Raw genomic sequence first — 227,390 nt, forward strand, 5'->3', positions numbered from 1 at the left:
GACTGGCGACCAGCACCGAGAAGACGGCGGTGATCTTGAACGAAGCCAGGTAGGTGGGGTCGTCCAGCAGGTTGGCGAAATTCTGCAGACCCACCCACTCGGTGGACAGACCGAACGCGTCGGATTGCTGAAACGATTGCAGCAGCGCCTGGGCGGCCGGCCAGAAAAAGAAGACGGCGATCACCGCCACCTGGGGAGCCAACAGGACCCAGGGCAGCCAGGTCGAGCGGAAGACGACGCGTTTTTCAGAAGCCACGGTTTTTCATCAAAAATCCCCCGCCCAGGTAACTGGGCGAGGGAGGCGAGAAGACGAAGACAAGAGCGGCCGAGACCTCCCGGATCGAACTCAGTTGGCTTTCTCGAAGCGTTCCAGTTGTTCGTTGCCGCGGCTGACGATGGCGTCCAGGGCTTCCTTGGCCGACTTCTTGCCAGCCCAGACCTGCTCCAGTTCTTCATCCTCGATGGCGCGCACCTGGATGAAGTTGCCCAGGCGGATGCCGCGCGACTTGTCCGTGGTCTTGCGGATCATCTGGTTGACGGCGACGTCGGTCCCGGGATTCTGCTTGTAGAAACCCGACTGCTCGGACAGCGCGAACGACGCCAGGGTGATGGGCAGGTAACCCGTGCGCTGGTGGCTCTTGGCCTGGATCTCGGCATTCGTCAGGTAGTTGAAGAAGGTCGCCACGCCCTTGTATTCCGCAGGCTTCTTGCCGCCCATCACCCACAGCGACGCGCCGCCAATTACGGTGTTTTGCGGTGCACCGGCCACGTCCGGGTAGTAGGGCAGGGGCGCGATGCCGAAGTCGAACTTGGCGTTCTTCTTGATGCTCGCGTAGGTCGACGACGAGGCCGTGGCCATCGCACATTCGCCGGAGTAGAAAGACGCGTCGGCCTTGTTGCCGCGGCCACGGTAGACGAACAGGCCCTGCTTGGCCATGTTGGAGAGGTTCTCGACGTGGCGCACATGCAGCGGGCTGTTCACGGTCAGGCGGGCGCTGGTGCCGCCAAAGCCGTTGCCCTTGGAGGCGAACTCGGTGTTGTGCCAGGTGGAGAAGCTCTCCAGCTGGGTCCAGCCCTGCCAGCTGGTTGTGAAGGGGCAGCTCACGCCCGAAGCCTTGAGCTTGGCGGCGGCGAGTACCACCTCCGGCCAGGTCTTGGGCGGCTGGTTGGGGTCCAGCCCAGCCTTCTTGAAAAGGTCCTTGTTGTAGTTGAAGACGGTGGTCGAGCTGTTGAACGGGAAGCTCAGCATCTGGCCGTTGGGAGCCGTGTAGTAGCCCACCACGGCCGGGATATAGGCCTTGGGGTCAAACTTGTAGCCCGCGTCGGTGAGCACCTTGCCCACAGGCACCACAGCGCCCTTGGCGGCCATCATCGTGGCGGTGCCCACTTCAAACACCTGCAGGATGTGCGGCGCATTGCCCGCGCGGAAGGCCGCCACGGCGGCCGGCATGGTTTCGTCGTAGGTGCCCTTGTAGGTGGGCACGACCTTGTATTCCTTCTGGCTGGCGTTGAAGCCATTGGCGAGGTCAATCACCCAGTCGTTGAGGCCGCCGGTCATGGAATGCCACCACTGGATTTCGGTCTGTGCGTGGGCCGGACCGCTCATAAGGGTGGCGAGGGCCAGCAGGCCGGAGAGAGGAATGAATCGCTTGTGCATCAAGTGCTCCTTTTGGGACGTACAGAAGGCCGCAGGGTATCGGTCCCGTGTGACAAAACCATTGCACATGCGTTTCCAGAGCATGACAACAGGGGTTTCCACGAGGAGGGTGGGTGTTTGTTGCGCTGCGGTACCATCTAAGGTTCTGTACTGTCATGCTGGCGACTGCCACACAATGAACGCTCCCACGCCGCTTTCGCTCCTCGTTACCGCCGCCGACGACGCGCCACGCCTGCGCGAGATTCCGTACAACTACACCTCCTTTTCGGACCGGGAAATCGTGCTGCGGTTGTTGGGCGAGCGGGCCTGGGGACTGCTGGACGAGTTGCGCACCGAGCGCCGCACCGGGCGTTCCGCGCGCATGCTGTACGAGGTGCTGGGCGACATCTGGGTGGTGCAGCGCAACCCCTATCTGCAGGACGATCTGCTGGACAACCCCAAGCGCCGCGCCGCGCTGGTGGATGCCTTGCACCACCGCCTGGGCGAGGTGCAGAAGCGGCGCACACCACAGGACGATGCCGCGCGCGACACCCTGGTGGCCGAACTGCTCACCGCCGCCCGGGCCGCGGTCGACAGCTTCGCCCGTTCGTTCGAGGACATGGCCGCCTTGCGTCAGCGCGCCACCAAGGCGTTGCGCCGGCTGACGGCCAAGGACAACATCAAGTTCGACGGTCTTTCGCGTGTCTCGCATGTGACCGATGCGACCGACTGGCGCGTGGAATACCCGTTTGTGGTGCTGACCCCCGACACCGAGGCCGAGATGGCCGAACTGGTGCGCGGCTGCTTCGAACTCGGCCTGACCATCGTGCCGCGTGGTGGCGGTACCGGCTACACCGGTGGCGCGATCCCGCTGACCTGGAAGAGCGCGGTGATCAACACCGAAAAGCTCGAAGCCATGACCGAGGTGGAGTTCGTGGCGGTGCCTGGCCACGCCGAACCGCTGCCCACGATCTGGACCGAAGCGGGCGTGGTGACCCAGCGTGTGGCCGATGCGGCCGAGCGCGCCGGCCATGTGTTCGCGGTGGATCCGACCTCGGCCGAAGCCTCGTGCGTGGGCGGCAACATCGCCATGAACGCCGGCGGCAAAAAGGCCGTGCTCTGGGGCACGGCGCTGGACAACCTGGTGAGCTGGCGCATGGTGACGCCGCAGGCGCAGTGGCTCGAAGTCACGCGCCTGGACCACAACCGCGGCAAGATCCACGACGCCGAAGTGGCCACCTTCGAACTCAAATACTTCGAGGCCAACGGCAAGACGCCGGTGCGCACCGAACAGCTGGTGATCCCCGGCTCGACCTTCCGCAAGGAAGGCCTGGGCAAGGACGTGACCGACAAGTTCCTCGCCGGCCTGCCGGGCATCCAGAAAGAAGGCTGCGATGGCCTGATCACCAGCGCGCGCTGGCTGGTGCACCGCATGCCCGAGCACGTGCGCACCGTGTGCCTGGAGTTCTTCGGCAACCCCAAGGACTGCGTGCCGTCCATCGTGGACATCAAGGACTTCATGTTCGCCGAGATGAAGCGCCCCGGCGGCGCCATTTTGGCGGGTCTGGAACACCTGGACGACCGCTACCTGAAGGCCGTGGGCTACGCCACCAAGAGCAAGCGTGGCACCTTGCCCAAGATGGTGCTGGTGGGCGACATCGTGGGCGACGACGCCGACGCTGTGGCCCGCGCCACCAGCGAGGTGATCCGCCTGGCCAACGGCCGCAGCGGTGAAGGCTTTGTGGCCATCAGCGCCGAAGCGCGCAAGAAGTTCTGGCTCGACCGCAAGCGCACCGCGGCCATCAGCAAACACACCAACGCCTTCAAGGTGAACGAAGACGTGGTGATTCCGCTGCCGCGCATGGGTGAGTACACCGAGGGCATCGAGCGCATCAACATCGAGCTCTCGCTGCGCAACAAGCTCAAGCTGTGCGAAGCGCTGGAGGCCTTCTTCACCCGCGGCCAATTGCCGCTGGGCAAGACCGACGACGCCAACGACATCCCCAGCGCCGAGCTGCTGGAGGATCGCGTGCAGCAGGCGCTGGCGCTGGTGCGCGAAGTGCGCTCGCTCTGGGCCGGCTGGCTGCGCGACGTGGACACGCTGTTCCCGCGACTGCAGGACCATTCGTTGCGCGCGAGCTGGAAGACGCAGATCCGCGCGCCCTTGCAGGGCATCTTCACCGGTGCGGCGTTCGGCCCGATCCTGGCCGAATGCACGGCGATCCACCAGCGCGTGCTCAAGGGCCGGGTCTGGGTGGCGCTGCACATGCACGCGGGTGATGGCAACGTGCACACCAACATCCCTGTCAACAGCGATGACTACGAGATGCTGCAGACCGCGCACGAAGCGGTGGGCCGCATCATGGTGCTGGCGCGCAGCCTGGACGGCGTGATCTCGGGCGAACACGGCATCGGCATCACCAAGCTGGAGTTTTTGACCGACGACGAGCTGCGCCCCTTCGCCGAGTACAAGGCCAAGGTGGACCCGGAAGGCCGCTTCAACAAGGGCAAGCTGATTCGCGACCTGTCGGGCGTGAAGGGCCTCGCCGCCGACACCAGCCTGCGCAGCGCCGACCTTTCCAACGCCTACACCCCCAGCTTCGGCCTGATGGGCCACGAGTCGCTGATCATGCAGCAGAGCGACATTGGCGCCATCGCCGATTCGGTCAAGGACTGCCTGCGCTGCGGCAAGTGCAAACCGGTTTGCGCCACGCACGTGCCGCGCGCCAACCTGCTCTATTCGCCGCGCAACAAGATACTGGCCACCTCGCTGCTGGTCGAGGCCTTCCTGTACGAAGAGCAGACGCGCCGCGGCATCAGCATCAAACACTGGGAAGAGTTTGAAGACGTGGCCGACCACTGCACGGTCTGCCACAAATGCCTCTCGCCGTGCCCGGTGAAGATCGACTTCGGCGACGTGACCATGAACATGCGCAACCTGTTGCGCAAGATGGGGCAGAAGAGCTTCCGCCCGGGCAACGCCGCGGCCATGTTCTTCCTGAACGCGACCAACCCCGAGACCATCAAGTTCATGCGCTCGGCCATGGTGGGCGTGGGCTTCAAGGCCCAGCGCCTGGCCAACAACGTGTTGAAGCTCGCCGCGCGCAAGCAGACCAGCGCGCCGCCGGCCACGCTCGGCCCGGCGCCGGTCAAAGAGCAGGTGATCCACTTCATCAACAAGAAGATGCCGGGCGGCCTGCCGAAGAAGACCGCGCGCGCCTTGCTGGACATCGAGGACAAGGACTACGTGCCAATCATTCGCAACCCGGTGGGCACCACGGCCGAGACCGAAGCGGTGTTCTATTTCCCGGGCTGCGGCTCCGAGCGCCTGTTCAGCCAGGTGGGGCTGGCCACGCAGGCCATGCTCTGGCACGCGGGCGTGCAGACCGTGCTGCCACCGGGCTATTTGTGCTGTGGTTACCCGCAGCGCGGCTCGGGCCAGTTCGACAAGGCCGAAAAAATCATCACCGACAACCGGGTGCTGTTCCACCGCGTGGCCAACACGCTGAACTACCTGGACATCAAGACCGTGGTGGTGAGCTGCGGCACCTGCTACGACCAGTTGCAGGGTTACGAGTTCGAGAAGATCTTCCCTGGCTGCCGCATCATCGACATCCACGAATACCTGCTCGAGAAGGGCATCACGCTGCCGGCCGCGAATGGACAGGGTGGGGGCGGTTACCTGTACCACGACCCCTGCCACACGCCCATGAAGCTGCAGGACCCGATGAAGACCGTCAAGGGCCTGATGGGCGACAACGTGGTTGAAAGCAAACGCTGCTGCGGCGAGAGCGGCACGCTGGGCGTGACGCGGCCCGACATCTCGACCCAGATCCGCTTCCGCAAGGAAGAAGAGATCAAGAAGGGCGAAGCCACGCTGCGCGCCGCCGGCACCGTGGGTGCCAAGGACAACATCAAGATGCTGACCTCCTGCCCGAGCTGCCTGCAGGGTCTCAGCCGCTACACCGACGACCTGAACAACGGCCTGCTGGAGGCTGACTACATCGTGGTCGAGATGGCCAACCAGATTCTGGGCAAGGACTGGCTGCCCGACTATGTGGCCCAGGCCAACCAGGGCGGCATTGAGCGCGTGCTGGTCTGAACATCGCCAACCAACCGGAGACAGCCATGGCAGGACTCGACAAGAACACCCCGACCCCGCAGGACATCACGGTGCACAGCCAGTCCCGCGTGCTCGAGATCGGCTTTTCCGACGGCAGCCAGTTCCGCATTCCCTTCGAGCTGATGCGGGTGTATTCCCCGTCGGCCGAGGTGCAGGGCCACGGCCCGGGCCAGGAGGTGCTGCAGACCGGCAAACGCGAGGTGGGCATCGTGGCGCTGGAGCCGGTGGGCAACTACGCGGTGCAACCCACCTTTTCCGATGGTCACGACAGCGGCATCTTTTCCTGGGATTACCTGTATTTCCTGGGGGTGAAGCAGGACGAGCTCTGGGCCGACTACAACGCCCGCCTGCAGGCGGCCGGCGTGGACCGCGATGCCCCGATGCCCGAGAAGGCCGGGCACGCCTGCGGCAGCCACTGAGCGGACAAGAGGACACCATGGCAACCACACATTTCGGATTCAAGTCGGTCGACGAAGCTGAAAAAGCGCAGCGCGTGCGCAGCGTGTTCGACTCGGTGGCCCCCAAATACGACGTGATGAACGATCTCATGTCGGCCGGCCTGCACCGCGTCTGGAAACGCTACACGCTCACCGTGGCCAACCCCCAGCCGGGCGATCAGGTGCTCGACATCGCTGGCGGCACGGGCGACCTGTCGCTGGCGTTCGCCAAAAAGGTAGGCCCCACGGGGCGCGTGGTGCACACCGACATCAACGAGGCGATGTTGAGCGAGGGGCGCAACCGCCTGCTCGACCTGGGGGTGGTGTTGCCCACGCTGGTGTGCGATGCCGAGCAACTGCCGTTTGCCAGCAATTCCTTTGATTTCGTGTCGGTGGCGTTTGGTCTGCGCAACATGACGCACAAGGAACTTGCGCTGGCCGAGATGCATCGCACCCTGAAGCCGGGCGGCAAGTTGCTGGTGCTGGAGTTTTCCCGGGTGGCCAAGCCACTGGAAAAGGCCTATGACTGGTATTCGTTCAACGTCCTGCCCAAACTGGGCAAGCTGGTGGCCAACGACGAGGAGAGCTACCGCTACCTCGCCGAGTCCATCCGCATGCACCCGGGGCAGGAAGAGTTGCGACAGATGATGAAGACGGCGGGGTTCGGGCACGTGGACGTGCACAACCTGAGCGCCGGTGTGGTGGCCCTGCACATGGGCATCAAGTGTTGATTCGGTGTTTTAGACGTCAATAAAGGGACAGGACAATGAGCAGGTTGTGGGCGATTCTTCTGGTGTGCGCCATGGTGATCGGGGCGCAGGACGCCTCGGCCAAACGCATGGGCGGCGGTTTGTCGTTTGGCAAACAGTCGGGCAATGTGACGCAGCGCAGCACCGCACCCACGAGCACCCCGCAGCAGGCACCGGCTCAGAACGCCACCACCCGTCCGGCCACCAGTCCGGCCGCGGCCACGACGCCCAAGCGCCCCTGGGGGGCCATGCTGGGGGGGCTGGCGGCGGGTCTCGGCCTGGCCTGGCTGGCATCCTCCCTGGGCCTGGGCGAAGGCTTCGCCCAGGTGCTGTTGCTGGTCCTGGTGGTGGGGCTGGGGATTGCCGTGGTCCGCCTGTTCATGCGCCGCCATGCGCCGGCGGCTTCCGCCTCGGGCATGGCCTACCAGGTGGCTGGGGGGGGATCGGGGCAGGCCACCACCCCACGTGGTTACAGCCCGAAAAACGTGGGCAATGACGCTTCGGCCCGGCCCTGGGAGCGCCATTCCGCTCCGGCCGATGTCGGCTCGCCGGCTTCCAACGGTGGCTCCATGATCGGATCGGCCCTTGCCGGCTCGCAGTCCTGGGGTGTGCCGGCCGGGTTTGACGCCGAGGGTTTCCTCAAGGCTTCCAAGGCCAACTTCATCAGCCTGCAGGACGCCTGGGACCGTTCGGACATCCCCAGCCTGCGCGCCATGATGACCGACGGCATGCTGGAGCAGATCAAGGGCCAGCTCGCCGAGCGCGAGCGCGCCGGTGGCAGCGTCGTGAACAAGACCGAAGTGGTCATGCTCGATGCCCAGTTGCTGGGCATCGAGGAACTGGACGACGAATACATGGCCAGTGTGGAGTTCTCCGGCCTGATCCGCGAAGACGTCTCCGCCGGCCCCAATCCGTTCCGGGAAGTCTGGAACATCACCCGGCCCAAGAGCGGTCCGGGCGGCTGGCTGGTGGCCGGGGTGCAGGCCCTTCAATAACGGGGCCGTGGCGGGAGAGGCCCGCGTTATCCGTCAAAATCGGGGGGTCATGAAAAATGCACCCCCCGTTTTTTCGTCCGGCCCCGCCTCGGGCAGCCGATCTCCCATGGGCTTTCTGCAATCCCTGCTGGGCAGCATCCGTCCTCCCGACTGGGTGGTCGATGAGCTGCAGAACCGGCTGGTGCTGTTCCTCAACCATGTGTTGATGCAGGAGCCGCAGGCCCAGGAGCGCCTCAAGCGCCAGAAGGGCAAACCGGTGCGCATGCAATGGGGCGACTTCCACCTCACGATCGCGGCCACGCCCGCCGGCCTGCTGGAACGCCCGGCGGCCGATGCGCAGGCCGAGCTCACGGTGACCCTGACCCAGACCTCGCCATTTGCGCTGGCGCAGAGTGTGATAGCGGGCGACAAGCCGGGCGTGGACATCCAGGGCGACGTGCAGCTCGCCGCTGAAGTGGCCTGGCTGGTGGACAACGTGCGCTGGGACGTGGAAGAAGACCTCTCGCGGGTGGTGGGTGATGCCACCGCGCACACGATCAGCCGCTTCGCACGCGCCGCGTCGCAGGCGGTCAAGGCCTTTGTGGCGCGTTGGCCTGTGGGCTTCCCGCCCCGATCGTCCTCGGCGCAAACGCCAGCGGTGCCGTCCACGGCGGCGCCATCGGCCGGCGGCGGCAACCCCCCGGGTGGTGGCGGAAACCAGGCATGACGCGCCTGTTTCGCGGCGCCTTCATCGTCTGGGTGGTCTTGCGCTACGGGCTCGATGAGCTCGTGTTGTCCAGCTTCCGGCACCCTGGCCTGCGTCTGCTGACGCGCCTGGTCTCCATCGGCCGCAATCTGAACGCGCCGCCCGGTCAGCGTCTGCGAGAGGCGCTGGAGCGCCTGGGCCCCATCTTCGTCAAGTTCGGTCAGGTGCTCTCCACGCGGCGCGATCTGCTGCCGCCCGACATTGCCGACGAACTGGCCCGCCTGCAGGACCGCGTGCCGCCTTTTCCCAGCGCGGTGGCGGTCGCGGCCATCGAGCGCGCGTTCGGCAAGCCGCTGGACGCGGTGTTCACACACTTCGAGCAGGCGCCGGTGGCCAGCGCGTCCATCGCCCAGGTGCACTTCGCCACGCTGCGGGACGGCCGTCACGGTGGCCGCGAGGTGGCGGTGAAGGTGCTGCGCCCGAACATGCTGGCGGTGATCGAAAAAGACCTCAGCCTGATGCGCATGATGGCGGGCTGGGTCGAGAAGCTGTCGGCCGACGGCAAACGCCTGAAGCCCCGCGAAGTGGTGGCCGAGTTCGACAAGTACCTGCACGACGAGCTGGACCTGTTGCGCGAAGCCTCCAACGCGGCCCAGTTGCGCCGCAACATGCAGGGGCTGGACCTGGTGCTGATCCCCGAAATGCTCTGGGACTACTGCCACACCGACGTGATGGTGATGGAGCGCATGCACGGCCTGCCGATCAACAAGGTGGACGAGCTGCGCCGCCGGGGTGTGGACATCCCGAAGCTGGCGCGCGACGGCGTCACGATCTTTTTCACCCAGGTGTTTCGCGACGGCTTTTTCCATGCCGACATGCACCCGGGCAATATCCAGGTCAGTGTCGATCCGGCCACCTTCGGGCGCTACATCTCGCTCGACTTTGGCATCGTCGGCACGCTGACCGAGTTCGACAAGGAATACCTGGCGCAGAACTTCACGGCCTTCTTCCGGCGCGACTACAAACGGGTGGCCGAGCTGCACATCGAAAGTGGCTGGGTGCCCCCAGAAACCCGGGTGGACGAGCTCGAATCAGCGATCCGCGCGGTCTGCGAACCGTATTTCGACCGCCCGTTGAAGGAGATTTCGCTGGGCATGGTGCTGATGCGACTGTTCCAGACCTCGCGGCGCTTCCATGTGGAGATCCAGCCGCAGCTGGTGCTGCTGCAGAAGACCCTGCTCAACATCGAAGGTCTGGGCCGCGACCTGGACCCGGAGCTGGATCTGTGGAACACCGCCAAGCCCTTCCTTGAAAAGTGGATGATTGAGCAGGTCGGCCCGAAAAAGCTGCTGGAGCAGCTCAAGGCCGAGGCGCCGCATTACGCCAAGCTGCTGCCCGCCTTGCCCCGCCTGGTGCACGACTTCCTGCAGCACCGCCCGCACGAGCTGCGGCGCGAACTCGACACCTTGCTGACCGAGCAGCGCCGCACCAACCGGCTGCTGCAGGCGATCATGTGGGGCGGCATCGGTTTCCTGATCGGGCTGATCGTGATGCAGGTGTTGCTGCGCGTGCGGCTCTGGTAGGGCCGGCCGGTGGTCGGCGGGCGCCGATTCCGCCCGGGGCTTGCGCCTGGGAGAACAGGCCCCAATTTATAATGACGGGTTTTGTTCATTAACCCCTGCGGGCCAGCGCCCGCCGGGTCGGGCCCGATACCCGCCGGCGATACGACCATTGCCGGTCCGGGCCCGGTTTTCCAACAGGTTCCGCCATGCCGATTTATGCCTACAAGTGCGCGTCCTGCGGCCATGCCAAGGACGTGTTGCAGAAGATGTCCGACGATCCGTTGAGCATCTGCCCGGCCTGTGGCCAGGCCAGCTTCCAGAAACAGCTCACCGCGGCCGGTTTCCAGCTCAAGGGCTCGGGCTGGTACGTGACCGACTTCCGGGGCGGCAACGGTGGAACGACCGCGCCTGCGGTGGCCGGTGCCGAAAACGGCGCCGGCGCGGCCGATGGCGCCGCCAAACCCGCCAGCGAGTCCACCGCCAGCCCTGCAGCGGCCAGCCCGGCGGCACCGGCCGCGGCGGCGCCAGTGGCCAGTTCGCCCCCGACGACCTCCACCTGAAACCCCCGCGCGCCATGTTGTCCCTGCGCAAATGGCTCCTGGCCGGCCTGCTGGTCTTGGTGCCCCTGATCATCACCCTGTGGGTGCTGGACTGGGTCGTCAGTACGCTCGACCAGACCCTGCACATCCTGCCCGCCTCCTGGCAGCCCGACCAGTGGCTGGGCTTTCACATCCCCGGTCTGGGCGTGATCTTCGCCGTGGTGGTGGTGCTCTCCATTGGCGCGCTGGCCTCGAACATCATCGGCAACCGGCTCATCAACTGGTGGCATGCGCTGCTGCACCGCATTCCGGTGGTGCGCTCCATCTATTCGGGTGTGAAGCAGATTTCCGACACCCTGTTTTCCGAAAAGGGCAATGCCTTTCGCAAGGCGCTGTTGGTGCAGTGGCCGCACGAAGGCATGTGGACCATCGCCTTCCTGACCGGCACGCCGGCCGGCGATGTGCTGCGCCAGTTGCAGAGCCAGCCCGGTGGCGCCACCGGAAGCGATGAGTTCCACAGTGTGTTCGTGCCCACCACGCCCAACCCGACCGGTGGCTACTTCGTGATGGTGCGCAAGAGCGCCTGCGTGGAGCTGCAGATGAGCGTGGACGAAGCCCTGACCTACATCGTGTCCATGGGGGTGATCGTGCCCGGTGGTCCGAGAAATGCCCAGTTCAAGGCGGCCACCCCGGGCGCCACCCCGAATCCCACCTGATGTTTTCCCGCCGTCGACGACGGCGAAATTGTTGTTGAAAGAAGTACCGACATGGCCATGCGTTCCCACTATTGCGGTCTGGTGACCGAAGCCCTGCTGGGCCAAACCGTGCAGCTGTGCGGCTGGGTCAACCGCCGCCGCGACCACGGTGGCGTGATCTTCATCGACCTGCGCGACCGCGAAGGTTCTGTGCAGGTGGTTTGCGACCCCGACCGCGCCGAGATGTTCAAGACCGCCGAAGACGTGCGCAACGAGTTCTGCGTGCAGGTGACCGGTCTGGTGCGCGCGCGCCCCGAGGGCACGACCAACGACAACCTGAAAAGCGGCAAGATCGAGATCCTGTGCCACGAGCTCAAGGTGCTCAATGCCTCGGTCACGCCGCCGTTCCAGCTCGACGACGACAACCTGAGCGAAACCACGCGCCTGACGCACCGCGTGCTCGATCTGCGCCGCCCCTACATGCAGAACAACCTGATGCTGCGCTACCGCGTGGCCATGGAAGTGCGCAAGTTCCTGGACGCCAACGGGTTCATCGACATCGAAACGCCGATGCTGACCAAGAGCACGCCCGAAGGCGCGCGCGACTACCTCGTGCCCAGCCGCGTGCACGACGGCCATTTCTTTGCGCTGCCGCAGTCGCCTCAGCTGTTCAAACAGCTGCTGATGGTGGCCGGCTTCGACCGCTACTACCAGATCACCAAGTGCTTCCGCGACGAGGACCTGCGCGCCGACCGCCAGCCCGAGTTCACGCAGATCGATATCGAGACCTCGTTTCTGACCGAGGAAGACATTCGCGACATGTTCCAGGGCATGATCAAGACGGTGTTCCAGAACACGCTGGGTGTGGATCTGGGCGAGTTCCCGGTCATGGCCTACAGCGAAGCCATGCACCGCTTTGGCTCCGACAAGCCCGACCTGCGCGTCAAGCTCGAATTCACCGAGCTGACCGACGTGATGGCCGATGTGGACTTCAAGGTCTTCAGCGCTCCGGCCACGATGAAGAACGGCCGTGTGGTCGCCCTGTGCGTGCGTGGCGGTGCCGAGATCAGCCGCAGCGAGATCGACGCCTACACCGAGTTCGTCAAGATCTATGGCGCCAAGGGCCTGGCCTGGATCAAGGTCAACGAAGTGGCCAAGGGCCGCGACGGCCTGCAGAGCCCGATCGTGAAGAACCTGCACGACGCGGCCGTGGCCGAAATTCTCAAGCGCACCGGCGCGCAGGACGGCGACATCATCTTCTTTGGTGCCGACAAGGCCAAGGTGGTGAACGACGCCATCGGCGCGCTGCGCCTGAAGATCGGCCACAGCGCCCTGGGAAAGAAAAACGGCCTGTTCGAAGACCGCTGGGCGCCGATGTGGGTGGTGGACTTCCCGATGTTCGAGCACGACGAAGAGGCCGACCGCTGGACCGCCGTGCACCACCCGTTCACCGCTCCGAAGGATGGCCACGAGGATTGGATGGTGACTGCGCCAGAGAAGTGCATCGCCAAGGGCTACGACATGGTGCTCAACGGCTGGGAAATCGGTGGTGGCTCGGTGCGTATCCACACCGCCGCGGTGCAGCAGAAGGTGTTCGACGCGCTCAAGATCACACCCGAAGAAGCCCAGCTGAAGTTCGGCTTCCTGCTGGACGCGCTGCAGTACGGTGCGCCCCCGCACGGCGGCCTGGCCTTCGGCCTGGACCGCATCGTCACGCTGATGACCGGTGCCGAGTCGATCCGCGACGTGATCGCCTTCCCCAAGACCCAGCGTGCCCAGTGTCTGCTGACGCAGGCGCCCAGCCTTGTGGACGAGAAGCAGCTGCGCGAGTTGCACATCCGCCTGCGCAACGTGGACCTGGCCAAGACCGCCTGATCGCGGAGGAGGCCGCAGAATGAGGGCGCTGGTTCAGCGCCCTTTTTTTATGCCAAGCCGTCATGGTTGAAGCCCGTTTTTTCAAGATTCCGCAGTCCGTGCTGGTGGTGATCCACACCCCGGCGTTGGAGGTTTTGTTGATCGAACGCTCCGACGCGCCGGGGTTCTGGCAGTCGGTGACCGGTTCCAAGGACGCGCTGGACGAGCCGTTCGAGGCCACGGCCGTGCGGGAGGTGCGGGAAGAAACCGGTCTGGATGCGTGTGCGCCGGGCCACGTGCTCACCGACTGGGCGCTGGAGAACGTCTATGAGATCTACCCGCAGTGGCTGCACCGCTACGCGCCGGGGGTGACGCACAACACCGAGCACCTGTTCGGCCTGTGCATTCCGCGGCCGGTACCGGTGTTGTTGAACCCGCGTGAGCACCGGGCCCAAGTCTGGTTGCCCTGGATCGAAGCGGCTGACCGTTGTTTTTCTGCATCAAATGCCGAGGCCATTTCCTGGCTGGAATGCTTTCGTTGACACAAGATGAAACCTGAACCAGGGGCATTCCTGTGAAGCAGGATGCGCTACAGGCTTGAGTTGTTTAGGCCTCAAAAACACAACAAACAGGGCGATCACTGGTAGAAAATCACGAAAAAACGGTTGTATTTCCTGATTTACCGAACTCCAGATGTTGTAGTGCGTTTCTTTTTTGATAGGCTCGCCGGTAGAACTTTGGTTACACCTTGTAAATGTAGCGAGAGTTACATGGTGCAACTGTTTGTAGGCGAGCATGAACAAAACTTACAAGTCGATCTGGAACGAAACCCTCGGAACCTATGTGGCCGCTGCGGAAACCGCAGCCGCCACCGGACGCAAGACCTCCCCGGGACGCAAAGCCCGGCGGGTGCCGGCCAGAGCCCATGCGGGGCAGCTGGCGCTGGAGCAGCGCATCGTGTTCGACGCGGCCTTGCCCGCGACCCTGGTTGAGACGCAAAGCGAGTCCAGCGCAGGTCAGAGCGACCCCTTGTATGAGGATCTGGACCAGCTCGAAGCCGACGACACAGCGCCAGAACCCGGTGTGGTGTCCGAAGAGCAGGGTGTTGATGAGGCGGCCCCCTTGCCCGAGGTGGAGGCTGCGACCGCGCCTGTGTCCGGGACCGATGAGACCGAGGCCGCTGCAGACGAGGCGGATGCCGACACGGACGAAACCGAAACCGCCACCGAGGTGGAGGGCGCTTCTGTCGAAGCCGACGATTCGGCCGATGCCGGGTCGGACGACCCCACGCAGGCCGAGCCTTCAGACGATGGGGTGGAGACCGCGGCCGGCGAGACCGAAATGGTCGAGGCGGTTGAGACCGAGCGCACGGAAGTCATTTTTGTGGATCCGGCGGCCGGGGACATCACGGAATACCTGGACACGCACCCTGGCGAGGTCCATGTGCTCGACCCGGATCGTGACGGTGTTGAGCAGATCGCCGAGATTCTGGATGGCCGTACCGGCATCGACGCCATCCACATCGTCAGCCACGGGAGCGATGGGCAAGTTTTTCTGGGGTCCAGCACGCTGAACACGGACACCCTCTCGAACAACTACGGCGATGAAATGGATGTGATCGCCGCGGCCCTGAGCGAAGACGCGGACATCCTGATCTACGGTTGTGACGTGGCGTCCACGGAGGCCGGCGTTGAGCTGATGCAGGGCTTGTCCGACGCGACGGGTGCCGATGTGGCCGCTTCCACCGATGCGACCGGGGCGACCGAGATGGGGGGCGATTGGGTGCTCGAGGCCCAGGACGGCCAGATCGAGACGGAGGCCCTGGACATTGGCGCCTGGCAGGGCTTGCTTGGCACGACGATCTCCATCACGGGCAGCAACGTCACAAGCACCGGCTCGGGTTTTACGGTGACGGCCTACAACCTCGACGGCACGCCGGGAACGGTTGCCGTGCTGACGGGGACGCCCCCAGGATTCGGGGTGGCTGGTGCTCAAGTCAATGGGGACCCAGGGGAGATCGGTGAGCAGGGCGGACTCGCTGAACGTCTGGAAATCAGTTTCGACGGGCAGGTGACCAGCGCGGATGTCTGGCTTGCCTGGCAGAACTCCACCGAATCTGCGGTGGTGAATCTGTACCAGGGTGGGACTTTGGTTGGAACCTGGACGCGAGGTGTGGGCGCAGGCAACGACGCAACAGAAGGACCGTTCACGATGGACGCTGGAGGGGTTCCGTTTGACCGAATGGTCTTCACGGTGCCCACCAACAACGCTGGCGTCGCTGACGATTACCTGGTCAACCGGGTTGACTTCGTCCTCATGCGTCCGCCCGAAGCGCAGAACGACGCCTTCACGACGGGGGAAGACACGGCCGTCAACGGTAATCTGTTTGCCAACAACGGCAATGGAACTGACAGCGACCCCGATGGTGACAGCTTCACGGTGACGGCCAACACCGATCCGGCCAACGGCACAGTGGTGGTCAATGCCAACGGCGGCTTCACCTACACGCCCAACGTCAACTTCAACGGCACGGACAGCTTTACCTACACCATCACCGATGCCGACGGCGGCACCAGCACCGCCACGGTGTCGATCACGGTCAACCCAGCGAACGACCCGCCGGTGGCCGTCGATGACGCGATCACCGTTGCCGAAGACACCCCGTTCACCTCGGTGGTGGACCTGGACGCCAACGACACGGACCTGGACGGTGACAGCCTGACGGTGGTGCCCGGCACCTTCACGACCACGGCCGGTGGAACCATCGTGATCGCGGCCAACGGCAGCTACACCTACACGCCGCCGGCCAACTTCAACGGCAGCGACAGCGTCAACTACACCGTGACCGACGGCAGCGCCACCGACGTGGGCACGCTGAACATCACGGTGAACCCAGCCAACGATCCTCCGGTGGCCGTTGACGACAGCATCACGGTCGCGGAAGACACCCCGTTCACCTCGGTGGTGGACCTGGACGCCAACGACACCGATCTGGACGGTGACAGTCTGACGGTGGTGCCCGGCACCTTCACGACCACGGCCGGTGGAACCATCGTGATCGCGGCCAATGGCAGCTACACCTACACGCCACCCGCCAACTTCAATGGCAGCGACAGCGTCAACTACACGGTCACCGACGGCAGCGCCACCGACGTGGGCACGCTGAACATCACGATCACGCCAGCCAACGACCCACCGGTCGCGGTCGATGACGCCATCACGGTCGCGGAAGACACGCCGTTCACCTCGGTGGTGGACCTGGACGCCAACGACACCGATCTGGACGGTGATGCCCTGACCGTGGTGCCGGGTACCTTCACGACCACCGCCGGTGGAACCATCGTGATCGCGGCCAACGGCAGCTACACCTACACGCCGCCGGCCAACTTCAACGGCAGTGACAGCGTCAACTACACCGTGACCGACGGCAGCGCCACCGACGTGGGCACTCTGAACATCACGATCACGCCAGCGAACGACCCGCCGGTGGCTGTGGACGATGCCATCACGGTCGCGGAAGACACCCCGTTCACCTCGGTGGTGGACCTTGACGCCAACGACACCGATCTGGACGGTGACAGCCTGACGGTGGTGCCGGGCACCTTCACGACCACCCAGGGTGGCACGATCGTGATCGCGGCCAACGGCAGCTACACCTACACGCCGCCGGCCAACTTCAACGGCAGCGACTCGGTGAACTACACGGTCACCGACGGCAGCGCCACCGATGTGGGCACGCTGAACATCACGATCACCCCGGCCAACGACCCACCGGTCGCCGTGGACGACGCCATCACGGTGGCGGAAGACACCCCGTTCACCTCGGTGGTGGATCTGGACGCCAACGACACCGATCTGGACGGTGATGCCCTGACCGTGGTGCCGGGCACCTTCACGACCACGGCCGGTGGAACCATCGTGATCGCAGCCAACGGCAGCTACACCTACACACCGCCGACGAACTACACCGGGGCGGACTCGGTGAACTACACCGTGACCGACGGCACGGCGACCGATATCGGAACTTTGAACATCTCGGTGGGGCCGGCCAACGATCCACCGGTCGCGGTCGATGACAGCATCACGGTCGCCGAAGACACGCCGTTCACGTCCATCGTCGATCTGGACGCCAACGACACGGACCTGGACGGCGACAGCCTGACGGTGGTGCCTGGCACCTTCACGACCACCGCTGGCGGGACCATCGTGATCGCGGCCAACGGCAGCTACACCTACACGCCGCCAGTGAACTTCAATGGCAGCGACAGCGTCAACTACACGGTCACCGACGGCAGCGCCACCGATGTGGGCACGCTGAACATCACGATCACCCCGGCCAACGACCCACCGGTCGCCGTGGACGACGCCATCACGGTGGCGGAAGACACCCCGTTCACCTCGGTGGTGGACCTGGACGCCAACGACACCGATCTGGACGGTGATGCCCTGACCGTGGTGCCGGGTACCTTCACGACCACCGCTGGCGGGACCATCGTGATCGCGGCCAACGGCAGCTACACCTACACGCCGCCGGCCAACTTCAATGGCAGCGACAGCGTCAACTACACGGTCACCGATGGCAGCGCCACCGACGTGGGCACGTTGAACATCACGGTGAACCCAGCCAACGATCCTCCGGTGGCTGTGGACGATGCGATCACGGTGGCCGAAGACACGCCGTTCACCTCGGTGGTGGACCTGGACGCCAACGACACCGATCTGGACGGTGACAGCCTCACGGTGGTGCCCGGCACCTTCACGACCACCCAGGGTGGCACGATCGTGATCGCCGCCAACGGCAGCTACACCTACACGCCGCCGGCCAACTTCAACGGCAGCGACTCGGTGAACTACACCGTGACCGACGGCACGGCGACCGACATCGGTACGCTGAACATCACAGTTGGCCCGGCCAACGACCCACCGGTCGCGGTCGATGACGCGATCACGGTCGCGGAAGACACACCGTTCACGTCCATCGTCGATCTGGATGCCAATGACGCGGATCTGGACGGTGATGCCCTGACCGTGGTGCCCGGCACCTTCACGACCACGGCTGGCGGGACCATCGTGATCGCGGCCAACGGCAGCTATACCTACACGCCGCCGGCCAACTTCAACGGCAGTGACAGCGTCAACTACACCGTGACCGACGGCAGCGCCACCGACGTGGGCACTCTGAACATCACGATCACGCCGGCCAACGACCCACCGGTCGCGGTCGACGACGCGATCACGGTCGCCGAAGACACACCGTTCACGTCCATCGTCGATCTGGATGCCAACGACACGGATCTGGACGGTGATGCCCTGAGCGTGGTGCCCGGCACCTTCACGACCACCCAGGGTGGCACGATCGTGATCGCGGTCAATGGCAGCTACACCTACACGCCACCGACGAACTACACCGGGGCGGACTCGGTGAACTACACCGTGACCGACGGCACGGCGACCGATATCGGAACTTTGAACATCTCGGTGGGTCCGGCCAACGACCCACCGGTCGCGGTGGACGACGCCATCACGGTGGCGGAAGACACCTCGTTCACGTCCGTCGTCGATCTGGACGCCAACGACACCGATCTGGACGGGGACAGCCTGACGGTTGTGCCGGGTACCTTCACGACCACGGCTGGCGGGACCATCGTGATCGCAGCCAATGGCAGTTACACCTACACGCCGCCGGCCAACTTCAACGGCAGCGACAGCGTCAACTACACCGTGACCGACGGCAGCGCCACCGATGTGGGCACGCTGAACATCACGGTGAACCCAGCCAACGATCCTCCGGTGGCTGTGGACGATGCGATCACGGTGGCCGAAGACACCCCGTTCACCTCGGTGGTGGACCTGGACGCCAACGACACGGATCTGGACGGTGATGCCCTGAGCGTGGTGCCCGGCACCTTCACGACCACCCAGGGTGGCACGATCGTGATCGCGGTCAATGGCAGCTACACCTACACGCCACCGACGAACTACACCGGGGCGGACTCGGTGAACTACACCGTGACCGACGGCACGGCGACCGATATCGGAACTTTGAACATCTCGGTGGGTCCGGCCAACGACCCACCGGTCGCGGTGGACGACGCCATCACGGTGGCGGAAGACACCTCGTTCACGTCCGTCGTCGATCTGGACGCCAACGACACCGATCTGGACGGGGACAGCCTGACGGTTGTGCCGGGTACCTTCACGACCACGGCTGGCGGGACCATCGTGATCGCAGCCAATGGCAGCTACACCTACACGCCGCCGGCCAACTTCAACGGCAGCGACAGCGTCAACTACACCGTGACCGACGGCAGCGCCACCGATGTGGGCACGCTGAACATCACGGTGAACCCAGCCAACGATCCTCCGGTGGCTGTGGACGATGCGATCACGGTGGCCGAAGACACCCCGTTCACCTCGGTGGTGGACCTGGACGCCAACGACACGGATCTGGACGGTGATGCCCTGACGGTGGTGCCCGGGACCTTCACGACCACCGCTGGCGGGACCATCGTGATCGCGGCCAACGGCAGCTATACCTACACGCCACCGACGAACTACACCGGGGCGGACTCGGTGAACTACACCGTGACCGACGGCACGGCGACCGATATCGGTACGCTGAACATCACAGTTGGCCCGGCCAACGATCCACCGGTCGCGGTCGATGACAGCATCACGGTCGCAGAAGACACACCGTTCACGTCCATCGTCGATCTGGACGCCAATGACACGGATCTGGACGGTGATGCCCTGACCGTGGTGCCCGGCACCTTCACGACCACCCAGGGTGGGACGATCGTGATCGCGGCCAACGGCAGCTATACCTACACGCCGCCGGCCAACTTCAACGGCAGTGACAGCGTCAACTACACCGTGACCGACGGCAGCGCCACCGACGTGGGCACTCTGAACATCACGATCACCCCGGCCAACGACCCACCGGTCGCGGTCGACGACGCGATCACGGTCGCAGAAGACACGCCGTTCACGTCCATCGTCGATCTGGATGCCAACGACACGGATCTGGACGGTGATGCCCTGAGCGTGGTGCCCGGGACCTTCACGACCACCGCGGGCGGAACCATCGTGATCGCCGCCAACGGCAGCTACACCTACACGCCGCCGACGAACTACACCGGGGCGGACTCGGTGAACTACACCGTGACCGATGGCACGGCGACCGATATCGGAACTTTGAACATCTCGGTGGGGCCGGCCAACGATCCACCGGTCGCGGTCGATGACAGCATCACGGTCGCCGAAGACACACCGTTCACGTCCATCGTCGATCTGGATGCCAATGACACGGACCTGGACGGGGATGCGCTGAGCGTGGTGCCCGGGACCTTCACGACCACCGCTGGCGGGACCATCGTGATCGCGGCCAACGGCAGCTACACCTACACGCCGCCGGCCAACTTCAATGGCAGCGACAGCGTCAACTACACGGTCACCGACGGCAGCGCCACCGATGTGGGCACGCTGAACATCACAGTTGGCCCGGCCAACGATCCACCGGTCGCGGTGGATGACGCCATCACGGTGGCGGAAGACACCCCGTTCACCTCGGTGGTGGATCTGGACGCCAATGACACGGATCTGGACGGCGACAGCCTGACGGTGGTGCCGGGTACCTTCACGACCACGGCCGGTGGAACGATCGTGATCGCCGCCAACGGCAGCTACACCTACACACCGCCAGCCAACTACATAGGTAGCGACTCGGTGAACTACACCGTGACCGACGGCACGGCCACCGATATCGGCACGTTGAACATTTCGGTTGGCGCGGCCAACGACCCGCCGGTGGCCGTGGACGACAGCATCACGGTGACGGAAGACACGCCGTTCACCTCGGTGGTGGATCTGGACGCCAACGACACGGACCTGGATGGCGACAGCCTCACGGTGGTGCCCGGCACCTTCACGACCACGGCCGGTGGAACCATCGTGATCGCGGCCAACGGCAGCTACACCTACACGCCGCCGGCCAACTTCAATGGCAGCGACAGCGTCAACTACACCGTGACCGACGGCAGCGCCACCGACGTGGGCACGCTGAATATCACGATCACGCCAGCCAACGATCCTCCGGTCGCGGTGGATGACGCCATCACGGTCGCGGAAGACACGCCGTTCACGTCCATCGTCGATCTGGATGCCAATGACACGGATCTGGACGGTGATGCCCTGAGCGTGGTGCCGGGCACCTTCACGACCACCGCGGGCGGAACCATCGTGATCGCGGCCAACGGCAGCTACACCTACACGCCGCCGGCCAACTTCAACGGCAGCGACAGCGTCAACTACACCGTGACCGACGGCAGCGCCACCGACGTGGGCACGCTGAACATCACGGTGAACCCAGCCAACGATCCTCCGGTGGCTGTGGACGACGCCATCACGGTGGCGGAGGACACACCGTTCACCTCGGTGGTGGACCTGGACGCCAACGACACCGACTTGGACGGCGACAGCCTGACGGTGGTGCCCGGCACCTTCACGACCACGGCCGGTGGAACCATCGTGATCGCAGCCAACGGCAGCTACACCTACACACCGCCGGCCAACTTCAACGGCAGCGACAGCGTCAACTACACCGTGACCGACGGCAGCGCCACCGACGGGGGCACGCTGAGCATCACCGTCACGCCGTCCAACGACCCACCGGTGCCGGCACCAACACCCGCACCCACCCCGACGCCATCTCCCGCGCCGGCCCCAGCCCCGGCCCCAGCTCCCGCTCCGGATGCACCGGACCAGCCCGGCAAGGAAGGGTCGCCGACCCCTGGCCCCAGTTCTGCGCCGGAACCCCTGGCGCCCTCCAGCCCCGTGGTGCACGTCTCGTTCGCGGTGGGCGAGTCCAACACGGGCAGCAGTTTGTCGACGTCTTTGGGATCGCTCCCCGCAGGCTCCCCGCTGCAGGCCGAGGCCCTGGCACAGGTGCCCGACAGCCTGATGTTCGACGCTGGATTGCGTGGCGATGTGGGTGATCTGCAGGTCATCGTGCCTGCGCTGCACGTGCAGCACGCCGTGAGGCACCAGCCGATCGTGATGGAGCGGGGCTTGTTCGTGCAGCACGCGGTGCGTGCCTCGCAACTGGAGTCGCTGGTGCGAAGCGCAATGATCGATGCGCACAGCTCGGCCACCACCACCTTGCTCAACCCCTTCGCCCTGGGGGCGCCGGCGCCGCTGGACGCCCAGACGCGGGCCGCCCAGGCGCCTGCGGGTGAAACGCGCAACGACGCCGGGACACGCAGCGCGCCGCCCGACACCGCGGCCCCCCCGGCCGAAGCCGACCGGGTGGAATCCCCGCACGACAAGGAACCGGCGGTCAAACCCAAGGCCGCGGCCGGGTTCAAGGCCCAGTTGCAGCGCCTGGCCAACGACCGCGCCCGTGGCGAGCGCCCCGTCACACGTGCTGTGGCACGCCCTGCGGTCAGCGCCTGAACACCGAACCGAACACCCTCTATCCGATTCTTTAGGACAACGACATGAGCAAGATGCAATCGATTTCTCTTCAGGCCGCGGGCTTCCTGCCGCGCAGCATGGTGGTGCTGGCCTGCGCGGCCGTCATGGCCGGCTGCACCGTGGCCCCCAAAGCCTTGACGCAAGACGAAGTGCGCGAGCGCGTCAAACACGACACCGCCAAGATGTACAGCGGCCAGGCCCCCATCACCGCGGCCATCAGCATGGAAGAGGCCGTGGCCCGGGCCCTCAAATACAACCTGGACTACCGCCTCAAGAAGATGGAGTCCGCCCTGGCCCAGGGCCTGGCCGAGCACACCAGCCACGACATGCTGCCGCAGCTGGTGGCCAGCGCGGGCTACAGCTCACGCAACAACGACTCCGGCGGCACCAGCATCGGCATCCTCGACGGCGAAGTCTCCACCCGCCCGACCTCCTCCGACGAACGCACCCGCACCCTGCGCGGCATCGAATTCAGCTGGAACGCGCTGGACTTCGGCGTCTCCTACTACCGCGCACGCCAGCAAGGCGACCAGTTCCTGATCTCCGAAGAGCGCCGCCGCAAAGTCGTGCAGAACATGCTGCAAGACGTGCGCGCGGCCTACTGGCGCGCCCTGGGCGCGCAGCGGCTCAACGCCCAGGCCGACGAAGTGCTCCAAAAAGCCTCGCTGGCGCTGGCGCGCTCGCGCGAAGCCGAGACCCAGAAGATCATCCCCCCGGGCGTGGCCCTGGCCTACCAGCGCGCCCTGCTCGACGCCACCGTGCTGCTCAACCAGCGCCGCCAGGACCTGGAGTTCGCCAAACGCGAACTCGCCGCCTTGATGAACGTGCCCCCCGGCGTGGACTTCCAGGTCGCCGAGGCCAGCGAAATGACCCTGCCGGCCGCCCCGAAGGAAATCACCAAACTCGAAGACATGGCGCTGCTGCAGCGCCCCGAGCTGCGGGAAGAAGACTTCAGGAAACGCATCACCGCCGACGAAGCGCGCAAACAGATGCTCGGCATGCTGCCCGGCATCACCCTCAACCTGGGCCGACAGCACGACTCCAACAAGCTGCTGTACAACAACAGCTGGAGCGAAGGCGGCGTGAACCTGGCCTGGAACCTGATGCGCCTGGTGGCCCTGCCCTCGCTCAAGAAGGCCCAGCAATACCAGGAGCAGACCGACGAGACCCGGCGCATGGCCCTGTCCATGGCCATCCTGACCCAGACCCGCGTGAGCGCCGAGCGCTACCGCATGGCGCTGGAAGACTTCCGGCTGGCCGACCAGGCCTCGCAGGTCGACACCCGCCTGGCCGCCTACACCAAGGCCTCGGTCTCGGCCAAGCTGGAGAGTGAACTCGAAGCGATCCGCACCCAGGCCCGTGCCGTGCTGGGCGCCTACCAGCGCGCCAACGCCTACGCCAACGCGCACATCGCGTTCGGGCGGCTGTACAACACCCTGGGCTTCGACCCGATCGCCGACGACTTCGAGGGCAACGACCTGGACACGCTCACGCAGCGCGTGCGCGCCCACCTGAAGGCCTCGCAGACCGACGCCTTTGTGATGTCGTCCAACCTGTTTGGCCGTCCCGCGGTGGTCAGTGTGCGGCTCGAAGGCATCCAGGACCCGGTGCAAAAGGTGCGCATGACGGCCCTGGTGACCGAGCTGCTGGCCCGCCACCAGATCGGCACCGATGCCCAGCAGGGCACCCCGCTGCACCTGGCGTTCGAGTCGGCGGGTGGCAACGGCGTGGAGAAAGCCACCTGGACGCTGAACCTGACCGATGAGGCGGGGCAGTCGCAGCGGGCGCGTTTCGCGACTACCATACCGCTCAACGCCCGGGCCTCGGTCTACGAGTCCAGCCTCATGGCGGCCATGAACTCCCATCTCGGCGAACTCAAATCCTGGTTGAATGTTGACTGATATGTCCTGCAAATCTCTGTGGCGCGCCACCGGCTCGGCCCTGCTTCTGGGCGCGCTTTCCCTGAGCGCGTCGGCCCAGACCAGCCCGGCCGGAGCGGCCAGGGCCGTGGCAAGCCCTGCCAAGGCTGCTGCGCCCGCGGCTCCCGCGGCCGCAGCCACATCCGTGCGGGTGCTGGTGCTGCCGGCGGGCGAAACCGTGCTGGCCAGCCCGGTGCCGGGGCGCATCGTGCAGCTCAACACCGGTCTGGGCATGGCGTTCAGGCAGGGTGCGGTGCTGATCGCCCTGGACTGTGAAGAGCCGCGCGCGCGCCAGGCCATGGCCAACGCCGATCTGGCGGCCGCGAACGACCAGTACGAAGCCAAGCTGCGCATGCAGGGCCTGGAGCAGGCCAGCGATGTCGAGGTGGCCCTGGCGGCCAGCGCCGTGGCCAAGGCCAAGGCGCAGATCGACCTGTACCAGTTCCAGATCTCCCAGTGCTCGATCCGTGCGCCCTGGGCCGGCCAGACCGCCAAGCTGCATGTGCGCAGTCACATGACGGTCACCGCGGGCCAACCCCTGCTGGAACTGGTGCGCAGCGGGCTGCTGCTGCTCAAGCTCAACGTGCCGTCGAGCTGGATGGCCACCCTGAAAATGGGCCACACGTTCGACGTGACCATCGATGAAACCGGCAACACCTACCCCGCGCGCGTGCAGCGGATCAACAGCCGGGTCGACCCGGTGAGCCAGACCATCGAGCTGGAGGCCACGATGTTGAAGACACACCCCGATTTGCTGCCCGGCATGAGCGGTGTGGCGAAGTTCACCGGCATGCGGTGAGCCCGGCCCATGTCTGAGGTATCGGATCTGGGCGTTCTGCTGCAGATCGAAGCCCGCGCGCTGCAAGCGCAGACCCTCGCCGCCCTGCGCTTCACCATCGTCAACGAAACCCATGCGTTGACGCCATACCGGCAGGCGGCCCTGTTTGAATACGACGGCGAGCGGCCACGGCTGAGCGCGGCTTCCGGGCTGGTTAGCGTGGCCAGCGAATCGCCGTTCGCGGTCTGGCTCGGGCGGTTCGCCAGGTGCTTTCCCTCGGATGGCGCCATTCACCGCCTGGATCTCGCGGACGCCGCCAGCGAAGACGCCGAGAGCTGGGCCGAGTGGCTGCCCGAACACCTGCTGCTGGTGCCGCTGCCAGACCCGCAGGGGAAGGCCCGCGGGGTGGTGCTCTATGCCCGCGAGCAGCCCTGGGACGATGCCTCGGTGGAACTCGCGCAGCGCCTGCACAGCACCTACGGCTACTGTTTTGCCGCCCTGAGCCAGACCTCGCGCCCGACCTGGAGCCAGCTCCGGCAGGGGTTCAAAGGCCGCAACCGCTGGCTGGTGCTGGGTGCGCTGGCGCTGAGCATGCTGACCCCCGTGCGGCTGTCGGTGCTGGCGCCGGCCGAGGTGATCGCGTTGAATGCGATCGCGGTCGCGGCGCCACAAGACGGCGTGGTCGGCTCTTTCGCCGTGGCGCCCAACGCCCGGGTGAAGGCGGGCGATCTGTTGTTTTCGCTGGACGACTCGGCGCTGGCCAACCGGCGCCAGGTGGCGCTCAAGGGCCTGGAGATCGCCCAGGCCGATGCGCACATCGCCCAGCAGCGCGCGTTCGACGACGCCAAGAGCAAGGCCGACGTGGCCGTTGCGCTCGGCCGGGTGCGGGAGAAAGAGGCCGAGCTGGCCGCCGTGGACACCCAGGCCCAGCGCGTCGAGGTGCGGGCGGACCGCGATGGCGTGGCCATCTTCGCCGACACCAACGACTGGCTGGGGCGGCCGGTGCAGACGGGTGAACGTGTGATGCAGCTGGCGCGGCCCGAGGACGGCGGCATCCTGGTCTGGCTGGCCGTGTCCGATGCAATCAACCTCGAAACCGACGCGCCGGTGCGCCTGTTCCTGCACACCGAGCCGCTGAGTCCGCGCGCGGGTCGCCTGATCGAGGCCAGCTACCAGGCCTCGGTGAGCCCCGACGGCGTGGCCTCCTACCGCCTGCGTGCCGGGTTTGAACCCGGCACCGAGCTGCCCCGCATCGGCCTGCGGGGCACCGCGCGCATCTCGGGCGACTGGGTGCTGCTCGGTTATTACCTGTTCCGCCGCCCCATCGCCAGCGTGCGGGAATGGACCGGCCTGTGAACGCCGGCGCCATGCCCGCGCCCAGCCTGCACGGGCAGGTGAAGGTCGGTGGTGCCAAGCCGGTGGAGCTGCCCCGCATCCGCGACGAGCTGGTCCTGTTTCCCGCGGCACCCAACGAGGACGGCACCCCGGCCTGGGTGATCCAGGACCCGGTGAACAACCGCTTCTACCGCATCGGCTGGATCGACTTCGAGCTTCTGCTGCACTGGGCGGACCACGACGCGGCCAGCCTGGTGCGCACCGTCAACGCCCAGACGCCGCTGAACGTCACGCTGCAGGACGTGCGCCACCTGATGGGCTTTTTGTCGGACAACCAGTTGCTGCGCCTGGACAAGCCGACCGACGTGGCCCGCGTGCTGGACCGCAGCGAGAAACTGCAGCGCTCGCCGCTGGAATGGCTGGTGCACAACTACCTGTTTTTCCGCCTGCCGCTGGTGCGCCCGCAGGCCTGGCTGGCCTCGATCCAGCCGCTGCTGGCCCGGCTCAACCTGTCGGTGCTGGCGGCGCTGTTTGGCGCCATCACCGTGCTGGGCGTGTACCTGGTGTCCCGCCAGTGGGATGTTTTCACCCACACCCTGGTGGACAACCTGACCTGGACCGGCGTGCTGGGCTATGTGCTGGCGCTGGTGTTCGCCAAGACCGTGCACGAACTGGGGCACGCTTTTGCCGCCACCCGCTACGGCGTGCGCGTGGCCCACATGGGGGTGGCGTTTCTGGTCATGTTTCCCATGCTCTACACCGACACCGGCGAGAGCTGGCGCCTGAAGGATGCGCGCCAGCGGCTGGTGATCGCCAGCGCGGGCATCGCGGTGGAACTCGCGCTGGCCGGCCTGGCCACCCTGGCCTGGGCGCTGGCGCCCGACGGTTCGTTTCGCAACGGCCTGTTTTTCCTGGCCACCACCAGCTGGGTGATGACGCTGGCGGTCAACGCCAGCCCGTTCATGCGCTTTGACGGCTATTTCATCGCCAGCGACCTCCTGGACCTGCCCAACCTGCACGAGCGTTCGAGCGCGCTGGCCCGGGTCTGGCTGCGCCGCGCCCTGCTGGGTCTGCAGGACGAATGGCCCGAGAGTTTTCCGCTGGGCAAGCGGCGCCTGCTGATCGCCTTCGCGCTGATCACCTGGGTCTATCGGCTGACGGTGTTCGTCGGCATCGCGGTGCTGGTCTATGTGTTCTTCTTCAAGCTGCTGGGCCTCATGCTCATGGCGCTGGAGCTGCACTGGTTCATCGGCCGGCCGGTGGTGAAGGAGCTGGCGGTCTGGCGGGAGCGCCGGGCCGAGATCACTCGCCCCCGGCGTCGCCGCCTGTGGGTGCTGGGCGCGATGCTGCTGGCCATCCTGGTGTTTCCGTTCAACAGCCGCGTGATGGGCTTTGGCTGGGTCCATGCCGACAACCAGCAACTCATCCACTCGCCGTTCGCTGCCCAGATCGTCTCCGTGCCCGAGCAGCGCCGGTTCAAGGCGGGGGACGTCATGTTCGTGCTGGACTCCTCGGCGCTGGGCATCGCCCAAGACAGATCGCGTGCGCTGGCGCAGGCCCGCGAAAGCCAGATTGTCGGCCTGATGGGGGTGCCCGACGGCGAATCGCAGCGCCAGTTGCTGACCTCGCAGAAGGCCTATTTCGAAGCCGAGGAAAAACTCAGCGAGGACGAGCTGGAGCGGCTGACGCTGCGCGCGCCGTTCGACGGCGAGCTGCGCGATCTGGACCATGCGCTGGCTCCCGGGGTCTGGGTCAAGTCGCGCCAGCCGCTGGCGATGATCGTGGACCACCAGCAGTGGGTCATCGATGCCTACATCCCCGAGGCCGATCTGGCGCGGATCGAGGTCGGCCAGGCCGTGCGGGCGCGCCTGCTGTCCGACCCCACGGCCTGGACCGGGGGGCATATCGCCGCGATCGACGTGTCGAGGACCACGGTCCTGCCCAGCCCCATGCTCGACGCCCGCAACGGCGGGCCGATCGCCACCGTCCAGGAGGCGTCGACCGCCGGGCAGGCACCGGTGCCGGTGGCGCGCGACGCCCTGTTCCGCGTGCGGGTGGTGCTGGACGAGCCGCTGGTGACGGACCAGGCGGCCACGGTGCGGGTGCGCATCGAGGGCCGGGCCGACTCGATCCTGATGGGCGCCCTGCGCCAGGTGGCGTCGGTCGTGATCCGGGAAAGCGGGTTCTGAGCCACCGGGCCCGCACACCGGGCCGCGCCAACATGCGATCATTGCGCGCATGAGCATCCTGCGTGTGGCCACCTACAACATCCACAAGGGCGTGCAGGGCCTGGGGCCCGCGCGCCGGCTGGAGATCCACAACCTGTTTCATGCGGTGGAGCAGTTCGACGCCGACATCGTCTGCCTGCAGGAGGTGCGCCGCCACAACCGCAAGCTGGAAAAACACTTCACCCGCTGGCCCGATCTGGACCAGGCCAACTACCTGACCCCCGACGGTTACGAGGCGGTCTACCGCACCAACGCCATCACGCGCCACGGCGAGCACGGCAACGCCCTGCTGTCGCGCTGGCCGGTGATCGAGAGCTGGCACTCCGACGTGTCGGACCACCGGTTCGAGCAGCGCGGGCTGCTGCACGTGCAGCTGCTCGTGGACGGCAAGGACGTGCACGTGGTGGTGGTGCATCTCGGCCTGATCCACGCCAGCCGGGAACGCCAGGTCCAGCGCCTGGGCCAGTACGTGGCGCGTGAGGTGCCCGCCGGCGCGCCGCTGATCGTTGCGGGGGACTTCAACGACTGGGGCGTGCAGCTGCACCGGCCCATGGCCGAGCTGGACCTGCACACCTTTGACGGCATCCGCCTGCCCACCTACCCCTCACGCCTGCCGTTGCTGCACATGGATCGCGTGTACGTGCGCGGCCTGCGACCGGTCTCGGCCCAGGTGCCGCACGGCCGCGCCTGGGCGCGCATGTCGGACCACCTGCCGTTGATCGCCGAGCTGGAGCTGTGACCACCGCGCGCCGCAGCGACCCGACCCCACCCAAGGCGTGTGGACCGGGCTTGGGCGCCATGCAGGGCGGGCATCAGTTGCTGCTGCTGGAGGGGGGTGAGACCCTGTTCCCGGCACTGGTGGAGGCCATGGACACCGCGCGCCGGGTGGTGCATCTGGAAACCTACATCTTCGAATTCGCCGGCTCGGCGCTGAGCGTGGCGCAGGCGCTGGAGCGTGCCGCGCGGCGCGGCGTGCTGGTGCGCCTGGTGGTGGATGGCGTGGGCACGCCGCAAGTCCCACCCGAATGGCGGCGCCGCTTTGATGCCGCCGGGGTGCGCTGGCGCGTGTACGCCCCGCTGGGGCGGCTGGGCCTGCTGATCCCGAGCAGTTGGCGGCGATTGCACCGCAAGCTCTGCGTGGTGGACGGCACGGTCGGGTTCTGTGGCGGCATCAACATCATCGACGACCAGGACGACGTGGCCCTGGGGCGGCTGACCGCGCCACGGCTGGACTATTCGCTGCGGGTGGCCGGCCCGCTGGTGGCTGACATGGTGGAGACCATGGAACAGCTCTGGTGGCGGCTGCAGGCGGTGCGCAAGGCGCGCCAGCGGGAGTTCATGGCGGCCTGGGACGCGCTGCGGGAAACCCTGCCCGTGGGCGACTTTTCGCGTCTGCTGCAGCGGTTCGAGGCGCACAGCGGATCGGCCTTTGGCCATGGCGAGCCGCTGACCGGAGCGGGGGAGGGGGCATTCCACTTCGGGGTGGACGACGCCCGGGCCTGTCTGCTGCTGCGCGACAACGTCAGCCACCGGCACGACATCGAGCGCGCCTACCTCAAGGCCATCGGCGAGGCGCGGCAGGATGTCGTGATCGTCAACGCCTATTTCATCCCCGGGCGCAAGCTGCGCCGCGCGCTCACGATGGCGGCCGCGCGCGGGGTGCGGGTGCGGCTGTTGCTGCAGGGGCGCTACGAGCACTTTCTGCAGTACCACGCGGCGCGCCCGGTGTACCAGCGGCTGCTGAGCGCCGGCATCGAGATCCACGAATACGCACCCAGCGCGCTGCACGCGAAAGTGGCGGTGGTGGACCGGCGCTGGGCCACGGTGGGCTCGACCAACCTGGACCCGCTGTCCCTGCTGCTCGCGCGCGAGGCCAACGTCATGACCACCGACCGGCGTTTCGCCTCGCAGTTGCACGAACACCTGGAGGCCCTGTTGCAGCGCAGCGGCCAGACACTCAGCGCCCGCGCGCTCGGGCAGCGCCCGTGGCGCCAGCGCGTGCTTGACCGGCTGGCGTTTGGCGTGATGCGCGCGCTGCTGTTCATCACCGGGCACCGCTACTGAAACCAAGACCCAAAGGCCCCTGCTGACCGCCTGGTATTCGCCGGTTTCAGGCCTGGTGATAGCATGCCCCATGCTCATGAAAACCGAAATCCCCATGACCACCGCCGCCCCCCCAGACGATGACCAGGGTGTGCCCGTCTCCGTCAAGATCCGCGAGCGCGTCCAGGCCGCTCGCCGCCGTTTCCATTCCAACGACAACATCGCCGAGTTCATCCAGCCCGGCGAGCTGGAGCAACTGCTCGACGAGGTCACCGTCAAGATGCAGGGCGTGCTCGACAGCATGGTGATCGACACCGAGAGCGACCACAACACCGGCGACACCGCGCGCCGGGTGGCCAAGATGTACCTGAAAGAGGTGTTCAACGGCCGCTATGTGCACGGGCCCAGCGTCACCGAATTCCCCAACGCCGAGCACCTCAACGAGCTGATGATCGTCGGCCCGATCACCGTGCGCAGCGCCTGCAGCCACCACTTCTGCCCGGTCATCGGCAAGATCTGGATCGGCGTCATGCCCAACGAACACACCAACGTGATCGGCCTGTCCAAGTACGCGCGCCTGGCCGAATGGATCATGGGCCGCCCGCAGATCCAGGAAGAGGCCGTGGTGCAACTGGCCGACCTGATCCAGGAAAAGACCCAGCCCGACGGTCTGGCCATCGTCATGGAGGCCAGCCACTACTGCATGGCCTGGCGCGGCGTGAAGGACATGGACAGCAAGATGATCAACTCGGTCATGCGCGGCGTGTTCCTGAAAGACCCGAACCTGCGCCGCGAATTCCTCTCGCTCATTCCTCGAAACTCCTGAAAGACACCATGCTGGTACGCCTGCTTTACGTCAGCCGAGCGATCGACAAGGACTGCTCCAAGGCGATCGAATCCATCCTGGACGTTTCGCGTGCCCACAACATGCACAACGGCATCACCGGGGTGCTGTGTTACGGCGGTGGCGTGTTCCTGCAGGCCATCGAAGGCGGACGCAACGCCGTCAACACGCTCTACAACCACATCGTGGCCGACCCGCGCCACACCGACGTGGTGCTGCTGCATTTCGAGGAAATCAGCGAGCGGCGCTTTGGTGGCTGGACCATGGGACAGGTCAACCTCTCCAAGCTCAACACCTCCATCGTGCTCAAGTACTCCGAACGCCCGGAGTTCGATCCCTACAGCGTCTCGGGCAAGGTCTCGCTGGCCCTGCTCGAAGAGCTGATGGCCACCGCCAGCATCATCGGAAGGGCCTGAGCTCACCCCCGCCGCGCTGCGCGCGACCCCCTTCAAGGGGGCGATACCAGTGGCCCGGCGGAGCCGGTTCCACGGTATCTCTGGAATGAGGCACAGCGCTCCGGAGAGGGATGTGGCCTTCGTTTTAGCGGGGCCCGCTCCTTTTACCAGTGAACTCTGATCGGCCTTTGAGGCGATAACGTTGCTTGAGTCTTGCCATTGCCCGGCAGGGTTTGCAGCCTTTTGTGCATGCCATGTCGCTTAACGCCTTTGCTCTCATCGTGCTCGCTGGCCTGATCCACGCCGGCTGGAACATCGTGGCCAAGAAAGCCGCAGGCGATGCGCGCTTCGCCTTCTTCACCGCTTTCATCATGATGCTGTTCTGGGCACCACTGGGCTGGTGGCTGGGGCGCGACGTGGTGCCAACCTGGGGGCGCGCCGAGTGGGCGCTGGTGGTCGCCAGCGGTGTGCTGCATGTCTTCTACTACGTCATCTTGCTGCGTGGCTACCGCAAGGCCGATCTCACGGTGGTGTACCCGGTGGCGCGCGGCTCGGGGCCGCTGCTGTCATCGCTGGTGGCCATCGCGCTGCTGGGCGAACGCGTGTCGGCACTGGGGATGGCGGGCATCGCGGGCGTGGTGGGCGGTGTGTTCCTGATCGCCGGTGGGCCTGGCTTGCTGCGCGCGGCGCAAGACCCGCAAGCGCGCCAGCGGGTGCTCAAGGGCATGCGCTACGGCCTGCTCACCGGCGCCTTCATTGCGTCGTACACGGTGGTCGATGGCTATGCGGTCAAGTTTCTGCTGATGTCGCCTATCCTGGTGGACTACATGGGCAACTTCGTGCGCGTGGCGCTGCTCGCACCTGCCGTGCTGCGTGACCTTCCTACCGCGGCCCAACTGTGGCACCGGCAATGGCGCTACGCCATGCTGGTGGCGGTGATCAGCCCGGTGGCCTACGTGCTGGTGCTGTACGCCATGCGCGAAGCGCCGTTGTCACACGTGGCGCCGGCGCGCGAAGTGTCCATGCTGTTCGCCGCCCTGATCGGAGGCCATTTGCTGGGCGAAGGCGACCGCGTGGCCCGTGTGCTGGGCGCGTTGTGCATTGCCGCCGGTGTGACGGCCTTGGCGCTGGGATGAAACCATGACCCCCGTCGCAAGCCCCCTCATGCCTGAACCCACCGACCCCTTGCTGCTGGGCTGCGACTTCACCAGCGCCCCGTCACGGCGCAAGCCCATCACACTGGCGGTGGGCCGTGTGGACCGGGGCCGTCTGCTGCTGCAAGCGCTCGAGCGGTTCGAAACGCTGGAGGCCTGGAGCGAGCGCCTGGCCGCGCCCGGGGTCTGGGTGGGTGGATTCGACCTGCCTTTTGGGCTGTCGCGCGAGCTGGTGACCACACTCGGCTGGCCCACCGACTGGCGCGCCTGCATGGCGCACTATGCCGGCCTGAGCCGCGCAGAGGTTCGTGAGGCCTTTGCCGCCTTTTGCGACGCGCGACCGGTGGGTGGAAAATTTGCCCACCGCGCCACCGACGGCCCGGCCGGCTCCAGTCCCAGCATGAAGTGGGTCAACCCGCCAGTGGCGTTCATGCTGCACGCGGGCGTGCCCAGGCTGATCAAGGCCGGCGTGAGCCTGCCGGGCCTGTGCGAAGGCGACCCGGCACGCATTGCGCTGGAGGCCTACCCCGGCTTGCTGGCGCGCAGCGTGCTGGGCACCGCGTCGTACAAGAGCGACGACAGGGCCCGCCAGACGCCCGCCCGGTTGATTGCCCGCCGCACCCTCATCAATGCCCTGGAAAACGGCCAGGCGTCGCTGCTGCAAGCCGCAGGCCTGCGCCTGAAGCTCACGCACGGGCAGCGCGACGCCCTGGCCGACGATGCCAGTGGCGACAGCCTCGATGCCGTGCTGTGCATGGCGCAGGCGGCCTGGGCACTGCGCCAGCACCAGACCGGCCACCCGCGCTGGGGTCTGCCCGACTTCGATCCCCTCGAAGGCTGGATCGTCACGGCCTGAACCCGTCCATCCGCGCAGGCCGGAGGGGCCTGGGCAAGCGGTGACGGCGGGGTTGACCAGCCCCTCCACAAGCCTTCCCTGTGGCCGGCGGTCGGCGTAAGCTGTGGTTCCGATTCAGGGAGGTGCTTATGTTTCCATGGTTGTTTCTGTTCGCGCCACAGCTGCACTTTCCGTTCAGCGGCAGCGTGGCGCAGCGCATCGAACCGGACACGCGCTGGTTCTTTGACGGTATCGATCCCTCGGCGGGTGACGCGCGGATCGAGCGCCAGGCTTTCGAGGTGGCGAGCTACGGCCGTCAACTGGGCTTGATCGCCGAGGTGCTGGTGGAGCAGGCCGAGCAGACGCCGCCGCGGACGAAGGCGGCGCGCGAGGCCCTGCAGCGGCTCAAACAGATCCAGGCCGACATCGAACAGGTCAAGACCCAAGACGCGGCCGCCCTGGCCCGGGACGTGGAGGCCGGTCTGCTGCGCCTCAAGCGCCTGCATCCGGCGGATTACAAGGCCCTGGGCCACCGCCTGCAGCGCAGCCTGGCCGACGACGTCTGAGCCCCCGGGTCCCTGTCCGCCAGCGGCACTGGCGGCGCGTCCGATGGGTTCCCCCCCATGTGGCGGTGGGCGCACCTCATGACGGCGGGGACTGCCTGCATGCCGTGGGACTGACCTGCGTCAATGTTGCCGGCCGATCCATCGGCGACACTGCGCCGCTGGGCCCCTTCCTGTGGGTCAGCCATTCATCCGTCCGTCCATCCCATGTCCGTGTCGTCCTTGTTGTCCCGCTTTCGCTCTGGCGCCACCCCCGTGGCGGGTGCTGCGCCGTCAACACGCCACCAGCCGCACGAGGACGTGCAGGCGTTGCTGACGGGCACGCTGTTCGTGGCGCTGGGCGTGGTGCTGTTCCGCCAGGCCGGTCTGCTCACCGGTGGCACCGCCGGGCTCGCTTTCCTGTTGCACTACGCCACCGGCTGGAACTTCAGCCTGGTGTTCTTTTTGATCAACCTGCCGTTTTATGGTCTGGCCTGGAAGCGCATGGGGCCGCTGTTCACGCTCAAGACCTTTGCCGCTGTGGCACTGCTTTCGGTCTTCGCGCAATGGGTTCCGGCCTGGCTGTCCATCGGCGAGCTCAACACCGCTTTCGCCGCGGTGGCGGGCGGGCTGCTCACCGGCGCGGGCATGCTGATGCTGTTTCGCCACCGTGCCAGCCTGGGCGGCTTCAACGTGCTGGTGCTCTTCCTGCAGGAGCGCTTTGGCTGGCGCGCCGGTCATGTGCAGATGGCGATGGACTGCACGATCGTGCTGGCCGCGTTTGCCGTGGTGGACTGGACGCAGATCGTCTGGTCGGTGGTGGGCGCGGTGGTGCTCAACATGACCCTGGCCATCAACCACCGGCCAGGGCGCTACATGGCGGTCTGAACCACCACCCGCCAAGCCGGGTGGTCCCGGTTCCCGACACGGATGGTGGCAGACTCGGGGCATGCATTTTTCCCTGATCGGACCCGCTCGGGTTCTGTTGACTGCCCGCTTGGGCTCCGGGCCATGGCTGCTCGCGTTGCTGGTGGCGCACACCGCCGCCAACGCAGAGGGGGTCGCTGGTGTGGAGACTCCGACTTTGCCCACGGTGTACGAAGCCCGCGTGACGCGCGTGTCCGACGGCGACACGCTGTGGGTGAAGCCGCTCGCGGGCGGCCGTTACCGCAAGCTGCGGCTGGACGGTATCGATGCACCGGAAATCTGCCAGGACGGGGGCATGGCGTCGCGCGACGCGCTGGCGGCGCGTGTGCTGGAGCAGGTGGTCACTGTGCATGAGCGCCACCACGACACCTATGGCCGTGCCCTGGTGCGGCTGACCCACTCGGGCACGGATGTGGCGGCCCGGCTGGTGCTCCAGGGCCACGCCTGGTCGCACCGCTGGAGGCGCAGCCTGGGGCCGTACGCCCAGCAGGAAGCGTGGGCGCGCAAACAGCGCATGGGCATTTTTCAGAGCGATGCGTCGGCCGAGTTGCCGCGCGACTTCCGCCAGCGTCACGGACCGTGCCCGCTGCCTTGATCGGGCCCTGGTGGCGTCAGCGGTGCGGGTGGCCGCACACGGCGCACAGCGGGTTCTGAGGCAGGGCGATCTGGTTGAACGCCATGTCGCGCCCGTCGATCATGAGCAGCTGTCCCGTCAGGCGCGAGCCCAGGCCGGTGAGCAGCTTGAGCGCTTCGGCCGCCTGCATGGTGCCCACGATGCCCACCAGCGGCGCGAACACCCCCATGGTGGCGCAACGGGTTTCTTCCACGTCCGATGTTTCGGGGAACACGCAGGCGTAGCAGGGGTTGCCCGGCGTGCGCTGATCAAACACGCTGAGCTGGCCGTCCATGCGGATGGCAGCGCCCGACACCAGCGGCTTGTGATGCCGAACGCAGGCCCGGTTGATGGTGTGGCGTGTGGCGAAGTTGTCGGTGCAGTCGATCACCACGTCGGCATCGGGCACCAGGGCATCGAGCAGCGCCGCATCGGCGCGCTGGATCATGGGCGTGACGATCACATCGGGGTTGATGGCCGCGACGGCCTCGCGCACCGAGGCGGCCTTGGGGCTGCCCACGCGCGCGAGGTTGTGCGCGATCTGGCGCTGCAGGTTGGTTTCGTCCACCACGTCGTGGTCCACCACCGTGATGCGCCCAACGCCCGCACTGCCCAGGTAGAGCGCCACCGGTGAGCCCAGCCCTCCCGCGCCGATCACCAGCGCGTGAGACGCCAACAACCGCTCCTGGCCCTCGACACCCAGTTCGTTGAGCAGAATGTGGCGCGAATAGCGCAGGAGCTGTGCGTCGTTCAAGGTCGATGGCGGCGGCGCCGGGCCGCCGTGGACTCAGTTTTCTTTCTTCTCTTCGGTGCGCACGGTCAGGGTCTTGCTGACCATCACCGGACGGCCCTTGAGCTGGTTCATGGCCTGTTGCAACTGGAAGTCCTTGTCGCTGCCGAACTCGGGCACGAGGCGCTGGCCGGGGTTCTTCTTGGACTCCTCTTCCAGCCGTTTGCGGGCCTGCTCACGAGCCTCTTCGCGCTGCTGTTCCTCGGCGCGGCGTGCGTCGGTCATGGGTTGCACTTCCGTGCTCGGGTCCTTGCCATTGCCCAGGTGCTTTTGCAGATCGGCTTCGCGGGTGCGCAGGGCGGCGAACAGGTTGCCTTCCAGCGTTTCGTCCACCATCACGTCGGGCACGATGCCCTTGGCCTGGATCGAGTTGCCAGAGGGGGTGTAGTAGCGCGCGGTGGTGAGCTTGAGTCCTGTGTCGGGGCCGAGCGGACGCACGGTCTGCACCGAGCCCTTGCCGAAGGTCTGGCTACCCAGGAGGGTGGCACGCTTGTGGTCCTGCAGGGCGCCGGCCACGATCTCACTGGCCGAGGCCGAACCCTCGTTGACCAGCACCACCAGCGGCACCGTGCGCAGCGCGCCCTTGGTGGCTTCGGTCAGGTGTTTGATGGGGTCGGCGCCGCCGCGGCGCAGGTAGTGCTGTGGCGCGGCCTTGTAGATGAACTTGCTGTCTTCGAGCTGGCCATTGGTGGACACCACGGTCGCGCCCTCGGGCAGGAAGGCGGCCGAGAGCGCCACCGCAGCGTCGAGCAGACCGCCCGGATCGTTGCGCAGGTCGAGCACCAGGCCCTTGAGCTTGGGGTCGGCCTTGTAGATCTCTTCGACCTTGCGCGCGAAGTCCTCGATGGTGCGTTCCTGGAACTGCGACACGCGGACCCATGCATAGCCGGGTTCGATCATTTTGGACTTGACGCTCTGGGTCTTGATTTCCTCGCGCGTGATCGTGACCGGGAAGCTGCGGTTTTCGTCCTTGCGGAAGATGGTCAGCAGCACCTTGGTGCGAGGCTCGCCGCGCATGAGCTTGACAGCGTCGTTGATGGCCAGGCCTTTGACCATGGTGTCATCGATCTTGGTGATCAGGTCGCCGGTCTTGAGGCCGGCGCGGAAAGCCGGTGAGTCTTCAATGGGCGAGACCACCTTGACCAGGCCGTCTTCCATGGTGATTTCGATGCCCACACCGACAAAGCGCCCGCTGGTGCCTTCGCGGAAATCCTTGAAGGACTTCTTGTCGAAATACTGGGAGTGAGGGTCCAGGCTGGCCACCATGCCCGAAATGGCTTCGGAAATGAGCTTTTTCTCGTCCACCGGCTCCACATAGTCGCTCTTGACCATGCCAAACACGGCCGCGAGCTGTTGAAGCTCTTCCAGTGGCAGGGGCGCGAGGGTTCCACGCGCCACAGCCTGCAACTGCACCGTGGTCAAGGCCCCGGCCACCGCGCCAATGGCCACCCAGCCCACGATTTTCAGCTTGTGACTCATTTGTTTACCCATCGAAACACCCTAAAAAATAGCCAGCGAGACACGATTTGGCCCGCTGGCGAACCAATATACACCTTGGAGCACGGTCGGGGATTTCGGTTCCATCTCCTTGGGTGCCGTGGTTTCCCGCCGCCCGGCGGGCGGGTCAGGCCTTGCCCTGGGCCGCCACGGCCGCCGCTGCCTTGGCCGCCGCTTCGGCGTCGCCCAGGTAGTAGCTCTTGAGCGGCTTGAGTTCGGCGTCAAGCTCGTAGACGAGCGGGATGCCGTTGGGGATGTTCAGGCCCACGATGTCGGCGTCGCTGATGCCGTCGAGGTATTTCACCAGGGCGCGAATGCTGTTGCCGTGCGCGGCGACCACCACCCGTTTGCCCGAGCGGATGGCCGGGGCCATGGCTTCGTTCCAGAACGGCATGACACGCGCCACGGTGTCCTTGAGGCACTCGGTCAGCGGCACTTCCTCGGGTTTGAGCTTCTCGTAGCGGCGGTCGCTGCGCTCGCAGCGGGGGTCGCTCGCTTCCAGGGCTGGCGGCGGGGTGTCGTAGCTGCGGCGCCAGATCAGCACCTGTTCGTCGCCGTACTGTTTCGCCATGTCCGCCTTGTTCAGGCCCTGCAGGGCACCGTAGTGGCGCTCGTTGAGGCGCCAGCTGTGGGCCACGGGCAACCAGGTGCGGTCCATCTCGTCGAGCACGTGCCACAGCGTGCGCGTGGCGCGCTTGAGCACGCTGGTGTAGGCCAGATCGAAGTCGTAGCCTTCGGCCCGCAGCAGCCGGCCCGCGTTCTTCGCCTGTTCCAGCCCGAGGGGAGTCAGATCGACGTCGGTCCAGCCGGTGAAGCGGTTTTCGAGATTCCAGGTGGATTCGCCGTGACGAATCAGGACAAGTTTGTGCATGGGCGGTGAAAAACAGTGAATGGCACAAAGCCGGGTGGCGCACCCCACAGCGGGGCTGTCTGCGGAGCTCAGCCGGACATTCTAAAATCCCAGGCTTAACTGAAAGGTGTTCCTGTGAGTTTTTTTATTGAAAACTGGATTTTGATTGCGGTGGCGTTTGCTGCCGGTGCCATGCTGGTGTGGCCCGCGGTCACGGGAGGCGGGCGGGCCGGGTCGCTGAGTGCGACGCAGGTGGTCCAGCTGATGAACCGGGACAAAGCGGTGGTGGTGGACGTGTGCGGCGCCGACGAATTCGCCTCCGGCCATGTGGTGGGGGCGAAAAACGTGCCGCTGTCCGAACTGGAAGCCAAGCTGCCGGGCCTGGTCAAGAACAAGGCCACGCCGGTGGTGCTGGTCTGTGCCTCGGGCATGCGTTCGAACCGGGCCGTGGCGATGGCCAAGAAGCTGGGCTACGAAAACGCCCATTCGCTCGCGGGTGGCATGGGCGCCTGGCGCTCGGCCAACCTGCCGGTCGAGAAGGCCTGATCGTTCTCCGGACACTTCTTTTTCACCCCCATTGACAGGAATTCGCATGGCCACGGTCAAGATGTACACCAGCGCTTATTGCCCCTACTGCAGCCGGGCCAAGGCCCTGCTGGAAAAGCGCGGCGTGACCGATCTGGAAGAGGTGTTCGTGGATGGACAGCCCGAGTTGCGGGCCCACATGCGGGAACTCACGGGCCGCACCAGCGTGCCGCAGATCTTCATCGGGCAGACGCATGTGGGGGGCTGTGACGACTTGCACGCGCTTGATGGCCAGGGTGGACTGATGCCGCTGCTGCAGGCTTGAGATCGATAGCTCCGGCGAAATGCCCCGCTGGGCGGTTGAATGGGCGCAAAGGCCCGACATGGCGGGCTGACATAATCGCCCCCGGTGCCCGCTGTGGGAACGCTTGTCCCCGGCGGGTTTCGTTTTTTCCAGATTACCCGAGAGAGCAACATGGCCGACAACCAAGAACCCGTATTCCAGATTCAGCGCGTTTACCTCAAGGAAGCGTCGCTGGAGCAACCCAATTCGCCGGCCATCCTGCTGGAGCAGGAGCAGCCGTCGGTGGATATCCAGCTGGGTGTGGAAGCCAACCCGGTGGCCGACGGTGTCTACGAGGTCTGTGTCACGGCCACGGTGCAGACCAAGATCAAGGACAAGACGGTGTTCCTGGTCGAAGCCAAGCAGGCCGGTATTTTCGAGATCCGCAACCTGCCGCAGGACCAGATGGGCCCGATCATGGGCATTGCCTGCCCGCAGATCGTCTACCCCTACCTGCGCAGCAACGTGGCCGACCTGATCCAGCGCGCCGGTTTCCCGCCCGTGCACCTGGCCGAAATCAACTTCCAGGCCATGTACGAGCAGCAGCAGGCCCAGGCCGCGGAAGACGCACCGCGCATCGTCACGCAGTAAGTCTGCTTTGCAACCGGCGCGCGTGTCATGAACATCGTGGTCTTGGGCGCCGGCGCCTGGGGGACGGCGCTGGCCATCAATGCGGCAGGCCAGTCGACGGGCCAGCACCGGGTCACCCTTTGGGCGCGCGACGAACAACAGGTGGCCAGCATGCGGGCCGAGCGGGAAAACCGGCGTTACCTGCCGGGCGTCGCACTGCCATCTGGTCTGGAACTGGCCGGTGGCGCGATGGACCTGCATCAGCCCTGGTTGGTCGATGCCGACTTGGTGGTCGTGGGCACGCCCATGGCCGGCTTGCGCGGCATGCTGGAGCGCCTGGCCGGCTGTACCGCGCCGGTGGCCTGGCTCTGCAAGGGGTTTGAAGCGCCGCAGGATGGCGACACCTCCACGGGTCTGCTCGGCCACGAAATCCGTGCCCGTGTGGCCCCTGGTCTCAGTGCCGGCGTGCTCAGTGGCCCCAGTTTCGCGCTGGAAGTGGCGCGCGGCCAGCCCACCGCGCTGGTGGCGGCCAGCGAGCACGCGAGCGTGCGCGAGGCGCTGGTGAGCGCCTTCCACGGCCCCACGCTGCGGGTGTATGCGAACGACGACATCGTGGGGGTGGAGGTGGGTGGCGCGGTGAAAAACGTGCTGGCCATCGCCACCGGCTTGTGCGATGGGCTCGATCTCGGCCTCAACGCGCGGGCCGCGCTCATCACGCGGGGTCTGGCGGAAATGACACGTCTGGGGCTGGCGCTCGGGGCCCGGGCCGAAACCTTCATGGGCCTCTCGGGCCTGGGCGATCTGGTGCTTACCGCCACCGGGGACCTGTCGCGCAACCGCAAGGTGGGCCAGTTGCTGGCGCGCGGCCTGAGCCTGCGGCAGGCGGTGGACTCACTCGGCCATGTGGCTGAAGGCGTCTACAGTGCCCGCACCGTGGTGCAGCGCGCGCGCCTGCTGGGCGTGGACATGCCGATTTCATCCGGCGTGGTGGCCTTGCTGGATGGTCAGTTGCAGCCAGCACAGGCTGTGGCCGCCCTGATGGGGCGCGACCCGAAGGATGAGGCCACCCCTCCCACGCGCCGCGCCTAAGGGCGCGTCCCCCCCAAGAGGCGATGCGAGCGGCCTTCTTGAAGGTGTGACAGGCGAAGTTCGGCGCGGGGGTGGGTCTAAATCTCGAAGTTGTCGATCAATCGGGTGTTGCCCAGGCGCGCAGCACCCAGCACCACGAGGGCTCCGGGGGTGGTCGCGTCTGCCGCAGTGGGCGTCTGCAGGTCTTGTCGGCGACGCACCGTCAGGTAGTCGGGTTGCCAGCCCCGCCCCGCCAATGCCCTCATGGCCTTCTCTTCCAGCGCGGACTGGTGGTTGGGCAGACTCGCCGCAGCGGCCAAAGCGTCGCGCGCCAGACCCCGCAGTGCGAGCGACAGCTGCACCGCCTCGGCACGCTCGCTCTCGTTCAGATAGCCGTTGCGCGAACTCAGCGCCAGGCCGTCGGGGGCGCGCTGGGTTTCACCGCCCACGATGGTGATGGGCAGCGCGAACTGCTGAACCATGCGCCGGATCACCATCTGCTGCTGGTAGTCCTTCTTGCCAAAAAGCGCGTGGCGTGGGCCTTTGGCCTCGGAAAACACGCACTGGAACAGCTTCATCACCACGGTGCAGACGCCGATGAAGAACCCGGGCCGGAAGTGCCCTTCCAGGATGTCGGCGAGTTCGGCGGGGGGGTGCACCTTGAAGCCCTGCGGCTCGGGGTACAGCTCCTTCTCCGACGGCGCGAACACGATGTCGCAACCGGCCTGCTCCAGCCGTGCGCAGTCGGCCTGCAGCGTGCGGGGGTAGGTGTCGAAATCTTCGTGTGGCGCGAACTGCAGCCGGTTGACGAAGATGCTGGACACCGTGACGTCGCCCAGGGGTTTCGCCGTGCGCACCAGGTCCAGATGACCCTCGTGCAGATTGCCCATGGTGGGCACGAAAGCCGGCGAGTTGTATGGCCGCAGCGCAGCGCGCAGGTCTTCGATGGTGTGGACGAGTTGCATGGGTGTGTCCGAGGGGGAGTTACCGGGGAACACCGCCGGGCTGGCTTTGCCAGACGGCTGGTGTTGCCCCCTTGAGGGGGCCGCGCGCAGCGCGGCGGGGGTGGGTCAAGTTCACCAGGCGTGCAGTGCGTCGTCGGGGAAGCTGCCGTCTTTCACCGCCGCCACATAGGCGGCCATGGCATCGCGCACGCTGGCCTGGCCTTCCATGAAATTGCGCACGAATTTGGGGTTTTTGCCCAGATTGATGCCCAGCATGTCGTGCATCACCAGCACCTGGCCCGCGGTGCCCTTGCCTGCACCGATGCCGATGGTGTGGCAGGTCTTGAGCTGGTGGGTGATTTCGAGCGACAGGGCCGCGGGCACCATCTCCAGCACCAGCATGGCCGCGCCCGCGTCCTGCAGTTCCAGCGCGTGGCGCTTGAGCTGTAGCGCGGCGGCGTCGCCCCGCCCTTGCACGCGATAGCCACCGAGTGCGTGCACGGTCTGCGGCGTGAGGCCCAGGTGGGCGCAGACGGGGATGCCGCGCTCGACCAGGAAACGCACCGTGTCGGCGGTCCAGCCACCGCCTTCGAGCTTGACCATGTGGGCGCCGGCGTGCATCAACACCGCGGCGCTGCGCAGGGCCTGTTCTTTCGACTCGTGGTAGCTGCCGAAGGGCAGGTCGCCGATCACCCAGGCCGTGGCCTGCACACGCTGCAGGCCACGCACCACGCTTTCGGTGTGGTAGCGCATGGTCTCCAGCGTGACGCCGACCGTGCTGGATAACCCCTGGCAGACCATGCCCAGCGAATCGCCCACCAGGATGCACTCCACACCCGCGGCGTCGGCCACGGCGGCGAAGGTGGCGTCGTAGGCGGTGAGCATGGTGATCTTTTCGCCGCGCTCGCGCATCTCCTGCAGGCGCGGCAGGCTCACCGGTTTGCGCTGGGGCATGGGCGAGGCCGACGGTAGGGTGCCGTAGGGTGTGCCGCTGGTCGGGGCGGCGGATTTCACTGAACTCATGAGGGTCCCCTTTGCGTGGGCTTTCGATGGGAGGCACTATATGCGATCCCGTTATGCTTGCGACCCATGAAACACCTCTCTGAATTCACGGCCGATGATCTGGTCGAACTGGCCCGCGCCGACGTGGCTCGCGCGCTGGCCGAAGACGTGGGCAAGGGCGACCTCACCGCGGCCCTGGTGGACCACGCACGCGGCGCGCGCGCGCGCATCCTCGCGCGCGAGCCGGCCGTGATCTGTGGCGCACCCTGGGTGGAGGCGGCCGTGCTCGCCTGCGATCCCCAGGCCCGCCTGACCTGGCGCGTGGCCGAGGGCCAGCGCTGCGTGGCCGATCAGGTGGTGCTGGAGATCGAGGGCAATGCCCAGGCCCTGCTCACCGCCGAGCGCACCGCGCTCAACTTCCTGCAGCTGCTCTCGGCGGTGGCGACCAAGACGGCGGTGTTCGTCGATGCCGTCCAGGGCACGCGCGCGGCCATCGTGGACACGCGCAAGACCATCCCGGGGCTGCGTCTCGCGCAGAAGTACGCGGTGAAAACCGGCGGTGGCGTGAACCACCGCATCGGTCTTTACGACGCGGTGTTGATCAAGGAAAACCACATCGCGGCGGCTGGTGGCGTGGCGGCCGTGTTGAAGCGGGTGCAGGAAACGGCGCCCCAGGCGCGTTTTGTCGAGATCGAGGTCGAGACCCTGGAGCAGCTGGACGAGGCGCTGGCCTGTGGCGCCAGGATGGTGCTGCTCGACAACATGGACATCCCCACCCTGCAGGAGGCCGTGCGCCGCAACGCGGGCCGTGCCATCCTGGAAATATCGGGCGGCGTGAACCTGCAGACGGTGCGTGCCCTTGCAGAAACCGGGGTGGACCGCATCTCTATCGGTGCCCTGACGAAAGATGTCAAGGCGATTGATTTCTCCATGCGGATGGAGCAACTGACATGAGCAATCCCGTGGTCATCGACGTCGAGTACGAACAGCCGGCCTGCCCGACCAAACACGCCTGGGCGCGGGTTCCCGTGGAGCCCGGTCCTAAGCAGCGCGCCGAGTTGAAAGACAAGATCCGCCGCCTGCTCAAGGAGCGCAACGCGGTCATGGTGTCGCACTACTACGTGCACCCCGACCTGCAGGACCTGGCGGTCGAGACCGGCGGCATCGTGAGCGACTCGCTGGAAATGGCGCGCTTTGGCCGTGATCATGCGGCGCAGACGCTGGTGGTCTCGGGTGTGCGCTTCATGGGCGAGACCGCCAAGATCCTGAGCCCGGAAAAAACCGTGCTCATGCCCGATCTGGACGCAAACTGCTCGCTCGACCTGGGTTGCCCGATCGACGCATTCAGCGCCTTCTGCGACCAGCACCCGGACCGCACCGTGGTGGTCTACGCCAACACCAGTGCCGCGGTGAAGGCGCGATCCGACTGGCTCGTCACGTCCAGCTGCGCGCTGGACATCGTGAAGGCGCTCAAGGACAAGGGCCACAAGATCCTGTGGGCGCCCGACAAGCACCTGGGCGGCTACATCCAGCGCGAAACCGGCGCCGACATGCTGATGTGGAACGGCTCGTGCATCGTGCACGACGAGTTCAAGGCCTTCGAGCTCGAGGCGCTGAAAAAGGAACACCCCAGAGCCAAGGTGCTGGTGCACCCGGAAAGTCCGGCCGACGTGGTGGCGCTCGCGGATGCGGTGGGTTCGACCTCGGCCATCCTGAAGGCCGCGCGCGAGCTGGACGCGAACGAGTTCATCGTGGCCACCGACAACGGCATGATGCACATGCTGCGCCAGCAGAACCCGGGCAAGGTGTTCATTGAGGCCCCGACCGCTGGCAACAGCGCCACCTGCAAGAGCTGCGCGCACTGCCCCTGGATGGCCATGAACGGCCTGGCCGGCGTGGCGCAGGTGCTGGAAAAGGGCCTGAATCAGATCCACGTGGACCCGGCGCTGATTCCGCGCGCCCGACTGCCCATCGACCGCATGCTGGCCTTCACGGCCGCGCACCGGGCCGGTCAGGACGCCGGGGCGCTGGTGCCGAACATCGGCGCCGCCTGAGGTGGGTTCAGACGAAAAAAAGCCCGCAGTCAGCGGGCTTTTTTTCGGGCACCTGACGGATCAGAGCGGGACCTTCTTGAGCATTTCCAGACCGATCTTGCCATCGGCGATTTCGCGCAACGCGGTCACGCCGGGCTTGTTCTTGCTTTCGATCTTGGGCGCGTGGCCCTGGCTCAGCATGCGCGCGCGGTAGGTGGCGGCCAGCACGAGTTGAAAGCGGTTGGGGATCTTTTCCAGACAATCTTCGACGGTGATGCGTGCCATGTGCGGGCCTCGGTGGTGTGCGGTGAATCAGTGGATGTTGAGCGCCTGGAAGGTATCGCTGCGGGCGATACGCTGGGCGGCGAACTTGAGCCGCTGGGCATGGACGATGGCCTTGAGGTCAAACAGGGCCCGCTCGAACAACTCGTTGATTATAACGAAGTCGAATTCTTTGGCGTGCATCATTTCGTGGGCGGCGTTCTGCAGCCGGACTTCGATCACCTCGGCGCTGTCTTCCGCGCGCCGCTCCAGCCGCGAGCGCAATTCTTCCCAACTGGGGGGCAGGATAAAGATCAGCACTGCGTTCGGGAAGATGCGTTTGACCTGGATGGCGCCCTGGAAGTCGATCTCCAGCACCACGTCCGCCCCCTGGGCCATGCGTTGTTCGATGGCTTGTTTGGACGTGCCATACCGGTTTCCGTGCACCATGGCCCATTCCAGGAACGCCCCCTGAATGACCATCTGGTCGAAGGTTTCCTTGGCCACGAAGTAGTACTCGCGGCCGTGCAGTTCCTGGCCTCTGGGCGGACGGGTGGTGTGCGAGATGGAGGGCACGACACGCGAGTCCAGCTCCATCAGCGCCTTGACCAGGCTGGACTTGCCGGCCCCGCTGGGGGCCGCGACGACAAACAGGTTTCCAGGGTATTCCATGCTTACTCGATGTTTTGCACTTGCTCGCGCATCTGTTCAATGAGCACCTTCATGTCGACCGAGATACGCGTGAGTTCCAGGCTCGATGACTTGGAACCCATGGTATTGGCTTCGCGGTGCAGTTCCTGGATCAGGAAGTCCAGCCGCTTGCCGATGTCGTTGCCCTTGGTCAGCAGGCGCTCGATTTCGCTGAGGTGCGAGTCCAGCCGCGTCAGTTCCTCGGCCACGTCGATGCGGATCGCGAAGGCGGTGGCTTCGGTCAGGGCGCGGTCGCGCGCCATGTCGTTGGTGACGGCATTGCCCAGTGTCCCCGATGCGGCGCCGGCACCCAGGGCATCGTTCCAGCGGTCGATGAAGCGTTGGCGCTGCTGGGCGACCAGCTGGGGAATCAGGGGCTGGGCGTCCTGGGCGAGCTGGCGCAGTTGTGTCAGGCGGTCCAGCAGCATGCTGGCCAGGCGCTGGCCTTCGCGCTCGCGCGCCGCCACCAGACCGTCGAGGCCCTCGTGTCCCAGGGCGATCAAGGTTTCGTGCAGCTCCCCCGGAACGGCGGCCTGGCGCGATGTCAGCTGCAAAACCTCGGCCACCGTCAGCGGGGTGGCCGTGGGCAGCCAGGCCCGCACGTTGTCCTGCAGGCCCACGAGTTTCTGCAGTTCCTGCACCGAGGGTGCGCGTGGCCCGGTGTCGGTCTTGCCTTCGATCCAGGCCCGCACCTCGACCTTGCCCCGCTTGAGCCTGGCGCCCAGCAGTTCGCGCAGCGCGGGTTCGGTGCCGCGCAACTCGTCCGGGAGTTTGAAAGTGAGGTCGAGAAAGCGGCTGTTGACCGAGCGGATTTCCAGGCCCAGGCCGGGTGTGCTCTCGCGGGCAGGTTCGCCGGCGTTTGCGCCTCCAGGCCCGCCAGTCTGGGCCGTGGCGTAGCCGGTCATGCTGTAAACTGCCATTGAACTGTGTCCCATCAGGTTGAGTGGTCCAAAACGAGGCGTTCCGGAACCCATCCGAATTATGTCAAAGGTCAAACCCGCCCCGCTGCCGCCGGACACCGTGATCGGTGGCTACCGTATTGTTCGCAAGCTGGCGGCCGGTGGATTCGGTGTGGTGTACCTTGCCGTGGACACCGAAGGCCAGCAAGTGGCCGTCAAGGAATACCTGCCGTCCTCGCTGGCCACGCGCGGCCCTGGCGAGCTGTTGCCCCAGGTGCAGCCCGAGAAGCTGTCGTTGTACCGCCTGGGCCTCAAGAGCTTTTTTGAAGAAGGTCGGGCATTGGCCCAGATCTCGCACGCCTCGGTGGTCAGCGTGCTCAACTTCTTCCGCGAAAACGAAACCGTCTACATGGTCATGAACTACCTGGAGGGCTCGTCCCTGCAGGAATTCATCATCACCGCGCGGGATCTCAAGAAGCAGAAGGTGTTTCGCGAGTCCACCATCCGTTCGCTGTACGACGAGGTGCTGCGTGGCCTGCGCATCGTGCACCAGCACAAGATGCTGCACCTGGACATCAAGCCGGCCAATATTTTCGTGACCGATGACAACCGCTCGGTGCTGATCGATTTTGGTGCGGCTCGCGAGGTGTTGAGCAAGGAAGGCAATTTCATCCGGCCCATGTACACGCCCGGTTTTGCAGCGCCCGAGATGTACCGGCGCGACTCCAGCATGGGGCCGTGGACCGACATCTATGCCATTGGCGCCTGCATCTACGCCAGCATGCAGGGCTACCCGCCCAACGACGCGCCACAACGGCTCGAAAAAGACCGCCTGTCGCTGGCGCTGTCCCGTTTGCGCGGTGTCTACTCCGACAACCTGATCGAGGTGGTCGAATGGTGCATGTCGCTCGATCCACTCTCCCGCCCCCAGTCGGTGTTTGCGCTGCAGAAAGAGCTGAGCCGTGAAACCGAGCGCAGCTACACCAAGCTGACCGTGGCCGAGAAGATGCGGCTGCAGTTCGACAACATCGTGTCCGACAGCAAGAAATCGCCACGCAAGTCGACCGACGCCGGGACCAAGTTCCGATGAAGTTTTCGGTTTACCAGATCAGCCGCCAGGGCGGTCGTGAGCGCAACGAGGACCGCATGGGCTACGCCTACACGCGCGAGTCCGGCTTGCTGGTGCTGGCCGATGGCATGGGCGGGCACCCCGAAGGGGCCATGGCGGCCCAGTTGGCGCTGCAGACCTTTTCGGCCTATTTCCAGAAGACGGCCAACCCGACGGTGCGCGAAGTGCCGGAATTTCTCTCCAGCGCCCTGATGGCGGCGCACCACCAGATCATCCGCTACGCAGCGGAAAAAGGCATGCTCGACACACCGCGCACCACCCTGGTGGCCGCGGTGCTGGAGCGCAACCAGATGAACTGGATCCACTGCGGTGACTCGCGTCTGTACATCGTGCGCGACGGCGAGCTGCTCACCCGCACGCGCGACCACTCGTACATGGAACAGCAGGCCCACCTGGGCAAGGCCACCGAGCACATCAACCGCAACATTCTTTTCACCTGCCTGGGCTCTCCGGCCAAGCCGGTGTACGACATTTCGGGTGCGCTGCAACTGCAGCAGGGGGACCGGGTGCTGCTGTGTTCCGACGGTCTCTGGGGCACGGTCAAAGACGCGGAGATCGTGTCCGAGCTCTCGAAAAACTCGCTGGAACAGGCGGTGCCCGAGCTCGTGGAGTTGGCGCTCAAGCGTGGCGGGCCGCGTTGTGACAACGTGACCGTGCTGGCCATGGAGTGGGAGACACCCGACGAATTCCAGACCACGCGCGTGTCCACCGAAGACATCGAGGACGGCGTGTTCGCCTCCACCATCCAGTCGGGCGTGGCCGATCCGACCATTGAAGACATGGACGACGAGGAGATCGAGAAATCGATCGCCGAAATCAACGAGGCGATCCGGCGCACAGCCGAAAAGAATTCCTGACCCCCCGCGCCGCCTGCGGCGTCACCCCCCAGGGGGCAACGCGAGAGGCCCGGCGAAGCCGGTTCCTCCGCGTTCTGGGTTGAATCCTTTGGCGCTCCGGCGGCCCCCTCCGTAACAATGCGATCACTTTTTTTTGAGATTCCCATGACAGATTTCATTCGACCCGGCCACCGGGCCGCCGACGCCCTGCGCCCGGTGCGCATCACCCGGGGGTTCACCATCCACGCCGAAGGTTCGGTGCTGATCGAGTTTGGCGACACCAAGGTGTTGTGCACCGCCTCGGTGGAGGAAAAGGTGCCACCGCACAAGCGCGGCAGTGGCGAAGGCTGGGTCACGGCCGAATACGGCATGTTGCCGCGCGCCACCCACACCCGCAGCGACCGCGAGGCCGCCAAGGGCAAGCAGAGCGGGCGCACGCAGGAAATCCAGCGCCTGATCGGCCGCTCGTTGCGGGCGGTGTTTGATCTCAAGGCGCTGGGCGAACGCACCATTTCGCTGGACTGCGATGTGTTGCAGGCCGATGGCGGCACCCGCACCGCGAGCATCACCGGCGCCTTCATCGCGGCACACGACGCGGTGACCCAGCTGCTGGCCGAAGGCAAGATCGCCACCTCGCCGATCAAGGACCATGTGGCCGCCATCTCGGTCGGCATCCTGCAGGGGATACCGCTGCTGGACCTGGAATACGTGGAAGATTCGGCCTGCGACACCGACATGAACGTGGTGATGACCGGCTCTGGCCACTTTGTGGAAGTGCAGGGCACGGCCGAGGGCGTGGCCTTCAGCCGCCAGGAAATGGACGCCTTGCTGGCGCTGGCTGAAAAGGGTGTGGCCGAACTGGTGGCGCTGCAGAAGCAGAGCCTCGAAGCGTGAAGCCCCCACGCTGCGGCCTGTGACCATGCGACTCGTTCTGGCGTCCAACAACAAGGGCAAGCTCGCCGAGCTGCAGGCGCTGTTTGCGCCGCTCGGTGTGGAACTGGTGCGCCAGTCTGATCTGGGCATCCCGGAAGCGCCCGAGCCACACCGCACCTTCATTGAAAACGCCCTGGCCAAGGCGCGCCATGCCGCACGCGCGAGCGGTCTGCCCGCACTGGCCGATGATGCGGGCCTCTGCGTGGAGGCGTTTGGCGGTTTGCCCGGCGTGGACACCGCCTACTACGCCACGCAGTTCGGCTATGAGAAGGGCGACGCCAACAACGTGCGCGCCCTGCTGGAGCAGATGGCCCAGGTGGATGACCGCCGCGCTGCCCTGGTCAGCACTCTGGTGGCGGTGCGCAGTGCCGACGATCCCGAACCGCTGGTGGCCAGCGGCCGTGCGCCGGGGCTGATCACGCGCGAGCCCATCGGTGACAACGGTTTCGGTTTCGATCCGGTGATGTATCTGCCGCAGTTTGGCTGTACCTTCGCCCAGCTGAGCGACGAAAAGAAGAACGCCAACAGCCACCGCGGAAAAGCGGCGCAGCAGATGCTGGAACTGATGCGCGAACGGTGGATGGCATGAAGCCCTCTGTGCCTCCTTCGGCGTCACCCCCCAGGGGGCGACACCAGCCGCTCGGCGACGCCGGTTTTGCGGTGTCCTTGCCATGAACGCTGCCTCCGACCGCCTCAAACACTGGATGCGCCCGGGCACGCTGCAGCTGCAGGGCCTGCCGCCGCTCTCGCTCTACATCCACCTGCCATGGTGCTTGAAGAAGTGTCCTTACTGCGACTTCAACTCGCACGAATGGAGCGCCACCAGCCAACCCGGCCAGGCCCTGCCCGAACAGGCCTACCTGGACGCGCTGCGCGCCGATCTGGAAGCCGCCTTGCCGCTGATCTGGGGCCGCGCGGTGCACAGCGTGTTCATTGGCGGCGGCACGCCCAGCCTGTTTTCACCAGAGGCCATCGACCGCCTGCTGGGTGACGTGCGTGCCTTGCTGCGGCTGGATGCCGACGCCGAAATCACGCTCGAAGCCAACCCGGGCACCTTTGAGAAGGACCGCTTCCGCGCGTTCCGCCAGGCCGGCGTGACCCGCCTGTCGATCGGGGTGCAGAGCTTCAACGACGCGCACCTGAAAGCGCTGGGCCGGGTGCACGACCGCGCCCAGGCCATCGCCGCGGTGGAAGAGGCGGCGCAGGCCTTCGACACCTTCAACCTCGACATCATGTACGCGCTGCCGGGGCAGACGCTGGCGCAGTGCGAGGAAGACATCCGCACCGCGCTGTCGTTCCAGCCACCGCACATCTCGATCTACCACCTGACCATCGAACCGAACACCGTGTTCGCCAAATTCCCGCCCCAGGTGCCGCAGGACGACGACGCCTACGCCATGCTCGACCGCATCACCGAGCTCACCGCGGTGCAGGGGCTGGAGCGTTACGAGGTATCGGCCTACGCACGCGCGGGCCACCGCTGCTGGCACAACCTGAACTACTGGCAGTTTGGCGACTACCTGGGCATTGGCGCGGGCGCACACAGCAAACTCAGCTTCGCCCACCGCGTGGTGCGCCAGGTGCGCGCGCGCGAGCCACGCCTGTACATGGACAAAGCGCGCGCGGGCGATGCGGTGGTGAGCGCGGAAGAGGTGGCGCGGCGCGATCTGCCGTTCGAGTACATGCTCAACGCGCTGCGCCTGCGCCACGGTTTCGAGCTGCAGCAGTTCATGGACCGCACCGGGCTGCCGCTCTCCAGCATCCAGGGCGCGCTGGACCGCGCCGTGCAGCAGGGGCTGATCGAGTCGGCCGGTGGTGTGGTGGCGCCGACCGAGCGCGGTTTTGATTTCCTCAGCGATCTGCAGGGCCTGTTTCTGGCGGACTGACCGGTTTCCGGCCCGCAGCGTGGGCCCCTGAAAGCAAAAAACCGGCACGGGGCCGGGTTCTGCTGTGTTGGCGGAGAGCCAGGGATTCGAACCCTGGAACCCTTGCGGGTTGCCGGTTTTCAAGACCGGTGCAATCGACCACTCTGCCAGCTCTCCAAGCCGGTGATTGTATGTGAGTGCTGAAGGGGCAAAAGGGCTCGCTGGACTCCCTCCGTGCCGCGCTCACTGGAGTACCTTCGCCCTCCGGGCTGCGGTGCGAGCTTGCTTGGGAGCGGCCCGGCGCTGCGCTCATGCCATCGCGGCGGGTTCCAGCAGCATGCCGCGCTGTTCGATGAAACGCACGACTTCGGCCACGCCGTCCAGCGTCTTGAGGTTGGTCATCACCCAGGGGCGGCGCGTGGTGTCGGGCCGCATGCGCGCGGTGTCGGCTTTCATCACTTCCAGGTCGGCGCCCACGTAGGGGGCGAGGTCGGTCTTGTTGATGACGAAGAGGTCGCTCTTGGTGATGCCGGGGCCGCCCTTGCGGGGGATTTTTTCGCCCGCGGCCACGTCGATCACGTAGATGGTGAGGTCGCTCAGCTCGGGGCTGAAGGTGGCGGCCAGGTTGTCGCCGCCGCTCTCCACGAACACGATGTCGGCGTTGGGGTGTTCGCCCAGCATGCGGTCGATCGCTTCGAGGTTGATGGAGCAGTCTTCGCGGATGGCGGTGTGCGGGCAGCCGCCGGTTTCGACGCCCATGATGCGGTCGGCGGGCAGCGCGCCGCTGACCGTGAGCAGGCGCTGGTCTTCCTTGGTGTAGATGTCGTTGGTGATGGCGATCAGGTCGTAGCGATCGCGCATGGCTTTGCAGAGCATTTCCAGCAGGGTGGTCTTGCCCGAGCCCACCGGGCCGCCGATGCCCACGCGCAGTGGGGGGAGCTTCTTGGTGCGGTTCGGGATGTGGTGCAGGGCGGTCATGGGTGTACCTTGGTGGGGGCTTCGATTCTTCGACAGGCTCAGGATGCGCGGATTTCAGCCCGAGCGGGGAAAGTCAGGACCTGAAGAGTCTGGAATATTGGGTTTCGTGGCGGGCCGAGTGGATGGCCAGCAGCGGCGTGAAGGCCTGGCGGGTGTCATCGGTGAGCGTCATGGCGTGGTCCACCGCGGCGGGCACCTCCAGCGCCAGCCGCGCGAGCATGCGCTGGCCCGCGCTCTGGCCCAGTGGCACCGACTTGATGGCCGCCTGCACCATGTTCTCGGCCCAGCCAAAGGCGAAGCCGATCAGGCTGTCGCGCACCGCGGCGTCGGTGCTGGCGGCCGCGCAGGCCATGGCCACGGGGTAGCTGGCCGGGTTCAGTTGGGCCGATTGCAGGCGCTGAAACACGCCCGCGCCCAGCTCGCCGAGGTTGCGCGCCCATTCGAGCAGCGAGCGGCCCATCTGCTCGGTCTGCAGGCGGAATTCGGCGGTTTCGCGGGTCTGCAGCACCCAGGCGTTGAGCGCGTGGATGCGCTCCAGATCGCCCTGGCGCCAGGCGGGGATGGCCTGCGCCACCACGGCGAGGTCGGCGCGCGCCAGGCCCAGGTGCAGTTGGTCTTGCAGCCACCGTGTGGCACTGGCTTCGTCACTCACCTGGCCCGCGTCCACCGCGGCTTCCAGCCCTTCGGAGTAGGAGAAGCCGCCCACCGGCAGCGCGGGCGAGGCCAGCCACAGGATCTGCAGCAGCCCGGCCGCGGAACGCGACGGTTGCGCCGCGCCAGCCGGTTCAGCCGTGCGCATGGCCCTTGGCGTGGCCGTGATCGTGGCCATGCCCGTGGTCGTGCCCCCCAGCCGGTGGGTGCGCGCCATAGGCGCCAGCTTCGGGCTCGAAGGGTTCGCGGGTTTCCACCACCGTGAGGTGCATGGCGCGCAGCATGTCGGCCAGCACGTGGTCGGGCTCGATCTTGAGGTGGTCGGGTTGCAGCTCGATGGGCACGTGGCGGTTGCCCAGGTGGTAGGCGGCGCGCATGAGGTCGAAGGCGCCGTCGTGCGTGTGGCCGTGGTGGTGGTCGGTGCAGGCGGTGATGCGCAGCACGGCTTGCGGCGCGGCCACCACGCGCAGGAGCGAGCCGTCCTGGGTGATCAGCACATCGCCGCCGCGCACCACGGTGCCGCGCGGCAGGAAAACGCCCACATTGCGGCCGTCGGACGCGGTGGCGTCAAAACGGCTCTTCTGGCGCACATCCCAGTCCAGTTCGATGTGCGCGGCACGGCGCACCAACGCAGGGGCGAGGCCCTGGGCCTGGGGGATGAGCTTGGAAGCTTGAAGCATGAATAACAGAGGTTGAGATGGTCAGAACAAGAAGTATCGCTGCGCCATCGGAAGTTTGCTGGCGGGCTCGCAAGTCAGCAGCACGCCGTCGGCCCGCACGGTGTAGCGCTGCGGGTCGATCTCCATCTTCGGCAGGTAGCGGTTGTGCACCATGTTCGCCTTGGTGATGCTGCGGCAGCCCTGCACGGCCACGGTGGTTTTCTGCAGGCCGTAGCGCTCGCCCACGCCCGCGGCCAGGCCCGCTTGGGAGATAAAGGTGAGGCTGCCGCGCGCCAGCGAGCGGCCAAAACCGCCGAACATGGGCCGGTAGTGCACCGGCTGTGGCGTGGGGATGGAGGCGTTGGGGTCGCCCATGGCGGCCAGCGAGATCGTGCCGCCCTGGACCACGAGTGCCGGCTTGACACCGAAGAAGGCCGGTTTCCAGACCACGATGTCGGCCCACTTGCCCACTTCGAGCGAACCCACGGTGTGTGCGATGCCGTGCGCGATGGCCGGGTTGATGGTGTATTTGGCGATGTAGCGCTTGACGCGGAAGTTGTCGTTGCGGCTGCTGTCTTCGGGCAAGGTGCCGCGCTGGCTTTTCATCTTGTCGGCCGTCTGCCAGGTGCGGATCACCACCTCGCCCACGCGGCCCATGGCCTGGCTGTCACTGCTCATGATGCTGATGGCGCCCATGTCGTGCAGCATGTCTTCGGCCGCGATGGTCTCGCGGCGGATGCGGCTCTCGGCGAAGGCCAGGTCTTCGGGGATGGCGGCGTCCAGGTGGTGGCAGACCATGAGCATGTCCACATGCTCGTCGAGCGTGTTGACGGTGTAGGGCATGGTCGGGTTGGTGCTGGAGGGCAGGAAGTTGGCCTCGCCCACCACGCGGATGATGTCGGGCGCGTGGCCGCCGCCCGCGCCCTCGGTGTGGAAGGCGCAGAGCGTGCGGCCCTTGGTGGCCGCGATGGTGTTCTCGACAAAACCCGACTCGTTGAGCGTGTCGCTGTGGATCGCGACCTGCACGTCGGCCGCTTCGGCCACGTCCAGGCAGTTGCTGATGGCCGAGGGCGTGGTGCCCCAGTCTTCGTGCAGCTTCAGGCCGATGGCGCCGGCCGCCACCTGCTCGTGCAGGGCCTCGGGCCGACTGGCGTTGCCCTTGCCCAGGAAGCCCAGGTTCATGGACAGGCCGTCGGCCGCCTGTAGCATGCGCTCGATGTGCCAGGGGCCGGGTGTGCAGGTGGTGGCGAAGGTGCCGGTGGCCGGCCCGGTGCCGCCGCCGAGCATGGTGGTGACGCCAGAGGCCAGGGCCTCGTCCACCTGTTGCGGGCAGATGAAGTGGATGTGGCTGTCGATACCGCCGGCGGTGACGATGTGGCCCTCGCAGCTGATGATCTCGGTGCCCGGGCCGATGACGATGTCCACGCCCGGCATGGTGTCGGGGTTGCCGGACTTGCCGATGGCGGCGATGCGGCCGTCCTTGAGGCCGATGTCGGCCTTGACGATGCCCCAGTGGTCGATGATGAGCGCGTTGGTCAGCACCGTGTCCATCGCGCCCTGCGCCCGGGTTCTTTGCGACTGCGCCATGCCGTCGCGGATGGTCTTGCCGCCGCCGAACTTGGCCTCTTCGCCGTAGCCACCGGCGGCCAGGGTGAAGTCTTTTTCCACTTCCACGATCAGGCCGGTGTCGGCCAGTCGCACACGGTCGCCCACGGTGGGGCCGAACATGTCGGCGTAGGCGCTGCGGGGGATGGTTGCCATGGTCTCAGCTCTTTCTCTGTTTTTCTTAGACGGCGCCCTGCACCAGGCCACGGAAACCGATGACCATGCGGTCGCCCGCATAGTCCACCAGCTCCACGGTGCGTTGTTGTCCGGGCTCGAAACGCACGGCCGTGCCCGAAGCGATGTTCAGCCGCATGCCTTGGGCGGCGGTGCGGTCGAAGTCCAGCGCGCCGTTGGTTTCGGCAAAGTGGTAGTGCGAGCCCACCTGCACCGGCCGGTCGGCCGTGTTCTGCACCACCAGCGTGAGCGTGCGGCGGCCGGGGTTGAGGGCGTGCTCGCCCGCGTCGGTGAAGAGTTCGCCGGGGATCATGGCCACGCCCTCACTTCTTCGACAGCCAGACCGCCAGCGCGATCAGACCGGCCACCGCCACAAAACCCAGCGCATCGGTGGCATGCCAGTGGCTGCCAAACAGACCATGGCCGTCGTGGGCGAAGGCGGGCAGGGCGGACAAGGAGGCAATGGCGAGCAGTGTTTGGGATTTCATTCGATTGCTCCAGAAGAAACGGTTGAGCGAAGTGTCTGGTTCCAGGATGCGGTGGAACCGGCTCCGCCGGGCCACTCGCATCGCCCCCTGGGGGGTGACGCGCGCAGCGCGGCGCGGGGGGATCAAGTGATCGGCGTATGCACCGTCACGAGCTTCGTACCGTCCGGAAACGTGGCCTCCACCTGGATGTCCGGGATCATCTCGGCGATGCCTTCCATCACGTCGTCGCGCGTGAGCACGTTGCGGCCTTCGCTCATGAGCTGGGCCACGGTCTTGCCGTCGCGCGCACCCTCCATCACGGCGGCCGAGATCAGGGCCACGGCTTCGGGGTAGTTGAGCTTCAGGCCACGCGCCTTGCGCCGCTCGGCCAGCAAGGCGGCGGTGAAGATCAGCAGCTTGTCTTTTTCACGAGGGGTAAGTTCCATTTCGTTTCACTCAATAGTCAGCTCGTGCGGCCGCAAAGGCCGGCCGAACACGCGGAGTCAGTTCCATGATTGAGTCTGGAGCAAGGTGTGTGCCGGGACGGTGGCCCAGTATGCCTTTGCCCGGCGGTTCCGGGTATCCGGCACATGGCGTATGGCGCATGGCACGAAAGCTGCACTTTGCGCTGAGTGAACGCCCACCCCGACCACGCCACCGATCCCACGCCCGGCAGACCCGAGCCGGTGCAGCGCATCATCAAGGTGCGCCGCGACTACAACAGCTGGGTCGGCAGCGAGACCATGGAGGACTACGCGCTGCGCTACACGCCGCAGCGCTTTCGCAAGTGGAGCGAATGGCGCGTGGCCAACACCGCGTTCGGCGCGGCCTCGTTCCTGATCCTCGAAGCGGTGGGCGCCACCCTGCTGGTGCAATACGGCTTCATCAACGCCGCGCTGGCCATCCTGGTCACCGGGCTGATCATCTTCCTGGCCGGCCTGCCCATCAGCGTGTACGCCGCGCGCTACGGGGTGGACATGGACCTGCTCACGCGTGGCGCGGGCTTTGGCTACATCGGCTCCACCATCACCTCGCTGATCTACGCCTCGTTCACCTTCATCTTCTTCGCGCTCGAAGCGGCGGTGATGGCCTACGCGCTGGAGCTGGCGCTGGACATTCCGCCCGCCTGGGGCTACCTGATCTGCGCGCTGGTGGTGATCCCGCTCGTGACCTACGGGGTCTCGGTCATCAGCCGCTTCCAGGTCTGGACCCAGCCGCTCTGGCTGGTGATGATGTTGGTGCCTTTCGGGGCGGTCTGGGTGCTCGATCCCGGTGCGTTCAGCAATGTGGTGCACTACGGCGGGGAATCGGGCGCCGGCGCGGTGTTTGACTGGCACTTGTTTGGTGCGGCGCTCACGGTGGGCATCGCGCTCATCACCCAGATGGGCGAGCAGGCCGACTACCTGCGCTTCATGCCAGCGCCCGAAAAAGGCCGGGCCTGGCGCTGGTGGGTCGGCGTGCTGGCCGGCGGGCCGGGCTGGGTGATCCTGGGGGTCTTGAAGATGCTGGGCGGCGCGCTGCTGGCCTACCTGGCCCTCAGCCACATGGTGCCGCCCGAGCGCGCGGTGGACCCGAACCAGATGTACCTGGCGGCCTACGAATACGTGTTCCCGAAAGTCGGCTGGGCGGTGGCGGCCACGGCGCTGTTCGTGGTGGTGTCGCAGCTCAAGATCAACGTCACCAACGCCTACGCCGGCTCGCTGGCCTGGAGCAACTTCTTCTCGCGCCTCACGCACAGCCACCCGGGCCGCGTGGTCTGGGTGGTGTTCAACACCTTGATCGCCTTCATGCTGATGGAGATGAACGTGTTCCAGGCGCTGGGCGAGGTGCTGGGCCTGTACAGCAACCTCGCCATCGCCTGGATCATGGCCGTGGTGGCCGATCTGGTGATCAACAAGCCGCTGGGCTGGAGCCCGCCGGGCATCGAGTTCAAGCGGGCGCACCTGTACGACATCAACCCCGTGGGCGTGGGCGCCATGGGCCTGGCTTCGGCGCTGTCGATCGCGGCCCACATGGGGCTGATGGGCGCGTCGGCCCAGGCCTTTTCAGCGGTGATCGCGATGGTGACGGCCTTGGTGGCGTCGCCGCTGATCGCTTGGGCGACGCAGGGGCGCTACTACCTGGCGCGGACTTCGGTGGGGGGTTGCGGCGCCAGCCCTCACCCCAGCCCTCTCCCAGAGGGAGAGGGGGCCATGCGGGGATGCGCCGCTGCTGCCTCGGGGGGCACTTCGCTTCAGCGCTGCGTGATTTGCGAGCGCGAATACGAAGCGCCCGACATGGCCCACTGCCCGGCCTATCAGGGCGCCATCTGCTCGTTGTGCTGCACGCTGGACGCGCGCTGCGGTGACCTGTGCAAACCCCACGCACGCCTCTCGGTGCAATGGCAGGGGGCCTTGCGCACCGTGTTGCCGCGCCGCGTCTGGCCCTACCTAGAAGCGGGCCTGGCGCATTACCTGTTGATCATGGGGGTGATCGCACCCGTGCTGGCCGCCGTGCTGGGGCTGCTCTACCGGCAGCAGGTGGAGGGCCTGGGCGAGGGCCTGCAGGCCGTGGCCGACACCGGCCTGGTCGACGCTGCGCTGCGCTCGGGTTTCCTGCGCGTCTACGCCGTGCTGCTGCTGATCGCGGCCACCGTGGCCTGGTGGCTGGTGCTGGCGCACAAGAGCCGCGAGGTGGCGCAGGAAGAGTCGAACCGGCAGACCCGGCTGCTCATGCACGAGATCGACTCGCACCGCCGCACCGACGAAGCGCTGCAGCAGGCCCGGCGCGCCGCCGACCAGGCCAACCAGGCCAAGACGCGCTACATCAGCACCATCAGCCACGAGCTGCGCACCCCGCTCAACAGCATCCTCGGCTACGCCCAGCTGCTGCAGGAAGACACCGGCATGGCGCCGCACCGCGCGCAGGCCATCCGCGTGATCCACCGCGGGGGCGAACACCTGCTCTCGCTCATCGAAGGCACGCTGGACATCGCGCGCATCGAGTCCGGCAAGCTCGCGCTGGACGTGCGGCCCATGGCCTTTGCCGGCGCCATGCAGGAAGTGGCCAGCATGTTCGAGCTGCAGGCCGCGGCCAAGGGCCTGCGCTTCGTGTTCGACAGTGGCAGCCGCCTGCCCGACGCCGTGCGCGCCGACGAAAAACGCCTGCGCCAGATCCTCATCAACCTGCTGGGCAACGCGGTGAAGTTCACCCACGCGGGCGAGGTGCGCCTGCGCGTGACGCACGCCCGCGAGATGGCGCAGTTCGAAGTGCACGACACCGGCCCCGGCATGAGCGCGCTCGACCTGGAGCGTGTGTTCGAACCCTTCGCGCGCGGGCAGAACGACGCTTCGCTGGCCGCGGCCTCCGGCGCCGGCAGCTCCGGCACCGGCCTGGGCCTGACCATCGCCAAGATGCTCACGGACCTCATGGGCGGCGAAATGACGGTGCGCAGCACGCCAGGGCAGGGCTCGGTGTTCACCGTGCGCCTGTTCCTGCCCGAACTGCACGGTGTGGCGCTGCCGCGCCCGGCCACCACGCCCCTGTGCAGCGGCTACGCCGGCGAGCGCCGCCGGCTGCTGGTGGTGGACAACGAAGAGGCCGACCGCGAGCTGCTGCAGCGCTGGCTGGCGCCACTGGGTTTCGAGGTGATGCTGGCCACCAGCGGCCTGGACGCGCTGCGCCTGCTCGACGACCTGCAGCCCGGTGCGCCGGGCGCGCCCCACGCCATTTTCATGGACCTGGCCATGCCCGGCATCGACGGCTGGGAGACCCTGCGCCGCCTGCGCGCGCGCGGCTGGGCGGGCGTGCCGCTGGCCATCGTCTCGGCCAACGCTTTCGACAAAGGGCTGGACAACGACCTCGGCCACCAGCCACAGGACTTTTTCGTCAAACCCGTGCGGCGCGACGACCTGCTCGCCTGGCTCGGCCAGCGGCTCGGTCTGGCCTGGATCGCGGCCGAGCCCGCGCCCGTTGCCGTGGACCCAACTCCCCTGCCGGCTGGCGGCGCCAGCGCAGGCGCCACCAGCCCCGCCGAGCTGGCGCCGCTGCTCGAACTGGTGCGCCTGGGCTACTACAAAGGCATCGTGAACTGGCTCGACGATTGGGTGGGCCAGCGCCCCGAGCAGGCCGACTTCGCCCAGGGCCTGCGCACCCTGGCGCGCGAATTCCGCTTTGAAGCCATCGAGCAGCGGTTGCTGCAGCCGCACAGCGATCAACCGATACTGCCTGGCGCGCCATGAACACCTCCTTGCCGACACCCGAACCGCTGAGCGCGCCCCTGCCATCGCTGGAGGCGCTGGTCGTGCTCATCGTGGACGACGTGCCCGACAACGTCGCTCCGCTGCACGACGCGCTCGACGAAGCCGGCTACACCGTGCTGGTCGCGCTCGACGGCGAGTCCGCCATCCGCCGCGCCACCCAGGCCCTGCCCGACGTGGTGCTGCTCGACGCCGTCATGCCCGGCATCGACGGCTTCGAGGTGGCGCGCCGCCTCAAGGCCGACCCGGCCACGGCGCAGATTCCCATCATTTTCATGACCGGCCTCACCGAAACCGAGCACCTGGTGGCCGCGCTCGACGCCGGCGGTGTGGACTACGTGACCAAACCCATCAAGCCGCGCGAGGTCATGGCGCGCATGGGTGTGCACCTGCGCACCGCGCGCCACGCGCGCCAGGGCGCCCTGGAGCGCAGCCAGGCCCGCTACGCGCTCGACGCCTTCGGCTACGCCACCATCACCGTGCGCGAGAGCGACGGCCGCCTGATGTGGCAGACCCCGCTGGCGCGCGAGCTGCTGCAGCGCTACTGCGGCACCACCGCGCCCGACACACCACCCGCCGTGCTGCAGTGGCTGCGCCGCCACCTGCAGGACGCCCGGGCCCAGTGCGAGCCGCCGCGCCTCACGCTCGACCACGGCCCGCGCCGCCTCACCTTCCGGCTGCACCAGCGCGTGGGCGATCAGGACGGCGCCGAGAGCATCGAAGCGCCGGGCGAGGGCGGCGACTGGCTGATCGTGATGCAGGAAACCTCGGACGCCAGCGTGCTCGAAGCCATGGGCCAGGCCTTTGGCCTCACCGCGCGCGAGGCCGAAGTCCTGTACTGGGTGGCCAAAGGCAAGATCAACCGCGACATCGGCGACATCCTGGGCGCCAGCCCCGCCACGGTGAAGAAACACCTGGAGCGCATCTACGCCAAGCTCGGCGTGGAAACCCGCACCGCGGCGGCGGCGATGGCGATCAACCGCGTGCCGCTGCTGCAGCCGCAGCATGGTGGGTGATCGAAGTACCGCGCCAGCGGGCAGTCAATCCGGCTTGTGGCCCGCTTCGATCTGCTTGATCACGCGGTCGAAGTCGCTTTCAAACAACCGGTCTTGCACGATGCGGTACTTCTCGAACTCCGTTTCGGCGTGGGCCTTGGCGATTTCCGCTGACACCTTGCCGGCGTCCCGCAGGATCTCCCGGTCCCAGAGTTTCAGGAAACCGCTCAAGCGTTCTTGCCTTGGGGCGCGCCTTCCCAGTGGGTCAAGCCCATGTTGTCCTTTTTGTGGTCCGCGCGGTCCACGATCACCTCCGCCGCTGTCTGCCCGTGAATGGCGTAGTGCAGCTTGTTTTGCACGGCAGCAAAGAAGCGCTGGGTTGCCGTGGCCGAAGCGTCGTAGTCCAGCGCCGTGGCGTAGATGTCGGTGATCTTTTGGTAGAACTTGCGTTCAGAGATCCGGATTTCCCGGATTTTTTCCAACTGCCGCTCAAAGAATTCCTCGGTCAGCACGCTGCCGCCGCTCTTGAGGCGCTCGGCGTCCATCACCCACCCTTGAATCGTGTAGTCCTTGACGATCTGGTTGGCCCACTTGCGGAACTGCACGGCCCGTTCGTTTTCGATCTTGAAGCCCACGGCAATGATGGCCTGCAGGCTGTAGTGCTTGACTTGGTAGTTCTTGCCGTCAGCAGCAGTTGTTAAGTACGGCTTAACAACTGCCACCTCATCCAGCTCGTTGTCGGCAAACACCCGCTTCAAGTGCTGGTTGATGGCCGGCACCGACACGTCGTACAGCGTGGCCATCATCTTCTGCGTGAGCCAGAGGTTTTCGTCCTCGTAGCGCATCTCCACACTGGCGCTGCCGCCAGCCGTGGCCGCGATGAAGGTCAGGTACTCCGCCGCCGACGAGCGGACGAGGGAGATCTCTTTCTGTTTCGAGGTGGCTGAAGGGGTTTTCTTGCTCATGACCAATGCCGCTGTCTTGTGTTTGGTGTGGCGAATCATGATAGCCAAGGCTCCAGCAGCCGGCCTGGGGAATAGGGGCAATGTGCCCGGACATGGGGAGCCGCGGGGCTGACCACCCCATTTTCACGACGGCCGTGAACCTTGCAAATCAGGAACCAGTTTCCAGAATTGCAAGGATGAGCAGGGCGCTCGGACCCCTTCCAGCCGCCCCAGGCCACCGCATACGCCACCCGGCGTACATACGCCCTCCAGGCTTCTCCATAGCATCCCCCTGTCCGCTGTGAATCCCTCTTTCAAGGGCGGTTCGGCGGCAAGGTCCACCCATCAACCGGATGTTTTTAGAACCCCCTGGAGAAGCGCCATGATGCAACGTCGATTCACCCTCAAAGCCCTGACGGTCGCCACCGCCCTGGGCGCTTTCGGCCTCTCGGCCCACGCGGCCGACACGATCAAGGTCGGTGTGCTGCACAGCCTGTCGGGCACGATGGCCATTTCGGAAACCGTGCTGAAAGACGTGGCCCTGATGACGATCGACGAGATCAACGCCAAGGGCGGCGTGCTGGGCAAGAAGCTGGAGCCCGTGGTGGTCGACCCCGCTTCCAACTGGCCGCTGTTCGCCGAAAAGGCCAAGCAGCTGATCGACCAGGACAAGGTGGCCGCCGTGTTCGGCTGCTGGACCTCGGTCTCGCGCAAGTCGGTGCTGCCGGTGTTCGAAGAGAAGAACAGCCTGTTGTTCTACCCGGTGCAGTACGAAGGCGAAGAGCTGTCCAAGAACGTGTTCTACACCGGCGCCGCGCCGAACCAGCAGGCGATTCCCGCCGTGGAGTACCTGATGAGCAAGGACGGCGGCTCGGCCAAGCGCTGGGTGCTGCTGGGCACCGACTACGTCTACCCGCGCACGACCAACAAGATCCTGCGCGCCTTTCTGAAAGCCAAGGGCGTGAAGGAAGAAGACATCATGGAGGAGTACACCCCCTTCGGTCACTCCGACTACCAGACCATCATCGCCAACATCAAGAAGTTCGCGGCCGCTGGCAAGAAGACGGCCGTGGTTTCCACCATCAACGGCGATTCCAACGTGCCGTTCTACAAGGAGCTGGGCAACGCCGGCCTGTCCGCCAAGGACGTGCCCGTGGTCGCCTTCTCAGTGGGTGAAGAAGAGCTGCGCGGCGTGGACACCAAGCCGCTGGTGGGCCACCTGGCCGCCTGGAACTACTTCATGAGCGTGAAGAACCCGACCAACGCCGAGTTCACCAAGAAGTGGGCCGCCTACGCCAAGGCCAAGGGCATCGCCGGCCACAAGGACAAGCCGCTGACCAACGACCCGATGGAAGCCACCTACATCGGCATCAACATGTGGGCGCAGGCGGTCGAGAAGGCCAAGTCCACCGACACCGACAAGGTGATCGCCGCCATGGCCGGCCAGACCTTCAAGGCACCAGGTGGCTTCACGTCCACCATGGACAAGGAAAACCACCACCTGCACAAGCCGGTGTTCATCGGTGAGGTGAAGGCCGACGGCCAGTTCAACGTGGTCTGGAAGACGCCGGGCCCGGTGGTCGCCGATCCGTGGAGCGACTACATCGCCGAGAACAAGGGCAAGAAGAACATGCCGATGGTGAAGTAAGCACCCCCCGCGCGCCTTCGGCGCTCCCCCCTCTCTCGCCTTCGGCGGGAGGGGGGCGACACCTGGGGCCGGCGGAGCCGGACCCTCGGTGTCCCTGGGTTTCGGCGTGGTTGGCGTTGGCCTTGCGGATCTGTTTGCGCACCGTGCGTGGCCTGGTATTTGGTTGAGGAACTTCCATGAAATTTCATTGGCTCCGGCTTCTGGGGCTGGGGTTGGCGCTGTGGCTTGGCATGGGTGCCGCCCATGCGCTCACGCCGGCCGACGCGCTGGCGCTGGTGGCGGGTGAGACGGACGACCGCATCACCACCCTGAACCGCCTGGCGTCCGGCAGCGATGACAAGGCCGCGGCCCTGATCCAGGCCATGGCCGACGAGCGCGTGCGCGTGGTCGGCGAGCGGGTGCTCATGGTGCAGGGCGAGAGCGCGGTGGACGCCGTGACCGGCGAGGCCCTGGCCAGCGTGCCCGAAGAGGCCGAAGACGTGATGGTCAACAACCGCCTGCGCAGCGCCATGGAAACTGCGCTGGCGGGCATGCAGCTGTTTGGCGCGCCGCCCGAGCGCCAGCGCGAAGCGGCCCAGAGCCTGCAGCGCAACGCCTTCGACGAGCCCGACGCGTCGCAGCTGCCGCTGATCAACAAGGCCCTGGCCGGCGAGCTGGATGCGCAGGCGCGCCAGACGCTGGAGCTGGCGCGGGCCGCCGTGCGGCTGGCCAGTGAAGACGAGGCCCAACGCCTGGCCGCCGCCGAGAAGCTGGGCGAGGCGCGCCAGGCCATCGTGCGCCCGCTGCTGCTGCAGCGGCTGGAAACCGAAGAGCGCGCGCCGGTCCAGGCCGCGTTGAAGGCTTCGCTGGCCGCGCTGGACCGCTCGCTGGCCATCAGCAGCGCGCTGGGCCAGGCTTTCACCGGCCTCAGCCTGGGCAGCATCCTGCTGCTGGCCGCGCTGGGCCTGGCCATCACCTACGGCCTCATGGGCGTGATCAACATGGCCCACGGCGAGCTGATCATGATCGGCGCCTACGCCACCTGGCTGGTGCAGTCGTTTTTCCGCGAGGCGCTGCCCCAGTGGTTCGACTGGTACCTGCTGGTGGCCATGCCGCTGGCCTTCATCGCCTCGGCCCTGGTGGGCGCGGCGATGGAACGCACCGTGATTCGTTTTCTGTATGGCCGGCCGCTGGAAACGCTGCTCGCCACCTGGGGCATTTCGCTGGTTCTGATGCAGGGCGTGCGCAGCCTGTTTGGCGCGCAGAACGTGGGCGTGGAAAACCCGGGCTGGATGAGCGGCGGCGTGACCCTCATGGGCAACCTCAGCCTGCCCTGGAACCGCATCATCATCATCGGCTTCGCGGTGGCGGTGCTGGTGGGAGTGACGCTGCTGATCGGCAAGACGCGCCTGGGCCTGTTCGTGCGCGGCGTCACGCAGAACCGGCCGATTGCTTCGTGCATGGGCGTGAACACCGCGCGCATCGACACCTACGCGTTCGCGCTGGGCTCGGGCATCGCCGGGTTGGCGGGCTGCGCGCTCAGCCAGATCGGCAACGTGGGCCCCGACCTGGGCCAGAACTACATCGTGGACTCGTTCATGGTGGTGGTGCTCGGCGGCGTGGGCCAGATCGCCGGCACGGTGTACGCCGCGCTGGGCCTGGGCGTTCTCAACAAGCTGCTCGAAGGCTGGGCCGGCGCCGTGCTGGCCAAGATCGCGGTGCTGGTCTTCATCATCGTCTTCATCCAGAAGCGGCCGCAGGGCATCTTCGCGATGAAAGGAAGAAGCGCCGAAGCATGACCAACATGTCCACACCTCCCGTTCCCGCATCCGTGACGCTGCCGCAAGCCGGCCCCTTGCTCACCCGCACCGGTTGGAGCGCTTTCATCGTGGCCCTGCTGGTGGTCTGCGCCGTGGCGCCGCTGCTCAACCTGTTCGTGCCGGCCGGCAGCGCTTTCCACCTCTCCGACTACATGGTCGGCCTGCTGGGCAAGATCATGTGTTACGCCATCTGCGCGCTGGCCATGGACCTGATCTGGGGCTACACCGGCATCCTCAGCCTGGGCCACGGCCTGTTCTTCGCGCTCGGCGGCTATGTGATGGGCATGTACCTCATGCGCCAGATCGGCACCGACGGCAACTACAAGAGCGAGCTGCCCGACTTCATGGTCTTTCTGGACTGGAAGGAACTGCCCTGGCACTGGGCGCTGTCCGACAGCTTCATCGCCACGCTGCTGCTGATCGTGCTGGTGCCGGGTGTGGTGGCCTTCGTGTTCGGCTACTTCGCCTTCCGCTCGCGCATCAAGGGCGTGTATTTCTCCATCATCACGCAGGCGCTCACCTTCGCCGCGCTGCTGCTGTTCTTCCGCAACGAGACCGGGCTGGGCGGCAACAACGGCTTCACCGATTTCAAGCGCATCCTGGGGCTACCGATTGCCACGCAGGGCATGCGCATGGCGTTGTTCGTCATCACCGGCCTCACCCTGCTGGGCTTTTTCCTGTGGGCGCGCTGGCTGGTGGGCAGCAAGTTCGGCCGTGTGCTGCAAGCCGTGCGCGATGCCGAGAGCCGCGTCATGTTCTGCGGCTACAACCCGCTGCCCTACAAGCTCACCATCTGGACGATTTCGGCCGTGATGTGCGGCATCGCCGGCGCGCTGTACGTGCCGCAGGTCGGCATCATCAACCCCGGCGAGATGAGCACCGCCGCCAGCATCGAGATCGCGGTCTGGGCCGCGGTGGGTGGCCGCGCCACGCTGGTCGGCCCCATCATCGGCGCCTTCATCGTCAACGGCGCCAAGAGCTGGCTCACCGTGAGCTTCCCCGAGTACTGGCTGTATTTCCTGGGCGCGCTGTTCATCGCGGTCACGCTGTGGATGCCGCAGGGCGTGGTGGGGTTGGTGAAGAAATTCCGTGGAGCGAAAGCATGACGCCCGACCTGATGGAAGAAGGCGCGCAGCGCTTTGAAAAACTGCAGACCGCGAGTGTGCCGGGTCAGACCGAGTCGGGTGGCCGCAGCGCCGTCTACGGCCGCATCCACACGCCCGGCGCGGTGGACACCACGCACGGCCGCATCCTGTACCTGGAAGACGTGCACGTGAGCTTCGACGGTTTCAAGGCCATCAACGGCCTGAGCCTGGACATCGCGCCCGGTGAGCTGCGCTGCATCATCGGCCCCAACGGCGCGGGCAAGACCACGATGATGGACATCATCACCGGCAAGACCCGGCCCGACAAAGGCCAGGTGTTCTTCGGCAGCACCATCGACCTGCTGCGTTACCGCGAGGCGGAGATCGCCGCCATGGGCATCGGCCGCAAATTCCAGAAGCCCACGGTGTTCGAGCAGCTCAGCGTGTACGAGAACCTGGAGCTCGCGCTGGCGACCGACAAGCGCGTGCGCCACAGCATGGTGTTTCGCCCCACGGGCGAAGAGAAAGACCGTCTCGGCGAGGTGCTGACCACCATCCACCTCGCCGACAGCGCCGCGCGTTTGGCCGGCAACCTGAGCCATGGGCAGAAGCAGTGGCTGGAGATCGGCATGCTGCTGATGCAGGACCCCAAGCTCTTGTTGCTGGACGAACCCGTGGCCGGCATGACCGACGAAGAAACCGAGCGCACGGCGCAGCTGTTCCTGACGCTCAAGGGCCAACATTCGCTGATGGTGGTGGAGCACGACATGGGCTTCATCCGCACCATCTCGGAGAAGGTCACGGTACTGTGCGATGGGGCTGTGCTGGCCGAAGGCACGCTCGACGAGGTGCAGGCCGATGAACGCGTGATCGAAGTCTATTTGGGCCGTTGAGCCGCACACGGGAAACACCATGAGCCTGCTCGAAGTCAAAGACGTCAACCAGTACTACGGCGGCAGCCACATCCTGCGCAACGTGAGCCTGCAGGCCGAGCTGGGCCAGGTCACGGTGGTGCTGGGCCGCAACGGGGTGGGCAAGACCACGCTGCTGAAATCGCTGATGGGGCTGGTGCCCATCAAGAGCGGCAGCATCACGCTCGACGGCGTCGCGATCACCAAGGCCACGCCCTACGAGCGCGCCCGGCTGGGCATGGGATTCGTGCCGCAGGGGCGCGAGATTTTTGGCCGCCTCACGGTCGAGGAAAACCTGCTGATGGGGCTGGCGACCAAGAAGGGCGGCACGCCGATTCCGGCCGAGCTGTTCGAGCTGTTTCCGGTGTTGAAGCAGATGCTGGGCCGCCGCGGTGGTGACCTCTCGGGCGGGCAGCAGCAGCAGCTGGCCATCGCGCGCGCGCTCGCGGCCGGGCCGAAGCTGCTGATCCTGGACGAACCCACCGAAGGCATCCAGCCCAACATCATCAAGGACATCGGCCGCGTGATCCGCATGCTGGCCGACCGCGGCAACATGGCCATCGTGCTGGTGGAGCAGTACTACGACTTCGCCGAAGCGCTGGCCGACCGCTATGTGGTGATGGAGCGCGGCGAGGTCATCGCCAGCGGACCGGGTAGCGAGATGCAGGCCAAAGGCGTGCGCCAGCTGGTGGCGATTTAGGCCAGGGCAGCAGCGGCGCAATGGCCGCTATACCGCGGTCACCTTCCCCAGCAGGCCATCGGGGTTCGGTGGCTTGTAGCCGCCGGGCAGCGACACGCCACCGGCCGCGCGCCCGACGTGGCTTTGTTCCCCCAGGCCCGCGTGGATGTCGCTGCTGCGGTAGCGCTCGCGCATGGCCTGCGCGCGCGCCAGCAGGGCCGCGTGGTCGGGGATGCTGTCCTGGTAGCGCTGCAGCACCAGGTGGGCCGATTCGATCAGCTTGGCATTGAGCGTGCGGGTGGCGTCCGCCAGCAGTTTCTCCACCGCGCCCCGCGGGTCGCCCTGGAGGCTCAGCGTCATGGCTTCCTCGGTGAGCTTGAGGATCTGCGCGTGGGCTTCGCGGACGCGGTCGGCGAACTCCGAGCGACCGACCGCCGCGCAGGCCAACAGCTCGGTCAGCGCCTTGCTGGTGCAAAAGCGCAGGCCCAGCGTGTCCACGGCCGCGTCCACCTCGTAGAGCTGGATCGAGCGCCGGGCCAGCTGGGTCATGAGGGCGAGCAGGTTGCTGGCCGATTCGAAGTCGAACTCGGGCTGGGAAATGGTCCTGGCCCAGTGCCGCACGTCGTCGAGCGCGCGGGCGGTCTGGTAGGTCTGGATCGACACCAGGGTCTGGGCCATCTCCAGCAGGCGCTGCGGGCGAGGGTTGTCCGGGCTGCGGTCGCGCAGGTGTTCGAGCTGCTCCACGCAGCGCATCAGGCCGCGCTGGTCGTTGTTGTCCAGCCGCTCAAAGGCCAGCAGCAGCAGCGCCTGCGGGTCGTAGAACTTGGAGTCCAGCCCGAGGCGGGTGGCGCGGTCGAGCAGTTCCACGCCCTCTTCGCGGTCCCCGGCGTAATAGGCCATCATGCCGTGCTTGAGCAGCCGGTTGACCGACGAGGGCGTGAGCTGGGTGGACATCCGGAAGGTGGCCAGCGCGTTCTGGAAGTTGCCCAGCTCGAACTGCGCGCGCCCCATCACGTCGTAGGCGTCGGAGTAGCCGGGCTCGGCCTCGATCAGGCCCTCCAGGGTGGTGGTGGCGCGCTGCGGGTAGCCCGCTTCGAGCTGTGCCCGCGCCACGCCCAGGCGGGCCCAGGGCAGGGTCTTGGCCTCCACCACCGCCTCGTAGAGCTTCTGCGCTTCGCTCAGGTGGCCGTTGCGCAGCATCAGCTCGGCGCCAATGCGCGCGGCGTACAGCCAGTACGGCCCGCGGGACTCGAAGCGCTTGCGGCACAGGTCGGCGGCGTGCTCGAAGGCCTCGCGCTCGATGGCGGTGAAGATCTCCTTGAGCGCCTGTTTGCGCACCCGCGCCTGCCGGATGCGCTCCACCAGGCCGGCCGCGGTGTGGGGCTTGAGGATGTAGGCGTCCAGCGCCGACTCGGCCGCTTCGGCCACCTTGCTGTACGACGACTCGGACGTGACCATCACGAACACGGTGTAGTAGGGCAGCAGCTGGTTGCGCCGCAGGTCGTCGAGCAGGTCCTGCCCGGTGATTTCCTCGCGCTCGAAATACTGGTCGCAGATCACCACGTCGTAGCTGCCCATCTCCAGCTTGCGGCGCGCGTCGGCCAGCCTGGGGCACTGCACCACCGTGCCCACACCGCACTCGCGCAACTGCGACACCAGGATGGAGCGCGACAGCGGGTTGCTGTCCACCACCAGCGCGCGGGCGTCTTGCAGATCGCTGTAGGTCACGGGCATGGTGTTGGGGTGGGTGGAATGGGCACGGGCAGGGGGGCTTATCTTTCATTCTGCACAGCCTGGCGCGCGCCAAACGCCGGAACTGCGGCGCAAAGCGGGGGCTTTTCCGGCCCGGGATCAGACCCGCCAGATGCGCGGTGGGGTGGCGCCGAGCCCCCAGGCGGCGGGGCGCAGCGCGGCCCAGACCCGCTGCAGACGGGCCATCAGGGGCTCCACCAGCGGGGCCATGGCGCGCACCACCAGCGTCTGCGGGTTGGGGCAGGTGGCGCCGGTCAGCACCCCGTCGGCCCCGCCGTCGAGCGCGGCGCGGGCCACCTCCAGCAGCTGTTCGCGGCGCTCCCGGCCGAAGGCCGTGCCGCTGGCCAGCAGCAGCGTGCCCAGGCAGCGCTGGCCGCCCAGCCCCAGCGGGGAGTCCAGCAGGCGCGAGTCGGCCGCGTCGATGCGCGCCTGCTCCAGCCACAGCCCGGGGATCTCCAGCCGCTGGCTGAAGCTGCCCTGGGTGAATGGCTGGCCGGCCAGGGGCAGGCCGAGCGCGGTCACGTCCCAAGCCATCAGCTCGGCGCCTTCGGCCAGCGTGGCGCGCAGCGTGTTGTGCGCCGAGCAGCCGGGGTAGGCCAGGGCTTCGAGCGGCAGCCATTCCAGCCGCGCGCCGGCGTCCAGTGTGAGCGCCACCCGCTGCGTGGCGGGCAGCCCGTCGGAGGCGTAGAAGCGGGTCGCGCCCGGGGTGCTGATGAGGCCATGGGCGCCGCTGCCCACGTGCACCGCCACCTCCAGCACGTCGCCCCCCACCAGGCCACCGGGCGGGTGGATCAGCACGTTGTGGCAGACCGCATCGCCCTCGGGGTAGAGGCTCTTGAAGATGCGCAGCGGGCCGTCGTGTTCGTGCCGCAGCACCGTGCGCTGGGCGGCCAGGCGGTAGTCGAGATTCAGGTGGGCGTGCCAGGGCATGGGAGGAAGTGTAGGGGGCGGGAGCGAGCGGCAGCCCCACCCAGGACACCGCGGAACCGGCTCAGCCGGGCCGCCAGTGTCGCCCCCTGGGGGGTGACGCCGCAGGCGGCGCGGGGGGTCATCTCCTGTGCGCCCAGCCGGTGGTGTGTTTCTCGATGAAGCTGAACAGCTCGTACATCGCCATCGCCATGGCGCCCACCACCAGCAGGCCGCTGAAGGCAAGGCCCATCTGCATCGACGAACCGGCCGAGATCAGCAGGTAGCCGATGCCCTCGTTGGAGGCCGTCATTTCCGACACCGTGGTGCCCACAAACGCCAGTGTGATCGCGACCTTGAGCGAGCCGAAGAAGTAGGGCATGGAGCGCGGCAGGCCGACCTTGGTCAGCACGTCCCAGCGCTTGGCGCCCAGCACACGCAACACGTCTTCCAGCTCCGGCTCCAGCGTGGCCAGGCCGGTGGCGATGTTGACCATGATGGGGAAGAAGCTGATGAGGAAGGCGGTCAGTATCGCCGGGCCGGCGCCGATGCCGAACCACACCACCAGGATCGGCACGAAGGCCGCCTTGGGCAGGGCGTTGAACGCCGTCATGAGCGGGTACACCGACGCATAGGCCAGGCGCGAGCTGCCGATGAGAAAGCCCAGCAGCACGCCCACCACGATGGCGATGCCAAAGCCCGCCATCGTCACCCAGTAGGTGCGCCAGGCGTGGCCGAGGATGGTGGCCTTGTGCTCCAGCGTCTGCTCCCAGATGCGCGAAGGGCTGGGAAAGATGAACTCCGAAACACCGAAACCGCTGGTGATCACCTCCCAGACCACGACGATGGCGATCAGCAGCAGAAAGGGCGACCAGCGTTCGACTTGTTTCTTGTTCATGGTGTGGCACCGTTCACTGGTCGACAGGGGCGCGCAAGGCCCCAATGTGTCCGCGCAGTTCATGCACGATGTCGCTGAAGTCCTTGGTGTAGGTCACCTCCAGGTCGCGCGTGCGCGGGATCTCGATCTCGCGCTTCACCACGAAACGCCCGGGGCTCTTGCTCATGCAATACACCGTGTCGGCCAGGAACACGCTCTCGCGCAGATCGTGCGTGACCAGGATGACGTTGAAGCGCTGCGCTTCCCAGAGGTCGCGCAGCGTGCACCAGAGCTCTTCGCGCGTGAAGGCGTCGAGCGCGCCGAAGGGCTCGTCGAGCAGCAGCATCTTGGGCTCGTGGATGAGGGCGCGGCAGATGCTGGCGCGCTGCTGCATGCCGCCCGAGAGCTCCCACGGGAACTTCTTCTCCATGCCACCCAGGCCCACGCTGGCCAGCAGCTTCTTCGCCCGCTCCTCGTATTCCTTGCGCCGGTCCTTGAACTGGCTGCGATACGGCTCGACGATCTCCAGCGGCAGCAGCACGTTGTCCAGCGTGGTGCGCCAGGGCAAGAGCGAGGGCGCCTGGAAGGCCATGCCCGAGATCTTGAGCGGGCCGGTCACCGGCTGGCCGTCGATCCAGATCCGGCCCATGCTCGGCATCTTCAGCCCGGTGGTGAGCTTCATGAAGGTGGACTTGCCGCAGCCCGAGGGGCCGACGATGGCGATGAACTCGCCCTGCTTCACCTGCAGGTTGATGTCTTCGACCGCGAAGACGTTCTGGGCCAGCAGTTCGTCGTTGTAGGCGAGCCAGACCTGGTCGAATTCGACGAAGGGCTTGTCGCTGACGGCGGGCGTGGGGGTGGCTTCTGGCATAGGGTGGTTCTGAAAAAAGGCCAGCGGTCACGAAAGGGCGCCCGCCCGCGCCGCAGGCGTCTGGCGCGCGCCGGTGCTGTTCGCGGGCGTTATTTCTTCGCGGGCGGCAACACGTTGAGCTCGGCGGCCGGGGGCAGCATGGAGCCGTCCCAGATGGCGGCGGGGTTGATGCGGGTCTTGGTGGCGTAGGCGTCGGACACCTGGGACGCCATCAGCGAGAGCCGCCCGGCGTTGACCTGGCCAAAACCTTCCTTGCGCGCGTCGGGGCTGGCCACCACGGAGTCGATCGCGAGCTGCAGGCGGCGCGTTTCCAGCGCCACGTTGATGATGCCGTCGCGCGCCTTCACGGTGTCGATGCCGGCCGCTGGGTTGGCCATGACGTCCCGCGCGCCCTTGGTGAAGGCGCTCAGGAAGGCTTTGATGGCGGCCGGGTTTTCCTTGATCAGCTTGGGGCTGGCGATGATGGCGTTGCCGTAGACCTTCACGCCGTGGTCGGCGTAGGGCAGGATCACCACGTCGGCGGCTTTCACGCCACGCGCTTCCAGGTTGAGCAGCGACGTGAACGAGAAACCGGTGATGGCGTCGATGTCGCCGCGCACCAGCATGGTCTCGCGCAGCGGCGGGTCCATCGAGGTCCAGGCGACGTTGCTCACGCCGTTGGCCTTCTGGAAGATCGGGAAGGCCTTGCGGCCGGCGTCGAACACCGGCGCGCCGAGCTTCTTGCCGCTCAGGTCGGCGGGCTTGGTGATGCCGCTCTTCTTGAGCGCCAGCACGGCGGCGGGCGTGTTGTTATAGACCATCATCACGGCCACGGGTTTGTTCGGCGCGTCCGGGTTGTTGGCGTGGAACTCCATCAGCGCGGCCATGTCGGCAAAGCCCATGTCGTAGGTGCCCGAGGCCACGCGGGTGACGGTGCCGCCCGAGCCGTTGCCCGAGTCCACGCTCACGTCCAGGCCGGCGGCCTTGAAATACCCCTTGGCCACGGGCTGCAAGAACAGCGCGGCCGGGCCTTCAAAGCGCCAGTCGAGCTGGAACTTGATCGGCGTCTGCGCCTGGGCACTGCCAAAGGCGGCTGCGGCGGCCAGGGCGGCGGTGGTCTTGAGGAAGAGGCGCTTGTTCATGGGGGTCTCCGTGGCGAGGGCGTCGGGCGCGGGCGGCCCGCATCCAGGGCATTGAGCAAAAACAATGCCAAGCGCGTGCGAACCCGGGGATGATTGAACACAGAATGTGTATACAGATACTTGGCCATGCGAAGACGCTTGTCATCATGGCTAACCCTGAAACGGTGCGCGCCGGTCAGGTCATGCACCGTTTCGGGGTGTTGGGCTGTCGAGCGGCGCCGCCAGGGCGCGGTTGATCGTGCGGATCAGGTCCACGCCGAGGGCGCTCAGCCCCCGGTGCAGTTGGATCAGGTCGGCGCCGGCGTGCCGGCGGGCCAGGGCTTCCGGGGCGCTGTGGATGCCGCCCACGCTGATCAGGCAGGTCTCGCGCGGCACGGCGCGGGCCACGCGGCGCAGCGCTTCGAGGGCGGCACCGGCGTCGCTTGCGCCCTCGGCGCTGAGCAGCAACCCGGCCGCCCCGCGGGTGACGAAGTCGGCGGCCACACGGGCGCCGTCGGGGCCCTCGGTCCAGGCCATGGGCAGCTTCACGACGATCGGTCGGCGTGGCCGGGCGGGGGTTGTGTCGAGCGCGGCGGCCACGGTGGCCACCAGGTGGGCGAAGCGCGCCGCCGTCGGGGGCGCGCGGCCCGGGTTGAGCGTCAGGTAGTCCACCCAGGGCGGGAGGGGCTGCAGGCCGGCGAGCAGCTCGTCCTCGGCCTGCGCCCAGGGGGTCGTGGGGTGCCGGCCCAGGCTGAGGCCGCAGACGGCGCGCGGTGCGGCGGACGCCTGCGGACCGGGGTGGCCCGGTCGGATAGGGTCCATGCCGGTGCCGCACAGGTCGGGGCCGGCCACGGTGCCCAGTTCCACGTGCCCAAGGCCTAGCCGGTGGGCGTGACCGAGCAGCGCGCCCTGGGGGTCGAAGCCCGCCGCCAGGCCCACCGGGCCGGGAAAGTCCAGGCCCATCTGGCGCAGCGCCGGGCCCGGCCAGGGGCACCGCTGTGGCGCGTTGCGGGCGGCATCGAGCAACTGCGCCAGCGCCAGGCGCGTGCGGCGGGCCAGGGGCGTTTCACCCTCGGTGGCGGGCTCAGCCATGGTTGCGCTGGAACGCCCTCAGGAACGACATCAACGCCGACACCGCCGCTTCGGGCGTGCCGTTGTACAGGCTCACGCGCAGACCCCCCAGGTCCGGATGGCCCTGCAGATCGAACAGGCCGGCGGCCCGCGCCTGTTCGAGGAAACGGGGCGTCAGGGCCGGGTCGGCCAGGCCGAAGCAGGGGTTGATGCGCGAGCGCCAGGCCGGATCGACCCCGGGCCGGTAGAAACCGCCGCTGGCGTCCAGGGCCTGGTAGACCGCCTCGCTGCGCCGGGCAGCGGTGTGTGCCATCGCCGGCACGCCACCCTGCCGTTCGATCCAGCCCAGCATGGCGTGGGCGACGAAGATGGCGAACACCGGTGGTGTGTTCAGGCGCGAGTCGGCGGCGGCCAGGGCGGTGTAGTTCATGACGCCGGGCACGCTGGGCCGGGCGCGGCCCAGCAGCTCGTCGCGCACGACCACCAGCGTCAGCCCCGGCACGCCCAGCGCCTTCTGGGCGCTGGCGTACAGCAGGCCAAGGTCGGTCCAGTCGATTTCGCGGGTGAGCAGGTCGGAGCTCATGTCGACCACCAGCGGCCAGGGGCTGGCGGGCAGCCGGGGCCACTGCCAGCCGTCCGCGGTCTCGTTGCTGGTGAGGTGCAGGTAGGCCACCGGCGCCGTGTCCGGGGATGGGGCGCTGGGGTCCAGGGCATCGTGGCGCAGGCTCACGACCCGGGCGTGGCGGGCGGCCTCGGCCGCGGCCCGCCGCGACCAGTGGCCGGTGTCCATGTGGGCGGCGGCATCGTCGGGACCCAGCAGGTTGAGCGGCACCAGGGCGAACTGCGCGCTGGCCCCGCCCTGCATGAACAGCACCTGGTAGCCCGGCGGGATGCCCAGCAGCCGCCGCAGGCGGGCCTGGGTCTCGTGCTGCAGTTCGCGAAACGCCTCCGAGGTGAAGGGCAGGCTCAGCACCGGTCCCCCGCCGCGCCAGGACCGGCAGGCCTGGGCCACCTCGTCCACCACCTCCGGCGGCAACGGGCCGGCCGCCGCCGAGAAGCTGTGGCCACCCGCAGGAGCGGCGGATGGTCCGGCCACCGGATCAGGGCAGCAGGACACCGCCATGGGACCCTGCGGCCATGAAGAACAGCAGCGGGACCGACAGCATCGTGTTCACGCGCGCCGACAGGAAGGTGATGCGCGAGCAGCGCAGGCGCTGCTCGATGGGGGCGGGTACGAAACCGAGTACGCGCTTCTGGTTCGGCCACAGCACGAACCACAGGTTGCACACCATGATCACGCCCAGCCACAGGCCGACGCCGATGGGCGCCAGCCCGCCCTGCAGGCCCAGGGCGCCGGGCAGCGTGCCGCGCAGCCCCAGCATGGCCAGCCCGGTGCCCAGCGTGAGCAGCGAGGCGTAGCGAAACGTGCCGTGCTCGCGAGCCAGCAGGTCGCGCTGGCGCGGACTGCCGGGGTCTGCGAGGTCGGACGCCGCCAGCGGCAGGTAGCGCGGGCGTGTGATCGCGGTGGCGTAGTTGTGGCCGATCCACACCAGCGCGCCAGCGAAGTGCGCCCAGCGCAGCAGCAGGTCCAGCAGGAAGATGTCCATGCCCAGGCTCCGTCAGGCGCCGCCCAGCAGGCGCAGCAGGGCCGCCAGCACGGCGGTCAGGGCCACGCCCATCAGCACCGTCAGCAGGGCCGAGTCCAGGGGATGGCGCCGGGGTGGGGAGCTCATCGCGACGGCTCCTGCGGCGCTGTGCGCATGATCAGCGGCATGCGCACACGGGTGGGGTCGGTGGCGCGGGCCACGGCCTGGGTGATCAGCCCGTGGTGCGGGGACTTGGCGCAGGCCGGGTCGGTGTTGCAGGCGTCGCCGGTCAGCAGGTAGGCCTGGCAGCGGCAGCCGCCGAAATCGGTCTCCCGCTCGTCGCAGGAGCGGCAGGGCTCGCGCATCCAGTCCAGGCCGCGGAACTGGCGGAAGGTGGGCGATTCGTTCCAGAGCCAGTCCAGCCCGTGTTCGCGCACCGTCGGAAAGCTCAGGCCGTCGATCGATCGCGCCTCCTGGCAGGGCATGGCGGTGCCGTCGGGGGCGATGGTCAGGTGGATCGAACCCCAGCCGTTCATGCAGGCCTTGGGCCGCGACTCGTGGTAATCGGGGATGACGAAGTAGATCGTCATGCGGTCGCCCAGCCGCTGCCGGGCCTCGTTGACCGTGCGCTCGGCCCGCTCCAGCTGCTCGCGCGTGGGCATCAGCTCGTCGCGGTTGAGCAGGGCCCAGTTGTAGTACTGGATGTTGGCGAATTCGAGGTAGTCCACGCCGATGTCCTCGGCCATCGCGAGGACCTGCGCCGTCTGGTCGACGTTGTGGCGGAACACCGGCACGTTGAGCACCATCGGGAAGCCGTGGGCCTTGATCATCCGCGCCACCTTGAGCTTGAGGTCGAAGACCTTGGCCCCCACCAGCGCGTCGGTCAGCTCGCGGTCGCTCGACTGGATCGACAGCTGGATCTGCTTGAGACCGGCCTGTTTCAGCGCCACCAGGCGCGCCTCGCTCAGCCCGACGCCCGAGGTGATCAGGTTGGTGTAGTAGCCCAGGCCGTTGGCCTCTTCGACCAGTTCCTCCAGGTCGTCGCGCAGCATCGGCTCGCCGCCGGTGAAGCCCAGCTGCAGCGCACCGAGTTCGCGGCCCTGGCGCAGCACCCGTTTCCATTCGTCGGTGCTCAGCTCCGGCCCGTGCCCGGGCGCGGCGTTCACCGGGTTGCTGCACCACGGGCACTTCAACGGGCAGCGGTAGGTCAGTTCGAGCACCAGCCACAGCGGCAGGCCCTGGCCGTCAAGTCTGACGACGGATCCATCCTTTGGCACGGAACACCTCCAGGAATGTCAGTACGCCCGCTTCGACGCGGGCCGGTTCATCGGGATACAGCGCCTGCAGCTCGGCGATCAGTTGCGCGTCTGTTCGCACGCCGTCACAGCGCTTGAGGATTTCGCCGGCGGTCTCGTTGAGCTTGACGATGCCCTCCGGGTACAGCAGCACGTGGGCCGCCTGGCTGGGCTCCCAGCGAAACAGGTACATCGGGTGCAGGACATGGCGGCCTGAGTCGCCGCCGGGCCGCCCCAAGGCGGCGAACGCCCCCTCGGGGGGCAGCGAAGCGTGGGGGTCTCTGTGCGGATCGGGCCGGGCGGCGTGGTTCATGGTGGGTACCCCTCGTGTCCGGGGGGCGGCTTGCGCCGCCCCCGACGGATCAACGCACGTAAACGTAGGCCGTGACTTCGAAGCCCAGGCGGATGTCGCAGAAAGCCGGATCAATCCATTGCATGGTGATTTCCTTGAGGTTGAGATGAAGGGAAACAGCGGCGAGGCATCGACCCCGCCTGCTGGTCATTGTGGAGACCGCCGGGCCCAGGCGCCACGGAGGGATCGCGAATCGCCCCTCGGGAATTTCATGGAAATGGCTCCAGAAAATCATGAGGGCCCGCGGCGTCGGCGCTGGCGCCGGCCGGGCGCTCGGCCTTCGGCCTTTCAGGCCTCGATCACGCCCCAGCGCAGCGCCAGCAACGTGAGTTCGGCCTGGTTGCTGGCCCCCAGCTTCTGCTTGACGTTGTACAGGTGGGTTCCCACCGTGCTGGGCGAGAGGCTCAGCGCCCGGGCGATCTCCTGGACGCTGCGCCCGCGCGCGAGCCGGGTGAACACCTCGAACTCGCGCTCGGACAGCGCGTCGAACGGGCTGGTGCTGCCGTCGAACTGCGACAGGGCCATGGCCTGCGCGGTCTGCGGGTCCAGGTAGCGCCGGCCCTGCGCCACGGCGCGCACCGCCTCGGGCAGGGCCTCGGGGGCGCTGCGCTTGCCCAGGAAACCCAGCGCGCCGGCGTTGAGGGCGCGGCGCGGGTAGGCCGCGTCGTCGTGCGCCGAGAGCACCAGCACCCCGGGCACGGGATCGCGCGACCGCAGGCGCCGCAGCGTCTCCAGCCCGCCCAGGCCGGGCATGGTCAGGTCCATGACGATGACGTCGGCGGCCCACTGGGGCAGCTCCCGCAACAGGGTCTCACCGTCGGCGGCCTCGCCCACCACCTCGAACCCGCCCTGTGCCTGCAGCAGCAGTCGAAACCCCATGCGCACCACGGCATGGTCGTCCACCAGCACCACCCGGATCATGCCTCGTCTCCTTCGGCCGGCCGGCCCCCGCAGGGCAGTTCCAGGCGGACCTGCGTGCCGCCCTCGGGGCGGCGCTGGGCGTCGAAGCGCCCGCCCAGCGCCACCGCGCGTTCGTGCAGGCCGGGCAGGCCGAAGCGGTGGGGGCGCTGGTCTGGCGGCGGCAGGCCGCAGCCATCGTCGGTCACCGTCAGGCTCAGGGTCTGTGCGTTGTGCTGCAGCAGCAGGCCCAGGTGCCGCGCCCCGCTGTGTTTGAGGGCGTTGTTCAGGGCCTCCTGGGCCGTCCGGTAGACCGCCAAGGCGGTGTCCGCGTCGACCGGTGTTTCCGGGCCCTCGATGCGCAGGTCGAAGACCTGCGCGCGGTGGCGCAGGCGCAGGCTGGCGACCAGGTCGCGCAGCGCGTCGGGCAGGCCCAGCGGGCCCAGCGTCAGCGGTGTCAGCCGCGGAATCATGCCGTGCATCGCGTCGTACAGGCGCGCGGCCTCGGTGTCGATCATCTGGGCGGCCTCGCGGCCCGTGGTGTCGTCGGTCGGCAGCCGGGCCAGCAGGGAGCGGGCGAGCGAGCGGATGGCGGTGACCGATTGCCCCAGCTCGTCGTGCAACTCGGCGGCAATGTCCTTGCGCTCGGCCTCCAGGCGCTGCTCGACCTGTTGGGCCCAGGCCCGGCTCTCCGACAGCCGCTGCCGCGCTTCGCGGGCGGCGATGCGTTGCTGTAGGGTGGTCTCGATGGCCTCGCCCAGCCGGTTGACCGACTCGCCGATCAGCGCCGCCTCGCGGCCCGGCAGGGGCGGCAGCCGGGTGGCGTAGTCGCCGGCCTGCAGCCGCCGCAGGCCCTCGACGATGCGCGCAAAGGGGCGCAGGGTTCGCCCGACCGCCCAGAACACGGCGACATGGAGGGCCACCAGCGCCAGCGTGGCGATGCCGGCCAGCCGCACCAGGTGGTCCCAGCCGTCGAGGATGGCCCGCGACGGGTTGGGCTCGATCGCCAGCACGGCGCCCGGCATGCGCACCAGCTGGCGCTGCAGCGGCGGCACGACCCAGGCGGTGAACCATTCGGGGGCATCGCGACCCTGCTTGTAGGTGGCCGGTGGCGAGCGGTAGAGCACCCGGCCGTCGTCGCCCACCAGCACGATGTCGTTGGACCGCACGCGACCGAGCTGTTCCAGGAAACCGAGCATGGCCGGGGGCCCGCCACGGGAGAAGATGCCGCTGACGCGCTCCAGCAGCTGGGTGGCCACCTTGTTCGACGCGGTGATTTCTTCCCGCACGCTGGCACGCGTGCCGTCGATCTGCAGCCCCACCAGCGCGGCGACGAACAGGCCCGTCAGCGTGGCCACGATCAGGTTGAGCTGCAGGCGCAGCGAGGCGCTGCGCCTGCGGGGCAGAGGGAGCGGCGGCGAGAGGGGTTCGACCATGCCCCATTGTCGGACGATGACCGCCCCGGTAGGGCCCCGGCGCTGCGGCGGCACGCACTTTCCAGAAAATCATGAGACGGCGGGCCGTTGGATGGCGGCCGCGGCCCCCGCCGTGGGGTGAAAAAAAGGGACGCTGAAGCGTCCCTCGGGGGTGGGCTTGAGGCCGGGTCAGCGCGGGCTGGCGGCGGCGGCCAGGGCCGTCATGTTGAGCACGCGGCGCACCGTGGCCGCGGGCGTGAGGATGTAGGCCGTGGCCGCGGCCCCCATGAGCACCGGGCCGACGGTGACGCCGCCGCTGGTCGTGGTCTTGAGCACGTTGTAGAGGATGTTGGCCGAGTCCAGGTTGGGGCAGATCAGCAGGTTGGCCGAGCCGGTGAGCGTGGTCTGGGCGTCGTAGCTGCGGCGGATTTCTTCCTGCAGCGCGGCATCGCCGTGCAGCTCGCCGTCGCACTCGATCTCGGGGTGCTGCGCCACGAAGAGGTCGCGCGCGGCGCGCATCTTCTTGGCCGACGCCCGCTTGCTGGACCCAAAGCTCGAATGCGAGAGGAAGGCCACCTTGGGCGGAATGCCGAAGCGCTGCACCTGCTGCGCGGCCATGTGGGCAATCTCGGCCAGCTGCTCGGCGCTCGGGTCTTCGTTGACGTAGGTGTCGGTGATGAAGATCGGGCCGCGGTCGGTCATGAGCGCGTTGACGGCGGCGTAGTTGGTCACGCCCGGCTGCTTGCCCAGGATCGCGTCGATGCGCTCCAGGTGGGTGTTGTAGCTGCCCACCAGGCCGCAGATGAGAGCGTCCGCATCGCCCAGCGACACCATCAGCGAGCCGATGATGGTGTTGGAGCGGCGCACGGCGGCCTTGGCCACCTCGGGCGTGGCGCCGTTGCGCGCCATGAGCTTGTGGTAGTGCTCCCAGTACTGGCGGAAGCGCGGGTCGTCCTCGGGGTTGGTGTTCTGCACGTCCACCCCCAGGCGCATGCGCAGGCCGGCTTTTTCGATGCGCGCGGCGATCACGGCCGGGCGCCCGATCAGGATCGGCACGGCCAGGTGGTCGTCGATCGCCATCTGGGCGGCGCGCAGCGCGCGTTCGTCTTCGCCGTCGGCGAAGGCCACGCGTTTGCGGTTGTCGGGCAGGGCCTTGGCCGCGTTGAAGATCGGCCGCATCAGGATGCCGGTCTGGTAGACGAAACGGCCCAGGCTCTCCTTGTAGGCTTCTATGTCGGCGATGGGCCGCGTGGCCACGCCGGAGTCGGCTGCGGCCTGGGCCACGGCGGGCGCGATCTTCAGGATCAGGCGGGTGTCAAAGGCCTTGGGGATGATGTAGTCGGGGCCGAACACCAGCTCCTGGCCGGCGTAGGCGGCGGCCACTTCGTCGCTGATCTCGCTCTTGGTGAGCTCGGCGATCTGGCGCACGCAGGCCATCTTCATTTCTTCCGTGATCTTGGTCGCGCCGCAGTCGAGCGCGCCGCGGAAGATGTAGGGGAAGCACAGCACGTTGTTGACCTGGTTCGGGTAGTCCGAGCGGCCGGTGGCGATGATGCAGTCGGGCCGCGCGGCCTTGGCGATTTCGGGCCGGATTTCCGGCTCGGGGTTGGCCAGCGCCAGGATGATGGGCTGCGTGCCCATGCTCTTGACCATGTCGGCGTCCACCACGCCGGCGGCCGAGCAGCCCAGGAACACGTCGGCACCGTTCAGCGCGTCGGCCAGCGTGCGTGCGCTGGTGCTGCGGCAGTAGCGGCGCTTGGACTCGTCGAGCTTGCCCGCCACGGCGTCGGCGCGCTCGGTGTGGATCACGCCTTTGGAGTCGCAGACCAGGATGTTCTCGATGTTCACACCGAGGTTGACCATCAGGTCCAGGCAGGCGATGGCGGCGGCGCCCGCGCCCGACACCGCCATCTTCACTTCGCCGATCTGTTTGCCGACCAGCTCCAGGCCGTTGATCAGGGCGGCGCTGGAGATGATGGCCGTGCCGTGCTGGTCGTCGTGGAAGACGGGGATCTTCATGCGCTCGCGCAGCTTCTTCTCGATGTAGAAGCACTCGGGCGCCTTGATGTCTTCCAGGTTCACGCCGCCCAGCGTGGGCTCCAGCGCCGCGATGATGTCGACCAGCTTGTCCGGGTCGCGCTCGGCCAGTTCGATGTCGAACACGTCGATGCCGGCGAACTTCTTGAACAGGCAGCCCTTGCCTTCCATCACCGGCTTGCTCGCCAGCGGCCCGATGTCGCCCAGGCCCAGCACGGCGGTGCCGTTGGTGATGACACCCACCAGGTTGCCGCGCGAGGTGTACTCGGCCGCCATCGTCGGGTCGGCTTCGATGGCCAGACAGGGGTAGGCCACGCCCGGCGAATACGCCAGCGACAGGTCGCGCTGGTTGGACAGCGGCTTGGTCGGGTTGACGGAAATCTTGCCTTTGTGGGGTGAGCGGTGGTATTCGAAAGCGGCGTCGCGCAGGGCTTCTTCAGCGGGGGTCATGGTGTCTCCAGAATCGGGCCGCCCGGCGTGGGCGGGCGGTCATTGTGGCACGCGGCCCGCCGGCCATCTGCTGGGGCATTCCACAGGTGGCGCTTAAGGCGCCTGAAGCAAATCCAGCAGGGTGCGGGCGACCACCTTGGTGGCGCGCCGCAGGTCTTCCAGCAGCAGGTTCTCGTCGGCGCGTTTGGCGTTGGACTCGCGCACGGTGCGCGGGCCGGCGCCGTAGATCACGCCGGGGATGCCGCGTTCGCCGTAAATGCGCACGTCGGTGTAGAGCGGTGTGCCCACCGCGGGAATGGGCTCACCGAACACCGCCTGGCCGTGCTTCTGGATCGCTTCGACCAGCGGTTGGTTGCCCAGCAGGGGTTTGAGCGCGCGCGCCAGCAGGATGCGTTTGACGTCCACGCCGATGGCGCGCCCGCCGCGCGGCGGCTGGTAGCTGGCCGCCGCTTCGGCGATGGTGCGGCGCAGCGAGGCTTCCACCTCGGCCGGGTCTTCCTCGGGGATCATGCGGCGGTCGAGCTTGAGCACCACCTTGCCAGGGACCACGTTGGTGTTGGTGCCGCCGCTGATCTGGCCCACGTTGAGGTAGGGGTGGGTGATGCCTTCGACGCCGGACGTGACCTTGAGGTAGTCGGCGTTGAGCGCGTAGAGCGCGTTGAGGATGTGCACCGCACCCTGCAGCGCGTCGGTGCCGCTGTCGGGGATGGCGGCGTGCGCCATGTCACCGTGCACCGTCACCTCCAGCTGCAGGCAGCCGTTGTGCGCCACCACCACCTGGTAGCTGAAGCCGGCGGCGATCATCAGGTCGGGTTGGGTCAGGCCGTTCTTGAGCAGCCAGTCCGGGCCGACCTCACCGCCGTATTCCTCGTCGTAGGTCACGTGCAGTTCCACGCCGCCCTTCAGGGGGGTGCCGAGCGCTTCGAGCGCGCGGATGGCGAACGTGAAGTTGGCGATGTCGCACTTGCTCACCGCGGTGGCGCGGCCATAGATCCGGCCGTCCACGATCTCGCCACCATAGGGGTCGTGCGTCCAGCCTTCGCCGGGTGGCACCACGTCGCCGTGGGCGTTGAGCGCGATGGTCTGGCCACCGTCGCCGAAGCGGCGGCGCACGATCAGGTTGGTGATGGACTGCAGGCCGGCGGCTTTCACTTCGGCCTCGGGCACGGCGTGCTTTTCAGCCGCAAGACCCATGGCTGCCAGCAGCTCGGCCGTGCGCTCGGCGTGCGGCGCGTTGTTGCCGGGCGGCGTGTCGGTGGGCACGCGAACGAGTTCCTGCAGGAACCGCACTTCTTCGTCGAAGTGGGCGTCGATCCAGGCGTCGAGTTGTTGTTGCGGAGTGGTCATGGGGTGTTCAGCTTGGGTGTTCGGCGGCGAGTTGTTCGAGCAGGTGCGCGAAGGCGCGCACGCACAGGTCCATGTCGTCGCTGGTGGTGGATTCGAGCGGGTTGTGGCTGATGCCGCTGTTCTGCCCGCGCACGAACAGCATGGCCTGTGGCATGAGTTCGTGCAGCTTCATGGCGTCGTGGCCGGCGCCGCTGGGCAAGCGGTGCAGCGGCAGGCCGAGCGCGGCCACGGCGACTTCCCAGCGCGCTTGCCAGGCCGGGGCGCTCGGTGCGGCCGCGGCGCGCATGGTTTCTTCCAGCGTGTGGCGCAGACCACGGCGGCCGCAGATGTCGCCGAGTTTCGCCAGCACGTCCTTGGCCAGCGCATCGCGCTGCGCGTCGCTGGGCGCGCGCAGGTCGAGGCTGAAGCTGCAGCGGCCTGGCACCACGTTGATGGAGCCATTGGGCACCTGCAGCATGCCGATGGTGGCGACCGAGTCGCCGTCGGCCGCGGCGCGCTGCTCGGCGTAGAGCGCGAGTTCGGCCACGGCGCAGGCTGCGTCGCGCCGACGGTCCATGGGCGTGGTGCCGGCGTGGCTGGCCATGCCGATCACTTCGCCCAGGTAACGCACGCTGGCGTTGATGGAGGTGACGACGCCCAGCGGCAGATCGAGTTCGTTGAGAACCGGGCCCTGTTCGATGTGCACTTCGACGAAGCCGAGGTATTTCGATGGGTCGCGTTGCAGGGCACTGATGGCGTCCAGCGTGGCGGGCAGGCCGGCGTGCTGCATGGCCGCGCGCATGCTGATACCGTCGGCGTCCTGCTGGTCGAGCCAGGCCGGGTTGAAATGGCCGGTGAGCGCACCCGAGCCGAGGAAGGTGGCCTTGTAGCGCTGGCCTTCTTCTTCGGCGAAGCCCACCACTTCGATGGCAAAGGGCAGGCGCCGGCCGGCCTGCTTCAACTGCTGCACGCAGGCCATGGGCACGAAGATGCCAAGACGCCCGTCGTACTTGCCGCCGTTGCGCACGGTGTCGTAGTGGCTGCCGGTGAGCAAGGCGGGCGCATCGGGCGTGTTGCCGTGGTAGCGGCCCACCACGTTGCCCACCGCGTCGATGTGCGCCTCGTCAAACCCCAGCGCCAGCATCTGCCGCTGCAACTTCGCCGCACAAGCCCGGTGCGCGTCGGTCAGGTAGGTCACGGTGAGCTGGCCGAGTTCGGCATAACCCGGGTCGGTGTGGCGGGCCAGGTCTTCGTGCCAGTCCCAGACCGCGTTGCCCAGCGTGGGCTCGAAGCCGAACTTGTCGTTCAGCCGGATCTCGGCGATGCGGTGGATGTTGCGCAGGCACTCGGCGCGCTCGAAGTCCACCGGGTGGTGCAGGCGGCGCTCGAAGGTGGCGATGATCTGTGCCTTGCTGAGGCCTGTGCCACGCGGGCCGCGCACCGCCAGGATGAAGGGAAAGCCGAACTTCGCGTTGTAGTCGGCATTGAGTTGCTGGAGGTGGGCGAACTCCTCGGGCGTGCAGTGCGTCAGGCCGGCCTTGGCCTGCTCGTGGGTGGACTCGGCGGTGAGCGACTGGCTCACCATGGCCTTGCCCGCGAGTTCGGGGTGGGCGCGGATCAGGGCGAGCTGCGGTTCCACGCCGGCTTGATTCAGCACGCGCACCATGGCGTGTTTCAGCGCGGCCAGTGAAGCGAAGGGGCGTTGCGCCAGGGCCCGCTCGGCGACCCAGGGGGAATGCTCGTACAGGCCGTCGAGCAGCATCGCGGCCTCGGCCAGCGGCGCGGCGTTGAGTTGGTCCAGCGTGATCGGCATGGGGTTCACCTCAGGCACTCACCGGGTGTGTGGCCTTCCAGTGCCGCGCGATGTCCAGCCGCCGCGCCACCCACACCTTCTCAAACGACTGGATGTGGTCCAGGAAACGCTGCAGCGCCATGATGCGGCCCGGGCGGCCGAGCAGGCGGCAGTGCATGCCGATGCTCATCATCTTCGGGCGGTCCAGGCCGTCCGGGTCGCCCTCGGCGTAGAGCGCATCGAACGTGTCCTTCATGTACTGGAAGAACGGGTCGGCGTGTGAATAGCCCTGGGGCAGGGCGAAGCGCATGTCGTTGCAGTCCAGCGTGTAGGGCACGATGAGCTGGTGGGCGTCGCTGCCGTCGCTCTTCTTCACCTTCATCCAGAACGGCAGGTCGTCGCCGTAGTAGTCGCTGTCGTATTCGAAGCCGCCGAAATCGGCCACCAGGCGGCGCGTGTTGGGGCTGTCACGGCCGGTGTACCAGCCCAGCGGACGTTCTCCGCTCAGGCGCTCGATGATCGCCATCGCCTCCGCCATGTGGGCGCGCTCGGTGGCCTCATCGATGGCCTGGTAGTGGATCCACTTGAGCCCGTGGCAGGCGATGTCGTAGCCCAGCTGCTGGAACGCAGCCGTCAGCTCGGGGTGTTTTTCCAGCGCGGTCGCCACGCCAAACACCGTGAGCGGCAGGCCGCGTTTTTCAAACTCCCGCAGCAGGCGCCAGACGCCCGCGCGAGAGCCGTATTCGTAGATGCCTTCCATGCTGATGTGCCGGTCCGGGAACGACGCCGGGCTGAACATTTCCGAGAGGAACTGTTCCGAGCCCGCGTCGCCATGCAGCACCGAGTTCTCGCCACCTTCTTCGTAGTTCAGCACGAACTGCACGGCAATGCGCGCTTCGCCCGGCCAGCGCGCATGCGGCACGTCGCGGCCATAACCGATCAGGTCTCGGGGGTACGGTGCGGTGGAGTCGTAGATCGTCATGACAAGGCCATGGAAATGTCGTTGGTCGGCAGCTTGCGGTCGAAGGTCAGGCCTTCTTCCACGTGCAACAGGTGTTCGTTCATCAGGCGCACTGCGGTGTCTTCGTCCTTGGCGGCCAGCGCCTTGACGATGGCCGCGTGTTCTTCGCTGGAGTGTTCGGCCGCGTTCGTGCTCTGGTACATGAGCGTGATCAGCGCGCAGCGCGAGATCAGCTCGCGCAGCAGCTCGGCCAGCACCTGGTTGCCCATGAGTTCGGCCATGCGCACGTGGAAGTCGCGCAGCAGCTCGGTGCGGCCGCTCACGTCCTGCTGGTCGATCGCCTGCTTTTCCTGGGCCAGGTGCTCGCGCAGCGCCTTGATCCGGGACGGCGTCACCTGCCGCACGAAGGCGCGCGTCATTTCGGTTTCGAGCATGCGGCGCACGGCGAACACCTGCCGCGCTTCTTCCACTGAAGGGGTGGCCACGAAAGCGCCACGCGCGGGCTCCAGCCGGATCAGGCGGTTCTGCGAGAGCTGGAACAGCGCCTGGCGCACCAGCGTGCGCGAGACCCCGAAGTGGTCGGCCAGCTTCTGCTCGGCCAGCTTGGTGCCCGGGTGCAGCCGGTGTTCCACGATGGCCCGCGTGAGCGACGCGACGATCTGGTGGGTGCTGGAGGTGTCCATGCGGGCATCATAGCCAGAAAAGGCAAAAAGTGTATACACTTTCAGTCGACTGCTTTTCAAAGGACGCACCATGGGCTTGAGTACGCACGTTCTGGACACCATGCACGGCTGTCCCGCCGCCGGCATGGCGGTGGAGCTCTACACCACGGACGGCGACTTCGCCACGCTGGTCAAGCGCTTCGAACTCAACGCCGACGGCCGCAACCCCGACGGCATGCTCTACGACAACGCCAGCCTCAAGGTCGGCACCTACCGCCTGGTGTTCGACGTGAAAGGCTATTTCGCACGCCGCTGCGTGGCCTTGCCCGAGCCCAACTTCCTCAACCGCGTGTCGCTCGATTTCGGCGTCGCCCACCCTAACGAGCACTACCACGTGCCGCTGCTGGTGAGCCCTTGGAGCTATTCCACATATCGGGGCAGTTGAGTGCGCATACGATGAGTGGTCGCGGCATCGGCCGCCGGTAAGCTCTCGACCACAGGGCACTTCGGTCGGCGCGCCGACCGAAAGATCAAGGAGGTTTCCCCCGAATGAGTCAACCATGTCGCCTGCCCGCGTTCGCGCTGGGGTGTTTGATGCTGTGCGCTGTGGGCACTGCCGCTGCGAAACCGTCGTCTCCCGGCGCACCGGAGGTGGGGGCGGAAGCGGGCGGGCTCCCAGCGTCGTCGGTCCGCATCGTCTGTCCCTCGGCGCTGCCTGTCGACTCCCGGGATCTGAGGGCGCTGTGCCGTGCGGCGGAGCAGGGAGAGGCGAGGGCGCAACACAATCTGGGGCAGGCCTACTTTTTGGCCTATGGCGTTGTGGAAAACAACTTCGAGCAGGCCTATGCCTGGTTCCACCGGGCCGCACTGCAGGGCCTGCCGCAGGCGCAGTTCGCGTTGGCGATCCTGCATCTGGACAACCGAGGGGTGAGGGGTACTTTCCCGGAGGCCATGGCATGGCTGCTCAAGGCAGCACAACAAGGACACAGGGATGGGCAATACCTGTTGGGGTTGTCCTATGTCCATGGCATGCCGGGAACAGAGAAAGACTTGTCGCAGACTGAACGCTGGCTGACGCGATCGGCCGAGAACGGCCACACGCTGGCGCAAGAGGTGCTTCGGAACCTGCGCATCAAGGGCATGCTGCCGAGCGCGAACGGGGCGGTGCCTTCGGCTGGTGAGCCGACCCGGGTGAGCCTCGGTGCCTGCACCATCCCGGTACCGGGGCAAGCGCCCTACGCACCTTACACCCGGAAGGACCTGGAAGAAGCCCTGGCCACCAGCGCTGAGCAGTACGTCGGCCGAATGGAGACATGCCTGCGAACCGCCGCCAGCAGCCTGGGGCCGGGTTTTGTGCCCATGGCGCCCCGGTAACGGCGGGGCTCAGCGGTCCCGCTGTCCCTCGGTCAGCGTGTCGAGCTGGAAATTCCCGCTCTTGTCCCAGAGCCAGACGTCGGTGTAGACCACGCCGCCCAGGCGCACGGGGGCCGGGAAGGGCGCGGCTGCCATGACGGTGCGTTCGATCTCGCGCACCACATCGGGCGCATGGCTGGGCGCGCGCATCCAGTTGAGTTTGCGCACCTGGCCGTTGCGGTCCAGGTCCACCTGCAGCACGCCCACCGCGTGCATCAACGGTGGCATCTGGCCCTTGTAGATGCGGTGCCCGTTCTTGCTGTAGATGTGGCGGGCGCCGTCGCGGCGGTAGTCTCGGGGGCTGACGGCGTTGGACACCGGTGTCGGCTCCAGGGCGGTGGCGGGCGGAGGCAGCGGTGCGGCGGGTTCGGGGGTGGGCGGGGGCGGCACCCGCGCGGCGCACGACGCGAGCAAGAGGGCGGTGCAGGTGCTCAGAAGACCCCATGGCGCACGTCGGCTGGGGGACACTGCGGGCGAAGGCGGTGCATCCTTGTGGGAGCGCGGCGCCGGACAGGTGGTTTTCATGATTCGCGGGTCCCTCAAGCGGTGAGAATCGGGTGGCGCACTGTGGCCAAAAGGAGGGTTCCCAACCGGCGCCATATGGGTTGGCCCATGCAGTCTATGGCGGTTTGGTGGGCCGTATCGGGCGAAGAGCCGGGGATACTCGGTCCTGTTCACCGCGTTTACATTCCTGCACATATTTTAGGCAAACACACCACAAATGCCCAGCGAACTGAACCACTGCCTGCAGCGCCTGCAGACCGAGCCGGCCGTGTTGGTCACGGTGGCGCAGGCCCGCGGATCGGTGCCGCGCGAGAGCGGTGCCTGGATGGCCGTGTTCGCCAGCGGCATGGTGGGCACCATCGGGGGCGGGCACCTGGAGTGGGACGCGTTGCGGCAGGCCCGTGCCCACCTGAGCGCCCCCCCGGGCACGCCATCGGCAACCTGGGCGCAGAGCGTGGCGCTGGGGCCGAGCCTCGGCCAGTGCTGCGGCGGCGTGCTGCGGCTGCGCTTTGAGCCGGTGACGGCGGCCGACACCGAGCGCCTGCGCGAGGCTCTTGCGCGACCCCTGACTCCGGTGGCCCTGTTCGGCGGTGGTCATGTGGGCCATGCCCTCGTGCAGGCGCTGGCGCCCCTGCCGTTCGAGGTGCTCTGGGTGGACAGCCGCGACGGCGTTTTCCCCGCCGAGCTGCCCGGCGCCGTGCGCGCCGAACACTCCGACCCGGTGCAGGCCGCGGTGCGCGATCTGGCGCCGGGCTCGCGCGTGCTGATCATGAGCTTTTCGCACGCCGAAGACCTGGACATCGTGGCGGCCTGCCTGCAGCGCCAGCGCGATCAGGCCGACCTGCCGTTCGTGGGCCTGATCGGCAGCCGCACCAAATGGGCGACCTTCCGCCACCGCCTGGAAGCTCGCGGTTTCAGCGCGGACGAGCTGGCCCACATCACCTGCCCCATCGGCCTGCCGGGCATCACGGGCAAGGCGCCCGCGGTGATCGCCGCTTCGGTGGTGGCGCAGTTGTTGCTTCTGGAGCACGCTGGCCCGGACCGCTGAAGGCGCCGGAGATTCCGGGTTCGGGCTGGTTGGAATGTCTTCAAAAACTGTATACACTTTTGGCTGACCGGTCGCAGCGGAGCAGGGCGCTCATCCCCAGGATGGGTGTTCAAACGCGGCCCTCAGTCGGCTCAGAGCGCCCGCGGTGGTGAGTCGAAAACCCAGACGGCCCGTCCGTCGTCGTGTTGAGGTGCCATGGAAACGTATCTGCTCGATTGGGCCAACCTGCTGTTGCGCTGGCTGCACGTCATCGTCGCCATCGCCTGGATCGGCTCTTCCTTCTATTTCGTCTTTCTCGACAGCAGCCTCACGCCCCCCGTTGACCCACAGCTGAAGAAGGACGGTGTCAGCGGCGAGCTCTGGGCGGTGCACGGTGGCGGCTTTTACCACCCGGTGAAGTTCGCGGGCGCGCCGCCCACGCTGCCCGAGCACCTGCACTGGTTCTACTGGGAAAGTTATTCCACCTGGCTCTCGGGCTTTGCGCTGTTCCTCATTTCGTACCTGTGGAGCCCCAGCGTCTACCTGATCGACCCCAAGGTCATGCCGTGGAGTCCGGCCGGCGCCATCGCAGCCGCGCTGGCTTTCCTGGTGGTGTTCTGGTTCGCCTACGACGCCATCTGTCGCACGCTGGGGCAGACCCGCAACGGCGACGCCAAGGTCGGCGCGCTGGTGCTGGTGCTGGTCTGCGTCGCGGCCTATGCGGCCACGCAGATGTTCGCCGGCCGCGCCGCCTTCCTGCTGGTGGGCGCCATGCTCGCCACCTCGATGAGCGCCAACGTGTTCTTCTGGATCATCCCCGGCCAGCGCACCGTGGTGGCCGACATGAAAGCCGGGCGCCCGATCGACCCGGTCCACGGCCAACGCGGCAAGCAGCGCAGCGTGCACAACACCTACTTCACGCTGCCGGTGCTGTTCGCCATGTTGAGCAACCACTACAGCTTCACTTACGCCAACGAACACAACTGGCTGATTCTCATCGGCATGATGTTTGCGGGCGCCGCGATCCGCCAGTTCTTCGTCATGCGCCACGGCTACAAGCTCGGGCGTTGCCCGCACCCCTGGCCCTACGCGGCCGTCGGCCTGGTGGTGCTGCTCGCGCTCATCGTCTGGCTCAAGCCGGCGCCGGTGGCCGCGGTGGCCGTGCCCGACAAGGTGGGCTATGCACAGCTTAGGCCGGTGATCGAGCAGCGCTGCGTCATGTGCCACGGCGAAGCGTTGCAGTCCAAGGGGGTGCGCCTGGACTCGGCCGATGGCCTGAAGCAGCACGCGCAGATGGTTTACCAGCAGGTGGTGGTCATGAAGGCCATGCCCATGAACAACGCCACCGGCCTCACGGAGGACGAGCGCGCCCTGTTCGCACAGTGGTTCAAGGCCGGCGCGCCGGTGAACTGAGCTCAGTCGCAGCTGAAGCGGAACCGGTCGTCCAGTTCCAGCGGCAGCACCAGCGTGCGCAGGCCGAGCGCCCGGGAGGCCTGGCACAAGCGGTCCCTTTCGGCGGCGTTGTCGCGCCACCGGCGGTGGTACTCGGCGTTGAACACCGGCTTGCCCGCGTTGATGAATGCGGCATAGCCGCCGCACTCGTCGTATTCGTGGCACTGCTCGTTGACGGCAAAGTCGAAGTCCGGCGCCAGTGCCGCCAGTTGATCGACGTCGTTCTTCAGGCCGACGGCCAGGCCCAGCGCGTGGGCCTCGCGGGCCAGGAAACGGTTGTAGTCGAGTTGCGTGCCGGCATCCAGCGGGAAGCCGGATGGGTTGGTGTGGGCGTCCACGTTGTCCGGTTCGACACCGTCACAGCCTTTGGCGGCGGCCAGTTCCAACCGGGCTTTCATGACCGCGCGGACATTGGCCGAGCGGGTGTCCAGCCAGCGCTCGCCCGCCCAACCGGCCAGTGGGCGGCCCATGTCGCCCGCGGCAAACCGCGAAAAGTCGGGCCGCCAGTTTTCGGAGCTTCCCGCCGAGAAGTAACACACCACCCGTCTGCCCTGGGACTTGAGCTGGTTCAAGGTGGCTGTCGGTGCATCGAAAAGATCGACGTCGTACACCTTCGCCGCATGGGCGGTGTTGATGGTCCCGGACAACTGCCATTGCCAGGTGTCCGAAACGGCCGGGGTCCAGCGGGACGACGTTCCTTCACCATCGCCTCCGCCACATCCGCTCACCAGCGCCGCAGTGGTGGCAACCGCCAGCGCGAACACGAACCGAATGGGAGAGAACATTGAACAGGGCATTTGGGACTCCGGTGACAAGGGATGGCTTGTGTGCATTAACCTAGCCATTTTCAACGGAAGGGAGACCTCATGAAAACGCGCGCCGCCGTGGCCTGGAAGGCCGGCGAACCCCTGACGATCGAGACCGTCGATCTGCAGGGCCCCAAGTTGGGTGAAGTGCTGGTCGAGATCAAGGCCACCGGCATCTGCCACACCGATTACTACACGCTCTCGGGCGCCGACCCCGAAGGCATCTTCCCCGCCATCCTCGGCCACGAAGGCGCGGGCATCGTGGTGGACGTGGGGCCGGGCGTGACCTCGCTCAAGAAGGGCGACCACGTCATCCCGCTCTACACGCCCGAGTGCCGCCAGTGCAAGTTCTGCCTCAGCCGCAAGACCAACCTCTGCCAGCTCATCCGCAGCACGCAGGGCAAGGGCCTGATGCCCGACGCCACCAGCCGCTTCAGCCTGGACGGCCAGCCCATCTTCCACTACATGGGCACCAGCACCTTCAGCAACTACACGGTCGCGGCCGAAATTTCGCTGGCCAAGATCCGAGAAGACGCGCCGTTCGACAAGGTCTGCTACATCGGCTGCGGCGTCACCACCGGCATCGGCGCCGTGATCTTCACGGCCAAGGTGGAAGCGGGCGCCAACGTGGTGGTGTTCGGCCTCGGTGGCATCGGCCTGAACGTGATCCAGGGCGCCAAGATGGTGGGCGCCGACAAGATCATCGGCGTGGACCTGAACCCCGCGCGCGAAACCATGGCCCGCCGGTTCGGCATGACGCACTTCATCAACCCCAAGGACCACGCCAACGTCGTTGACGCCATCGTGCAGCTGACCGACGGCGGCGCCGACTACAGCTTCGAGTGCATCGGCAATACCCAGGTGATGCGCGACGCGCTGGAGTGCACGCACAAGGGCTGGGGCCGCAGCATCATCATCGGCGTGGCCGAAGCGGGCGCCGAGATCAGCACGCGGCCGTTCCAGCTCGTCACCGGTCGCAAGTGGGAGGGCTCGGCCTTCGGCGGCGCGCGCGGCCGCACCGACGTGCCCAAGATCGTGGACTGGTACATGGACGGCAAGATCAACATCGACGACCTGATCACCCACAAGCTCAAGCTCGAAGACATCAACCGGGGCTTCGAGCTGATGAAGAGCGGGGAGTCGATCCGCGCGGTGGTGGAGTACTGACACCCATGGAAACGCTGAGTCAGCACCACTGTTTTGGCGGCGTGCAGGGCTTCTACCGGCACAGCTCGCACACCATCGGTCTGCCCATGAAGTTCGGCGTGTTCGTGCCGCCGCAGGCCGCGCACGGCCCGGTGCCGGTGCTGTTTTTCCTGGCCGGGCTGACCTGCACCGAAGAGACCTTTGCCATCAAGGCCGGCGCCCAGCGCATGGCGGCCGAGCTCGGGCTGATGATCGTCACGCCCGACACCAGCCCGCGCGGCACCGGTATCGACGCGGCCGACGCCGCCTGGGACTTCGGCCACGGAGCGGGCTTCTACCTCGACGCCACCCAGCCGCCCTGGGCGGGCCGTTTCCGCATGGAGACCTGGGTCACGCAGGAGCTGCGCCACCTCGTGTTGGCCCACTTCCCGGCCCGCGCCGACCGGGTGGGGATTTTGGGCCATTCCATGGGCGGGCACGGCGCGCTCACCCTGGCGCTGCGCCACCCGGGGCAGTACCAGAGCGTGTCGGCGTTCGCACCCATCGCGGCGCCCAGCCAGTGCCCCTGGGGTGAAAAGGCCTTCACCGGCTACCTCGGCGAGGACCGCAGCGGCTGGGCCGCGCACGACGCCACCGAGCTCATCAAGGCGGGCCACAAGGCGCCGCCCCTGCTGGTGGACCAGGGCCTGGCGGACCAGTTCCTCGCCGCCGAGCTGCACCCCCACCTGCTGGAAGCCGCCTGTGCCGAAGCGGGCCAGCCGCTCACCCTGCGCCGCCACGCGGGCTACGACCACGGCTACTACTTCATCGCCTCGTTCATCGACGACCACCTGCGCCACCACGCGCGCACGCTGCTGGCCTGATCAGCTGTTTTGCCAGATCACCTTGCGGCCCGAGGATTCCCAGCGTTCGTAGTGCTTCGCGTACAGGTCTTCGATGCGGTTGCGCTTGACCTTGAAGGTCGGGGTGATCACATCGTTGTCCACCGTCCAGGCGGTGGTCACGAGCACGAGGCATTGCAGCTGTTCGTGCGGGTCGAGCGTGGCGTTGATGCGTTGAAGGTGTTGTTCCAGTGAGTGTTCGAGCTCGGCGCGCGCGCCGGCATCGGCCGCCCGGGCCACGGCCTCGGCGTTGAGCATCACGATGCCCAGCGGCTGGCCCAGGTTGGCGCCGGTCACCACGCAGGCCTCCACCGCTTCGTGTTCCACCAGCTTGTCCTCGATCGGTGCGGGCGCCACGTATTTGCCCTTGCCGGTCTTGAACAGGTCCTTCACCCGGCCGGTGATGCGCAGCAGGCCCTGGGCGTCGATCTCGCCCTTGTCGCCGGTCCTGAGCCAGCCATCTTCGGTGAAGGCCTCGCGGCTCCGTTCCGGATCCTTGTAATAGCCCAGCATCAGCGCTTGGCTGCGCATCTGCACCTCGCCCGTGGCCGGATCGATGCGGTGTTCGACGCCCTCGTAGACCGGGCCCACGGTGCCCTGCTGGTTCTTGCCCGGCTCGGTGATGTGCGAAAGCGCGAGGTTCTCGGTCATGCCGTAGCCCTCGTTGATGTGCAGCCCCAGCCGGCTGTACCACTGCAGCAGGGCCAGTGGCATGTGGGCGGCGCCCCCGGCGGCGAACTGGCACTGGTCCAGGCCCAGCGCCTTCATCACCTTCCTGCGCACGATGCCGCCCAGGATGGGGATGCCCAGGAGCCGGTTGAGCTTGGCCGGCGGCATCTTGTGGTGCACACCCTGCTGGAACTTCACCCACAGGCGCGGTACCGAGAAGAAGATGGTGGGCCGAGCGCGTTGCAGGTCGGCCGCGAAGGTGTCGAGCGACTCGGCGAAATACACGTGCATGCCGGTGCGCAGCCAGCCGTGTTCAACCAGCATGCGCTCGACCACGTGCGCCAGCGGCAGGTAGGACAGCATGCGGTCGTCGGCCGACATGGGGATGCGCTTGAGGCCGGAGTCGAGTGCCCAGGCGAAATTCTCGAAGCTGTGCATCACGCCTTTGGGCAGGCCGGTGGTGCCCGAGGTGTAGATCAGCGTGGCCAGCTCTTCGCCCTGGCGCAGCGGTGTGCCCTGCAGCGGCTGGTGGCGCCCGCAGATGGTGTCCCAGCCTTCGTAACTTTCGATCGCGTCCAGCGGTGAGAGCGCGTAGCTGATGCAGGGCAGGCCTTCGGGCACACCGGGCTTCATGCCCTCCCAGCCGTCGAGCTTGCCGATGAAGCAGGCCTTGGCCTCGCTGTGGGTCAGGATCTGGCGCACCGTCTCGGCCGCCAGCGTGGGGTACAGCGGCACCGACACATGGCCGGCCATCCAGATCGCCAGGTCGCTCATCATCCACCAGGCGCAGTTCTTCGAGAGGATGGCCACCTTGGAGCCCGGCTCCCAGCCCTGGGACTGCAGGTGCGCTGCCATGCGTCGCACCTGATCGCCGATCTGGCTCCAGGTGAAGTCCTGCACCGCGCCCGCGCCCATGGGCTGCGTGAGGGCCACGCGGTTGGGCGTGGTCTTCTCCCAGTGGTACAGGCGCTGCAGCGCGAGCAGGTCGGGCGCGATCTTGGGCATGTTCTTGTCTCCTTGAGGGTGTTGTGTGAACCCGCCAATCTACCAAGCGGGCGCCCAAGCGTTTAGAGGGTTTCACCTGTTCGGGGGGCCATGTGTCCCGGATGCCTCGCCGCAGGGTGGCCGCCGCGGTGGGAGGGTCGGGGCGCGCGGACAAGGTGCGATACTTTGGCGCATGTGGTCGACACGCCTCTCCATTCCCGTTCTCCGCCATCCCTTGGCCCGATGGGGCCTGCTGCTCGTCTGGTGGGTCGCTGGCATGGCCGGCGCCGCGACCCCGGGCGACCAGCCGCAGGGGGTGGACACCTCGCACCACAACACGGCGGTGGACTGGACCGCGCTGTACGCCGGCGGCGTGCGCTTCGTCTTCATCAAGGCGACGGACGGGATGGACTACCTGGACCCGGCGTTCGCCGACAACTTCCGCGCCGCGCAGGCGGCCGGCCTGCTGCGCGGCGGCTACCACTTCTACGAGACCAACGACGACGGAGCCGCGCAGGCGGCGTGGTTCATCCGCCATGTCGATCTGCAACCCGGTGACCTGCCGCCGGTCGTGGACATCGAGCGCATCAAGGCGCCGGTTGACGGCGACCTGCACACCCAGTTCGCCGCCTTCCTCAACGCGCTGGAAGCGCACTACGGCCAGCCCGCCATCATCTACACCGGTCCCGATTTCTGGAACCACGCGATGCGCCAGCACTTCCCGGGCCATCCGCTGTGGGTGGCCCAGTACGGTGTGCCCGCGCCGACCGTGCCCGACGGCTGGTCCAGCTGGACCCTGTGGCAGTACACCGAAACCTGGCAGCCCCCGGGCGCCAAGGCGCCGATTGACGGCAACGTGTTCAATGGTGACGCCGCGAGCCTGCAGCTGTTGCGGCTGCCTTCGAAAAGTGCCGGGGCGAACGGCGCGGTGAAGACCTCCCCGGTTTCCCCGGCGACGAAAAGTCCGCGCTGACGGCAGGGTGGAGCCTCCAGTGGGATCGCCCGCTGTTAGGCTGCGGCCGACGGCGTCTTGCGGTACGGTTATTGCAACGCATGCCCATGCACACCATGACCCAACCAGTCACCCCTGTTGAATCCGACGACGCCGAGCCCGCCAGCGGCTGGGCGCGCGCGGTGCTGACCTTCGACGTGGACGCCCACGCCGCGGCGCAGGGTTCGTGGCGGTTTGGCTACGAGCAGCTCTCACAGGGCAGCTTCCGTGGCGAGCTCACCATGGTGCAGCTCGAAGGCCTGCGCCTGTTTGGCGAGCGCACCAATCTGGCCGTGCGCCAGCGCGGCCAGTTGGGCGACAGCGTGTACGGTTTCGCCATGTCGGTGCAGGCGCCGTCGCCGGTGTTCTTCCATGGCCAGAAGGTCGCGCCCGACGCGATCATGTGCGGGCGCGGCAACCAGATCGACGTGGTCACGCCGGTCAACCACGCCATGATCGCGATCGTGGTCGAGCGCAGCCTACTCAACCCGCTGTGGGAGCTCATGTACCACAAGCCCCTGGCCGGCTGGCTGGAGCACCAGCTGGTGCTGGAGGCCTCCAGCGCCGCCGCCGACATGCTGCGCCAGCGGCACCTGCAGGCGCTGCAGCAGTCGCTCGCGTTGGCGCAGCAGTACCCCGATGCGTCGGCCCTGAACCAACTGCGTGACGACATCCTGATCGAGTGGATCGAAGCGCTGCCGCCGTCGGTGGACATCTCCGATCTCGACACCCTGGAGCGGCGCAAGCGCATGGTGGACAAAGCCTGTGAGCTGATGCTGGCCCACCCCGACGAACCGCTGTCCATCCTGCAGGTGTGCAGCCGCGTGGGCGCGAGCCGGCGCAAGCTCAACTACTGCTTCCAGGACGTGCTGGGCACCTCGCCCACGCAGTACCTGCGCGCGCTGCGGCTCAACGGCGTGCGGCGCGGCCTGAAGAACGCCAGCGCGTCCGACACGGTGCAGGACGTGGCCGCGCGCTGGGGTTTCTGGCACCTGGGCCAGTTCTCGCTCGACTACAAGAAGCACTTCTTCGAACTGCCGTCCGAGACCTTGGCGCGGGCATGGCGCCGATAGACATGGGGCCCTTGGGTCGTCGATCAGCTGTCCGACGAATTCATCAAATAGCGTGAGCAGGTATTTCGAGCGGTCGCAATGTAGCGATGGCTGCGATCCAGAGCGCCGTCTTCGCCCAGGCGAGGAACAATCCATCCGACATAGGTCACCGCACGCAGCGCCAGGAACAGGTCGAGACAACCCGTGTCGATCGACCTGACGCTCAGGTAGCCCCGTAGCAGCGCATCTTTCAGCCTGGAGAAGTTGGGCGCGTCGAGGAACTTGAGCAGCGTGGTGGCCAGATCGAACACCCGATAACCCCAGCCCCCATCGTCGAAGTCCAGCATCCCGATCCGGCCATCGCTGATCAACACGTTTTCGCGAACGAGATCGGCATGGATCAAACCATGGTCGAGGCCGCTGGCCATCAGGCGCAGGGCTTGCGCCGCCCTGGCCCTGAAGTCCTCAAACAGGGCCTTGTCTTCGGCCGGCAGCGCTGGATGTTCCCAGAAGCGTCCCCAGAGCGGCGCCTCGCCCAGCAGGCCGTCGGCGTCCCACGTGACGCGCGCAAAACCGACGGGTTTGGCCCAGGCATCGGAAGCCGCATGGAACAGCGCCGTGCACCGGCCCAGGTTGTGGAACAGCGCTTGCGCGTCGGCGTCGGTGCTCTCGGTCAGCAGCGCGCCCAAGGTCTGGCCAGGCATCCAGGTCAACAGGTCCACCAGATGGCCGTCCACCTGTTCCATCAAATGCCCCCGCCGGGAAGGAACGGGTCTCGGCACGAGGATGCCCGCCCGATCCAGTGCCGCCATCCACATCAACTCGGACTCGATTTCGACGGGTTTGCGGTAGCCGGGGCGTTTGAGACGAAGGGCGTAGTCGCCGGTGGCGTCGGAGACCCGATAGACCTGGTTTTCCCGACCCGCCACGAACCGCAGGCGCGCATGAGCGAGGCCCCATTCGGCAGCCGCCTTTTGGGCGAGATCCGTCATGACAGCGGCGCCAGTTCGGCCAGAACATCGTCCAGCGTCTGCACCAGCAGGCCCAGGTGTTCTTCCGAGAAGGTCATGGGCGGGCGGATCTTGAGGGTGTTCTTGTGCCGTCCCAGCTTGGAGAGCAGAACACCCCGGTCGCGCATCGCCTCCACCACCTGGTCAGCGAAACCCGAGGCGGGCTCCAGCGTGGTCTTGTCCTTCAGGAACTCGACGCCGAACACCATGCCGCTCTGTCGAACGTCGCCGATGACGCCGTACTTTCTGGACAGTTGGTTCAGCGCCTTCGCGGCCAGGGCACCGATCTTGGCGGCATTGGCCTGCAGGTTGCGCTGCTGAATCTCTTCCAGCACCGCCATGGCGGCCGCGCAGGCGACGGGATTGCCGCCGAAGGTGTTGAAGTAGCGGTAGGAGTTCCGAAAGCGCTCCATCACCTCCGGCCGCGTGACCAGGCCCGCCACCGGGTAGCCATTGCCCATGGGTTTGCCCATCGTGACCACGTCGGGCGTCACGCCCTGCTTCTGGTGCGCCCAGAAATGGCTGCCGCTGCGGGCAAAGCCCGACTGCACCTCGTCGCAGATCAGGAGGCCACCGGCGTCACGGACCACTTGCTCCGTCGGGCGCAACCAGCCCGGGGCCTGGGTGGGAAAGCCTTCGTTCAAGAACAGCGGGCACACGATCAGCGCCGCGAAGCCGATGCCCGAGCGCTCCAGCTCGTCGATCTGTTCCTGCACCTTCGCAGCGAAGCGCAGCCCCTGGGGGTCGTCGATGCGCAGGCTGTCGGGCGCCTCGACATGGCGCACGTACTGGTCCAGCCCGTAACCGAATTTCGGCGCATTGCCGGTCGACAGCTGGCTCACCAGGCTGGTGTTGCCGTGGTAGGTGGCATCGGTGGCGATCACCCCGCGCTTGCCGGTCATGGCCTCGGCCATGCGCAGCGCGATGTCGTTGGCCTCGGAGCCGGTGCAGGTGATCAAGGCGTTGGAGAGTTCGCCGCCATAGGTGGACGTCAGCTTCTCGGCGTAGTTCACCAGGTTCTCGTGCAGGTAGCGGCTGTGCACGTTGAGCTGTGCGCTCTGCGAACAGATCGCGTCCACCACCCTCGGGTTGCAGTGCCCGACGTGGGGCACGTTGTTGTAGCAGTCCAGGTAGCGGCGGCCCTCCGCGTCCCACAGCCACACGTCCTCGCCCTTCACGATGTGGATCGGACGCTGGTAGAAGGTGGACACATTCGGCCCGAGAAGGGAGCGCCTTCTCTCCATCAGTTCGGTTTCATTCATTGCAGATTCCATCAAAACAGCCAACCAGGAAAAACGAGTTCTGGCGCCTGCGGCGCCAGAACTTCTTCAGCACATGCGTCCAGACAAGGAAACCTTCAGGAGATCACGTCCTGGATCAGTTCCTTGTTCTCCTTGTGGCGAACGATCGCGAAGAAGTAGCCCAGCACGAGCACCCCAAAGGGCATCAGCGCCATGAACCAGCCCAGACCATTCATGGCCCAGGAGGTGGTCGTCGGGTCCATGCCTTCGGCGACGGCCCCCGTCAGCAGGCCGAACCGTGCCAACAGGAGGTAGAGCCCGACCGACAGACCGACGGTGGCCAGCACCGGCGCAATCAGCGACTGGAAGAGGTTCGCATCGCCGGGCACCCGGCGGAACCAGGCGATCACCGCCAGACAGACCAGGATCTCGATCAGCAGGATGGAGACCACCGCCAGACCGGAGAACCAGAAGAACATGTTGAGGATGGGGTCCAGGCCCGCCACCGCAAAGAGCGCAATGACAGCAGCGGTGATCACCGAGACGATGATCGAGCCGGCCGACGGTGCACCGCGCGGGTTGACCTTGGCCAGTGCGGCCGGCAGGGTGCCGCCACGGCCCAGGGCAAACAGGTAGCGCGCGGCGGAGTTCTGGAACGCCAGCATGGCGGCAAACAGGCTGGAGAGCACCAGGCTCTTCATCAGCGCAGACAGCCAGTCACCCACATACTGGCCGGCCAGCGTGAACAGCACATTGGCGGGATTGACCAGGGGCGCGCCGTCGACCGACGACAGCTCGACCACACGGTCCATCACCTTGCCAGCGCCCAGGCCACTGACCACCGCAAACGAGGTGAAGGCGAACAGGACGGTGATCAGCACCACGGCGACGTACGTGGCCAGCGGCACGGTGCGCTTGGGGTCGACCGATTCTTCACCGTAGATGGCGGTGGCTTCGAAGCCCACGAAAGAGGCGAACGCGAAGGCCAGCGCGATGCCGGCGGAGCCCGCCAGACCACCGGCCAGGATGTTGGCCGGGCTGAAGGACGCCGCAAAATTCCACCCCTCCGGGCCACCCTGCACGAAGATCGCCACCGCAGTGACCACCAGGCTCAGGAGCTCCAGCCCCATCAACAGACCCAGCACGTGCGCCCCCACGTCGACACTGCGCAGCGACAACCAGGTCACCGCGGCCCACGCCACCAGGGACCAGCCCCACCAGGGCAGCCCCCCGGCCTGCTCGGCCATCAGTCCACCGAAGAAGCCGAAGATCGACAAGTGGATGGCCAGGTAGGCCAGCAGCGAGACGAAGGCCGAGCCCACGCCCAGGTGCAGGCCCATGCCGCGACCGATGTAGGCGAAGAACGCGCCGGAGTTGGTCACCTGGTGGCTCATGGCGGCATAACCCACGCTGAACAGCAGCAGGATCAGACCCGCCAGCAGGTAGGCGCCCGGCGCGGCGGCGCCGTTGCCCAGCAGGATGGCAGCGGGCAGTGCCCCGGTCATGCCCACCAGCGGCGAAGCGGCGGCGACCACGAAGAAGACGATGCCGATCACGCCCAGGCGGCCGGAACGCAGGGAGGACTCGGTGCCCGGGGCGGGCCCGGACGATGAAAGTGAAGTGGAGGCGGTGTTCATGGCTGTTCCTCGTCGTTGTGTCTGTGTGATCCGTGCCACTGGCTTTTGGCGCCAGGGTGGACGGATGCTAGGGACGGGCGGCCAAACGGGTTATCAAAACTGCGCACGATGGGGTCCGGGTTTCTCCCAATCGGCTGCGGTGCTGCTGCGCTGAGCACCATGAAGCGACAGACGTTCCCTCCTGGGCGCGCTCCGTCCTGGCTTTCTGCCATCGGACACCCTGAACCGGGGCGAAAAAAGGGCACTCAGGGTAAACCCGAGAGGTGGTTTTGCGCATTTCCGATCACGCCCATCCGGGTGTGACAGGCACAGTGCGCCGCATGACTGCCCACTACCCTGCTCTTTCACTTCACGTGGCCGGCCAATGGCTGTCCAGCGGATCGGGCGGCGAACGCCCGGTGATCAACCCAGCCGACGAAGCCTCGCTGGGCATGCTGCCCCTGGCCGGCCCGGCCGAGCTGGCGGCCGCCGCCGAATCGGCCCAGCGCGGTTTTGAACAATGGCGCCGCGTGCGCCCGCACGACCGCTACGTCATCCTGCGCCGCGCGGCCGAACTGCTGCGCCAGCGCGCCGATGAGATCGCCACGGTGCTCACGCTCGAACAGGGCAAGCCGCTGGCCGAAGCCAAGCGTGAGGTGCTGCTCTCGGCCGACATCATCGATGTCCAGGCCGAAGAGGGCAAACGCCTCTATGGCCGCGGCGTGGCGCCGCGGGTGGACGGCATCCTCTCGCACACCGTCACCCGCGTGCCGGTGGGCCCGGTGGCGGCGTTCACGCCCTGGAACTTCCCGGTCAACCTGCCCAGCCGCAAGCTCGGCAGCGCGCTGGCCGCGGGCTGCAGCGTGGTGCTCAAGCCGGCCGAAGAAACGCCGGGCAGCGCCATGCTGCTGGTGCGTTGCTTCCTCGACGCGGGGGTTCCCGCCGACGCGATCAACCTCGTGTGGGGCGATCCGGCGCTGGTGTCTTCGTTCCTGATCGAGCGGCCCGAGATCGCCAAGGTCTCGGTCACCGGCTCGGTGGCCGTCGGCAAGCTGCTGGGCGAGCAGGCCGCGCGCCACGTCAAGCGCTTCACCGGCGAGCTGGGCGGCCACGCGCCGGTCATCGTGGCCGATGACATGTGCGAAGGCAGCGCCCTGGACTTCGTGCTCAAGCAGTCGGTCAGCGCCAAGTACCGCAACGCGGGCCAGGTCTGCGCCTCGCCGATCCGCTTCTACGTGCCGCGCGCGCAACTGGCCGTCTTCAGCGAACGTTTCGCCGCCGCCGCGCAGAAGCTGCAGCTCGGTTCGGGCCTGGACGCTGCCACCCAGATGGGACCGCTGACGCACGCGCGCCGCATCGAGGACATGGAGCGCTTCGTGGACGATGCCGTGGGCCAGGGCGCGCGCCTGCTCACCGGCGGCCACCGTGTGCAGCGGCCCGGCTTCTTCTTCGAACCCACCGTCTTCGCCGAAGCCCCGGCCAGCACGCGGGTGATGCAGCAGGAGCCCTTTGGCCCGATCGCCGTGATCCAGCCCTACGACACGCTGGACGGCGCGATCGAAGAGGCCAACGCGCTGCCCTACGGCCTGGGCGCCTACGCCTTCACGCGCGACCTGCACACCGCGCATCGGCTGGGCGAGGGCATCGAGGCTGGCATGGTCGGCATCAACCACTTCGGCGTCTCGCAGCCCGAGCTGCCCTTCGGCGGCATCCGCGAGAGCGGCATCGGCCACGAACAGGGCCCCGAGGGCATCACGCACTACACCGAAATCAAAACCATCACGGTAGGCCAACCGTTCTGAACCCGGGAGCACATCACATGAACAGCATCGAACAACTCAAAGCCGACAACGCCGAGTTCCTCTGGCACCCCATGGCGCACCCGGCGGCCATGAAGAAGACCAAGCCCGACATTGTGGCTCGCGGTGAGGGCTGCTGGATCTGGGACGTGGACGGCCACAAGCTGCTGGACGGCGTGGGCGGCCTGTGGGCCAGCAACCTGGGCCACAGCGCCACGGCGGTGCGCGACGCCATCGTGGCCCAGCTCGACGAGCTGCCCTTCTACAACACCTTCCGCGGCACCTCGCACCCGCGCGCCATCGAACTCTCGGCCCGGCTGGTCAAGCTGATGGAGCCCGACGGCGTGGCCAGCGTGATGTTCTCCAGCGGCGGCTCGGACGCGGTGGAGACTGCGCTCAAGCTGGCGCGCCAGTACCACAAGCTGCGCGGCGAGAAGGACCGCTTCAAGTTCATCAGCCTGCGACAGGGCTACCACGGCGTGCACTTTGGTGGCATGAGCGTCAACGGCAACACCAACTTCCGCCGCGCCTACGAGCCGCTGCTGCCCGGTTGCTTCCACATCGACACGCCTTGGCTCTACCGCAACCCCTACACCGACGACCCGCTGGAGCTGGGCGAGATCTGCGCCGAGCTGCTGGAGCGCGAGATCGTCTTCCAGGGGCCGGACACCGTGGCGGCTTTCATCGCCGAGCCGGTGCAGGGCGCGGGCGGCGTGATCGTGCCGCCGGCCAACTACTGGCCCCTGGTGCGCAAGATCTGCGACAAGCACGGCGTGCTGCTGATCGCCGACGAGGTGGTCACCGGCTTCGGCCGCACCGGCCATTTGTTCGGCACCCGGCTGTGGGGCGTGAACGCGGACCTGTGGTGCCTGGCCAAGGGCATCAGCTCGGGCTACGTGCCGCTGGGCGCCACGGCCATCTCGGCCAAGGTGGCGAAAGTGTTCGACGACGACAAGACCGGCCAGGCCGCCGTGGGCCACGGCTACACCTACAGTGCGCACCCGGTGGGTGCGGCCGCCGCGCTGGCCACGCTGGACGAAATTCAACGGCTGGACGTGCCGGGCAACGCGGGCCGCGTGGGCGCCGTGATGCAGGAGCGCTTGCGCAAACTGGAGCAGACCTGCAGCTTCGTCGGCAACGTGCGCGGCGTGGGCTTGATGCTGGGCATCGAGATGGTGGACGACAAGGCCCTGCGCACGCCCATGCCGCGCAGCAGCGACATCCCGGCGCGGGTGGCGAAAGAGGCCTACCGGCGCGGCCTGATGGTGCGCATCTCCGGCCCCAACCTCATCCTCTCGCCGCCGCTGGTGATCTCGGCCGACGAGGTGAACCACCTGTGCGACGTGCTGGAGGCGTCGTTCGCGGCGGTGGAGGCGACGCTGTGAGCCCCACCAGAGCGGGTCGCGCGCCGGTCATCCTGCTGATCGGCACCGTCGACACCAAGAGCGACGAGATCGCCTTCCTGCGCGAGTCGGTCGAACACTGCGGCGGCACGGCCCTGGTGATGGACGTGGGCGTGCTCGGCCGGGGTGGTTTCACGCCCGACATCCTCAACAGCGAGGTGGCGGCTGCCGCGGGCGTGACGCTGCAGCAGGTGATGGAGACGGGCGACGAGAACACCTCCATGAAGCTCATGGCCGACGGAGCCGCCCTGATTGCCAACCAGTGGTACCTGGAAGGCCGTTTCGACGGCCTGCTGGCCCTGGGCGGCACCATGGGCACCGACCTCGCGCTGGACGTGACCAACCGCCTGCCGCTGGGGGTGCCCAAGGTCGTGCTCTCCACCATCGCGTATTCGCCGCTGATCCCGCCCGACCGCATCCCGCCCGATCTCATCATGCGGCTGTGGGCCGGCGGCCTCTACGGTCTGAACCGCCTGTGCAAGTCGGCGCTGAGCCAGGCCGCGGGCGCGGTGGTGGGCGCCTGCCAGGCGCGCCGGGTCGACGCCGACCCGCGCCCCGTGGTGGGCATGACCTCGCTGGGCAGCAGTGCGCTGTCTTATATGAAGAAGCTCAAGCCGGCGCTGGAGGCGCGCGGCTACGAGCTGGCGGTGTTCCACACCACCGGCATGGGCGGGCGCGCGTTCGAAGACCTGGCGCGGCGCGGCTACTTTGCCGCGGTGATGGACTTCAGCCTGCAGGAGCTGGTGAACGACCTGGCCGGCAGCTGTGTGAGCGCCGGCAGCGAGCGCCTGCTGGGGGCGGGCCGCGCCGGCGTGCCGCAGATCGTGGCACCGGGCGCCACCGACATGGTGGACTTCGCCGCCTGGACGCGCTGCCCCGAGCGCTTCGCCGGGCGCGCCGTGCACGACCACAACCGCCTGATCGCCTCGGTCTGCGTGGACCACGACATGCGCCGCAGCGTGGCGCGCGCCATCAGCGACCGGCTGGCCGAAGCCACCGGCCCCACCTGCCTGCTGCTGCCCACGGGTGGCGTGGAGCAGTGGGACCGGCCCGGCGAGGCCCTGCACGACCCCGAGGGCCTGAAAGCCTTTGTGGACGAGATGTGCCACGTGGTCTCGCCCAACACCGTGTTCCAGCCGGTGGACGCGCACATCAACGACGAGGCCTTTGTGCAGGCCGCGCTCAAGGTGTTCGACGCCTGGGTGGTGGCCGGGCTGGTGCCTGCCGGGGTGGTGGATGCCGCTGAAGCAAGGAAGACCGCATGACCGCGCAAGCCTTGGTGCTCGATTTCGGCGGCGTCATCAGCCGCATGCTGTTTGAAACGCACCCCCTGACCGAACAGGCGCTGGGCCTGCCGCCCGGCACGCTCACCTGGCGCGGCCCCTTCGACCCCGCCTCCGACCCGCTCTGGCAGGCCATGCAGGCGGACAAGCTCAGCGAGCGCGACTACTGGATGGCCCGCACCCGCGAGGTCGGCCGTCTCGTTGGCGAAGAGTGGGATTCGATGGAAACCTTCGTGCAGCGCGCACGCGGCGCCGACGTGGAGGCCGTGATCCGCCCCGAGGCGGTGGCCACCATCGAGGCAGCCAAAGCCGCCGGCAAGCGCCTGGCCATCCTCTCCAACGAGCTGGACCTGTTCTACGGCGCCGATTTCCGCAAGCGCCTGCCGCTGCTGCAGATGTTCGACGTGATCGTGGACGCCACCTACACCGGCATCCTCAAGCCCGACCCGCGCGCCTACGCGGCCGTGACCGAGGCGCTGGGGCTGCCCGCTGGCGAATGTGTGTTCGTCGATGACCAGAAGCGCAACGCCGACGGCGGCGTGAAGGCCGGCATGCGGGTGGTGCATTTCGATGTGCTGCAGCCGGCCACGTCGTTTGCGATGGCCCGGAGACTGTTGGGGATCAGTCGCTGATCCACCGGGCGTGGGCGATGCGCCACCTGCCCGCTTCCAGCTTCATCGGCAGCGCGCTGCGGTTGAGCTGGTGCTGCCCGTTGGTGCCGACCTTGAAGGGTTGGTCCATCATGCCGCTGCGCCAGGGCGCCATGGTCTCAAGGGCTTGAGACACGCTGGCCCGGTGGATGGGGCCGTGCATGCCCTGCAGCGTGTTTACCAGCACCTGCGCCGCGATGTGGCCGCCCTGCGAAAGCGAACTGGGCTCGATCTGGCGGGCGATCAACAGGCGCCGCCAGCCCATGATCTGCAGCGAGCCGCTGGACCATGGGTCGAACTCGGCCATGGCGTAGAGGCCATCGCCCGCATTCGCCAGTGCCTTGGCCGCCTGCGAGGTGTAGGCGGACGTGAGCATCACCACCGGGACCTTGGGCATCACCTGGCGGCTTGCCAGCACCCAGCCGATGGCGGGGCCGCCGGGGCCGGTGTACACGATGACCTGGCACTGGCGGGCCGCCACCCGCTGCACCAGCGGGGGCAACGGGTCTTCGAGCCGGTACACGTCCAGTGAAGGCGCGGGCGCTTTCGAGCGCTGCGTCCAGTCCTTGACCGTTTTCTCGAAGGCCTCGGTCATGCCCGGCAGCGCGGGCGAGACGACGCAGATGCGCTCGTGGCGCAGCACCGTGTGCGCGAACGTGAGGGCCGTCGCGGTGGCCACATAGGGGCCCGTGTTCACCGGTGCAATGTGCGTCGACGAAAAACACGCCGGGTCCACCCCGGCGCCGGGCAGGTTGAACAGACCGGCCGTGGCGTAGCGTTGCTGGTTCACCGCACATTCGAGCACGCTGGACCCGCCGGCGAGTGCGATCACGCGAGGGTCACCCGCCAGCAGGGTGGCCGCCTGCTGTGCCTTGGTGGGATGCATCTGGTCGTCGATCACGCGGTATTCGATGCGCCGGCCCTGGATGCCACCGGCGGCGTTGACCGCGTCGAAATACATCCGGGCCGCCAGGGTGCTGGCGTCTGAGGCCCCCGGCCCAGTGAGGCTGCTCACGGCGCCCACCACGATCGGGCCTTGGTCGCTCTCCTGGGCGTGCAGGGGATGGGCCGCAGCCAGCGCCGAGGCCAGGGCCACGACCAGAGCATGGTGTTTCATGAAGTCGCCCTTCTGGCCGATGCCGGGAGGCGCAGGCCCAGCAGGCCGCGCGGCGCATAGAGGCTGACCACCACGGCCACGGCGCCCATCGCGATCAGGTACCAGCCACCGGAGATGCCCAGCGACGTGGCCAGAACCTCCCGCAGGCCGAACCAGATCAGCACGCCGATCACCGGGCCGCCGATGGTGCCGATGCCGCCGATGAGTGTGGCGAACAGCATCATCACGACCCAGTTCACGTCGAAGGCCGAACTGGGCACCAGGAACATGCCGCCCATGAAATACACCGCGCCCGCCAGCGCGCTCATGCCGCCGGAGATGACGAAGGCGATCAGGCGCACCCGCTGCACGTCGATGCCCACGCTGCGCGCGGCCACCTCGTTGTCGCGCACGGCGGTCATGGCCAGGCCCAGGCGCGAGCGCATCAGCAGTTGCAGGCCGGCCACCGAGACGATGCCCAGCGCGCAGGCGAGCCAGAAGCTCATCTGCCCGAAGAGCTCGATGTCGTCCAGCGCCGACATGTCCAGCGTCAGGCCGGCGTTGCCGCCGAGCGCCGCCGTCTTGGAGACGAGCAGCGCCACGACTTCGGCCACCACCCAGATGCCGATGGCGAAGTAGGCGTCGCGCAGGCGGAACAGGGCGGGCGCGATCAGCGCCGCGCACAGCGCGCCGGCCAGGCCGGTGAGCGGCAGCAGCCAGAAGGGCGAGACGCCGGTGCGCTGCGCCAGATCGAACAGCGCGTAGGCGCCGACGCCGATGAACAGCTGGTGGCCCAGCGACATCAGGCCGCCGTAGCCGGCCAGCAGGTTCCACATCTGCGCCAGGCAGATGGCCAGCAGCACCTCGCTGGCCAGGCGCATCAGGCCCGCGTCCAGCCACTGCGGTGCGAGCCAGGCGACCACGGCGCAGGGCAGGGTCCAGGCCAGGGGAGACCAGGTTGAGGTTTTCATGCGCGACCTCCGGCCAGGCCCTTGGGGCGAACCATCAGGGTGATCAGGAACAGCAGGTGCGCGTAGAGCGAACCGGCGTTGGAGTCGATGCGCTGGCCGAAGAGCTGGGCCACACCCAGCACCAGGCCCCCCGCGATGGCGCCCCAGAACGAACCCAGGCCGCCGATGATCACCACCTCGAACGCCACCAACATGCGCTCCACGCCCGAGAACGGCGTGAACAGCGTGCGCTGTGCCAGCAGGTAGCCCGCGCCCATGGCGAAGGCCGCCGCCAGCCCCATCACCTGGCAGAACACGCGCTCGGGCTTCACGCCCATGAGTCGCACCACGTCCGGAAAATCGGCGGTGGCGCGCACCGTGCGGCCGAACTCGGTGTGTTGCAGCACCCACTGCAGGCTGGCGAACAGGGCCAGCGCCAGCAGCAGCATCAGCACCGGGTACACGCCCACCGAGATGCCGAGCAGGTCCATGCTCGCGCTGCCCAGCGCGCCGGCGTCCACCGCGCGCGAGTCGGCGCCAAAGACTTCCACCATGCCGTTGCGCAGCAGCACCGAGAGGCCGAAGGTCAGCACCAGCGGGGTCAGCACATTGCCCGAACGCACCGCGCGGTTGAGCAGCGTGGCCTGCAGCAGCCAGCCGAAGGTGTAGCCGATCAGCACCACCGGAACCAGCATGAGCCACACCGGCACGGCGCTGAACCAGCCCACCAGAAAGAAGCCGGCGTAGGCGCCGAGCACGATGAATTCGCCGTGCGCCAGGTTCACCACCCGCATCACGCCAAACACCAGCGCCAGGCCCAGGCCGAACAGCGCGTACAGGCCGCCGAGCAGCAGGCCGTTGATCAAGGTCGATAGCCAGTCCATGTCATTCCCCAAAATAGGCCGCGGTCACTTGCGCGAGCGCGATGTCCCGGCTGGCGCCCTGCAGCGTGACCTGGCCCTTGAGCAGGCAGGTGACCTGGTCGGACACCGCACAGGCGCGGGCCACGTCCTGCTCCACCAGCACGATGGACAGGTCCGCGCCACGGATGCGTTCGAAGGTGCGGTAGATCTCTTCCACGATCAGCGGCGCCAGGCCCAGCGAGAGCTCGTCGCAGATCAGCAGGCGCGGGTTGCTCAGCAGCGCGCGGCCGATGGCCACCATCTGCTGCTGTCCGCCCGAGAGCTGCATGGCGTTGCGCTGGCGCAGGTCTTTGAGCACCGGGAACACCTCGTACACGGCGCCCAGCGTCCAGGGGCCTTGGCGCCGCGTGAGCGTGCCCATGTGCAGGTTTTCCTCCACCGTGAGCGAGGGGAACAGCATGCGGCCCTCGGGCACCATGGCGATGCCCCGGCGGGCCAGGGCTTCGGCGGGCAGGCCGGTCACGTCGGCACCGTCAAAGCGGATGCGGCCCGCGCGCGGCGGGTGCAGGCCGGTGAGCGCGCGCAGCAGCGTGGTCTTGCCCGCGCCGTTGGCGCCGATGAGGGCGAGCACCTCGCCCGCCGCCAGCGACAGGCCCACGCCCGAGATGGCCTGGAAGTCGCCGTAGAACACGTCCAGCTGTTGGATGTCAAGCAGCGGCATTGGCGGGCACCCCCATGTAGATTTCGCGCACGATGGCGCTGTCCATGACCTCGGCGGGTGTGTCCTCCAGCAGCTTGCGGCCGAAGTGCAGCACCATGATGCGGTCGGCCACCGCACGCAGCGCCTGGGCGATGTGCTCGATCCAGATCACGGCGTAGCTCTGTTTGAGCTCGTGCACCAGCTCCACCATCAGGTGCACCTCGCGCTCGGTCAGACCGCCGGCCACCTCGTCGAGCAGCAGCAGGCGCGGCTGTGAGGCCACGGCCTTGGCCATCTCCAGGCGCTTGCGATCCAGCAGTGGCAGGGCACCGGCGGTCTTGTGCGCCATCGCCTCCAGCCCGCAGCGGCGCAGGGCATCGCTCGCGGCCTGGGCAGCAGCCTCGCCGCGCAGTCCGCCAGAGAAGCTGGCCGCCGCCAGGGCGTTGTCGAACACGCTCAGGTTGCCAAAGGGTTGCGGCACCTGAAAGGCACGCGCCACCCCGAGCCGGGCGCGCTGGTGGACCGGCAGGCCCGACAGCGTCTTGCCGTCCAGCGCGATGTGACCCGCGTCCGCCGCCACGGTGCCCGTGATCAGGTGGAACAGCGAACTCTTGCCGGCCCCGTTGGGACCGATCACGCCCAGGCACTGGCCGACCGACAGATCGATCTCGATCCGGTCGGCCACCACCACCTGGCCGTAGGCCTTGCACAGGCCCCTGACTTCCAAGCTCATGGGGTGGGCCTCACTGGATCTGCGAGAGCAGTTCGAGCTTGCCGCCCAGGGGGATGGCCGGCGCCAGCGTGTTGTTCACCACCACCAGCTCATAGGGGTGTTTCGCACCGGCAGCGGTGCGGCGCCACTGGCCGCCGGCCAACGCGGTCTTGGCCACGCTCTTGATCGGGCTGTTCTTGAAGTCCACCTTGCCGACGATGGTGTCGATGCTGGTGGCCTGGATCGCGTCGCGCACGGCTTTGCGGTCGAACGGGTCGCCCGCGGTCTTGAGCGCGTGCAGGCCCACTTCCCACAGCGCGTGCGCGTAACCCAGCGGTTGCGTCCACTGATTGCCGGTGCCTTTTTCCCATTCGGCCGCGAAGTCGGCGGCGCTCTGTCCGGTGAGCGAGGAGCGGTAGGGGAAGCTGGGCGTCCACCAGACCTCGGTGGACATGCCGTTGCCCGCCGCGCCCAGACTTTTTAGCGCGCTGGGGAACAGGAAGGCCGCCGCCACGGTGCAGACCTCGGGCTTGAAGCCTTGCTGCTGCGCCTGCTTCCAGAAGGTGGCGAAGTGGCTCTCGTACATGAAGCCCGAGACGATGTCGGCGTTGGCCTTCTTGAAGGTCGCGATGGGGTTGCTGAAGTCGTCGGTGGCGACCTTGAAGAATCCCCCGGTGGACTCGCGGTAACCGGCCTTGCGCAGGGCCGGCGGCATGCCCATCAGCGGGTCGGCGAAGGCGGCGCCGGGCGGGTTGTCGATGTAGAGCGTGCCGACCGATTTGGCTGTCTTGACGCTGTCCCACAGCGCGGTGAAGGTCTTGACCACATCGTCCGCGCCCCAGAAGAAGTGGAACGAGAACGGGAAGCCCTTGCTGACCTTGCCGTTGCGTGCGAACAGGAAGGCCTGCCAGGGCGACATGGTGCTGATCATCGGGATGCCGTGCACATCGCAGAGCTGGCCGGCGGGTGTGGAGGCGTCGCCGTCTTCCACCAGCATCAGGTCCACCTTCTCGCGCAGCACCAGCTCGCTGGCCACCTGCACCGAGCGGTTGGGGTCGGACTGGTTGTCGCGCAGCAGGATCTCCACCGGCACGCGCTTGCCACCCACCTCCAGGCCGTTCTTGAGCAGTTCGCGCACCTTGGCCAGGTGCCACTGATCGGCCACGCCGAAGGGCGCGCGCGGGCCGGACAGCGCGGTGATGTAGCCGATGCGCAGTGGCTTGGTCTGCGCGATGGCGAAGCCCGGCAGGGCGCTGGCGGCGGTCAGCGCCACCGAGGTCTTCAGGAAATCGCGGCGGGGTGGCGCGGAGGGGTGCAGGGCGGTCAGGTGATTCATGGTGGTGCTCCGGAAGCGTGGTGGGTGAGGGCGGGGGTCAGAAAGCTGAGGGGGTGGCGCGGGTGCCGGTGAGTTTCAGAAGGGTGTTTTCGATGAGCCCGGCCTCCATGCCCTGGGTGATGAACACCAGCCGCGAACGGCGCTCGGCGTCGGGCCAGGCGGGCAAGGGCACCGGCGGGTGCACCAGGTGCTGCGCGGCGTGCACCACCAGGGGGTGGTCGGGGGTTTCGGCGATGTGGATCAAGCCCTTGAAGCGCAGCAGGCGTTCGCCGCGCAGGGCGGTCAGCAGGGCGAGCCAGTGCTGGAAGGCCTCGGCCTCGAACGGCTCGTCAACGGTCAGGCATTGGGTCTGGATGTCGCTGGCGTGGGGCTTAAGCGAGCGCATGAAGACCGACTCGGTGCGCGACCCGGTGCCGCGCAGCAGCCAGGTGGTGCCGATGCGAGGGGGCTCGCCCAGGCGCTGCTGCGGCTTCGAAAGAAACGGGTTCTCCAGTTGCAGCAGGTGCTCCGAGCGCAGCGCGCCGTGCGACACACGGTGCTGGGGCGCGCTGGGGTTGAGGCGCGCCAGGCGCTGCTCCAGCAGCTCCAGCGCCTCCGGTGGCGCCAGGTCGGTCTTGGCCAGCAGCAAGGCGTCTGCCACGGCGACCTGGCGCCGGGCTTCCTCATGCCGGTCGAGCGTGGCGAAGCCGTTGTGGGCGTCCACCACCGTGGCCACACCGGCCAGCCGGAAGTGGCGCGCGGTGTCCGGGTGCGTGGCCAGCGTGTGCAACACCGGCATGGGGTCGGCCAGGCCGGTGGTCTCCACCACCACGCGCTCGAAGCGCAGCTCGCCACGCGCGCGGCGCGCGTGCAGGTCGGCCAGGGTGAGCGTCAGGTCATCGCGCACCGAGCAGCACAGACAGCCGCTCTGCAGCAAGCGCACATAGGGCGCCACGTGCTGCACCAGCAGGTGGTCCAGCCCGGTCTCGCCCAGCTCGTTGATGATCACGGCCGTGTCCTTCCACTCGGCGCGCTGCATCAGGTTCTGCAGCAGCGTGGTCTTGCCACTGCCGAGGAAGCCGGTGAGCACGGTGACCGGCAGGCGTGGGTCGTTCATATCAGCTCTCCATGGCGCCGGAGCGCCACCCCGATGCATGAAAGGGTGCAGCCCCCCTGAGGGGGTCGCGCGCAGCGCGGCGGGGGGTGTTTCATTTCTCGTGCACGCAGCGGCCTTCGAACCAGGTCTGCAGCACCCGCGTCTGGCCCAATTCGGCGGGATCGATGCTGAAGAGCCGCCGGTCCAGCACGGCGAGGTCGGCCGACTTGCCGACCTCGATCGAGCCCGTGCGATCGCCCAGCCCGATGGCCTGGGCCGCGTTGATGGTGTAGGCGCGCAGGGCGTCTTCCACCCCGATGGCCTGCTCGGGGCAGAGCGCGCCTTCGAGCCGGCCGCTGGGGTCGCGGCGCGTCACCATGCCCTGCATGGCGGGCCAGGGGCTGGGGTCGGGCACCACGGGCCAGTCCGAGCCACCGGCGATGAGGGCGCCGGCGTCGAGCAGCGAGCGGATCGGTGCCATGCGGTCCACCAGTGGTTGTGGCACCGTGGCGCGGATGGCCTCGATGATCACGCTCGGGAACCACAGCGGCGGCGACAGGTCGGCCACCACGTTGAGCTCGGCGAAGCGCGGAATCTCGGCGGGATCGATGAAGCTGGCGTGCGCGATGTGGTGCTGCAGCCCCGGACCGTTGAAGCTGCGCAGCACGTCGATGGCGTCGAGCGCAGCGCGTGTGGAAGCGTCGCCGGTGCAGTGGATTTTCACGCGGGTGCCGCGCCGCTCGCAGTCCGCCAGCACCTTGGCCAGTTGCGGCACGGTGAGCGTGGTGCCGCCGCGGAAGCAGCAGCCGTGCACCGCGTCGGGCAGGTAGGGCTCCAGCATGGCGGCGGTGCGTGCGGTGGGCACGCCGTCGAGGAAGATTTTGCCGGCGTCGGGCATGAAATGCGGGGAGCGGAAGTCGTCGCGCAGGGCCAGCAGTTCTTCGGGCATCTCGCCCGGGGCCAGCGGCGCTTCGGTCATGGGCAGCGAGCCCACCACCCAGGCGCTCAGGCGTCCTTCGTCGTCCAGTGTCTTCAGGGCGCGCATCACGGCGCGCGTGGTCAGCGCTTCCTGCATGCCCGTCACGCCGCAGGCGTTGAGCCGCTTCACCGCGTGGGCGGCGGCTTGCACGTCCAGGTGGGGCGCGGCCTCGATAGCGCGGGCCACGGCCAGCTCCACCAGGCCGCAGGCCGCCTCCAGCAGCAGGCCGGTGGCCTCGCCGGTGACGGCGTCTCGCACGATGGTGCCGTTGAGCGGGTCGTGCGTGTCGTGGTGAATGCCCGCCGCCTTCAGAGCGGCCGTGCTCACGAAGCGGTTGTGGTGCGAGTCGTCGCGCAGCATCACCGGGCGCCCGCCGGCGGCCTCGTCCAGGCGCAGGCGCGCGGCGCGGTCGATCTGGCCGATCAGCGACGAGCCCCAGATGCCACCCACGATCCACTCACCGGGGCCCTTGCCGGCGGCGGCTTCGCGCACCGCGTCCAGCACCTGGTCGAGGCTGAAGACGGGCGGCACGAACACCTCGTACAGCTCGGCCCGCCCGGCCCAGACGAAGTGGTTGTGCACGTCCAGCAGGCCGGGCACCACCATCTCGCCCGGCAGCTCCACCACCGGCGCACCGGGCAGCGCGGCGCGGGCTTCGTCCAGCGTGCCCACGGCAACGATGCGGCCTTCGCGCACGGAAATTGCTTCTACCCAGGGGCGGTCGGCCGCCAGGGTGCAGATGCGCGGGTGGTGAAGGGTCAGGGTCGGCAGGGTGGTGGTGTCGGTGCTCATGGGCGAGGCTCTGGGGGGTGAAATGGAACGAGGGAATCCACCGTTGCAAACGGCGCGGCGCTCGCTACGCTGGTCGGCGGGGAGGAAGTTGTCTGGCCGGTCATGGCCAACGTGTGTGAACCGATGACGCTGGGCGTCGAAAGACCGATATGTGGAATGGCCCCTCGGCTCAACTGAGCAAGCCCGACGAACTGCTGCTGGACCTGTACGCCAGCGCGGCCCAGCCTTCGCGCTGGGTGCAGTCGCTGGACCGGCTGTGCGCGTCCACCGGGGCCTGTTCCGCGGTGGTGCAGGCCTTTCGTTTTGAAGAGGGGCGCGCCCGCATCCTCTGGTCGGCACGCGACTCGCGCACCCTCTCGCGCTGGGTGATGGAGCCCGATGGTGTGGCCGATGGCGACAACCCGCGGCTGGACCACCGGCGTGTGCTGCGCGGGCTGGACCGCGTGGCCTGGGACGAAACGCTCTTCGATCCCGACGACGAAGCCCGACCCATGCTGCAGCAGCGCCTGGCCACCCTGGGGTTGGGCCGCTTCCTGGGTACCCTGCAGGACGTGGGGCGCGGCGTGTACCTGGGGCTGGCCCTGCACCGAGCGGTGCAGGACACGAGCGACTTCAACGAACAGCACGTCAACCGCCTGGCCGATCTGGCGCCCCACCTGGGGCAGGCCTTTTTGCTCACCGACCAGTTGCAGGCCTCCGTCGAACGCGACGGCCGGCTGCGCGAACTGATGGACAGCCTGTGCTTTGGCATCGTGCTGTGCGACGAGAGTGGCCGCGTGCAATGGTCCAACCGCAGCGCCGTGGGCCTGCTCGGGCCGGATGCGGCGCTGACGCTGCGCGGCGAACACCTGAACGGCCGCAACCCGGCCGAGACCCAGCGGCTGCTGGCCGAGCTGGCCCGGGCGCGGCGCGCCGTGGGGCAGGGCGTGGGCTACCTGCGGGTGGGGCAGGGCGCGCAGGCCTTGCACGTGGCCGTGCAGGCGGCGGGCGATCCGTCGGCGCTGATGCTGGTGATCTCCTCGGCCAGCCAGGTGCTGCAGCTGCCCGCGAGCGCGCTGGAGAGCCTGTTTGGACTGACGCCGACCGAGGCCCGCCTGCTGGGCGCCATTGCCACCGGCAGCACCGTGGAAGACTACGCCTTGCAGCGCGGCGTCTCCGTGGGCACGGCCCGGGTGCAGCTCAAGCAGATCCAGACCAAGACCGGCCAGCGTCGGCAGTCCGATCTGGTGCGGCTGGTGCTGTCGTCGGCGGCAGCGCATCTGTCGGGCTCCGGTCAGGCCTGGGGGCGCTGAGTTCAGAAGGTCCAGGCCGCGCGCACGGCGAACTGGGTGCCCTGGCTGCGGTTGCGCGCACCGAACTCCTTGTAGGCGTGGGTCCAGATCAGGGGCCAGTCCGAACCCAGTTCAAAGAAGCTGATCGCCGGGCCCAGGGCCATCACGCGTGAGCGGTTGCCGTCCTGGAATTTCGCGCCGTTCTGCTTGTCGTCCGTGAGCTGCTGGTACAGGTAGCCGCCGACGCCCAGCGTCCAGGGGCCGACGTGCTGGCCCAGCCCGAACTCGTGCTGGTACTCGATGCCCGAGCGGTAGTTCGTGTCCTTGTTCTTGCCGTGGACGTTGAGCTGGATGTTCGAAGAGACCTCGAAGCCTTCGGCATTGATGTAGGTGAAAGCCAGTGCCGGCGAAGCGGTCCAGTGGTTCGATCCGGTGTTGATGATTCGGTCCGCCTTGTAGGAGCCCGTGGGCAACTGCAGCTCCACGCGACCGTTGACGAAGAGGCCCGGAGAGGGCGTCCATTTGACGATCAGCGGCGTGAGGGTCACGTCGCCCACGGCGCCGTTGCTGCCCTTGAGCGGCAGCGGCCCCGCCGGTGTGGGAATGCGCAACTGGTTGGACATGTCCAGATACGGCACCACCGCCGCGAAGCCGTAGCTGCCGCCCAGCAGCGGAATGTCCGTGGTCTTGATGATGGCCAGCGAAGCGCTGTGGACCTTGAGCTTGATGCCCACGGGCGATACCTTGCCCTGGGTGTCTCGCAGCTCGCTGGCGCTGTAGGCGGCACCGCGGATGCCCACGGTGGCCACATCGGAGGGCGGCGGCAGCATGCCGGCGCCGAATTCGAAGATGCCGAAGGGCGTGATGGGGGCGCCGCTTTCGACGCTGTGCGCCGCGCCGGCCAGGGTGAGGGCCGCGGCCGACACCAGGATTTTCGGGATGCAGAGGGATGTGGGGGACATGAAAGGCCTCTCGTGGGTCAGGGGTGGGAAGAACCGGGATCTGAGCCACAAGCGTAGGGATCGGGGTGCGCCGCGGCGCCTCCCAAACGGTATAGAGACCCATGGGGGTTTGTGCGGATGCCGCGCGCGCTATGCTGGTGCGATGAACACCTCTGACCGCATCGAACTTCGTGAACTCGTCACCAGCGGTGACCCCGCCGCCCAGCCCGTGGCCAGCATCGTGGTGCTGCACGGCCTGGGGGCCGACGGCAGCGACTTCGTGCCGATCGCGCAGGAACTGGACCTCTCGGCCATCGGCCCGGTGCGCTTCGTCTTCCCCAGTGCGCCGGTGCGCCCGGTCACGATCAACGGCGGCTACGAAATGCGCGCCTGGTACGACATCCACCCACCCGGCCCCGACGGCTCGCGCCGCGAAGACGAGGCCGGGCTGCGTGCGTCACAGGCCATCGTGCAGCAGTTGCTGGACCGCGAGGCCGCGCGCGGCGTACCGCCCGAACGCACCGTGCTCATGGGGTTTTCGCAGGGCTGCGCCATGACCCTGCTGGCCGGCCTGCGCGCGCCACAGCGTCTGGCGGGTCTGGTGGGCCTGTCGGGCTACCTGCCGCTGGCCGGGACCACCGCCGCCGAGCGCAGCGCCGCCGGCGCGGACGTGCCGCTCTTCCTGGCCCACGGCGAATACGACGAGGTGGTGGTGGTCGAGCGCGGGCTCGGTTCGCGCGACCTGCTGACCGCCCTGGGATACGCGGTGGATTGGCACAGCTACCCCATGGGGCACGAGGTCTGCATGGACGAAGCGGCGGATCTCAACCGCTGGCTGGTGGCTCGCCTGGGCCAGCGCTGAGCTTGTGCACTTCAGCAACCCCGCTGTGCAGCTCCACCATCCCGTAGCTGCGTGAAATCAGGCCCACCTCTTCCAGCGCTTTGAGTGCCTTGTTGGTGCTCTGCCGGCTGACGCCCATCATCTGGGCGATCACTTCCTGTGGCACCTTGACCCGCCGGCTGGGCGTCATCCGGCTTCCGTACCCCGTGGCCACCCGCTCCAGGCGCTTGAGAATGCGTTGCTCCAGCGACAGGAAGACCGTCTCCTGGATCGAGTCCAGCGCCACCCGGAGCTTGCTGCAGGCCAGGATGCCGATGTCCCGCCAGCACAGCGGATGCTGGTTGAGCCAGGACTCCAGGGCGTCCCCCGGCACAAAGAGGACCTCGGTGTTCCCGATGGCGTGGGCGGAAAAGTGGCGCGGGCCACGGTCCAGGGTCGCAATCTCGCCCAGCCACTGGCAGGGCTCCACCTGAGAGAGCACCGCCACCCGGCCGTCCGCGTTCACGTTGCTGATCAGCAGCGCCCCGCCAAGGACGCAGCAGAGGCCGCTGCCTCCTTCACCGCGCTGAAAGAGTTCCTGGCCATCGGACAACCGCATGGGGCGCGACAGCCTCACCAGGGCCGCCTGCAACTCGGCTGGGCAGGCCCGGTACCACCTGTCGGATTGAAGTTTGAGATGCAGAGGGCTGGACTTCATGGGTGGAAAAACGTGGGCGGGTGTCGATCATGGGTAAACATCACGGATCGCCGATAAATATTAATATTAATGAATAGTTATCCACAAACTGTCAATTGTTTGACAGTCGAACAAAAATAATTCGAGCACAGTCGGGCCCCTGCTTGGAACGGTGGCGAGGCGATGCCTCATGCCCTGTGACAGCCTGAGAACGTGTTTGCCATCTCGGAATCCAGGCGGACGAAGCCTCGTCGGCATGACCGTCGCGATGTCCAGCCGCATCCACACGTGCAAACGTTTGCCACTTGACGGACTTCAATCGATGGAAGAACCCATTCCCAACGTGCTGGTCGTTGGCACCGGAGCGCCAGCGCGCCATATCGGGGACGCGCTGCGCAACTGCGGGGTCCGCGTCGACTTCGTGCAGGAGTTGAAAAGCCTGCTCGACGATGGCGCGCCGCATCCGGCCGGTATCCACATGGCCGGCAGATCCGATCTCGTGTTGTTCGCGGTGGACCCCGACGACACCCTGGAGTCGGCCATGCTGCTTCAGCGTCTGCTGCCGAAAGCCACGCCCGTGGTGGCGCTGCAACCGGGCATCCGCCGCCTGGCGTGGGCCGCCCACGCGGCCCCCCAGCTTCGGTGGATCCGCTGCGTCATGGGCTTCGATCCGGCGCAGCCATCGAGCCAGCGGCGGACGGCCAAGACGAACCGCAAGCTCTACCTGAGCGACACCCCGCAGATCCGCCAATGGCGGTCCCGCCTGGAACGGGCCGGGTTCGAGGTGGAACTCTGCGCGGACATGCAGTCCGTGCAGTGGGGGCACCTGTTGCTGCAGCTCAGTGCCCTGCTGGTGCTGGCCTCGGGGCTGGACTACAAACAGATGTTGGCGACGCGCGCCTGGCGGCTGCGCTACGCCCGCCTGCTGGACGAAGCCCTGGGGCTGCTGGCGGGAACGGCCATCGAGCCCCGGAACCTGCTGGGCGTGCCGTGGCGAACGGTGCCGATGATGCTTCGCCTGAACGATGCCCTGTTTTCCTGGCTGGCGGCGCGCCATTTTTCGGGTGGCGGCGAAGGGCTTCCCGACCTGTCCCGCGCCGACGAGCCGTCGCTGGAGCTGGCCATCGATGCCACCTGCGGAGAGCTCATGCGACTGGCGGTCGGTCTGGGAGCCGATGCACCGCGCACGGTCGATCTCGCCGAGCAGCTCATGGTGATCGGTCGCCAGCAGATCGAAGACCGCAGACTGGCGACGACGGAGTGGTGATGCGGGTCGGCCTCTTCAAACCGCTCAAAGGGCCAGCGCACTTCCGCAGGAACCCGATGGCCACGCCCCGCGAAATGCTGGAACGGCTCAAGGGAGACGTGGACAACCTGGTGGTCGGCGTGCTCGACGATCTCACTTTCGAGGTCATCCGTGCCTACCGGAACCACCCCCCACCGGGTTACCTGGAGTGGGTGTCCACCACGGCCACCCACAGAATCCGAAGGCTGGCCCAGACGGTCGCCCGCGACCGGTCCAGAACCCGATCGACCGCCGCGGCGCAGGGCTTCCATCGCCAGCCCGAAGCGATGCGGTATCTGGTGGTCAACTGGCTGGAGCCACAGATGGAACAGCACTTCGGCCCGCTGCCGGAAGCCGTGAAGAAGGTGTTGTCCGCCAAGGTCGGCTGACGCGCTGACGCCGGTCCGTTCTCCTCCTGCGGTGGTTGGTCTGATGGGGTGTCGTCACCCGCATCGCCGGCCGTGGTTTGCATCGCTATGCACACAAAGCATTGGCTGTTGCTCTGACTCATACCTACCATCTGGCGCATCTTGAACAGGTGCTCTATATGGCTTTGATGATGCGTCAGACGTTGGGGGTTCTCGGTGGCATGGGGCCCATGGCCACGGTCGATTTCTTGAGGAAGTTGACCCAGGCCACGCCGGCCTCGTGCGACCAGGAACACATTCCCCTGGTGGTCCACTTTTCATCGCAGACGCCCGACCGTTCGGACGCGCTCAGCGGTGTGGGGCCGTCGCCGCTGCCTGCGTTGATCGAGTCGGCCCTCATGATCCAGCGCTCGGGTGCCCAGGGGCTGGTGATCCCCTGCAACACCGCCCACGCGTGGTACGACGATGTGGCCAGCGCCATCCACATTCCCGTGCTGCACATTGTGGACGCCGCGGTGCAACAGCTCCCGCCATCGCTGCGGGGCCAACCGGTGGGGCTGCTCGCCACCAGCGGCACCCTCAACAGCGGCATCTACGCCGCGCGCCACCCGGAGATCCACTGGGTGTTGCCGTCATCGCACGTGGTGGATCTGTTCGTGATGCCTGCCATCCGCTGCGTCAAGAGCGACGACATGACCCGCGCCAGCCAGTTGCTCGATGCCGCGGTCTATTCGCTGGTGGAGCAGGGCGCCCGGGCGATCATTCTGGGCTGCACGGAGTTGCCGCTGGCCCGCTCGGACCGGAACTTGCATGTGCCCCTGATCGACGCCACCGATGCCTTGGCGCACATGGCCGTTCGCTGGGCCACGGGCGGTGCGATCCCCAGCGTCTGAACACTTGAAAGGCCGTTGAACATGGAAACCACCTGGCTGGAAGACTTCGTCGTGCTGGCGGAAACGCGCAGCTTCTCGCGCGCCGCGCAGCAGCGCCATGTGACCCAGCCGGCCTTCTCGCGTCGCGTGCAGGCGCTGGAAGCCTGGGTGGGCATGGACCTGCTGGACCGCACCACCTATCCGCCGTCGTTGACCCAGGCGGGCGAACACTTCTACACCCAGGCGCAGGACCTGCTCAACCGCATCGGCCATCTGCGCCTGAGCTCCAACGAACTGCCCGGCCAGAAGCAGGAAACCATCGGCTTTGCCATTCCGCACACGCTCTCGCTGAGCTTTTTCCCCGAATGGTTGGGGAGAGCCCAGGCCGCCGTGGGGGCCATCGAAAGCCGGCTGCGCGCGGGCAACGTGCTCGACGTGGTGCTGTGGCTGGTGGAGGGCGGCTGCGACATCCTCTTCTGCTACCACCATCCCCAGCAACCCGTTCAGCTCGATCCCGAGCGCTACGAGATCCTGACCCTGGGCACCGAATCGCTGGCGCCGTATTCCCTGCGTGGCGAAAACGGCAGACCCCGGCACGACTGGCCGGGCAAGCCGCAGAAGCCCGTGCCGTTCCTGGCCTACACCTCCAGCGCCTATCTTTCGCGCATGACCGACATCGCGCTGAGCCAGGGCCGGGCCTCGCCCTACGTCAAGCGGGTCTTTGACACCGACATGGCCGAGGGCCTGCGCCGCATGGCGCTCGCCGGCCACGGTGTGGCCTTCCTGCCGGCCAGCCTCGCATCGGCCGACGTCGAGCGGGGTGACCTGTGCAAGCTCGAAGGCGGGTGGGAGCTGGAGATGCACATCCGCGCCTACCGCGAACGCCCCACCCTGAGCCGCCCGGCGCGGCCCCGCGTCGAACAACTCTGGAAGTGGATGGAGCTTCACAGCATCCCCACGCCCTCCGTCGCGCTGGGCCACCACGCGGCCGCACCGAATCTGCGAAGCGCCACGCCCACCAGCCGCCGCGCGTCCGCAGTGTCTCCGTCGCCCAAGGCCAGCAGTGCCCGAACGCGCAACCGCTAACCCTCCCCGCCACCCTCACCACCGGACAAGGAGTCCTTCATGAAACCTCGCCACGTTGCAGCCCTGCTGACCCTGGGCCTGTGCGCCACCACCGCCTTTGCCGAAGGCACGCTGGACAAGATCCGCGCCAGCGGCACCATCACGCTGGGCCACCGGGACGCGTCGATCCCCTTCTCCTACCTGGACGACAAGCAGCAACCCATCGGCTACGCCATGGACCTGTGCTTGAAGGTGGTCGATGCCGTGAAGGCCGAACTCAAGCTGCCGGCTCTGAAGGTGAGCTACCAGCCCGTCACCTCGGCCACCCGCATCCCGTTGATGGCCAACGGCACGATTGACCTCGAGTGCGGCTCCACCACCAACAACGCCGAGCGCCAGAAGCAGGTGTCGTACACCATGTCGCACTTCATCACCGCCAACCGCTTCGTGGCCAAGAAGGCCGACAAGCTCAGCAAGCTCGACGACCTCAAGGGAAAGACCGTGGTCTCCACCTCGGGCACGACCAACATCCGCCAGCTCACCGAGCTCAACGCCTCGCGCAACCTGGGCATCAACATCCTCGCCGCCAAGGACCACGCGGAAGCCTTCCTGATGGTGGACACCGGACGCGCCGTGGCCTTCGTCATGGACGACATCCTGCTGGCCGGCCTCGTGGCGAACCACAGCAACCCTGGGCAGTTCGCCATCTCCAGCGAGCAGTTGTCGGTGGAGCCCTACGGGATCATGTTGCGCAAGGACGATCCCGCGTTCAAGAAAGTGGTGGACGACGCCATGACCAAGATCTACAAGGGCGGCCAGCTCACCGCGATCTACGACAAGTGGTTCATGGCGGCCATTCCCCCGCGCGGTATCCAGCTGAACATTCCCATGAGCGACGCGATGAAGAAGGTGATGAACGCGCCCACCGACTCGCCCGACCCAGCCCTGTACCGCTGAGCATTTTTCGCAGGGCCTGTGCGAGGTCGCGCAGGCCCATCCACACCATGACCTGGCCGCCCGGCCGAGGAGCACCGCTTGAACTACAACTGGAACTGGGGCATCTTCTGGGAGCTGTCGCCCGATGCGACAGGCACCTACATGGCCACCCTGCTGCAGGGTCTGCGATGGACCGTGGCCACCGGCCTGAGCGCCTGGGTGATCGCGTTGCTGTTGGGTTTGGTGGTGGGCACCTTGCGCACCGTGCCCACCCGGTGGCTGGTCATGCTGGGCAATGGGTATGTGGAGCTGTTCCGCAACGTGCCCCTGCTGGTCCAGATGTTCCTGTGGTTCTTCGTCGTGCCGGAGCTGCTGCCCGTTGCCTGGGGAACCTGGGTCAAGCAGCTGCCCAATGCGTCGTTCTGGACGGCCGTGATCGCGCTGGCGTTCTTCACGTCGGCGCGGGTGGCCGAACAGGTAAAGGCGGGCATCCAGTCGCAGCCCCGTGGCCAGCTGATGGCCGCCACCGCGCTGGGCATGACGCTGTCGCAGAGCTACCGCCACGTGTTGTTGCCCATGGCGGTGCGCCTGATCCTGCCGCCGCTGACGTCCGAGTTCATGAACGTGATGAAGAACAGCGCGGTGGCCCTGACCATCGGGCTCATGGAACTCACCGCGCAGGCGCGTTCGATGCAGGAGTTCAGCTTTCAGGTGTTCGAGGCCTTCACGGCCGCCACGCTGCTCTACCTGCTGATGAACTTGGTGATCGTGCTGGGCATGCGAGCGGTCGAGCGGTTTCTCGCCGTACCGGGATTCACCGGAACCCGCACACCCGCGGCCGCCACACATTGAGTCGGGGAATCCACCACCATGTTCAATACCTTTGATTTCGACACCATCGCCCGCTCCTGGCACACCCTGATCTTTCAGGGCCTGGCCTTCACGCTGGAGGTCACCGCACTGTCGATGCTCGGTGGCATCGTGCTGGGGACCCTGCTGGCCATGATGCGGCTGTCCTCCTTCAAGCCGCTGTCGTGGTTCGCCGGGGGCTACGTCAACCTGGTGCGCTCCATTCCGCTGGTGCTGGTGATTTTCTGGTTCTACTTCCTGGTGCCCTACATCGGCGCCTGGATCATCGGGTCGAACCAGCCGATCCGGGTGGGGGCCTTTGCCTCCGCGCTCATCACCTTCGTCATGTTCGAAGCCTGTTACTACTGCGAGATCATGCGCGCGGGCATCCAGAGCATTCCCCGCGGACAGCTCAACGCGGGTTACGCCCTGGGCTTCAACTACTGGCAGGTCATGGGCCACGTGGTCCTGCCCCAGGCGTTTCGCAACATGTTGCCCGTGCTCTTCACCCAGACCATCGTGCTGTTCCAGGACGTCTCGCTGGTCTACATCATTTCCCTGCCCGACTTTGTCACGCTGGCCAGCAAGATCGCGCAACGCGACGGGCGTCTGGTCGAGATGTACCTCTTCGTGGCCGTGGTGTATTTCGCCATCTGCCTCACGCTCTCCTACGGCGTGAAAAAGCTGCAGTCCCGCCTGGCCGTGATCCGCTGACCCCCTTATCTGCACCCCTCTGCACCGCACACACAAAGCGTTTGAAAGAAAGACCCCCCATGGCCATGATTGAAATCCGAGACGTGAACAAGTGGTTTGGCCCGTTCCACGCACTGAAGAACTGCAGCACCCACGTGAACAAGGGCGAGGTGGTGGTCGTCTGTGGCCCCTCGGGCTCGGGCAAGTCCACCCTGATCAAGACCGTCAACGCGCTGGAGCCCATTCAACAGGGCGAGATCACCGTGGACGGGCACAGCGTGCACGGCGGCAAGACCGACCTTTCCCGGCTGCGCTCGCGCATCGGCATGGTGTTCCAGAACTTCGAGCTGTTCCCCCATTTGTCCATCGCCAGCAATCTGGCCATCGCACAGGTCAAGGTGTTGGGGCGCAAAGAGGACGAGGCGCGGGAACGCGGCCTGCGCCTGCTGGACCGCGTTGGGCTGCTGGCGCACAAGGACAAGTTTCCCGGCCAGCTGTCAGGCGGCCAGCAGCAACGCGTGGCCATTGCACGCGCGTTGTCCATGGACCCGATCGCCATGCTGTTCGACGAACCCACGTCGGCCCTCGACCCGGAGATGATCAACGAGGTGCTGGACGTGATGGTGGAGCTGGCCCTGGAGGGCATGACCATGATGGTGGTGACCCACGAAATGGGCTTCGCCAAGAAGGTGGCCGACCGGGTGATCTTCATGGACGCGGGGGAGATCGTCGAAGACGCGAAGAAAGACGAGTTCTTCGGCAACCCCCGCTCGGAGCGGGCCCAGGCCTTTCTCTCCAAGATCCTTCAACACTGAGAGTCCCTCAGTCCTTGTACCAGTCGTCCACCCGGTCGCTGGGGTACTTGAAGCTGTCGCGCAGGAAGAAGGGCATGGGCAGTTTCAGGTTGGTGCCCCGGGGCGGGATGGGCGACTCGAACCAGCGCTGGTAGAGCGGGTAGATCTCGCGGTCGAGGATGATTTTGCGCATGGCGTCATTGATGAGTTTCTTGAAGGCCGGCTCGTCTTTGGGCAGCACGATGGCGTAGGGCTCGATGCTCATGACCTTGCCCACCACGGCGTAGTCACCGGGCCGGTCCGCGGTGGCGATGAGGCCGTACAACAGCACGTCGTCCATGGCGAAGGCGGCGGCGCGGCCGTCGGCCACCATGGCGAAACCCTCGGCGTGGCCTTCGGCCTCCAGGATGTCGAGCCGCAGCGCCTGTTCGGCGTTCAGGCGCTTCAAGGTCTTGAGGTTGGTGGAGCCTTTGGTGGACACCACCTTCTGGCCCGCGAGATCGGTCAGGGCCGTCACACCCGCGCTCTTGCGCACGACCAGTCGCGACGACGACACGAAGTGGGCCACCGTGTAGTCCACCAGCTTGCGGCGCTCGGCGTTGTTGGTGGTGGAGCCACACTCCAGGTCGGCCTGGCGTTGTGCGATCGCGGTGATGCGTGTGCTCGAACTCACCGGCAGGTACTTCACGTCCAGCGTGGGCAGCGCCAGGTGCACCCGCACGGCCTCCACCAGCCGGTGGCACAGATCAATGGAATACCCCATGACCCGGCCTTGCCCGTCCACGTAGGAGAAGGGGATCGAGGCGTCGCGGTGGGCCAGCACCATGTGCTTGCGTGCCCTGATCTCATCGAGCAGGTCGGCCTGCGCCGTTGGCGCCACTGCCAGTGCACAGGCCACCGCCGCGGTCTGTGTCGCACGGCGGCCGAAAAACAGGCCCAGATTCATCCGAAATCCTTTCGCAAGACCCACACAGGTTCCCGGTCCATGCTACTGAGTTGGGGCACGAAATTTCTCGCTGGCGGCCGGTGATGCCGAGCGCGCATGGCGCGCCGTGGCCGCCGGGCATTGCGCGGCGGCGTGTGCATGGGGCGGCGGCCCCGATGGCCCGCAGGTGGGGCGGTGTTTTCGCGCGGGAAGACAGGCCCGTGTGGACCGCGCGGATGGTCCCGTCGCATGCGCGAAGGGCATCGGGTGCCCTTCGCGTGCAGGTGTTTTCAGGCGGTGTTCACGCCTTCGCTGCCGAACGGTTCGCTTTGAAAGGCCGGCGCAGCGCACCCACCCAGGCCAAGGCTTCGCGCCCATACAGGATCAGCGCCAGCGCCGCCAGGATCAGCGGCATCGCCACGAACACCCAGCCGGTGAGCTGCTCGCCCCCGAGCAGCACGCCCACGCACAGGGCCACCACCGGGTTGACGAACGAGTAACTGCCGGCCAGCGCGGCCGAGCTGTTTTTCAGCAGCCACAGGTAGGCGTTGAGCGTGACCAGGGTGCCCATCACCACCAGATACAGCCAGGCCGCGCCGGACGCGGCCGTGACCTGGCTCCACTGGAACCGCTGCGCGCCCGGCTCCCACAGCGCCGCCACCAGCAAGCCCAGCAGGCCGCCCACCAGCCACTGCGCGCCCGAGGCCATGGCGGGCGCGGGCAGGGCCATCTTGCGCGAGGCGTAGGAGCCCAGGCTCCAGGCCAGCGGTGCGCCGAAGGCGCACAACGTGCCCAGCACCGTGCTGGAAAAGTCGCCCTCCAGGGCCAGCACCAGTGCGCCGGTGGCGCCCAGCACCAGGCCGATCCAGCTGGTCAGCGGCACCGGCTCGCCGCCCCAGCGCGTCCACAGCGCCAGCCACATGGGCATGGTGGTCACCACCGTGGCCATCAGCCCCGAGCCGATGCCCAGCCGCTGCGCCAGCACCACCAGGGCCATGGCGGCGAAGGCCATGAGCGCGCCGATGAGCGCGCTGCCGCGCCATTGCGCCGCCGTGGGCCAGGCCTGGCCCTGCCAGCGCGCATACGCCAGCATCACCGCGCCCGCCAGCACGAAACGCGCGCCATTCATGAGCAGCGGGGGTAGGCTCTGCATCGCCACGCCGATCGCGAAATAGGTGGTGCCCCACACCAGGTAGACAATCAGCAGGGCGCCGGCCAGGCGCATGGTCTGGCCTTCAAGCCCTGGGTTCTTGAGAATGGCTGGCATTTTGTGGCTCCTGGAAGATAATTTCTGGTAAAAATTGCAGGAGCCAGATTTTGAACAGAATTGGGTCGCTATGCAAGCAAATATTCAGCTCGATGACGTTGACTCAAGAATTTTGACGGCTTTGGGCGCGGACAGCCGTCGTTCTTACGCCGACGTGGCGTCCGAGGTGGGCCTGTCCACCGCGGCCGTGCACGAGCGGGTGAAGAAGATGCTGGAGCGTGGGGTGATCGAGCGCTTCTCGCTGCGCGTCGACCCGGACCGCGTGGGCCTGCGTTTCACGGCCTTCGTGGCCGTGCGCAACGACGGCGGCATCCACTGCCGCGAGGTGGCGCCGCTGCTGCGCGAGATGCCCGAGGTGCTGGAACTGCACAGCGTGGCCGGCGAATACGACTTTCTGGCCAAGATCCGCACCACCCATGCCCGCGCGCTGGAAGAAGTGCTCTACAAGATCAAGGCCATCCCCGGCGTGGCGCGCACCACCAGCACCGTGGTGCTGAACACCGAGTTCGAAGACCGGCCGCTGCGCCTGCCATGAACCGCGTTGGCACACCGGTGCGCGGCGAGAGGCGCGGGCGCGCCGCTGGCCCGTGCGCGTGGGGGCGGTCACCGTGTTGAGCTTCGTGGCGCGCCGGTGGCGGGGCGAGGTGCCGGTGCTCACGCTGTTCTGGCGCGACACGCTGCTGGTGGGCAGCCTGGTCAACGTGCTGGCCACCTTCGTGGCGCTGGCGATCGTCTCGCAGGACGGCCCGGCCGGTCTGGCCGCGTTTCTGCATTTCCTGCCCTTGCCCTACAACCTGTTCCTGGTGGCCGCGCTCTGGCGCTCGCCCGAGCGCAGCCCCGCGCTGCGTTGGGCCTCGTGTGTGTGGCTGTTCGTGGCCACGTTGGTTTAGGCCCCCCCCCCCGCAGCGCTTCGCGCTACCCCCCAGGGGGCGACACCGCCGGGCCGGCTTTGCCGGACGGCTGGTGTCGCCGGCCGGACCGTTTCAGGCGTCGCGGGTTGCGCTCCGTGCGAGGGAGCCGCTGAAATGCTGCTTCAGCGCGCCGCTTCGGCCAGTTGCTGCGCCAGCCGGTTGTGGCGCTCCACCAGCGGCCCGAGGTCGACGGTGGTGAGCTGGCCTTCGCGCACCACCACCCGGCCGTTGACCACGGTGTAGGCCGCGGGCGGGCTGGCGCAGAGCAGCAGACTGGCCACGGGGTCGTGCACGGCGGCGCCGGCAAAGCCCAGTGTGCGCAGGTCGAACAAGGCGAAATCGGCGCACATGCCCACGGCCAGGTGGCCTATGTCCTGGCGCCCCAGCACCTGCGCGCCGCCGCGGGTGGCGATGTGCAGCGCGTCGCGCGCGGTCATCTCGGTCGGGCCGAGGTCGCAGCCGAAGAAGGTCTTTCCGTCGCGGGTTTCGGGCGGCATCAAGGCGCGGCCCACGCGGGCGAGCAGCATCGCTTGTCGTGCCTCGTTGACCATGTGCGCCGCGTCGTTGCTGGCGCTGCCGTCCACGCCCAGGCCCACCGGCACGCCGGCGTTCAGCATGCGACGGACCGGCGCGATGCCAGAGGCCAGGCGCATGTTGCTGCAGGGGCAGTGCGCCACGCCGGTGCGGCTGGCGGCGAAGAGCGAAATGCCTTCGTCGTCGAGCTTCACGCAGTGCGCGTGCCACACATCGTCGCCCAGCCAGCCCAACTCCTGCGCGTATTGCGCGGGCGTCTTGTTGAAGGTTTCGCGGCTGTAGGCGATGTCGTGGTCGTTCTCGGCCAAGTGGGTGTGCAGGCGCACGCCTTGCCCTTTGAAGCTGCGGGCGAGCAGGGCGCTCTGGCGCATCAGATCGGGGCTCACCGAAAACGGCGAACACGGCGCCAGCGCCACCTGCAGCATGGCACCGTGTGCCGCGCTGTGCCAGGTCTCGATCAGGCGCTGGCTGTCTTTCAGGATCGCGTCTTCTTGTTCCACCACGCGGTCCGGCGGCAGGCCGCCCGCGCTCTGGCCCACGCTCATGCTGCCGCGCGTGGCCACGAAACGCATGCCGATGCGTTGCGCCGCCTCGATGCTGTCTTCCAGCCGCACACCGTTGGGGTAGATATACAGGTGGTCGCTGCTGGTGGTACAGCCCGACAGCAGCAGTTCGGCCATCGCCACCTGGGTCGAGACCTGCACCATCTGTGGCGTGAGCCCGGCCCAGATCGGGTACAGCCCGCGCAGCCAGCCGAAGAGCTCGGCGTCCTGCACGCCGGGAACTGCCCGCGTGAGTGACTGGAACATGTGGTGGTGCGTGTTCACCAGCCCGGGCATGACGAGGTGGCCGCGCGCGTCTATGGTGTCAATGGCCTCGTCGCGCAGCGCGGGTGGCAGCTCGGCGGCGGGGCCGATCCATTCGATGACGTTGTCGCGCACGAAGAGGGACGCGTCCGCCAGCTCGCGGCCCTGCGCCGGGTCGGCGTGGTCGAGGCAGGCGATGCAGGTGGCGTGGTGGATCAGCAGGCTGGGCATGGCGTGAGCGTGGGGGAGTGTGGCGACAATGGCGGCAGTTGCCATTCTCAACCCAGCCCGTTCAACCCAGCCCGGCCCTACCCATGAAGCACAGCACCCAGAACCCCCGCGCCCTGCTGCGCCACCTGTACCACGTGGCCGTGCAGCGCGCCCTGCCGCTGCACAACACCGCCGCCCACCTGCCACCCCCACCCAAGGGCCGCACCCTGGTGCTCGGCGCGGGCAAGGCCGGCGGTGCGATGGCGCAGGCGGTGGAGGCGCTGTGGCCGGCCGACGCGCCGCTCTCGGGCCTGGTCGTCACGCGCTACCACCACACGCCGCCGCGCCCCGAGGGCCTGCCGCAGCGCATCGAGGTGGTCGAAGCCTCGCACCCCGTGCCCGACGCGGCGGGGCTCGAAGCCGCGCAGCGCATCCTGAAGCTGACCGAGGGGTTGACCAAAGACGACCTCGTGTTGTGCCTCATCTCCGGCGGTGGCTCGTCGTTGCTGACCATGCCCTGCGACGGCCTCACGCTCGAAGACAAGCAGCGCATCAACCGCCAGCTGCTGGAGAGCGGCGCACACATCGGCGAGATGAACACCGTGCGCAAGCACCTCTCGCGCATCAAGGGCGGGCGCCTCGCTGCGGCCTGCGCGCCGGCCCGCGTGGTCACGCTCACCATCAGCGACGTGCCGGGCGACGACGTGAGCGTGATCGCCAGCGGCCCCACCGTGGCCGACGCGTCCACCTGCGCCGAGGCGCTGGACATCCTGCGCCGCTACGCCATCGAGGTGCCGCCCGCTGTGCAGCAGCGGTTGGAGAGCGGCGCGCTCGAAACGCCCAAGCCGGGTGACGCCGCGCTCGCTGGCCTTGAAACGCACCTGATCGCCACCCCCCAACAAAGCCTGGACGCCGCCGCCGACGAGGCCCGCGCGCTCGGCCTGAACGTGGTCGTGCTCAGCGACGAGATCGAAGGCGAGTCGCGCGAAGTCGGCAAGGTGCACGCGGCGCTGGCGCGCTCCACGGCGCTGGGCCGCAGCAGCTTCGCCAAACCCTGCGTCATCCTCAGCGGCGGCGAAACCACCGTCACCGTGCGCCCCCGCGCCGAAGGCCAGAAGAAAGGCCGGGGCGGGCGTGCCGGCGAGTTCTGTCTCGGCCTGGCCCAGGCGCTGGGCGGGCAGGCCGGTGTGTGGGCACTCGCCGCCGACACCGACGGCATCGACGGCGTGGAAGACAACGCCGGGGCGCTGGTCACGCCCGACACGCTGGCCCGCGCCGCCGCGCTGGGCCTGAAGATCACCGACCACTTGGCCCGCAACGACGCCTACGGCTATTTCGAGCCGCTGGGCGACCTGGTCATCACCGGTCCCACCCACACCAACGTGAACGATTTCCGGGCCGTGCTGGTGGTCTGAATCCGAACCCGGCCCGGACCGCCGGTTACAAACCCGGCGCCCGAATCGTTTCTAATGTCGTCCTGCCGCCCGGACCGTCCCAGAGGACGGACCCGGTCCGGCAATGCGTGCCCAGGCACGCAAAACCCCCACCGACAGGCGTTTGAGGCCCCGTTCGGGCCACCGCCCAGGTGCCGCTGCCAGCGGCCCGAACCAGGTCAGTGCCGGTGCAGGCCCCGTGGCCCGCGCCTCAACCCATTTCATGATGTGGATGGCGCCCCGTTGGGGCGCGAAGGAAGGTATTTCTTGCGCAGCAACCTCCATCGTTCAGGCCTGGTGCGCCAGCTCGCGGGCTTTTTGCCCGCCGGCGCGCCGGCGCCCGGCGACGCGGCGCGGCAGGACGTGGCCGAGCGCCTGGGGCAGTGGCTCAACGTGGCCGACGCCATCGGCCTGAGTTCGGCGCACGCGGCCATCGCCGCTGCCGGCCGGCAGGCCGCCCGCGCACCCGGCCAGCCGGCCGCCACCGCCGCCACGCTGCAGGGCGAGCTGGAGCGCGTGCGCGCCGTGCTCAGCCAGTCCATCACCACGCGCGACACGCGCCACCGGCCCGACCCGGACGACCTCGACACCGAGTTCGCCTTCTGCCTCCAGCGCTACCAGGACCAGCAGCGCCGCATGGAAATGAGCGTGGACGCGCTGCGCGGCCACGTGCGCCAGACCCTGGCCCAAGGCGCGCCCCGCCTGGCCCAGCTCGCCGCGCTGGACGCTGCGCTGGGCGAAATGCTGGGCGGGCGCGAGCAGCGCTTGCTGAACAACCTGCCCAATTTCCTCCGAGCGCGGTTCATGGCGCTGCGCCAGACCGCCGCCGCGTCCGACACCCCGCATGACCTGCGTTGGTTGCAGGGCTTCAACACCGAGCTGGAGCAGACCCTGCTCGCCGAGCTGGACCACCGTTTGCAACCGGTCGTCGGAATGATCGAGGCAATGGATATATGAGCTCCCCCTGCGCCGCTTCGCGTCTTCCCCCCGGGGGACGATGCCTTCGGGCCGGCAAAGCCGGACCTTCGGCATCCGCTGATGAGGCTGCCCTTCCTTTGAGCGCCTGATCAGACTTATGAACCACTCCTTCGACGCCCACCCAGCGGCGCACCGTGCCTTCACTCCCTCGCCCCTCTGGGGAGAGGGCTGGGGTGAGGGGCTCTCCCCCCGCCCAAAGCGCCAGGCCAACGCCCAACACCGAATCTGAGCCTTTGAAAACACCAGCCATGCCTTCTTCTTCCTTCTCCAGCCGCGCCCTGCTCACAGGCGCCTTCCTGCTCGGCCTGTTCGCCATCGCCTGGGTCGGCGTCGGCTTCGTCGGCACCGCCAGCTGGCTTGCCCTGGGCATGACGGTGGCCATCGCCGTCGCCTACCTGGTGGGCGCGCAGGAAATCCACCGCTTCCGCAGCGCCTCCACCGGTCTGGCCCAGGCGTTCGCCCACATCCCGCAGCCGCTGGGCAGCCTGGCCGAATGGCTGGCCCGCGTGCCAGCGCCGCTGCAAAACGCCGTGCGCCAGCGCGTCGAGAGCGGGCGCGGCGCGCTGCCCGGCCTGGCGCTCACGCCCTACCTCATCGGCCTGCTGGTCATGCTCGGCATGCTCGGCACCTTCCTCGGCATGGTGGTCACCTTCAAGGGCGCCGTGTTCGCCCTCGAAGGTTCGGCCGATCTGGGCGCCATCCGTGGCGCGCTGGCCGCGCCCATCAAGGGCCTGGGCATTTCGTTCGGTACCTCGGTGGCCGGCGTGGCCAGCTCGGCCATGTTGGGCCTCATGTCGGCCATCGCCCGCCGCGAGCGTCTGGACGTGGCCCGCGCGCTGGAGCAGCACACCGCTGGCGCGCTGCGCCCCTTCACCGCCGCCTTCATCGCCGCAGAGAACCGCGATCACACCTTCGCCGCCCTGCAACGCCAGGCCGACGCGCTGCCCCAGGTCGTCACCCAGCTGCAGGCGCTGATGGAGCAGGTCGAGCGCCGCCACCAGCAGCTCGATCAACAGCTCAGCGCGCGGCAGGACCAGTTCCACCGCGAAGCCGCCGCCGCGTACACGGGCCTGGGCCAGTCGGTGGCGCAGGCGCTGAGCGAGAGCCTGTCGTCCAGCGCGCGGATGGCGGGCGAGAGCATCCAGCCCGTGGTGGAAAGCGCCATGGCCGCCATCGCGCAAGAGTCCACCCGCCTGCACGAGCGCGTGAGCGCCGCTGTGCAGACGCAGCTGACCGGCCTCTCCACCCAGTTCGCCGCCACCACCGGCAGTGTGGCCGAAGGCTGGGCCAGCGCGCTGCAGAACCACGCCCGCACCAACGAGCAGTTGGTGAGCGGTCTGGGCCAGGCGCTGGCCGAGTTCAACACCAGCTTCGAAACCCGTGCCGCCCAGCTGCTGTCCAACGTGCAGCAGGCCACGGCGCAGCAGCACAACGAGCAGGCCCAGGCCGAAGCGCAGAAGCAAGCCGCCTGGACGGCCGCGCTGCAAGGCATGGCCAGCAGTTTGCAGGCCGAGTGGCAGCAGGTGGGCGAGCACCACCTCGCACAGCAGCAGGCCGTCTGCCAGACGCTGGAGCAGACCGCCAACGCCATCCAGCACAGCGCCATCGAGCAGGCCACGCGCAGCATGGACAGCGTGGCCCGCCTGCTGGCGCAGAGCGAAGCGCTGGTGTTGGCCCGCACCGAGGCCGAAGCGTTGTGGACGCAACAACACGGCCAGCGCATGGACGATTTGGCCGCCCTGTGGCGCAGCGAACTCAGCGCGTTGCGCACAGACGAAAGCACGCACCTGCAAACCCTGCGCAGCGAAGAAGCCGCGCGCGGCCAGGCCGCGGTGCAGCGCCTGGGCGAGCTGCAGGTCGCCGTCACCGAGCACCTGGCCACGCTCGGCACCTCGCTCGAAGCACCCATGTCGCGTCTTCTCGAAACGGCGTCCGAGGCGCCCAAGGCCGCGGCCGAAGTCATTGGCCAGTTGCGCGGCGAAATGAGCCGCCTCACCGAACGCGACAACCTCGCCCTGCAAGAGCGCACCGAGCTGGTGGCCCACATCAGCAGCCTGCTGCAGAACGTGCAGCAGACCACCGGCGAGCAGCGCGCTGCCATCGAATCGTTGGTCGCGTCGGCCACCACCGTGCTCAACCAGACCGGCGCCCAGTTCGCGCAGACCCTGGGCGCCCAGGCTGGCAGGGCCGACGAGCAGACCGCGCAAATGGCCACCAGCGCCGCCGAACTCGCCGCCCTGGGCCAGGCCTTCCAGCAGGGCGTCGAGCGGTTCAGCAGCACGAACGAAAAGCTCGTCGACGGCCTGCAGCGCGTGGAAGGTGCCATCGGCCAGCACATGGCGCGCAGCGACGAACAGCTCGCCTACTACGTGGCGCAGGCGCGCGAGGTGATCGACCTCAGCATCAGCGCGCAGCAGGGCATCGTGGAAGACATGCGCCTGCTGCGTGCCAACAAACCTGCCGTCGCCAAAGCTGCGCCAGCCGCACCCGCCGTTCAAGGAGCCGCGTGATGAGCGCCGCCCGGCCGTTCCGAAGGCGCTCAGCCCCGCAGTGCGCAGCACGGAGGGTCGTCCGATGAGCAGCAGCGTGGACGACACCGCCATCGACGACGGCCTCGGTGAGACCGCGCCCGTCTGGGCCGTGTTCGGTGACCTCATGTCCGGCGTGGTCGGCGCGTTCGTGCTCATCCTGATCGGCGTGCTGCTGGTGCAGATGGACCTGATGGCCAACCTGCAGTCCGAGATCGCCAAACGCCAGCAGGAAGAAGCCCGCCGCATGGCGCTGGAAAAAGCGCTCGCCATTCCGCTGCAGAGCGGCCGCGTCACGCTCAACAACGGCCGCATCGGCATCAGTGGCAGCGTGCTGTTCGACTTCAACTCCGACCAACTGCGCCCCGAAGGTCAGCAACTGCTGAAAAGCCTGGTGCCGCCGCTGGAGGTGTACCTCGGCGAGCGCGACGAGATGCTCATGGTGAGCGGCTTCACCGACGACAAGCCCATCGTCAAAGGCCCGAACCAACGCTTCGAAGACAACCTGGAGCTATCGGCCCAGCGCGCGCTCACCGTGACGCGTACCCTCGTCAAAGAAGGCATGCCGCGCCAGCGCGTGTTCAGCGCCGCCTTTGGCGCCGAGCAACCCGTGGCCAGCAACGCCGACGAACAAGGCCGCGCCCTGAACCGCCGCGTGGAAATGGCCCCCGTGCCCCGCGCCGCGCCCACGGCCAGCACGGCCGCGCTTTCGCAGCCTGCAACGGCTGCCACCGCCAAGCCATGAACACCCAGCCCACCGGCCCTGATCTTCTCCCTCCCCCTCTGGGGGAGGGCAGGGGTGGGGGCGCGCCTTCGAGTGCATCGCCGGAGCGCAGCCCCCATCCCAACCTTCCCCCAGAGGGGGAAAGGGTAATCCCAGCGCAGCGGGCGGCACCTTCCCCCTTGGCAGCCCTCAACGCCCACATCGCCCAGGCCAGCCAAGCCGCAGCGGCCGGAAGCAGATCAAACGGCGACAAGTGGCCCGAACTCCGCAGCGCCCAGCGCTTCCGCGAAACCTGGGAACGCCTGGGCGCCGAAGCAGCCGTGGTGCAGGCCACGCACCGCGCCCCCGAAAACGCCGGCCCGCTCAACTCTCACATGCTCGTGCTGCGCACCCTCGGCCTCATGCGCGAGCTCTCGCCGCACTACCTGCGGCGCTTCCTTTCGCACACCGAAACCCTGCTCTGGCTGGAGCAGGCGCAGGGGCAGCTCAAGGCGCCGGCGGGCAAGGGCAAGACTGTGAAGGTGGGTCGGCAGAAGGGTTGAACGCGGGCAAAGCCGTGGCCAGTTGCATGCCACCGAGACGCGTGCGACACAGCGCCGGCGAAACCGCCAAACGTTCAAGCCGCGTCAACGCCTTGTGCTTCGCCCGATTCGGCAGCCACCGCGAGCCGCTCGCAGCGCAGCGCATCGATCGGGTGGCCGGCGCCACGGAAGCGCGCAGCGGCGCTTGCAAAGCGCGCGGCGGCCACGTGCGCGCCCTCGCCGCGAGCGACCGCCATGTGACCGAGCACCTCATCGTGCGCCGCGTGCCAGGCCGGCAAGCGCATCACCACGTCCGCCAGATAGGCCGTCTGGCCGGCGTACGCCTCGGCCAGATCGAGGCGCCTCGCACGCGCCGCGGCGATCGCCGCCGGCACCGCGAACGTGATGCGGCAACCGGGGCAGGTCTCCAGCGGGCCGCGCACAGCCTCGCGGGCATCCTCCAGCGCATGCAGCGCGGCGGTCGGGTTGCGGGCAAGGCGGATGCGCGTCCCGTAGATCCGGTCCAGCAGGTGAAACCCGATGTCGGTCTGCCGCGCCAGATCCAGCGCCTCGTCGATCAGGGCACGGGCGTCGTCGAGCCGCTCGCGGTACATCGCGACCTCGGCCAGCCGCTGCATCGAAAAGGCCTCACCGGTCGCGCCGCCGATGGCATGGTGCAGGCGCGCACCCAGTGTCAGGTGCTCCTCGGCCGCGGAAAGATCGCCGGCCAGCAGTTCGGCCTCGCCGCGCAAGGTGACGCCAAAAGCGTGTCCTCGCGCAGCGCCGATCCGGACGGCTTCGTCCGCCAGCCCCTGTGCAAAGGCAATGACCTCGGGATAGGGCCGCGCCCCGTAGAGGAAACGCTGCAGGATGCAGAGTTGCCCGTCGAACACGCGCATGGCCAGGTGCGGCAGCTGGCGGGTGTCCTGCAGGTCGGCCCAGACGCTCTGGTGCAGTTCCCCGCGGGCGTGCGCCGCCGCCGCCTGGGCCCACGAGGCTGTCACGATGGCCGAGACATCACCGGTCTGCAAGGCGAGTCGTCTGGCCTCGGCCGCCTTGCGCGTGCCCATGGCCGGGTCGGCCGCGCCCAGGGCCGCGGCACCGCTGTAGGTCAGCGCCTCGCACAGCCGTCCGTCCACACTGTTCGGCCTGACGCCCACCAGCTCTTCGAGCGCGCCCTTCGGGTCGCCTTGCTTGATCAGCGCCAGGGCACCCTTGGCACGCAGGTTGTGCGACATCGGCTCGTCGGCTGCGAGGGCGGCCGTCCTGTAGGCGGCCACCGCCGCCGGGTCTCCCATGGCGTCCAGCGCCTCCGCGCGCAAACGCAGCGCCTCGGCATGCCCGGCCTCGAAGGCCAGCACGGGCTCCAGATGACGCAGCGCGTCACTGAAGGCGGCCAGCCGCACCGCATCGCGCGCCGCTGCAAGCAGGCAAGGCACGGCATCGCGCGGGTTGCCGCCGTCGAGCCAGTGGCGTGCCACGAGGGCCGGCGCGGCGTCGAGTTCGCTCAGGCGCTGCGCCGCCTGGCGGTGCATCTTCAATCGCTGATGCGGCGGGATCTGCTCGATCAGGACCTGGCGCACCAGGTCGTGCCGAAACCGGTAGCCCGTGCCGGCCAGCACCAGCACGCCCGCGGCCAGCGCAAGGTCCAGCGCCGCAAACGCATGTGCCTCGGTGTCTGGTGTCAGGGCTGCGGCCGTGGTGGGGTCGAAGGCGTCGCCGGCCAGGGCCATCCACTTCAGCGACGCCAGCGCCGCGTCGGGCACATCGCACAGACGGGCCAGGATGGCTTCGGCGACGTTGCGGGGCAGGCGCGCGCCGGAGGATTCTGCGCAGCGCGCCAGCTCGATCGCGGCAAACGGGTTGCCCTCGGCCACGCGAACGATGTGCGACACATTCTGTTCGGACAAGGGACACGGTGCTGCCTGGACCACGAGCCGACGGGCCTCGTCCTCGTCCAGCGGCTCAAGATCGAGGGCCTGCATGACGCCGCTGCCGACCAGGCGCGACACGCCGCGGGCGAGCGCCGACCCCAGCGCGGGAGCGCGCGTTGCCAGCACCACGCACACCGGTGGACCGGCGCAGGCCAGGTGCATCAACACGTCGGCGTCGGCGTCGTCGATCAGGTGTGCGTCGTCCACCAGCACCATGACCTCGCCACCACCCGAGGCGGCCAGCAGCAGACGTCTGAGCGCGCCGATCACCTGGTGCCGCCCCAGCGGACCGGCCAGGGCGGCGGCGGGCGCCGCGAGTGGGCTGAGCTGGGCCAGCACCGAGCGCGCCGGTGCGCCGATGCGGTCGAGCATGCCGCGGTCGGACACGACCAGCCGTTCGGTCAAGGCAGCGATCACCGCATAGGTGCGTCCGGGCTGTGCGGCGTCCACGGGAACGACCTTCCAGCCGCGCTCCCGGGCCAGCGCACCGAGTTCACGACAGAAAGCGGTCTTGCCGATGCCGGCGGGGCCGCGCAGCACGATGCCGCCGGGCCGTTCGGTGGCGGTCATTCCCAGCCAGGCCACGGCCTGGGCACGGAGCAACGCCCGCCCGATGGTGGCCGGACCCGCTGGCTGCAGGCCCGCGACACATTGCTCGTACAGGGCCTCGGTGTCGCGACCGGGTGCGACGCCGAGTTCCCGTTCGAGCGCCTCGCGCAGGTGCGCGTACCAGCGCACGGCGGCCGCCCGGTTGCCGGTCGCGAACTCGCGCGCCATCAGTTCGCGGTGGGCGGGCTCATCGGTGGGCTCCACCCGGGCCAGGCGTTCCCACTGAGCGCTGGCCCGAAGCAGCGCGATGAAACGTGCGTGCAGCCGTTCGCGTGCCGGTTCGGCCCAGGCTTCGTAGGTCGAGCCCGGCAGCAGGTCGCCGGCGTAGGCGTCGACCGCCTGTGCGCAAGCCTCGCACTCCCCGCCGGCGAGCGCCGCCTGCGCGAGTAGCTCGAAGCGGTCGACGTCGACGGCAACCCGGCCATGGGCCCACAGCACCACCTCGCCGCCGTGCAACACCACACCGTCGTGCCGGCCGAGGGCTTGCCGGGCGTGGTGGGCGGCCTTGCGCAGGTTCGCTGCGCCGGCGTCGGGCTCCAGTTGCGGCCACAGCGTGTCGACGACACGGTCGCGTGTCAGGCGCCGCTGCGGCGCCAGGCTCAGCAGTTGCACCAGCTGGGCCGAGCGCAGGCTGGGCCATCGCTCGGGAGCGAGCTCGGCGCCGTCGATCGACACCGAGAACCCACCCAACAGGCGGACTTCGAGGTGACTGGCCGGCTCGGATTCTTCGATGGCGTGGGACAGAACCATGGTGGATCAAGTGTGCGGCGCCCGGCCGGCAAGCGCAATGCCCTCGGCGGCCGGGAACGTTTCAGGAACGCCGGATGGCGATGCTGTGGTCCGCGGGTTGCCCAAGACCCGCGACATCCAACAGGAGTGCACCATGACCACGCAACAGATTTCCATCCTGATTCCCCCCTACGGCACAGCGACGCTGACGCTGCCCGCGATGTTGACGCCCGATGCGTTCGCCCGCCTCGACTCGGCCATCGACCAGGCGCTCGCGGAGCCGCACCAGGCGCTCGGCGACGCCGCCCCGGACCCGGGATCCATCGAGTACGACTCGTGGTTGATCCGGCAGCAATGAAACCAGGAGACCACCATGACGCCATCGCTTTACCAAAGACTCGGCGAGTCCGAGGGGATCACCGCCATCGTTGACGACGCGGTTGATCGCCACGCCGTCAACCCGCTGCTGGCCCCCCGCTTCAGCGGCAAGGACCTGGCCCACGCGAAACGGATGGGTGCGCAGTTCTTCTGCATGGGCGCGGGCGGACCTCAGCACTACGAGGGCCGCGATCTGCGCACCGCGCATGCCGGGATGAACATCAGCGAGCAGGAATTGATCGCCACCATCGATGACTTTGTGGCCGCCATGCAGGGCCAGGGGGTCGGCGGCACCGAAATCAACGAGGTGGTGGCGATCCTCTACTCGTTGAAGGGCGACGTGCTGCGGGTCTGAGCAGCACATGGCCGGACGCCAGCGGCACTCGGCGGCGACTCGCTTGATGTGAATCAACGGATTTGGGCCGTGCAACCCCAAAATGGTGAGCAAGCCGACCCGGCAGGGCTGGGCGAAGCAGGCAACACGCTTTGGGGGAACGATGACGAACAAGTTGACACGCCGGGCGTTGCTGGCGAGCACGCCAGGGGTGCTTGGGGGCGCTGCCACGTTCGGAGCGAGCCCCTCGGCCTGGGCCGCGGAGTCTTACGAAGCGGCGAAGGCGCGCATCTGGCGTGCGGGGCCTTTGCAGGGTCTGTCGGGCGCTGCGCTGAGTCAGGAGTTGGTGCGCTACGCGACCCTGGCACCGTCGAGCCACAACACGCAGTGCTGGAAGTTCGCGCTGGGCGGACAGAGCGTCACCATCCTGCCCGACCTTTCACGCCGATGCCCTGTGGTGGACCCGGACGACCACCACCTCTACGTGTCGCTGGGCTGTGCCGCCGAGAACCTGGTGCAGGCGGGGCTGGCGCTGGGTCTGGCCAGCGAGGTTCATTTCGATGCGACGCGCGACGCGGTGGTCGTCAACCTGTCACCCACGCCCGCCGTCGTCACCTCGTGGTTCAAGGCGATACCCGAACGCCAGTGCACGCGTGGCGAATACGACGGCGAAGCCCTGAGCGCCCAGGACCTGGGCCTGCTCGAACGTGCCGGCAGCAACGACCGGGTGCGCCTGCTCCTGCTCACCGAGAAGACCGCCATGGACCGGGTGCTGGATTTCGTCGTGCAGGGCAACACCGCACAGCTGAACGACAGGGCGTTCGTCAAGGAGTTGAAGTCCTGGATCCGCTTCAGTGCCTCAGACGCGGTGGCGCAGGGCGACGGGCTGTTCGGAAAATCGTCGGGCAACCCCACGCTGCCGTCCTGGCTGGGCAATCTACTGTTCGACTTCGTGGTCACGGCCAAGTCGGAAAACGAGAAATACACCCGGCAGTTGCACAGCTCGGCTGGTGTCGCGGTGTTCGTGGCCGCCAAGGAAGACAAGGCCCATTGGGTGGATGTGGGCCGGGCCTATGAGCGCTTCGCGCTGCAGGGTACCGTCATGGGTGTGCGCAACGCCCACGTCAACATGCCGGTCGAACTCGCGGCGTTGCGTCCCCCGTTCGCGAACGCCATCGGCCTGGGCCACCAGCGGCCGGACCTGGTGATCCGGTTCGGACGCGGGCCCACCTTGCCGCCCTCGCTGCGCCGCCCGGTGCAGGCTGTGCTGGTGTGAGTGCAGCGCCGGGAGGACCATGAAAGCGACTGCCTGGAGCATCGTCGTCTTGAGCCTGCTGGTCGCGGCCCTGTGGACCGGCTGGCGCTTCCGGCAGGACATCGGGCGGGCCAGCGCGTTGTCGGCCACGGGCAGCGAAGTGGTGAACACCCGCTGCGGCCCCATCGAGGTGCAGCAGGCGGGGCAAGGCATTCCGCTGCTGGTGATCCACGGCAGCGGAGGCGGCCACGACCAAGGCATGGCGTGGGCGCGGCCGTTGACACAACACGGTGTGCGGGTGATCGCGATGTCGCGCTTTGGCTATCTGCGCACGCCCCGGCCGGTTGACGCCTCGCCCGAGGCGCAGGCCGATGCGCATGTGTGTCTGCTCGATGCGCTGGGCATCCAGCGCGCGGCGGTGATGGGCGTGTCGGCGGGCGGCCCGTCGGCCATGCAGACCGCGATCCGCCACCCGGACCGCGTGAGTGCGCTGGCGCTGGTGGTGCCGATCGCCTGGAAGCCCGGCGACGTCGCGGCCACGGCAGCGCCCATTTCCGACCGCAAAGACGCGCTGCTGCTGCGCCTGCTGGGCTCGGACTTCCTGTTCTGGGCTGGGCTGCGGCTGGCCCGCGATCAGCTGGTCCGCCACGTGCTGGCCACGCCGCCCGAGCAGGTGGCCGCGGCCAGCGAACCCGAGCGCGCGCGCGTGAACGATCTGGCCGACCGCATCCTGCCGGTGTCGGCCCGGGCGGCCGGGTTGCGCGACGATACCAGGCTGGGCAAAGGGCTCCAGCCGTATGCGCTGGCGCGCATCCAGGCGCCCACGCTCGTGGTGAGCGCGCGTGACGATGGGTTTGGCACCTACGCTCCCGCCGAGTACACGGCCAGCCAGATCGCTGGTGCGAGGTTTCTCGGTTTCGAGCAAGGCGGCCACCTGCTGGTGGGGCACGACGACACCGTGCGCGATGCCGTGCTGGCGCTGCTGAGATCGGCCCACTGGCCATGAGTCCGGCCAAAACCTTTCACTCAACCCCCCAGCGGAGAACGGACATGGGACTCCTGAAGATCGCACTGGCCACGGTTTTGGTCGTGGTCCTGGCATTCGCCGCGCTCATCGCATGGGGCGCGTGGAAATGGCGTGGCCTGACCCAGTCTCTGGTGGACCGGCTGGAGGCCGGCCGTGTGGCACCGAGCCCTGCGCGCTTCGATGCGCGAGAGCTCGAGGGTTTGCCACCGGTGGTGCAGCGCTACTTCCGGGCCACGATGCCCGACGGCGAGCTGTCGCTTACGCTGACGCTCACCTTCGACGCACAAGGGCTGATGGAGTCGGTGCGTGCCGATGCGCGCGGGCGCACAGAGGGCGGCAAGATCGTCATGCGGCCATGGGAAGGCCGCTGGTCGAACCACCAGCTGCGCGAAGGCATGCGAGTCCCCCTGTCGGGTGAAGTGGCCTGGCTGCTGCCGCCCGAAGAGGGTGGGCGCAAGCCTTACTGGCGTGGAACGATCCGCTCACTGAGCTACGAATGGGCGCCCTATTGATCCGGCCCGCTCAATTCCCACATGCTCGTGTTGCGCACCCTCGGCGTGGTGCTGGGGACGGAATCAGCAGGCATTGACGCGACGCTGCGCTCGCCAAGATGGAGCAGGATCGCGCCGCTCTCGAAGATCAAGAGATGCAGTTCGTCGATCAGGCCGTGGACCAGAAGGTCGTTCCACAACACATGGCCGCCGAAAACGAGAACGTCGCTCAGCGTGCTCGCCTGGTGCTACAGCGGCCCGGTCAGGCGGCGGCGCTGCGCGCCGGGCCGGTGGAGGTGCGCACCACCAGCACCGGGTCGGGCACCTGCACGATGGTGGGCTCGTGCGTCGGGTTTTCTATCAGGTCCAGCAGCAGGTTGATGGAGATGGTGGCCACCTGCTCGATGCCCAGAGCCACCGTGGTGAGCGCGGGCCGCATGTCCTTGGCCAGCTGGATGTCGGTGATACCGATGAGCGAGATGTCTTGCGGAATGCGGATGCCCCGGTCGGCCAGCGCCTGCGAGGCGCCATAGGCCATCAAGTCGTTGGTGCAAAAAATGGCGGTGAGATCGGGGTGCTGCTCCAGCAGCGACACCGCCGCGTCGTGGCCCCCGGCCACGGTGTCACTCACGTTGCGGATGACCGCGTCCGGCAGCGCCACGCCAGCCGCGTGCAGCGCATCGCGAAAACCTTCGAGCCGCCCGACCTGCATGCCTTCCAGGCCGCAACCCACAATCACGCCAATGCGCCGGTGGCCCAGCGTCAGCAGGTGCTGGCCGGCAATCTCACCAGCGCGGTGGAAGTTCACCACCACATGCGGGATCTGGTCGGCCAGGTCCACCTTTTCTTCGGACGCCAGCACGATGGGGGAGCGGCGCGTTTTCAGCGCGTTGATATCGTCGGCACTGATACCGGTGTGCAGCACCAGCACGCCGTCGGCCAGCGTGCCGGCGATCTGGTGCAGGTAGGCGCGGCCAATGTCGGGGCGCTCGTCGGTGTTGCACACCATCAGGAAGTAGTTGCGGTGCCGCGCCACGCGCTCGGCCACGCGCACGAACTCGGGGTAAAACGGATTGTTGATGTCGGGCAGCACCAGCGCCACCATGGACGACTTGCCCTCGGCCAGCGCGCGTGCCATCAGGTTGGGCCGGTAGCCGGTGGCGGCGATGGCTTCCTGCACCTTTTGCACGGTGGCAGGCTTCACCTTCTGCGTGTTGCGCAGCACATTGGAGACGGTGGCGGTGGTGACACCGGCCAGGCGGGCGACTTCACTCAGGGTGGCCATGTGCGCTGCAACTTCATGTGAATTGGCATCAATTGATGCGTTTTTTTGAACCCTGGGACTTACCCTAGGACGCGGTTTATTTGTCTGCACCCGTAGATATACTCCAAAAATGGCTGAATTTAACCGCTTAAATTTTAATCTTTAAGGTATTTCAGAGGAGCTTCCGGGATGTCGCTCTCTTGGTCAGTCAGCAAACGCGGGCCTGAGTCGGCTTGAAATTTAACCGCTTAAATTTTGGAAAGGATGCCCGTCGCACCACCGTCATCACTCGTTTACCGGAGACAACAAGCCAAGCGTGCCATGTTCTACCGGCCGCCACTTGCCACCTATTCATTGACACAGAGACAGGAAAACAAACCATGAATTTCGCGAAACGCAGCACCCTCAGCGCCATGATCGGCCTGGCCCTCAGCACCTTCGGCCTGATGGCCAGCCACGCCGCCCACGCGGGTGAAGTCACCATCTGGGCCTGGGACCCCAACTTCAACATCGCCATCATGCAAGAGGCCGCGAAGCGCTACACCGCCAAGCACCCCGGCGTGACCTTCAAGATCGTCGACATGGCCAAGGCCGATCTGGAGCAGAAGCTGCAGACCACCCTGGCCTCCGGCGTGACCAAAAACCTGCCCGACATCGTGCTGGTGGAAGACTACAACGCACCCAAGTACCTGCGCTCATTCCCCGGCGCGTTCGAATCCTTGTCCGGCAAGGTGGACTACAAGGGTTTTGCCAACTACAAGGTCAACCTCATGACCATGGGCGGCAAGGCCTACGGCCTGCCTTTTGACACCGGCACCACCGGCATGTACTACCGCACCGATCTGATCAAGCAGGCCGGCTTCAGCGACAAGGACATGCAGAACATCACCTGGGACCGCTTCATCGAAATCGGCAAGCAGGTTGAAGCCAAGACCGGCAAGAAGATGTTTGCCATGGACCCGCAGGACGGTGGCCTCATCCGCGTGATGATGCAGGGTGCCGGCCGTTGGTACTTTGACAAAGACGGCAAACTCGACATCAAGAGCAACCCCGCGCTCAGGGCCGCCCTGGAAACACAGGCCAAGTTCCTCAAGACCGGCATCTACAAGCCCACCTCCGGTTGGGGCGAGTGGGTGGGCGCTTTGAACAAGGGTGATGTGGCATCCATCACCACCGGCGTGTGGATCACCGGCTCGGTCAAGGCCGAAGCCAGCCAATCCGGCAAATGGGCCGTGGCACCCACGCCCCGTTTGGACCTGCCGGGCGCAGTGAACGCCTCCAATCTGGGCGGCTCCAGCTGGTATGTGCTGTCCAGCGGCAAGGAGAAGGCCGCGGCGGCCGACTTCCTGAATGAGATCTACGCCAAGGATGTGGACTTCTACCAGACCATCCTGCAGTCCCGCGGCGCCGTGGGTTCGCTGCTGGCCTCGCGCAGTGGCAAGGCCTACTCTGAAGGCGATGCTTTCTTTGGCGGCGACAAGGTGTGGCAGAAGTTCAGCGACTGGATGGGCAAGGTGCCTTCCGTGAACTACGGCATGTACACCTACGAGGGTGACGCCGCCGTGGCCGCCCAGCTGCAGGGCCTGGCCCAGGGCATGCCGGTGGACAAGGTGCTGGAGAACATCCACAACCAGCTCGCTTCGCAAGTCAAATAAGCTGAACCGAAAGACCACCATGGGGCCCACGCCTACGACCAGCTACCGGCGTTTTTACGACGTCAACGGTTGGCTCTTTGTTTCCACCGCACTTGCACTCATCGGGGTCTTCATGGCCTATCCGATCGTCAAGTCGCTGTGGATGTCCCTGCACGCCGGGCAAGGGACCGTCATTGAATTCGTAGGCACCGGCAACGTGGTGCGTCTGTTCAGCGACCCGATTTTCTTGCGGGCACTGCAGAACACCTTCATCTTCCTGATCATCCAGGTGCCGCTCATGATCGTGCTGGCGCTGGTCATGGCAAGTTGCCTGAACATGCCCAACCTGCGTTTTCGCGGACTGTTGCGCACGGCGGTGTTCCTGCCCTGCGTGACCTCGCTAGTGGCGTATTCGGTGCTGTTCAAAAGCATGTTTTCGTACGACGGCCTGGTCAACCATGCGCTGGCATGGCTCGGCTTCATCGACCAGCCCATCCCCTGGCTCAACGATCCGTTCTGGTCCAAGGTCGTGATCATCAGCGCCATCACCTGGCGCTGGACCGGCTACAACATGATCTTCTACCTCGCGGCCATGCAGAACATCGACAAGTCGATCTACGAAGCCGCGCGTATTGATGGCATCTCGGCCTACCGCCGCTTTGTCTCCATCACCATTCCCATGCTCAAGCCAGTGATTCTGTTCACCACGGTGACCTCCACCATCGGCACGCTGCAGTTGTTTGACGAGCCCATGAACATCACCGCGGTCAGTGGCGTGGTGTCCGACAGCACGCTCACGCTGTCGCTCTACATCTACAACCTGTCATTCAAGTTTGTGCCCAACTTTGGCTACGCCGCCACGGTGTCTTACGTCATCGTGCTGCTGGTGGCCCTGCTGGCGTCCATCCAGTTCTATGCCGCCCGAGAGCGAAAGTGAGGAACACAGGATGACCAACTGGACTGAAAAATTTCGCATGGCCGGCGTCTACCTCTTTCTGGGGGTGATGGCCTTTCTCTCACTCTTCCCCTTTGCATGGATGGTGATTGGTGCCACCAACACGTCGGTGGACGTGACCAAGGGCAAGTTTTCGCTGGGCACAGCCCTGTTGGACAACGTGGCCAAGCTCAACGAGACCTTCGACATGGCTCAGATCTTCTGGAACTCCGGAAAGATCGCCCTCCTGGGCGGCTTCGCCACGCTGATGATCTCGTCCATGGCCGGCTATGGCTTTGAAGTGTTCAGCTCCAAAGCCCGCGAACGCGTCTACAACGGCCTGCTGCTCACGCTGATGATTCCGTTTGCCGCACTGATGATTCCGCTGTTCATCCTGATGGCGCAGTTCGACCTGCTGGACACGCACATGGGCGTCATCCTGCCCGCGCTGGCCTCGGCCTACATCGTTTTCTACTTCCGCCAGAGCACCAAGGCCTTCCCGTCCGAGCTGCGCGAAGCCGCGCGGCTGGATGGCCTCAAGGAGTGGCAGATCTTTCTGTTCGTCTACATGCCGGTGATGCGCTCCACCTACGCGGCGGCTTTCGTCATCATTTTCATGACGGCGTGGAACAACTTCCTCTGGCCTCTCATCGTGCTGCAGTCGACAGAGCTCAAGACCATCACCCTGGTGTTGTCCTCGCTGGGCTCAGCCTACTTCCCGGACTTCGGCGTGATCATGGTCGCCGCCGTGCTCGCCACCTTGCCCACCCTCGGGGTGTTTTTTGCAATGCAACGGCAGTTCGTACAGGGCATGCTGGGCTCCGTCAAATAAGGTTTTTCTTCATGCGAACCGTTACCAAGCTCGTCTCGGGCTGGACCTTTCACACTTCTTTTTCGTCTGAACACACCACCAAGGCCCTGCCCGGCGTCGCCGTGCGCCTGCCACACAACGCAGTGGACCTGGAACTGACCTACCTGGACGAGCACAGTTACCAGAAGGAATTTGCCTACCAGTACACCCTGGCCTGGGAGCCCGCCTTGGCGGGCCGCGAAGTCAGCCTGCGCTTTGACGGCGCCATGGCCAACAGCATGGTCTGGGTCAACGGCCAGCAAGTCGCCGCGCACAAGGATGGCTACACCCCCTTCAGCGCACGCCTCACCGGCCTGCTCAAGGAAGGCGACAACCTCATCACCGTCAAGATCGACGGGAGCGAGAACCCCGAGATCCCACCCTTCGGCGGCCAGATCGACTACCTGACCTATGCCGGCATCTACCGCGATGTGTGGCTGCAGGTGAACGACGCCGTATCGATTGCCAACCTCAAGGTGGAAACCTCGCAGGAATTGACGGACGCCAAGGGTGTGCGGGTCAAAGGCTTTCTCGCCAACCCCACGAACGCCACAGTCAGTGGCACGGCTTTGGTCGAACTGTGCAACGTGGACGGCACCGTACTGCACCAGCAAACCGTCAGCCTGAGCGCCACTGGCTTTGAAGCCAGCTTTGCACAGCTTGCAGGGCTCAAGCTCTGGGAACTGGACGCCCCGCAGCTGTACCTGGTGCGTGCCACCCTGGACAACCGGGACCAGCTCAGTACGCGCTTCGGTTTCCGCACCGCCCGCTTCACCACCGAAGGCTTTTTCCTCAACGGCAAGCACATCAAAATCCGCGGCCTGAACCGCCACCAGAGCTACCCCTATGTGGGCTACGCCATGGGCCAGCGCGCGCAGGAAAAAGACGCTAACGTGATGAAGCACACGCTCAAGTGCAACCTGGTGCGCACCTCGCATTACCCGCAGTCCACCTACTTCCTGGACCGCTGCGACGAGATCGGCCTGCTGGTGTTTGAAGAAATCCCGGGCTGGCAGCACATCGGCGGCCAGGCCTGGCAGGACGAGTCGGTAGAAAACGTGCGCCGCATGGTGGAGCGCGACTGGAACCACCCCTCCATCATCATCTGGGGCGTGCGCATCAACGAGTCGCAAGACAATCACGACTTCTACACCCGCACCAACGCCATGGCCCGCAGCCTGGACACGACCCGCCAGACCGGTGGCGTGCGCTACATCGAGAACAGCGAGCTGCTGGAAGACGTATACACCGTCAACGACTTCTGCCACGTGGCTACACCCGAGTGGATGAAAGGTATTGCCCCCACGCCGCTGCGCCAGCCACGCCAGGTGACGGGGCTGGACCATGAGGTGCCCTACCTCATCACCGAGTTCAACGGCCACATGTACCCCACCAAGCGCATCGACCCCGAAGACCGCCAGGCCGAACATGTCACCCGCCATCTGGATGTGCTGAACAAGGCCTACGAGAACCCCGTCATCAGCGGCGCCATTGGCTGGTGCATGTACGACTACAACACCCACAAGGACTTCGGCGCGGGTGACCGCATCTGCCACCACGGCGTAATGGACATCTTCCGCGAGCCCAAGTTCGCCGCCTGGGGCTACACCAGCCAGTGCAGCCCGGCCGAGCAGGTGGTGCTGCAGCCCGTGACCTACTGGGCGCGTGGTGAGAAAGACCGTTGCGAGGTGCTGCCCCTCATCGTGCTGACCAACTGCGACCATGTGGAACTGAAGGTGGGCGACTTTGCCGCCAAGCGCGCCGAGCCCGACCGCGAACGCTACCCCCACCTGCCGCATGCGCCCGTCATCTTCGACAGCCGCCACGTCAACATGAGTGACCTGGGCGCCTGGGGCATGCTGTGGCGCGACGCCACCGTCACCGGCTACATCGATGGCAAGGCCGTGGCTACCGTGAAGCTCTCGGGCAACCCGCTGCCCACCACGCTGCAGGTGCAGGTGGACGACACGGTGCTGCGCGCCGACGAGAAAGACGCCACCCGCGTCATCGTGCGTGCGCTGGACCAGGCCGGGCGCTTGTTGCCTTTCCTGGACGAGGTGGCGCATGTACAGGTGGCCGGTGCGGCCAGGCTGTTGGGGCCCGACACGCTCACGCTCAAGGGCGGAGTGACCGGCTTTTGGGTCGAGACCACCGGCGCGGTGGGCGACATCACCGTGCGCGTGTCCACACGCCGCATGGGCGAGCAAGTCCTGACACTACGCGCAGAATAAAACGAGGAGAACCGCATGGCAGACGTCAAACTCACCCAGGTCCGCAAATCGTTCGGAGAGATCGACATCATCCGCGGCGTGGACCTGGACATCAAACACGGCGAATTTGTGGTGTTTGTCGGTCCCTCGGGCTGCGGCAAGTCCACGCTGTTGCGCGCCATCTCGGGCCTGGAAGACATCACCAGCGGCGAGCTGCGCATTGGTGAACAGGTGATGAACCATGTGGACCCGTCCAAACGCGGCATTGCCATGGTCTTCCAGAGCTACGCGCTGTACCCGCACATGACCGTGCGCGAAAACATGGGCTTTGCGCTCAAACACGCCGGTGTGGCCAAGGCGGAGGTCGCCACCAAGGTGGACGCCGCCGCCAACATCCTGGGCCTGGGCCCGCTGATGGACCGAAAACCCAAGGCCCTGTCGGGTGGGCAGCGCCAGCGTGTGGCCATTGGCCGCGCCATCGTGCGCGACCCACAGGTGTTTCTGTTTGACGAACCCCTCTCCAATCTGGACGCCGAGCTGCGCGTGCACATGCGCATCGAGATTGCGCGCCTGCACCGCGAACTGGGCAGCACCATCATCTACGTGACGCATGACCAGGTGGAGGCCATGACGCTGGCCGACAAAATCGTGGTGTTGCGCGCCGATGTGGTGGAGCAGGTGGGCGCGCCGCTGGAGCTGTATGACAACCCGGCCAACACCTTTGTGGCGGGCTTCATCGGCTCGCCCCGCATGAACTTCTTCGACGGCACAGTGACGGGTCACAACCGATTCAACGGCGTGAACCAGTGCCAAGTGGCCCTGGCCGGCTTTGACAACACCGTGGTGACCCTGCCGCTGGACGGCAACCTGCCCGCTGTGGGCACCGAGGTGTCGGTGGGCGTGCGGCCCGAACATTTCCAAGAAGGCGGCAGCACCACGCTGCCCGTCAGCATCGACATGCTGGAGCATTTGGGCGGCGAGACCTTTGTGTACGCACGCTCGGCCAGTGGTGTGATGGTGGTCATGGAAAGCAAACACGGTCGCAGTCTGCGCTCGGGCCAGACAATGGACGCCCACTTTGACGCGGCCAAGGCCCTGCTGTTTGACAAGAGCGGCCAGCGCATCTACTGCAACTGAACATGCCCACCCACGCGCCCGAGGCCTCTGCCGCATTCACCGTTTTGCACGGCACCCACAGCAGTGTGGTGCTGGAGGTGCGCCCGCATGAGGCGCCGCTGTGGCGCTACTGGGGCCCGCGCCTGCCGGACCACTGCGTGCCGCTGGCGCCGCTGCGGGACGGCCGGGCCATCCCGCCCAGCAGCATGGAGTTGGACCAGCCGCTGACCGTGGCCCCCACCTTTGGCGTGGGCTGGTATGGCCAGAGCGCGCTGCTGGCGCACCGCGGCGGGCAGCAGTTTGCGCAACAGTTCAACAGTTGCAGCATCAACACCCTGGAGCCCGGCCAGCGCATCGCCATCCACCTGACGGACAGCGTGGCCCAGCTGCGCCTGGTGTTGCACCTGGCGCTGGACGTTAACGACGTGCTGCAGCTGCGCAGCGAGTTGTTCAATGACGGTGCCGACGTGCTGGACGTGCACTGGCTGGCCGCGGGCACCGTGCCGCTGCCGGGCGATGCGCAGGGCGTGCGCTCGTTCGCGGGCCAATGGGCCAATGAGTTTCAACTGCAGGTGGACGCGCTGTCTCGCAGTCTGTGGCAGCGCGAGAACCGGCGCGGCCGCACCTCGCACGACAGTTTTCCGGGTGCGGTGGTCACCACGCCCGGCGCCACCCCGCACACGGGCACCGTGTATGGCGCGCACCTGGCCTGGTCGGGCAACCACCGCCAGGCCATTGAATGGCTGCACGATGGGCAGTACCAATGGCAAATGGGCGAATGGCTGGCGCCGGGCGAAGTGCGCCTGGTTGCGGGTGAATCGCTGCAGACGCCCACGCTGTTCGCCAGCTGCTCCACGCAGGGCCTGAACGGCCTGGCCGCCAACTTCCACGCCACGGTGCGCAGTCGCCTGCCCTGGCCCGGCGGGCGCATGCGCCCGCGCCCTGTGCACCTGAACACCTGGGAGGCGGTCTACTTTGACCACCGTACCGAGGACATCCGCGCGCTGGCCGCCGCCGCCGCCAGCGTGGGCGTAGAGCGCTTTGTGCTGGACGACGGCTGGTTCCAGGGCCGGCACAGCGACCAGGCCGCGCTGGGCGACTGGTGGCCCGACCCGGCCAAGTACCCGCACGGCCTGCAGCCGCTGGCCAGCTATGTGAATGAACTGGGCATGGAGTTTGGCCTGTGGGTGGAGCCCGAGATGGTGAACCCCGACAGCCAGCTGTTCCGCACCCACCCCGACTGGGCGCTGCAGCTCGAAGGCCGCCCGCTGCTCACCATGCGCAACCAGCTGGTGCTGGACGTGGCCCGCCCCGAGGTGGCGGACTACCTGTTCACCCAGCTGGACACCCTGCTGCAGAACGTGCCCATTGCCTACCTGAAGTGGGACATGAACCGCGACCTGACCACCGCAGGCAACGCGCTGGGGCGCCCCGCGTACCGCAGCTTTGTGCACGCGCTGTACGCCCTGCTGGACCGGGTGCGCGCCGCCCACCCGCAGCTGGAGATTGAAAGCTGCGCTTCTGGCGGCGCCCGGCTGGACCTGGGCGTGCTGGCCCACACCCACCGCGTGTGGACCAGCGACTGCAACGATGCACTGTCGCGCGTGGCCATCCAGCGCGGTGCGCTGCAGTTTTTACCACCCGAAATTCTGGGCGCCCACATTGGCCCCGCGCCCGCGCACACCACGGGCCGCAGCCAGAGCCTGAACTTCCGCGCCGGCGTGGCACTCAGCGGCCACCTGGGCATAGAGGCCGATGTGCGCCGCCTGAGCGACGAGGAGCGCATGGCGCTGGGCCGCTGGGTGGGGCTGTACAAGCAGCTGCGCAACCGCCTGCACACCGGACAGGTGTGGCTGGGCGAGGCCGGCGACGGCGTGCTGTGGCAAGCGCATGGTGACGCCCATGCCAGCGAGGTACTGCTGCTGGTTTACCGCACCACGCCCACCAGCCACCGCAACACGCCACCGCTGCGCCTGCCCATGCTGCGCCCGGCCGCGCACTACACCATCGAACGGCTGGACCCCACGCCGCCCGACGGGAGCAGCAGCCCGCTGAACGACGCAGCCCTGGCCGCCGGGGCCCAGCAGGCCCTGCCGCCCACCGCGCACGGCGCCTGGCTGGCGGCCGTGGGCCTGCCGCTGCCGCGCATGAACGCGGAGAGTGCGTTGATCTACCGGTTGCGGCTTGTTCCACCATAAAAGTCGCGGCAATTTTCAAAACTTGTTATAGGCCATGCACCTGGTGCATCAACACGCAAGTTTCGGAACGAGGTGTCGACTGAGCTTCTGATCCGCGTCCTGACGCGTGAACGTCCACCCGATGGTTCGCTGAGCAGCGTTGTGGGCCTGCTGCCAAGCTTCAGCCTCGCGTTGCAGTCGGCGTCGGCATTCAACACTCCGGTCCAGGCATTGACGACTGAGGATGCCGATCTTGAGTGGATGTTCAGGTTGTCGATCACCAGATGAACGCGGCGAGCCTTGGCATGCGTGTGGGTCAACAGGACGTTGACGAAGGCCACAAAGTCGGTCTTGCAGTCTGATGGCACGCAGCCCGCGCTGTATCCGCATGTAAAACCCCGCCTGAACAGGCCGATGGCTCTCCCAAACGGGGGATGGCGCTCTCCCATGTTGGGGATGCCGCGGGGGTGGGCGGCTCGCACACTGAACGCGGTTGTTTCCCATGACGCATCGGGCTTCATGCGGATCGATCGCCCATCCCCTATCACCGAGGAGTCGCCATGGCCAAGTCACCCCACCCGAGCGCGGACAGCAAGGCCCGCACCACCACCTCGCCCATTCGCCCCACCGCCGCTGCGGCGGTGCGTCTGGACGCCGATTTTGATGCCGCCGAATCGGCGGTCATCGGCAAGCTCGGCGCCGCGCGCCTGGCGGCCTTGAGCGGTGCGCCGATCAAGCGCCTGGCCGGTCAGCCGGTGGCCGATCTCAAAGCCAGGCTGGGCCATGTGCTGGACCCGCGCTGGCTCTTCATGCAGCGGGTGTGCGGCAAGGTGGTGCGCACCGACGCGACCACGGGCCGCGTGATGCCGGTGCCGCTGGCCACCGTGCAGGTGGAAGACACCGACTGTTCGCTGTTCGCCTACCACCCCATGGGTTCGCAGTGGAGCTGGCTGTTCCCGTTCAACTGCCGGCGCGAGGTGATCGCCACCGTGAAGACGGACGCGTGTGGCAACTTCTGCGTCTGGATTCCGCGCTTCGACATCGACTGGGTGCTGCGCTGGCGCACGCTGCGGCTGTGTTTTCCGGTGCTGTTCGAGCGTCCGAACTGGCGCGAGCTGCTGGACGACCTGCGCGAGCGCATGCCGGTGCCGACCGAGCGCGGCCCGCGCGGGCCCATCCCCGGGCCGGACCCGGCGCCCGACTTCGCGGCCTTGCGGCGCATGGCCGCGATGAGCGATTCGCGCGCCGCCGAGGCGCTGGCCCGCTTCGAGGCCCTGCCTGGCGCCGCGTTTGGCGAAGACACCTCGGCGCTCGACCATGCGCTGGACGCACCGGCGGCGCTGCGCATGGCGCCGCCGCTGCCGGCCGATTTTCTGGCCGACACCGAGGGCAAGAAGGGGGTGCTGTCGCGCGTGGCGCTGGACAGCGTGGCCGCGCAGCTGCGGCTGGACCCCCAGGCGTTCGAGGGTTTTGATCCGCGGCACTGGATCGGCCCGATGCGGCGCTGTGTGAACGTGCGCATGCCGGAGTGGGTGCCCATCATTGACGTGCCCGACATCACCTTCCGCGTGCTGCAGGACGTGGACGGCGACGGCGTGGAAGAGGTGATCTACGGCGAGAGCCACTTCGACGTGCGCTGGAACGCCGGGAACCTGCCCTTCGTGACGCTGGAGGCGGACCCGAGCGCGCGCGTGGCGCCCGACTGTTTTCCCGACGAGCAGATTCCTTGCGGCAACGCGCCCGCCATCGTCATGGCCGGGCGCCTGCCGCTCACCGGCGACCCGACCACCTTCGACAGCGCCACGGGCTACAACCTGCGCACCAACCGCCCGCACCCGTCGGGCACCAGCGTCGATGCCTTGCCCAACCCGACGGCGCGTTCCCCGGCCTACGGCAAGCTGTCGCTGCTGGGCTGCCACCGCACGCACCCGCAGGCCACGCACTACCGCGTGCTGTACCGCCACCGCGCGCCAGGCAGCGCGGCCTTTGGCCCGCAGACGCCTTTTGTCGGCGTGAGCTGGTGGCTGTACCGGCTCAACGGCGCCGGGGTGGGCGAGTGGCACGCGCCCACCAGCGACGCCAACGGCTGGTACCCGATCAACCTGCCCGCCGGGCCCAACAGCTGGCTGCCGAGCGAACAGCTGCTGCTGGACTGGCCCACCGGTGGCGCCTACCCCGACGGCACCTACGAACTGGTGCTGCAGGTGGGCCTGCCGCCCGGCAACGTGTTGTCGAGCGCGGCGCCGGTGGCGGTGGTGGTGGACAACCACGCACCGGGCTTCGTGTTCGACATCGCGTGGCGCAAGGCCGGCGATGCCGACTGGCTGCCCATCGGCGGCAACTGCCCGGTGGTGCGCCGCGGGGCTGTGCCGGTGGCGGTGGAATTCCGCGTCACGATGGACGTGCACAGCGAACACTTCCGCAACGCCTACTTCCACCCGACCGTCTGTGGCAACGTGGGCATGGCGCGCACCGGTGGCAGCGGTGGCGCGGACGGGCCGTTCGGCTTCGAGCACTGGCACACCACGGTGGGCGACCAGGGCGGGCTGATGCAGGCGGTGTACACGCTGCCGGCCAATGCCGCGCAGGGCACCTATGGCTTCTTTGCCCGCAGCGTCTCGCGGGCCTTCGACACCAACCAGGTGATGGCGCCACCGACACCGGCCTTCGAATACGAGGCCACGCGCGTGTACCAGGACACGAGCCGCGTGTTCGCGGTGTTCGACGCCAATTGAGCCTGCGTATGGACCTCGGCTTTGGCACTGAGCCACCGTGGTTTGAAGCGGTACTCTCGGTGCTGGCCGTGTGGCGGCTGGCCCGGCTGGTGGCGCGCGAGCGGGGCCCGTTCGACCTCGTCTCGCGCCTGCATGCGGCCGTGGCCGGCACGCCGCTGGCCGACGGCCTGGCCTGCGTGCATTGCCTCGCGGTCTGGCTGGCGGTGTTGCCCGCGGCCGTGCTGGCGCCTGGCTGGGCAGCTTGGCTGCTGCTGTGGCTGGCCATGGCCGGCGGCGCGAGCGCGGTGGAACTGGCCGTGGGAGAACGATCATGAGCTGTTGTCAACGATCCTCGGTGCCGGCGCCCGACCGCTGGGCCTCTGCCGGTTCGGCGCAGCCGCCGGCGGCTACAGCGACAGTGCCCGAACGCCTGCGCTTCAACGGTGCCCGGGCACTCAGCCTCCCGGTGGGCCACCGCCGGGTGCTGGCCCGGCCGGGTGAGGAGCTGCAAGGTTTGAGCGAGGCAGAGCGCGAGGTGCTGTGGCGCACCGGGCTGTTCGGGCCGGCGGTTTGAACGCCTTCGCCGTTTACCATCCCCCCATGACCCAAGACACCCAAGACCCGATCCACGAAGACCGCGTGTGGAGCGACGAGCACTGGACCGCGCGCGTGATCAAGAACGAAGACGACGATGGCTGGGCGGTGGCCATGTTCCTGGACGGCCAGGCCGAGCCCGCGCTGGTGGGCCCCTGGACGATGGGGCGCGACAAGAAGAACCCCAAGCCGCTGGACACCAATGCGTTCAACACGCTGGTGAAGACGGCCAAGGAGGTGATCCGCCGCTCCGAGCAGCAGCGCCACGCCGAGTTGAACAAGAACCTGAGCATCACGGTGGGCGGCCAGCGCATCCGCGTGGAGCTGGCCATCGTGCCCGACGAAGAGGGCGCCACCGCCACGCTGCGCGCGCTCAACGAGTTCGACGAAGAGCTGGCCCTGGTGCCCGCGCCGCCGAACTTCCGGCTCAACGCGGCCAGCGCCGAGGCCTGGGTGGTCTCGGGTTTCGAGAAGCCGCGATCATGATCGACGGACTGATCGCCGGCCGCCTGATGGGCGACGCTTCCCGCCGCGTGGACAAGGCGGGCCGCGGCTACATCGTGGCGCGCGTGCTGGCGCGCAACAAGGCGGACGAGGAGTTCATCGTCAACGTGATCGCGTTTGACGAGGCGCCCTGCGCGGCGCTGCTGGCGCTGGCCGACGGCGAGGCGCTCACGCTCTCGGGCGCGCTCACGCCCAAGGTCTGGACCGACAAACAAGGCATCACCCGCCCGAGCCTGGACCTGATCGCCACGCAGGTGATGACGGCCTACCACGTGAGCCGCAAGCAGGCGGCGTTGGGTGACGGGCCGGCGTCCGAATAGTGGCGGGCTGGCCGCTGATGCGGCCGTGCGCCGGGCGAACCGACACGCGACCTTCATACGCCTGACATCGAAACCCCGAAGACTGCAGCGCTGTTGCAACTGTCTTTGGAGTGTTTCAAATGGATCGTCGTCTTTTCATGGCCCGCGGGGCCCTTCTTGGGGGTGCCGTGGTGGCGCCAGCGTCGCGTGTCTGGGCGCAGGGCGCCGCTGCCCCCGCCTTCATCACGCGCGATGGCATGCGGCCGCAAATGGCCCATGGCATTCAGAGTGGTGACCCCAAGGCCGACGGCGCGGTGATCTGGACCCGCAGCGACCGCCCAGCGCGCCTGTGGCTGGAGTGGGCCACCACCGCGAGCTTTGCCAACGCCACCCGCGTGCGTGGCCCGCACATGCTGGAAGACAGCGACTTCACCGGCCGCGTCGACCTCACCCGGCTGCCCGCCGGCCAGGAGATCTTTTACCGCGTGGTGCTGCAGGACCTGCACAACGAGCGCGTGCTCTCGGAACCCCTGCAAGGGCACCTGCGCCTGCCGCCGGCGGCCACCCGTGGCCGGGCCACGCGCGATGTGCGCTTTGTCTGGAGCGGTGACACGGCCGGGCAGGGCTGGGGCATCAACGAAGCCTGGGGCGGCATGAAGATCTACGAGCAGATGCGCAAGACCAACCCGGACTTCTTCCTGCACTGCGGTGACACCATCTACGCCGACGGCCCGATCAGCGCACAGGTGAAGCTGGCCGACGGCAACCTGTGGAACAACGTGGTGACCGAAGAGGTGAGCAAGGTCGCCGAAACGCTGAACGAGTTCCGTGGCCGCTACCGCTACAACCTGATGGACGCCAATGTGCGCCGCATGGCGGCCGATGTGCCCCAGATCTGGCAGTGGGACGACCACGAGGTGGTCAACAACCACTCGGACGCCAAGGACTTGAGCGACGACAAGCGCTACACCGAGAAGAACGTCCCGCTGCTGGTGGCGCGGGCCACCAAGGCTTTCAACGAATTTGCCCCAATGCGCCGCACGGCCGATGTGGAGTCCGAGCGCGTGTACCGCCACCTGCCGCAGGGCCCGCTGCTCGATCTGTTCGTGGTGGACATGCGCAGCTACCGCGGCCCCAACACCGCGAACCTGCAGACCCGCGAAAGCGCCGAGACCGTCTTCATGGGCAAGCCGCAACTGGACTGGCTGCTGGACGGGCTCAAGCGCTCGAAAGCGGTCTGGAAAGTGATCGCCGCCGACATGCCACTCAGCCTGCACGTGGCCGACGGCAAGGAAAAATGGGAAGCCATCGCCAACGGCGAAGACGGCGCACCCAAGGGCCGGGAGCTGGAACTGGCCGGTCTGCTGCGCGCGATCAAACAGGCGGGGATCCAGAACGTGGTGTGGCTCACCGCCGACGTGCACTACACCGCGGCCCACTACTTCGATCCGGCCAAGGCGCGGTTCAGTGACTTCTCGCCGTTCTGGGAGTTTGTCTCCGGCCCGCTGAACGCCGGCGGCTTCGGCCCCAACAAGGCCGACACCACGTTTGGCATGCAGGTGGTGTACCAGAAGGCGCCCACCGAGGTGAACGCACCGCCCACCAATGGCCTGCAGTTTTTCGGCCAGGTCGACATCGACGCCCGGACGCGCGCGATGACGGTGACGCTGAAAGACCTCGCGGGGGACTCGCTTTACAGCAAGACGCTGGCGCCGCAGCCAGCACAGAAACAGGGGCAGCGCAACCGGGTTTGACGCTGCTCACACAAAAAAACCGCGGCCCGCCACCCTGGGGTCCATAATGGGCCTGCGCGGGCGATCAAGCCCGCGCGCCTTCCAGGTGATCGGTCAGTTTCGCGCGCTACGGCGGCACACTCGGGTTTGTTGAGCTTTCGGGACCCCATCGCTTTTGTGTTTCTGTTTTTTTCGGAGTCCCTATGGGCAATAAACTTTACGTCGGCAACCTGCCGTACACGGTGCGTGACGAAGACCTGCAACAGTCTTTCAGCGAGTTCGGCTCGGTCACCAGCGCCAAAGTCATGATGGAACGCGACACCGGTCGCTCCAAGGGCTTTGGTTTCGTCGAAATGGGCAGCGATGCCGAAGCGCAAGCCGCCATCAGTGGCATGAACGGTCAGTCGCTGGGTGGCCGCAGCGTCACGGTGAACGAAGCCCGCCCGATGGAGGCACGTCCTCCCCGCACCGGCGGCTACGGCGGCGGCGGTGACCGCTCCGGTGGTGGCGGTTACGGCGGTGGTGGCGATCGCTCCGGCGGTGGCGGCTACGGCCGCGGCGGCTACTAAGCCCTGCGAATCCGCCGTCTCGGCCCAGCGCTGAGACCAGCCAAGAGGCTTCGGAACTCCGGTTTCGAAGCCTTTTTTCTTGGGGCGCTTGCCACAGCGTCGGAGAAGCGTGGACCCTGAACGCTCGCATCGGGCCCATGGTGTGCTGCCGAAGACGGGACCGAATCACCGGGGCCGTGCCGTTGAAGCGGCTGTACGCACCGGTCGTCGGTGCACCGCACGGGGCCAGGACAACGCCGGACGGTTGGTGGGGGTGGTTCATAGAATGGGCACTTTTTCACGAAAGCAGGATTCGAGATGCCCCTGATGCCGCGTTCCTCCGCTGCCCAACCGATGGTTCACGATGCCCTGTCGCGCAGGACGCTGATGTACCGCCTGGGCGCGGGGCTGTTGCTGCCCGCACTGCAGGCCTGCGGCGGCGGTGACGATGCGGGTCTGGGTGACGGAGCCGGCGTCGGTGAAGCGACGTTGAAAAGCACCAGCGATCGCGGGTTGGCGGCCCCGGCGGCCACTGGCGGTTTTGCCCACCCCGGGGTCATGCACAGCGCGGCCGATCTCGCGCGCATGAAAACCCAGGTGGACAACGGTGTGTCGCCCTGGACCAGTGGCTGGAATGCGCTCACCGACAGCGGCCGCTCGCAACTGGGGCGGGAACCTGCGCCCCTGGTCACGGTGGTCCGTGGTGGAGACGGCGAAAACTTCCGCGCCATCGTGGAAGACGTGCAGCGTGCCTACCAGTTCGCGTTGCGCTGGAAGGTGTCGGGCGACACGCGCTATGCCGATGCGGCGGTCGCGTATCTGGACGCCTGGTCGTCCACCATGACCACGCTCACGGGCAACGCCGACCGCTTTCTCGCCGCCGGCCTGTATGGCTACCAATGGGCCATGGCCGGTGAATTGATGCGCGGCTATGCCGGCTGGTCCAGCGCGGGTCTGAAGGCGATGCAGGACCTGTTGCTGGCGGAGTTCCAGTCCAAGTGCTCGGATTTTCTGGACAACCACAATGGCTCCAACATCACCAACTACTGGGCCAACTGGGACCTGATTGCCCTGTGCGGCCAGATGGCCATCGGCATCTTCTGCGACCGACGCGACATCTACGACAAGGCGCTGGACTACTACCGGAACGGCCGGGGCAACGGTGCCGCGGACCACAGCGTCTACTGCGTGCACCCGGGTTATCTGGGCCAGTGGCAGGAGCTTGCCCGCGACAACGGACATGCCACGCTGAGCGTGGGTCTGAGCGGCCTGCTGTGCGAGATGGCCTGGCTGCAGGGCGATGACCTGTACAGCTACCGCAACAACCGACTGCTGGCGGGCGCGGAGTATGTGGCCAAGGCACAGCTGACCGACAGCAACGGCGTTTACTACACGCTGCCTTTTTCCCGCTACGTCAACCGGCAGGGCACGTTCACCCAGGTCTCCGAGTCGGGCCGGCCGCATCTGCGCCCCATTTGGGAGTGCCTCTACAACCACTACGCCAACCGCAAGGGCCTGTCTGCACCCTACGTGCGTCGCATGGCGGAGCGGTTGCGCCCGGAAGCGAACCAGTGGGGCGGCGACACCCCCAGTTTTGGCACGCTGACCTTCTCGCTCCCGCCCGCGAGCGCGGCCGTGGCGCCCAGCGGGCTCACGGCCTACGTCACCGATGGAAAGGTGCTGCTGTCCTGGTGGGGCAGTGCCCTGGCCACGTCGTATCTGGTGCAACGCAGCGCGTCGGCCAACGGCACGTTCACCACCGTTGCCACCCTGGGCAGTGACGCAACGCGCACCCATACCGACAACCCGGGCACGGGCCAGTGGTTTTACAGGGTATGCACGGTGCACGGCGGCCAGACCCTGGTGGGTGCCGACCGTGCCCGGGTGCAGCTGGGCATTGAATTGCGCCTGGACCTGCCGCTGAACCAGACCTCGGGCACCAGCGCCACCGACAACAGCAGCACCGTCCGCCATGGCAGCCTGGTGGGCAATGCCAGCTGGACCACAGGGCGCACCGCCGGCAACGCCCTGGCCTTCAACGGCAGCACCAGCCATCTCGCGCTGAGCACCGGGGTGGTGGAGGAGCTGGGCGACTTCACCATCGCACTCTGGGTGTACTGGAACACCGCCGTGAACAACACCCGCATCTTCGATTTCGGCAGCAGCGACATCAGCTACATGTGCCTCATCCCCAGGGATGGCAGCGGCAAGATGAGCTTTCGCGTCACGGGCACCACCTACTTTGGTGAACAAGTCGTCTCCCACACGGCAGCATTGAGCACGGGGACCTGGGTGCACGTGGCCGTGACCCTCAAAGGCCGGCTGGGCACGCTGTACGTCAATGGCGTGGCGGTGGGCTCCAACCCGGACATCGACCTGGCACCCTTCCAGCTGGGCTCGACCCACCAGAACTGGCTGGGCCGCTCGCAGTATTCGGGGGACCCCTATTTCAACGGCAAGATGCAGGACCTGCGCATCTACAGCGGCGCGTTCAGCAGCAGCGCCATCCGCGCTTTGATGACGGGTCTGCCCGCACGCACCTGCACCGAGACCCGCGTCCCGGCGCAAACAACCCCGCGGCCGGACCTGGCGCCCAGCCCGAGCCTGTGCGCGCAGTAGCGCTCGCGGTGGAGGCTTCTGCGGCTCCCGACCCGCTCAACACTCCACGATGGCCTTGATCACCCCGGCGGACGGGTCGAGCAGGTTCTGGAACTGTGTCGGTACGTCCGCCAGTGCCAGGCGGTGGGTGTTCAGGCTGGCCGGGATCAGGCCCGCGCGCATGGCACCGAGCACGGTGCTGAAGTCTTCGGTGGTGGCGTTGCGGCTGCCCAGCAGCGTCATCTCGCGCTTGTGGAATTCCGGGTCGGAGAAGGTGATGTTGGCACCCACCACCGAGATCAGCACGTAGCTGCCGCCGTGGGCCACGAAGCGGAAGCCGCGCTCCATGGCCTGCGGGTTGCCGGTGGCATCGAACACCACGTCATAGAACTCGCCGTCGGTCAGCCTGGCCAGTTGCTCCTCGTCGCCTTCGCCCAGCGGCACACCTGCGTGAACGCCCAGCGAACCAGTGCAGAAGTCCACCCGGTCCTGCCGGCCATCCAGCGCGGTGACGGTGGCGCCGCGCAGCTGGGCAAAGATCATCGCGGCCATGCCGATGGGGCCGGCGCCCACCACCAGCACGCGCTGCCCCGCACGCAGGCCCGAGCGCCGCACGGCGTGCGCACCGATGGCCAGGAACTCCACCATGGCGGCCTGGTCGAGCGACACGCCTTCGGCCTTGTGCACGAAGGCCTGGGGCACAGTGAGGTATTCGGTGAAGGCGCCGTCGCGGTGCACGCCGAGCACCTGGATGTTCGTGCAGCAGTTGGTCTTGCCCGCGCGGCAGGCGATGCAGGTGCCGCACGACAGGTAGGGCATGACGTAGACCGTGTCGCCGGGGCGCAGGGCGCCGTCGGCCGGAGCGGCTTCAACGATGCCCGAGAGCTCGTGGCCCATCACGCGCGGGTAGCTGAGGTAGGGCTGTTTGCCGGTGAAGATGTGCAGGTCGGTGCCGCACACGCCCACGCGCTTGACGCGCAGCAGCACGTCGTTGGCGCCGCGTTCGGGCATGGGGCGGTCTTGGGGCAGCAGGGTGCCGGGGGTTTCGCAGACAACGGTCAGCATGGTTTTCCTTGGGTTCAATCGATGTTGTGTTCTGAAAGCTCGCTGCGCGTGGGCAGGCCTTCCATGTCGCCGATCACCTGCAGCGCGAGCGAGGCGATCCAGTTGGCGCGCTTTAGGGCCTGGGGCCATGAACGCCCTTCGAGCTGGGCACTGATGATGCCCACGGCAAACGCGTCGCCGGCACCCACGGTGTCCACCACCACCGGCACGGGCACGCCGGGCACCTGGCCGTGTTCACCGCTGGCGGTGTGGAAGTAAGCGCCCTCGGCACCCATCTTCACCACCACGGCTTTGGCACCCCGGTCGAGGTACCAGGCGGCGATGTCGGCGGGGGTGCTTTGGCCCGTGAGCAGCCGACCTTCCTCGATGCCGGGCAGCACCCAGTCGGCGTGGCGCGCCAGGTCGTTCAGGGTGTCGCGCATGGTGGCCGTGTCGGGCCACAGGCGGGGGCGCAGGTTGGGGTCGAACGAGACGCTGCGGCCTGCGGCGCGCAGGCTCTGCATGGCGTGCGCGACCACCTCGCAGGCCGCGGGCGACAGCGCGGGCGTGATGCCGGTGGCGTGCAGGTGGCGGGCGCGCAGCGCGTAGGCGGTCGGCAGGTTGGCCAGCCCGAGCTGGCTGGCGGCGGAGTTGCGGCGGTAGTACTCGATGGCCGGGTCGCTGCCGTCCAGGCTGCGCGACTTGAGCATGAAGCCGGTGCTGCGGTTCGGGTCCACCTCCACCTGCGAGGTGTCCACGCCTTCGGCTTCGATGGCCTCGCGCACATAGCGGCCGAACGAGTCGGCCCCGAGGCGGCTGACCCAGCCCACGCGGAAGCCCAGGCGGGCCAGACCGATGGCCACATTGCTGTCTGCGCCGGCCAGCCGCTTGCTGAAGGTCTGCACCTGCTCCAGCGGCCCGGACTCCTGGGCAACCAGCAGCGCCATGGTCTCGCCCAGTGTCAGGACATCGAGTGGCTCGGGAGCTGCCGTCATGCGCCCAGCTCCCCGCGGTTCACGGCGTCCAGCGTGGCCCGCACGCCGTGCGTCTGCAGTGATCGCAGGGCGGAAAGCAGCGCGGCGGCCAGTGCCTGGTTGCCCGCCAGGTCGCCGAACACCGGCGCGTAGGACAGCATGGCCTGCACGGCTTCGATGCTCGCCCCCTGCCCCAGCGTGCGTTGGTACAGCGCCGTCAGGTCGGCGGCATGCGGGTCGTCGATGGCATAGGCGTTGCCCAGTTCGTCCACGCCGCGCAGGTAGTGCATCCAGGCCGCAATGCCCAGCGCCATGCGGGGCACGGGCAAGCCGGCAGCCAGCCGGTCGCGCACGGTGCCGAGCAGGCGCTGGGGCAGCTTCTGCGAGCCGTCCATGGCGATCTGCTGCGTGCGGTGGGCGAGCGCCGGGTTGGCGTAGCGGGCCAGCAGGTTGGCGCGGTAGGCGGCCAGGTCGAGGCCGGGAAGATCGGCCAGGGTGGGTTCGATCTCGTCGCGCATCAGCGCTTCGATGTGCTCGCGCAGCGGCGCCTGGGCAATGGCTTTGTCCACCGTCTGCCAGCCGGCCATGGCGCCCAGGTAGGCCAGGCTGGAGTGCGTGCCGTTGACCATGCGCAGCTTGAGCCGCTCGAAGGGTTCGGCGTCGGCCACGAAGCGCACGCCGCCCAGCGTCCAGTCGGGCCGGCCGGCGGCGAAATCATCTTCCACCGCCCAGTCAAAGAAGGGCTCGCCCAGCACCGGCCAGCGGTCTTCGCACCCGAGCGCTTCGCTCACGGCGGCGCGGTCGGCGTCGGTGGTGCGGGGCACGATGCGGTCCACCATGGAACAAGGGAAGCGGCAGTCGGCGGCGATGCGCTGGGCCAGCGCCGGGTCCACCGCTTCGGCGAAGCGCAGCACGGCGCCGCGCAGCACGCGGCCATTGGCCGGCAGGTTGTCCAGTGACATCAGCGTGAGCGGGCCGTGGCCACGCTCCAAGCGCAACTGCAGCCCGAACACCAGCATGCCGATGGCCGAGCGCGGCGCTTGCGGGTGGGCCAGGTCGTTGGCGATGTCCGGGTGGTCCAGCCGCAGCGCGCCGGTGGCCGGGTCGTGGCAGTAGCCTTTTTCCGTCACCGTGAGGCTCACGATGCGGGTGTCTGCTGCGGCAATGGCTTCGAGCACGCCGGCCGGGTTCTCAGGCGCCACCAGCAGGGCGCGCACCGCACCGATCACCTGCAGCCGCTGGCGCGGCCGGCCTTGCGCATCGGCGTCGCGGATCGCCAGGGTGTACAGACCGTCCTGCGGTTGCAGCGCGTCGCGCGTGTCGGGCTGGCGCAGCGACACGCCAACGATGCCCCAGCGCAGGTCGCCTGCGGCGATGGCCGCTTCGGTGGCGGCGGCCATGTGGGCGCGCATGAAGGCGCCGATACCCAGGTGCACGATGCCGGTGTTCAATGCCCTGCGGTCGTAGGCGGGGCGCGTCACGGCGGCCGGCAACGCGCCCACCGTGTGGTCGTTCAATCGGTTCATGTCCACCCTCACCAGTTGGTCAGCGTGCCGTCGTGCTGCAGGCGGTTCACCGGCAGGTAGGCGCGTTTGTAGGGGTACTTCGCGGCCAGCGCCTCGTCGATGGTCACGCCGTGACCGGGCGCTTCGCCAGGGTGCATGTAACCGTCCTTGAAGCTGTAGGCGTGGGGGAACACGGCGTCGGTCTCGTCGGTGTGGCGCATGTATTCCTGAATGCCGAAGTTGGGCACCCAGAGGTCGAAGTTGAGCGCCGCGCCCATGCACACCGGCGAGAGGTCGGTGGCGCCGTGCGAGCCGGTGCGCACCTGGTACAGCGCGGCCAGGTCGGCGATGCGGCGCAGGTGGGTGATGCCGCCCGCGTGGACCACCGTGGTGCGGATGTAGTCGATCAGCTGGTTCTGGATCAGGTCCTTGCAGTCCCAGATGGTGTTGAAGATCTCGCCCACGGCCAGCGGCGTGGTGGTGTGCTGGCGGATCAGGCGGAAGGACTCCTGGTTCTCGGCCGGCGTGGTGTCTTCCAGCCAGAACAGGCGGAAGGGCTCCAGGTCTTTGCCCAGGCGTGCGGCCTCGATGGGCGTCAGGCGGTGGTGCGCGTCGTGCAGCAGGTGGATGTCCGGCCCGACGGCAGCACGCACCTTGTCGAACAGCTCGGGCGTATGGCGCAGGTATTTTTCGGTGGACCAGTCGTGTTCGCTGGGCAGGTCGGCGTCGGCCGGTTCGTAGAACATGCTGCCGCGGCCCACGCCATACACCTTCTCCAGCCCCGGCACGCCGCTCTGCGCGCGGATGGCCTTGTAGCCCATCTCCTTGTAGCGCAGCACCTCTTCCACGGTCTGGCTGATGTCCTTGCCGTTGGCGTGGCCGTAGACCATCACGCCGGTGCGGCTCTTGCCGCCCAGCAGCTGGTACAGCGGCATGTTGGCGGCCTTGGCCTTGATGTCCCAGAGCGCGGTGTCCACGCCCGCGATGGCGCTCATGGTCACCGGGCCGCGGCGCCAGTAGGCACCCTTGTAGAGGTACTGCCAGATGTCTTCGATCTGCTGCGGGTCGCGCCCGATCAGGCAGGGGATGACGTGGTCGGTGAGGTAGCTGGCCACGGCCAGCTCGCGGCCGTTGAGCGTGGCGTCGCCGATGCCGGTCAGGCCTTCATCGGTTTCGATCTTCAGGGTCACGAAGTTGCGGCTGGGCGCGCAGACGATGACTTTGGCGGAGGTGATTTTCATGGTTTGAGAGAAAAGGGTTACATCACGGCGCCCAGCGCCCAGGGGACAAATTCGTTTTGGCCGTAGCCATGCAGCTCGCTTTTCGTCTTGCGGCCCGAGGCTGCGGCCAGCATCTCCAAAAAGATGCGTTCGCCCAGTTGCTCCACGCTCTCGCTGCCGTCGATCACCGTGCCGCAGTTGATGTCCATGTCTTCTTCCTGCTTGGCCCACAGCGCGCTGTTGGTGGCCAGCTTGAGCGAAGGCGAGGGCGCGCAGCCATAGGCCGAGCCGCGCCCGGTGGTGAAGCAGATCAGGTTGGCGCCGCCGGCGACCTGGCCGGTGGCGGACACCGGGTCGTAGCCCGGCGTGTCCATGTAGACAAAGCCTTTGGCCGTGATGGGCTGAGCGTATTCGTACACGTCCACCAGGGGCGTGGTGCCGCCCTTGGCGATGGCACCGAGCGACTTCTCCAGGATGGTGGTCAGCCCGCCGGCCTTGTTGCCGGCCGAGGGGTTGTTGTCCATCTCGGCGTGGTGGCGCGTGCAGTAGTCGGTCCACCAGCGCAGGCGGGCTTCGAGCTTGTCGGCCACGGCTTGCGACACCGCACGTTGCAGCAGCAGGTGTTCGCCGCCATAGATTTCGGGCGTCTCGGACAGCACGGCCGTGCCGCCGTGGCGCACCACCAGGTCCACCGCCGCGCCCAGCGCCGGGTTGGCACTGATGCCGGAGTAGCCGTCGGACCCGCCGCACTGCAAACCCACCACCAGGTGGCTGGCGGGCACGGGCTGGCGCTGCACGGCGTTGGCCTCGGGCAGCAAGGCTTGCACGGCCTCGATGCCGCGCGCCACGCTTTTGGCGGTGCCGCCCGTGTCCTGGATGCTGAAGGTCACCAGCTTGGCGCCTTCACGCAGGCCTTCCTGCGCCAGAAGGCCTTGGATCTGATTCGTCTCGCAGCCCAGGCCCACCACGATGACGGCCGCAAAGTTGGCGTGGCGTGCGTAGCCGGCCAGCGTGCGGCGCAGCACGTGCAGGCCCTCGCCTTCGCTGTCGGTGGCGCAGCCTGCGCCGTGGGTCAGCGCCACCACGCCGTCCACATTCGGGAACGCGGCCAGCGCTGCGGGGTGGATGTCGCGGCGGAAATGGTCGGCGATGGCGCGCGCCACGGTGGCCGAGCAGTTCACGCTGGTCAGCACGCCGATGTAGTTGCGCGTGGCCACACGGCCGTCGGCGCGCACGATGCCGTCGAACGTGGCCGGCGTGTCCACGTAGGCCACGGGCCGCACGTCACCGCCCACCGTGTGGCCGCGGTCGAAGCGGCTGAAGGCCAGGTTGTGCGTGTGCACGTGCTGCCCGGGCGCAATGGCCTGGGTGGCGGTGCCGATGATCTGGTTGTAGCGGCGCACAGGCTCGCCCGCTGCGATGGCGCGCACCGCGATCTTGTGGCCGGGCGGAATGAGGCCCGACACGGTGATGCCTTCGGTTTCGATGCGCGTGCCGCCCAGCAGCTGCTGGCGGGCGATGACGACGTCGTCGTTCGGATGAATACGGATGACGGGATTCATTTCAGTTTTTCCAAGGTGCCGGAGTGCGCACCGCAACGCATGAGAAGGTCCAGCCCAGGGCACCGCCGGGCCGGCTTTGCCGGACGGCCAGTGCCGCCCCCTTGAGGGGGTCGCGCGAAGCGCGGCGGGGGTGTCATTTCAACAAGCCCATTTGCTGCGGCAGCCACAGCGTCAACGCTGGGATGTAGGTGATGGCGATCAGCGCCAGCATCAGCGGAATCAGCCAGGGCAGGATGGCCATGGTGGTGCGCTCCACCGAGAGCTTGGAGATGCGTGCCAGCACAAAGAGCACCATGCCCAGCGGCGGGTGCAGCAGCCCGACCATCAGGTTCAGCGTCATGATCAGGCCGAACTGGACCGGGTCGATGCCCAGCTTGATCACGATGGGCAGCAGGATGGGCACCAGGATCGTGATGGCCGCGATGGTGTCGATGAAACAACCCACGAACAGGATCAGCAGATTGGCCAGCAACAGGAACACCCACTTGTTGCTGGTGATGGACAGAATCCAGTCGGCCAGGGCCTGCGCGGCCTGCGTGGTGGTGAGCAGCCAGGCAAAGATGGACGCGGCGGTGACGATGAACAGCACCGAGGCCGTGGTCTCGATGGTCTCGAACGTGGCTTGTGCCAGCGTTCGCAGGGTCATGGAGCGGTAGCGCACCAGGCCCAGGAACAACGCCCAGATCACCGCCGCCACGGCAGCCTCGGTAGGCGTGAACCAGCCCATGGTCATGCCGCCGATCAGGATCACCGGTGCCATGAGGGCCAGCACGGCTGAGAAGTTGTAGCGCCAGTCCAGCGCCAGCAGTGCCACGAAGCCTGCCCCGGCGGCGAGGTTGACCGATGCACCGGCCTTGACCGCCAGCCACACCGCCATCGGGAAGGCCAGCACGACCAGGATCTCCAGCGCCGCGCCGCCCAGGCGACCCCAGTGGAAGGCCACGTCGCCGCCCCAGCCATTGCGGTGGGCGAAGTAGGCCACGGTGGCCATCATCAGACCGGTCATGAACAGCCCGGGCAGGATGCCGGCCACGAACAGCGCGCCGATGGAGACGTTGGCCATCATGCCGTAGATCACAAAGGGCAATGAAGGGGGAAAGATCGGGCCCAGCGTGGCCGATGCGGCCGTCACACCCACCGCGAACTCGGTGGAATAGCCGTGTTCCTTCATGGCCTTGATCTCGATCGAGCCCAGGCCCGCCGCGTCGGCGATGGCCGTGCCCGACATGCCCGAGAAGATCACCGAGCCGACGATGTTGACCTGACCCAGACCGCCCTTCATCCAGCCCACCAGCGCGATGGCGAAGTTGTAGATGCGACCGGTGATGCCGGCGATGTTCATCAGGTTGCCGGCCAGGATGAAAAAGGGCACGGCCAGCAGCGGGAAAGACTCGATGCCGGCAATCATGCGCTGGGCCAGCACGATGTCGGGCACGCTGCCCGAGACCAGGATGTAGATCAGCGAGCCACCGGCCATGGCCACGGCCACCGGCAGGCCGCAGAGCATCAGGCCCAGGAAGGAAAGAATCAGGATCAGCATGGTGGGGTTCCGTTCAGCCGGCCGAACCGTCAAAGAAGCCGGGGTTTTGCAGGGCCGAGAAGCCTCGGCGCCAGTTTTCCACCGCCACCTGTACAGCACGCAGGGCCATGAGGGCAAACCCGGCAAACGCGAGCCAGTACACATGGCTCTTGTTCCAGTTGATGGTGGTCATGGGTTCGTTGTCCACGGCCAGCGCGTAGCGTGCAATCAGCCAGGCGCCATAGCTGTAGAAGGTGATGGCGGCGATGTCCACCGCCGTCGACAGGGCCCGGCCCACCGGGGTGGGCAGGTAGCGGTACAGCAGGTTGACCTGGATGTGCCGCATCCGCCGCACACACATGGACGCCCCGATGAACACCACCGGCATCAGGCAGTACACGGCCAGCTCCTCGGTCCAGGCGAACGAGTCGTTCAGCACGTAGCGGCTGAAGAACTGCAGGAACACCAGGCCGGCCATGGTCCAGAAGAAGCCCAGGCAGACCCAGTCTTCGATGCCGTAGCCCGAGAGGTTCACCGGGTGCTGGTCGGCCTCCGCGAAGCTGGCCACCAGCGCTTGCGCGCTGGACTCGACCGGGTGCGACTCCGCTGCACCACCCACATCGGGCAGAACGCTTTGAAGCGACATGCGGTCCGCCTTACTTGACGGCCTGGATGCGGTCCCAGTCGGCCTTCTGGTAGCCGAACTGCTCGAAGGCCACGTTCTTCAGCACGGTGTCGCGGAACTCGCCGGTGTTCACCGCGGTCACGCTCACGCCCTTGCCGCGGAACACGGCGGCCAGTTCGGCCTCGCGCGCCGCCACTTCTTTCGATGCCTTGGCCGCGGCCTCCTGCGCCACCTCGGTGAACATCTTCTTGTCGGCGTCCGACAGCTTCTTCCACACCCCGCCGGCCACCACGGTGTTCAGATGGTCCACGATGTGGCCGGTGAGCACGATGTGCTTCTGCACTTCAAAGAACTTCTTGGCTTCGATGGTGGGCAGCGGGTTTTCTTGCGCTTCCACGGTGCCGTTCTGCAGCGCCAGGTAGACCTCGGCGAAAGCGATGGGCGAGGTGTTGGCGCCGCAGGCGCGTGGCATGGCCAGGTAGGCCGGCACGTCGGGCACGCGCATCTTCAGGCCCTTCATGTCGGCGCACTTGGTGATGGGCTTGTTGCTCGTGGTGTGGCGGGTGCCGTAGTAGGTGGTGGCAATGATCTCGTGGCCGCTCTTCTGCTCGTAGCCCGCCGTCAGTTCCTTGTAGATGTCGCTCTTGGTGTAGGCCAGCAGGTGGTCCACGTCGCGGAAGGTGTAGGGGTAGTAGGTGACGCCGATGCGGGGGAAGGCCTTGGCCGCGAAGCTGGAGCCCGAGATGATGATGTCCACCGTGCCCAGGGAAAGGCCCTGGTTGATGTCGTTTTCCTTGCCCAGTTGCGAGGCGGGGTACACGTCCACCTGGAAGCGGCCAGCGCTGCGTTTCTTGATTTCTTCGGCCGCCCACACAGAGGCGGTGTGGAAAGGCTCGGAGGTCTCGTACACGTGGGCCCACTTGAGTTTGGTCTGGGCGAAGGCCGGAGCTGCGGCCATCAGGCCAGCGGCCAGGGTCAGCGTGAGGTATTGCAATTTCATGGTTTGTCTCCTGTCGTTGTGGATGCGGTGTCAGCCGGCCCCTAGCCAGGGATGAGCTGCACCTTGGTGCTGCGGCTGCGGTCCAAAGCCAAATCGAAAGCCGCCTTCGATTCGCTGATCGGGATCTGTGCGCTGATGAGCTGGCGCACGTCGGCGCGCCGGCTGCGGATGGCCTGAACGGCCCAGTCGAATTCCACGTCGGCCCGAAACGCACCCACGTAGTCCAGCTCGCGGGTCATGATGTCGTTGGCCGGGAACGGCAGCTCGGGCGGCAAGGTGCCGACCTGCACGATGCGGGCTCCGCGCCGCACGGCAGACAGGCAGCCGGCGAGCGCAGCCGGATGCCCCGCCGCCTCGATCGCCACATCCACTTGGCCTTGCCATGAGCGGGTGTCGGGCTGGGCCTCGTCGGCCCCCACCGTGAGCGCCATGTCGCGCGCGCGTTCGCTCGGGTCGCTGCACAGCACGCGGCCCGCGCCGGCCAGCCGCGCGGCGATCACCGACATGCAGCCGATGGTGCCGGCGCCCGTGACCAGCACCGTGGCGCCCAGCAAGGGGCCGGCGCGGTGCACCGCGTGCAGCCCCACCGACAGCGGCTCGGCGCAGGCGATCTCGCCCAGGCTCACGTCCTCAATCACCGCCGTGAGCTGCGATTCGGCGACCACGAACTGTTCTCTGAACAGGCCCGGCAGGTGCGGAAAGATCGCGGCACTGCCCAGGAACACCATCTGTTCGCACAGGTTGCTGCGGCCCGCGCGGCAGGCCGGGCACGCGCCACAGGGATGGGCCGGGTTCACGGCCACCTTCTGCCCCACCCGCACCCGGGTGACCCCGGCGCCAACGGCCTCCACCACGCCCGAAGCCTCGTGGCCCGGCACGAAGGGCGCCCGGATGGCGAAGGCGCCCGCGCGGCCGTGCTGGTAGTAGTGCAGGTCCGAGCCGCAGATGCCGCCCGCGCCCAGGCGCAGGCGCACCTGGCCCGCCGCCGGTTCGACCGGCGCCAGTTGCTCCACGCTCAGTTGCAGAGGGCCGTGCAGGGTGCAGGCCAGGCTCACGAAGTGCTCCCATGGGCTTCGGCTTCGGCCGGTGCGGTCCAGCCTGCCGAGAAGCGTTCGTGGGAATGTTCCAGATGGCTGCTCATGGCCTTGCGGGCGGCTTGTGGGTCGTGGCGCTCGATCGCCTTGACCACGGCCCGGTGCTCGGCCACCGCCTGTCTCCAGGTGGTTTCGCGCTCGAAGTGGCTGCCCAGGCGCGCAAACAGCGGGCCGTTGCGTTCGTCGAACAACTGGGTGACGACGGCCAGCAAGGGGCTGTTGTCGCTGGCCTGGGCAATGCGCAGATGGAAGTTGCGGTCGCCGGTGATGGGCAGCGTGCGTGCGGCGATGTCGGCCTCCATCTCGCGCAGGGTTTCTTCCAGATCGGGCACCAGGGTGCTGTCTTCGCTGCGGGCGGCCACGGCGGCCAGTTCGCATTCGATCAACTGGCGCGCCCGGATGATTTCCAGCGGGCCGTGGGCGTTGTCCAGCCGCCGCACCGGCTCGCGGGCAATGACCACGATGCCCGAGCCCACGCGCACTTCGATCAGCCCCTGGACTTCGAGCGCGATCAGCGCCTCCCGCACGGAAGGCCGCGACACCCCCATCTTCACGGCCAGGTCGCGTTCGGCCGGCAGGCGCGAGCCCACCGCGAATTCGCCGCTCTGGATGAGGTGGCGCAGCTGATCGGCGATCTGGCGGTAGAGCCGGCGCGGCTCGATGGGCTGGAAGGGCATGGGCTTTATTTGGTAAATTGGTCAGACCAATTGACCGCAGTGTAGGCCGCGTCGGATCCAGGGTGTGCTGGGGTTTACCCGGATGAAGTCCCGGAAGGCGCGCGCCGGGATGGGCGGTCGCGGTGGACGACGCCAGGTGCTGACGCCTGGACGGGGGCGCAGAGGAGGCGAATGAGGCCGGTGGCCTCAGCGTGGCTCCGCCAGGGCTTTTCTGAGCCGCCCGGGCGCGACGCCATAGCACTGCTGAAAGTGCCTGATGAAGTGCGCGGCGTCGGAGAACCCACACTCGAACGCGATGTCGTTCACCGTCGAGTCGGTGGTGGTCAACAGCCAGCGGCCGTATTTCAAACGGGAGTTTCGGTAGAACTCCGAAGGCGATGCGCCGGTCTCGGCCAGGAAGACGCGCTCCAGCTGGCGGGTGCTGGCGTCCACCAGCCTGGCGATGACGCCAATTTCCAGCGGGGTGGACAGGTTCTTCTCCATCAGCACGATGGCCTGGCGCAGTTTCTCGTTGTCCACCGACGCATAGCCCAGGGCGTGTCGGCGGGCAATGTGCGACGAGGAGGACCGTTGTGACACGGTCATCTGGTGCACGACCTTGGCGGCGCGATCCGGCCCGCAGTGGATGCGGATCAGTTCGGCCGCCAGTTCAATGATCGACACGCCTCCCGCGCAACTGATGCGGTTGCCGTCGAACACGTGGTCGCAGTTGGTGGTGAAGCGTTCCTTGGGGAACATCCGCTTCCAGTCGTCGACGTGGAAGGGGTGCACGCAGGCCAGCTTGCCTTTCATGAGCCCGAGGCCGGCCAGTGCGAAGGTGCCGGTGCAGATGCCGATGAGGGGTGTGCCCGCGTCATCGACCTGGCGCAGGAAGTCCAGGTACTGGGGTTCAACGCTGTCCATGAACGGCAGCAGGCCCCCTATGACGGCGATGTAGTCGAACTTCTTGCCGGGCCGAAGCGCTTCCTGAACTGGAATCTCCACACCCGAGCTGGCGGTGATGCTGGTGCCGGGAAGGCCCAGCACGCTCCACGAACAGCGCACCTGCCGGCTTTGGTCGCCCACGTCCGCGGCATGGCGGAGCGCGTCGCACAAACCCGCCAGTGAAAGCAGTGGAAAGCGCGGCCACAGAAGGATGCCAATGCGCAGTTCCACGGCGCCGTCCTGGGCGTTCCGGCCGGTCGCCACGTCCAGCCGGTCGACCAGATGGCCACCCGCCCCCTCGCCGACATCATTGGTGCCGGGCGTCGGCGTGGTGTGTCCTGGCTTGCTGGGTCGGTTGGCCATTCTGGCTAGGGGTTTTCCATGCATGTCGCATACGTTCAATTTAACAGCGGTCCCCTGCAACAGCAAAAACAGGGTGCAAACCGATGATCCATTTCACGCCCCTTCGGCGTTTCTTCCCCCACTTTTCGTCAACCTTTTTCCTGGAGTCGATATGAAGCGCTCGTTTCTGGTGCGCGCCATGTGCGCAGTTTTTGGTGCCGCGGCTTTCATGCCGCTGGCCTTCGCCCAACCGTCTCCTCAAACGATCGAGAAGGGGTTGTTCACCATTGCCTTCACCGGTGACATGCCGGGCACGGGCTACCAGGACGGCAGCATGGTCGGTTACGACGGCGAGATCCTGCAGCGGGTGGCCGATGCGCTCAAGCTCAAGGTCAAGCCCGCGTTGATGGAGTGGTCGGGCACGATCGCCTCGGTGCAAGCCAAGCGCGTGGACGTGATGGCCGGCACCATGGGCTGGACCGAGCAGCGCTCGAAGATCATGACGCTCTCCGACCCGATCCACTACTTCAAGAACGGGATCATGCAGTCGTCCAAGACGAACTGGTCCACCCTGAAGGACCTGGAAGGCAAGAAGGTCGGCACCATCACCGGCTTCTCCTTCATCCCCGAGCTGCGCAAGATCAATGGCCTGCAACTGAGCCAGTACGACACCTCGGACGCCGCCGTGCGCGACCTGCTGGCTGGCCGCATCGACGCCGTGATTGGCGATCCGCCGGTGGTGCAGTACGCCATCTCCCGCAATGCGCAGTGGAACCTGCGCTTCAACGCGTTCACCGACAACAACCCCGACTTTCCGCTGCTGACCGGTCTGGGTCAGGTGGTGTTTGGCATGAACAAGGACAACCCCGAGCTGGCCGCTGCGGTGAACGCCGAGATCGCCAAGCTGTGGCAGACGTGCGAGCTCAAGAAGATTGGCGCGCGCTACGGCCTGGTGCAGGACGTCTGGTACGTGCCCGCGGGCAAGAACTTCCGCGCAGGGGTTGACCGCCCGGCCAACTGGACACTGCCCGGCTGCAAGTGATGCCGAAGGACCGCGCCACACGTGGCCGCGGTCCTTTGTCGTCGTCGATTTTCCGACCCAACCCGTACCCACCATGAAACAGCACCTATTGCGTGTCGATGGGCTCCAGAAGAGCTACGGCGCGCTCGACGTTCTCAAGGGCATTTCCCTGGATCTGCAGAAGGGCGAGACCCTGTCCTTGATCGGGCCGAGCGGTTCGGGCAAGTCCACCTGCCTGCGGTGCATCAACTTCCTGGAGCGGCCCACGGGCGGCTCCATCTTTCTGGAGGACGAGCGCATCGGGCAATTGCCCGACGGACGCGGCGGGCTGCGCCTGATGTCGGACCGTGAACTGGCTCCGCAGCGCGCCGAGATCGGGATGGTGTTCCAGGGCTTCTACCTGTGGCCGCACTTGAACGTGCGCGACAACGTGGCGCTCGGGCCGATTCGGGCCGGCGGCATGGCGCGGGCCGAGGCCCACGAAATGGCCGAAGAGATGCTGGACAAGGTGCACCTGCGCCACAAGGCCGACGAATTCCCGGAGCGGCTGTCGGGCGGTCAACAGCAGCGTGTGGCCATCGCCCGCGCACTGGCGCAGCGGCCCAAGCTGATCCTGTTCGATGAACCCACGTCGGCGCTGGACCCCGAGCTGGTGGGTGAGGTGCTGGGTGTGATCCGCGAGCTGGCGGAAGAGGGCCGTTCCATGATTCTGGTGACCCACGAGATCCGGTTTGCGCGTGACGTGGCGGACCGCGTGATCTTCATGGACCAGGGGCACATCGTTGAGCAGGGCAGCGCCGCCGAGGTCATTGACACGCCGCGCGTGGACCGCACGCGCAGCTTCCTGGGGCAGGTCGGCGCGGGCGCCGGCCATCTGGCATGACGACGGCCATGGGGACCTTTGCTGGCATTCTCGCCACCCTGGCGACGGGTGCGGTCACCGCACTCCAGGTGGCCATCGGCGCTTTCGTGATCGCCAGCGTGCTGGGGTTTTTCCTGGCGGTGGTGCGGGTCTTCTCGCACAACCGGCTGGTGCAACTGGGCCTGGCGGCCTACGTCGAGTGGATGCGCAACGTGCCGGCGCTGGCGCATCTGTTTCTCCTGTATTTCGGTCTGGCCACGGTCGGTGTCCGTCTGTCACCGCTGCTCGCGGCCGTGATCGGACTGGGCCTGGTCGGCGCTGCGGTGCTGTGTGACGTGTTTGCCGCCGGGCTGAAGTCGCTGCATGTGGGGCAGCGTGAAGCGGCGCTGGCGGCGGGCCTGACACCGGGCCAGACGCTGCGCTTCGTGCTCGCGCCGCAGATGTTTCGCACGACGTTCCCGTCGTTGGCGAACTACACCATTGCGCTGATCAAGGACACCTCGATCGCCTCGGCCATTGCCGCGCCCGAGATCATGTTCTATGCGCGAAATCTGGTGACATCGACTTTCGAAACCACGCTGATCTATCTGGCGGCCATGTTGTTGTACGCGGCCATGGTGCTGCCCGTGGCCTGGGGTTTCAAACGGGTCGAACTGACCATGGAGAAGGCACGATGACCGCGTTTTTCCTGACCTACCTGGAGTACCTGCCCGACTGGGGTCCGCGGCTGGTGGACGGTGCCATCGTGACGGCCAGCCTCTCGTTGGTGGGTTTCGCGTTGGCCCTGTGTCTGGGGGCGCTGCTGGTGGCCATGCAGCGCAGCGGATCCGGCCTGTTGGCGGTGCTTGCCAATGCCTATGTGCAGTTCGTTCGAACGGTTCCCTTGCTGGCGCTGTTGCTGGCCCTGTACTTCGCACTCCCCTCGTTGGGGGTGACGCTCTCGGGCTATTGGGCCGGCGCGCTGGGCCTGGGCCTGCATGGTTCGGCCTATGTGGCCGAGATCCTTCGCGGCGGCCTGACGGCCATCCACCGGGGCCAGCGAGAGGCCGCGCTGGCCGTGGGCCTGTCACCTTGGAAGGTGTTTGCCCATGTGGTGTTCCCCCAGGCGCTGCGCATCATGCTGCCGCCCTTGCTCAACACCTACGTGGCCTTGTTGAAAGACAGTTCCCTGTGCGCGCTCATCGCCACCGACGAACTCATGCTGGCGGCCCGGGCCATTTCCAGTGAGTCCTTTCTTCCGCTGCACATCTTCCTGCTGGTGGGTCTGTTTTATTTCGGGATCGCGTTTCCGCTGTCGATGCTCTCGCGTCTGCTGGAACGGCGGTTGAACCGTGGTCGACGTGTGTTGGGGGTGGCATGAGCGTTGTTCTGTTCAATCCTGCTTTTTCTTCCATCGAAGAGGCGATGCAAGCCCTGGATGCGGGGGAGCTCACCAGCGTGGAGCTGGTGGAACAGCAACTGGATCGCATCCAGCGGCTGGACCACAAGCTGCACGCCTTTGTCGATGTCTATGCCGAAGAAGCGCGCGAGACCGCGCAGGCCATGGACCGCCTGCGCCGGGCCGGCATTCGCCTCGGCCCCTTGCACGGCGTCACCGTGGCGGTGAAGGATCTGTTCGACATCCATGGCAAGCCCATCACGGGTGGCTCGGTGGCCCTGCCAGCCCGGATATCCACCACCACGGCCACGGTGGTGGAGCGCTTGCGATGCGCGGGCGCCATCGTGATCGGCAAGACCCACACAGTGGAATACGCCTTTGGGGGATGGGGCACGAACGAGGTCATGGGCACGCCCTGGAATCCCTGGGACATGCAGACGCACCGGATTCCAGGGGGGTCCAGCAGCGGATCGGCGGTGGCCGTGGCCGCCGGCCTGGCTTGCGCGGCCATCGGTACCGACACCGGTGGCTCGGTGCGCATACCCGCCGGGCTGTGCGGCCTGGTGGGGCTGAAAACCACACACGGGCTGATCAGTCGGCACGGCCTGATCGAGCTGTGCCCGACCCACGACACGGTGGGGCCCCTGGCGCGCAGCGTGCGGGATGGTGCCATCTTGCTGGACGTGATGGCCGGTGCCGATCCGCTGGACCCCGTGTCGCACCAGGCACCGGTTCGTCGTGTCCTGGATGGCGTGGATGCGATGCCGCGCGGTGCCCGGCTCTGGGTCTTGCCCGAACAGGAAAGGGAGGGGGTGGAGGCGGCGGTACTGGCCGCATACGACGAGGCCCTGGCGACGCTCAAGGGTCTGGGCATGCAGCTGGTTGAAAAAGCGCTTCCCCAGCGTTGCGCCGACTCCATGCGCATCGCCGGCCAGCTGATGAGCGCTGAGGGGTACGACCACCTCGGGGCGCTGTTTGAACGCTCCGATCTGAGGTTCGACACCAACATCCGGCGGCGCATCCTGCTGGGGCGCGACACGGCCGCCGGTGAGTACCTGCGCCTGCTGCGCGCGCGCGATGCCGCACGCAACGACATGCTGGCGGCCATGGACGGCATCGAGGCCTGTGTGTTTCCCACCAACGCCATCTCGGCCATTCCGGTGGCCGACGTGGACGAACTGGCCACACCCTTGTCGCGCTTCGGGCGGTTCGTCAATCTCATGAATCTGTGTTCTCTGGCCGTGCCGGCGGGTCTTTCCCCCGAGGGCATGCCCATCTCCATTCAGTTCATCGGGCGCCCCTGGGACGAGCCGCTGGTGTTTCGCCTGGGTCACGCCTTCGAGCAGGCCACACCGTGGCACCGGCTGCGGCCCGGTGGACTTGACTGAAGGCGGGGTGAGATGTGAACCCGATCCTTTCCCTGTTGGGCCGACGCCTGTTGACCGCATGGCTGCTGGGCTCATCGCTGGCCGCATGGGCTGCGGATGCCATGCCCTCGCCGCAGGACAGCCCGGCATTGGCTCGCATGGCCCACAGCGGTCGCATCCGGGTGGGGTACATACCCACGCCCGGTACGTTCGCCTTCCAGGATGCGCAGGGTCAGACCGTGGGCTATTCGATCGACATCTGCCGACGGGTGATCGACAACCTGCGCCAACGGCTGGGTCGCCCCGACCTGACGCCCGAGTTCCTGCCCATCAAGGCATCGGATCGCATCCCGATGCTCAAGTCCGGAGCGATCGACCTGGAGTGTGGGGGCAACACCAACACCATGGCCCGCCAGAAGGATGTGGATTTTTCCCACACCTTTTTCAATACCGGCCTTCGACTGCTCGCCAGGAAAACACTGAGGATCAACAGGGTCAATGACCTCGCACGCAAGCGTGTTGCGGTCACCGGTGGAACCACAGCGGAAGAACGCTTCAAAAAGATGCAGATGGAGGTGGGCGTTCAGGTGGTCGTGGTGGCGTCTGACGCCGAGGGATTGAGCGCGCTGGAGGACGGAACGGTCGACGCGTACGCGCAGGACGACGTGCTGCTCTATGGGCTGATGGCCACGTCCAGGCTCAAGGACCTGCTCGCGGTCACGGGCCCGTTCATGACGGTGGAGCCCTACGCCTTCATGCTGCCCAAAGACGATCGCCTGCTGAGGGAAGTGGTTGATCGCACCTTGTTGGACCTGATGCGTTCGGGGGAGCTGTTGTCGATCTACCGGAAGTGGTTCGACGGTGAACGCCTGCGCATCCCCATGAGCATCTACATGAAAGAGAACATCCGGTTCCCCAACAAATACGGCATTCCCTAACGTGGCCCTCCTGCCCGCTCACCTCCGTTGAACCATGCAACCACTCTTCATCCATGACACCGACGTCGCCAGGCTCCTTGACTACGGGAGCGTGATCGACGTGCTGGACCAGGCCTACCAGGATTTCGGGGCCGGACGGGCCAGCGTGCACCCACGAACCCGCAGCGAATGTGCCGACGCTCGGCTCAGTTCGATGGGAGGCATCTGGACCGGCCGCCACGTGGCGGCGGTCAAGGTGTATCCCACGCTGGCCGGTCGGTTCAGCTTCCTCGTCAACCTGTTTGATCTCGATAGCAACAGGGCTCTCGCCGTGCTGGAGGGCAACGAGCTCACCCGCTTTCGCACGGCCGCCCAGACGGCCCTGATCGCGAGCAAGGTGGTGCCGGCGGGCGCGAGCAAGCTGGCGCTGTTTGGCGCTGGCGTGCAGGGCCGTGCCCAGGCCGCAGCCTTGTGCGGCGTGCTTCCGTTTCAGGAGATTGCCGTGGTCGATCCACAGGGTAACGAGGACTGGTGCAGACAGTTCGCGCTCAGCACCGGTGCCAGCGTTTACGCCTGTTCAGCGGAAGAGGCTGTGCGGGGCGCCGACGTTGTGGTGACCGCCACGCGCTCGACGGAGCCGGTCTTTTTGGGGCATTGGCTGAAGTCGCGGGCCTTTGTGGCCGCGGTCGGCATCAGTTCGCCCAAGGGCCGCGAGCTGGACGACGCCACGCTGGATCGGGCGGAGCGTGTGATCGTGGAGTGGTTGCCTCAGAGCATGGAGGAAGCTGGCGACATCGTTCTCTGGAACGCGGCCAAAGCCACGAAGCTGGACAAGACGCTGGACCTGCCCATGCTGTATGGCGGCAAGGCGCCCTGGCCGGATGCCGGCTTGGGCATCACGGTGTTCAAGTCCGTGGGCACGGGTCTGGCGGACACCGCCTGCGCCTACCTGGCTTACCAGCGCGCGTCTCGATCAGGCCTGGTGGGTGGATTGCGGGAGGCCGTTGCATGAAGGTCTGTGTTGTCGGCGCCGGCATCGTGGGCTGTGCCACCGCGTACCAGCTGGCTCTGCAGGGGTGCGAGGTCCATCTGGTTGACAGCGACCGGGGGCCGGGGCGCGGCACCAGTTTTGCGAACGGTGCCCAGCTCAGCTACAGCTATGTCGAGCCGCTGGCCTCTCCCGCGACCCTGCTGGGGCTTCCCTCCATGCTGTTGTCGCGCGACTCGCCGCTGCGCTTTCGCTTGCGACTGGACGCGAGCCAGTGGTGGTGGTGTCTGAAGTTCCTGAGCGCCTGCAACGCCCGGCAATCGCGCCAGGGCACCCGGGAGTTGCTCATGCTGGCCCAGCTCAGTCGCGCCACCCTGGAGGCGTGGATGCATCGGGAGGCCTGGCGGTTTTCTTTTCAGCGCAACGGCAAGCTCGTGCTGTGTCCGGACGCCGACACGTTGCAGCGGCAAGCGGCGCAGGTGCGGTTCCAGTCTGATTTGGGGTGCCAGCAGGCCGTGTTGAGCCCGCAGGCCTGTGTGGACAAAGAGCCCGCGCTGGGTGGGTATCTGGGGCGGTTTTCGGGTGGGGTCTGGACGGCCGACGAATGTGTGGGCGATCCGCATGCCCTGAGCCTTCAGATGACGGAGAGCCTGCTGCGCCTGGGCGGGCAGGTGCACTTTGAGACGGCGGTGACGGGTTTTTCCGTCAAGGGCGGCCGGATCGTTGCGGCACAGACGCCCGGCGGCGCGCTCGATGCGGACGTGTTTGTGATCGCCAACGGTGCAGCGGCCCCAAAGCTGGCCGCGTCGGTCAAGGTGTCGCTGCAGATCTGTCCGATCAAGGGCTACAGCATCACCCTGCCGATTCGTTCGACGGAGAAGGCGCCATCGGTCAGCGTCACCGATCTCGGGCGAAAGACGGTTTTTGCGCCACTGGGAGGGCGCCTTCGGGTGGCGGCCATGGCCGAGGTGGTCGGGCACGACCTGTCCATTCCCCCTTCCCGCATCCAGCAGATGGTGAAGGCGGCGGACACGCTGTTCCCCGGTGCCTGCGAGTTCCATGAAACCCAGCCATGGGCGGGCCTGCGCCCGGCAACCCCCACCGCCGTGCCAGTCATCGGGCAGATGGGGCCGGCCAATCTCTACGTCAACGCGGGCCATGGCGCCCTGGGGTTCACGCTGGCTGCGGGCAGTGCCGTGGTGCTGGGTCGGCAGATCATGAGCCATTGGCCCCTGCGGGAATCCATGGAGCGGATCACCGAAACCAGCACCGAATGCGGCGCCCCGTCCTGATGGTCGGGGCTGAGAAGCAGCTCAGCGGCGGATGCGGTGCCCGGTCTTGAACACCCACCACACCACGGCGAGGCAGGCGAGCATGAACAGCAGCGTCATGCCGGTGCTGACGCCGATGTGCACGTCGGCCGCGCCGTAGAAGGCCCAGCGCAGGCCGCTGATGAGGTAGACCACCGGGTTGAACAGCGAGACCGTCTGCCAGGGTTCGGGCAGCATGTTGATGCTGTAGAACGCGCCGCCCAGGAAGGTCAGCGGGGTGATGACCAGCAGCGGGATCACCTGCAGCTTCTGGAAGCTGTCGGCCCACAGGCCGATGATGAAACCGAACAGGCAGAAGGTGACGGCGGTGAGGATCAGGAAACCCACCATCCACACCGGGTGCGCGATGTCGTAGGGCACGAAGACGCGCGCGGTGGCCAGGATCAGCAGGCCGAGCATGAGGCTCTTGCTGGCCGCCGCGCCCACGTAGCCGAGCAGCACCTCCACCCAGCTCACGGGCGCGCTCAGCAGTTCGTAGATGGTGCCGGACCACTTGGGCATGTAGATGCCGAAGGAGGCGTTGGAAATGCTCTCGCTCAGCAGCGAGAGCATGAGCAGGCCGGGGATGATGAAGGCGCCGTAGCTCACGCCGTCGATGTCGCCCATGCGCGAGCCGATGGCCGAACCGAAGACGATGAAGTACAGCGAGGTGGACAGCACCGGCGCCACGATGCTCTGGCCCAGCGTGCGAAAGGTGCGCGCCATTTCAAAGTGGAAGATGGCGCGCACGCCGTGCAGGTTGATGCGGTTCATGCGTAGGCTTTCTGGGTGTCGCCCTGGTGGCGGGCGTTCGGCTGGTGCACCAGGCTCACGAAGATGTCTTCGAGCGAGCTTTCGCTGGAATGCAGGTCCTTGAAGTCGATGCCGTGCTCGTTCAGGGCGCGCAGCAGGGCGGCGATGCCGGTGTCTTCCTGCTGGGTGTCGAAGGTGTAGGTGAGGGCGTGGCCGTCCGCGGCCAGGCTCAGCGGCCAGCGGCCAAGGGCCTCGGGCAGTTGCTGCATGGGCTGCTGCAGCGTCAACGTGAGCTGCTTCTTGCCGAGCTTGCGCATGAGCACGTCTTTTTCTTCCACCACGATGAGTTCGCCCTGGCTGATGACGCCGATGCGGTCGGCCATGTCTTCGGCCTCTTCGATGTAGTGCGTGGTGAGGATGATGGTGGTGCCCGCTTCGCGCAGCGCGCGCACCATGCGCCACATCTCGTGCCGCAGCTCCACGTCCACGCCCGCGCTGGGTTCGTCCAGAAACAGGATCTTGGGCTCGTGCGACAGCGCCTTGGCGATCAGCACGCGGCGCTTCATGCCGCCCGAGAGCGCCATGATCTTGGTGTCCTTCTTGTCCCACAGCGAGAGGTCTTTCAGCACCTTTTCGATGTAGGCGGGATTGGGCGCCTTGCCGAACAGGCCGCGGCTGAAGCTCACCGTGGCCCACACGGTCTCGAACGCGTCGGTGTGCAGCTCCTGCGGCACCAGGCCGATGGCGCTGCGGGCGGCGCGGTAGTCGCGCACGGTGTCAAACCCGTCGGCCGTCACCGTGCCCTCGCTGGCATTGACCATGCCGCAGACGATGCTGATGAGCGTGGTCTTGCCGGCCCCGTTGGGGCCGAGCAGGGCAAAGATTTCGCCGCGCCGGATGTCGAGGTCCACGCGCTTGAGCGCCTGGAAGCCGCCGGCGTAGGTCTTGCTCAGGCCGCGCACGCTGATGATGGCGTCGGCGGAGGCGGCCGCTACAGGAGATGGGTTCATGGTGTGCTGGCGTTGTGTGCTGCGCTGCCGCGCGGGATGGGGCCAACCGTGGGCGGGGTGGTGGTGGCAGCTGTCGGGGAACTGCACTTTATACCGGCATGGCAACGGCCTTGCAGCGCCGGGGGTTGAGTGGGCCCATGGGCGCGCTGGCGCCGGTGGGGCCATTTGCCGCCCGCTGCGCGGCCGCGGGCCGCAGCGCCGACAATGCGGCGCAGGCCGCCGGGCAAGGCCGTGCCCCTGCGGCCAGGCAACGCTGGCGTGGACAGGCCCGGCCCGGGCAAACGAAACACGAGGAGACGCTGTATGGCGGTGGAAGGCGGGGGCGGCGATCTGTTGCCGGTGGTGATGTTGCTGGGCGCGGCCGTGGTGGCCGTGCCGCTGTTCAAACGCCTGGGGCTGGGCTCGGTGCTGGGCTATCTGGCCGCGGGCCTGGCCATCGGGCCGTTCGGCCTGGGCTGGTTCAGCAACCCGCAGACCATCCTGCACACCGCCGAGCTCGGCGTGGTGATGTTCCTCTTCATCATCGGCCTGGAGATGCGGCCTTCGCACCTGTGGAGTTTGCGGCGCGCGATCTTCGGCCTGGGCAGCCTGCAGGTGGTGGTCTGCGGCGCGCTGCTGACGCTGGTGGGCATTGCTTTCGGTTTCTCATGGACGGTGTCCTTCGTCAGCGCCATGGGCTTCGTGCTCACCTCCACCGCCATCGTGATGCAACTGCTCGGCGAGCGCGGCGATGTGGCCGCACCGCGCGGGCAGAAGATCGTGGCCGTGCTGCTGTTCGAAGACCTGTTGATCGTGCCGCTGCTGGCGCTGGTGGCCTTTCTGGCGCCCCACGCCGCGGGCGAGGCCGCGCCGGTCGGCTCGCGCTGGGCCACGGTGGGCCTGGCCGCGGGCGCGGTGGGGGTGCTGGTGGCGGCGGGGCTGTGGTTGCTCAACCCGCTGTTTCGCGTGCTGGCCAACGCCAGGGCGCGCGAGGTGATGACCGCGGCCGCCCTGCTGGTGGTGCTGGGCGCGGCGCTGTTGATGCAGCTCGGTGGCCTGTCCATGGCCATGGGCGCGTTCCTCGCGGGCGTGCTGCTGTCGGAGTCCACCTTCCGCCACCAGCTGGAGGCCGACGTCGAGCCGTTTCGGGGGCTGTTGCTCGGCCTGTTCTTTCTCGGGGTGGGTATGTCGCTGGACCTGGCCGTGGTGGCGCGCAACTGGGGCTTGATCGTGGCCGGCGTGCTCTCGCTGATGGCCGTCAAGGCCTTGTGCATCTACGGCGTGGCGCGGCTGGCGAAGAGCTCGCACGTCGACGCGCTGGACCGCGCGGTGCTGATGGCCCAGGGTGGCGAGTTCGCCTTCGTGCTGTTCGCGGCGGCACTGGCCGCGGGCGTGATCGACCCGGTGGTGAACGCCAACATGACGGCCATCGTCGTGCTGTCGATGGCGCTGACACCGCTGAGCGTGCTGCTGCACAAGCGTTTCGCGTCGCGCGCCGAGGTGTCGATGGAGGGTGTGGAAGCGGTGCGCGAGCGCAGCGCCAATGTGTTGATCATCGGCTTTGGCCGCGTGGGCCAGATCGCCAGCCAGGGCGTGTTGGCGCGGGGCGCCACGCTCACCATCATCGACAACGACACGCAGACGATCCGCGACGTCGAGGCCTACGGTTTCAAGGTCTACTACGGCGACGGCAGCCGCGCGGAGGTGTTGCGCGCGGCCGGCGCGCAGGATGCCTGCGCCATCGTGGTCTGCATCGACGACAAGGCCGCCGCGACGCGCATCGCCGAGATCGCCAAGCTGGCCTGCCCGCAGGCGCGCGTGCTCGTGCGCGCCTTCGACCGCGAGCACGCGGTGGAACTGGCCAAGGCCGGGGCCGACGTCTTCGTGCGCGAGACCTTCGAGTCGTCCATGGTGCTGGGCCGCGAGGCCGTGCTGGCCACCGGCGCGAGCGAGGACGAGGCCGACGAGGTCATGGAGCGCGTGCGCCGCCGCGACGCCGAACGCTTCGATCTGGAAGTGGCCGGCGGCCTGTTCGCCGGCCGAGCGCTGGTCCTGGGCAACGTGGCGAAACGCAACGCCCGGCACGAGGAAGAACAGGCCGCCGCCGGCCCATCATGAAACGGTGCAGCCGATGACGGACGCCCGTTCCCGTGCCCGCCCAGAACGTCTTGGTCCTGGCTTCGCCAAGCCGCGCCGCGTTGCCCCTGTGGAGGGCACACGCTTCACGACCAGCGTGAACATCGCCGGAGCGCAGTGCCCAAGCCCAGAACGCGGTGGAACCGGCTCCGCCGGGCCACTCGCGTTGCCCCCTGGGGGGTGACGCGAAGCGGCGCGGGGGGGCTTTCAAGCAAACCGCGCGCGCAAGTGCCACTCGCCGGGCGCGATGTCGTTGGCGATGGCGCGCCGCGTGGCGTCGTCGATGCCGGGGTCGTCCAGCGCGTACAGGCCGCACAGGCGCAGCGCCTGGCGCACGTCGATGCGGCGGCCCAGGTACTCGTACACCACGCGCGCGCAGCAGGGCATGCGCTCGCCGCTGCCCGACACGCCCAGGCGCAGGCCGGTCAGGCGCGTGACGCGGTTCTTGTACGAGGGGAACAGGATGGTCTGCGTCATCTCCAGGCCGGTCAGCGTTTCGTAGTCGCACAGGAAGATGCGGTCGGTCAGCAGGTGCACCAGGCCCAGGTACAGGCCGTGGTAGGCCTTGTCGTGCGGGTCTTCGGCCAGGCGCTCGGTGCGCTGGTAGACCACGCGGTCCTCGTGCCGCTCGAACGCCACCAGCGTGCGCAGCACCTGGCCGGGGTAGGCCATGGAGAGGTAGGTCTCGAAGTAATAGCCCAGGAAGCGGTCGAGCCCGGCGGAGCCGATGGCCTTGAGGTGCGCCAGGTGCGGGGCCTCGGGCGTGGTGCTGGCCTCGCTGGCCGGGCGGCGCGGCCGCACCTGCACCAGGCGCTCGAACTGCGCGCTGGGCAGCAGGATCTCGTGCGCTTCCACGCCGAAGAATTCGCACAGGCGGCGCAGGGTGTGGCCACCGGGGCGGAAGCGTCCGCTGAGGTAGCGGTTGAACTGGGGGCGGTTGATCTCCAGGCGCCGGCACACGTCGGCGATCGAGGGGTAGTAGCCGCACAGCAGCCGCAGGTTGCGGGCGAAGTCTTCGTTCATGGGGTTGCCGGTGAAAAATCGGATTGGCGCACTCTGGCGCACATTTTGCTCCATTGAGCGTCAGACTGCGGCATTGCCGCGAATCCCCACCGGCGGTGCGTTCGCCCACAGTCGGGAACCCCACCACACAAACACCCTGTTCGAGGCCGCCACGGCGGTCCGAACAGGCCGAACCCTGAACGGAGTCCCTTCATGACCGCGGATGCCCGTCCGAATCAACGCGTCCTCGTGCTCTACACCGGCGGCACGGTGGGCATGGAGCCCTCGCCCGAGGGCTACCGGCCCATGCCCGATTTCGCCGGGCGCCTGCGCGAGACGCTGCAGCGCAGCGCCAGCGACGAACTGCCCGAGCTGGACGTGGTGGCGTTGGAGCGCCCCATCGACAGCGCCAACCTCAGCCCGCTGCACTGGCAGCGCATGGCCGAGCCGCTGCTGGCGAACTGGGACGCGTACACCGGCTTCGTGCTGCTGCACGGCACCGACACCATGGCCTGGAGCGCGTCGGCCCTGTCCTTCATCCTGCAGGGCACGGACAAGCCGGTCATCTTTACCGGCTCGCAGATTCCGCTGCTGCAGCCGCGCAGCGACGCGCCCGCGCACCTGCAGGCCGCGCTGCAGCTGGCCGCGCACCACCGGGTGCCCGAGGTTGGGCTGTGTTTTGGCCGCCACCTCTGGCGCGGCAACCGCAGCAGCAAGATCGCCAGCCAGGCGCTGGACGCGTTCGGCTCGCCCAACTACCCACCGCTGGCCGATCTGGCCATCGAGCTGCAGGTGCACACCGAGCGCCTGCTGCGCGCCCCGGCGCAGCAGCGCTTCATCGTGCCCGCGTTCGACCCCCAGGCCGTGGCGGTGCTCAACCTTTACCCCGGCATCAGCGGCCATGTGGTGGACGCGCTGCTGGGCTGTGCCCACGTGCGCGGCCTGGTGCTGCGCAGCTATGGCGTGGGCAACGCCCCCGAGGCCGACCGCTCCTTCATGCAGGCGCTGGAGCGCGCCAGCCAGCGCGGCGTGGTGCTGCTCAACACCACCCTGTGCGCCACCGGCCCGGTGGTGCAGGGTGCCTACGCCACCGGCTCGGCGCTCACGCAGGCAGGCGTGGTGCCCGGCGCCGACATGACGCTGGAAGCCGCCTTCGCCAAGCTGCACGTCTTGCTGGGCACCGAAACCGACCCCGACCGGGTGCGCGAGCGCCTGGGCCAGCCGCTGTGCGGGGAGCTGACGCCGGCTACCTGAGCGACAGACGGTGGGGGTCTGGGCTAGGCGAAAATACTGGTATTTTGTACAGTATCGGTTCGTACTTCTGCCGCCCATGCCCGACATCCTCATCCCCCTGCACGCCCTCAAAGGGCGCGGCGTGGCCCACCGCCAGCCGCACCGCTTCGAGCGCGACGCGCGCGCCGCGTTCGACGATGGCTGGGGCACGCTGGACGAGGCCCTCGCCCGGGGTGAGGAAGCCGCCGCACCGGCCACCCAGGTGAGCTGGGAAACCGCGAAAAGCGCCATCACCCGCAACGACTCACCCGACATCGGCTTCAACCAGGGCCTCAACCCCTACCGGGGCTGCGAGCACGGCTGCATCTACTGCTACGCCCGGCCCACCCACAGCTACCTGAACCTCTCGCCCGGGCTCGACTTCGAGACCCGGCTGGTCGCCAAGCGCAACATCGCCGAGGTGTTGCGCGGCGAGCTGCTGCGCCCGGCCTACGTGCCCGAGCTGCTGGTCATCGGCACCGTGACCGACGCCTACCAGCCCATCGAGCGCGATCTGCGCCTCACGCGCGCCGTGCTCGAGGTGCTGCGCACCGCGCACCACCCGCTGGCCCTGGTGACCAAGGGCAGCGGCGTCGAGCGCGACCTGGACCTGCTCACGCCCATGGGCGCGCAGCGCCTGGCCGCGGTGTACGTGACCATCACCACGTTGGATCCGAAGCTCGCGCGCATCCTGGAGCCGCGCGCGGCCGCGCCGCACCGGCGCCTGCGCACCATCCGCACGCTGGCCGAGGCGGGCGTGCCGGTGGGTGTGAGCGTGTCGCCGCAGATTCCCTTCATCAACGACGACATGGAGCAGGTGCTCGAAGCCGCTTTTGAAGCGGGCGCGCGCCGCGCCTTCTACCAAGTGTTGCGCCTGCCCTGGGAGCTGAGCGACATGTTCCGCCAGTGGCTGGAGCTGCACCACCCGGACCGCGCCGCGCGCGTGATGGCGCGCGTGCAGGACATGCGCGGCGGCAAGGACTACGACGCCGACTACGCCACCCGCATGAAGGGCCAGGGCATCTGGGCCGACCTGCTGCGCCAGCGCTTCGTGAAGGCCTGCGACCGGCTCGGCTTCAACCGCGAGCGCGAGGCGCTGGACACGGGCCAGTTCCGGCCGGCGGCGCTGCGCGGGCAGGGCGATCTGTTTTGAGCGCAGAGGCGCGGTTGGGTTGAAGCCTTGAAAACCGCGCGGGCCGGTCAGCGGGCAGGAGGCGCCAGCGCCGGGCCGATCATCGCCAGCGCGTCCACCCGCCAGTGGTGCAGTGCTTCGTAGAAACCTTCCCACACACAGCCGTTGCAGCCGCGCCCGCAGCAGGTGCTGGGTTCGGGCGGCGGTGGGCGCAGGGCGGTGTCCAGGTCGATGCCGCGCTGGCGCTGCGCCAGACCGCGCAGGTGGGCGATCAGCGCGTGCGCCGTGGGCAGCTCGCCCAGCGGCACGGCGGCGGGGTCGTGGCGCGCGAAGCGGGGCTGTTCTTTGCCGTCGAACAGACCCGAGGCGTTGAACATCGCCGCCGGCCGCACCCACAGGCCGAAGCCGCCGTAGAGCGCGCGGTACAGCGTCATGCCTTGCAGCGTCTCGCTGCAGCGCACGGTGTCGGGATCGTTCGTCGGGCCGCCCCAAGAACGATCGCACCCCCTCGGGGGGCCTGGCCAAGCCAGGGCTGGGGGTGCAATCACCTCGTACCAGCCGCCCTTGTAGTGGCGGTACAGGCCGGGTGGCGTGGGGTTCAGCGGGGGCAGGTCCTGGTCGGCGGGGGCGGTCATGGGCGCGGGGGGGAACGAAGCGGGGCCCCGAGTGTGCCAAACCCGCGCGGGGTTCAGCCGCCGCCGCCGCCGCTGCTGCTGCCCAGCCGGCCCATGCGGTGGGCCAGCTCCACGGCCGATTGCACCTGCAGCTTCTCGAAGATGTTGGCGCGGTGGAATTCCACCGTGCGCTGGGTGATGCCCAGGTGGTCGGCGATGTTCTTGTTGTAGTGGCCCGCCAGCAGCTCGGTCAGCACCTCGCGCTCGCGTGCGCTCAGCGCCGCCAGCGCCTGCTGGAACCGCAACCGGTCCTGCGATTCGGTGTGCAGCGTCACGGCGGCCTGGCGCGCGGCCTCCACCTTGTCCACCAGCAGGTTGTTCTGGAACGGTTTTTCCAGGAAGTCCCAGGCGCCGTTCTTCACCGCGGCCACGGCCATGCTGACGTCGCCGTGGCCGGTGAGGAACAGCACCGGCCAGGGCCAGGGCAGGGCCTTGAGCTGTTCGAAGGTGGCCAGGCCCGAGAGCGGTTCCATGCGGATGTCGAGCAGCACCACGCAGCAGTCGTTGGGCACTTCGCCGCTGCGCAGGGCCTGCAGGAAGGCGTCGCCCCCGGTCCAGCTGCGCGTGGGCAGGCCGCGCGAATCGAGCAGCCAGGCCAGGCCTTCGCGGAAGTCCGTGTCGTCGTCGATGAGGTGGACGGTGGGGTTCATTGCAAGGGTAGCCACAGGGTGAATTCTGCGCCGTCCAGCGCGGCGCTGCGCTCCACTTCGACGCGTCCGTGGTGCGCCTCGACGATGGAGCGGCAGATCGCCAGGCCCATGCCCATGCCGCCGGGTTTGTGGCTGGCGAAGGCGTCGAAGATCGTGCCCAGCTGCTCCGGGGGCACGCCCGGGCCGCTGTCGGCCACGCGCACGCCCACCATGCCGTCGCTGCTCACCAGGTCCACCCGCACGCGCGCTGGCGTGCGCCCGCTGCGCGGCGCCCACTCGCCGGCGTTGAGCACCAGGTTGTGCAGCGCGTTTTCGAGCAGCAGCGCATCGGCCGGCACGGTGGGGCCGTCGCCCGGTGGCAGCTGCAGATCGAGCGCCACGCCCTCGGGCAACGGCGCACCCGCGGCCACCCGCGCCACGAAGGGCCGCAGTGCCAGGGGCTGGCGGGTCATGTCCTGGCGGCGCGCGAACGCGTTGACGCGCTGGATCACGCGGCCGGCCTTTTCGGCCATGCGTTCCATGCGCTCGACCACCGGCACGATGTCGTCGAACGCGATGCGCTGCTCGCGCATGCGGTTGAGCAGACCGTTGGCAAAGCTGCTGAGCGCGCCCAGCGGCTGGTTGAGCTCGTGTGCCAGGGTGGACGCCACTTCGCCCATGGCCACCAGCCGGCCCGAGGCTTCGAGCAATTCCTGCTGGCGCGCGGCCAGGCGCTCGATCCGCCGGCGCTCGGTGATGTCCAGCACCGACCCCACCCAGCCCACCACCTCGCCGCTGGCCAGCGCCAGCGGGGCGCTGTGCACCAGCACGTCGAGCCGGTGGCCGTCGCGGTGCTGCAGCTGCAGCTCGGTGCCGGCCTGTGCCGCGGCGTCGTCCGCGTGTCGGCGCATCTGTTCGAATTCATCCCCTTGCTCGCTCGGCCAGTACGGTGGAGCGCCGGTCTGTGCGGTCAGTTCCTGGGGCGTCCAGCCCACCAGGCGGCCGAAGGCGGGGTTGGCGTAGCGCAGGTGGCCGGCCCGGTCCCAGGCGCGCAGGCCCAGCGCGACCGAGCGCTCCATGGCGGTGCGCAGCGCCAGCTGGGTCTGCAGCCGCGCCTCGGCGCGCTGGCGGCGCTGGATGTCGCGCCACAGCGCCACCAGCGTCAGCAACATGCCGGCCAGGCAGACCAGCGCCACCGCGAAAAAGGCGCGCGGCGCCAGCGGCGCCTGGCTGCCCTGCGACTCCACCCACAGCCCCAGCTGCGCACCGGGCAGATTGATGGGCGCGAGAAAGCGCGCCCCGTTCCCCGCCGGTGCCAGCGGTGTGGTTTCGTCGTCCAGCACCAGGCGGTGGTCTTGCAGGAACCAGGCCGGGATGAACGCCGTCAACACGGCGTCGACCGGCACCATCGCCACGGCGGCGCCCACGAAGCGGCCCTGCTCGAACAGTGGCACGGCCAGCCAGAGCTGGCGGCCCGGGCCGCCGTCGGCGCGTGCCAGCGGCCCGGCGTAGGCCGGGCGCTGCAGGCCGCGCGTGGTGTCGAGCATGGTGGCCAGGGCGGCGGCGTTGTGGGGCTGGCGCGCGGCCTCCTTCAGAAAGCCGGGCCATTGGTCGCTGGCCTCGGCCTGATCGGCGGGCAACCAGCCATGGGCCTCCACCAGGCCCGCCTCGCGCCACCATGGGCCGGTGAGCGGGGCCGCACTGGTGGCGCTCATCACCTGCCGGGCCTGCAGCGCCATCACACCCAGATCGCCTTCCAGCCGACGGAAGTGGAACTGCAGGGTCTGGTCGAGCCACTCGGCATCGGCCGTGTGGCGGCGGTCTGCTTCACGCGCTTCCTCGCTGCGCAGGAACAGCACCATCGCCACCGCCGACGCGGCCACCAGCAGCAGCAGTGCGCCCAGCCAGGCGACGGCGCGGCGCGTGAGCGCCGAGGCCTGGCGCGTGTCCAGGTCCAGCGTTTGGAAGTCGAGCGTCGGTTCGGTGACCATGGTGGTGGGCTTGCCCGCTAGCATAGCGAGCATGGTCGCCCCCAGGAACAATGCCCCGGCCCGTTCGCCGCGCTGGCTACGCCGTACGCTGCTGGGCGCTGCGTGCGCGGTGGCCGGTGGCGTGAGCTTGGCGGCCAAGCCGGCGGTGCTGCTGCGCTTCTCGCACGTGGTGGCGCCGGACACGCCCAAGGGCCAGATGGCGTTGCGCTTCCAGGCGCTGGTGCACGAACGCAGCGGCGGCCGCATCCGCGTGGAGGTGTTCCCCGACTCGCAGCTCTGGGGCGATGACGACGAGATGGAGGCGCTGCGCCTGGGTGCGGTCGAGATGCTGGCGCCTTCGCTCTCCAAGTTCGGCAACGCGGGTGTGCCCGAGTTCGAGGTGTTCGATCTGCCCTACCTGTTTGCCGATCTGGCGCAGGTGCGGCGCGTGACGCAGGGCGCCGTGGGGCGCGGGTTGCTGCAACGCCTGGGCCGCCAACAGATGCTGGGCCTGGGTTTTCTGGACAACGGTTTCAAGCAGATGAGTGCCACCCGGCCGCTGCGCACGCCGGCCGATTTCCGCGGTCTGCGGGTGCGGGTGCAGGCCTCGCGCGTGCTGGCCGCGCAGATGCGGGCACTGGGTGCGCGACCGGTGGTGCTGCCGTTTGGCGAGACGCAGCGCGCGCTGGCCAGCGGCGTGGTCGATGCCGCGGAAAACCCGCTCTCCAACTTCCTCACCCAGGGCCTGGCGCCCTGGCAGCCGCACGTGACGCTGACGCAGCATGGCTACCTGGGCTACGCGGTGGTGAGCAACCCGCGTTTCTGGGCCAGCCTCTCGCAGGCCGACCACAGGCTGCTCGCCAGCGCGCTGGAAGACGCGCTGGCGCACGGCAACCGGCTTTCGGCCGATCTGGATCGGCAGGCCCTGGCCATGCTGCGGCGCACGCCGGGCGTGATGCTGCACGAACCCAGCGCCGCCGAACGAGCGGCGCTGCGCCAGGCGGTGCAACCGGCCTGGGACGGCCTGCGGCGCAGCCTGGGTCCAGGGCTGCTGAACGACGTGCGGAATGCGCTGATCACCGGCTGACCGCTGGCCGGGACCTCGGCGTACGTAGTACTACGACTGTTGAACGCCACAGTTGGCGTGCCCCGCCGTGGTGCGTATCGTCCCGCCTGTCCCGAACACGGGATGCCGGCCGGCGCCGCCACACGGTGCCTCCACCACGACAAGCCTCTCCTGGAGACAAACCCATGACACCGAGCACCGCGCGCAAGCCGTTTTACAGATCCCTCTACGTCCAGGTCCTGTTCGCCGTCACCGTCGGCGTGCTGCTGGGCCACTTCCACCCCGAACTCGGGGAGCAGATGAAGCCGCTGGGCGACGCCTTCATCAAGCTCATCAAGATGATCATCGCCCCCATCATCTTCTGCACCGTGGTGGTGGGCATCGCCGGCATGGAAGACATGAAGAAGGTCGGCAAGACCGGCGGCCTGGCGCTGCTGTACTTCGAGGTCGTGTCCACGGTGGCGCTGCTCATCGGCCTGCTGGTGGTGAACCTGATCCAGCCCGGCTCGGGCATGCACGTGGACGCCGCCTCGCTCGACACCAAGGCCATCGCGGCCTACACCGAGCCCGGCAAGATGAAGGGCACGGTCGATTTCCTGATGGGCGTGATCCCGAGTTCGGTGGTGGACGCCTTCGCCAAGGGCGACATCCTGCAGGTGCTGCTGTTCTCGGTGCTGTTCGGCTTCGCGCTGCACAAGTTCGGTGGCCGCGGCACCATGGTGTTCGACTTCATCGAGAAGAGCTCGCACGTGCTGTTCGACATCGTCGGCATCATCATGAAGGTGGCGCCCATCGGCGCGTTCGGCGCCATGGCCTTCACCATCGGCAAGTACGGCATCGACTCGCTGTTCTCGCTGGGCAAGCTCATGGGCACCTTCTACCTGACCTGCCTGCTGTTCGTGTTCGTGGTGCTGGGCATCATCAGCCGCCTGCACGGTTTTTCCATCGTGAAGTTCATCCGCTACATCAAGGAAGAGCTGCTGATCGTGCTGGGCACCTCGTCGAGCGAATCGGTGCTGCCGCGCATGATGGAGAAGATGGAAAACCTGGGCGCCAAGAAATCGGTGGTCGGCCTGGTGATCCCCACCGGCTATTCGTTCAACCTGGACGGCACCTCGATCTACCTGACCATGGCCGCGGTGTTCATCGCCCAGGCGACCGACACGCCCATGACGCTGGTGCAGCAGCTGACCCTGCTGGCCGTGCTGCTGCTCACCTCCAAGGGCGCGGCCGGCATCACCGGCAGCGGTTTCATCGTGCTGGCCGCCACGCTCTCGGCCGTGGGTGGTGTGCCGGTGGCCGGCCTGGCGCTGATCCTGGGCATCGACCGCTTCATGAGCGAGGCCCGCGCCCTGACCAACCTGGTGGGCAACGGCGTGGCCACGCTGGTGGTGGCCAAGTGGACCGGCGACCTGGACATGCAGCGTTTGCAACAAGGGCTGGACCAGCCCACGGTGCAGGAGGCGCAGGAACCCGAAGAAATCCTGGACCGGCAAGTGGTTCACATGGCCGTTTCCAAGGCCACAAACTGAGCGCACCCTGCCCATGAAAACGGCCCCCTTGTCCGGGGCCGTTTTTTTGTCACCGTTGGCGTCAAGCCTTGCCGTTGTTGTCGTGCGGGGTGGAGACCAGCACGTCGCACACCGCCTCGGTCAGCACGTGTTGGGTCACGCTGCCCAGCAGCAGCTCTTCGGCGGCCTGGCGGCCGTGTTTGCCGATCGCGATCAGGTCGCAGCCGCGTTCGTTCGCCTGCTGCAGGATGTGCATGGGCGCGTCGCCTTCGGTCAGGCTCAGCGTGAACCGATCGGGCAGCAGGCCGCTGCGGTCCACCAGCGCCTGCAGGTGGTCGCTCGCGTCGATGCGCGCGCGTTCGCGGTAGTGCTCCAGCGTGGCGTCGTCCACGCCGGCGAAGCGCAGTTTTTCCTCGAACGGAATGGAAAAGCTGTGCATCAGGATCAGGTGGGCGCCTGGCGCCACCGCGCCGGCCACCACGATGGCCTGCTCCGACCACGGTGAAAAATCCAGCGGCACCAGCACGCGCTGGTACGGCGCTTCGGCTTCGGTTCGCACCACGAGCAGGGGCCTCTCCGTCTGGTGCAGCAGGCGTTCGGCGGTGGTGCCGATCAACAGGTGGTGCAGCGGGTTGGCACCGCGCGCGCCCACCACCACCAGCCCCGCGCCCAGGGCGCTGGCCTGTGTGCAGATCGCGCGCACCGGCTGGCCGGTGGCCAGGTGCGGCTGCGCGTGCGCGTGGCCCTGGGCTTCCAGGCGCTGCACCTCGTCGAGCAGGCTCTGGCGCGTCTGTTCGGTCATGCGCTCCTGCCACTGTCCGCTGTTGTCCAGCCAGGCGTGCATGCCGACGAACAGGCTGTTGTTGATGACGTGCAGCAGGTGCAGGCCCGCGCCACACTCGCGGGCGATGAGCGCCGCGCGCAGGGTGGCGCGCGCCGAGGCCACCGAAAAGTCGGTGGCGGCAAGGACGGACTCAAGCGGGAGCTGGTGTCGGGCGTTCATGGTGGGGCTTCCTCGGCGCTGGCATAGAGGGGCGGACCGTGGCCGCATTGTCGACGCAAGCCGCGCCGCGTGGGCATGGGATCGACGCACGGTTGCGCGCGCTGGCGTTGCGCCACGGCGGCCGCCCCATGAGCGTGCGGCCGCTGCCGTGCCCCATCCAGGCGTGCGTGCGGCGGGCGGTCAGGCCGAGGGGGTTGGTGCTCCGTGCTCTGTGTCGAGCGGCGAGGCAAGGCCCGCCACCGGCAGTGTGGCGTGGGGCAGGGCCGGCACCGGGGACCGGCCAGCCTGGCCCGCCTGCCAGGCGTTCAGCCAGGCTGGCAGCGTCTTCGACGGGTCGTCGCCCAACCCGCGCACCACGCAACCCCCGGCCGCGCCCGCTTCGGCCACCGCCCGCAGTTGCTCGGGCGCCAGCACGCCGCCAATGCCCACCACGGGCGCGGGGGCCATGTGGGCCCACCAGGCCAGGTTGTCCAGGTCTTGGGGAAGCCAGGGCATGTCCTTGGTGGTGGTGGGCCAGACCGGACCGCAGGCGATCAGGTCGGGCAGCAGCGCCGCGGCACGGCACAGCTCCCACAGGCTGTGCGAGCTCAGGCCGAGCATCACGCCCTGCTCGCGCGCGGCCCGCAGCTGTGCGTGATCGGCGGGCGTGAGCGCCAGCAGATCTTCCTGCCCCAGGTGCAGCGCGCGCGCGCCGGCTCGCAGCGCGAGCTGCCAGTGGTCGTTGATCACCAGCGTGGCGCCAGCCGCTTCGGCGGCGTGGCGGCTGCGGGCGATGGCGTCGTGCAACTGCCGCGACCACATGGCGTCGTCCAAGCCGGTCGGGCGCTTCATGCGCAGCTGGATGGTGGGCACGGTGGGGCGCGCGCGCAGCACGGCCTGCACGCGCTCGGCGCTGTCCACGATGGCGTAGACGCCCGGGTCCCTTGCGCGCTCGCGCTGGCGCCAGGTGGCGGGCGCCAGCGTGTCGAGCGATAGGCGTGGCAGCAGCGTCGGGTCGTTGCCGAAACCCGGCTGCGCGATCACAGGCCCGGCACCCGCGCCAACGGCGCGTGCGTGGCGCAGCGCGTGGGTGGTCGCCATCTTGGCGAGCACAGCGGCGTCCGCCGTCACCCAGCCCAGTGCGAGCGCTGCCGCCAGCGACGAGGCGAAGGTGCAGCCGGTGCCGTGGTGGTTCGGGGTGTCTACGCGCGGCAGGCTCAGCCAGCCGTGCGCGTGGGGCGATTGCAGCCAGTCGTTGGCCAGGGTGTCGCTGGCGTCGCCCCCGGTGATGCAGACGGTGCCCGCGCCCAGTGCCTGCAGACGCGCGGCGAGCGCGGGCGTGTCGGCGGCACGGCTGTCGCTCGGGGCTGGCTCGGTGTCGGCTCCGCCCAGGCCGAGCAGGGCCGAGGCCTCGCGGCGGTTGGGTGTGATCACCGTGGCGCGTGGCAGCAGCTCGCTGCGGTAGGCGGCCAGCAGCTCCTCGCCCGCGAACGCCGCGCCGGTGCTGGCGCGCAGCACCGGATCCACCACCAGGGCCACCGGGCCGCGCTCGCGCAGCCGGTCCACCATCTGCGCCACCACGCGCGCGTTCGCCGCACTGCCCAGCAGGCCGGTCTTGATCACGCGCGGCGGCATGTCGTCGGCCAGCGCGTCCAGCTGGGCTTGCAGCAGCGCGGGCGACATGGTCTCGATGTGTGTCACCGCCGTCGTGCTCTGCGCCGTGACGGCCGCGACGACGGGGCACAGGTGCACGCCAAAGGCGTCGGCCGCGCGCTGGTCGGCCGAGAGGCCGGCGCCACCGCCGCTGTCGGTGCCGGCGATGCTCCAGATCACAGGTGTCATGTGGGTTGTCCTAGGGCGCCGGAGCGCGACCTGTTGCGCATGCCACAACGCAGCCCAGAGGCACCGAGGAACCGGCTTTGCCGGGCCTCAGGTGCCGCCCCCCTCCCGCCACAGGCGAGCGAGGGGGTGACGCGAAGCGGCGCGGGGGGTGATTCACTGAATCAGGAAGGGGTGTCCGCTGACCGGCGTGCTCGCCACGGCCATGTCCTGCGGCGCCATCACACCGGCCTCGAACGCGCCGCGGCCGGCTTCGATCGCCTGGCCGAAGGCGCGCGCCATACGCACTGGGTCCACCGCCTGGCTCACCGCCGAGTTCAGCAGCACGGCGTCAAAGCCCAGCTCCATCGCGGCGGCCGCGTGCGAGGGCGAGCCGATGCCGGCGTCCACCACCAGCGGCACGCCGGGCAGCCGCGCGCGCAGGGTGCGCAGCGCGAACGGGTTGATGAGGCCCTGGCCCGAGCCGATGGGCGCGCCCCAGGGCATCAGCAACTCGCAGCCCGCGTCGAGCAGGCGCTGGCAGGTCACGAGGTCGTCGGTGCAGTAGGGGAAGACCGCGAAACCGTCTTTGGTCAGCTGCGCCGCCGCCTCCACCGTGCCCCAGGGGTCGGGCTGCAGGGTGTGCTCGTCGCCCACCACTTCGAGTTTGATCCAGTGCGTGCCGTACAGCTCGCGCGCCATGTGCGCCAGCGCGATGGCTTCGCGCGCGGTGCGGCAGCCGGCGGTGTTGGGCAGCAGTTGTGCGCCGCGCTCGCGCATCGCCGTGCGGATGATGTCGATGAAGCCGTTGTCGCCCCCGGCCGCCAGCGTGCGCTTGAGGCCCACAGTGACCACCTGCGTGCCGCTGGCGGCAATGCTCTCTGCCAGCACCTGCGGCGAGGGGTAGCCCGCCGTGCCGAGCAGGAAGCGGCTTTGCAGTTCGACGCCGTAGGGCGCCCAGGTCTGAGTTGCGTTGCTCATCGGTCTAGCCTCCAACGATGGCTTGAAAGGTCAGCACGGCGTCGCCAGCTGAAAGACGCGTTTGAGCACGCAGCGATCGCGGCACGAACTCGCCGTTCACAGCCGTGGCCACTTTGTTGACGTCCACGCCTTGTGCATCCAGCAGCGCAGCCAGCGTCAGGCCTTCGGGGCAGGGCAGGGTGTGCTCGTTGAAGCGCAGTTGGGCTTCTTGATGGGTAAGGGTGTCTGGCATGGGCATTCCTTGGGTGAACCTGGGTCAGTGGTTCTGGTGTGACTCAGGCGTTTGCTCAGGCGTGCCCCTCACCCCAGCCCTCTCCCCAGAGGGGCGAGGGAGTGAAGGCCCTTCTGTCGCGAGGGTGGTGTGATGGCGTGAAACCCCCTCTCCCGCTTGCGGGAGAGGGTTGGGGTGAGGGTCTTCGGGTGCGCGAGACGCGACATCCACCTGAGTCAGCGCATCCTCCACCAATGCCGGCGCCAACAGCCAGCCATGCCGAAACAGCCCATTGATGCGCAGCAGGCCGGGTTCCACGTGGGTGTGGGGCTCGTTGTCGGGCAGGGCGGGGCGCAGGTTGGTCTCCAGGTGCACGATGCGCGCCTCGGCCAGCTCGGGGATCACGCTCTGTGCCGCGGCCATCAGCTCCACCGCGCTTTTGAGGCTCACCGGCGAGCGGTCTTCGCTCTCGATCTCGCTGGCGCCGATGACGATGTGGTCGCAGGGGCGCGGCACGATGTAGACGCGGTGGCGCGGGTGCAGCAGGCGCACCGGGCGGTGCAGCGTCACGCCCGGGGCCTGCAGCCACACCACCTCGCCGCGCACGCCACGCACCGGCGCGTCGGGCCGGGCGCCCACGCCGCGCACGTCGATGGCCAGGTCGAAGCGCGGCGACGATCCGTCTTCCAGCCGCAGCTGCCCCGGGGTCACCTCGCGCACCCGGGTGTTCCAGTGCCAGCGCACGCGGGGCGATGCCGCGCACAGCGCCGGCAGCATCTGCAGCGGCAGGATCTGCCCCTCGCCCGGCAGCAGCCAGGCGTGCAGGCGCGGGTCGATGCTGGGTTCCAGCGCGGCCAGGGCCGCGCGGTCCAGGGCCTGCGGCGTGGGCAGCCCGGCGGCCAGGTTCGGCGCGGTCTCCAGGCGCGCGAGCACGCGGCGCGCGGCGCCCAGGTCGCTGCCGTGGGCCAGCAGCAGACTGCCGAGCGCACGGAAGTGGATGTCGGCCGGCTCGGCTGCGCCCGCTGCGGGCGCGCAGGCGGTGCAGGTGCCACAGGCCTCGGGCAAGGCGCTGGCCGCCAAGGGCGCGTGGCTCAGCGCCTGGGCGATCTCGCGCCACAGTGCGATGGAACGCCAGCCGAGTTCGGCGACACGGGGACCGCTGGTTTCCAGCTCGGCGAGCGGGCTGAGCATGCCCGCGGCCGTGAACGCCGCGGCGCCCCGGCCGTCGCTGGTGGCCTGCGGCCCATCGGCCGGGTCGAACACGGTGACCTCGTGTGTGGCGCTCAGCCGCCAGGCCAGCAAGCGGCCCAGCAGGCCGGCCCCTGCAATCCCGATGGACGCCATGGCTCAGCCCTTCGTGGTCAGCGACGACACGGGCACGTAGAACTCGCCACCCACGGCCTTGAACTCCGCGCTCTTCTGCGCCATGCCCTCGCTCAGCGCCTGCTCGTCGCTCACACCCTTGGCGGCGGCGTAGTCGCGCACGTCCTGCGTGATCTTCATGGAGCAGAACTTCGGCCCGCACATGGAGCAGAAGTGCGCCTCTTTCGACGAGTCCTTGGGCAGGGTTTCGTCGTGGTAGTCCTCGGCGGTCTGCGGGTCCAGGCCCAGGGCGAACTGGTCGCGCCAGCGGAATTCAAAACGCGCCTTGCTCATGGCGTCGTCGCGCGCGCGGGCGCCCGGGTGGCCCTTGGCGATGTCGGCCGCGTGGGCCGCGATCTTGTAGGCAATGATGCCCTGCTTCACGTCGTCGCGGTCGGGCAGGCCCAGGTGTTCCTTGGGCGTCACGTAGCAGAGCATGGAGGTGCCCATCCAGCCGATCATGGCCGCGCCCACGGCCGAGGCGATGTGGTCGTAGCCGGGTGCGATGTCGATGGTCAGCGGGCCCAGGGTGTAGAACGGCGCCTCGTGGCAGTGCTTCAGCTGCTCGTCCATGTTGGCCTGGATCAGGTGCATGGGCACGTGGCCGGGGCCCTCGATCATGGTCTGCACGTCGTGCTTCCAGGCCACCTGGGTCAGCTCGCCCAGTGTCTTGAGTTCGGCGAACTGCGCTTCGTCGTTCGCATCCGCACCGCTGCCGGGGCGCAGGCCGTCGCCGAGCGAGAAGCTCACATCGTAGGCCTTCATGATTTCGCAGATCTCGTCGAAGTGCGTGTAGAGGAAGTTCTCCTTGTGGTGCGTGATGCACCACTTGGCCAGGATGGAGCCGCCACGCGAGACGATGCCGGTGCGGCGCTGCGCCGTGAGGTGGATGTAGGCCAGGCGCACGCCGGCGTGGATGGTGAAGTAGTCCACGCCCTGTTCGGCCTGCTCGATCAGCGTGTCGCGGTAGATCGCCCAGGTCAGGTCTTCGGCCACGCCGCCCACTTTTTCCAGCGCCTGGTAGATCGGCACGGTGCCGATGGGCACCGGGCTGTTGCGCACGATCCAGTCGCGCGTGGTGTGGATGTTCTTGCCGGTGGACAGGTCCATCACGTTGTCGGCGCCCCAGCGGATCGCCCACACCAGCTTGTCCACTTCTTCCTCGATGCTGGACGTCACGGCCGAATTGCCGATGTTGGCGTTGATCTTCACGCCGAAGTTGCGCCCGATCGCCATGGGCTCGACCTCGGGGTGGTTGATGTTGGCCGGGATGATGGCGCGGCCGCGCGCCACCTCGTCGCGCACGAACTCGGGCGTGAACACATCGGGAATGCGCGCGCCCATGGGGTTGCCGCGCAGGCGCGCTTCCCGCGCCGGGTCGCCCAGGTACTCGCGCATCCACTCGCGCTTGCCGTTTTCGCGCAGGGCCACGTACTCCATCTCGGGGGTGACGATGCCTTTGCGCGCGTAATGCATCTGCGAGACGTTCATGCCGCTCTTCGCGCGGCGTGGCGTGCGCTGCAGGCCGGCGGCCTCGGCGCGCAGGGCCTCGATGCGTTCGATGGTGGTGCCGTTGTTCTGCGCTTCGTTTTTCACGCCGTCGTCCAGCGCGGCGCGCTGGCGGCCGGTGTAGGTCTCGGTGTCACCACGCGCCGCGATCCAGGCGCCGCGCACATCGGCCAGGCCGGTGCGCACGTCGATGGCGGCGCTCGGGTCGCTGTAGGGGCCGGAGGTGTCGTACACCGTGACCTGCTCACCGTTGCTCAGCGCGATCTCGCGCATGGGCACGCGGATGCTCTCGTTCGAGCCGGGCACGTAGATCTTGCGCGAAGCGGGGAAGGGCTCGCGGCTGAGCGCGAACTGGTCGGCGAAGGGAATCTTGTCGGGGGCGTTCATGGCGGCGGTCTCCTGTGTGGGGCTGTGGATGCTCCGGAGACCGCCCGTCAAAACATGCACCCGGGCCCACTGGTGGCGTGGACGGACCCATCGCGCGAGGGACGGGCCGGGGATGCAGGCCCTGGGGGCTGCGCTCTTCTTTCGCTGGTACTAGCCAGATCAAGTTCACGGGTTCGGTTTTTCAACCATCTCAGCGCTGGACCTTTCGGTCCGTGCACCCCGGAGCAAGGCGCAGTATAGCGGCGCGGGCCCGGTGTGTGGATGGAATGCCCTGTGGGCGGCGGGGTTGGGCGCCTGGTGGACTCCATCTGTGGCCTGGGGGTCCAGACGGGCGCTTTTTCCCCCATACACATTCCGCTCGGATCGGGCTGCCAGTGCACCACCAGCATGCCCCCCGGCGTTGATCGTCGAAGAGAATATGCGGCCGCCCGGGTCGGAGGCGGTATCACCAGAGGGAGGAACGATGAAGCGATTGTTGTGGCTCGGCGGGTTGGTCGCGGTTTTTTATGGACACAGCGAGTGGGCGCTGTCGAAGAGCCGGGCGCTCGGGTGGATCGAGGCGCACGAACAGGCGGTGTTCGCGATGAAGGAGGGCGTCTGTGACGACTTCGCTTTTGATGTGAACGTGAACATCCGCGCGGGTCACCCGAAGGGGGAATGGCAGGTGGATGGCGGCAAGAACTATGTGTGCGATTACGTCCGGGCCTCCAACGCCCACGTCCGGGTGCTCAAGCCGGCCATCGACACCCGCACCGAGCTGGTCAGCCTGGAACGCTCCGATTTCCCCTGGATGACGGCCAAGGTCAAGGTGCGGCAAATCACCACCTTCACGCTGCCGGGCCTGCGCACGCTGAACGAGGTGGGTGAAACCACCTACGTCTTGCGGCGCACCGTCCGGTCGCTGCAGATCGCCGAGATGACGTCTCGCAGCGAGGGCCAGTTTCCCCGTTGACCGTGCACGTGGGCGGCCCGCCTTTTTGCTCTGCGACAATGCGCGGCCGCCCGGGTTGAGGCGGTTTCAAAAAGGGGAAGAGGACATGAGAAAACTGTTTTGGCTCGGCGTGCTGGCGGCTGCGTTCTATGGACACAGCCGCTTTGTCTTTTCTGCGCCGAGCATGATGAGCTGGATGCAGAAGCAGGACCAGATGATGCTGCGAGGCGAGGATGGGATGTGCGACGCCTATGCGGCCGATCTCAAGGTCGACCTGCGTTCGCAGACCGCTCGGGGAGAGTCACAGTTTGTGGGCGGCAAGGAGGAACTGTGCGAGTACCTGAAGGACGCCAGCGCGGCCTTCCGGGCGACCAATGCATCGGTGAACAACAACATGGAACTGGTCAGCATCGAGCCCTCCGGCTTCCCCTGGCTGTCGGCCACGGTCAAGCTGCGGCAGTCCACCACGGTTCGCATGCGGGGCCTGCCCGCCATTACCGAGGTGGCCGAGTCCACCACGGTGGTCCGGCGCACGTTCAACGGCCGGGAGATCGCCAGCATCGACTCCAGCAGCGAGGCGTCGCTGGGCCAATGAGCGCTTGAGGCGGTGCGTCGCGCCAGCCCGCCACTGGGGCGGGGCACCACATGGCCTTGCTCGACGCCTGGACCTCGTTCACGGCCCTGCCTCCCCTTGCCCTCACGCCGAACGCAAGGTCACCTGCGTGTCGCATACGGAAAACGCCAGGAACATCGCCTCCACCTCGCTGGGTGAATGGGGTCTGGCGCTGCCCAGCCACCAGACGAGCAGGTGAAACAGGCTGCCCGCCAGCATGTCGGCGCGGGCGTTGGCCAGGGGCGCTTTTCTGCTGCCGCGCGGCGGCTTGGGCGGGCTGAACAACGAGACCAGCAGGTCCTGGAAGTGCGCTTGTACGGCGTGGCTGGAACGGCGGCCGAGCAAGGCCCTGAACACCTTTTGCTGTTCGTGCACATGGTTCAGCAGGCCTGGCAGAAACGGGAAAGGGCTTGCGGCTTCGCTCCTTGTGTCCAGATGGGAGAGCAGGTGTTCCTGCAGGTCGCTGAAGGCTCCGCGCAGCAGCGCGGTCTTGTCGGTGTAGTGAAGGTAGAACGTGGACCGTCCGATGTCGGCGCGTTCGCAGAGCGTGGCCACGTCGATGTGGTCCCAGCCGACTTCGGGCAGCAGGGCCAACAGGGCGTCGCGCAAGGCCCTGCGCGTGCGGTGCACACGGCGGTCCGCGCGAGGCGCTTGCGCTTTGGTAGCCGGCGTCGCGAGCGTTCTTGTGCCCGATGGCGATCGGGGCGTTGGCTTGGCTTGGGCCGCTGGTTTCTGCACACATTCCCCCGTGTCGTCCATAACTTGACGCCCGAGCCGTGAGCCGTGCGGGCGCCGGGTGGTCTTTCCGATCACGATTGTGGCTTCAATGCTCGTAACTGGACAAGGTGTCCAGTGTGTCCTGACGCCACTTTCACCGGAGTTTCCGCATGATTCGCGTGTTCATCCGCTACCTGGCCTACCCCTGCATCGCCGTGGTGACCATTGCCTATCTCACGCACCAGTTGATGCTTCCCAAGGGGGAGCTGGGTGCCATGCATGGCCTGTTCATTGCCGCGTTGGTGTTGGCGCTTGTGCTGCTGGAGACGTTCTGGCCGATGCAGAAGCGCTGGCAGATGACGGCGCGGCTTTTTTTGCGACGTGATCTTCCGTTCCTGGTCATCGGGGCCGCCACCGTGGGTGTGGGCAACGTGGCGGCGTCGTGGTTGGTTCTGAACATGGGTTGGTTGCAGCCGACCGCGTGGTTGTCGGGTTTGCCGGTGTTGCCGGCGGCCTTGCTGTCGCTGCTGGTCACCGATGGCCTGTGGTACGCGCTGCACCGCGCGAGCCACGAAGGCAAAGGACCACTGGGCCGTTGGCTCTGGCGTGTGCATGCGGCGCACCATCTGCCTCAGCAGGTCTATGTGTTGATGCACGCTGTGGCGCATCCGTTCAACACGGTCATGGTGCGTCTGATATTGACGGTTCCCCCCTGGTTGCTGGGGGTTTCGGTTGAGGCGCTGTTCGTCGCCAATGTGGTCACAGGCGTGCAGGGCCTGGTGTCTCACTTCAACGTGGACAGTCGGGTGGGCGTTTTCAATCACCTGCTCGTGGGCACCGAACTGCACCGCTGGCACCACGCCGTGGGCGTGCAGGGCAACTACGCCGCCGTGTTACCGATGTGGGATCGGTTGTTTGGCACCTATGTGTACCGTCCAGGCGAGGCGCCCGAAGGCCTGGGTGTGGATGAACCCGGAGCGTTGCCCGCAGATACCGAGTGGGTCCGTGTGCTGATGGACCCGATATGGCCGGTACAAGCTGCTGCCGAAGGCGCCCACGACCTCAAGGAGCCCGTCCGGTAGCGACCGACCGTTGAACATCTGACACCCGCTTGCATCCCACCTGGGCCGGCCACCTTTAGACTTTGTGGGTCCAACGTTCAACGCCCGCCCCGGCGCATGACGGCATGCCCACCCTGCCCACCTTCTTGCACTCCCTGCGCAGCCTGGCGCTCGCGCTGGGGCTGGCCACGGGTGTTGCCTGGGCGTCCGAGGCGCCGTTGTGGTTCGACGCGGGCCGGCCCAGGCCCCAGGCCTGGCAGGCGGTGGAGCTGCTGGCCGATGCGCCCGGTCATGGGCTGGTGGCCGAAGACTACGGCGTCGATGCGCTGGGCCGGCAGGTGGCCGAAGCGGCCCTGGAGCCTGCACTGGATGACCAGGCCCAGGAGCGGCTGGCGCAGGCGCTCAGCGGGGCCATGCAGCGCTATCTGAGCGACCTGCACCAGGGCCGGCTGGACCCACGCCAGATCGGTCACCATTTCGATCCGCCACCGCGCGATGGCTTTGACCCGGCGGCACGGCTGCGCGAGGGCCTACGGGCCGGACGGCTGGCCGATCTGGTGCGCGAGGCCGCGCCACGCTTGTCGCAGTACGAAGCGCTGCGCCAGGCCCTGGCCCGCATGCGGGCGCTGGCGGACCACCCCGCCTGGCAGCAGGAACTGCCCCCGTTGCCGCACCCGGCCCGTCAGAAACCGGGCCGACCCGGCAAGCTGGAGCCCGGTCAGACCTGGGCCGGCATGGCCTTGCTGGCCGAACGGCTGCGACTGCTGGGCGACCTGGCCGCCGACGAGCCGCTGCCGGCGGTCTACGAAGGCGTGTGGGTGGAAGCGGTCCAGCGGTTCCAGGAGCGCCATGGGCTGGAGGTGGACGGTGTGGTCGGCAAGGACACCTGGGCCGCGTTGCGGGTGACGCCGGGCGAGCGCGCGCAGCAGATCGCCCTCAATCTGGAGCGGCTGCGCTGGACGCCGCTGACCGAGGCCGAACGCATGATCGTGGTCAACATCCCGGAGTTCGTGCTGCGGGCCTACGAGATCCGCGAAGGCCGCATCGTCATCCACCAGACCATGAAGATCATCGTGGGCAAGGCCTTGGACACGCGCACGCCCGTGTTCGGAGAGGAAATGCGCAGCATCGAGTTCAGCCCCTACTGGAACGTGCCGCCGTCGATCGCGCGCAGCGAAACCGTTCCCAAGCTCCGGCGCGACCCCGCTTACCTGGCGCGCGAGGAGATGGAATTTGTGTTGGCCGATGGACGCATCGGCACCGAGGTCACCCCGGACGTATTGGCCGAGGTGATGGCCGGGCGCGCCCGCATACGCCAGCGCCCCGGGCCGAAGAATGCGCTCGGCGCGGTCAAGTTCTCTTTCCCGAACCGCGACAACATCTACCTGCACCACACGCCCGCGGCGCAGCTCTTTGGCAAGGGCCGCCGCGACTTCAGCCACGGTTGTGTGCGCGTCGAGCGTCCGGTGGAGCTGGCCCTGTTCGTGCTGCAGGACATGCCCCAGTGGACGGAGCAGCGTGTGCGCGAAGCCATGGCCGCGGGCCGCTTGCAGACCGTGCGGCTGGCCACACCGGTGCCGGTGCTGATCACCTATGGCACGGCGCTGGTGAAACAGGGGCGCCTGCATTTTTATCCCGACATCTACGGCCACGACCGCGAGCTGGCCGAGGCCCTGCAACAGCGCAGGACCACACCGGCGAGGCCCACCGCGGCCACCCGTTGAGCCGCCTGCCCACCTGAGCCGGCACGGGCCGCGCCCTTTACATCACACGGGCCACCCCGCGCAGCACGTTCGATTTTTGAGATGCCTGGCAGCAGGGTTTTGCGGTGTCGTTTGACATGCAAGTATTTACTTGCATATTATCTGATCCGTGTCTGGGGCATCGGCACTGCCGCCACCGCCCCGCACGCCGTGTTTTCAATCAACCCGCAAGGAGCAGTCATGGTGGATATCCTGAACAGAGTCGGCATCAAATCGTCCCCGGATGAGGTCTACAAAGCGTTGAGCACGCGCGAAGGCCTGGCTGGCTGGTGGACGACCCACACGCAAGGGGAGGGCAAGGTGGGCAGCGTGATCGCTTTTCGCTTCACGTCCGATGGCGCCGAGCTCGGCGCCATCCACATGAAGGTCCTGGAACTCCAGCCCGCCAAGCGGGTGCTGTGGCAGGTGGTCGATGGCCCCGAAGACTGGATCGGCACCACGGTCAGCTGGGACCTGAGGCAGGAGGGCGACTATTGCGTCGTGCTCCTCAAACACCAGGGCTGGAAGGAGCCGGTGGAATTCATGTACCACTGCACCACCAAGTGGGCGGTCTACATGGTGAGCCTGAAGTCGCTGCTGGAAACCGGCAAGGGCGCGCCCAACCCCCACGACGTCCGGCTCCACGACAAGGACTGATGCACCGCCAACCCGGCACCCGCGCCCGCGCTGGCCAGGCCCGCGGCACCGCCGAACGCATATCATCGTTCGCGGCGCCGGGGTCTGCCTCCTTGACCCACGGCGCGCGTTCCTTGTGGTGAACCTATTTTGTCAACCCGGTTGTCGGACATCGATAAAGTCTTCAAAGCGCTGGCCGACCCGGGCCGCAGGCGCCTGCTGGATCTGCTGCACCAGGACAATGGCCAGACGCTCTCGGCCCTGTGTGAGCACATGGACATGACCCGCCAGGCCGTGACGCAGCACCTGCAGCAGCTCGAAGCGGCCAACCTTGTCGCCGTTGTCTGGCAGGGCCGGGAAAAGCTGCACTACCTGAACCCCGTGCCGCTGCACGAGATTCACGAGCGCTGGATTGGAAAATTCGAGCGCGCCCGCCTGGGTGCCCTGCACGATCTCAAGACGAAACTGGAAGGGGATGGACATGACAAAACCTGACTTCGTGTACGTGACCTACATCGCGACCACGCCCGAGAAGGTGTGGCAGGCCCTGGTGGACACCGACGTGATGCGCCAGTACTGGTGCGGTCTGAGCACGGATTGCCCGGGCTATGTGAACGTGTCGGACTGGCAGCCCGGCTCGCGCTGGGAGCACCAGCCCATGGACGGCTCGGGCGAGGCCCGCATCGTCGGTACGGTGATCGAGAGCCGTGCGCCGCGCCGGCTCGTCTACACCTGGGCCCGGCCGACGGACGCCGAGGACGCGTCGAAACACTCGCGGGTGGCGTTCGACATCGAACTGCACACGGACGGGCTCGTGCGGCTGACCGTCACCCACACCGACCTGGAGCGCGATCCCGAGATGCTCGCGGGCGTGTCGGGCGGCTGGCCGAAGGTGCTCTCGAACCTCAAGACCCTGCTCGAAACCGGCCAGGTGCTTCCGGGCTCCCCGTCGCGGGTCTGACGAAGCGAGCGGGGCCGCGTGGCCACGGCTGCGGTGGCGGTCGGAAATCCGTTTTTGGGTGTCGCTGGGGAAACGGATTTCCGTTCGCTCCGGCGCTTCGCAGGGGCCCCTGGCGCCCGAATTCCGCGGCTTTTTGCCCTTTTTAAGTCCGGGTCCTAGGGTTTGTACCGACTGGCATGGCGCTTGCGCTAAAGCCCGCAAGCCACACCATGACCATGACCCGCTTGCTGCCCTCCCTTCTGCTGCTGTGCTGCGCCCTGAACGCGCAGGCCCAGGCGCCCGTGCTGACCACGCTGCAGAAGATTTCCCAGACGGCCACGATCAACCTGGGGCACCGCGAGTCGTCGGTGCCGTTCTCGTACTACGACGATCGCCGCCAGGTGGTGGGCTATTCGCACGACCTGATGCTGGCGGTGACGGACAGCATCAAGAAGGAGCTCAAACTGCCCGCGCTGGCGGTCAAGCTGGTGCCGGTGACCTCGCAGAACCGCATTCCACTGGTGCAGAACGGCTCGGTGGACCTGGAGTGTGGCTCCACCACACACAACCGCGAGCGGGCGCGCCATGTGGCGTTTTCGGTCTCCATCTTCCAGACCAGTTCGCGCCTGCTCACCCGGGTGAACTCGGGTGTCTCCGGCCTGGCCGATCTGAGCGGGCGGCGCGTGCTTGTCACCGCCGGCACCACGAGCGAGCGCCAGCTCATGCTGCACAGCGAGTCCACCGGCCTGAACGTCGATATCGTCACGGCCAAAGACCATGGCGAGGCGTTCGCGCAGCTGCAGAGCGGGCGGGCAGTGGCGTTCCTGATGGACGAGGCCCTGCTCTACGGGCTGCGCGCCAAGACCGACCGGCCCGAGGACTGGCGCGTGGTCGGCCAGCCGATGGCGACCGAGGTGTACGCCTGCATGCTGCGCAAGGACGACACTGCGTTCAAGGCCGTGGTGGACCGCAGCCTGACGCGGATCATGCAGTCGGGCGAGGCCCTGAAAATCTACCGCCGCTGGTTCCAGAGCCCGATTCCGCCCAAGGGGCTGAACCTGAACTGGCCACCGCCGGACGCGTTGCTGGAGCTGTATCGGTCGCCGACCGATCAACCGTTGGGGTGATCACCATGGCCTGTCTGAACCGTTTTTTCTGGGCCGCGGCCCTGGCTTGCGCGCCGCTGTGGGTGGGGGCCGGTCCGGTGCTCGATCGCATCCAGAAAGAGGGCGTCATCGTGCTGGCGCACCGCGAGTCGTCGGTGCCGTTCTCGTTCCTCGACGCCGGCGGAAAGCCGGTGGGTTATTCGATCGATCTGTGTCTGAAGCTCGCCGAAGCCGTGCGCCAGAAGCTGGCGCTGGGCACCTTGGCCCACCGGTTCGTGCAGGTCACGCCGGCGAACCGCATCGCGGTGGTGGAAGAGGGCCAGGCCGACCTGGAGTGCGGCTCGACCACCAACAACGCCGAGCGCCGCCAGAAGGTGGCCTTCACCGTGCCGCACTACATCACTGGCGCACGCTACCTGGTGCGCACGGACAGCGCGGTGCAGGTGGTGCGCGACTTCCGGGGGCAAAAAGTGGTCTCCACCAAGGGCACGACGCCGCTCAAGGCCGTGACCCGCGCCAACAGCGAATACCTGCTGGGCATCACGGTCCTGGAGGTCGACGACCATTCGCGCGCGGTCGAGATGGTGGAACAGGGCCAGGCCGACGGTTTCGTGATGGACGACGTGCTGCTCTACGGCCTGGCCGCGGGGCGGCCCGACCCCAGCCGCTTCAAGGTGGTGGGCAAGTTCCTGACCATCGAGCCGCTGGCCATCATGCTGCCGAAGAACGACCCGCAGTTCAAGAAACTGGTCGATGACGAGATGAAGCGGCTGATCCAGTCCAGAGAGGCCCACGCCATTTACGACCGCTGGTTCAACCAGCCGATCCCCCCGGCCAACCGGCCCTTGAACCTGCCCATGAACTACCTCTTGAAGGATTTCTGGAAGTACCCCACGGACCAGGTTCCCGGCTGAATATCTTTTTCCTTTCCTCCAACCCACCAACCAGAACAGGTGCATCTCTATGAAGAAATCGTTGTTTGTCGTGGCCGCCATGCTGGCCAGCTCGGCCGCCCTGGCGCAATCCGCCGACACCCTGAAGAAGATCAAGGACAGTGGCTCTGTGACGATGGGCGTGCGTGAAAGCTCGGGTGCCCTGTCCTACACGCTGGGCGACGGCAAGTTCGTGGGTTACCACGTGGAAATTTGCCAGAAGGTGCTGGGCGACATCCAGAAGCAGCTCGGCCTGGCCAAGCTGGATATCAAGTACCAGCCGGTGACCTCGCAGAACCGCATCCCCCTGGTGCAGAACGGCACGGTGGACATCGAATGCGGCTCCACCACCAACAACGCCGCGCGCCAGAAGGACGTTTCCTTCGCCGTGACCACGTTCGTGGAAGAAGTGCGCATCGCGGTGAAGGCCAATTCCGGTATCACCTCCGTGGCCCAGCTCAACGGCAAGAAGGTCGCCACCACCACCGGCACCACCTCCGTGCAGACCCTGCGCAAGAACGAGCGCGCCACCGGCGTGGACTTCGAGCAGGTCTACGGCAAGGACCACGCCGACAGCTTCCTGCTGCTGGAGAGCGGCCGTGCCGACGCCTTCGTGATGGACGGCGCCATCCTGGCCGGCAACATCGCCAAGGCCAAGAACCCGGCCGACTTCAAGATCGTCGGTGAAGTGCTGTCGGTCGAGCCCATCGCCATCATGATCCCCAAGGACGACGCCGCCTTCAAGAAGGCCGTGGACGACAGCGTCAAGGCCATGATGAAGTCGGGTGAAGTGGCCAAGCTGTGGACCAAGTGGTTCGAGCAGCCCATTCCCCCGGCCAACACCAAGGTCGGCATGGTCGCCAACGAAAACACCAAGGCGGCCTGGGCTACCCCGAACGACAAGCCGATGGAAGACTACGCCGTCAAGAAGTAAGGCCCCCACGCTCCGCCGCTGCGCGGGTCGCTGCCCCCCGAGGGGGCTGGGCCTGCCTTGGGGCGGCCCGGCGGCTGGCCCTTTGGCTTTCACGCTCCGCTGCTTTGCGGGTCGCTGCCCCCGGTGAAGACCGGGCGGCTTCTTTTTATTGAGGGAAATCTCCATGAGCACATGGGATTGGCAGGTGTTCTGCAAGGACACCATCGACGGCGAGGTGCGCCCCAGCTGTTTTGGCCAGGGCGGCGACATCACCTACCTGGACTGGCTGCTGTCGGCCTGGGGCTGGACGCTGAGCGTCGCCGTGCTGGCCCTGGTGGTGGCGCTGGTGGTGGGCTCGGTCATGGGCATCTTCCGCACCACGCCCAGCAGGGCGCTGGTGGTGATCGGCAACGTGTGGACCGAGCTGTTCCGCAACATTCCGCTGCTGGTGCAGGTGTTCCTGTGGTACCACGTGCTGCCGGCGCTGATCCTGCCGCTCCAGCAGGTGCCCAGCTTCATTCTGGTGGTGTTCGCGCTGGGCTTCTTCACCTCGGCGCGCATCGCCGAGCAGGTGCGCGCCGGCATCCAGAGCCTGCCCAAGGGGCAGCGCTACGCCGGGCTGGCCATGGGCCTGACGCTGTCGCAGACCTACCGCTACGTGCTGCTGCCGATGGCGTTTCGCATCGTCATCCCGCCGCTGACCAGCGAGAGCATGAACATCATCAAGAACTCCTCGGTGGCGTTCGCGGTGTCCATCGCCGAGCTCACCATGTTCGCCATGCAGGCGCAGGAAGAAACTTCGCGCGGTGTCGAGGTGTACCTGGCCGTGACCGGGCTGTACTTCGTCTCGGCCTTCGTCATCAACCGCATCGCCCTGTTCATCGAACACAAGGTGCAGGTGCCCGGCATGATCGGAGGGCATTGACATGAATCTCGATTTCGCTTTCCTCGACTGGTCGGTCTTTTCGAGCTTCGTGCTCAAGGGGCTGATCTTTTCGGTACAGCTCACGCTGGTGGCGATGCTCGGTGGCATCGCGCTGGGCACGGTGCTCGCGCTCATGCGCCTGTCGGGCAAGAAGTGGCTGGTGATGCCGGCCGCGTTTTATGTGAACACGCTGCGCTCTATCCCGCTGGTGATGGTGATCCTGTGGTTCTTCCTGCTGATCCCGCTGCTGATCGGGCGGCCCATGGGCGCGGAGCTCTCGGCCATCATCACCTTCACGGTGTTCGAGGCGGCCTACTACTCCGAGATCATGCGCGCGGGCATCCAGAGCGTGCCCAAGGGCCAGGTCAACGCCGGTTACGCGGTGGGCATGACCTATGGCCAGACCATGCAGCTGATCGTGTTGCCGCAGGCCTTCCGCAACATGCTGCCGGTGCTGATGACCCAGACCATCATCCTGTTCCAGGACACCTCGCTGGTCTACGCCATCGGGGCCTACGACCTGCTCAAGGGCTTCGAGGTGGCGGGCAAGAACTTCAACCGGCCGGTGGAGACCTACCTCGTGGCCGCCGTCGTCTATTTCGTCATTTGTTTCTCGCTGTCGATGCTGGTGCGTCGCCTGCAGAAGAAGATCGCCATCATCCGCTGAGGATCAGGAGCACAACCATGATCGACATCAAGAACGTTTCCAAGTGGTACGGCAGCTTCCAGGTGCTGACCGACTGCACCACCTCCATCCAGAAGGGTGAGGTGGTGGTGGTCTGCGGCCCCTCGGGTTCGGGCAAGTCCACCCTGATCAAGACCGTGAACGCGCTGGAGCCCTTCCAGAAGGGCGACATCGTGGTCGACGGCGTCAGCATCGCCGACCCCAAGACCAACCTGCCCAAGCTGCGCAGCCGCGTGGGCATGGTGTTCCAGCACTTCGAGCTGTTCCCGCACCTCACCGTGACCGAGAACCTCACGCTGGCGCAGATCAAGGTGCTGGGCCGCAACGCCGATGAGGCCAAGACCCGTGGTTTGAAGATGCTGGACCGCGTGGGCCTGATGGCGCACAAGGACAAGTTCCCCGGCCAACTCTCGGGTGGCCAGCAGCAGCGCGTGGCGATTGCGCGCGCGCTGAGCATGGACCCGATCGTGATGCTGTTCGACGAGCCGACCTCGGCGCTCGACCCCGAGATGGTGGGCGAGGTGCTGGACGTGATGGTCAAGCTCGCCCAGGAGGGCATGACCATGATGGTGGTGACGCACGAGATGGGTTTTGCCAAGAAGGTCAGCCACCGCGTGATCTTCATGGATGCCGGCAAAATCGTCGAAGATTGCCCGCGCGATGCGTTCTTCGGAAACCCGGACGCGCGTTCACCCCGGGCCAAGGATTTCCTCTCAAAAATCCTGGCCCACTGATACCGGTTTGCCTTCAAAGCGATAACTGCGTTGCTGAAGCCTTGCCGTGCTATAGCACTGTCTGCGGCTTCGCGCCTTGTTCTCACTTTGAATGCAAAGCCGTATGAGCCTTTCTTTTTGAGGTCGTCATCCACCCAGCACAGCCGTTCGGTCCGCCTCCACCCCCGCCGCGCCGCCGGCCCGGGGTGGCCCTGCGGCGCGCGCTGCTGGCGCTGGTGGCCCTGGCCCTCGTGGCCGCGTCGGGCTATGCGGTCTATGAGCGCAGCTTTGCCCAGGGCGCGAGCAGCCTGAAGGCCGCGTCCAACGGCCGGCTCGATCTGTTTGCCTCGGTGGTGGAGGCCCGTGTGCGGCGCCTGGAGCCGGTGCCGGCGACCATCCAGCTCAACCCCGTGGTGGTGCGGCTGCTGCAGACGCCCAGCGCCGCGCACGCCGACGCCGCCAACGACTACCTGTCCCGCCTCAATGCCCACCTGGGCAGCCTGGCGGTGTTTGTGCTGGACGTGCGCGGTGTGGTGCGGGCCTCCAGCAACGCGGTGCAGCGCGACGACAGCCTGCGCGGCGAAGATGTTTCGTACCGCCCGTACTTTCTGGAGGCCCTGGCCGGGCGCTCGACGCGCCACTTCGCCATCGGCAGCGGTGGGTATGCGGGCTATTTCGCGTCGCACCCCATTTACGACGGCCCCCGGGTGGTGGGGGTGGCGGCCATCAAGATCGGACTGGACGCGCTGGAACAGACCTGGCCGATGCTGGGTGCGCCCGCGCTGGTGGCCGACGCCAACCAGGTGGTGATCCTGTCGTCCCAGCCCGCGTGGCGGTACACCTCGCTAGCACCCTTGCCCACCGAGCGCCGGGTGGACTTGCAATTGGCCCAGACCTACGGCGCCCTGCGCCTGCCCCTGTTCCCGTTGAAGGTGGAACTCTCGGTGGACGAGGACACGCAAGAGGTGCAGGGCCTGCTGCGCGGCGACGAGGCCAAGGTGTCGGCGGCGCTGGGCCAGGCGCGCAACCGGGCGGACTTCATGGTCCTGGGGCGTTCGCTGGACGGCATGGACTGGCGGGTGCTGATCTTCACCAGCCTGGCGTCGGTGCGGCACCAGGCCTTGCTGGACGGCGTGGGCGGCGCCGTGTCCGTGGCCTTCCTGATCCTGCTGGCGCTCTTCTGGGCGCAGCGCCAGCGCATCGAGCGCCAGAAGCTGGGCGCCAAACGCCTGCTCGAGCAGGCCAACGCCGAGCTGGAGCAGGAGGTGGGTCGAAGGACGCAGGAACTCACCGACGCCAACACCTTGTTGCGCAAAGAGGTTGCCGAGCGCGAGCAGACCGAAAAGACCCTGCGTGCGGCGCAGGACGGCCTGGTGCACGCGGGCAAGATGGCCGTGCTGGGCCAGCTCGCCGCCAGCATCACCCACGAGCTCACGCAGCCGCTGGGCGCGATCCGCACCCTGTCGGGCAACGCGGCCGAATTCCTGCGGCGGGGCAACGCCGCCGCGGCGCAGGACAACCTCTCGATCATGGCCCGGCTGGTGGAGCAGATGGCGCGCATCATCGACCCGCTCAAGAGCTTTTCGCGCAAGTCGACCGCCTGCCCCGAGGCGACCGACGCGGGCCGCGTGGTGGAGCAGGCGCTGTTCCTGTTCCAGCTGCGCCTGCGCCACGAAAAGGTGGAGGTCGACAACCGCTGCCAGCCCGGGCAGTGGACGGTGTGGTGCGACGCCAACCGGCTGGAGCAGGTGCTGATCAACCTGATCGGGAACGCGCTCGATGCCCTGCGCGACGCGCCGCACAAGCGGCTGCAGATCACGGCCGAACCGCTGCCGGCGGCGCAGCCGCCCGCGCTGGCGATCCATGTGCAGGACAGCGGCAAGGGCCTGAGCGAGACCGACCTGGCGCACCTGTTCCAGCCTTTCTACACCACCAAGGCCAGTGGCGCCGGCCTTGGGCTGGGCCTGGTGATCTGCCGCGACATTGCCGCAGAATTCCAGGGTGAACTGCAGGCGCACAACGTCCCCGGTGGCGGTGCCTGTTTCACGCTCACCGTGCCCCTCTGGCAAGCTTCCATGCACCCGAAAACCCCTGTGACCCCATGAACCGCGCCCTGACCGTCCTTTTGGTGGAAGACGATGCCGCCGTGCAGCTGGGCTGCGTGCAGGCGCTGCAACTGGCCGACATCCCGGTGCGCGCCTTCGATTCGGCCGAGGCCGTGTTGCCCCACATCAGCCCCGGGCTTGCCGGCGTGATCGTGACCGACATGCGCCTGCCTGGGGCCGACGGCCTGTCGGTGATCTGCGAGGCGCGCGACATCGACCCCGACCTGCCGGTGATCATGATCACCGGCCACGGCGACGTGAACCTGGCCGTCCAGGCCATGCGCAGCGGCGCCTACGACTTCATCCCCAAGCCCTTCTCGCCCGAGCAGCTGGTGGAGGTGGTGCAGCGCGCGCTGGAGAAGCGCCGCCTGACGCTGGAGGTGGCGAACCTGCGCCGCGCGCTGTCGCTGAGCGAAGGCCTGGAAGGCCAGCTGGTGGGCCATTCCCCCGCCATCCGCCGCGTGCGCCAACTGGTGATGGAGGTGGCGGATTCGCCGGTGGACGTGCTCATCCGCGGCGAGACGGGCACCGGCAAGGAAGTGGTGGCCCGCGCCCTGCACGAGCATTCGCGGCGCAGCAAGGCACCCTACGTGGCGCTGAACTGCGGTGGCCTGCCCGACTCGCTGCTGGACAGCGAGCTGTTTGGCCACGAGGCGGGGGCCTTCACCGGCGCTCAGAAGCGCCGCATCGGGCGCATCGAACACGCCCACGGCGGCACCCTGTTTCTGGACGAACTCGAAAGCATGCCGATGGGTGTGCAGGTGAAGCTGCTGCGGGTGCTGCAGGAGCGCAGTCTCGAACGCCTGGGCTCCAACCAGAGCCAGCCGGTGGACGTACGCGTGGTCGCCGCGACCAAGGACGATCTGCTGGCCCGGGCCCAGCAGGGCAGCTTCCGCGCCGACCTGGTGTACCGGCTGAACGTGGTCAACATCGAGCTGCCGCCCCTGCGCGAGCGCCGCGACGACATTCCCATGCTGCTGGAACACTTCATGCTGCTGGCGGCCAGCCGGTATGGCCGTCAGCAGCCCAAGCTTCCCCAGGCCCAGCTGCGCCAGCTCATGGCGCGGGACTGGCCCGGCAACGTGCGCGAGCTGCGCAACGTGGCCGATGCGCTGGTGCTGGGCGTTGGCCCGCAGTGGGTGTCACCGCACGGACCGGCGCCCGATGGCTCCGGGGGCGAGGCGCAGCCCACGCTGACCGAAACGGTGGAGCAGTTCGAGCGCAGCCTGATCGCCGATGCCCTGCAGCGGCACGCCGGCAACGTGGGCCAGACCGCCAAGGCCCTGCGCATCGCCAAGACCACCCTGGTCGACAAGATCCGCAAGCATGGGTTGGGCAAGGGGGAGGCTTGAAGTGAAACACCCCCGCAGCGCTTCGCGCGACACCTGACGCCTTCTAGGGCGGCGGCACCAGTTGTCCGGCAAAGCCGGCCCGGCGCTCAGGCACTCAGCGCGCGCAACACCTCTTCGGCCGTGGCCGGCGCGTTCACCAGCAGCGCATCGCCGCCCGCCTGCGCCACCGCGTCGCGCAGCGCCTCGTACACGCTGATGGCCAGCATGAGCGGGGGCTCGCCCACGGCCTTGCTGCCGTGCACGTTGTCCTCGCGGTTGGCTTCGGGCCAGAGCGCGATCTTGAAGTGCGCGGGCACGTCGCCGGTGGCGGGAATCTTGTAGGTGCTGGGGGCGTGGGTCTGCAGATAGCCTTTGCCGTTCCACACCAGTTGTTCGGTGGTGAGCCAGCCCATGCCCTGGATGAAACCGCCTTCGATCTGGCCGATGTCGATGGCCGGGTTGATGCTGTGGCCGACGTCGTGCAGGATGTCCACCTTCAGCACGCGGTACTCGCCCGTGAGTGTGTCGATAGCGACTTCGCTGACCGCCGCACCGTAGGCAAAGTAGTAGAACGGCCGGCCGGTGAGGGTGGTCTTGTCGTAGTGGATCTTGGGCGTGCGGTAGAAGCCGTCGCTCCAGAGCTGGATGCGGTTGGCGTAGGCCGCGCCCACCACGTCTTCCCAGCGGCGCGTGCTCTTGTCGGTGACGACCTGGCCGCCTTCGAAGCGCACCGCGCCTGCGCCGCAGCCGTCGAGCCCGGCCACGAAAGCGGCCAGGTTGTCGCGCACGCGGCGCGCGGCGAACTGCGCAGCGCGGCCGTTCAGGTCGGTGCCGCTGCTGGCCGCGGTGGCGCTGGCGTTGGGCACCTTGCTGGTGTCGCTGGCGGTGGCGAGCACGCGCTCGAACGGCACGCCGAGTTCGTCGGCCACGATCTGCGCCACCTTGGTGTTCAGGCCCTGGCCCATCTCGGTGCCGCCGTGGTTCACCATCACGCTGCCATCGGTGTAGACGTGCACCAGCGCACCGGCCTGGTTGAACAGGGTGGCGGTGAAGCTGATGCCGAACTTGACCGGTGTGAGCGCCAGGCCTTTCTTGATGACGGGGCTGCTGGCGTTCCACGCGGCGATCTGTTCGCGCCGCTCGCGGTAGCCGCTGGTCAAGGCCAGTTGCGACATCAGCGGTTCGAGGATGTTGTCTTCCACCTTCATCTGGTAGTGGGTGACGTTGCGTTCCGTGATGCCGTACAGGTTGCGCAGCCGCACGTCCAGGGGGTCCAGTCCCAGCGTGCGCGCGATGTCGCCGAGGATGCGCTCGATCACGATCACGCCCTGCGGGCCGCCGAAGCCGCGGAAGGCGGTGTGGCTCTGGGTGTTGGTTTTGCAGCGGTAGCTGGAGACGGCCACGTCTTCGAGGAAGTAGGCGTTGTCGGCGTGGAAGATGGCGCGGTCGGCCACCGGGCCGGAGAGGTCGGCGCTGAAGCCGCAGTTGACCAGCATCTCCAGCTCCAGCCCGCATAGCAGGCCGCTGTCATCAAAGCCCACGCGGTAGTGGTAGGCGAAGGGGTGGCGCTTGCCGGTGATCATGAAATCGTCGTCGCGGTCCAGCCGCAGCTTGACCGGGCGTTTCAGCTGGTTCGCGGCGATGGCGGCCCACACGGCCAGGTGGCCGGCCTGTGTTTCCTTGCCGCCAAAGCCGCCGCCCATGCGCCGGCATTCGACCGTGACAGCATGGTTCGGCAGCCCCAGGGCGTGCGACACCCAGTGCTGCACCTCGCCGGGGTGCTGGGTGCTGCTGTAGACCCACCACTGGTTCTGCTCCAGCGGCAGCACGTAGGCGACCTGGCCTTCGAGGTAGAAATGTTCCTGGCCGCCGACTTCGAAACGGCCTTCGAGCTGGTGCGGCGCGCGCCGGAGCGCGGCCTTCGGATCGCCCCGGCGCACCTGCACGGGTGGCAACACGTAGCTTTCCAGCGCGTGCGCCTCGTGCACGTTGAGCACGGCGGGCAGTGGCTCGATGTCCAGCTTCACGAGCCGCGCGGCGCGGCGCGCGGTCATCACGTCGTCGGCCACCACCAGCGCGATCACCTGGCCGGTGAACAGCACGGTGTCGAGCGCGAACACCGGTTCGTCGTGCGCGAAGGCGGCCAGCGTCGTGTCGCCGGGGATGTCGCCCGCGTCGATCACCGCGCGCACGCCGGGCAGGGCCAGCGCGGCGGAGGCGTCGAGCTTGCGCAGGATGCCGTGGGCCACGGGCGAGCAGACCGGCGCCGCGTGCAGCGTGCCGCGCACCTCGGGGATGTCGTCGATGTAGGTGGCGGCGCCGGCCACCTGGGCGCGGGCGCTTTCGTGGATTTTGGATTGACCGGCTGCGGACAGTCCCGTTCGGGCCAGGCCCGCCGAAGCCTTTGCGAGTCCTTCGACGGGCTTGGGTTTCTGCATCACGAGTTTCAGATCGGGCGCGTTCATGCCAGGGCCTCCAGCGTTGCCGCGTTCAGGCTGTCGAGGTTGATGGTATTCATGCCCTGGCTCTCCAGCCAGAAGCGCTGCAGCAGGTTGCCCAGCACGGTCTGGCGGTAGGCGGCGCTGGCGCGCATGTCGCTGATGGGCTGGAACTCGGCGCGCAGCGCGGCGGTGGCCGCCATCACGGTGTCGGCGTTCCAGCGGTGGCCGAGCAGGGCGGCTTCGGTCTGGCGCGCGCGGGCCGGCGTGGCGGCCACGCCGCCCGCGCCGATGGAGACTTGCCGCACGACGCCATCGTTCAGGGTCATCTGGATCGCGAGGCAGACGGCAGAAATGTCGTCGTCGAAGCGTTTGCTGATCTTGTAGACCCGCATGAACTCACGGCCCTCACCCCCGCCCTCTCCCGCAAGCGGGAGAGGGAGTGAAGACACGTCTGGCGAGAGGGATTTGCTCCCTCTCCCGCTTGCGGGAGAGGGTTGGGGTGAGGGTGCACCCGGCCGTGGCACCTTGATCCAGCACAGCAGCTCGTCCGCCCGCATCACATTCGTTCGATACCCGGTGTACAGGTCTTCCAGCCGCAGTTCGCGGTGGGTGATCTCGCCGCCGGTGGCGGTCTTCTTCCAGCGCATCAGCACCACGCTGGCACCCAGCGCGATCAACAGCGGCATGGAGTCGCCGATGGGCGAGCCGTTGGCCACGTTGCCGCCCAGCGTGCCGGCGTTGCGCACCGGCAGGCCGGCAAAGCGCTGGCTGAAGGTCTGGAGCTGCGGGCGCTCGGCCACCAGCGCGGCAAAGGCATCGGTCAGCGAGACGGCCGCGCCGATGGCGATGTGGTGCGGGTAGGTTTCCACGCGCTGCAGCTCGCGCGCGGCCGTCACGTCCAGCACGCGCTCGAAACGCTGGTGCAGTTTCGTGACCCACAGGCCCACGTCGGTGCAGCCGGCCACGACCTGGGCCTTGGGAAACTTCGCCCGTTGCTGCAGCAGCGCGGCCAGCGTGGTGGGGCGCAGGTAGTTTTCATCGCCGTTCTGGCGGGGCTGCAGCGCCTTGAGCGCCGCCAGCGTGGCCGCCTCGTCCCCGCCACAGCCGGCGGGCAGCGGCAGGTTGCCCATTTTTTCAGCGGCCTCAAGGATGGGGCGGTAGCCGGTGCAGCGGCAGAGGTTGCCCGAGAGGTCCACTTGGGCCTGTTCTCGCGTGATGAGGCCTTTTCCGCCACCACCGAGCGCCGATGGGCCGCCCCTGAGCGCGAGAGCCCCCTCGGGGAGCGTGGGGGCAATATGGCTTTGGTACATGCCGAACAGGCTCATCACGAACCCCGGCGTGCAGAAACCGCACTGGCTGCCGTGGCACTGCACCATGGCTTCCTGCGCCGGGTGCAGCTCGCCGTTTTCCGCGGCCAGGTCTTCGGCGGTGAACACCGCCATGCCGTCCACCGAATGGGCCAGCCGGATGCAGCTGTTGACCGCCCGGTAGCGCAGCTGGCCGTCCACCGCCTCGCCCAGCACCACGGTGCAGGCGCCGCAGTCCCCTTCGCCGCAGCCCTCCTTGGTGGCGGTGAGGTGCAGGTCTTCGCGCAACACCTCCAGCAGGGTGCGCTCGGGTGCTACATTGCCCACCGCCACGGGCTGGCCGCGCCGGACGAATCTCAGGGTTTGTGCGGAGTTTCTGGAAATCATGCGCGCCAGCATAGCGCCCACCCCATGGCACAACATATGCTCAGCCATATGGCCCGAATGCCAAAACAGCCATTCAAACGCATAGCCTCAGGGTATGAAATACGTGTCCATGTTCGACAAGATTGATCTGCACTTGATCCGCGTGCTGCACACCGTGCTGACCGAGCGCAGCGTGTCGCGCGCGGCGCTGCGCCTGGGCATGTACCAGCCGGCGGTCAGCGCATCGCTCAAGCGCTTGCGCGAACTCGCCGGCGACCCGCTTTTGGTGCGCTCGGGCTCCGGCATGGTGCCCACCGTGGCCGGGCTGCGCATGATCGAACCGGCGGCCGACATCCTGCGCAGCGCCGAGGTGCTGTTTTCCGACGCCCGCAGCTTCGACCCCACCACCGCCCACCACACCTTCAGCCTGGCCGCCAGCGACTACCTGGACCCGCTGTTCCTGCCCCAGTTGGTCACGCAGATCAAGAGCTTGGCGCCGCACTGCCCGATCGAGATCCACCCGCTCTCGGCCGATTCCGACTACCGCAACCACCTGGCCCAGGGCGATGTGGACGTGGTCATCGGCAACTGGCCGCTGCCCCCCGGCGACCTGCACCTGGGCCGGTTGTTCGGCGACGAGGTGGTGTGCCTGGTGTCCAACCAGCACCCGGCGGTGCGCCGCGGCTGGGACGTGGAGGCCTGGCTGAGCGCCGAACACATCGCCCCCACGCCCACCCACCCCGGCGCGCGCGGCGTGATCGACGACCACCTGGCCAGCCAGGGCCTGGTGCGCAACATCACCGCGCGCTGCCCGCATTTCGGGCTCATCCCGGCCATGGTGGCGGGCAGCCTGCTGGTGCTGACCACCGGGCGCCAGTACTGCGAGCGCTACACCGGCGTGCTGCCGGTGCAGGTGCTGCCGTGCCCGGTGCCGTTCCCGCGCATGATGTATTACCAGCTCTGGCACGAGCGCACCCACAGCTCGGCCGCCGGGCGCTGGCTGCGCGATCAGGTCAAGAGCGTGGCGGCCTCGCTGCGCCGGCTTGAGTCCGACGTGGCGGCGGCTTGAACCGGAAATGAAAAGAACCATGAGCCTGCCGAGACGCTTCCTGCTGGTCATCTGCGCCAGTCTGGCACTGTCGCCTTTGATCGCACGGGCCGATGCCGATCTCCCGGAAGCTGCGGTCTATGCCGCCTTGTTCGAGCATCTTGCGCCCAAAGATGGGGCTGCGCGCACCGTGGTGCTGGGCACCCAGCCTTCTGGCCGAGACGAGGTCTTCGCTGCCGCGGGTCCGACCGAAAGCATGGAAGAAGCGCTCCGCCGTGGGGTGCCTGAGGCCAGTCCAGCGCTGCGTGCCGCCTTTCTTGGCGAGTTGAAGAGGGCTGCGCCTTTGAAGGCGCATGAACTGCCGGACAAGTCCACATTGAAGTTTCAACTGGTGCCCCAGCAGGAACTTGACGATCTTTTCCAGTCGATCCCGACGTCGGAGGCTTGGGCCCGGTTCCATCGGCGCTTTCCCCAGGCCAGCGCCCGGATGAGCTTGTCCCGCCCGGTGATGGACCCGGGCACGGATACCGCGCTCGTGTATGTGGGCTCGTCCTGCGGGCGCCTGTGTGGTGGAGGCTGGCTGGTCTTCATGACCAGGCAAGGTGGTGTCTGGCTTGTTTCACGCGAGGTGCAGCTGTGGATCGCTTAGTTTCAGATATCCCCACGTGGGCGGCTGAGGCGCAATGGGGCTCTGGCCTTGTTGTCTTGAATGGCATCGAAGGAATGAGAGCAAAAGAATGACCACTCCCCGACTCCAGCTCACCGGCATCACCAAGCGCTACCCCGGCGTGGTGGCCAACAACGGTGTTTCGCTCAGCGTTGCGCCCGGCGAGGTGCACGCGGTGCTGGGCGAAAACGGCGCGGGCAAGTCCACGCTGATGAAAATCATCTACGGTTCGGTCAAGCCCGACGAGGGCTCGGTCATGTTCAACGGCCGGCCGGTGCACGTGCGCAACCCGCAGGAGGCGCGGGCGCTGGGCATCAGCATGGTGTTCCAGCACTTCAGCCTGTTCGACACGCTGACCGTGGCGGAAAACGTCTGGCTGGGGCTCGACAAGTCGCTCACCCTGCCCGAGGTCAGCGCCAGCATCACGGCCAAGGCGGCCGAATACGGCCTGGACATCGACCCCTCGCGCCCGGTGCACACGCTCAGCGTGGGCGAGATGCAGCGGGTGGAGATCATCCGCGCGCTGCTGACCAGCCCGCAGCTGTTGATCCTGGACGAGCCGACCTCGGTGCTCACGCCGCAAGCGGTGGAGAAGCTGTTTGTGGTGCTCAACAAGCTCGCGTCCGAGGGCTGCAGCATCCTCTACATCAGCCACAAGCTGCACGAGATCCGCGAGCTCTGCACCGCCTGCACCGTGCTGCGCGGCGGCCAGGTCACGGGGGTGTGCGACCCGCGCGAGGAAAGCAACGCCTCGCTCTCGCGCCTGATGATCGGCGCCGAGCCGCCCGCGCTGAACGTGCGCGCGCTCCACGCCGGCGCCACCGTGCTGGAGGTGAGCGGCCTCACGCTGGCCAGCGACGACCCGTTTGGCACCGACCTGAACGGCATCGCGCTCACGGTGCGGGCCGGCGAGGTGGTGGGCATCGCGGGT

At 67.4% G+C, this 227,390-nt stretch carries 206 protein-coding genes, 1 tRNA gene, 1 pseudogene and 1 riboswitch (2 of these 209 cut by a window edge); of the genes and pseudogenes, 121 read left to right on the plus strand and 87 right to left on the minus strand.

The window, feature by feature from the left end; genetic code table 11:
* Window positions 1-256: the start of a sn-glycerol-3-phosphate ABC transporter permease UgpA gene (gene ugpA, locus KIH07_RS10175; protein ID WP_226491856.1), read on the minus strand. 632 nt of this gene lie to the left of the window's left edge; only the first 256 of its 888 coding nucleotides appear in the window; its start codon is at window positions 254-256; its stop codon lies off the left edge, out of view.
* Between the two features lie 90 nt (window positions 257-346).
* Window positions 347-1,657: a sn-glycerol-3-phosphate ABC transporter substrate-binding protein UgpB gene (gene ugpB, locus KIH07_RS10180; protein ID WP_226491857.1), complete on the minus strand. Its 1,311-nt coding sequence runs from the start codon at window positions 1,655-1,657 to the stop codon at window positions 347-349.
* 175 nt (window positions 1,658-1,832) lie between these two features.
* Between ugpB and KIH07_RS10185 the strand changes: the two genes are divergently transcribed.
* The 24 genes from KIH07_RS10185 to KIH07_RS10305 all read left to right on the plus strand — a co-directional run bounded on the left by KIH07_RS10185 (window position 1,833) and on the right by KIH07_RS10305 (window position 36,341).
* Window positions 1,833-5,738: a DUF3683 domain-containing protein gene (locus KIH07_RS10185; protein ID WP_226491858.1), complete on the plus strand. Its 3,906-nt coding sequence runs from the start codon at window positions 1,833-1,835 to the stop codon at window positions 5,736-5,738.
* 26 nt (window positions 5,739-5,764) lie between these two features.
* Window positions 5,765-6,178, plus strand: a complete 414-nt coding sequence (locus tag KIH07_RS10190) for a gamma-butyrobetaine hydroxylase-like domain-containing protein (protein ID WP_226491859.1) — start codon at window positions 5,765-5,767, stop codon at window positions 6,176-6,178.
* A gap of 17 nt (window positions 6,179-6,195) precedes the next feature.
* A complete protein-coding gene (gene ubiE, locus KIH07_RS10195) occupies window positions 6,196-6,927 on the plus strand; it encodes a bifunctional demethylmenaquinone methyltransferase/2-methoxy-6-polyprenyl-1,4-benzoquinol methylase UbiE (protein WP_226491860.1) in 732 nt (243 codons plus the stop codon).
* 35 nt (window positions 6,928-6,962) lie between these two features.
* On the plus strand, window positions 6,963-7,940 hold the full coding sequence (locus KIH07_RS10200; RefSeq protein WP_226491861.1) for a Tim44 domain-containing protein: 978 nt from the start codon (window positions 6,963-6,965) through the stop codon (window positions 7,938-7,940).
* Window positions 7,941-8,046: 106 nt separating this feature from the next.
* A complete protein-coding gene (locus tag KIH07_RS10205) occupies window positions 8,047-8,646 on the plus strand; it encodes an SCP2 domain-containing protein (protein ID WP_226491862.1) in 600 nt (199 codons plus the stop codon).
* The gene (gene ubiB / locus KIH07_RS10210; RefSeq protein ID WP_226491863.1) at window positions 8,643-10,208 is read left to right on the plus strand and encodes a ubiquinone biosynthesis regulatory protein kinase UbiB; all 1,566 of its coding nucleotides are present in this window, start codon (window positions 8,643-8,645) and stop codon (window positions 10,206-10,208) included. The genes KIH07_RS10205 and ubiB overlap by 4 nt, the downstream gene beginning before the upstream one ends.
* Window positions 10,209-10,393: 185 nt before the next feature.
* Window positions 10,394-10,747, plus strand: a complete 354-nt coding sequence (locus KIH07_RS10215) for an FmdB family zinc ribbon protein (RefSeq protein ID WP_226491864.1) — start codon at window positions 10,394-10,396, stop codon at window positions 10,745-10,747.
* Between the two features lie 14 nt (window positions 10,748-10,761).
* The gene (locus KIH07_RS10220) at window positions 10,762-11,442 is read left to right on the plus strand and encodes a DUF502 domain-containing protein (protein WP_068176579.1); all 681 of its coding nucleotides are present in this window, start codon (window positions 10,762-10,764) and stop codon (window positions 11,440-11,442) included.
* A gap of 51 nt (window positions 11,443-11,493) precedes the next feature.
* Window positions 11,494-13,296 carry an aspartate--tRNA ligase gene (gene aspS / locus KIH07_RS10225; protein ID WP_226491865.1) on the plus strand — a complete coding sequence of 601 codons (1,803 nt, stop codon included), beginning with the start codon at window positions 11,494-11,496 and terminating at the stop codon, window positions 13,294-13,296.
* A gap of 62 nt (window positions 13,297-13,358) precedes the next feature.
* A complete protein-coding gene (gene nudB, locus KIH07_RS10230) occupies window positions 13,359-13,817 on the plus strand; it encodes a dihydroneopterin triphosphate diphosphatase (RefSeq protein WP_226491866.1) in 459 nt (152 codons plus the stop codon).
* A gap of 253 nt (window positions 13,818-14,070) precedes the next feature.
* Entirely contained in the window at window positions 14,071-22,725 is an 8,655-nt protein-coding gene (locus KIH07_RS10240) for an Ig-like domain-containing protein (RefSeq protein WP_264181829.1), read from the plus strand.
* A gap of 44 nt (window positions 22,726-22,769) precedes the next feature.
* The gene (locus KIH07_RS10245; protein WP_226491867.1) at window positions 22,770-24,647 is read left to right on the plus strand and encodes a TolC family protein; all 1,878 of its coding nucleotides are present in this window, start codon (window positions 22,770-22,772) and stop codon (window positions 24,645-24,647) included.
* A 1-nt stretch (window position 24,648) separates the two neighbouring features.
* Window positions 24,649-25,464, plus strand: coding sequence for an efflux RND transporter periplasmic adaptor subunit (locus tag KIH07_RS10250; protein ID WP_226491868.1), 816 nt, complete (start codon window positions 24,649-24,651; stop codon window positions 25,462-25,464).
* A 9-nt stretch (window positions 25,465-25,473) separates the two neighbouring features.
* Window positions 25,474-26,799: an efflux RND transporter periplasmic adaptor subunit gene (locus KIH07_RS10255; protein WP_226491869.1), complete on the plus strand. Its 1,326-nt coding sequence runs from the start codon at window positions 25,474-25,476 to the stop codon at window positions 26,797-26,799.
* Entirely contained in the window at window positions 26,796-28,967 is a 2,172-nt protein-coding gene (locus KIH07_RS10260; protein WP_226491870.1) for an HlyD family efflux transporter periplasmic adaptor subunit, read from the plus strand. Before KIH07_RS10255 ends, KIH07_RS10260 begins: the two co-directional genes overlap by 4 nt.
* Window positions 28,968-29,016: 49 nt before the next feature.
* Window positions 29,017-29,745, plus strand: coding sequence for an endonuclease/exonuclease/phosphatase family protein (locus tag KIH07_RS10265; protein ID WP_226491871.1), 729 nt, complete (start codon window positions 29,017-29,019; stop codon window positions 29,743-29,745).
* Between the two features lie 59 nt (window positions 29,746-29,804).
* Window positions 29,805-31,070 (plus strand): cardiolipin synthase ClsB, encoded by a 1,266-nt coding sequence (clsB, locus tag KIH07_RS10270; protein ID WP_226494673.1) that lies wholly within the window; start codon window positions 29,805-29,807, stop codon window positions 31,068-31,070.
* Window positions 31,071-31,140: 70 nt separating this feature from the next.
* On the plus strand, window positions 31,141-31,875 hold the full coding sequence (gene folE / locus KIH07_RS10275; RefSeq protein ID WP_226491872.1) for a GTP cyclohydrolase I: 735 nt from the start codon (window positions 31,141-31,143) through the stop codon (window positions 31,873-31,875).
* 8 nt (window positions 31,876-31,883) lie between these two features.
* Window positions 31,884-32,309: a BLUF domain-containing protein gene (locus KIH07_RS10280; RefSeq protein ID WP_068171909.1), complete on the plus strand. Its 426-nt coding sequence runs from the start codon at window positions 31,884-31,886 to the stop codon at window positions 32,307-32,309.
* Window positions 32,310-32,542: 233 nt separating this feature from the next.
* Entirely contained in the window at window positions 32,543-33,424 is an 882-nt protein-coding gene (locus tag KIH07_RS10285; protein WP_226491873.1) for an EamA family transporter, read from the plus strand.
* A gap of 28 nt (window positions 33,425-33,452) precedes the next feature.
* Window positions 33,453-34,298 carry a DUF429 domain-containing protein gene (locus KIH07_RS10290; RefSeq protein WP_226491874.1) on the plus strand — a complete coding sequence of 282 codons (846 nt, stop codon included), beginning with the start codon at window positions 33,453-33,455 and terminating at the stop codon, window positions 34,296-34,298.
* Between the two features lie 128 nt (window positions 34,299-34,426).
* Window positions 34,427-34,843: a hypothetical protein gene (locus tag KIH07_RS10295; protein ID WP_226491875.1), complete on the plus strand. Its 417-nt coding sequence runs from the start codon at window positions 34,427-34,429 to the stop codon at window positions 34,841-34,843.
* A 204-nt stretch (window positions 34,844-35,047) separates the two neighbouring features.
* Entirely contained in the window at window positions 35,048-35,707 is a 660-nt protein-coding gene (locus tag KIH07_RS10300) for a YitT family protein (RefSeq protein WP_226491876.1), read from the plus strand.
* A 97-nt stretch (window positions 35,708-35,804) separates the two neighbouring features.
* Entirely contained in the window at window positions 35,805-36,341 is a 537-nt protein-coding gene (locus KIH07_RS10305) for a thermonuclease family protein (RefSeq protein WP_226491877.1), read from the plus strand.
* A 16-nt stretch (window positions 36,342-36,357) separates the two neighbouring features.
* On the opposite strand, the gene KIH07_RS10310 is transcribed toward KIH07_RS10305, so the two are convergent.
* The 3 genes from KIH07_RS10310 to gpmA all read right to left on the minus strand — a co-directional run bounded on the left by KIH07_RS10310 (window position 36,358) and on the right by gpmA (window position 39,517).
* Window positions 36,358-37,113 carry a HesA/MoeB/ThiF family protein gene (locus KIH07_RS10310; protein ID WP_226491878.1) on the minus strand — a complete coding sequence of 252 codons (756 nt, stop codon included), beginning with the start codon at window positions 37,111-37,113 and terminating at the stop codon, window positions 36,358-36,360.
* 33 nt (window positions 37,114-37,146) lie between these two features.
* The gene (locus KIH07_RS10315; RefSeq protein ID WP_226491879.1) at window positions 37,147-38,628 is read right to left on the minus strand and encodes a S41 family peptidase; all 1,482 of its coding nucleotides are present in this window, start codon (window positions 38,626-38,628) and stop codon (window positions 37,147-37,149) included.
* A gap of 145 nt (window positions 38,629-38,773) precedes the next feature.
* Window positions 38,774-39,517: a 2,3-diphosphoglycerate-dependent phosphoglycerate mutase gene (gene gpmA, locus KIH07_RS10320; protein ID WP_226491880.1), complete on the minus strand. Its 744-nt coding sequence runs from the start codon at window positions 39,515-39,517 to the stop codon at window positions 38,774-38,776.
* Between the two features lie 114 nt (window positions 39,518-39,631).
* On the opposite strand from gpmA, the gene KIH07_RS10325 reads away from it, so the two are divergent.
* The 4 genes from KIH07_RS10325 (at window position 39,632) to KIH07_RS10340 (ending at window position 42,023) form a co-directional block, all read left to right on the plus strand.
* A complete protein-coding gene (locus tag KIH07_RS10325) occupies window positions 39,632-40,042 on the plus strand; it encodes a rhodanese-like domain-containing protein (protein ID WP_226491881.1) in 411 nt (136 codons plus the stop codon).
* Window positions 40,043-40,088: 46 nt separating this feature from the next.
* The gene (gene grxC / locus KIH07_RS10330; protein ID WP_226491882.1) at window positions 40,089-40,346 is read left to right on the plus strand and encodes a glutaredoxin 3; all 258 of its coding nucleotides are present in this window, start codon (window positions 40,089-40,091) and stop codon (window positions 40,344-40,346) included.
* Window positions 40,347-40,496: 150 nt separating this feature from the next.
* Window positions 40,497-40,955, plus strand: a complete 459-nt coding sequence (gene secB / locus KIH07_RS10335) for a protein-export chaperone SecB (protein WP_226491883.1) — start codon at window positions 40,497-40,499, stop codon at window positions 40,953-40,955.
* Between the two features lie 27 nt (window positions 40,956-40,982).
* A complete protein-coding gene (locus tag KIH07_RS10340; RefSeq protein WP_226491884.1) occupies window positions 40,983-42,023 on the plus strand; it encodes an NAD(P)H-dependent glycerol-3-phosphate dehydrogenase in 1,041 nt (346 codons plus the stop codon).
* A gap of 77 nt (window positions 42,024-42,100) precedes the next feature.
* Here the strand turns inward: KIH07_RS10340 and panC are convergent, their stop codons facing one another.
* The gene (gene panC / locus KIH07_RS10345; RefSeq protein WP_226491885.1) at window positions 42,101-42,967 is read right to left on the minus strand and encodes a pantoate--beta-alanine ligase; all 867 of its coding nucleotides are present in this window, start codon (window positions 42,965-42,967) and stop codon (window positions 42,101-42,103) included.
* 111 nt (window positions 42,968-43,078) lie between these two features.
* On the minus strand, window positions 43,079-43,969 hold the full coding sequence (gene panB, locus KIH07_RS10350; RefSeq protein ID WP_226491886.1) for a 3-methyl-2-oxobutanoate hydroxymethyltransferase: 891 nt from the start codon (window positions 43,967-43,969) through the stop codon (window positions 43,079-43,081).
* 66 nt (window positions 43,970-44,035) lie between these two features.
* Here panB and nadC point away from each other — a divergent pair, with 66 nt between their 5' ends.
* The gene (nadC, locus tag KIH07_RS10355; protein ID WP_226491887.1) at window positions 44,036-44,902 is read left to right on the plus strand and encodes a carboxylating nicotinate-nucleotide diphosphorylase; all 867 of its coding nucleotides are present in this window, start codon (window positions 44,036-44,038) and stop codon (window positions 44,900-44,902) included.
* Window positions 44,899-46,002 carry a quinolinate synthase NadA gene (nadA, locus tag KIH07_RS10360; protein ID WP_226491888.1) on the plus strand — a complete coding sequence of 368 codons (1,104 nt, stop codon included), beginning with the start codon at window positions 44,899-44,901 and terminating at the stop codon, window positions 46,000-46,002. The genes nadC and nadA overlap by 4 nt, the downstream gene beginning before the upstream one ends.
* Window positions 46,003-46,062: 60 nt before the next feature.
* On the opposite strand, the gene rpoZ is transcribed toward nadA, so the two are convergent.
* Genes rpoZ through KIH07_RS10375 form a run of 3 tightly spaced genes read right to left on the minus strand, consistent with a single transcriptional unit; the run spans window position 46,063 to window position 47,852 of the window.
* Window positions 46,063-46,266, minus strand: coding sequence for a DNA-directed RNA polymerase subunit omega (rpoZ, locus tag KIH07_RS10365; protein ID WP_068171949.1), 204 nt, complete (start codon window positions 46,264-46,266; stop codon window positions 46,063-46,065).
* 27 nt (window positions 46,267-46,293) lie between these two features.
* Window positions 46,294-46,914 (minus strand): guanylate kinase, encoded by a 621-nt coding sequence (gmk, locus tag KIH07_RS10370; RefSeq protein ID WP_226491889.1) that lies wholly within the window; start codon window positions 46,912-46,914, stop codon window positions 46,294-46,296.
* A gap of 2 nt (window positions 46,915-46,916) precedes the next feature.
* Complete coding sequence (locus KIH07_RS10375; protein ID WP_226491890.1) at window positions 46,917-47,852, minus strand: YicC/YloC family endoribonuclease; 936 nt, start codon at window positions 47,850-47,852, stop codon at window positions 46,917-46,919.
* A 61-nt stretch (window positions 47,853-47,913) separates the two neighbouring features.
* On the opposite strand from KIH07_RS10375, the gene KIH07_RS10380 reads away from it, so the two are divergent.
* From KIH07_RS10380 to hemW, 5 genes are all read left to right on the plus strand, one after another.
* Window positions 47,914-48,921, plus strand: coding sequence for a serine/threonine protein kinase (locus KIH07_RS10380; protein WP_226491891.1), 1,008 nt, complete (start codon window positions 47,914-47,916; stop codon window positions 48,919-48,921).
* Window positions 48,918-49,817 carry a PP2C family protein-serine/threonine phosphatase gene (locus KIH07_RS10385; RefSeq protein ID WP_226491892.1) on the plus strand — a complete coding sequence of 300 codons (900 nt, stop codon included), beginning with the start codon at window positions 48,918-48,920 and terminating at the stop codon, window positions 49,815-49,817. The genes KIH07_RS10380 and KIH07_RS10385 overlap by 4 nt, the downstream gene beginning before the upstream one ends.
* Before the next feature lie 144 nt (window positions 49,818-49,961).
* Entirely contained in the window at window positions 49,962-50,690 is a 729-nt protein-coding gene (gene rph, locus KIH07_RS10390) for a ribonuclease PH (RefSeq protein ID WP_226491893.1), read from the plus strand.
* A 25-nt stretch (window positions 50,691-50,715) separates the two neighbouring features.
* Entirely contained in the window at window positions 50,716-51,318 is a 603-nt protein-coding gene (gene rdgB, locus KIH07_RS10395) for an RdgB/HAM1 family non-canonical purine NTP pyrophosphatase (protein ID WP_226491894.1), read from the plus strand.
* An 82-nt stretch (window positions 51,319-51,400) separates the two neighbouring features.
* Complete coding sequence (hemW, locus tag KIH07_RS10400; RefSeq protein WP_226491895.1) at window positions 51,401-52,615, plus strand: radical SAM family heme chaperone HemW; 1,215 nt, start codon at window positions 51,401-51,403, stop codon at window positions 52,613-52,615.
* 68 nt (window positions 52,616-52,683) lie between these two features.
* On the opposite strand, the gene KIH07_RS10405 is transcribed toward hemW, so the two are convergent.
* From KIH07_RS10405 to KIH07_RS10440, 8 genes are all read right to left on the minus strand, one after another.
* Window positions 52,684-52,771 (minus strand) — tRNA-Ser (locus KIH07_RS10405).
* 132 nt (window positions 52,772-52,903) lie between these two features.
* Entirely contained in the window at window positions 52,904-53,572 is a 669-nt protein-coding gene (gene ureG / locus KIH07_RS10410; protein WP_226491896.1) for an urease accessory protein UreG, read from the minus strand.
* Between the two features lie 73 nt (window positions 53,573-53,645).
* On the minus strand, window positions 53,646-54,371 hold the full coding sequence (locus tag KIH07_RS10415) for an urease accessory protein UreF (RefSeq protein WP_226494674.1): 726 nt from the start codon (window positions 54,369-54,371) through the stop codon (window positions 53,646-53,648).
* On the minus strand, window positions 54,358-54,903 hold the full coding sequence (ureE, locus tag KIH07_RS10420) for an urease accessory protein UreE (protein WP_226491897.1): 546 nt from the start codon (window positions 54,901-54,903) through the stop codon (window positions 54,358-54,360). Before ureE ends, KIH07_RS10415 begins: the two co-directional genes overlap by 14 nt.
* A 21-nt stretch (window positions 54,904-54,924) precedes the next feature.
* Window positions 54,925-56,643 carry an urease subunit alpha gene (ureC, locus tag KIH07_RS10425; RefSeq protein WP_226491898.1) on the minus strand — a complete coding sequence of 573 codons (1,719 nt, stop codon included), beginning with the start codon at window positions 56,641-56,643 and terminating at the stop codon, window positions 54,925-54,927.
* Between the two features lie 25 nt (window positions 56,644-56,668).
* On the minus strand, window positions 56,669-56,974 hold the full coding sequence (locus KIH07_RS10430; RefSeq protein WP_226494675.1) for an urease subunit beta: 306 nt from the start codon (window positions 56,972-56,974) through the stop codon (window positions 56,669-56,671).
* 10 nt (window positions 56,975-56,984) lie between these two features.
* Window positions 56,985-57,149 (minus strand): hypothetical protein, encoded by a 165-nt coding sequence (locus KIH07_RS10435; protein WP_226491899.1) that lies wholly within the window; start codon window positions 57,147-57,149, stop codon window positions 56,985-56,987.
* Window positions 57,150-57,271: 122 nt separating this feature from the next.
* Entirely contained in the window at window positions 57,272-57,574 is a 303-nt protein-coding gene (locus tag KIH07_RS10440) for an urease subunit gamma (RefSeq protein WP_226491900.1), read from the minus strand.
* Between the two features lie 186 nt (window positions 57,575-57,760).
* Between KIH07_RS10440 and KIH07_RS10445 the strand changes: the two genes are divergently transcribed.
* On the plus strand, window positions 57,761-61,348 hold the full coding sequence (locus KIH07_RS10445; RefSeq protein ID WP_413465731.1) for an ATP-binding protein: 3,588 nt from the start codon (window positions 57,761-57,763) through the stop codon (window positions 61,346-61,348).
* Window positions 61,345-62,382: a response regulator gene (locus KIH07_RS10450; RefSeq protein ID WP_226491901.1), complete on the plus strand. Its 1,038-nt coding sequence runs from the start codon at window positions 61,345-61,347 to the stop codon at window positions 62,380-62,382. Before KIH07_RS10445 ends, KIH07_RS10450 begins: the two co-directional genes overlap by 4 nt.
* A gap of 24 nt (window positions 62,383-62,406) precedes the next feature.
* Here KIH07_RS10450 and KIH07_RS10455 read toward each other — a convergent pair whose 3' ends face one another.
* On the minus strand, window positions 62,407-62,592 hold the full coding sequence (locus KIH07_RS10455; RefSeq protein WP_226491902.1) for a hypothetical protein: 186 nt from the start codon (window positions 62,590-62,592) through the stop codon (window positions 62,407-62,409).
* The gene (gene rhuM / locus KIH07_RS10460; RefSeq protein ID WP_226491903.1) at window positions 62,589-63,326 is read right to left on the minus strand and encodes a RhuM family protein; all 738 of its coding nucleotides are present in this window, start codon (window positions 63,324-63,326) and stop codon (window positions 62,589-62,591) included. The genes KIH07_RS10455 and rhuM overlap by 4 nt, the downstream gene beginning before the upstream one ends.
* 364 nt (window positions 63,327-63,690) lie before the next feature.
* Between rhuM and urtA the strand changes: the two genes are divergently transcribed.
* The 5 genes from urtA (at window position 63,691) to urtE (ending at window position 69,448) form a co-directional block, all read left to right on the plus strand.
* A complete protein-coding gene (gene urtA, locus KIH07_RS10465; protein ID WP_226494677.1) occupies window positions 63,691-64,953 on the plus strand; it encodes an urea ABC transporter substrate-binding protein in 1,263 nt (420 codons plus the stop codon).
* 176 nt (window positions 64,954-65,129) lie between these two features.
* Window positions 65,130-66,731 (plus strand): urea ABC transporter permease subunit UrtB, encoded by a 1,602-nt coding sequence (urtB, locus tag KIH07_RS10470; RefSeq protein WP_226491904.1) that lies wholly within the window; start codon window positions 65,130-65,132, stop codon window positions 66,729-66,731.
* On the plus strand, window positions 66,728-67,858 hold the full coding sequence (gene urtC, locus KIH07_RS10475) for an urea ABC transporter permease subunit UrtC (RefSeq protein ID WP_413465732.1): 1,131 nt from the start codon (window positions 66,728-66,730) through the stop codon (window positions 67,856-67,858). The genes urtB and urtC overlap by 4 nt, the downstream gene beginning before the upstream one ends.
* Window positions 67,855-68,730 (plus strand): urea ABC transporter ATP-binding protein UrtD, encoded by an 876-nt coding sequence (gene urtD / locus KIH07_RS10480; RefSeq protein ID WP_226491905.1) that lies wholly within the window; start codon window positions 67,855-67,857, stop codon window positions 68,728-68,730. Before urtC ends, urtD begins: the two co-directional genes overlap by 4 nt.
* 25 nt (window positions 68,731-68,755) lie before the next feature.
* On the plus strand, window positions 68,756-69,448 hold the full coding sequence (urtE, locus tag KIH07_RS10485) for an urea ABC transporter ATP-binding subunit UrtE (protein ID WP_226494679.1): 693 nt from the start codon (window positions 68,756-68,758) through the stop codon (window positions 69,446-69,448).
* A 27-nt stretch (window positions 69,449-69,475) separates the two neighbouring features.
* Here the strand turns inward: urtE and KIH07_RS10490 are convergent, their stop codons facing one another.
* The 18 genes from KIH07_RS10490 to KIH07_RS10575 all read right to left on the minus strand — a co-directional run bounded on the left by KIH07_RS10490 (window position 69,476) and on the right by KIH07_RS10575 (window position 88,798).
* Complete coding sequence (locus KIH07_RS10490) at window positions 69,476-71,161, minus strand: response regulator (RefSeq protein WP_226491906.1); 1,686 nt, start codon at window positions 71,159-71,161, stop codon at window positions 69,476-69,478.
* Between the two features lie 117 nt (window positions 71,162-71,278).
* A complete protein-coding gene (locus KIH07_RS10495; protein ID WP_226491907.1) occupies window positions 71,279-72,109 on the minus strand; it encodes an urease accessory protein UreD in 831 nt (276 codons plus the stop codon).
* Between the two features lie 118 nt (window positions 72,110-72,227).
* Complete coding sequence (locus KIH07_RS10500) at window positions 72,228-72,983, minus strand: ABC transporter permease (RefSeq protein ID WP_226491908.1); 756 nt, start codon at window positions 72,981-72,983, stop codon at window positions 72,228-72,230.
* Between the two features lie 13 nt (window positions 72,984-72,996).
* Window positions 72,997-73,833 carry an ABC transporter ATP-binding protein gene (locus tag KIH07_RS10505; protein WP_226491909.1) on the minus strand — a complete coding sequence of 279 codons (837 nt, stop codon included), beginning with the start codon at window positions 73,831-73,833 and terminating at the stop codon, window positions 72,997-72,999.
* Between the two features lie 89 nt (window positions 73,834-73,922).
* A complete protein-coding gene (locus KIH07_RS10510; RefSeq protein ID WP_226491910.1) occupies window positions 73,923-74,954 on the minus strand; it encodes an ABC transporter substrate-binding protein in 1,032 nt (343 codons plus the stop codon).
* 180 nt (window positions 74,955-75,134) lie between these two features.
* Complete coding sequence (locus KIH07_RS10515; protein WP_226491911.1) at window positions 75,135-76,025, minus strand: hypothetical protein; 891 nt, start codon at window positions 76,023-76,025, stop codon at window positions 75,135-75,137.
* Complete coding sequence (gene serC, locus KIH07_RS10520) at window positions 76,018-77,100, minus strand: 3-phosphoserine/phosphohydroxythreonine transaminase (protein ID WP_226491912.1); 1,083 nt, start codon at window positions 77,098-77,100, stop codon at window positions 76,018-76,020. The genes KIH07_RS10515 and serC overlap by 8 nt, the downstream gene beginning before the upstream one ends.
* Before the next feature lie 4 nt (window positions 77,101-77,104).
* A complete protein-coding gene (locus tag KIH07_RS10525) occupies window positions 77,105-77,611 on the minus strand; it encodes a hypothetical protein (protein ID WP_226491913.1) in 507 nt (168 codons plus the stop codon).
* Window positions 77,612-77,733: 122 nt separating this feature from the next.
* Window positions 77,734-78,867: a pyrroloquinoline quinone biosynthesis protein PqqE gene (pqqE, locus tag KIH07_RS10530; protein WP_226491914.1), complete on the minus strand. Its 1,134-nt coding sequence runs from the start codon at window positions 78,865-78,867 to the stop codon at window positions 77,734-77,736.
* Complete coding sequence (gene pqqD, locus KIH07_RS10535; protein ID WP_226494680.1) at window positions 78,836-79,078, minus strand: pyrroloquinoline quinone biosynthesis peptide chaperone PqqD; 243 nt, start codon at window positions 79,076-79,078, stop codon at window positions 78,836-78,838. Before pqqD ends, pqqE begins: the two co-directional genes overlap by 32 nt.
* Before the next feature lie 169 nt (window positions 79,079-79,247).
* Window positions 79,248-79,472 carry a pyrroloquinoline quinone precursor peptide PqqA gene (pqqA, locus tag KIH07_RS10540; RefSeq protein ID WP_226491915.1) on the minus strand — a complete coding sequence of 75 codons (225 nt, stop codon included), beginning with the start codon at window positions 79,470-79,472 and terminating at the stop codon, window positions 79,248-79,250.
* 53 nt (window positions 79,473-79,525) lie between these two features.
* Window positions 79,526-80,158: a response regulator transcription factor gene (locus tag KIH07_RS10545; protein ID WP_226491916.1), complete on the minus strand. Its 633-nt coding sequence runs from the start codon at window positions 80,156-80,158 to the stop codon at window positions 79,526-79,528.
* Window positions 80,155-81,570 carry an ATP-binding protein gene (locus tag KIH07_RS10550; protein WP_226491917.1) on the minus strand — a complete coding sequence of 472 codons (1,416 nt, stop codon included), beginning with the start codon at window positions 81,568-81,570 and terminating at the stop codon, window positions 80,155-80,157. Before KIH07_RS10550 ends, KIH07_RS10545 begins: the two co-directional genes overlap by 4 nt.
* 168 nt (window positions 81,571-81,738) lie before the next feature.
* The gene (locus KIH07_RS10555; RefSeq protein ID WP_226491918.1) at window positions 81,739-84,036 is read right to left on the minus strand and encodes an NADP-dependent malic enzyme; all 2,298 of its coding nucleotides are present in this window, start codon (window positions 84,034-84,036) and stop codon (window positions 81,739-81,741) included.
* Window positions 84,037-84,129: 93 nt separating this feature from the next.
* Window positions 84,130-85,383, minus strand: coding sequence for a M20 family metallopeptidase (locus KIH07_RS10560; protein ID WP_226491919.1), 1,254 nt, complete (start codon window positions 85,381-85,383; stop codon window positions 84,130-84,132).
* Between the two features lie 7 nt (window positions 85,384-85,390).
* Entirely contained in the window at window positions 85,391-87,175 is a 1,785-nt protein-coding gene (uraD, locus tag KIH07_RS10565) for a 2-oxo-4-hydroxy-4-carboxy-5-ureidoimidazoline decarboxylase (protein WP_226491920.1), read from the minus strand.
* A 10-nt stretch (window positions 87,176-87,185) separates the two neighbouring features.
* On the minus strand, window positions 87,186-88,136 hold the full coding sequence (puuE, locus tag KIH07_RS10570) for an allantoinase PuuE (RefSeq protein ID WP_226491921.1): 951 nt from the start codon (window positions 88,134-88,136) through the stop codon (window positions 87,186-87,188).
* Entirely contained in the window at window positions 88,133-88,798 is a 666-nt protein-coding gene (locus tag KIH07_RS10575) for a GntR family transcriptional regulator (RefSeq protein ID WP_226491922.1), read from the minus strand. The genes puuE and KIH07_RS10575 overlap by 4 nt, the downstream gene beginning before the upstream one ends.
* A gap of 70 nt (window positions 88,799-88,868) precedes the next feature.
* On the opposite strand from KIH07_RS10575, the gene uraH reads away from it, so the two are divergent.
* Window positions 88,869-89,222 carry a hydroxyisourate hydrolase gene (uraH, locus tag KIH07_RS10580; protein ID WP_226491923.1) on the plus strand — a complete coding sequence of 118 codons (354 nt, stop codon included), beginning with the start codon at window positions 88,869-88,871 and terminating at the stop codon, window positions 89,220-89,222.
* A 104-nt stretch (window positions 89,223-89,326) separates the two neighbouring features.
* Window positions 89,327-90,151, plus strand: coding sequence for a tetratricopeptide repeat protein (locus tag KIH07_RS10585; RefSeq protein ID WP_226491924.1), 825 nt, complete (start codon window positions 89,327-89,329; stop codon window positions 90,149-90,151).
* 9 nt (window positions 90,152-90,160) lie between these two features.
* Here the strand turns inward: KIH07_RS10585 and KIH07_RS10590 are convergent, their stop codons facing one another.
* On the minus strand, window positions 90,161-90,508 hold the full coding sequence (locus KIH07_RS10590; protein WP_413465733.1) for a hypothetical protein: 348 nt from the start codon (window positions 90,506-90,508) through the stop codon (window positions 90,161-90,163).
* A 403-nt stretch (window positions 90,509-90,911) separates the two neighbouring features.
* On the opposite strand from KIH07_RS10590, the gene xdhC reads away from it, so the two are divergent.
* Window positions 90,912-91,742: a xanthine dehydrogenase accessory protein XdhC gene (gene xdhC, locus KIH07_RS10595; RefSeq protein WP_226491925.1), complete on the plus strand. Its 831-nt coding sequence runs from the start codon at window positions 90,912-90,914 to the stop codon at window positions 91,740-91,742.
* A 195-nt stretch (window positions 91,743-91,937) separates the two neighbouring features.
* The gene (locus KIH07_RS10600; protein WP_226491926.1) at window positions 91,938-93,134 is read left to right on the plus strand and encodes a urate hydroxylase PuuD; all 1,197 of its coding nucleotides are present in this window, start codon (window positions 91,938-91,940) and stop codon (window positions 93,132-93,134) included.
* Window positions 93,135-93,136: 2 nt separating this feature from the next.
* Here KIH07_RS10600 and KIH07_RS10605 read toward each other — a convergent pair whose 3' ends face one another.
* The gene (locus KIH07_RS10605) at window positions 93,137-93,958 is read right to left on the minus strand and encodes an endo alpha-1,4 polygalactosaminidase (protein ID WP_226491927.1); all 822 of its coding nucleotides are present in this window, start codon (window positions 93,956-93,958) and stop codon (window positions 93,137-93,139) included.
* 81 nt (window positions 93,959-94,039) lie between these two features.
* Between KIH07_RS10605 and KIH07_RS10610 the strand changes: the two genes are divergently transcribed.
* Window positions 94,040-95,146 carry an S-(hydroxymethyl)glutathione dehydrogenase/class III alcohol dehydrogenase gene (locus KIH07_RS10610; protein WP_226491928.1) on the plus strand — a complete coding sequence of 369 codons (1,107 nt, stop codon included), beginning with the start codon at window positions 94,040-94,042 and terminating at the stop codon, window positions 95,144-95,146.
* A gap of 5 nt (window positions 95,147-95,151) precedes the next feature.
* Window positions 95,152-95,988, plus strand: coding sequence for an S-formylglutathione hydrolase (fghA, locus tag KIH07_RS10615; protein ID WP_226491929.1), 837 nt, complete (start codon window positions 95,152-95,154; stop codon window positions 95,986-95,988).
* Here fghA and KIH07_RS10620 read toward each other — a convergent pair whose 3' ends face one another.
* Window positions 95,989-97,680 (minus strand): AMP-binding protein, encoded by a 1,692-nt coding sequence (locus KIH07_RS10620; protein ID WP_226491930.1) that lies wholly within the window; start codon window positions 97,678-97,680, stop codon window positions 95,989-95,991.
* Between the two features lie 172 nt (window positions 97,681-97,852).
* On the opposite strand from KIH07_RS10620, the gene KIH07_RS10625 reads away from it, so the two are divergent.
* Window positions 97,853-98,632 carry a glycoside hydrolase family 25 protein gene (locus tag KIH07_RS10625; RefSeq protein WP_226491931.1) on the plus strand — a complete coding sequence of 260 codons (780 nt, stop codon included), beginning with the start codon at window positions 97,853-97,855 and terminating at the stop codon, window positions 98,630-98,632.
* A gap of 86 nt (window positions 98,633-98,718) precedes the next feature.
* Window positions 98,719-99,723 (plus strand): helix-turn-helix domain-containing protein, encoded by a 1,005-nt coding sequence (locus KIH07_RS10630; RefSeq protein WP_226491932.1) that lies wholly within the window; start codon window positions 98,719-98,721, stop codon window positions 99,721-99,723.
* Window positions 99,724-99,746: 23 nt separating this feature from the next.
* Here the strand turns inward: KIH07_RS10630 and KIH07_RS10635 are convergent, their stop codons facing one another.
* From KIH07_RS10635 to KIH07_RS10645, 3 genes are all read right to left on the minus strand, one after another.
* Window positions 99,747-100,694, minus strand: coding sequence for a phosphotransferase enzyme family protein (locus KIH07_RS10635; RefSeq protein WP_226491933.1), 948 nt, complete (start codon window positions 100,692-100,694; stop codon window positions 99,747-99,749).
* Complete coding sequence (locus KIH07_RS10640) at window positions 100,691-101,974, minus strand: aspartate aminotransferase family protein (protein ID WP_226491934.1); 1,284 nt, start codon at window positions 101,972-101,974, stop codon at window positions 100,691-100,693. Before KIH07_RS10640 ends, KIH07_RS10635 begins: the two co-directional genes overlap by 4 nt.
* Before the next feature lie 95 nt (window positions 101,975-102,069).
* Window positions 102,070-103,590, minus strand: a complete 1,521-nt coding sequence (locus KIH07_RS10645; RefSeq protein WP_226491935.1) for an APC family permease — start codon at window positions 103,588-103,590, stop codon at window positions 102,070-102,072.
* Window positions 103,591-103,910: 320 nt separating this feature from the next.
* Between KIH07_RS10645 and KIH07_RS10650 the strand changes: the two genes are divergently transcribed.
* The 4 genes from KIH07_RS10650 to KIH07_RS10665 are packed head-to-tail and all read left to right on the plus strand — an operon-like array spanning window position 103,911 to window position 108,686.
* Window positions 103,911-105,371, plus strand: coding sequence for an NAD-dependent succinate-semialdehyde dehydrogenase (locus KIH07_RS10650; RefSeq protein ID WP_226491936.1), 1,461 nt, complete (start codon window positions 103,911-103,913; stop codon window positions 105,369-105,371).
* Between the two features lie 17 nt (window positions 105,372-105,388).
* Window positions 105,389-106,753: an aminotransferase class III-fold pyridoxal phosphate-dependent enzyme gene (locus KIH07_RS10655; RefSeq protein ID WP_226491937.1), complete on the plus strand. Its 1,365-nt coding sequence runs from the start codon at window positions 105,389-105,391 to the stop codon at window positions 106,751-106,753.
* A complete protein-coding gene (locus KIH07_RS10660; protein ID WP_226491938.1) occupies window positions 106,750-108,036 on the plus strand; it encodes a Tm-1-like ATP-binding domain-containing protein in 1,287 nt (428 codons plus the stop codon). Before KIH07_RS10655 ends, KIH07_RS10660 begins: the two co-directional genes overlap by 4 nt.
* Window positions 108,033-108,686: an HAD family hydrolase gene (locus KIH07_RS10665; RefSeq protein WP_226491939.1), complete on the plus strand. Its 654-nt coding sequence runs from the start codon at window positions 108,033-108,035 to the stop codon at window positions 108,684-108,686. Before KIH07_RS10660 ends, KIH07_RS10665 begins: the two co-directional genes overlap by 4 nt.
* Here KIH07_RS10665 and KIH07_RS10670 read toward each other — a convergent pair.
* The 8 genes from KIH07_RS10670 to KIH07_RS10705 form a co-directional block, all read right to left on the minus strand.
* Entirely contained in the window at window positions 108,676-109,821 is a 1,146-nt protein-coding gene (locus tag KIH07_RS10670) for an ABC transporter substrate-binding protein (protein WP_226491940.1), read from the minus strand. The two genes, KIH07_RS10665 and KIH07_RS10670, sit on opposite strands and share 11 nt — an antisense overlap.
* Window positions 109,818-110,771, minus strand: a complete 954-nt coding sequence (locus tag KIH07_RS10675) for a branched-chain amino acid ABC transporter permease (RefSeq protein ID WP_226491941.1) — start codon at window positions 110,769-110,771, stop codon at window positions 109,818-109,820. Before KIH07_RS10675 ends, KIH07_RS10670 begins: the two co-directional genes overlap by 4 nt.
* On the minus strand, window positions 110,768-111,634 hold the full coding sequence (locus tag KIH07_RS10680) for a branched-chain amino acid ABC transporter permease (RefSeq protein WP_226491942.1): 867 nt from the start codon (window positions 111,632-111,634) through the stop codon (window positions 110,768-110,770). The genes KIH07_RS10675 and KIH07_RS10680 overlap by 4 nt, the downstream gene beginning before the upstream one ends.
* A 1-nt stretch (window position 111,635) precedes the next feature.
* The gene (locus tag KIH07_RS10685) at window positions 111,636-112,334 is read right to left on the minus strand and encodes an ABC transporter ATP-binding protein (protein ID WP_226491943.1); all 699 of its coding nucleotides are present in this window, start codon (window positions 112,332-112,334) and stop codon (window positions 111,636-111,638) included.
* Window positions 112,321-113,046, minus strand: coding sequence for an ABC transporter ATP-binding protein (locus KIH07_RS10690; protein ID WP_226491944.1), 726 nt, complete (start codon window positions 113,044-113,046; stop codon window positions 112,321-112,323). Before KIH07_RS10690 ends, KIH07_RS10685 begins: the two co-directional genes overlap by 14 nt.
* 10 nt (window positions 113,047-113,056) lie before the next feature.
* Window positions 113,057-114,361: an ABC transporter substrate-binding protein gene (locus KIH07_RS10695; protein WP_226491945.1), complete on the minus strand. Its 1,305-nt coding sequence runs from the start codon at window positions 114,359-114,361 to the stop codon at window positions 113,057-113,059.
* 37 nt (window positions 114,362-114,398) lie between these two features.
* Window positions 114,399-115,457, minus strand: a complete 1,059-nt coding sequence (locus KIH07_RS10700; RefSeq protein ID WP_226491946.1) for a CobW family GTP-binding protein — start codon at window positions 115,455-115,457, stop codon at window positions 114,399-114,401.
* Between the two features lie 91 nt (window positions 115,458-115,548).
* Window positions 115,549-117,207, minus strand: coding sequence for an amidohydrolase (locus KIH07_RS10705; RefSeq protein ID WP_226491947.1), 1,659 nt, complete (start codon window positions 117,205-117,207; stop codon window positions 115,549-115,551).
* A 149-nt stretch (window positions 117,208-117,356) separates the two neighbouring features.
* On the opposite strand from KIH07_RS10705, the gene KIH07_RS10710 reads away from it, so the two are divergent.
* On the plus strand, window positions 117,357-118,499 hold the full coding sequence (locus KIH07_RS10710; protein WP_226491948.1) for a helix-turn-helix transcriptional regulator: 1,143 nt from the start codon (window positions 117,357-117,359) through the stop codon (window positions 118,497-118,499).
* A gap of 2 nt (window positions 118,500-118,501) precedes the next feature.
* On the opposite strand, the gene KIH07_RS10715 is transcribed toward KIH07_RS10710, so the two are convergent.
* Window positions 118,502-119,440 (minus strand): transporter, encoded by a 939-nt coding sequence (locus KIH07_RS10715; protein ID WP_226491949.1) that lies wholly within the window; start codon window positions 119,438-119,440, stop codon window positions 118,502-118,504.
* A gap of 142 nt (window positions 119,441-119,582) precedes the next feature.
* Here KIH07_RS10715 and KIH07_RS10720 point away from each other — a divergent pair, with 142 nt between their 5' ends.
* Window positions 119,583-120,281 carry an alpha/beta hydrolase gene (locus KIH07_RS10720; RefSeq protein WP_226491950.1) on the plus strand — a complete coding sequence of 233 codons (699 nt, stop codon included), beginning with the start codon at window positions 119,583-119,585 and terminating at the stop codon, window positions 120,279-120,281.
* Here KIH07_RS10720 and KIH07_RS10725 read toward each other — a convergent pair.
* On the minus strand, window positions 120,244-120,858 hold the full coding sequence (locus tag KIH07_RS10725; RefSeq protein ID WP_226491951.1) for a Crp/Fnr family transcriptional regulator: 615 nt from the start codon (window positions 120,856-120,858) through the stop codon (window positions 120,244-120,246). The two genes, KIH07_RS10720 and KIH07_RS10725, sit on opposite strands and share 38 nt — an antisense overlap.
* Before the next feature lie 400 nt (window positions 120,859-121,258).
* Here KIH07_RS10725 and KIH07_RS10730 point away from each other — a divergent pair, with 400 nt between their 5' ends.
* The 8 genes from KIH07_RS10730 to KIH07_RS10765 all read left to right on the plus strand — a co-directional run bounded on the left by KIH07_RS10730 (window position 121,259) and on the right by KIH07_RS10765 (window position 127,819).
* Window positions 121,259-122,203 (plus strand): hypothetical protein, encoded by a 945-nt coding sequence (locus tag KIH07_RS10730; RefSeq protein WP_226491952.1) that lies wholly within the window; start codon window positions 121,259-121,261, stop codon window positions 122,201-122,203.
* Between the two features lie 56 nt (window positions 122,204-122,259).
* The gene (locus KIH07_RS10735; protein WP_226491953.1) at window positions 122,260-122,610 is read left to right on the plus strand and encodes a hypothetical protein; all 351 of its coding nucleotides are present in this window, start codon (window positions 122,260-122,262) and stop codon (window positions 122,608-122,610) included.
* A 158-nt stretch (window positions 122,611-122,768) separates the two neighbouring features.
* On the plus strand, window positions 122,769-123,482 hold the full coding sequence (locus KIH07_RS10740; protein ID WP_226491954.1) for an aspartate/glutamate racemase family protein: 714 nt from the start codon (window positions 122,769-122,771) through the stop codon (window positions 123,480-123,482).
* Window positions 123,483-123,503: 21 nt separating this feature from the next.
* A complete protein-coding gene (locus tag KIH07_RS10745; RefSeq protein WP_226491955.1) occupies window positions 123,504-124,547 on the plus strand; it encodes a LysR family transcriptional regulator in 1,044 nt (347 codons plus the stop codon).
* Between the two features lie 39 nt (window positions 124,548-124,586).
* Entirely contained in the window at window positions 124,587-125,483 is an 897-nt protein-coding gene (locus tag KIH07_RS10750) for an amino acid ABC transporter substrate-binding protein (protein WP_226491956.1), read from the plus strand.
* A 78-nt stretch (window positions 125,484-125,561) separates the two neighbouring features.
* On the plus strand, window positions 125,562-126,314 hold the full coding sequence (locus KIH07_RS10755; protein ID WP_226491957.1) for an amino acid ABC transporter permease: 753 nt from the start codon (window positions 125,562-125,564) through the stop codon (window positions 126,312-126,314).
* Between the two features lie 18 nt (window positions 126,315-126,332).
* Window positions 126,333-127,025, plus strand: a complete 693-nt coding sequence (locus KIH07_RS10760) for an amino acid ABC transporter permease (RefSeq protein WP_226491958.1) — start codon at window positions 126,333-126,335, stop codon at window positions 127,023-127,025.
* Between the two features lie 65 nt (window positions 127,026-127,090).
* Window positions 127,091-127,819 carry an amino acid ABC transporter ATP-binding protein gene (locus tag KIH07_RS10765; protein ID WP_226494682.1) on the plus strand — a complete coding sequence of 243 codons (729 nt, stop codon included), beginning with the start codon at window positions 127,091-127,093 and terminating at the stop codon, window positions 127,817-127,819.
* A 7-nt stretch (window positions 127,820-127,826) separates the two neighbouring features.
* On the opposite strand, the gene KIH07_RS10770 is transcribed toward KIH07_RS10765, so the two are convergent.
* Window positions 127,827-128,744: an amino acid ABC transporter substrate-binding protein gene (locus KIH07_RS10770; RefSeq protein WP_226491959.1), complete on the minus strand. Its 918-nt coding sequence runs from the start codon at window positions 128,742-128,744 to the stop codon at window positions 127,827-127,829.
* Window positions 128,745-129,024: 280 nt separating this feature from the next.
* Window positions 129,025-129,990 (minus strand): EamA family transporter, encoded by a 966-nt coding sequence (locus KIH07_RS10775; RefSeq protein WP_226491960.1) that lies wholly within the window; start codon window positions 129,988-129,990, stop codon window positions 129,025-129,027.
* 70 nt (window positions 129,991-130,060) lie between these two features.
* Between KIH07_RS10775 and KIH07_RS10780 the strand changes: the two genes are divergently transcribed.
* On the plus strand, window positions 130,061-130,525 hold the full coding sequence (locus KIH07_RS10780; RefSeq protein WP_226491961.1) for an Lrp/AsnC family transcriptional regulator: 465 nt from the start codon (window positions 130,061-130,063) through the stop codon (window positions 130,523-130,525).
* A gap of 58 nt (window positions 130,526-130,583) precedes the next feature.
* Complete coding sequence (locus tag KIH07_RS10785) at window positions 130,584-130,880, plus strand: hypothetical protein (RefSeq protein WP_226491962.1); 297 nt, start codon at window positions 130,584-130,586, stop codon at window positions 130,878-130,880.
* Between the two features lie 143 nt (window positions 130,881-131,023).
* Here the strand turns inward: KIH07_RS10785 and KIH07_RS10790 are convergent, their stop codons facing one another.
* Window positions 131,024-132,472 (minus strand): 8-oxoguanine deaminase, encoded by a 1,449-nt coding sequence (locus tag KIH07_RS10790; RefSeq protein ID WP_226491963.1) that lies wholly within the window; start codon window positions 132,470-132,472, stop codon window positions 131,024-131,026.
* Window positions 132,473-132,555: 83 nt separating this feature from the next.
* Here KIH07_RS10790 and KIH07_RS10795 point away from each other — a divergent pair, with 83 nt between their 5' ends.
* From KIH07_RS10795 to KIH07_RS10815, 5 genes are all read left to right on the plus strand, one after another.
* Window positions 132,556-133,866, plus strand: coding sequence for a glycerate kinase (locus tag KIH07_RS10795; protein WP_226491964.1), 1,311 nt, complete (start codon window positions 132,556-132,558; stop codon window positions 133,864-133,866).
* Window positions 133,867-134,151: 285 nt separating this feature from the next.
* Window positions 134,152-134,841: a DUF3348 family protein gene (locus KIH07_RS10800; RefSeq protein WP_226491965.1), complete on the plus strand. Its 690-nt coding sequence runs from the start codon at window positions 134,152-134,154 to the stop codon at window positions 134,839-134,841.
* A gap of 269 nt (window positions 134,842-135,110) precedes the next feature.
* Window positions 135,111-137,372, plus strand: coding sequence for a DUF802 domain-containing protein (locus KIH07_RS10805; RefSeq protein ID WP_226491966.1), 2,262 nt, complete (start codon window positions 135,111-135,113; stop codon window positions 137,370-137,372).
* Between the two features lie 64 nt (window positions 137,373-137,436).
* Window positions 137,437-138,135 carry an OmpA family protein gene (locus KIH07_RS10810; protein ID WP_226491967.1) on the plus strand — a complete coding sequence of 233 codons (699 nt, stop codon included), beginning with the start codon at window positions 137,437-137,439 and terminating at the stop codon, window positions 138,133-138,135.
* A complete protein-coding gene (locus KIH07_RS10815) occupies window positions 138,132-138,656 on the plus strand; it encodes a DUF2894 domain-containing protein (RefSeq protein WP_226491968.1) in 525 nt (174 codons plus the stop codon). The genes KIH07_RS10810 and KIH07_RS10815 overlap by 4 nt, the downstream gene beginning before the upstream one ends.
* 74 nt (window positions 138,657-138,730) lie before the next feature.
* Here the strand turns inward: KIH07_RS10815 and KIH07_RS10820 are convergent, their stop codons facing one another.
* Window positions 138,731-141,928, minus strand: coding sequence for an ATP-binding protein (locus tag KIH07_RS10820; RefSeq protein WP_226491969.1), 3,198 nt, complete (start codon window positions 141,926-141,928; stop codon window positions 138,731-138,733).
* 133 nt (window positions 141,929-142,061) lie between these two features.
* Here KIH07_RS10820 and KIH07_RS10825 point away from each other — a divergent pair, with 133 nt between their 5' ends.
* The 5 genes from KIH07_RS10825 to KIH07_RS10845 all read left to right on the plus strand — a co-directional run bounded on the left by KIH07_RS10825 (window position 142,062) and on the right by KIH07_RS10845 (window position 145,413).
* Entirely contained in the window at window positions 142,062-142,265 is a 204-nt protein-coding gene (locus KIH07_RS10825; RefSeq protein ID WP_226491970.1) for a hypothetical protein, read from the plus strand.
* Between the two features lie 15 nt (window positions 142,266-142,280).
* Window positions 142,281-142,640 carry a group I truncated hemoglobin gene (locus tag KIH07_RS10830; protein WP_226491971.1) on the plus strand — a complete coding sequence of 120 codons (360 nt, stop codon included), beginning with the start codon at window positions 142,281-142,283 and terminating at the stop codon, window positions 142,638-142,640.
* Between the two features lie 142 nt (window positions 142,641-142,782).
* Complete coding sequence (locus KIH07_RS10835; protein WP_226491972.1) at window positions 142,783-143,895, plus strand: Acg family FMN-binding oxidoreductase; 1,113 nt, start codon at window positions 142,783-142,785, stop codon at window positions 143,893-143,895.
* 19 nt (window positions 143,896-143,914) lie between these two features.
* A complete protein-coding gene (locus tag KIH07_RS10840; protein WP_226491973.1) occupies window positions 143,915-144,880 on the plus strand; it encodes an alpha/beta fold hydrolase in 966 nt (321 codons plus the stop codon).
* 44 nt (window positions 144,881-144,924) lie between these two features.
* Window positions 144,925-145,413 (plus strand): DUF6920 family protein, encoded by a 489-nt coding sequence (locus KIH07_RS10845; RefSeq protein WP_226491974.1) that lies wholly within the window; start codon window positions 144,925-144,927, stop codon window positions 145,411-145,413.
* Here the strand turns inward: KIH07_RS10845 and KIH07_RS10850 are convergent.
* Window positions 145,407-145,595, minus strand: coding sequence for a hypothetical protein (locus tag KIH07_RS10850; RefSeq protein WP_226491975.1), 189 nt, complete (start codon window positions 145,593-145,595; stop codon window positions 145,407-145,409). The two genes, KIH07_RS10845 and KIH07_RS10850, sit on opposite strands and share 7 nt — an antisense overlap.
* Before the next feature lie 59 nt (window positions 145,596-145,654).
* The gene (locus KIH07_RS10855; protein ID WP_226491976.1) at window positions 145,655-146,677 is read right to left on the minus strand and encodes a LacI family DNA-binding transcriptional regulator; all 1,023 of its coding nucleotides are present in this window, start codon (window positions 146,675-146,677) and stop codon (window positions 145,655-145,657) included.
* A 359-nt stretch (window positions 146,678-147,036) separates the two neighbouring features.
* Between KIH07_RS10855 and KIH07_RS10860 the strand changes: the two genes are divergently transcribed.
* From KIH07_RS10860 to KIH07_RS10925, 14 genes are all read left to right on the plus strand, one after another.
* On the plus strand, window positions 147,037-148,311 hold the full coding sequence (locus KIH07_RS10860; protein ID WP_226491977.1) for an ABC transporter substrate-binding protein: 1,275 nt from the start codon (window positions 147,037-147,039) through the stop codon (window positions 148,309-148,311).
* Between the two features lie 19 nt (window positions 148,312-148,330).
* Window positions 148,331-149,227 carry a carbohydrate ABC transporter permease gene (locus KIH07_RS10865; RefSeq protein ID WP_226491978.1) on the plus strand — a complete coding sequence of 299 codons (897 nt, stop codon included), beginning with the start codon at window positions 148,331-148,333 and terminating at the stop codon, window positions 149,225-149,227.
* A 10-nt stretch (window positions 149,228-149,237) separates the two neighbouring features.
* Window positions 149,238-150,056: a carbohydrate ABC transporter permease gene (locus KIH07_RS10870; protein ID WP_226491979.1), complete on the plus strand. Its 819-nt coding sequence runs from the start codon at window positions 149,238-149,240 to the stop codon at window positions 150,054-150,056.
* Between the two features lie 11 nt (window positions 150,057-150,067).
* Window positions 150,068-152,305: a glycoside hydrolase family 2 protein gene (locus KIH07_RS10875; protein ID WP_226491980.1), complete on the plus strand. Its 2,238-nt coding sequence runs from the start codon at window positions 150,068-150,070 to the stop codon at window positions 152,303-152,305.
* A 15-nt stretch (window positions 152,306-152,320) separates the two neighbouring features.
* Window positions 152,321-153,421, plus strand: coding sequence for an ABC transporter ATP-binding protein (locus KIH07_RS10880; RefSeq protein ID WP_226491981.1), 1,101 nt, complete (start codon window positions 152,321-152,323; stop codon window positions 153,419-153,421).
* A 2-nt stretch (window positions 153,422-153,423) separates the two neighbouring features.
* Window positions 153,424-155,598 carry an alpha-galactosidase gene (locus KIH07_RS10885; protein WP_226491982.1) on the plus strand — a complete coding sequence of 725 codons (2,175 nt, stop codon included), beginning with the start codon at window positions 153,424-153,426 and terminating at the stop codon, window positions 155,596-155,598.
* A gap of 539 nt (window positions 155,599-156,137) precedes the next feature.
* Window positions 156,138-158,312: a DUF4164 domain-containing protein gene (locus KIH07_RS10890; protein WP_226491983.1), complete on the plus strand. Its 2,175-nt coding sequence runs from the start codon at window positions 156,138-156,140 to the stop codon at window positions 158,310-158,312.
* A gap of 8 nt (window positions 158,313-158,320) precedes the next feature.
* Entirely contained in the window at window positions 158,321-158,626 is a 306-nt protein-coding gene (locus KIH07_RS10895) for a hypothetical protein (RefSeq protein WP_226491984.1), read from the plus strand.
* On the plus strand, window positions 158,623-158,865 hold the full coding sequence (locus KIH07_RS10900; protein ID WP_226491985.1) for a hypothetical protein: 243 nt from the start codon (window positions 158,623-158,625) through the stop codon (window positions 158,863-158,865). The genes KIH07_RS10895 and KIH07_RS10900 overlap by 4 nt, the downstream gene beginning before the upstream one ends.
* Before the next feature lie 26 nt (window positions 158,866-158,891).
* Window positions 158,892-159,371 carry a hypothetical protein gene (locus KIH07_RS10905; protein WP_226491986.1) on the plus strand — a complete coding sequence of 160 codons (480 nt, stop codon included), beginning with the start codon at window positions 158,892-158,894 and terminating at the stop codon, window positions 159,369-159,371.
* Window positions 159,368-159,709 carry a single-stranded DNA-binding protein gene (locus KIH07_RS10910; protein ID WP_226491987.1) on the plus strand — a complete coding sequence of 114 codons (342 nt, stop codon included), beginning with the start codon at window positions 159,368-159,370 and terminating at the stop codon, window positions 159,707-159,709. Before KIH07_RS10905 ends, KIH07_RS10910 begins: the two co-directional genes overlap by 4 nt.
* Before the next feature lie 119 nt (window positions 159,710-159,828).
* Complete coding sequence (locus KIH07_RS10915; RefSeq protein WP_226491988.1) at window positions 159,829-161,442, plus strand: alkaline phosphatase D family protein; 1,614 nt, start codon at window positions 159,829-159,831, stop codon at window positions 161,440-161,442.
* Window positions 161,443-161,624: 182 nt separating this feature from the next.
* A complete protein-coding gene (locus tag KIH07_RS10920) occupies window positions 161,625-161,990 on the plus strand; it encodes an RNA recognition motif domain-containing protein (RefSeq protein ID WP_226491989.1) in 366 nt (121 codons plus the stop codon).
* 306 nt (window positions 161,991-162,296) lie between these two features.
* Entirely contained in the window at window positions 162,297-164,588 is a 2,292-nt protein-coding gene (locus KIH07_RS10925; RefSeq protein ID WP_226491990.1) for a LamG-like jellyroll fold domain-containing protein, read from the plus strand.
* Between the two features lie 36 nt (window positions 164,589-164,624).
* Here KIH07_RS10925 and KIH07_RS10930 read toward each other — a convergent pair whose 3' ends face one another.
* From KIH07_RS10930 to KIH07_RS10980, 11 genes are all read right to left on the minus strand, one after another.
* On the minus strand, window positions 164,625-165,632 hold the full coding sequence (locus tag KIH07_RS10930; RefSeq protein ID WP_226491991.1) for a zinc-binding alcohol dehydrogenase family protein: 1,008 nt from the start codon (window positions 165,630-165,632) through the stop codon (window positions 164,625-164,627).
* Between the two features lie 14 nt (window positions 165,633-165,646).
* On the minus strand, window positions 165,647-166,606 hold the full coding sequence (locus KIH07_RS10935) for a sugar kinase (RefSeq protein WP_226491992.1): 960 nt from the start codon (window positions 166,604-166,606) through the stop codon (window positions 165,647-165,649).
* Window positions 166,603-168,111 (minus strand): mannitol dehydrogenase family protein, encoded by a 1,509-nt coding sequence (locus tag KIH07_RS10940; protein WP_226491993.1) that lies wholly within the window; start codon window positions 168,109-168,111, stop codon window positions 166,603-166,605. Before KIH07_RS10940 ends, KIH07_RS10935 begins: the two co-directional genes overlap by 4 nt.
* 8 nt (window positions 168,112-168,119) lie before the next feature.
* Window positions 168,120-169,331: a D-mannonate dehydratase ManD gene (manD, locus tag KIH07_RS10945; RefSeq protein ID WP_226491994.1), complete on the minus strand. Its 1,212-nt coding sequence runs from the start codon at window positions 169,329-169,331 to the stop codon at window positions 168,120-168,122.
* A 17-nt stretch (window positions 169,332-169,348) separates the two neighbouring features.
* Window positions 169,349-170,872: a UxaA family hydrolase gene (locus KIH07_RS10950; protein ID WP_226491995.1), complete on the minus strand. Its 1,524-nt coding sequence runs from the start codon at window positions 170,870-170,872 to the stop codon at window positions 169,349-169,351.
* A gap of 133 nt (window positions 170,873-171,005) precedes the next feature.
* Complete coding sequence (locus KIH07_RS10955; RefSeq protein WP_226491996.1) at window positions 171,006-172,412, minus strand: TRAP transporter large permease; 1,407 nt, start codon at window positions 172,410-172,412, stop codon at window positions 171,006-171,008.
* Window positions 172,413-172,425: 13 nt separating this feature from the next.
* Window positions 172,426-173,037, minus strand: a complete 612-nt coding sequence (locus KIH07_RS10960; RefSeq protein WP_226491997.1) for a TRAP transporter small permease — start codon at window positions 173,035-173,037, stop codon at window positions 172,426-172,428.
* A gap of 10 nt (window positions 173,038-173,047) precedes the next feature.
* Window positions 173,048-174,016, minus strand: a complete 969-nt coding sequence (locus KIH07_RS10965; RefSeq protein ID WP_413465735.1) for a sialic acid TRAP transporter substrate-binding protein SiaP — start codon at window positions 174,014-174,016, stop codon at window positions 173,048-173,050.
* Between the two features lie 41 nt (window positions 174,017-174,057).
* Entirely contained in the window at window positions 174,058-175,071 is a 1,014-nt protein-coding gene (locus tag KIH07_RS10970) for an L-idonate 5-dehydrogenase (protein WP_226491998.1), read from the minus strand.
* The gene (locus KIH07_RS10975) at window positions 175,068-175,787 is read right to left on the minus strand and encodes a FadR/GntR family transcriptional regulator (protein ID WP_226491999.1); all 720 of its coding nucleotides are present in this window, start codon (window positions 175,785-175,787) and stop codon (window positions 175,068-175,070) included. Before KIH07_RS10975 ends, KIH07_RS10970 begins: the two co-directional genes overlap by 4 nt.
* A gap of 186 nt (window positions 175,788-175,973) precedes the next feature.
* On the minus strand, window positions 175,974-177,074 hold the full coding sequence (locus KIH07_RS10980) for a GlxA family transcriptional regulator (RefSeq protein WP_226492000.1): 1,101 nt from the start codon (window positions 177,072-177,074) through the stop codon (window positions 175,974-175,976).
* Between the two features lie 151 nt (window positions 177,075-177,225).
* Between KIH07_RS10980 and KIH07_RS10985 the strand changes: the two genes are divergently transcribed.
* The 8 genes from KIH07_RS10985 to KIH07_RS11020 all read left to right on the plus strand — a co-directional run bounded on the left by KIH07_RS10985 (window position 177,226) and on the right by KIH07_RS11020 (window position 184,878).
* The gene (locus KIH07_RS10985) at window positions 177,226-178,095 is read left to right on the plus strand and encodes an ABC transporter substrate-binding protein (RefSeq protein ID WP_226492001.1); all 870 of its coding nucleotides are present in this window, start codon (window positions 177,226-177,228) and stop codon (window positions 178,093-178,095) included.
* Between the two features lie 73 nt (window positions 178,096-178,168).
* On the plus strand, window positions 178,169-178,957 hold the full coding sequence (locus tag KIH07_RS10990) for an amino acid ABC transporter ATP-binding protein (protein ID WP_226492002.1): 789 nt from the start codon (window positions 178,169-178,171) through the stop codon (window positions 178,955-178,957).
* An 8-nt stretch (window positions 178,958-178,965) separates the two neighbouring features.
* Window positions 178,966-179,613 carry an amino acid ABC transporter permease gene (locus KIH07_RS10995; protein ID WP_226492003.1) on the plus strand — a complete coding sequence of 216 codons (648 nt, stop codon included), beginning with the start codon at window positions 178,966-178,968 and terminating at the stop codon, window positions 179,611-179,613.
* A complete protein-coding gene (locus KIH07_RS11000) occupies window positions 179,610-180,296 on the plus strand; it encodes an amino acid ABC transporter permease (RefSeq protein WP_226492004.1) in 687 nt (228 codons plus the stop codon). The genes KIH07_RS10995 and KIH07_RS11000 overlap by 4 nt, the downstream gene beginning before the upstream one ends.
* Window positions 180,293-181,702: an amidase gene (locus KIH07_RS11005; RefSeq protein ID WP_226492005.1), complete on the plus strand. Its 1,410-nt coding sequence runs from the start codon at window positions 180,293-180,295 to the stop codon at window positions 181,700-181,702. Before KIH07_RS11000 ends, KIH07_RS11005 begins: the two co-directional genes overlap by 4 nt.
* 14 nt (window positions 181,703-181,716) lie before the next feature.
* Window positions 181,717-182,619, plus strand: coding sequence for an amino acid ABC transporter substrate-binding protein (locus KIH07_RS11010; RefSeq protein WP_226492006.1), 903 nt, complete (start codon window positions 181,717-181,719; stop codon window positions 182,617-182,619).
* A gap of 34 nt (window positions 182,620-182,653) precedes the next feature.
* Entirely contained in the window at window positions 182,654-183,610 is a 957-nt protein-coding gene (locus KIH07_RS11015) for an ornithine cyclodeaminase family protein (protein ID WP_226492007.1), read from the plus strand.
* Window positions 183,607-184,878, plus strand: coding sequence for a D-amino acid dehydrogenase (locus KIH07_RS11020; RefSeq protein WP_226492008.1), 1,272 nt, complete (start codon window positions 183,607-183,609; stop codon window positions 184,876-184,878). The genes KIH07_RS11015 and KIH07_RS11020 overlap by 4 nt, the downstream gene beginning before the upstream one ends.
* A 21-nt stretch (window positions 184,879-184,899) precedes the next feature.
* Here the strand turns inward: KIH07_RS11020 and KIH07_RS11025 are convergent, their stop codons facing one another.
* Together KIH07_RS11025 and KIH07_RS11030 are read right to left on the minus strand one after the other, a co-directional pair.
* Window positions 184,900-185,670 carry an ABC transporter permease gene (locus tag KIH07_RS11025; RefSeq protein ID WP_264181832.1) on the minus strand — a complete coding sequence of 257 codons (771 nt, stop codon included), beginning with the start codon at window positions 185,668-185,670 and terminating at the stop codon, window positions 184,900-184,902.
* Window positions 185,667-186,659, minus strand: coding sequence for an ABC transporter ATP-binding protein (locus KIH07_RS11030; protein ID WP_226492009.1), 993 nt, complete (start codon window positions 186,657-186,659; stop codon window positions 185,667-185,669). The genes KIH07_RS11025 and KIH07_RS11030 overlap by 4 nt, the downstream gene beginning before the upstream one ends.
* Before the next feature lie 303 nt (window positions 186,660-186,962).
* On the opposite strand from KIH07_RS11030, the gene KIH07_RS11035 reads away from it, so the two are divergent.
* On the plus strand, window positions 186,963-188,756 hold the full coding sequence (locus KIH07_RS11035) for a monovalent cation:proton antiporter-2 (CPA2) family protein (protein ID WP_226492010.1): 1,794 nt from the start codon (window positions 186,963-186,965) through the stop codon (window positions 188,754-188,756).
* Window positions 188,757-188,981: 225 nt separating this feature from the next.
* Here the strand turns inward: KIH07_RS11035 and KIH07_RS11040 are convergent, their stop codons facing one another.
* Entirely contained in the window at window positions 188,982-189,797 is an 816-nt protein-coding gene (locus KIH07_RS11040) for a helix-turn-helix domain-containing protein (protein ID WP_226492011.1), read from the minus strand.
* Window positions 189,798-189,989: 192 nt separating this feature from the next.
* Between KIH07_RS11040 and KIH07_RS11045 the strand changes: the two genes are divergently transcribed.
* On the plus strand, window positions 189,990-191,030 hold the full coding sequence (locus KIH07_RS11045; protein WP_226492012.1) for a type I asparaginase: 1,041 nt from the start codon (window positions 189,990-189,992) through the stop codon (window positions 191,028-191,030).
* Between the two features lie 76 nt (window positions 191,031-191,106).
* Window positions 191,107-192,201 (plus strand): PA0069 family radical SAM protein, encoded by a 1,095-nt coding sequence (locus tag KIH07_RS11050; RefSeq protein WP_226492013.1) that lies wholly within the window; start codon window positions 191,107-191,109, stop codon window positions 192,199-192,201.
* 47 nt (window positions 192,202-192,248) lie between these two features.
* Here the strand turns inward: KIH07_RS11050 and KIH07_RS11055 are convergent, their stop codons facing one another.
* From KIH07_RS11055 to KIH07_RS11070, 4 genes and pseudogenes are all read right to left on the minus strand, one after another.
* Entirely contained in the window at window positions 192,249-192,488 is a 240-nt protein-coding gene (locus KIH07_RS11055) for an oxidoreductase-like domain-containing protein (RefSeq protein WP_413465801.1), read from the minus strand.
* 15 nt (window positions 192,489-192,503) lie between these two features.
* A pseudogene (locus KIH07_RS11060) lies at window positions 192,504-192,815 on the minus strand (DUF1653 domain-containing protein); the annotation flags it as partial.
* Between the two features lie 53 nt (window positions 192,816-192,868).
* Window positions 192,869-193,504: a response regulator transcription factor gene (locus tag KIH07_RS11065; RefSeq protein WP_226492014.1), complete on the minus strand. Its 636-nt coding sequence runs from the start codon at window positions 193,502-193,504 to the stop codon at window positions 192,869-192,871.
* Window positions 193,501-195,507, minus strand: coding sequence for an ATP-binding protein (locus tag KIH07_RS11070; protein ID WP_226492015.1), 2,007 nt, complete (start codon window positions 195,505-195,507; stop codon window positions 193,501-193,503). The genes KIH07_RS11065 and KIH07_RS11070 overlap by 4 nt, the downstream gene beginning before the upstream one ends.
* Between KIH07_RS11070 and KIH07_RS11075 the strand changes: the two genes are divergently transcribed.
* Both KIH07_RS11075 and KIH07_RS11080 read left to right on the plus strand, forming a co-directional pair.
* Window positions 195,506-196,540, plus strand: a complete 1,035-nt coding sequence (locus tag KIH07_RS11075; protein ID WP_226492016.1) for a DctP family TRAP transporter solute-binding subunit — start codon at window positions 195,506-195,508, stop codon at window positions 196,538-196,540. The genes KIH07_RS11070 and KIH07_RS11075 overlap by 2 nt on opposite strands.
* A gap of 164 nt (window positions 196,541-196,704) precedes the next feature.
* Window positions 196,705-198,051 carry a dicarboxylate/amino acid:cation symporter gene (locus KIH07_RS11080; protein ID WP_226492017.1) on the plus strand — a complete coding sequence of 449 codons (1,347 nt, stop codon included), beginning with the start codon at window positions 196,705-196,707 and terminating at the stop codon, window positions 198,049-198,051.
* A 61-nt stretch (window positions 198,052-198,112) separates the two neighbouring features.
* Here KIH07_RS11080 and KIH07_RS11085 read toward each other — a convergent pair whose 3' ends face one another.
* From KIH07_RS11085 to thiC, 6 genes are all read right to left on the minus strand, one after another.
* On the minus strand, window positions 198,113-199,033 hold the full coding sequence (locus tag KIH07_RS11085) for a universal stress protein (RefSeq protein WP_226492018.1): 921 nt from the start codon (window positions 199,031-199,033) through the stop codon (window positions 198,113-198,115).
* 180 nt (window positions 199,034-199,213) lie between these two features.
* Complete coding sequence (gene thiD, locus KIH07_RS11090; RefSeq protein WP_226492019.1) at window positions 199,214-200,854, minus strand: bifunctional hydroxymethylpyrimidine kinase/phosphomethylpyrimidine kinase; 1,641 nt, start codon at window positions 200,852-200,854, stop codon at window positions 199,214-199,216.
* A gap of 153 nt (window positions 200,855-201,007) precedes the next feature.
* A complete protein-coding gene (locus tag KIH07_RS11095) occupies window positions 201,008-201,811 on the minus strand; it encodes a thiazole synthase (RefSeq protein WP_226492020.1) in 804 nt (267 codons plus the stop codon).
* Between the two features lie 4 nt (window positions 201,812-201,815).
* Window positions 201,816-202,043 (minus strand): sulfur carrier protein ThiS, encoded by a 228-nt coding sequence (thiS, locus tag KIH07_RS11100; protein ID WP_226492021.1) that lies wholly within the window; start codon window positions 202,041-202,043, stop codon window positions 201,816-201,818.
* 24 nt (window positions 202,044-202,067) lie between these two features.
* A complete protein-coding gene (locus KIH07_RS11105; protein WP_226492022.1) occupies window positions 202,068-203,366 on the minus strand; it encodes an FAD-dependent oxidoreductase in 1,299 nt (432 codons plus the stop codon).
* A 3-nt stretch (window positions 203,367-203,369) separates the two neighbouring features.
* Window positions 203,370-205,280 (minus strand): phosphomethylpyrimidine synthase ThiC, encoded by a 1,911-nt coding sequence (gene thiC / locus KIH07_RS11110; protein ID WP_226492023.1) that lies wholly within the window; start codon window positions 205,278-205,280, stop codon window positions 203,370-203,372.
* A gap of 119 nt (window positions 205,281-205,399) precedes the next feature.
* Window positions 205,400-205,512, minus strand: a riboswitch (TPP riboswitch).
* Window positions 205,513-205,680: 168 nt separating this feature from the next.
* Between thiC and KIH07_RS11115 the strand changes: the two genes are divergently transcribed.
* Window positions 205,681-206,232: a hypothetical protein gene (locus KIH07_RS11115; protein WP_226492024.1), complete on the plus strand. Its 552-nt coding sequence runs from the start codon at window positions 205,681-205,683 to the stop codon at window positions 206,230-206,232.
* Window positions 206,233-206,317: 85 nt separating this feature from the next.
* Window positions 206,318-206,806, plus strand: coding sequence for a hypothetical protein (locus KIH07_RS11120; protein ID WP_226492025.1), 489 nt, complete (start codon window positions 206,318-206,320; stop codon window positions 206,804-206,806).
* Between the two features lie 102 nt (window positions 206,807-206,908).
* Here the strand turns inward: KIH07_RS11120 and KIH07_RS11125 are convergent, their stop codons facing one another.
* Window positions 206,909-207,454 carry a TetR/AcrR family transcriptional regulator gene (locus tag KIH07_RS11125; protein ID WP_226492026.1) on the minus strand — a complete coding sequence of 182 codons (546 nt, stop codon included), beginning with the start codon at window positions 207,452-207,454 and terminating at the stop codon, window positions 206,909-206,911.
* A 257-nt stretch (window positions 207,455-207,711) separates the two neighbouring features.
* Here KIH07_RS11125 and KIH07_RS11130 point away from each other — a divergent pair, with 257 nt between their 5' ends.
* From KIH07_RS11130 to KIH07_RS11190, 13 genes are all read left to right on the plus strand, one after another.
* The gene (locus tag KIH07_RS11130; protein ID WP_226492027.1) at window positions 207,712-208,623 is read left to right on the plus strand and encodes a sterol desaturase family protein; all 912 of its coding nucleotides are present in this window, start codon (window positions 207,712-207,714) and stop codon (window positions 208,621-208,623) included.
* A 104-nt stretch (window positions 208,624-208,727) separates the two neighbouring features.
* The gene (locus KIH07_RS11135) at window positions 208,728-210,326 is read left to right on the plus strand and encodes a L,D-transpeptidase family protein (RefSeq protein WP_226492028.1); all 1,599 of its coding nucleotides are present in this window, start codon (window positions 208,728-208,730) and stop codon (window positions 210,324-210,326) included.
* Window positions 210,327-210,545: 219 nt separating this feature from the next.
* Window positions 210,546-211,001 carry an SRPBCC family protein gene (locus KIH07_RS11140; RefSeq protein WP_226492029.1) on the plus strand — a complete coding sequence of 152 codons (456 nt, stop codon included), beginning with the start codon at window positions 210,546-210,548 and terminating at the stop codon, window positions 210,999-211,001.
* A 150-nt stretch (window positions 211,002-211,151) separates the two neighbouring features.
* Complete coding sequence (locus tag KIH07_RS11145) at window positions 211,152-211,475, plus strand: ArsR/SmtB family transcription factor (RefSeq protein WP_413465802.1); 324 nt, start codon at window positions 211,152-211,154, stop codon at window positions 211,473-211,475.
* Window positions 211,462-211,941 carry an SRPBCC family protein gene (locus KIH07_RS11150; RefSeq protein WP_226492031.1) on the plus strand — a complete coding sequence of 160 codons (480 nt, stop codon included), beginning with the start codon at window positions 211,462-211,464 and terminating at the stop codon, window positions 211,939-211,941. Before KIH07_RS11145 ends, KIH07_RS11150 begins: the two co-directional genes overlap by 14 nt.
* A 215-nt stretch (window positions 211,942-212,156) precedes the next feature.
* Window positions 212,157-213,047: a transporter substrate-binding domain-containing protein gene (locus KIH07_RS11155; RefSeq protein ID WP_413465803.1), complete on the plus strand. Its 891-nt coding sequence runs from the start codon at window positions 212,157-212,159 to the stop codon at window positions 213,045-213,047.
* Window positions 213,048-213,052: 5 nt separating this feature from the next.
* The gene (locus KIH07_RS11160) at window positions 213,053-213,940 is read left to right on the plus strand and encodes an amino acid ABC transporter substrate-binding protein (protein WP_226492033.1); all 888 of its coding nucleotides are present in this window, start codon (window positions 213,053-213,055) and stop codon (window positions 213,938-213,940) included.
* A gap of 49 nt (window positions 213,941-213,989) precedes the next feature.
* Window positions 213,990-214,892 (plus strand): amino acid ABC transporter substrate-binding protein, encoded by a 903-nt coding sequence (locus KIH07_RS11165; RefSeq protein WP_226492034.1) that lies wholly within the window; start codon window positions 213,990-213,992, stop codon window positions 214,890-214,892.
* Between the two features lie 163 nt (window positions 214,893-215,055).
* Entirely contained in the window at window positions 215,056-215,796 is a 741-nt protein-coding gene (locus KIH07_RS11170) for an amino acid ABC transporter permease (RefSeq protein WP_226492035.1), read from the plus strand.
* A 1-nt stretch (window position 215,797) separates the two neighbouring features.
* A complete protein-coding gene (locus tag KIH07_RS11175) occupies window positions 215,798-216,463 on the plus strand; it encodes an amino acid ABC transporter permease (protein WP_226492036.1) in 666 nt (221 codons plus the stop codon).
* A 17-nt stretch (window positions 216,464-216,480) separates the two neighbouring features.
* Entirely contained in the window at window positions 216,481-217,215 is a 735-nt protein-coding gene (locus KIH07_RS11180; protein WP_226492037.1) for an amino acid ABC transporter ATP-binding protein, read from the plus strand.
* Window positions 217,216-217,400: 185 nt separating this feature from the next.
* A complete protein-coding gene (locus tag KIH07_RS11185) occupies window positions 217,401-219,299 on the plus strand; it encodes an ATP-binding protein (RefSeq protein ID WP_226492038.1) in 1,899 nt (632 codons plus the stop codon).
* Entirely contained in the window at window positions 219,296-220,651 is a 1,356-nt protein-coding gene (locus tag KIH07_RS11190) for a sigma-54-dependent transcriptional regulator (RefSeq protein ID WP_226492039.1), read from the plus strand. Before KIH07_RS11185 ends, KIH07_RS11190 begins: the two co-directional genes overlap by 4 nt.
* Before the next feature lie 86 nt (window positions 220,652-220,737).
* Here the strand turns inward: KIH07_RS11190 and xdhB are convergent, their stop codons facing one another.
* Together xdhB and KIH07_RS11200 are read right to left on the minus strand one after the other, a co-directional pair.
* On the minus strand, window positions 220,738-223,095 hold the full coding sequence (gene xdhB, locus KIH07_RS11195) for a xanthine dehydrogenase molybdopterin binding subunit (RefSeq protein WP_226492040.1): 2,358 nt from the start codon (window positions 223,093-223,095) through the stop codon (window positions 220,738-220,740).
* Complete coding sequence (locus KIH07_RS11200) at window positions 223,092-224,765, minus strand: xanthine dehydrogenase small subunit (RefSeq protein WP_226492041.1); 1,674 nt, start codon at window positions 224,763-224,765, stop codon at window positions 223,092-223,094. Before KIH07_RS11200 ends, xdhB begins: the two co-directional genes overlap by 4 nt.
* 94 nt (window positions 224,766-224,859) lie before the next feature.
* Here KIH07_RS11200 and KIH07_RS11205 point away from each other — a divergent pair, with 94 nt between their 5' ends.
* The 3 genes from KIH07_RS11205 to KIH07_RS11215 form a co-directional block, all read left to right on the plus strand.
* The gene (locus KIH07_RS11205) at window positions 224,860-225,813 is read left to right on the plus strand and encodes a LysR family transcriptional regulator (protein WP_226492042.1); all 954 of its coding nucleotides are present in this window, start codon (window positions 224,860-224,862) and stop codon (window positions 225,811-225,813) included.
* 19 nt (window positions 225,814-225,832) lie between these two features.
* Window positions 225,833-226,441, plus strand: a complete 609-nt coding sequence (locus KIH07_RS11210; RefSeq protein ID WP_226492043.1) for a hypothetical protein — start codon at window positions 225,833-225,835, stop codon at window positions 226,439-226,441.
* Window positions 226,442-226,529: 88 nt separating this feature from the next.
* Window positions 226,530-227,390, plus strand: partial view of an ABC transporter ATP-binding protein gene (locus tag KIH07_RS11215; protein ID WP_226492044.1) — the 5' portion only. The gene runs 687 nt beyond the window's last position; 861 of the gene's 1,548 nt are visible here — the first part of the coding sequence; its start codon is at window positions 226,530-226,532; its stop codon lies beyond the right edge, outside the window.

Source organism: Hydrogenophaga taeniospiralis, assembly GCF_020510445.1.
In the GTDB taxonomy this organism is placed as follows: domain Bacteria; phylum Pseudomonadota; class Gammaproteobacteria; order Burkholderiales; family Burkholderiaceae_C; genus Hydrogenophaga.

Excerpts from the sequence above, each read along its gene's own strand:
- ugpB (WP_226491857.1), bottom strand. The coding sequence starts at position 1,657 with ATGCACAAGCGATTCATTCCTCTCTCCGGCCTGCTGGCCCTCGCCACC.
- KIH07_RS10185 (WP_226491858.1), top strand. The coding sequence starts at position 1,833 with ATGAACGCTCCCACGCCGCTTTCGCTCCTCGTTACCGCCGCCGACGAC.
- KIH07_RS10190 (WP_226491859.1), top strand. The coding sequence starts at position 5,765 with ATGGCAGGACTCGACAAGAACACCCCGACCCCGCAGGACATCACGGTG.
- ubiE (WP_226491860.1), top strand. The coding sequence starts at position 6,196 with ATGGCAACCACACATTTCGGATTCAAGTCGGTCGACGAAGCTGAAAAA.
- KIH07_RS10200 (WP_226491861.1), top strand. The coding sequence starts at position 6,963 with ATGAGCAGGTTGTGGGCGATTCTTCTGGTGTGCGCCATGGTGATCGGG.
- KIH07_RS10205 (WP_226491862.1), top strand. The coding sequence starts at position 8,047 with ATGGGCTTTCTGCAATCCCTGCTGGGCAGCATCCGTCCTCCCGACTGG.
- ubiB (WP_226491863.1), top strand. The coding sequence starts at position 8,643 with ATGACGCGCCTGTTTCGCGGCGCCTTCATCGTCTGGGTGGTCTTGCGC.
- KIH07_RS10215 (WP_226491864.1), top strand. The coding sequence starts at position 10,394 with ATGCCGATTTATGCCTACAAGTGCGCGTCCTGCGGCCATGCCAAGGAC.
- KIH07_RS10220 (WP_068176579.1), top strand. The coding sequence starts at position 10,762 with ATGTTGTCCCTGCGCAAATGGCTCCTGGCCGGCCTGCTGGTCTTGGTG.
- aspS (WP_226491865.1), top strand. The coding sequence starts at position 11,494 with ATGGCCATGCGTTCCCACTATTGCGGTCTGGTGACCGAAGCCCTGCTG.
- nudB (WP_226491866.1), top strand. The coding sequence starts at position 13,359 with ATGGTTGAAGCCCGTTTTTTCAAGATTCCGCAGTCCGTGCTGGTGGTG.
- KIH07_RS10240 (WP_264181829.1), top strand. The coding sequence starts at position 14,071 with ATGAACAAAACTTACAAGTCGATCTGGAACGAAACCCTCGGAACCTAT.
- KIH07_RS10245 (WP_226491867.1), top strand. The coding sequence starts at position 22,770 with ATGAGCAAGATGCAATCGATTTCTCTTCAGGCCGCGGGCTTCCTGCCG.
- KIH07_RS10250 (WP_226491868.1), top strand. The coding sequence starts at position 24,649 with ATGTCCTGCAAATCTCTGTGGCGCGCCACCGGCTCGGCCCTGCTTCTG.
- KIH07_RS10255 (WP_226491869.1), top strand. The coding sequence starts at position 25,474 with ATGTCTGAGGTATCGGATCTGGGCGTTCTGCTGCAGATCGAAGCCCGC.
- KIH07_RS10265 (WP_226491871.1), top strand. The coding sequence starts at position 29,017 with ATGAGCATCCTGCGTGTGGCCACCTACAACATCCACAAGGGCGTGCAG.
- clsB (WP_226494673.1), top strand. The coding sequence starts at position 29,805 with ATGCAGGGCGGGCATCAGTTGCTGCTGCTGGAGGGGGGTGAGACCCTG.
- folE (WP_226491872.1), top strand. The coding sequence starts at position 31,141 with ATGCTCATGAAAACCGAAATCCCCATGACCACCGCCGCCCCCCCAGAC.
- KIH07_RS10280 (WP_068171909.1), top strand. The coding sequence starts at position 31,884 with ATGCTGGTACGCCTGCTTTACGTCAGCCGAGCGATCGACAAGGACTGC.
- KIH07_RS10285 (WP_226491873.1), top strand. The coding sequence starts at position 32,543 with ATGTCGCTTAACGCCTTTGCTCTCATCGTGCTCGCTGGCCTGATCCAC.
- KIH07_RS10290 (WP_226491874.1), top strand. The coding sequence starts at position 33,453 with ATGCCTGAACCCACCGACCCCTTGCTGCTGGGCTGCGACTTCACCAGC.
- KIH07_RS10295 (WP_226491875.1), top strand. The coding sequence starts at position 34,427 with ATGTTTCCATGGTTGTTTCTGTTCGCGCCACAGCTGCACTTTCCGTTC.
- KIH07_RS10300 (WP_226491876.1), top strand. The coding sequence starts at position 35,048 with ATGTCCGTGTCGTCCTTGTTGTCCCGCTTTCGCTCTGGCGCCACCCCC.
- KIH07_RS10315 (WP_226491879.1), bottom strand. The coding sequence starts at position 38,628 with ATGAGTCACAAGCTGAAAATCGTGGGCTGGGTGGCCATTGGCGCGGTG.
- gpmA (WP_226491880.1), bottom strand. The coding sequence starts at position 39,517 with ATGCACAAACTTGTCCTGATTCGTCACGGCGAATCCACCTGGAATCTC.
- grxC (WP_226491882.1), top strand. The coding sequence starts at position 40,089 with ATGGCCACGGTCAAGATGTACACCAGCGCTTATTGCCCCTACTGCAGC.
- secB (WP_226491883.1), top strand. The coding sequence starts at position 40,497 with ATGGCCGACAACCAAGAACCCGTATTCCAGATTCAGCGCGTTTACCTC.
- KIH07_RS10340 (WP_226491884.1), top strand. The coding sequence starts at position 40,983 with ATGAACATCGTGGTCTTGGGCGCCGGCGCCTGGGGGACGGCGCTGGCC.
- panC (WP_226491885.1), bottom strand. The coding sequence starts at position 42,967 with ATGCAACTCGTCCACACCATCGAAGACCTGCGCGCTGCGCTGCGGCCA.
- panB (WP_226491886.1), bottom strand. The coding sequence starts at position 43,969 with ATGAGTTCAGTGAAATCCGCCGCCCCGACCAGCGGCACACCCTACGGC.
- nadC (WP_226491887.1), top strand. The coding sequence starts at position 44,036 with ATGAAACACCTCTCTGAATTCACGGCCGATGATCTGGTCGAACTGGCC.
- nadA (WP_226491888.1), top strand. The coding sequence starts at position 44,899 with ATGAGCAATCCCGTGGTCATCGACGTCGAGTACGAACAGCCGGCCTGC.
- rpoZ (WP_068171949.1), bottom strand. The coding sequence starts at position 46,266 with ATGGCACGCATCACCGTCGAAGATTGTCTGGAAAAGATCCCCAACCGC.
- gmk (WP_226491889.1), bottom strand. The coding sequence starts at position 46,914 with ATGGAATACCCTGGAAACCTGTTTGTCGTCGCGGCCCCCAGCGGGGCC.
- KIH07_RS10375 (WP_226491890.1), bottom strand. The coding sequence starts at position 47,852 with ATGGCAGTTTACAGCATGACCGGCTACGCCACGGCCCAGACTGGCGGG.
- KIH07_RS10380 (WP_226491891.1), top strand. The coding sequence starts at position 47,914 with ATGTCAAAGGTCAAACCCGCCCCGCTGCCGCCGGACACCGTGATCGGT.
- KIH07_RS10385 (WP_226491892.1), top strand. The coding sequence starts at position 48,918 with ATGAAGTTTTCGGTTTACCAGATCAGCCGCCAGGGCGGTCGTGAGCGC.
- rph (WP_226491893.1), top strand. The coding sequence starts at position 49,962 with ATGACAGATTTCATTCGACCCGGCCACCGGGCCGCCGACGCCCTGCGC.
- rdgB (WP_226491894.1), top strand. The coding sequence starts at position 50,716 with ATGCGACTCGTTCTGGCGTCCAACAACAAGGGCAAGCTCGCCGAGCTG.
- hemW (WP_226491895.1), top strand. The coding sequence starts at position 51,401 with ATGAACGCTGCCTCCGACCGCCTCAAACACTGGATGCGCCCGGGCACG.
- ureG (WP_226491896.1), bottom strand. The coding sequence starts at position 53,572 with ATGACCGCCCTGCACCACATCCCGAACCGCACCAAGAAGCTCCCCCCA.
- KIH07_RS10415 (WP_226494674.1), bottom strand. The coding sequence starts at position 54,371 with ATGCGCACGGCTGAACCGGCTGGCGCGGCGCAACCGTCGCGTTCCGCG.
- ureE (WP_226491897.1), bottom strand. The coding sequence starts at position 54,903 with ATGCTTCAAGCTTCCAAGCTCATCCCCCAGGCCCAGGGCCTCGCCCCT.
- ureC (WP_226491898.1), bottom strand. The coding sequence starts at position 56,643 with ATGGCAACCATCCCCCGCAGCGCCTACGCCGACATGTTCGGCCCCACC.
- KIH07_RS10430 (WP_226494675.1), bottom strand. The coding sequence starts at position 56,974 with ATGATCCCCGGCGAACTCTTCACCGACGCGGGCGAGCACGCCCTCAAC.
- KIH07_RS10435 (WP_226491899.1), bottom strand. The coding sequence starts at position 57,149 with ATGAAATCCCAAACACTGCTCGCCATTGCCTCCTTGTCCGCCCTGCCC.
- KIH07_RS10440 (WP_226491900.1), bottom strand. The coding sequence starts at position 57,574 with ATGGAACTTACCCCTCGTGAAAAAGACAAGCTGCTGATCTTCACCGCC.
- KIH07_RS10450 (WP_226491901.1), top strand. The coding sequence starts at position 61,345 with ATGAACACCTCCTTGCCGACACCCGAACCGCTGAGCGCGCCCCTGCCA.
- rhuM (WP_226491903.1), bottom strand. The coding sequence starts at position 63,326 with ATGAGCAAGAAAACCCCTTCAGCCACCTCGAAACAGAAAGAGATCTCC.
- urtA (WP_226494677.1), top strand. The coding sequence starts at position 63,691 with ATGCAACGTCGATTCACCCTCAAAGCCCTGACGGTCGCCACCGCCCTG.
- urtB (WP_226491904.1), top strand. The coding sequence starts at position 65,130 with ATGAAATTTCATTGGCTCCGGCTTCTGGGGCTGGGGTTGGCGCTGTGG.
- urtC (WP_413465732.1), top strand. The coding sequence starts at position 66,728 with ATGACCAACATGTCCACACCTCCCGTTCCCGCATCCGTGACGCTGCCG.
- urtD (WP_226491905.1), top strand. The coding sequence starts at position 67,855 with ATGACGCCCGACCTGATGGAAGAAGGCGCGCAGCGCTTTGAAAAACTG.
- KIH07_RS10490 (WP_226491906.1), bottom strand. The coding sequence starts at position 71,161 with ATGCCCGTGACCTACAGCGATCTGCAAGACGCCCGCGCGCTGGTGGTG.
- KIH07_RS10495 (WP_226491907.1), bottom strand. The coding sequence starts at position 72,109 with ATGCCCTGGCACGCCCACCTGAATCTCGACTACCGCCTGGCCGCCCAG.
- KIH07_RS10500 (WP_226491908.1), bottom strand. The coding sequence starts at position 72,983 with ATGAACAAGAAACAAGTCGAACGCTGGTCGCCCTTTCTGCTGCTGATC.
- KIH07_RS10505 (WP_226491909.1), bottom strand. The coding sequence starts at position 73,833 with ATGCCAGAAGCCACCCCCACGCCCGCCGTCAGCGACAAGCCCTTCGTC.
- KIH07_RS10510 (WP_226491910.1), bottom strand. The coding sequence starts at position 74,954 with ATGAACAAGCGCCTCTTCCTCAAGACCACCGCCGCCCTGGCCGCCGCA.
- KIH07_RS10515 (WP_226491911.1), bottom strand. The coding sequence starts at position 76,025 with ATGGCTGAGCCCGCCACCGAGGGTGAAACGCCCCTGGCCCGCCGCACG.
- KIH07_RS10525 (WP_226491913.1), bottom strand. The coding sequence starts at position 77,611 with ATGGACATCTTCCTGCTGGACCTGCTGCTGCGCTGGGCGCACTTCGCT.
- pqqD (WP_226494680.1), bottom strand. The coding sequence starts at position 79,078 with ATGTACCTGTTTCGCTGGGAGCCCAGCCAGGCGGCCCACGTGCTGCTG.
- pqqA (WP_226491915.1), bottom strand. The coding sequence starts at position 79,472 with ATGATTTTCTGGAGCCATTTCCATGAAATTCCCGAGGGGCGATTCGCG.
- KIH07_RS10545 (WP_226491916.1), bottom strand. The coding sequence starts at position 80,158 with ATGATCCGGGTGGTGCTGGTGGACGACCATGCCGTGGTGCGCATGGGG.
- KIH07_RS10550 (WP_226491917.1), bottom strand. The coding sequence starts at position 81,570 with ATGGTCGAACCCCTCTCGCCGCCGCTCCCTCTGCCCCGCAGGCGCAGC.
- KIH07_RS10555 (WP_226491918.1), bottom strand. The coding sequence starts at position 84,036 with ATGACCCCCGCTGAAGAAGCCCTGCGCGACGCCGCTTTCGAATACCAC.
- KIH07_RS10560 (WP_226491919.1), bottom strand. The coding sequence starts at position 85,383 with ATGACCACTCCGCAACAACAACTCGACGCCTGGATCGACGCCCACTTC.
- uraD (WP_226491920.1), bottom strand. The coding sequence starts at position 87,175 with ATGCCGATCACGCTGGACCAACTCAACGCCGCGCCGCTGGCCGAGGCC.
- puuE (WP_226491921.1), bottom strand. The coding sequence starts at position 88,136 with ATGACGATCTACGACTCCACCGCACCGTACCCCCGAGACCTGATCGGT.
- KIH07_RS10575 (WP_226491922.1), bottom strand. The coding sequence starts at position 88,798 with ATGGACACCTCCAGCACCCACCAGATCGTCGCGTCGCTCACGCGGGCC.
- uraH (WP_226491923.1), top strand. The coding sequence starts at position 88,869 with ATGGGCTTGAGTACGCACGTTCTGGACACCATGCACGGCTGTCCCGCC.
- KIH07_RS10585 (WP_226491924.1), top strand. The coding sequence starts at position 89,327 with ATGAGTCAACCATGTCGCCTGCCCGCGTTCGCGCTGGGGTGTTTGATG.
- xdhC (WP_226491925.1), top strand. The coding sequence starts at position 90,912 with ATGCCCAGCGAACTGAACCACTGCCTGCAGCGCCTGCAGACCGAGCCG.
- KIH07_RS10600 (WP_226491926.1), top strand. The coding sequence starts at position 91,938 with ATGGAAACGTATCTGCTCGATTGGGCCAACCTGCTGTTGCGCTGGCTG.
- KIH07_RS10605 (WP_226491927.1), bottom strand. The coding sequence starts at position 93,958 with ATGTTCTCTCCCATTCGGTTCGTGTTCGCGCTGGCGGTTGCCACCACT.
- KIH07_RS10610 (WP_226491928.1), top strand. The coding sequence starts at position 94,040 with ATGAAAACGCGCGCCGCCGTGGCCTGGAAGGCCGGCGAACCCCTGACG.
- fghA (WP_226491929.1), top strand. The coding sequence starts at position 95,152 with ATGGAAACGCTGAGTCAGCACCACTGTTTTGGCGGCGTGCAGGGCTTC.
- KIH07_RS10620 (WP_226491930.1), bottom strand. The coding sequence starts at position 97,680 with ATGCCCAAGATCGCGCCCGACCTGCTCGCGCTGCAGCGCCTGTACCAC.
- KIH07_RS10625 (WP_226491931.1), top strand. The coding sequence starts at position 97,853 with ATGTGGTCGACACGCCTCTCCATTCCCGTTCTCCGCCATCCCTTGGCC.
- KIH07_RS10630 (WP_226491932.1), top strand. The coding sequence starts at position 98,719 with ATGCACACCATGACCCAACCAGTCACCCCTGTTGAATCCGACGACGCC.
- KIH07_RS10635 (WP_226491933.1), bottom strand. The coding sequence starts at position 100,694 with ATGACGGATCTCGCCCAAAAGGCGGCTGCCGAATGGGGCCTCGCTCAT.
- KIH07_RS10640 (WP_226491934.1), bottom strand. The coding sequence starts at position 101,974 with ATGAATGAAACCGAACTGATGGAGAGAAGGCGCTCCCTTCTCGGGCCG.
- KIH07_RS10645 (WP_226491935.1), bottom strand. The coding sequence starts at position 103,590 with ATGAACACCGCCTCCACTTCACTTTCATCGTCCGGGCCCGCCCCGGGC.
- KIH07_RS10650 (WP_226491936.1), top strand. The coding sequence starts at position 103,911 with ATGACTGCCCACTACCCTGCTCTTTCACTTCACGTGGCCGGCCAATGG.
- KIH07_RS10655 (WP_226491937.1), top strand. The coding sequence starts at position 105,389 with ATGAACAGCATCGAACAACTCAAAGCCGACAACGCCGAGTTCCTCTGG.
- KIH07_RS10665 (WP_226491939.1), top strand. The coding sequence starts at position 108,033 with ATGACCGCGCAAGCCTTGGTGCTCGATTTCGGCGGCGTCATCAGCCGC.
- KIH07_RS10670 (WP_226491940.1), bottom strand. The coding sequence starts at position 109,821 with ATGAAACACCATGCTCTGGTCGTGGCCCTGGCCTCGGCGCTGGCTGCG.
- KIH07_RS10675 (WP_226491941.1), bottom strand. The coding sequence starts at position 110,771 with ATGAAAACCTCAACCTGGTCTCCCCTGGCCTGGACCCTGCCCTGCGCC.
- KIH07_RS10680 (WP_226491942.1), bottom strand. The coding sequence starts at position 111,634 with ATGGACTGGCTATCGACCTTGATCAACGGCCTGCTGCTCGGCGGCCTG.
- KIH07_RS10685 (WP_226491943.1), bottom strand. The coding sequence starts at position 112,334 with ATGCCGCTGCTTGACATCCAACAGCTGGACGTGTTCTACGGCGACTTC.
- KIH07_RS10690 (WP_226491944.1), bottom strand. The coding sequence starts at position 113,046 with ATGAGCTTGGAAGTCAGGGGCCTGTGCAAGGCCTACGGCCAGGTGGTG.
- KIH07_RS10695 (WP_226491945.1), bottom strand. The coding sequence starts at position 114,361 with ATGAATCACCTGACCGCCCTGCACCCCTCCGCGCCACCCCGCCGCGAT.
- KIH07_RS10700 (WP_226491946.1), bottom strand. The coding sequence starts at position 115,457 with ATGAACGACCCACGCCTGCCGGTCACCGTGCTCACCGGCTTCCTCGGC.
- KIH07_RS10705 (WP_226491947.1), bottom strand. The coding sequence starts at position 117,207 with ATGAGCACCGACACCACCACCCTGCCGACCCTGACCCTTCACCACCCG.
- KIH07_RS10710 (WP_226491948.1), top strand. The coding sequence starts at position 117,357 with ATGTGGAATGGCCCCTCGGCTCAACTGAGCAAGCCCGACGAACTGCTG.
- KIH07_RS10715 (WP_226491949.1), bottom strand. The coding sequence starts at position 119,440 with ATGTCCCCCACATCCCTCTGCATCCCGAAAATCCTGGTGTCGGCCGCG.
- KIH07_RS10720 (WP_226491950.1), top strand. The coding sequence starts at position 119,583 with ATGAACACCTCTGACCGCATCGAACTTCGTGAACTCGTCACCAGCGGT.
- KIH07_RS10725 (WP_226491951.1), bottom strand. The coding sequence starts at position 120,858 with ATGCGGTTGTCCGATGGCCAGGAACTCTTTCAGCGCGGTGAAGGAGGC.
- KIH07_RS10730 (WP_226491952.1), top strand. The coding sequence starts at position 121,259 with ATGGAAGAACCCATTCCCAACGTGCTGGTCGTTGGCACCGGAGCGCCA.
- KIH07_RS10735 (WP_226491953.1), top strand. The coding sequence starts at position 122,260 with ATGGCCACGCCCCGCGAAATGCTGGAACGGCTCAAGGGAGACGTGGAC.
- KIH07_RS10740 (WP_226491954.1), top strand. The coding sequence starts at position 122,769 with ATGGCTTTGATGATGCGTCAGACGTTGGGGGTTCTCGGTGGCATGGGG.
- KIH07_RS10745 (WP_226491955.1), top strand. The coding sequence starts at position 123,504 with ATGGAAACCACCTGGCTGGAAGACTTCGTCGTGCTGGCGGAAACGCGC.
- KIH07_RS10750 (WP_226491956.1), top strand. The coding sequence starts at position 124,587 with ATGAAACCTCGCCACGTTGCAGCCCTGCTGACCCTGGGCCTGTGCGCC.
- KIH07_RS10760 (WP_226491958.1), top strand. The coding sequence starts at position 126,333 with ATGTTCAATACCTTTGATTTCGACACCATCGCCCGCTCCTGGCACACC.
- KIH07_RS10765 (WP_226494682.1), top strand. The coding sequence starts at position 127,091 with ATGATTGAAATCCGAGACGTGAACAAGTGGTTTGGCCCGTTCCACGCA.
- KIH07_RS10770 (WP_226491959.1), bottom strand. The coding sequence starts at position 128,744 with ATGAATCTGGGCCTGTTTTTCGGCCGCCGTGCGACACAGACCGCGGCG.
- KIH07_RS10775 (WP_226491960.1), bottom strand. The coding sequence starts at position 129,990 with ATGCCAGCCATTCTCAAGAACCCAGGGCTTGAAGGCCAGACCATGCGC.
- KIH07_RS10780 (WP_226491961.1), top strand. The coding sequence starts at position 130,061 with ATGCAAGCAAATATTCAGCTCGATGACGTTGACTCAAGAATTTTGACG.
- KIH07_RS10790 (WP_226491963.1), bottom strand. The coding sequence starts at position 132,472 with ATGCCCAGCCTGCTGATCCACCACGCCACCTGCATCGCCTGCCTCGAC.
- KIH07_RS10795 (WP_226491964.1), top strand. The coding sequence starts at position 132,556 with ATGAAGCACAGCACCCAGAACCCCCGCGCCCTGCTGCGCCACCTGTAC.
- KIH07_RS10805 (WP_226491966.1), top strand. The coding sequence starts at position 135,111 with ATGCCTTCTTCTTCCTTCTCCAGCCGCGCCCTGCTCACAGGCGCCTTC.
- KIH07_RS10810 (WP_226491967.1), top strand. The coding sequence starts at position 137,437 with ATGAGCAGCAGCGTGGACGACACCGCCATCGACGACGGCCTCGGTGAG.
- KIH07_RS10815 (WP_226491968.1), top strand. The coding sequence starts at position 138,132 with ATGAACACCCAGCCCACCGGCCCTGATCTTCTCCCTCCCCCTCTGGGG.
- KIH07_RS10820 (WP_226491969.1), bottom strand. The coding sequence starts at position 141,928 with ATGGTTCTGTCCCACGCCATCGAAGAATCCGAGCCGGCCAGTCACCTC.
- KIH07_RS10825 (WP_226491970.1), top strand. The coding sequence starts at position 142,062 with ATGACCACGCAACAGATTTCCATCCTGATTCCCCCCTACGGCACAGCG.
- KIH07_RS10830 (WP_226491971.1), top strand. The coding sequence starts at position 142,281 with ATGACGCCATCGCTTTACCAAAGACTCGGCGAGTCCGAGGGGATCACC.
- KIH07_RS10835 (WP_226491972.1), top strand. The coding sequence starts at position 142,783 with ATGACGAACAAGTTGACACGCCGGGCGTTGCTGGCGAGCACGCCAGGG.
- KIH07_RS10840 (WP_226491973.1), top strand. The coding sequence starts at position 143,915 with ATGAAAGCGACTGCCTGGAGCATCGTCGTCTTGAGCCTGCTGGTCGCG.
- KIH07_RS10845 (WP_226491974.1), top strand. The coding sequence starts at position 144,925 with ATGGGACTCCTGAAGATCGCACTGGCCACGGTTTTGGTCGTGGTCCTG.
- KIH07_RS10855 (WP_226491976.1), bottom strand. The coding sequence starts at position 146,677 with ATGGCCACCCTGAGTGAAGTCGCCCGCCTGGCCGGTGTCACCACCGCC.
- KIH07_RS10860 (WP_226491977.1), top strand. The coding sequence starts at position 147,037 with ATGAATTTCGCGAAACGCAGCACCCTCAGCGCCATGATCGGCCTGGCC.
- KIH07_RS10865 (WP_226491978.1), top strand. The coding sequence starts at position 148,331 with ATGGGGCCCACGCCTACGACCAGCTACCGGCGTTTTTACGACGTCAAC.
- KIH07_RS10870 (WP_226491979.1), top strand. The coding sequence starts at position 149,238 with ATGACCAACTGGACTGAAAAATTTCGCATGGCCGGCGTCTACCTCTTT.
- KIH07_RS10875 (WP_226491980.1), top strand. The coding sequence starts at position 150,068 with ATGCGAACCGTTACCAAGCTCGTCTCGGGCTGGACCTTTCACACTTCT.
- KIH07_RS10880 (WP_226491981.1), top strand. The coding sequence starts at position 152,321 with ATGGCAGACGTCAAACTCACCCAGGTCCGCAAATCGTTCGGAGAGATC.
- KIH07_RS10885 (WP_226491982.1), top strand. The coding sequence starts at position 153,424 with ATGCCCACCCACGCGCCCGAGGCCTCTGCCGCATTCACCGTTTTGCAC.
- KIH07_RS10890 (WP_226491983.1), top strand. The coding sequence starts at position 156,138 with ATGGCCAAGTCACCCCACCCGAGCGCGGACAGCAAGGCCCGCACCACC.
- KIH07_RS10895 (WP_226491984.1), top strand. The coding sequence starts at position 158,321 with ATGGACCTCGGCTTTGGCACTGAGCCACCGTGGTTTGAAGCGGTACTC.
- KIH07_RS10900 (WP_226491985.1), top strand. The coding sequence starts at position 158,623 with ATGAGCTGTTGTCAACGATCCTCGGTGCCGGCGCCCGACCGCTGGGCC.
- KIH07_RS10905 (WP_226491986.1), top strand. The coding sequence starts at position 158,892 with ATGACCCAAGACACCCAAGACCCGATCCACGAAGACCGCGTGTGGAGC.
- KIH07_RS10910 (WP_226491987.1), top strand. The coding sequence starts at position 159,368 with ATGATCGACGGACTGATCGCCGGCCGCCTGATGGGCGACGCTTCCCGC.
- KIH07_RS10915 (WP_226491988.1), top strand. The coding sequence starts at position 159,829 with ATGGATCGTCGTCTTTTCATGGCCCGCGGGGCCCTTCTTGGGGGTGCC.
- KIH07_RS10920 (WP_226491989.1), top strand. The coding sequence starts at position 161,625 with ATGGGCAATAAACTTTACGTCGGCAACCTGCCGTACACGGTGCGTGAC.
- KIH07_RS10925 (WP_226491990.1), top strand. The coding sequence starts at position 162,297 with ATGCCGCGTTCCTCCGCTGCCCAACCGATGGTTCACGATGCCCTGTCG.
- KIH07_RS10930 (WP_226491991.1), bottom strand. The coding sequence starts at position 165,632 with ATGCTGACCGTTGTCTGCGAAACCCCCGGCACCCTGCTGCCCCAAGAC.
- KIH07_RS10935 (WP_226491992.1), bottom strand. The coding sequence starts at position 166,606 with ATGACGGCAGCTCCCGAGCCACTCGATGTCCTGACACTGGGCGAGACC.
- KIH07_RS10940 (WP_226491993.1), bottom strand. The coding sequence starts at position 168,111 with ATGAACCGATTGAACGACCACACGGTGGGCGCGTTGCCGGCCGCCGTG.
- manD (WP_226491994.1), bottom strand. The coding sequence starts at position 169,331 with ATGAAAATCACCTCCGCCAAAGTCATCGTCTGCGCGCCCAGCCGCAAC.
- KIH07_RS10950 (WP_226491995.1), bottom strand. The coding sequence starts at position 170,872 with ATGAATCCCGTCATCCGTATTCATCCGAACGACGACGTCGTCATCGCC.
- KIH07_RS10955 (WP_226491996.1), bottom strand. The coding sequence starts at position 172,412 with ATGCTGATCCTGATTCTTTCCTTCCTGGGCCTGATGCTCTGCGGCCTG.
- KIH07_RS10960 (WP_226491997.1), bottom strand. The coding sequence starts at position 173,037 with ATGTCGCTTCAAAGCGTTCTGCCCGATGTGGGTGGTGCAGCGGAGTCG.
- KIH07_RS10965 (WP_413465735.1), bottom strand. The coding sequence starts at position 174,016 with ATGAAATTGCAATACCTCACGCTGACCCTGGCCGCTGGCCTGATGGCC.
- KIH07_RS10975 (WP_226491999.1), bottom strand. The coding sequence starts at position 175,787 with ATGCCCTTCCAGCCCATCGAGCCGCGCCGGCTCTACCGCCAGATCGCC.
- KIH07_RS10980 (WP_226492000.1), bottom strand. The coding sequence starts at position 177,074 with ATGGCCAACCGACCCAGCAAGCCAGGACACACCACGCCGACGCCCGGC.
- KIH07_RS10985 (WP_226492001.1), top strand. The coding sequence starts at position 177,226 with ATGAAGCGCTCGTTTCTGGTGCGCGCCATGTGCGCAGTTTTTGGTGCC.
- KIH07_RS10990 (WP_226492002.1), top strand. The coding sequence starts at position 178,169 with ATGAAACAGCACCTATTGCGTGTCGATGGGCTCCAGAAGAGCTACGGC.
- KIH07_RS10995 (WP_226492003.1), top strand. The coding sequence starts at position 178,966 with ATGGGGACCTTTGCTGGCATTCTCGCCACCCTGGCGACGGGTGCGGTC.
- KIH07_RS11000 (WP_226492004.1), top strand. The coding sequence starts at position 179,610 with ATGACCGCGTTTTTCCTGACCTACCTGGAGTACCTGCCCGACTGGGGT.
- KIH07_RS11005 (WP_226492005.1), top strand. The coding sequence starts at position 180,293 with ATGAGCGTTGTTCTGTTCAATCCTGCTTTTTCTTCCATCGAAGAGGCG.
- KIH07_RS11015 (WP_226492007.1), top strand. The coding sequence starts at position 182,654 with ATGCAACCACTCTTCATCCATGACACCGACGTCGCCAGGCTCCTTGAC.
- KIH07_RS11020 (WP_226492008.1), top strand. The coding sequence starts at position 183,607 with ATGAAGGTCTGTGTTGTCGGCGCCGGCATCGTGGGCTGTGCCACCGCG.
- KIH07_RS11025 (WP_264181832.1), bottom strand. The coding sequence starts at position 185,670 with ATGAACCGCATCAACCTGCACGGCGTGCGCGCCATCTTCCACTTTGAA.
- KIH07_RS11030 (WP_226492009.1), bottom strand. The coding sequence starts at position 186,659 with ATGAACCCATCTCCTGTAGCGGCCGCCTCCGCCGACGCCATCATCAGC.
- KIH07_RS11035 (WP_226492010.1), top strand. The coding sequence starts at position 186,963 with ATGGCGGTGGAAGGCGGGGGCGGCGATCTGTTGCCGGTGGTGATGTTG.
- KIH07_RS11040 (WP_226492011.1), bottom strand. The coding sequence starts at position 189,797 with ATGAACGAAGACTTCGCCCGCAACCTGCGGCTGCTGTGCGGCTACTAC.
- KIH07_RS11045 (WP_226492012.1), top strand. The coding sequence starts at position 189,990 with ATGACCGCGGATGCCCGTCCGAATCAACGCGTCCTCGTGCTCTACACC.
- KIH07_RS11050 (WP_226492013.1), top strand. The coding sequence starts at position 191,107 with ATGCCCGACATCCTCATCCCCCTGCACGCCCTCAAAGGGCGCGGCGTG.
- KIH07_RS11065 (WP_226492014.1), bottom strand. The coding sequence starts at position 193,504 with ATGAACCCCACCGTCCACCTCATCGACGACGACACGGACTTCCGCGAA.
- KIH07_RS11075 (WP_226492016.1), top strand. The coding sequence starts at position 195,506 with ATGGTCGCCCCCAGGAACAATGCCCCGGCCCGTTCGCCGCGCTGGCTA.
- KIH07_RS11070 (WP_226492015.1), bottom strand. The coding sequence starts at position 195,507 with ATGCTCGCTATGCTAGCGGGCAAGCCCACCACCATGGTCACCGAACCG.
- KIH07_RS11080 (WP_226492017.1), top strand. The coding sequence starts at position 196,705 with ATGACACCGAGCACCGCGCGCAAGCCGTTTTACAGATCCCTCTACGTC.
- KIH07_RS11085 (WP_226492018.1), bottom strand. The coding sequence starts at position 199,033 with ATGAACGCCCGACACCAGCTCCCGCTTGAGTCCGTCCTTGCCGCCACC.
- thiD (WP_226492019.1), bottom strand. The coding sequence starts at position 200,854 with ATGACACCTGTGATCTGGAGCATCGCCGGCACCGACAGCGGCGGTGGC.
- KIH07_RS11095 (WP_226492020.1), bottom strand. The coding sequence starts at position 201,811 with ATGAGCAACGCAACTCAGACCTGGGCGCCCTACGGCGTCGAACTGCAA.
- thiS (WP_226492021.1), bottom strand. The coding sequence starts at position 202,043 with ATGCCAGACACCCTTACCCATCAAGAAGCCCAACTGCGCTTCAACGAG.
- KIH07_RS11105 (WP_226492022.1), bottom strand. The coding sequence starts at position 203,366 with ATGGCGTCCATCGGGATTGCAGGGGCCGGCCTGCTGGGCCGCTTGCTG.
- thiC (WP_226492023.1), bottom strand. The coding sequence starts at position 205,280 with ATGAACGCCCCCGACAAGATTCCCTTCGCCGACCAGTTCGCGCTCAGC.
- KIH07_RS11120 (WP_226492025.1), top strand. The coding sequence starts at position 206,318 with ATGAGAAAACTGTTTTGGCTCGGCGTGCTGGCGGCTGCGTTCTATGGA.
- KIH07_RS11130 (WP_226492027.1), top strand. The coding sequence starts at position 207,712 with ATGATTCGCGTGTTCATCCGCTACCTGGCCTACCCCTGCATCGCCGTG.
- KIH07_RS11135 (WP_226492028.1), top strand. The coding sequence starts at position 208,728 with ATGCCCACCCTGCCCACCTTCTTGCACTCCCTGCGCAGCCTGGCGCTC.
- KIH07_RS11140 (WP_226492029.1), top strand. The coding sequence starts at position 210,546 with ATGGTGGATATCCTGAACAGAGTCGGCATCAAATCGTCCCCGGATGAG.
- KIH07_RS11150 (WP_226492031.1), top strand. The coding sequence starts at position 211,462 with ATGACAAAACCTGACTTCGTGTACGTGACCTACATCGCGACCACGCCC.
- KIH07_RS11155 (WP_413465803.1), top strand. The coding sequence starts at position 212,157 with ATGACCCGCTTGCTGCCCTCCCTTCTGCTGCTGTGCTGCGCCCTGAAC.
- KIH07_RS11160 (WP_226492033.1), top strand. The coding sequence starts at position 213,053 with ATGGCCTGTCTGAACCGTTTTTTCTGGGCCGCGGCCCTGGCTTGCGCG.
- KIH07_RS11165 (WP_226492034.1), top strand. The coding sequence starts at position 213,990 with ATGAAGAAATCGTTGTTTGTCGTGGCCGCCATGCTGGCCAGCTCGGCC.
- KIH07_RS11170 (WP_226492035.1), top strand. The coding sequence starts at position 215,056 with ATGAGCACATGGGATTGGCAGGTGTTCTGCAAGGACACCATCGACGGC.
- KIH07_RS11175 (WP_226492036.1), top strand. The coding sequence starts at position 215,798 with ATGAATCTCGATTTCGCTTTCCTCGACTGGTCGGTCTTTTCGAGCTTC.
- KIH07_RS11180 (WP_226492037.1), top strand. The coding sequence starts at position 216,481 with ATGATCGACATCAAGAACGTTTCCAAGTGGTACGGCAGCTTCCAGGTG.
- KIH07_RS11190 (WP_226492039.1), top strand. The coding sequence starts at position 219,296 with ATGAACCGCGCCCTGACCGTCCTTTTGGTGGAAGACGATGCCGCCGTG.
- xdhB (WP_226492040.1), bottom strand. The coding sequence starts at position 223,095 with ATGAACGCGCCCGATCTGAAACTCGTGATGCAGAAACCCAAGCCCGTC.
- KIH07_RS11200 (WP_226492041.1), bottom strand. The coding sequence starts at position 224,765 with ATGATTTCCAGAAACTCCGCACAAACCCTGAGATTCGTCCGGCGCGGC.
- KIH07_RS11205 (WP_226492042.1), top strand. The coding sequence starts at position 224,860 with ATGAAATACGTGTCCATGTTCGACAAGATTGATCTGCACTTGATCCGC.
- KIH07_RS11210 (WP_226492043.1), top strand. The coding sequence starts at position 225,833 with ATGAGCCTGCCGAGACGCTTCCTGCTGGTCATCTGCGCCAGTCTGGCA.